The 228,100-nt window shown below is 73.9% G+C and carries 194 protein-coding genes, 3 rRNA genes and 26 pseudogenes (2 of these 223 running past the window's edge); 87 read left to right on the plus strand and 136 right to left on the minus strand.

Annotated elements, in window-relative coordinates; all coding sequences use genetic code 11:
* The 5 genes from LUW75_RS09255 to LUW75_RS09275 form a co-directional block, all read left to right on the plus strand.
* On the plus strand, positions 1-938 hold the 3' portion of the coding sequence (locus LUW75_RS09255) for a hypothetical protein (RefSeq protein WP_250335172.1). 730 nt of this gene lie to the left of the window's left edge; the window shows 938 of its 1,668 coding nt (coding positions 731-1,668); the start codon falls outside the window, past its left edge; the stop codon is at positions 936-938.
* 101 nt (positions 939-1,039) lie between these two features.
* Positions 1,040-1,555 (plus strand): WXG100-like domain-containing protein, encoded by a 516-nt coding sequence (locus LUW75_RS09260; protein WP_250335173.1) that lies wholly within the window; start codon positions 1,040-1,042, stop codon positions 1,553-1,555.
* A gap of 131 nt (positions 1,556-1,686) precedes the next feature.
* Entirely contained in the window at positions 1,687-2,496 is an 810-nt protein-coding gene (locus tag LUW75_RS09265; RefSeq protein ID WP_250333783.1) for a transposase family protein, read from the plus strand.
* Positions 2,497-2,608: 112 nt separating this feature from the next.
* Positions 2,609-3,565 carry a nucleic acid/nucleotide deaminase domain-containing protein gene (locus LUW75_RS09270; protein WP_250335174.1) on the plus strand — a complete coding sequence of 319 codons (957 nt, stop codon included), beginning with the start codon at positions 2,609-2,611 and terminating at the stop codon, positions 3,563-3,565.
* A 12-nt stretch (positions 3,566-3,577) separates the two neighbouring features.
* Entirely contained in the window at positions 3,578-4,153 is a 576-nt protein-coding gene (locus LUW75_RS09275) for an SUKH-4 family immunity protein (protein WP_250335175.1), read from the plus strand.
* A 39-nt stretch (positions 4,154-4,192) separates the two neighbouring features.
* Here the strand turns inward: LUW75_RS09275 and LUW75_RS09280 are convergent, their stop codons facing one another.
* Positions 4,193-4,432 (minus strand): hypothetical protein, encoded by a 240-nt coding sequence (locus tag LUW75_RS09280; protein WP_250335176.1) that lies wholly within the window; start codon positions 4,430-4,432, stop codon positions 4,193-4,195.
* A gap of 99 nt (positions 4,433-4,531) precedes the next feature.
* Between LUW75_RS09280 and LUW75_RS09285 the strand changes: the two genes are divergently transcribed.
* Entirely contained in the window at positions 4,532-5,545 is a 1,014-nt protein-coding gene (locus LUW75_RS09285; protein ID WP_250335177.1) for a hypothetical protein, read from the plus strand.
* 168 nt (positions 5,546-5,713) lie between these two features.
* On the opposite strand, the gene LUW75_RS09290 is transcribed toward LUW75_RS09285, so the two are convergent.
* From LUW75_RS09290 to LUW75_RS09325, 8 genes are all read right to left on the minus strand, one after another.
* A complete protein-coding gene (locus tag LUW75_RS09290) occupies positions 5,714-6,622 on the minus strand; it encodes an ATP-grasp domain-containing protein (protein ID WP_250335178.1) in 909 nt (302 codons plus the stop codon).
* Positions 6,619-6,867 carry a hypothetical protein gene (locus tag LUW75_RS09295; RefSeq protein WP_250335179.1) on the minus strand — a complete coding sequence of 83 codons (249 nt, stop codon included), beginning with the start codon at positions 6,865-6,867 and terminating at the stop codon, positions 6,619-6,621. Before LUW75_RS09295 ends, LUW75_RS09290 begins: the two co-directional genes overlap by 4 nt.
* Positions 6,861-7,607: an SDR family oxidoreductase gene (locus tag LUW75_RS09300; protein WP_250335180.1), complete on the minus strand. Its 747-nt coding sequence runs from the start codon at positions 7,605-7,607 to the stop codon at positions 6,861-6,863. The genes LUW75_RS09295 and LUW75_RS09300 overlap by 7 nt, the downstream gene beginning before the upstream one ends.
* Positions 7,608-7,655: 48 nt before the next feature.
* The gene (metX, locus tag LUW75_RS09305) at positions 7,656-8,771 is read right to left on the minus strand and encodes a homoserine O-acetyltransferase MetX (RefSeq protein WP_250335181.1); all 1,116 of its coding nucleotides are present in this window, start codon (positions 8,769-8,771) and stop codon (positions 7,656-7,658) included.
* Between the two features lie 55 nt (positions 8,772-8,826).
* Complete coding sequence (cysK, locus tag LUW75_RS09310; RefSeq protein WP_250335182.1) at positions 8,827-9,804, minus strand: cysteine synthase A; 978 nt, start codon at positions 9,802-9,804, stop codon at positions 8,827-8,829.
* Positions 9,805-10,012: 208 nt separating this feature from the next.
* Positions 10,013-10,831 (minus strand): arginase family protein, encoded by an 819-nt coding sequence (locus LUW75_RS09315; RefSeq protein ID WP_250335183.1) that lies wholly within the window; start codon positions 10,829-10,831, stop codon positions 10,013-10,015.
* 3 nt (positions 10,832-10,834) lie between these two features.
* Positions 10,835-11,605: a YqcI/YcgG family protein gene (locus LUW75_RS09320; RefSeq protein WP_250335184.1), complete on the minus strand. Its 771-nt coding sequence runs from the start codon at positions 11,603-11,605 to the stop codon at positions 10,835-10,837.
* Positions 11,606-12,809: 1,204 nt separating this feature from the next.
* On the minus strand, positions 12,810-14,246 hold the full coding sequence (locus LUW75_RS09325; protein ID WP_250335185.1) for an aminotransferase-like domain-containing protein: 1,437 nt from the start codon (positions 14,244-14,246) through the stop codon (positions 12,810-12,812).
* On the opposite strand from LUW75_RS09325, the gene LUW75_RS09330 reads away from it, so the two are divergent.
* Positions 14,245-15,147, plus strand: coding sequence for a DMT family transporter (locus LUW75_RS09330; RefSeq protein WP_250335186.1), 903 nt, complete (start codon positions 14,245-14,247; stop codon positions 15,145-15,147). The genes LUW75_RS09325 and LUW75_RS09330 overlap by 2 nt on opposite strands.
* A 478-nt stretch (positions 15,148-15,625) precedes the next feature.
* Here the strand turns inward: LUW75_RS09330 and LUW75_RS09340 are convergent.
* Positions 15,626-16,913: pseudogene (locus tag LUW75_RS09340) on the minus strand (geranylgeranyl reductase family protein).
* 154 nt (positions 16,914-17,067) lie between these two features.
* Here LUW75_RS09340 and LUW75_RS09345 point away from each other — a divergent pair.
* Entirely contained in the window at positions 17,068-17,544 is a 477-nt protein-coding gene (locus LUW75_RS09345) for a GNAT family N-acetyltransferase (protein ID WP_462933711.1), read from the plus strand.
* Between the two features lie 36 nt (positions 17,545-17,580).
* Here the strand turns inward: LUW75_RS09345 and LUW75_RS09350 are convergent, their stop codons facing one another.
* The 10 genes and pseudogenes from LUW75_RS09350 to LUW75_RS09395 all read right to left on the minus strand — a co-directional run bounded on the left by LUW75_RS09350 (position 17,581) and on the right by LUW75_RS09395 (position 26,819).
* Positions 17,581-18,222: a hypothetical protein gene (locus tag LUW75_RS09350; protein WP_250335187.1), complete on the minus strand. Its 642-nt coding sequence runs from the start codon at positions 18,220-18,222 to the stop codon at positions 17,581-17,583.
* Positions 18,219-18,524, minus strand: a complete 306-nt coding sequence (locus tag LUW75_RS09355) for a hypothetical protein (RefSeq protein ID WP_250335188.1) — start codon at positions 18,522-18,524, stop codon at positions 18,219-18,221. Before LUW75_RS09355 ends, LUW75_RS09350 begins: the two co-directional genes overlap by 4 nt.
* Positions 18,451-18,864 (minus strand): annotated as a pseudogene (locus tag LUW75_RS24615) (transposase domain-containing protein); the annotation flags it as partial. The pseudogene LUW75_RS24615 and the gene LUW75_RS09355, both read right to left, overlap by 74 nt.
* Positions 18,865-19,045: 181 nt before the next feature.
* Positions 19,046-21,223: a hypothetical protein gene (locus LUW75_RS09360; protein ID WP_250337793.1), complete on the minus strand. Its 2,178-nt coding sequence runs from the start codon at positions 21,221-21,223 to the stop codon at positions 19,046-19,048.
* A gap of 316 nt (positions 21,224-21,539) precedes the next feature.
* Positions 21,540-22,241, minus strand: coding sequence for a demethylmenaquinone methyltransferase (locus LUW75_RS09370; RefSeq protein WP_250335189.1), 702 nt, complete (start codon positions 22,239-22,241; stop codon positions 21,540-21,542).
* A gap of 41 nt (positions 22,242-22,282) precedes the next feature.
* Complete coding sequence (locus tag LUW75_RS09375) at positions 22,283-22,888, minus strand: amidohydrolase family protein (RefSeq protein ID WP_250335190.1); 606 nt, start codon at positions 22,886-22,888, stop codon at positions 22,283-22,285.
* 11 nt (positions 22,889-22,899) lie between these two features.
* Positions 22,900-24,099 (minus strand): cyclic dehypoxanthinyl futalosine synthase, encoded by a 1,200-nt coding sequence (mqnC, locus tag LUW75_RS09380; protein WP_250335191.1) that lies wholly within the window; start codon positions 24,097-24,099, stop codon positions 22,900-22,902.
* Positions 24,100-24,162: 63 nt separating this feature from the next.
* Complete coding sequence (locus LUW75_RS09385; RefSeq protein WP_250335192.1) at positions 24,163-24,345, minus strand: hypothetical protein; 183 nt, start codon at positions 24,343-24,345, stop codon at positions 24,163-24,165.
* A 318-nt stretch (positions 24,346-24,663) separates the two neighbouring features.
* Positions 24,664-24,864, minus strand: a pseudogene (locus LUW75_RS09390) (serine/threonine protein kinase); the annotation flags it as partial.
* A 1,094-nt stretch (positions 24,865-25,958) separates the two neighbouring features.
* On the minus strand, positions 25,959-26,819 hold the full coding sequence (locus LUW75_RS09395; RefSeq protein WP_250335193.1) for a menaquinone biosynthetic enzyme MqnA/MqnD family protein: 861 nt from the start codon (positions 26,817-26,819) through the stop codon (positions 25,959-25,961).
* A gap of 282 nt (positions 26,820-27,101) precedes the next feature.
* Here LUW75_RS09395 and LUW75_RS09400 point away from each other — a divergent pair, with 282 nt between their 5' ends.
* Together LUW75_RS09400 and LUW75_RS09405 are read left to right on the plus strand one after the other, a co-directional pair.
* The gene (locus LUW75_RS09400; protein WP_003967102.1) at positions 27,102-27,305 is read left to right on the plus strand and encodes a cold-shock protein; all 204 of its coding nucleotides are present in this window, start codon (positions 27,102-27,104) and stop codon (positions 27,303-27,305) included.
* Between the two features lie 423 nt (positions 27,306-27,728).
* Positions 27,729-28,637 (plus strand): aminoglycoside phosphotransferase family protein, encoded by a 909-nt coding sequence (locus LUW75_RS09405; protein WP_250335194.1) that lies wholly within the window; start codon positions 27,729-27,731, stop codon positions 28,635-28,637.
* A gap of 273 nt (positions 28,638-28,910) precedes the next feature.
* On the opposite strand, the gene LUW75_RS09410 is transcribed toward LUW75_RS09405, so the two are convergent.
* From LUW75_RS09410 to LUW75_RS09435, 6 genes are all read right to left on the minus strand, one after another.
* Positions 28,911-29,567: a TetR/AcrR family transcriptional regulator gene (locus LUW75_RS09410; protein WP_250335195.1), complete on the minus strand. Its 657-nt coding sequence runs from the start codon at positions 29,565-29,567 to the stop codon at positions 28,911-28,913.
* Positions 29,568-29,815: 248 nt separating this feature from the next.
* Complete coding sequence (locus tag LUW75_RS09415) at positions 29,816-31,132, minus strand: dicarboxylate/amino acid:cation symporter (protein ID WP_250335196.1); 1,317 nt, start codon at positions 31,130-31,132, stop codon at positions 29,816-29,818.
* A 397-nt stretch (positions 31,133-31,529) separates the two neighbouring features.
* Positions 31,530-31,823: a DUF4229 domain-containing protein gene (locus tag LUW75_RS09420; RefSeq protein WP_250335197.1), complete on the minus strand. Its 294-nt coding sequence runs from the start codon at positions 31,821-31,823 to the stop codon at positions 31,530-31,532.
* Positions 31,824-31,894: 71 nt separating this feature from the next.
* Positions 31,895-32,419, minus strand: coding sequence for a GNAT family N-acetyltransferase (locus LUW75_RS09425; protein WP_250335198.1), 525 nt, complete (start codon positions 32,417-32,419; stop codon positions 31,895-31,897).
* A 465-nt stretch (positions 32,420-32,884) separates the two neighbouring features.
* Complete coding sequence (gene mqnE / locus LUW75_RS09430; protein ID WP_250335199.1) at positions 32,885-34,048, minus strand: aminofutalosine synthase MqnE; 1,164 nt, start codon at positions 34,046-34,048, stop codon at positions 32,885-32,887.
* Positions 34,049-34,155: 107 nt separating this feature from the next.
* The gene (locus LUW75_RS09435; RefSeq protein WP_250335200.1) at positions 34,156-34,611 is read right to left on the minus strand and encodes an Lrp/AsnC family transcriptional regulator; all 456 of its coding nucleotides are present in this window, start codon (positions 34,609-34,611) and stop codon (positions 34,156-34,158) included.
* Positions 34,612-34,725: 114 nt separating this feature from the next.
* On the opposite strand from LUW75_RS09435, the gene LUW75_RS09440 reads away from it, so the two are divergent.
* Positions 34,726-34,884: a hypothetical protein gene (locus LUW75_RS09440; protein WP_250335201.1), complete on the plus strand. Its 159-nt coding sequence runs from the start codon at positions 34,726-34,728 to the stop codon at positions 34,882-34,884.
* Positions 34,885-34,903: 19 nt separating this feature from the next.
* On the opposite strand, the gene LUW75_RS09445 is transcribed toward LUW75_RS09440, so the two are convergent.
* The 4 genes from LUW75_RS09445 to LUW75_RS09460 all read right to left on the minus strand — a co-directional run bounded on the left by LUW75_RS09445 (position 34,904) and on the right by LUW75_RS09460 (position 38,548).
* Positions 34,904-35,581 (minus strand): UbiX family flavin prenyltransferase, encoded by a 678-nt coding sequence (locus LUW75_RS09445; protein ID WP_250335202.1) that lies wholly within the window; start codon positions 35,579-35,581, stop codon positions 34,904-34,906.
* 107 nt (positions 35,582-35,688) lie between these two features.
* Positions 35,689-36,609, minus strand: a complete 921-nt coding sequence (gene mqnP / locus LUW75_RS09450; protein ID WP_250335203.1) for a menaquinone biosynthesis prenyltransferase MqnP — start codon at positions 36,607-36,609, stop codon at positions 35,689-35,691.
* Positions 36,606-37,100 carry a hypothetical protein gene (locus LUW75_RS09455; RefSeq protein ID WP_250335204.1) on the minus strand — a complete coding sequence of 165 codons (495 nt, stop codon included), beginning with the start codon at positions 37,098-37,100 and terminating at the stop codon, positions 36,606-36,608. The genes mqnP and LUW75_RS09455 overlap by 4 nt, the downstream gene beginning before the upstream one ends.
* Positions 37,097-38,548 (minus strand): menaquinone biosynthesis decarboxylase, encoded by a 1,452-nt coding sequence (locus LUW75_RS09460; protein WP_250335205.1) that lies wholly within the window; start codon positions 38,546-38,548, stop codon positions 37,097-37,099. The genes LUW75_RS09455 and LUW75_RS09460 overlap by 4 nt, the downstream gene beginning before the upstream one ends.
* 203 nt (positions 38,549-38,751) lie before the next feature.
* Between LUW75_RS09460 and LUW75_RS09465 the strand changes: the two genes are divergently transcribed.
* The 3 genes from LUW75_RS09465 to LUW75_RS09475 all read left to right on the plus strand — a co-directional run bounded on the left by LUW75_RS09465 (position 38,752) and on the right by LUW75_RS09475 (position 42,978).
* Positions 38,752-39,162, plus strand: a complete 411-nt coding sequence (locus LUW75_RS09465) for a PLD nuclease N-terminal domain-containing protein (protein ID WP_250337609.1) — start codon at positions 38,752-38,754, stop codon at positions 39,160-39,162.
* A gap of 130 nt (positions 39,163-39,292) precedes the next feature.
* Positions 39,293-41,422 carry a hypothetical protein gene (locus tag LUW75_RS09470; RefSeq protein ID WP_250335206.1) on the plus strand — a complete coding sequence of 710 codons (2,130 nt, stop codon included), beginning with the start codon at positions 39,293-39,295 and terminating at the stop codon, positions 41,420-41,422.
* 5 nt (positions 41,423-41,427) lie between these two features.
* Positions 41,428-42,978, plus strand: a complete 1,551-nt coding sequence (locus tag LUW75_RS09475) for a type 1 periplasmic-binding domain-containing protein (RefSeq protein ID WP_250335207.1) — start codon at positions 41,428-41,430, stop codon at positions 42,976-42,978.
* A gap of 94 nt (positions 42,979-43,072) precedes the next feature.
* Here the strand turns inward: LUW75_RS09475 and ccsB are convergent.
* The 6 genes and pseudogenes from ccsB to hemL form a co-directional block, all read right to left on the minus strand.
* Positions 43,073-44,153, minus strand: a pseudogene (ccsB, locus tag LUW75_RS09480) (c-type cytochrome biogenesis protein CcsB).
* Positions 44,150-45,942, minus strand: a pseudogene (gene resB, locus LUW75_RS09485) (cytochrome c biogenesis protein ResB). Before resB ends, ccsB begins: the two co-directional pseudogenes overlap by 4 nt.
* A gap of 7 nt (positions 45,943-45,949) precedes the next feature.
* Positions 45,950-46,687, minus strand: coding sequence for a cytochrome c biogenesis CcdA family protein (locus LUW75_RS09490; RefSeq protein ID WP_250335208.1), 738 nt, complete (start codon positions 46,685-46,687; stop codon positions 45,950-45,952).
* A gap of 3 nt (positions 46,688-46,690) precedes the next feature.
* Positions 46,691-47,305, minus strand: coding sequence for a TlpA family protein disulfide reductase (locus LUW75_RS09495; protein ID WP_250335209.1), 615 nt, complete (start codon positions 47,303-47,305; stop codon positions 46,691-46,693).
* A 501-nt stretch (positions 47,306-47,806) separates the two neighbouring features.
* Positions 47,807-48,496 (minus strand): histidine phosphatase family protein, encoded by a 690-nt coding sequence (locus tag LUW75_RS09500; RefSeq protein ID WP_250335210.1) that lies wholly within the window; start codon positions 48,494-48,496, stop codon positions 47,807-47,809.
* A complete protein-coding gene (gene hemL / locus LUW75_RS09505; protein WP_250335211.1) occupies positions 48,493-49,809 on the minus strand; it encodes a glutamate-1-semialdehyde 2,1-aminomutase in 1,317 nt (438 codons plus the stop codon). The genes LUW75_RS09500 and hemL overlap by 4 nt, the downstream gene beginning before the upstream one ends.
* A gap of 433 nt (positions 49,810-50,242) precedes the next feature.
* On the opposite strand from hemL, the gene LUW75_RS09510 reads away from it, so the two are divergent.
* Positions 50,243-50,875, plus strand: a complete 633-nt coding sequence (locus LUW75_RS09510; RefSeq protein ID WP_250335212.1) for a hypothetical protein — start codon at positions 50,243-50,245, stop codon at positions 50,873-50,875.
* A 520-nt stretch (positions 50,876-51,395) separates the two neighbouring features.
* Positions 51,396-52,130, plus strand: coding sequence for a Mut7-C ubiquitin/RNAse domain-containing protein (locus LUW75_RS09515; protein ID WP_250335213.1), 735 nt, complete (start codon positions 51,396-51,398; stop codon positions 52,128-52,130).
* Between the two features lie 94 nt (positions 52,131-52,224).
* On the opposite strand, the gene LUW75_RS09520 is transcribed toward LUW75_RS09515, so the two are convergent.
* Positions 52,225-52,815, minus strand: coding sequence for a TetR/AcrR family transcriptional regulator (locus LUW75_RS09520; RefSeq protein WP_250335214.1), 591 nt, complete (start codon positions 52,813-52,815; stop codon positions 52,225-52,227).
* 129 nt (positions 52,816-52,944) lie between these two features.
* On the opposite strand from LUW75_RS09520, the gene LUW75_RS09525 reads away from it, so the two are divergent.
* On the plus strand, positions 52,945-54,435 hold the full coding sequence (locus LUW75_RS09525) for an FAD-dependent oxidoreductase (protein WP_250335215.1): 1,491 nt from the start codon (positions 52,945-52,947) through the stop codon (positions 54,433-54,435).
* A gap of 117 nt (positions 54,436-54,552) precedes the next feature.
* Entirely contained in the window at positions 54,553-55,317 is a 765-nt protein-coding gene (locus LUW75_RS09530; protein WP_250335216.1) for an SDR family NAD(P)-dependent oxidoreductase, read from the plus strand.
* 380 nt (positions 55,318-55,697) lie between these two features.
* Here the strand turns inward: LUW75_RS09530 and LUW75_RS09535 are convergent, their stop codons facing one another.
* Positions 55,698-56,891, minus strand: a complete 1,194-nt coding sequence (locus tag LUW75_RS09535) for an RtcB family protein (protein ID WP_250335217.1) — start codon at positions 56,889-56,891, stop codon at positions 55,698-55,700.
* A gap of 171 nt (positions 56,892-57,062) precedes the next feature.
* On the opposite strand from LUW75_RS09535, the gene LUW75_RS09540 reads away from it, so the two are divergent.
* The 4 genes from LUW75_RS09540 to LUW75_RS09555 all read left to right on the plus strand — a co-directional run bounded on the left by LUW75_RS09540 (position 57,063) and on the right by LUW75_RS09555 (position 60,749).
* The gene (locus LUW75_RS09540) at positions 57,063-57,767 is read left to right on the plus strand and encodes a DUF3558 domain-containing protein (RefSeq protein WP_250335218.1); all 705 of its coding nucleotides are present in this window, start codon (positions 57,063-57,065) and stop codon (positions 57,765-57,767) included.
* Between the two features lie 67 nt (positions 57,768-57,834).
* A complete protein-coding gene (locus LUW75_RS09545) occupies positions 57,835-57,975 on the plus strand; it encodes a hypothetical protein (protein WP_250335219.1) in 141 nt (46 codons plus the stop codon).
* 198 nt (positions 57,976-58,173) lie between these two features.
* Positions 58,174-59,040: a DUF3558 domain-containing protein gene (locus tag LUW75_RS09550; RefSeq protein WP_250335220.1), complete on the plus strand. Its 867-nt coding sequence runs from the start codon at positions 58,174-58,176 to the stop codon at positions 59,038-59,040.
* A complete protein-coding gene (locus tag LUW75_RS09555; protein ID WP_462933787.1) occupies positions 59,031-60,749 on the plus strand; it encodes a DUF2637 domain-containing protein in 1,719 nt (572 codons plus the stop codon). Before LUW75_RS09550 ends, LUW75_RS09555 begins: the two co-directional genes overlap by 10 nt.
* Before the next feature lie 158 nt (positions 60,750-60,907).
* Here LUW75_RS09555 and lysS read toward each other — a convergent pair whose 3' ends face one another.
* On the minus strand, positions 60,908-62,653 hold the full coding sequence (gene lysS, locus LUW75_RS09560) for a lysine--tRNA ligase (RefSeq protein ID WP_250335222.1): 1,746 nt from the start codon (positions 62,651-62,653) through the stop codon (positions 60,908-60,910).
* 253 nt (positions 62,654-62,906) lie between these two features.
* On the opposite strand from lysS, the gene argS reads away from it, so the two are divergent.
* The gene (gene argS / locus LUW75_RS09565) at positions 62,907-64,694 is read left to right on the plus strand and encodes an arginine--tRNA ligase (protein ID WP_250335223.1); all 1,788 of its coding nucleotides are present in this window, start codon (positions 62,907-62,909) and stop codon (positions 64,692-64,694) included.
* Positions 64,695-64,988: 294 nt separating this feature from the next.
* Here the strand turns inward: argS and LUW75_RS09570 are convergent, their stop codons facing one another.
* On the minus strand, positions 64,989-65,855 hold the full coding sequence (locus LUW75_RS09570; RefSeq protein WP_250335224.1) for a hypothetical protein: 867 nt from the start codon (positions 65,853-65,855) through the stop codon (positions 64,989-64,991).
* A gap of 853 nt (positions 65,856-66,708) precedes the next feature.
* A pseudogene (locus tag LUW75_RS09575) lies at positions 66,709-66,930 on the minus strand (helix-turn-helix domain-containing protein); the annotation flags it as partial.
* A gap of 278 nt (positions 66,931-67,208) precedes the next feature.
* Between LUW75_RS09575 and LUW75_RS09580 the strand changes: the two are divergent.
* A complete protein-coding gene (locus LUW75_RS09580; protein ID WP_250335225.1) occupies positions 67,209-67,952 on the plus strand; it encodes a DUF4232 domain-containing protein in 744 nt (247 codons plus the stop codon).
* Between the two features lie 168 nt (positions 67,953-68,120).
* Here LUW75_RS09580 and LUW75_RS09585 read toward each other — a convergent pair whose 3' ends face one another.
* Positions 68,121-68,390, minus strand: a complete 270-nt coding sequence (locus LUW75_RS09585; RefSeq protein WP_250335226.1) for a DUF1876 domain-containing protein — start codon at positions 68,388-68,390, stop codon at positions 68,121-68,123.
* A 550-nt stretch (positions 68,391-68,940) separates the two neighbouring features.
* Positions 68,941-69,936, minus strand: a complete 996-nt coding sequence (gene hemB, locus LUW75_RS09590; RefSeq protein WP_250335227.1) for a porphobilinogen synthase — start codon at positions 69,934-69,936, stop codon at positions 68,941-68,943.
* Positions 69,937-70,412: 476 nt separating this feature from the next.
* On the opposite strand from hemB, the gene LUW75_RS09595 reads away from it, so the two are divergent.
* Positions 70,413-70,721, plus strand: a complete 309-nt coding sequence (locus tag LUW75_RS09595) for a DUF1203 domain-containing protein (protein WP_250337610.1) — start codon at positions 70,413-70,415, stop codon at positions 70,719-70,721.
* Positions 70,722-70,907: 186 nt separating this feature from the next.
* A complete protein-coding gene (locus LUW75_RS09600) occupies positions 70,908-71,825 on the plus strand; it encodes a DUF6891 domain-containing protein (protein WP_250335228.1) in 918 nt (305 codons plus the stop codon).
* A gap of 419 nt (positions 71,826-72,244) precedes the next feature.
* Here LUW75_RS09600 and LUW75_RS09605 read toward each other — a convergent pair whose 3' ends face one another.
* Positions 72,245-73,147: a S1 family peptidase gene (locus LUW75_RS09605; RefSeq protein ID WP_250335229.1), complete on the minus strand. Its 903-nt coding sequence runs from the start codon at positions 73,145-73,147 to the stop codon at positions 72,245-72,247.
* A 225-nt stretch (positions 73,148-73,372) separates the two neighbouring features.
* Here LUW75_RS09605 and LUW75_RS09610 point away from each other — a divergent pair, with 225 nt between their 5' ends.
* On the plus strand, positions 73,373-74,740 hold the full coding sequence (locus LUW75_RS09610; protein ID WP_250335230.1) for an erythromycin esterase family protein: 1,368 nt from the start codon (positions 73,373-73,375) through the stop codon (positions 74,738-74,740).
* A gap of 88 nt (positions 74,741-74,828) precedes the next feature.
* Here the strand turns inward: LUW75_RS09610 and LUW75_RS09615 are convergent, their stop codons facing one another.
* Positions 74,829-75,446: a TetR/AcrR family transcriptional regulator C-terminal domain-containing protein gene (locus LUW75_RS09615; protein ID WP_250335231.1), complete on the minus strand. Its 618-nt coding sequence runs from the start codon at positions 75,444-75,446 to the stop codon at positions 74,829-74,831.
* A 67-nt stretch (positions 75,447-75,513) separates the two neighbouring features.
* Between LUW75_RS09615 and LUW75_RS09620 the strand changes: the two genes are divergently transcribed.
* The 4 genes from LUW75_RS09620 (at position 75,514) to LUW75_RS09635 (ending at position 79,791) form a co-directional block, all read left to right on the plus strand.
* Entirely contained in the window at positions 75,514-76,863 is a 1,350-nt protein-coding gene (locus LUW75_RS09620) for a beta-ketoacyl-[acyl-carrier-protein] synthase family protein (protein WP_250335232.1), read from the plus strand.
* 25 nt (positions 76,864-76,888) lie between these two features.
* Positions 76,889-77,380 carry a hypothetical protein gene (locus LUW75_RS09625; protein WP_250335233.1) on the plus strand — a complete coding sequence of 164 codons (492 nt, stop codon included), beginning with the start codon at positions 76,889-76,891 and terminating at the stop codon, positions 77,378-77,380.
* A 9-nt stretch (positions 77,381-77,389) separates the two neighbouring features.
* Positions 77,390-79,180 (plus strand): alpha/beta hydrolase, encoded by a 1,791-nt coding sequence (locus tag LUW75_RS09630; RefSeq protein ID WP_250335234.1) that lies wholly within the window; start codon positions 77,390-77,392, stop codon positions 79,178-79,180.
* Positions 79,181-79,263: 83 nt separating this feature from the next.
* Complete coding sequence (locus tag LUW75_RS09635; RefSeq protein ID WP_250335235.1) at positions 79,264-79,791, plus strand: hypothetical protein; 528 nt, start codon at positions 79,264-79,266, stop codon at positions 79,789-79,791.
* Positions 79,792-79,992: 201 nt separating this feature from the next.
* Here the strand turns inward: LUW75_RS09635 and LUW75_RS09640 are convergent, their stop codons facing one another.
* Together LUW75_RS09640 and LUW75_RS09645 are read right to left on the minus strand one after the other, a co-directional pair.
* Entirely contained in the window at positions 79,993-80,619 is a 627-nt protein-coding gene (locus LUW75_RS09640) for a tetratricopeptide repeat protein (RefSeq protein ID WP_250335236.1), read from the minus strand.
* Positions 80,546-80,926 (minus strand): annotated as a pseudogene (locus LUW75_RS09645) (tetratricopeptide repeat protein); the annotation flags it as partial. The pseudogene LUW75_RS09645 and the gene LUW75_RS09640, both read right to left, overlap by 74 nt.
* Here LUW75_RS09645 and LUW75_RS09650 point away from each other — a divergent pair.
* Positions 80,843-81,019 (plus strand): hypothetical protein, encoded by a 177-nt coding sequence (locus tag LUW75_RS09650; RefSeq protein ID WP_250335237.1) that lies wholly within the window; start codon positions 80,843-80,845, stop codon positions 81,017-81,019. The pseudogene LUW75_RS09645 and the gene LUW75_RS09650 sit on opposite strands and share 84 nt — an antisense overlap.
* Before the next feature lie 372 nt (positions 81,020-81,391).
* Here the strand turns inward: LUW75_RS09650 and LUW75_RS24620 are convergent.
* Together LUW75_RS24620 and LUW75_RS09660 are read right to left on the minus strand one after the other, a co-directional pair.
* Positions 81,392-82,015 (minus strand): annotated as a pseudogene (locus LUW75_RS24620) (NB-ARC domain-containing protein); the annotation flags it as partial.
* Complete coding sequence (locus tag LUW75_RS09660) at positions 82,012-82,410, minus strand: hypothetical protein (RefSeq protein ID WP_250335239.1); 399 nt, start codon at positions 82,408-82,410, stop codon at positions 82,012-82,014. The gene LUW75_RS09660 and the pseudogene LUW75_RS24620, both read right to left, overlap by 4 nt.
* A 128-nt stretch (positions 82,411-82,538) precedes the next feature.
* Here LUW75_RS09660 and LUW75_RS09665 point away from each other — a divergent pair, with 128 nt between their 5' ends.
* Positions 82,539-82,682 carry a hypothetical protein gene (locus tag LUW75_RS09665; RefSeq protein ID WP_250335240.1) on the plus strand — a complete coding sequence of 48 codons (144 nt, stop codon included), beginning with the start codon at positions 82,539-82,541 and terminating at the stop codon, positions 82,680-82,682.
* 142 nt (positions 82,683-82,824) lie between these two features.
* On the opposite strand, the gene LUW75_RS09670 is transcribed toward LUW75_RS09665, so the two are convergent.
* The 4 genes from LUW75_RS09670 to LUW75_RS09685 form a co-directional block, all read right to left on the minus strand.
* Positions 82,825-83,361: a hypothetical protein gene (locus LUW75_RS09670; protein WP_250335241.1), complete on the minus strand. Its 537-nt coding sequence runs from the start codon at positions 83,359-83,361 to the stop codon at positions 82,825-82,827.
* A 333-nt stretch (positions 83,362-83,694) separates the two neighbouring features.
* The gene (locus LUW75_RS09675; protein WP_250335242.1) at positions 83,695-84,405 is read right to left on the minus strand and encodes a hypothetical protein; all 711 of its coding nucleotides are present in this window, start codon (positions 84,403-84,405) and stop codon (positions 83,695-83,697) included.
* 720 nt (positions 84,406-85,125) lie between these two features.
* A complete protein-coding gene (locus LUW75_RS09680) occupies positions 85,126-85,830 on the minus strand; it encodes a class I SAM-dependent methyltransferase (protein ID WP_250335243.1) in 705 nt (234 codons plus the stop codon).
* A gap of 149 nt (positions 85,831-85,979) precedes the next feature.
* Positions 85,980-86,354, minus strand: coding sequence for a beta/gamma crystallin domain-containing protein (locus tag LUW75_RS09685; RefSeq protein ID WP_250335244.1), 375 nt, complete (start codon positions 86,352-86,354; stop codon positions 85,980-85,982).
* Positions 86,355-86,559: 205 nt separating this feature from the next.
* Here LUW75_RS09685 and LUW75_RS09690 point away from each other — a divergent pair, with 205 nt between their 5' ends.
* From LUW75_RS09690 to LUW75_RS09695, 3 genes are all read left to right on the plus strand, one after another.
* Positions 86,560-86,919: a transposase gene (locus tag LUW75_RS09690; RefSeq protein WP_250335245.1), complete on the plus strand. Its 360-nt coding sequence runs from the start codon at positions 86,560-86,562 to the stop codon at positions 86,917-86,919.
* Positions 86,920-87,055: 136 nt separating this feature from the next.
* Positions 87,056-87,181, plus strand: a complete 126-nt coding sequence (locus tag LUW75_RS24325; RefSeq protein ID WP_284453822.1) for a hypothetical protein — start codon at positions 87,056-87,058, stop codon at positions 87,179-87,181.
* A gap of 56 nt (positions 87,182-87,237) precedes the next feature.
* Positions 87,238-87,942, plus strand: a complete 705-nt coding sequence (locus LUW75_RS09695) for a hypothetical protein (protein WP_250335246.1) — start codon at positions 87,238-87,240, stop codon at positions 87,940-87,942.
* Positions 87,943-88,002: 60 nt separating this feature from the next.
* Here LUW75_RS09695 and LUW75_RS09700 read toward each other — a convergent pair whose 3' ends face one another.
* The 3 genes from LUW75_RS09700 to LUW75_RS09710 form a co-directional block, all read right to left on the minus strand.
* Positions 88,003-88,872 carry an ISAs1 family transposase gene (locus LUW75_RS09700; RefSeq protein ID WP_349816462.1) on the minus strand — a complete coding sequence of 290 codons (870 nt, stop codon included), beginning with the start codon at positions 88,870-88,872 and terminating at the stop codon, positions 88,003-88,005.
* Positions 88,873-89,152: 280 nt separating this feature from the next.
* Positions 89,153-89,485, minus strand: a complete 333-nt coding sequence (locus LUW75_RS09705; RefSeq protein WP_250335247.1) for a hypothetical protein — start codon at positions 89,483-89,485, stop codon at positions 89,153-89,155.
* A gap of 192 nt (positions 89,486-89,677) precedes the next feature.
* The gene (locus LUW75_RS09710; RefSeq protein WP_250335248.1) at positions 89,678-90,133 is read right to left on the minus strand and encodes an ATP-binding protein; all 456 of its coding nucleotides are present in this window, start codon (positions 90,131-90,133) and stop codon (positions 89,678-89,680) included.
* Between the two features lie 158 nt (positions 90,134-90,291).
* On the opposite strand from LUW75_RS09710, the gene LUW75_RS09715 reads away from it, so the two are divergent.
* Together LUW75_RS09715 and LUW75_RS09720 are read left to right on the plus strand one after the other, a co-directional pair.
* The gene (locus LUW75_RS09715; RefSeq protein ID WP_250335249.1) at positions 90,292-91,125 is read left to right on the plus strand and encodes a helix-turn-helix domain-containing protein; all 834 of its coding nucleotides are present in this window, start codon (positions 90,292-90,294) and stop codon (positions 91,123-91,125) included.
* The gene (locus LUW75_RS09720; protein WP_250335250.1) at positions 91,122-91,382 is read left to right on the plus strand and encodes a DUF397 domain-containing protein; all 261 of its coding nucleotides are present in this window, start codon (positions 91,122-91,124) and stop codon (positions 91,380-91,382) included. Before LUW75_RS09715 ends, LUW75_RS09720 begins: the two co-directional genes overlap by 4 nt.
* Before the next feature lie 56 nt (positions 91,383-91,438).
* Here the strand turns inward: LUW75_RS09720 and LUW75_RS09725 are convergent, their stop codons facing one another.
* The 3 genes from LUW75_RS09725 to LUW75_RS09735 are packed head-to-tail and all read right to left on the minus strand — an operon-like array spanning position 91,439 to position 98,093.
* A complete protein-coding gene (locus tag LUW75_RS09725; RefSeq protein ID WP_250335251.1) occupies positions 91,439-92,986 on the minus strand; it encodes an HsdM family class I SAM-dependent methyltransferase in 1,548 nt (515 codons plus the stop codon).
* Complete coding sequence (locus LUW75_RS09730) at positions 92,983-94,509, minus strand: restriction endonuclease subunit S (protein WP_284453823.1); 1,527 nt, start codon at positions 94,507-94,509, stop codon at positions 92,983-92,985. The genes LUW75_RS09725 and LUW75_RS09730 overlap by 4 nt, the downstream gene beginning before the upstream one ends.
* Positions 94,506-98,093, minus strand: coding sequence for a DEAD/DEAH box helicase family protein (locus LUW75_RS09735; RefSeq protein WP_250335253.1), 3,588 nt, complete (start codon positions 98,091-98,093; stop codon positions 94,506-94,508). Before LUW75_RS09735 ends, LUW75_RS09730 begins: the two co-directional genes overlap by 4 nt.
* 260 nt (positions 98,094-98,353) lie before the next feature.
* Between LUW75_RS09735 and LUW75_RS09740 the strand changes: the two genes are divergently transcribed.
* Positions 98,354-98,584, plus strand: coding sequence for a hypothetical protein (locus LUW75_RS09740; RefSeq protein ID WP_250335254.1), 231 nt, complete (start codon positions 98,354-98,356; stop codon positions 98,582-98,584).
* Positions 98,581-99,618: a serine hydrolase domain-containing protein gene (locus LUW75_RS09745; protein WP_250335255.1), complete on the plus strand. Its 1,038-nt coding sequence runs from the start codon at positions 98,581-98,583 to the stop codon at positions 99,616-99,618. The genes LUW75_RS09740 and LUW75_RS09745 overlap by 4 nt, the downstream gene beginning before the upstream one ends.
* A 149-nt stretch (positions 99,619-99,767) precedes the next feature.
* Here the strand turns inward: LUW75_RS09745 and LUW75_RS09750 are convergent, their stop codons facing one another.
* From LUW75_RS09750 to LUW75_RS09775, 6 genes are all read right to left on the minus strand, one after another.
* The gene (locus LUW75_RS09750) at positions 99,768-100,352 is read right to left on the minus strand and encodes a hypothetical protein (protein WP_250335256.1); all 585 of its coding nucleotides are present in this window, start codon (positions 100,350-100,352) and stop codon (positions 99,768-99,770) included.
* Between the two features lie 371 nt (positions 100,353-100,723).
* Complete coding sequence (locus LUW75_RS09755) at positions 100,724-102,394, minus strand: bifunctional uroporphyrinogen-III C-methyltransferase/uroporphyrinogen-III synthase (protein WP_250335257.1); 1,671 nt, start codon at positions 102,392-102,394, stop codon at positions 100,724-100,726.
* Positions 102,391-103,383, minus strand: a complete 993-nt coding sequence (gene hemC / locus LUW75_RS09760) for a hydroxymethylbilane synthase (RefSeq protein ID WP_250335258.1) — start codon at positions 103,381-103,383, stop codon at positions 102,391-102,393. The genes LUW75_RS09755 and hemC overlap by 4 nt, the downstream gene beginning before the upstream one ends.
* Complete coding sequence (locus tag LUW75_RS09765; protein WP_250335259.1) at positions 103,380-104,732, minus strand: glutamyl-tRNA reductase; 1,353 nt, start codon at positions 104,730-104,732, stop codon at positions 103,380-103,382. Before LUW75_RS09765 ends, hemC begins: the two co-directional genes overlap by 4 nt.
* Complete coding sequence (locus LUW75_RS09770) at positions 104,729-105,544, minus strand: redox-sensing transcriptional repressor Rex (protein ID WP_250335260.1); 816 nt, start codon at positions 105,542-105,544, stop codon at positions 104,729-104,731. The genes LUW75_RS09765 and LUW75_RS09770 overlap by 4 nt, the downstream gene beginning before the upstream one ends.
* Before the next feature lie 324 nt (positions 105,545-105,868).
* Positions 105,869-106,138, minus strand: coding sequence for a glutaredoxin family protein (locus LUW75_RS09775; protein WP_250335261.1), 270 nt, complete (start codon positions 106,136-106,138; stop codon positions 105,869-105,871).
* A 110-nt stretch (positions 106,139-106,248) separates the two neighbouring features.
* Between LUW75_RS09775 and LUW75_RS09780 the strand changes: the two are divergent.
* From LUW75_RS09780 to LUW75_RS09790, 3 genes and pseudogenes are all read left to right on the plus strand, one after another.
* Positions 106,249-107,180, plus strand: a pseudogene (locus tag LUW75_RS09780) (HAD family hydrolase).
* A 355-nt stretch (positions 107,181-107,535) separates the two neighbouring features.
* A complete protein-coding gene (locus LUW75_RS09785) occupies positions 107,536-108,318 on the plus strand; it encodes an ECF subfamily RNA polymerase sigma factor, BldN family (RefSeq protein ID WP_250335262.1) in 783 nt (260 codons plus the stop codon).
* A 252-nt stretch (positions 108,319-108,570) separates the two neighbouring features.
* Complete coding sequence (locus LUW75_RS09790; protein ID WP_250335263.1) at positions 108,571-109,785, plus strand: DUF5667 domain-containing protein; 1,215 nt, start codon at positions 108,571-108,573, stop codon at positions 109,783-109,785.
* 67 nt (positions 109,786-109,852) lie between these two features.
* Here LUW75_RS09790 and LUW75_RS09795 read toward each other — a convergent pair whose 3' ends face one another.
* The 11 genes and pseudogenes from LUW75_RS09795 to LUW75_RS09845 all read right to left on the minus strand — a co-directional run bounded on the left by LUW75_RS09795 (position 109,853) and on the right by LUW75_RS09845 (position 121,304).
* Positions 109,853-110,920, minus strand: coding sequence for a lysophospholipid acyltransferase family protein (locus LUW75_RS09795; RefSeq protein WP_250335264.1), 1,068 nt, complete (start codon positions 110,918-110,920; stop codon positions 109,853-109,855).
* A gap of 2 nt (positions 110,921-110,922) precedes the next feature.
* The gene (locus LUW75_RS09800; RefSeq protein WP_250335265.1) at positions 110,923-112,017 is read right to left on the minus strand and encodes an NAD-dependent epimerase/dehydratase family protein; all 1,095 of its coding nucleotides are present in this window, start codon (positions 112,015-112,017) and stop codon (positions 110,923-110,925) included.
* Positions 112,018-112,191: 174 nt separating this feature from the next.
* A complete protein-coding gene (locus LUW75_RS09805; protein ID WP_003948845.1) occupies positions 112,192-112,290 on the minus strand; it encodes a 30S ribosomal protein bS22 in 99 nt (32 codons plus the stop codon).
* Between the two features lie 144 nt (positions 112,291-112,434).
* Positions 112,435-112,647 carry a helix-turn-helix domain-containing protein gene (locus LUW75_RS09810; protein ID WP_250335266.1) on the minus strand — a complete coding sequence of 71 codons (213 nt, stop codon included), beginning with the start codon at positions 112,645-112,647 and terminating at the stop codon, positions 112,435-112,437.
* 126 nt (positions 112,648-112,773) lie between these two features.
* Entirely contained in the window at positions 112,774-113,589 is an 816-nt protein-coding gene (locus LUW75_RS09815; protein WP_250335267.1) for a phosphatase, read from the minus strand.
* Positions 113,590-113,673: 84 nt separating this feature from the next.
* Positions 113,674-114,858: an acetoin utilization protein AcuC gene (locus tag LUW75_RS09820; protein ID WP_250335268.1), complete on the minus strand. Its 1,185-nt coding sequence runs from the start codon at positions 114,856-114,858 to the stop codon at positions 113,674-113,676.
* A pseudogene (locus tag LUW75_RS09825) lies at positions 114,827-115,373 on the minus strand (hypothetical protein). Before LUW75_RS09825 ends, LUW75_RS09820 begins: the two are co-directional and overlap by 32 nt.
* 58 nt (positions 115,374-115,431) lie before the next feature.
* Positions 115,432-116,076 (minus strand): HAD family hydrolase, encoded by a 645-nt coding sequence (locus LUW75_RS09830; protein WP_250335269.1) that lies wholly within the window; start codon positions 116,074-116,076, stop codon positions 115,432-115,434.
* 72 nt (positions 116,077-116,148) lie between these two features.
* Positions 116,149-116,265: ribosomal RNA gene (gene rrf / locus LUW75_RS09835) — 5S ribosomal RNA — on the minus strand.
* Positions 116,266-116,343: 78 nt separating this feature from the next.
* A 23S ribosomal RNA gene (locus tag LUW75_RS09840) occupies positions 116,344-119,468 on the minus strand.
* A gap of 308 nt (positions 119,469-119,776) precedes the next feature.
* Positions 119,777-121,304: ribosomal RNA gene (locus LUW75_RS09845) — 16S ribosomal RNA — on the minus strand.
* The 16S, 23S and 5S rRNA genes sit together here, the layout of an rRNA operon.
* 673 nt (positions 121,305-121,977) lie before the next feature.
* On the opposite strand from LUW75_RS09845, the pseudogene LUW75_RS24940 reads away from it, so the two are divergent.
* Positions 121,978-122,196, plus strand: a pseudogene (locus LUW75_RS24940) (tryptophan--tRNA ligase); the annotation flags it as partial.
* 36 nt (positions 122,197-122,232) lie between these two features.
* On the opposite strand, the pseudogene LUW75_RS09855 reads toward LUW75_RS24940, so the two are convergent.
* A pseudogene (locus tag LUW75_RS09855) lies at positions 122,233-123,218 on the minus strand (GlxA family transcriptional regulator).
* Between the two features lie 93 nt (positions 123,219-123,311).
* Between LUW75_RS09855 and LUW75_RS09860 the strand changes: the two are divergent.
* Positions 123,312-123,938, plus strand: coding sequence for a cysteine hydrolase family protein (locus LUW75_RS09860; RefSeq protein WP_250335270.1), 627 nt, complete (start codon positions 123,312-123,314; stop codon positions 123,936-123,938).
* 121 nt (positions 123,939-124,059) lie between these two features.
* On the opposite strand, the gene proC is transcribed toward LUW75_RS09860, so the two are convergent.
* From proC to LUW75_RS09875, 3 genes are all read right to left on the minus strand, one after another.
* Positions 124,060-124,869, minus strand: a complete 810-nt coding sequence (gene proC, locus LUW75_RS09865; RefSeq protein ID WP_250335271.1) for a pyrroline-5-carboxylate reductase — start codon at positions 124,867-124,869, stop codon at positions 124,060-124,062.
* Between the two features lie 248 nt (positions 124,870-125,117).
* Positions 125,118-125,855 carry an ABC transporter permease gene (locus LUW75_RS09870; RefSeq protein ID WP_250335272.1) on the minus strand — a complete coding sequence of 246 codons (738 nt, stop codon included), beginning with the start codon at positions 125,853-125,855 and terminating at the stop codon, positions 125,118-125,120.
* Entirely contained in the window at positions 125,852-126,634 is a 783-nt protein-coding gene (locus LUW75_RS09875) for an ABC transporter ATP-binding protein (protein ID WP_250335273.1), read from the minus strand. The genes LUW75_RS09870 and LUW75_RS09875 overlap by 4 nt, the downstream gene beginning before the upstream one ends.
* Before the next feature lie 978 nt (positions 126,635-127,612).
* On the opposite strand from LUW75_RS09875, the gene LUW75_RS09880 reads away from it, so the two are divergent.
* From LUW75_RS09880 to LUW75_RS09895, 4 genes are all read left to right on the plus strand, one after another.
* The gene (locus tag LUW75_RS09880; RefSeq protein ID WP_250335274.1) at positions 127,613-128,125 is read left to right on the plus strand and encodes a toxin-antitoxin system HicB family antitoxin; all 513 of its coding nucleotides are present in this window, start codon (positions 127,613-127,615) and stop codon (positions 128,123-128,125) included.
* Positions 128,126-128,208: 83 nt separating this feature from the next.
* Entirely contained in the window at positions 128,209-129,054 is an 846-nt protein-coding gene (locus LUW75_RS09885; protein WP_250335275.1) for a DUF4097 family beta strand repeat-containing protein, read from the plus strand.
* A gap of 80 nt (positions 129,055-129,134) precedes the next feature.
* The gene (locus LUW75_RS09890; protein WP_250335276.1) at positions 129,135-130,151 is read left to right on the plus strand and encodes an ATP-binding cassette domain-containing protein; all 1,017 of its coding nucleotides are present in this window, start codon (positions 129,135-129,137) and stop codon (positions 130,149-130,151) included.
* Positions 130,148-130,933, plus strand: coding sequence for an ABC transporter permease (locus LUW75_RS09895; protein ID WP_250335277.1), 786 nt, complete (start codon positions 130,148-130,150; stop codon positions 130,931-130,933). Before LUW75_RS09890 ends, LUW75_RS09895 begins: the two co-directional genes overlap by 4 nt.
* Positions 130,934-131,040: 107 nt before the next feature.
* Here LUW75_RS09895 and LUW75_RS09900 read toward each other — a convergent pair whose 3' ends face one another.
* Both LUW75_RS09900 and LUW75_RS09905 read right to left on the minus strand, forming a co-directional pair.
* On the minus strand, positions 131,041-131,634 hold the full coding sequence (locus tag LUW75_RS09900) for a hypothetical protein (protein WP_250335278.1): 594 nt from the start codon (positions 131,632-131,634) through the stop codon (positions 131,041-131,043).
* A gap of 42 nt (positions 131,635-131,676) precedes the next feature.
* Positions 131,677-131,940 (minus strand): peptidase, encoded by a 264-nt coding sequence (locus LUW75_RS09905; protein ID WP_250335279.1) that lies wholly within the window; start codon positions 131,938-131,940, stop codon positions 131,677-131,679.
* Positions 131,941-132,076: 136 nt separating this feature from the next.
* Here LUW75_RS09905 and LUW75_RS24945 point away from each other — a divergent pair.
* A pseudogene (locus LUW75_RS24945) lies at positions 132,077-133,294 on the plus strand (serine/threonine-protein kinase); the annotation flags it as partial.
* A 56-nt stretch (positions 133,295-133,350) separates the two neighbouring features.
* Positions 133,351-134,352, plus strand: a complete 1,002-nt coding sequence (locus LUW75_RS24950) for an outer membrane protein assembly factor BamB family protein (RefSeq protein ID WP_462933712.1) — start codon at positions 133,351-133,353, stop codon at positions 134,350-134,352.
* 237 nt (positions 134,353-134,589) lie between these two features.
* On the opposite strand, the gene ilvD is transcribed toward LUW75_RS24950, so the two are convergent.
* The 4 genes and pseudogenes from ilvD to LUW75_RS09930 all read right to left on the minus strand — a co-directional run bounded on the left by ilvD (position 134,590) and on the right by LUW75_RS09930 (position 139,060).
* On the minus strand, positions 134,590-136,443 hold the full coding sequence (gene ilvD / locus LUW75_RS09915) for a dihydroxy-acid dehydratase (protein WP_250335280.1): 1,854 nt from the start codon (positions 136,441-136,443) through the stop codon (positions 134,590-134,592).
* 208 nt (positions 136,444-136,651) lie between these two features.
* Positions 136,652-137,269: a TetR/AcrR family transcriptional regulator gene (locus LUW75_RS09920; protein WP_250335281.1), complete on the minus strand. Its 618-nt coding sequence runs from the start codon at positions 137,267-137,269 to the stop codon at positions 136,652-136,654.
* Positions 137,266-138,096 carry a sugar phosphate isomerase/epimerase family protein gene (locus tag LUW75_RS09925; protein WP_250337612.1) on the minus strand — a complete coding sequence of 277 codons (831 nt, stop codon included), beginning with the start codon at positions 138,094-138,096 and terminating at the stop codon, positions 137,266-137,268. Before LUW75_RS09925 ends, LUW75_RS09920 begins: the two co-directional genes overlap by 4 nt.
* 35 nt (positions 138,097-138,131) lie before the next feature.
* Positions 138,132-139,060: pseudogene (locus LUW75_RS09930) on the minus strand (Ppx/GppA family phosphatase).
* A gap of 49 nt (positions 139,061-139,109) precedes the next feature.
* Between LUW75_RS09930 and LUW75_RS09935 the strand changes: the two are divergent.
* Entirely contained in the window at positions 139,110-139,958 is an 849-nt protein-coding gene (locus LUW75_RS09935) for a hypothetical protein (protein WP_462933713.1), read from the plus strand.
* 7 nt (positions 139,959-139,965) lie between these two features.
* Here LUW75_RS09935 and LUW75_RS09940 read toward each other — a convergent pair whose 3' ends face one another.
* Positions 139,966-141,648: a BACON domain-containing protein gene (locus tag LUW75_RS09940; RefSeq protein WP_250335282.1), complete on the minus strand. Its 1,683-nt coding sequence runs from the start codon at positions 141,646-141,648 to the stop codon at positions 139,966-139,968.
* A gap of 388 nt (positions 141,649-142,036) precedes the next feature.
* On the opposite strand from LUW75_RS09940, the gene radA reads away from it, so the two are divergent.
* Both radA and disA read left to right on the plus strand, forming a co-directional pair.
* On the plus strand, positions 142,037-143,437 hold the full coding sequence (gene radA, locus LUW75_RS09945; protein ID WP_250335283.1) for a DNA repair protein RadA: 1,401 nt from the start codon (positions 142,037-142,039) through the stop codon (positions 143,435-143,437).
* 140 nt (positions 143,438-143,577) lie between these two features.
* A complete protein-coding gene (disA, locus tag LUW75_RS09950) occupies positions 143,578-144,699 on the plus strand; it encodes a DNA integrity scanning diadenylate cyclase DisA (protein ID WP_168438873.1) in 1,122 nt (373 codons plus the stop codon).
* Between the two features lie 30 nt (positions 144,700-144,729).
* On the opposite strand, the pseudogene LUW75_RS09955 reads toward disA, so the two are convergent.
* A pseudogene (locus LUW75_RS09955) lies at positions 144,730-145,574 on the minus strand (hypothetical protein).
* 168 nt (positions 145,575-145,742) lie between these two features.
* Between LUW75_RS09955 and LUW75_RS09960 the strand changes: the two are divergent.
* The 6 genes and pseudogenes from LUW75_RS09960 to cseC all read left to right on the plus strand — a co-directional run bounded on the left by LUW75_RS09960 (position 145,743) and on the right by cseC (position 150,946).
* Positions 145,743-146,468 (plus strand): phosphatase PAP2 family protein, encoded by a 726-nt coding sequence (locus LUW75_RS09960; RefSeq protein ID WP_250335284.1) that lies wholly within the window; start codon positions 145,743-145,745, stop codon positions 146,466-146,468.
* A gap of 109 nt (positions 146,469-146,577) precedes the next feature.
* Positions 146,578-147,450 (plus strand): annotated as a pseudogene (locus LUW75_RS09965) (HhH-GPD family protein); the annotation flags it as partial.
* Positions 147,451-147,657: 207 nt separating this feature from the next.
* Complete coding sequence (locus tag LUW75_RS09970) at positions 147,658-148,200, plus strand: SigE family RNA polymerase sigma factor (protein WP_250335285.1); 543 nt, start codon at positions 147,658-147,660, stop codon at positions 148,198-148,200.
* Positions 148,201-148,231: 31 nt separating this feature from the next.
* Positions 148,232-148,900 carry a hypothetical protein gene (locus LUW75_RS09975; RefSeq protein WP_250335286.1) on the plus strand — a complete coding sequence of 223 codons (669 nt, stop codon included), beginning with the start codon at positions 148,232-148,234 and terminating at the stop codon, positions 148,898-148,900.
* Positions 148,901-148,919: 19 nt separating this feature from the next.
* Positions 148,920-149,612: a two-component system response regulator CseB gene (gene cseB, locus LUW75_RS09980; protein ID WP_250335287.1), complete on the plus strand. Its 693-nt coding sequence runs from the start codon at positions 148,920-148,922 to the stop codon at positions 149,610-149,612.
* A gap of 5 nt (positions 149,613-149,617) precedes the next feature.
* The gene (cseC, locus tag LUW75_RS09985) at positions 149,618-150,946 is read left to right on the plus strand and encodes a two-component system sensor histidine kinase CseC (protein WP_250335288.1); all 1,329 of its coding nucleotides are present in this window, start codon (positions 149,618-149,620) and stop codon (positions 150,944-150,946) included.
* A gap of 24 nt (positions 150,947-150,970) precedes the next feature.
* Here the strand turns inward: cseC and LUW75_RS09990 are convergent, their stop codons facing one another.
* A complete protein-coding gene (locus tag LUW75_RS09990; protein WP_250335289.1) occupies positions 150,971-151,657 on the minus strand; it encodes a M23 family metallopeptidase in 687 nt (228 codons plus the stop codon).
* Positions 151,658-152,098: 441 nt separating this feature from the next.
* On the opposite strand from LUW75_RS09990, the gene dacB (LUW75_RS09995) reads away from it, so the two are divergent.
* On the plus strand, positions 152,099-153,715 hold the full coding sequence (dacB, locus tag LUW75_RS09995; protein WP_250335290.1) for a D-alanyl-D-alanine carboxypeptidase/D-alanyl-D-alanine endopeptidase: 1,617 nt from the start codon (positions 152,099-152,101) through the stop codon (positions 153,713-153,715).
* Between the two features lie 88 nt (positions 153,716-153,803).
* On the opposite strand, the gene LUW75_RS10000 is transcribed toward dacB (LUW75_RS09995), so the two are convergent.
* Positions 153,804-156,326, minus strand: coding sequence for an ATP-dependent Clp protease ATP-binding subunit (locus tag LUW75_RS10000; protein WP_250335291.1), 2,523 nt, complete (start codon positions 156,324-156,326; stop codon positions 153,804-153,806).
* 427 nt (positions 156,327-156,753) lie between these two features.
* On the opposite strand from LUW75_RS10000, the gene LUW75_RS10005 reads away from it, so the two are divergent.
* Positions 156,754-157,353, plus strand: coding sequence for an SCO3374 family protein (locus LUW75_RS10005; protein WP_250335292.1), 600 nt, complete (start codon positions 156,754-156,756; stop codon positions 157,351-157,353).
* Between the two features lie 88 nt (positions 157,354-157,441).
* Here LUW75_RS10005 and LUW75_RS10010 read toward each other — a convergent pair whose 3' ends face one another.
* The 9 genes and pseudogenes from LUW75_RS10010 to LUW75_RS10050 all read right to left on the minus strand — a co-directional run bounded on the left by LUW75_RS10010 (position 157,442) and on the right by LUW75_RS10050 (position 165,930).
* Entirely contained in the window at positions 157,442-157,783 is a 342-nt protein-coding gene (locus tag LUW75_RS10010; RefSeq protein ID WP_250335293.1) for a histone-like nucleoid-structuring protein Lsr2, read from the minus strand.
* 146 nt (positions 157,784-157,929) lie between these two features.
* On the minus strand, positions 157,930-158,541 hold the full coding sequence (locus LUW75_RS10015) for an amino-acid N-acetyltransferase (protein ID WP_462933714.1): 612 nt from the start codon (positions 158,539-158,541) through the stop codon (positions 157,930-157,932).
* 543 nt (positions 158,542-159,084) lie between these two features.
* Positions 159,085-159,397 (minus strand): annotated as a pseudogene (locus LUW75_RS10020) (BlaI/MecI/CopY family transcriptional regulator); the annotation flags it as partial.
* 140 nt (positions 159,398-159,537) lie between these two features.
* A complete protein-coding gene (locus LUW75_RS10025; protein WP_250335294.1) occupies positions 159,538-159,726 on the minus strand; it encodes a hypothetical protein in 189 nt (62 codons plus the stop codon).
* A gap of 455 nt (positions 159,727-160,181) precedes the next feature.
* Complete coding sequence (locus LUW75_RS10030) at positions 160,182-160,988, minus strand: type III pantothenate kinase (protein ID WP_250335295.1); 807 nt, start codon at positions 160,986-160,988, stop codon at positions 160,182-160,184.
* A 3-nt stretch (positions 160,989-160,991) separates the two neighbouring features.
* Positions 160,992-162,017, minus strand: a complete 1,026-nt coding sequence (gene nadC / locus LUW75_RS10035) for a carboxylating nicotinate-nucleotide diphosphorylase (RefSeq protein WP_250335296.1) — start codon at positions 162,015-162,017, stop codon at positions 160,992-160,994.
* Positions 162,014-163,734 (minus strand): annotated as a pseudogene (locus LUW75_RS10040) (L-aspartate oxidase). The gene nadC and the pseudogene LUW75_RS10040 overlap by 4 nt, the downstream one beginning before the upstream one ends.
* Positions 163,731-164,675 carry a pantoate--beta-alanine ligase gene (panC, locus tag LUW75_RS10045; RefSeq protein ID WP_250337615.1) on the minus strand — a complete coding sequence of 315 codons (945 nt, stop codon included), beginning with the start codon at positions 164,673-164,675 and terminating at the stop codon, positions 163,731-163,733. The pseudogene LUW75_RS10040 and the gene panC overlap by 4 nt, the downstream one beginning before the upstream one ends.
* Positions 164,676-164,984: 309 nt before the next feature.
* Positions 164,985-165,930: pseudogene (locus LUW75_RS10050) on the minus strand (Rossmann-like and DUF2520 domain-containing protein).
* 158 nt (positions 165,931-166,088) lie between these two features.
* On the opposite strand from LUW75_RS10050, the gene LUW75_RS10055 reads away from it, so the two are divergent.
* Entirely contained in the window at positions 166,089-167,360 is a 1,272-nt protein-coding gene (locus tag LUW75_RS10055; protein ID WP_250335297.1) for a threonine aldolase family protein, read from the plus strand.
* 557 nt (positions 167,361-167,917) lie between these two features.
* Positions 167,918-169,019: pseudogene (locus LUW75_RS10060) on the plus strand (DUF5937 family protein).
* Here LUW75_RS10060 and LUW75_RS10065 read toward each other — a convergent pair.
* The 3 genes from LUW75_RS10065 to LUW75_RS10075 form a co-directional block, all read right to left on the minus strand.
* Complete coding sequence (locus tag LUW75_RS10065; protein WP_250335298.1) at positions 169,016-169,621, minus strand: AAA family ATPase; 606 nt, start codon at positions 169,619-169,621, stop codon at positions 169,016-169,018. The pseudogene LUW75_RS10060 and the gene LUW75_RS10065 overlap by 4 nt on opposite strands.
* Complete coding sequence (locus LUW75_RS10070; protein ID WP_250335299.1) at positions 169,621-170,301, minus strand: response regulator transcription factor; 681 nt, start codon at positions 170,299-170,301, stop codon at positions 169,621-169,623. Before LUW75_RS10070 ends, LUW75_RS10065 begins: the two co-directional genes overlap by 1 nt.
* Before the next feature lie 186 nt (positions 170,302-170,487).
* Positions 170,488-171,690, minus strand: a complete 1,203-nt coding sequence (locus LUW75_RS10075) for a sensor histidine kinase (protein WP_250335300.1) — start codon at positions 171,688-171,690, stop codon at positions 170,488-170,490.
* Positions 171,691-171,823: 133 nt separating this feature from the next.
* On the opposite strand from LUW75_RS10075, the gene LUW75_RS10080 reads away from it, so the two are divergent.
* Both LUW75_RS10080 and LUW75_RS10085 read left to right on the plus strand, forming a co-directional pair.
* The gene (locus LUW75_RS10080; RefSeq protein ID WP_250337616.1) at positions 171,824-172,822 is read left to right on the plus strand and encodes an SAM-dependent methyltransferase; all 999 of its coding nucleotides are present in this window, start codon (positions 171,824-171,826) and stop codon (positions 172,820-172,822) included.
* Positions 172,823-172,827: 5 nt separating this feature from the next.
* Complete coding sequence (locus LUW75_RS10085; RefSeq protein WP_250335301.1) at positions 172,828-174,006, plus strand: NADH-quinone oxidoreductase subunit D; 1,179 nt, start codon at positions 172,828-172,830, stop codon at positions 174,004-174,006.
* Between the two features lie 66 nt (positions 174,007-174,072).
* Here the strand turns inward: LUW75_RS10085 and LUW75_RS10090 are convergent, their stop codons facing one another.
* The 4 genes from LUW75_RS10090 to LUW75_RS10105 all read right to left on the minus strand — a co-directional run bounded on the left by LUW75_RS10090 (position 174,073) and on the right by LUW75_RS10105 (position 177,657).
* The gene (locus tag LUW75_RS10090; protein WP_250335302.1) at positions 174,073-175,047 is read right to left on the minus strand and encodes a hypothetical protein; all 975 of its coding nucleotides are present in this window, start codon (positions 175,045-175,047) and stop codon (positions 174,073-174,075) included.
* Positions 175,048-175,153: 106 nt separating this feature from the next.
* Positions 175,154-176,134: an ABC transporter substrate-binding protein gene (locus LUW75_RS10095; RefSeq protein ID WP_250335303.1), complete on the minus strand. Its 981-nt coding sequence runs from the start codon at positions 176,132-176,134 to the stop codon at positions 175,154-175,156.
* Complete coding sequence (locus tag LUW75_RS10100; RefSeq protein WP_250335304.1) at positions 176,131-176,814, minus strand: ABC transporter permease; 684 nt, start codon at positions 176,812-176,814, stop codon at positions 176,131-176,133. Before LUW75_RS10100 ends, LUW75_RS10095 begins: the two co-directional genes overlap by 4 nt.
* Before the next feature lie 3 nt (positions 176,815-176,817).
* The gene (locus LUW75_RS10105) at positions 176,818-177,657 is read right to left on the minus strand and encodes an ABC transporter permease (protein ID WP_250335305.1); all 840 of its coding nucleotides are present in this window, start codon (positions 177,655-177,657) and stop codon (positions 176,818-176,820) included.
* 188 nt (positions 177,658-177,845) lie between these two features.
* Here LUW75_RS10105 and LUW75_RS10110 point away from each other — a divergent pair, with 188 nt between their 5' ends.
* A complete protein-coding gene (locus LUW75_RS10110; protein ID WP_250335306.1) occupies positions 177,846-178,955 on the plus strand; it encodes an ABC transporter ATP-binding protein in 1,110 nt (369 codons plus the stop codon).
* On the opposite strand, the gene LUW75_RS10115 is transcribed toward LUW75_RS10110, so the two are convergent.
* The gene (locus LUW75_RS10115; RefSeq protein WP_250335307.1) at positions 178,942-180,051 is read right to left on the minus strand and encodes an alpha/beta hydrolase; all 1,110 of its coding nucleotides are present in this window, start codon (positions 180,049-180,051) and stop codon (positions 178,942-178,944) included. The genes LUW75_RS10110 and LUW75_RS10115 overlap by 14 nt on opposite strands.
* 161 nt (positions 180,052-180,212) lie before the next feature.
* Between LUW75_RS10115 and LUW75_RS10120 the strand changes: the two genes are divergently transcribed.
* From LUW75_RS10120 to LUW75_RS10145, 6 genes are all read left to right on the plus strand, one after another.
* Positions 180,213-182,054 (plus strand): phosphatidylglycerol lysyltransferase domain-containing protein, encoded by a 1,842-nt coding sequence (locus LUW75_RS10120; protein ID WP_250335308.1) that lies wholly within the window; start codon positions 180,213-180,215, stop codon positions 182,052-182,054.
* 95 nt (positions 182,055-182,149) lie between these two features.
* Positions 182,150-183,013 (plus strand): dihydropteroate synthase, encoded by an 864-nt coding sequence (gene folP, locus LUW75_RS10125; RefSeq protein WP_250335309.1) that lies wholly within the window; start codon positions 182,150-182,152, stop codon positions 183,011-183,013.
* A complete protein-coding gene (locus LUW75_RS10130) occupies positions 183,010-183,471 on the plus strand; it encodes a nuclear transport factor 2 family protein (RefSeq protein ID WP_250335310.1) in 462 nt (153 codons plus the stop codon). The genes folP and LUW75_RS10130 overlap by 4 nt, the downstream gene beginning before the upstream one ends.
* Before the next feature lie 152 nt (positions 183,472-183,623).
* Positions 183,624-183,983 (plus strand): dihydroneopterin aldolase, encoded by a 360-nt coding sequence (gene folB / locus LUW75_RS10135; RefSeq protein ID WP_250335311.1) that lies wholly within the window; start codon positions 183,624-183,626, stop codon positions 183,981-183,983.
* On the plus strand, positions 183,980-184,579 hold the full coding sequence (gene folK / locus LUW75_RS10140) for a 2-amino-4-hydroxy-6-hydroxymethyldihydropteridine diphosphokinase (RefSeq protein WP_250335312.1): 600 nt from the start codon (positions 183,980-183,982) through the stop codon (positions 184,577-184,579). The genes folB and folK overlap by 4 nt, the downstream gene beginning before the upstream one ends.
* Before the next feature lie 55 nt (positions 184,580-184,634).
* Positions 184,635-185,120 carry a DUF3180 domain-containing protein gene (locus tag LUW75_RS10145; RefSeq protein ID WP_250335313.1) on the plus strand — a complete coding sequence of 162 codons (486 nt, stop codon included), beginning with the start codon at positions 184,635-184,637 and terminating at the stop codon, positions 185,118-185,120.
* Positions 185,121-185,213: 93 nt separating this feature from the next.
* On the opposite strand, the gene folE is transcribed toward LUW75_RS10145, so the two are convergent.
* The 6 genes and pseudogenes from folE to dacB (LUW75_RS10175) all read right to left on the minus strand — a co-directional run bounded on the left by folE (position 185,214) and on the right by dacB (LUW75_RS10175) (position 192,668).
* Positions 185,214-185,819 (minus strand): GTP cyclohydrolase I FolE, encoded by a 606-nt coding sequence (gene folE / locus LUW75_RS10150; protein WP_250335314.1) that lies wholly within the window; start codon positions 185,817-185,819, stop codon positions 185,214-185,216.
* Positions 185,820-185,917: 98 nt separating this feature from the next.
* A complete protein-coding gene (gene ftsH / locus LUW75_RS10155) occupies positions 185,918-187,945 on the minus strand; it encodes an ATP-dependent zinc metalloprotease FtsH (RefSeq protein WP_250335315.1) in 2,028 nt (675 codons plus the stop codon).
* A gap of 209 nt (positions 187,946-188,154) precedes the next feature.
* On the minus strand, positions 188,155-188,694 hold the full coding sequence (gene hpt / locus LUW75_RS10160; RefSeq protein WP_250337617.1) for a hypoxanthine phosphoribosyltransferase: 540 nt from the start codon (positions 188,692-188,694) through the stop codon (positions 188,155-188,157).
* A 95-nt stretch (positions 188,695-188,789) separates the two neighbouring features.
* Complete coding sequence (gene tilS / locus LUW75_RS10165) at positions 188,790-189,857, minus strand: tRNA lysidine(34) synthetase TilS (protein WP_250335316.1); 1,068 nt, start codon at positions 189,855-189,857, stop codon at positions 188,790-188,792.
* Between the two features lie 208 nt (positions 189,858-190,065).
* Positions 190,066-191,193: pseudogene (locus LUW75_RS10170) on the minus strand (zinc-dependent metalloprotease).
* Between the two features lie 62 nt (positions 191,194-191,255).
* Positions 191,256-192,668, minus strand: a complete 1,413-nt coding sequence (gene dacB / locus LUW75_RS10175; RefSeq protein WP_250335317.1) for a D-alanyl-D-alanine carboxypeptidase/D-alanyl-D-alanine endopeptidase — start codon at positions 192,666-192,668, stop codon at positions 191,256-191,258.
* 136 nt (positions 192,669-192,804) lie between these two features.
* Between dacB (LUW75_RS10175) and LUW75_RS10180 the strand changes: the two genes are divergently transcribed.
* Positions 192,805-193,299 carry an inorganic diphosphatase gene (locus tag LUW75_RS10180; protein ID WP_250335318.1) on the plus strand — a complete coding sequence of 165 codons (495 nt, stop codon included), beginning with the start codon at positions 192,805-192,807 and terminating at the stop codon, positions 193,297-193,299.
* Positions 193,300-193,701: 402 nt separating this feature from the next.
* Positions 193,702-195,355, plus strand: a pseudogene (locus LUW75_RS10185) (threonine/serine exporter family protein).
* A gap of 73 nt (positions 195,356-195,428) precedes the next feature.
* Here the strand turns inward: LUW75_RS10185 and LUW75_RS10190 are convergent.
* The 5 genes from LUW75_RS10190 to LUW75_RS10210 form a co-directional block, all read right to left on the minus strand.
* Positions 195,429-196,121 carry a VTT domain-containing protein gene (locus LUW75_RS10190; RefSeq protein WP_250335319.1) on the minus strand — a complete coding sequence of 231 codons (693 nt, stop codon included), beginning with the start codon at positions 196,119-196,121 and terminating at the stop codon, positions 195,429-195,431.
* Between the two features lie 262 nt (positions 196,122-196,383).
* Positions 196,384-197,142, minus strand: a complete 759-nt coding sequence (locus LUW75_RS10195) for a MerR family transcriptional regulator (RefSeq protein WP_250335320.1) — start codon at positions 197,140-197,142, stop codon at positions 196,384-196,386.
* Between the two features lie 83 nt (positions 197,143-197,225).
* Positions 197,226-197,867: a PadR family transcriptional regulator gene (locus LUW75_RS10200; protein ID WP_250335321.1), complete on the minus strand. Its 642-nt coding sequence runs from the start codon at positions 197,865-197,867 to the stop codon at positions 197,226-197,228.
* Between the two features lie 188 nt (positions 197,868-198,055).
* Positions 198,056-199,513: an aldehyde dehydrogenase family protein gene (locus LUW75_RS10205; protein WP_250335322.1), complete on the minus strand. Its 1,458-nt coding sequence runs from the start codon at positions 199,511-199,513 to the stop codon at positions 198,056-198,058.
* Positions 199,514-199,590: 77 nt separating this feature from the next.
* Positions 199,591-200,457, minus strand: coding sequence for a helix-turn-helix domain-containing protein (locus tag LUW75_RS10210; RefSeq protein WP_462933715.1), 867 nt, complete (start codon positions 200,455-200,457; stop codon positions 199,591-199,593).
* Positions 200,458-200,761: 304 nt separating this feature from the next.
* Between LUW75_RS10210 and LUW75_RS10215 the strand changes: the two genes are divergently transcribed.
* Entirely contained in the window at positions 200,762-201,274 is a 513-nt protein-coding gene (locus LUW75_RS10215; RefSeq protein ID WP_250335324.1) for an ATP-binding protein, read from the plus strand.
* 124 nt (positions 201,275-201,398) lie between these two features.
* Here the strand turns inward: LUW75_RS10215 and LUW75_RS10220 are convergent, their stop codons facing one another.
* From LUW75_RS10220 to rpmG, 5 genes are all read right to left on the minus strand, one after another.
* Positions 201,399-201,617, minus strand: a complete 219-nt coding sequence (locus LUW75_RS10220) for a DUF397 domain-containing protein (protein ID WP_250337618.1) — start codon at positions 201,615-201,617, stop codon at positions 201,399-201,401.
* 302 nt (positions 201,618-201,919) lie between these two features.
* Positions 201,920-202,204: a 30S ribosomal protein S18 gene (gene rpsR / locus LUW75_RS10225; RefSeq protein ID WP_250335325.1), complete on the minus strand. Its 285-nt coding sequence runs from the start codon at positions 202,202-202,204 to the stop codon at positions 201,920-201,922.
* Positions 202,205-202,210: 6 nt separating this feature from the next.
* A complete protein-coding gene (locus tag LUW75_RS10230) occupies positions 202,211-203,350 on the minus strand; it encodes a CobW family GTP-binding protein (protein ID WP_250335326.1) in 1,140 nt (379 codons plus the stop codon).
* On the minus strand, positions 203,350-203,646 hold the full coding sequence (locus LUW75_RS10235; RefSeq protein ID WP_250335327.1) for a type B 50S ribosomal protein L31: 297 nt from the start codon (positions 203,644-203,646) through the stop codon (positions 203,350-203,352). The genes LUW75_RS10230 and LUW75_RS10235 overlap by 1 nt, the downstream gene beginning before the upstream one ends.
* Before the next feature lie 5 nt (positions 203,647-203,651).
* A complete protein-coding gene (rpmG, locus tag LUW75_RS10240) occupies positions 203,652-203,816 on the minus strand; it encodes a 50S ribosomal protein L33 (RefSeq protein ID WP_250335328.1) in 165 nt (54 codons plus the stop codon).
* A 62-nt stretch (positions 203,817-203,878) separates the two neighbouring features.
* On the opposite strand from rpmG, the gene rpmB reads away from it, so the two are divergent.
* The 3 genes from rpmB to LUW75_RS10255 all read left to right on the plus strand — a co-directional run bounded on the left by rpmB (position 203,879) and on the right by LUW75_RS10255 (position 204,973).
* Entirely contained in the window at positions 203,879-204,115 is a 237-nt protein-coding gene (gene rpmB, locus LUW75_RS10245; RefSeq protein ID WP_250335329.1) for a 50S ribosomal protein L28, read from the plus strand.
* A complete protein-coding gene (gene rpsN / locus LUW75_RS10250; protein WP_250335330.1) occupies positions 204,115-204,420 on the plus strand; it encodes a 30S ribosomal protein S14 in 306 nt (101 codons plus the stop codon). The genes rpmB and rpsN overlap by 1 nt, the downstream gene beginning before the upstream one ends.
* Positions 204,421-204,481: 61 nt before the next feature.
* On the plus strand, positions 204,482-204,973 hold the full coding sequence (locus LUW75_RS10255; protein ID WP_250335331.1) for a hypothetical protein: 492 nt from the start codon (positions 204,482-204,484) through the stop codon (positions 204,971-204,973).
* A 31-nt stretch (positions 204,974-205,004) separates the two neighbouring features.
* On the opposite strand, the pseudogene LUW75_RS10260 reads toward LUW75_RS10255, so the two are convergent.
* Positions 205,005-206,134 (minus strand): annotated as a pseudogene (locus LUW75_RS10260) (DUF2786 domain-containing protein).
* Between the two features lie 423 nt (positions 206,135-206,557).
* Between LUW75_RS10260 and LUW75_RS10265 the strand changes: the two are divergent.
* From LUW75_RS10265 to LUW75_RS10280, 4 genes are all read left to right on the plus strand, one after another.
* Positions 206,558-208,225, plus strand: a complete 1,668-nt coding sequence (locus LUW75_RS10265; RefSeq protein ID WP_250335332.1) for a bifunctional 3'-5' exonuclease/DNA polymerase — start codon at positions 206,558-206,560, stop codon at positions 208,223-208,225.
* A gap of 328 nt (positions 208,226-208,553) precedes the next feature.
* Complete coding sequence (locus LUW75_RS10270; protein ID WP_250335333.1) at positions 208,554-208,934, plus strand: DUF6479 family protein; 381 nt, start codon at positions 208,554-208,556, stop codon at positions 208,932-208,934.
* Positions 208,935-209,024: 90 nt separating this feature from the next.
* Complete coding sequence (locus LUW75_RS10275) at positions 209,025-210,365, plus strand: cytochrome P450 (protein WP_250335334.1); 1,341 nt, start codon at positions 209,025-209,027, stop codon at positions 210,363-210,365.
* 99 nt (positions 210,366-210,464) lie between these two features.
* Complete coding sequence (locus LUW75_RS10280) at positions 210,465-210,686, plus strand: hypothetical protein (protein WP_250335335.1); 222 nt, start codon at positions 210,465-210,467, stop codon at positions 210,684-210,686.
* 105 nt (positions 210,687-210,791) lie between these two features.
* Here the strand turns inward: LUW75_RS10280 and LUW75_RS10285 are convergent, their stop codons facing one another.
* Together LUW75_RS10285 and LUW75_RS10290 are read right to left on the minus strand one after the other, a co-directional pair.
* Positions 210,792-212,087, minus strand: a complete 1,296-nt coding sequence (locus LUW75_RS10285; protein WP_250335336.1) for an FAD-dependent oxidoreductase — start codon at positions 212,085-212,087, stop codon at positions 210,792-210,794.
* A gap of 17 nt (positions 212,088-212,104) precedes the next feature.
* On the minus strand, positions 212,105-213,412 hold the full coding sequence (locus LUW75_RS10290; protein ID WP_250335337.1) for a carboxylate--amine ligase: 1,308 nt from the start codon (positions 213,410-213,412) through the stop codon (positions 212,105-212,107).
* A gap of 170 nt (positions 213,413-213,582) precedes the next feature.
* On the opposite strand from LUW75_RS10290, the gene LUW75_RS10295 reads away from it, so the two are divergent.
* Entirely contained in the window at positions 213,583-214,770 is a 1,188-nt protein-coding gene (locus LUW75_RS10295; protein ID WP_250335338.1) for a glycoside hydrolase family 26 protein, read from the plus strand.
* Here the strand turns inward: LUW75_RS10295 and LUW75_RS10300 are convergent.
* From LUW75_RS10300 to LUW75_RS10340, 9 genes and pseudogenes are all read right to left on the minus strand, one after another.
* Positions 214,706-215,919, minus strand: a pseudogene (locus tag LUW75_RS10300) (GNAT family N-acetyltransferase). The gene LUW75_RS10295 and the pseudogene LUW75_RS10300 sit on opposite strands and share 65 nt — an antisense overlap.
* Positions 215,916-216,680 carry a YveK family protein gene (locus LUW75_RS10305; RefSeq protein ID WP_250335339.1) on the minus strand — a complete coding sequence of 255 codons (765 nt, stop codon included), beginning with the start codon at positions 216,678-216,680 and terminating at the stop codon, positions 215,916-215,918. Before LUW75_RS10305 ends, LUW75_RS10300 begins: the two are co-directional and overlap by 4 nt.
* Before the next feature lie 3 nt (positions 216,681-216,683).
* On the minus strand, positions 216,684-217,790 hold the full coding sequence (locus LUW75_RS10310; protein WP_250335340.1) for a glycosyltransferase: 1,107 nt from the start codon (positions 217,788-217,790) through the stop codon (positions 216,684-216,686).
* Positions 217,787-218,535: pseudogene (locus tag LUW75_RS10315) on the minus strand (polysaccharide deacetylase family protein). The gene LUW75_RS10310 and the pseudogene LUW75_RS10315 overlap by 4 nt, the downstream one beginning before the upstream one ends.
* Positions 218,468-220,182: pseudogene (locus LUW75_RS10320) on the minus strand (lipid II flippase MurJ). Before LUW75_RS10320 ends, LUW75_RS10315 begins: the two co-directional pseudogenes overlap by 68 nt.
* Positions 220,173-221,582 (minus strand): O-antigen ligase family protein, encoded by a 1,410-nt coding sequence (locus tag LUW75_RS10325; protein WP_250335341.1) that lies wholly within the window; start codon positions 221,580-221,582, stop codon positions 220,173-220,175. Before LUW75_RS10325 ends, LUW75_RS10320 begins: the two are co-directional and overlap by 10 nt.
* Positions 221,582-222,217 carry a sugar transferase gene (locus LUW75_RS10330; protein ID WP_250335342.1) on the minus strand — a complete coding sequence of 212 codons (636 nt, stop codon included), beginning with the start codon at positions 222,215-222,217 and terminating at the stop codon, positions 221,582-221,584. The genes LUW75_RS10325 and LUW75_RS10330 overlap by 1 nt, the downstream gene beginning before the upstream one ends.
* Positions 222,218-223,066: 849 nt before the next feature.
* Positions 223,067-224,227, minus strand: coding sequence for a glycosyltransferase (locus tag LUW75_RS10335; protein WP_250335343.1), 1,161 nt, complete (start codon positions 224,225-224,227; stop codon positions 223,067-223,069).
* Between the two features lie 37 nt (positions 224,228-224,264).
* Positions 224,265-225,371 (minus strand): DUF3344 domain-containing protein, encoded by a 1,107-nt coding sequence (locus LUW75_RS10340; RefSeq protein WP_250335344.1) that lies wholly within the window; start codon positions 225,369-225,371, stop codon positions 224,265-224,267.
* Positions 225,372-225,761: 390 nt separating this feature from the next.
* On the opposite strand from LUW75_RS10340, the gene LUW75_RS10345 reads away from it, so the two are divergent.
* From LUW75_RS10345 to LUW75_RS10355, 3 genes are all read left to right on the plus strand, one after another.
* Complete coding sequence (locus LUW75_RS10345) at positions 225,762-226,037, plus strand: hypothetical protein (RefSeq protein WP_250335345.1); 276 nt, start codon at positions 225,762-225,764, stop codon at positions 226,035-226,037.
* Positions 226,038-226,122: 85 nt separating this feature from the next.
* On the plus strand, positions 226,123-226,353 hold the full coding sequence (locus LUW75_RS10350; protein ID WP_250335346.1) for a chaplin family protein: 231 nt from the start codon (positions 226,123-226,125) through the stop codon (positions 226,351-226,353).
* Positions 226,354-226,513: 160 nt separating this feature from the next.
* Positions 226,514-227,167 (plus strand): vitamin K epoxide reductase family protein, encoded by a 654-nt coding sequence (locus LUW75_RS10355; protein WP_250335347.1) that lies wholly within the window; start codon positions 226,514-226,516, stop codon positions 227,165-227,167.
* A 767-nt stretch (positions 227,168-227,934) separates the two neighbouring features.
* Here LUW75_RS10355 and LUW75_RS10360 read toward each other — a convergent pair.
* A protein-coding gene (locus LUW75_RS10360; RefSeq protein WP_250335348.1) for a class I SAM-dependent methyltransferase crosses the window boundary here: on the minus strand, positions 227,935-228,100 show its 3' portion. Its footprint extends 626 nt past the window's final position; 166 of the gene's 792 nt are visible here — the last part of the coding sequence; its start codon lies off the right edge, out of view — the gene reads right to left on this strand; its stop codon occupies positions 227,935-227,937.

The following is a 228,100-nucleotide window of genomic DNA, read 5'->3' on the forward strand; positions in this document are numbered from 1 at the left end:
TGACCGCTCTGGGAGACAGCGCCGACCCCAGGCTCACTCCCGTTCTGGCGGAATTCGCCTCCGGATCATCGTGGTATCTGGAGTGGAGCCGTGTTCGTGGAGACGTGGCACCCCCCTGGCCAGGCCCGGTGGTGACGCTGGCCACAGGGGTGGGTCCGCTTGCTGGATGTCTTGTGGTCGCTGACCATCGGTACCTTCGGATTGTCCGCACCACTGATGGGACTCCCCAGGGGCGTAGCGTTCTCCGGGCTGGGCTTCCTCGATCAGTGGCGGTCCTCGACGACGGCACCCTATTGGTACTTGACGAAGCCGGACGGCTGTTTTTTGAGTCGAACTGGGCGACCCGGCCACCCAAAACAGGGCTTGAGAGCCTTATTTATGACGGGCCCTCCGAAATGGATCTTTTTCTCGCATCCTTGGAGAATCACAGCGGTACGGCTCTGTGCACGCTCGGTGGCCCCACCACCGGGTCTGTAATCATTGGCGACAGCACGGGCACGGTGCGGACTTTCGGTGACGTGGTCAGAGCTGAAGTGCTGCACGATGGAGCGGTGACCGCCGTGGCGGGGCTGCATCTGCCCCTTGACGATGAAGAAACGGTTCCCCTTATCTACAGCGGTGGCACCGACGGCATGGTGCGAGCCTGGGCCCTGGGCCACTCCCCTATGGCTGGTCCCCTTGTTCAGCGCCCCTGTCCCGTGGTCTCTCTCGATGTCGCCGTCACAGCGACCGGTCCGTCACTCGTCGTTGCATGGCGGGACGGCGTGGTGGAGTGGATCACCGGGGAGACAGGAGCACGGCAGACGCTCCGTCCCGGTCGTCCTGTCCGTGCGGTCGCGGTGACTGAGGACAGCCGGGTCTTCGTCGGCACGGACGAAGCGCTGACCTGCGTCATGTCACGACGTTCAGCGCCGCCGCATCAAGGACGCATGACGTAGGCCGGGTCTCGACTACTTTCGTTTCACGCACATGCAACGGAGTTGACGGGGTTTCGCTAGTAACCGGAGAGTGGGGCGGTTGGCCATCACGGGGGTGACGTATGGGTAAGCAGTTGCCGGATGACCTCGTCGAGGTCCTCGACCTGGTCGGCATCGACTGGCCACAGATCGATGAGGACGAGGTCAAGTCCTCCGCCAAGGACTACCGAAATCTGGCCGAGGGTATTCGCGAGGCAATCAAGGAAGGAGACAAGGCCGGCGCACACGTCATCAACGGCAAGAGCAGGGGCCACACCGTTCAGGCGATCGACCGCCGCTGGGGTGCGCTCACCACCAGGAACCTCAGCACCTTCGCCAATCGATGCGATGACTTGGGTGATGCCCTGGACACCTGCGCCGAACTCATTCTTACCTGCAAGATCGCAATCATTGCGAAGCTGACGGCCACCGCCGCCACAGCGACAGCGGGCGTCGTCGGCATGTTCCTCACCGGCGGTCTCAGTGGGCTGCTCTCCGCGGCCGCCGTTGGCGCGGCGCGGCTCGTCATCCAAGAGGCGATCGACTATGCCGTTGGCCAAATCACGACGGTGGTCACTGAGGTTTTCTCAGCGGAATGATCTCCGCGAAGCGGGCTGATCGATGCATGTCCGGGTGGATCGGGCCAGGCGGCCCCGGCTCTGGACAGACGTAAAGCCCCTGGTAGGAACAGGTCTGCCAAGATCATGTCCGCTGAACCAGAGGCTTTACGTTGGTCACCTATGTTGCCACGCTCGACGTCCCGCGCCCTGTCGTGGAGTATCTGTCCCGCTTGCTGGCCGCGCACCGGCGGCGCATCGGCACGCCGAAGGGCTCGCGGGCGCTGGGCCCGTTCCGCCAGGCCGTGCTGGTGCTGCGCTGGTTTCGCGAGCGGGGGTGTGTGCACTGTCTGGCCCGTGACGCCGCAATCTCCCAGGCCACCGGCTACCGCTACCTGCACGAAGGCATCGACGTCCTCGCCGAGAAGGCCCCGGACCTGCACGAGGTCCTCTCCCGCTGCCGACGCGCCGGCATGACACACGTGATCCTCGACGGGACGCTCATCCCCTGCGACCGCGTGGCCGGCGTCCGTGAGAACGGCAACGACCTGTGGTTCAGCCAGAAGCACAAGGCATTCGGTGGGAACGTCCAGTTCCTGTCCGCTCCGGACGGCACCCCGCTGTGGGTCTCCGACGTCGAACCCGGCTCGACCCCTGACATCACCGCCGCCCGCACCCACGCCCTGCCCGCCTTGTACAAAGCAGCGGCCAGCGGCCTGCCGACCCTGGCGGACAAGGGTTACACCGGCGCGGGTATCGGCATCCGCGTCCCCGTCCGTCGCCCGAAGGGCAAGTCGGAACAGGCACTCCACGCCGACACCCGCATGTTCAACGCCCTGGTACGGCACGTGAGGGCGCTGGGTGAGCGCACCGCCGCCGAACTCAAGCAGCGATGGCGCACCCTGCAGCACGTCACGCTCAGCCCCAACCGGATCGGCGACATCGCCCGAGCCGCCCTCGTCCTCAACGAAATCTGGAAGTGAACACCGCTGAGAAAACCTCACTGACAGGATCGAAGGCAAGGTCCTCGCCGAGATCGAAAAGCTGTTCACCGACGGAGCGACCTATGACGTCATGGCGTCCGGCGGTGCCGCCATGGCCCAGGATCTCGTCGTTGAGTTCGACGAGTTCGAGCGAGCAGCCGGCGACTACCAGAAGACCGCGACAAACTTCGACAAGAAGAAGGGCGAGTTCAAAGTCGGCGGGAACCAGCGCAAGGTCTCGGTAAAGAAGGACAGCCGGTTCCACAAGCTTGCCACCGCCATGGAAAAGACCGAAGAAGCGATTGAAAAAAAAGCCGACGAAATGGTCAAAATCCTCGAAGACCACGGCGGAAAGATCAACAAAGGCAAGAAAGACCAAAAGGAGGTGGATGAACAACAAAAAAAGGAGATGGAAAAGCCGAGGGTAAGGGGTGACGGCGATGACGACGACACCCCTATGTACCTTCTCAACGCCGACGGGTCTGTACAAGTTCTGAATTACGACGGCACTCGGGAGTCCGTATCCAGGACAGACAGGTCCGGAATTTGGAATGTTCTCGAGCATGACGGAACGGTCTGGCGGGCGCCTAAAAGAGGCAACCCCTACACGGTTCCCAGAGGGTATAAAGGCTCCGCCGTCAAATCTACGAAGATCGCACCAGGCTCCACAAGTTTGTCTCGTGCCACAGAGATCGCCCGGTTCGCAAAAGGGGACTATGGCGGCAGCAACTTTGCGGCCGCTCGTTACGTTCCTCCGGGGAAAAAAGACCCGATAATACTGATAGGCGACAGCGAAGGACCGCACTCCGAACGCCTCATCGGGTACCCGGTGTTGCGCCACGGCCAAGAGCAGCACATCACGAAGGTCTACACAGAAAGAGAACCTTGCCAGAAATCTCCACAATGCGACAAGTGGCTGGACCTGCACTTCCTCTCCAAAAATCCTAAGCTTGAGGTAGAGTATGCCAACGACTACAAACAGAGCATAACTGGAAGCAGTCGCGACAAAGAGCACAGAGATTACATGGCCGAGCTGGCGAAACGCCACAAGCGGCAAGGCCACCCATAGTCAGGAGGAAGCATGCTCGCCAGTATCCCTGCAGGCAAGGTCATCTCGACCTTTGGTCTTGAAAGGGTTACGTATTACCCGCGCACGCCCGGAGCCCACCTGCATGCGCCGACAGCCCATTTCCTCTCCAGTGTCGGACTACCCGAGAACCGATTCTTCTCCGCTCGCCCAGAGCTCGCAGACGAGACGCTCTCCCAGCCCTTTTACGGGCCAAGCGTCAAAGCTTCCTTCGAAAGGGATGGCGCTGAATGCCCTCCAGAAGCTGAAACATGGGAAGAACTGGGTGTGTTTCAGTACGCCATGGTCGCCCTGGATCCCACCAATGGTGCGGTCTACGCGTTTCCGGAGGGAGAAGTCGAGTATGCCCCCATGCACGCAGACGTCTCCTCGTTCGTGCACTCTCTTATCGTGCTTGAGCAGGCCGAGCTTGAGTACAAGGAGATCAAGGACGGCGACTATCAGGCGTACGACCGACTCGTGTCCCGCATGAAGCAACAGATCACAGCAGTGGACGAAACCCCTTTCGCGCACGAAGACGGCGAATGGACTGCATTGTTCGAGGAAATTCGTAACGGCATGTGGAAGTAGATCACGTCGGCCTGGAATTGGAGCGCTTCGAGTTGAAGGTCAGTGATGCGGCACGTCGACTGAGGGGAGCCCCACCGGACGGTCCGGTGCCGGGCAGCCGGTCAGGGTCACGGTGAGGGCCGCCGCAGCGCCCTCGTACGCGTCCTTCATGCTGCACAGCACGATCGACGCGTCCGGAATCCCCGACGAGGACACGCGGCGCCAGACGATCCTGGCCTGCGGAAACGGAATCACCGATCCGGGCTGCCGGATCACGTCCGACGGCGACGGCTCGTACACCGTCGAAGCCCTGGGAATCCCGCCCTCGGACCGTCCTTACCGCGTACTGTACGTGCAATGGGCACCGAGCAGTCCCGGTAGCAAGGAGACCTGGGCCTCATGGCAGCTTCCCACTGGTTAGGCGACCCGCCGGCGGACCGCGAACGCCTGGCCGCCTGGGCGCTCTCCCGGGTCGCGGCGACGGCCGCCGAGGACGTGCACGTGGACGCGGTGGTCGACATCGTGCACGCGGCACGCGACGCCCGGACGGATCTCGGCGGCCGTTTCGGCGGCTGTGAAGTGGGTGAACCGGATGCCGGGCAGGCCGAGGAACGTCGGCGGTTCCGGCTCGACGGAATCTCGCCCCGCCGTCTGCGGGAGGAGGACTGCGACGAGCCGTGGGCAGCGCTGTTCGATCCGGCGCGTCTGGTTCGGGGCATCGCGACGGTGAGAAACGTGCGCCGGGGCCGCGAGTGGGTCGAACTGGTCCTCACTCCGCATGCCGCGTTCGCCGCCCCCGCCGACGCCTGGTTGCCGCCGGGCGCCTGCGACCTGGTGGTCCGGGTGGACACCGCCACGGGCTTCCTCCTGTCCGCCACGGTCGTCGACGAACAGGGCCCTCTCGTGACCGGCAGGATCAGCGGACTGGCCATCCGCGACACGTCACCGTCCCCCGCCGACGCGGGCCGGGTCCTCGCCCGCATGGCCAGAACCCTGGTGGAACCGGCCCGCTTGACGGCCGATGTCCGCATCGAGACCGACACGCACACCGACCTCTCCACGACGCCCGTGCCCTCGGTCCGCTCCTGGACCGTCTCGTGCGGCACGGAAACCCTGACCGTGACAGGGGACTACGCACCGGACCGGACGAGCCCCGCCGCCGCCCGGTTGGCCGAACTGCTGGCACCGGCCCGGATCGTCTCCCACCTGGCACACGTCGAGGCCACGTCCCCGGCGTCCATCACGGCCACGGTCCGCCCCCTGCGGTCCTTCCCGCTCAGCGCCTGGGCCCCGGACGAGAGCCTGACCTGCCGCTTCACCGTGGACCGGACGACCGGTGTCCTCCTGTACGCGGAAGCGACCGAGGGCGACCACACGCTCTTCCGGCACGTCGTCACCTCGTTGGGGCCGTGACACCGCTCAACCGGCGGTGAGCGCTCTGGTCACGGCTCGCACACCCGTCGAGCGCGGGACCGCGCGACCGAAGCCCGGCGCGTCTTCCGCAGGTCGCGCGGCAACCCGAATCGAACGACGCCGACCGCCCGGGTCGTGCTCACTGCTGAACGGCGACGTTGGAAGGGCTCAGCGGCCGCGGGGGTTCAGCCGGGCGGCCAGGGCCCGGGCGAACCGCGTCGCGCCGCCCTCGGTGAAGGGGAGGTTCAGGGAGGGCTCGCACAGTTCCAGTTCCAGGACCATCGGCTTGCCGTCGTCGTCGCGCACCAGGTCGACGCGCGCGTAGAGCAGCGCCTGCTCCAGACCCAGGTGCGACGCCGCGGCGCCGAGCGCGGCCGAGGCGACGGCCCGCTCGTCCTCGTCGGCGTCCCGCGCCCTGCGGGATTCGAACGTCGGCGCGCCGGCCGTACCGTCCGACATGAGCAGCGCGTTCTTGCGGATGGCGTGGCTGTAGGAGCCGTCGAAGTAGATCAGGTCGCTCTCGCCGTCGCGGTCGATCGACGTCAGGTAGGGCTGCAATATGGCGTGGTGGCCCTTCCCCGTCAATTCCGTCATGTGCCGGACGGCCTCGGACTCGCAGGACCGGGGGAAACGCCGGACGTCCCTGGAGTAGGCGCCGACGGTCGGTTTCACCACGACCTCCTCGGTGCGGGGGTGCGCGGTGAGGAACTCCCGCAGGGCCGCCAGCGGGTCCGCACCGGGCGCGACGAAGCTGCTCGGGACGACCGGCACCCCGTATGCGGCGAGGTCGGCCAGGTAGTGCTTGTCCAGGCTCCACCGCACCACCGGCAGCGGGTTGAGGAGGCGCGTCGCGGCGCTCACGCGCTCGCACCACTCCAGGAAGTCGGGCAGCTTGTCCACGTAGCTCCAGGGGGAGCGCAACAGGACCGCGTCGAAGTCCGACCAGTCGACGGCGGGGTCCTCCCAGGAGCGCACCTCGGCCGCGAAGCCGACCGCTCGGCACGCGTCGAGCAGTAGCCGCATGTCGTAGTCGTCGGGGAGGCTGGCTTCGTCGGTGACCAGGGCGAGCGCGTTCATGAGGGCAGTCCAATGCTGGGAGCGGGGGCGGGGGCGGGGGCGGAGCGTCGTCGGTACGACGGCTCGGTGGCCGCGGCGGTCGCACCGGTCACGGCCGTCACGCCGGTCATGATGGTCGTGCCGGTCGCGCCGGTCACGGTGGTCGCACCAGTCACGGCCGTCATGGCCATCACGCCGGTCGCGGCCGTCACGGCCGTCACGGCGGTCGCACCGGTCGCACCGGTCGCGGCGGGGCCGGCTACCACGGCACGGTCTCCCCCCTGTGGACGTAGCCGCCGCTCGGGCCGTCGCCGTCCAGCAGGGCCATGGTGACGCTCGTCCTGGCGCCGTCCGCGACTTCGAGGTCGCCCGCGCCGTCGTTCATGTCGGTCCTGGTGTAGCCCGGGTGGACCGCGTTCACCTTGATCGGTGTGTCGCGCAGTTCGTAGGCCAGGTGCACGGTCCAGGAGTTCACCGCGCTCTTGGAGGCGCTGTAGGCGGGAAGCGACTTGAACATGGGGCTGTAGGCGTAGGAGCCGGGGTCGCTGTGCGTACTCAGCGAGCCGAGCAGGCTGGAGACGTTGACGATGCGGCCGGCGGCGGACCTGTGGAGCAGGGGGAGGAAGGCCGTGGTCACCTCGACGACGCCGAACAGGTTGGTGTCGAAGGTCTCGCGCCACTTCCGCAGCGGCTGTTCCGACGGCTTCCTCCCGTACTCCTCGATCCGGATGCCGGCGTTGTTGACCAGGATGTCGAGGCGGCCGTACTCCTCCTCGACCGCCGCGGCGGCGGCGTGGACGCCGTCCGGGTCCGTCACGTCCAGCACGAGGGGTTCGACGGCGAGACCGGTGTCCCGCAGCCTCTTCGCCGCTTCCCCGACCGCCTCGCGGTCGCGGCCGGAGAGGAGCACCCGGACGCCGTTCTCGGCGAGCTGACGCGTGATCTCGAACCCGATGCCCCGGTTGGCACCGGTGACGAGGGCCAGCTTGGATCGATTCCCGAACAACTCGACCTCCATGTCTCGGGGGGCGGAACGGCCCGCGGGGCCGTCCGGCTACAACGCCGCCAGGAACTTCGCGATCGGTGGTCCGAAGCGCTCGGTGTCGACGAGGAAGGCGTCATGTCCTTCCCGGGAGTCGAGGGGCAGGAACCAGACTCCGGAACCGTCGGCGCCGAGGCCCTCGGCGATCCGGCGCTGTTGCCGGAGCGGAAACAGGATGTCGGTCCGCACCCCTATCACCAGGGCTTTTTCGAGGCGGATCCGGGAGAGCGCCTCGTCGGCGTCGCCGGCACAGGTCTCGCCGAGGTCGAACTGGTCCATGCAGTGGCTCAGGTAGAGGTAGCTGTTGGGGTCGAAGCGCTGCGAGAAGCGCCGGGCGTGGCGCTCCAGGTAGCCCTCCACCTCGAACTCGGGGCCGAAGACGTCCTCGTCGGGGCCGCGATCCCGCCTGAAGCGCGCGCGGCCGAACCGGGTCTCCCACTCCCGGGGCGAGCGGTAGGTGATCATGCCCAGTTTGCGGGCCGTGAGCATGCCGCGCTGCGGGTAGTTCTCCGCGTCGTACCGCCCCCGGTTCCAGTTCGGGTCGAACCGGATCGCCTCGCGTTGCAGGGAGCGGACCGCTATCGAGAAGGGCAGCGAGTGGACCGCTCCGGAGATGTTGACGTGGCTGCGTGCCAGGCCGGGGTGGCGGGCCAGCAGCGACAGCGCGCTCATGCCGCCCATGGACGTGCCGATCACACAGGCCAGGCTCTCGAACCCCAGCGCCCGCACCGTGAAGGCCGCCGCGTCGGCGATGTCCTCCATCGAGAGCTCCGGGAAACCGAGCGCGTAGGGCTCGCCCGTGCTCGGGTCGATCGAGGGCGGGCCGGTCGACCCCCTGCAACTGCCGAGCGAGTTCACGCAGATGACGTGCCACAGGTCCGTGTCGATGGGCTTGCCCGGCCCCAGCATGACCTCCCACCAGCCGGGGGTGGGGTCATCGGGGTGGGAGGCCGCGTGCGCGTCGGCCGAGAGACCGGTGAGGACCAGGACGGCGTTGTCGCGTTCCGCGTTCGGCCGCCCGAAGGTCTCGTAGGCGATGCGCGCGCCGTACAGCACACCACCGCGTTTCATCCTGAAACCGTCGGGCAGGTCGACGAAGCGGGTTGCCGGGGGGATGAATTCCCTCATGCTTCCGTTCCCGTGGTGTGGGGTGGTTTCCGGGTGGAGGGGGATTTCCGGGGGTTCAGGGAGCGTCGCGGCCCGCGTCCAGCGAGGCCAGCCATTCGTCGTCCGATCCCTCGTTCACCCCTTCGAACAGGAAGGTGGACAGATAGCGCTCCCCGGTGTCGGGCAGCATGGCGAGCAGCACCGAACCGTCCGGTGCGTCCTCCGCGACGCGCAGCGCGGTCGCCAGGGTGGCGCCGGCGGAGATCCCGGCGAACATCCCCTCCTCGGCGGCGAGCCGGCGCGCGGTGTCGCGCCCCACCACCTCGTCGACGGTCAGCAGTTCGTCGATCACGCTCTCGTCGAGCACGCCGGGCACGAAGTTCGGGGCCCACCCCTGTATCCGGTGCACGTTCCACTCCCGGCCGGTCAGCACGGCGGCGTTGTCCGGTTCGACGGCGATGACGCGCACTTCGGGGCGAGCGAGTTTCAGCATCTGGCCGACGCCGGTGAGGGTGCCGGTGGTGCCGAAGCCGGTGACGAAGTAGTCCAGCCGCTTCCCGGCGAAATCGCCGAGGATCTCCCCCGCGGTGGTCTCGCGGTGGTACGCGGGATTGGCCGGGTTGTCGAATTGGTTGACCCGGAACCAGCCGTGCTTCTCCGCCAGTTCGTCGGCTATCCGGTTGCCGCCGCTGCTGCCCAGGGAACCGGGGAAGAGGATCACCTTCCCGCCGTAGGCGCGGATCAGCTTGCGGCGCTCCGGCGAGTAGGTGTCCCCCATCACCGCCACGAACCCGTAGCCGCGTGCCGCGGCCACCATCGCCAGCGCGATCCCGACGTTCCCCGAGGTGCATTCCGCGATCGTGTCACCGGGTTTCAGCAGCCCCTTCGCCTCGGCGTCGAGGATGACGGAGAGCGCGAGGCGGTCCTTGACCGAACCGCCGGGGTTGAACGACTCGACCTTCACGTAGACCGTGACATGGTCGGGCGCCATCCGGTTCAGCCTGACGATGGGCGTGCGGCCGATCGTGTCCAGAATGCTGTCGTAGAGAGGCATCCGGAAAACCCTCCTTGGTGAGCGAGTTCGGCGGGATCGGCCTCGGGGACTCCTCGGCGGGGTTTCCGCCGGACCGGGGCCGCGGCCGCGGCGCGGGTCTCGCCGCCGCGGACCGGGACCCCCGCCGGTGCCGTACTCGTGTAACGCGCGGGTGGACGAACTCGTGGGAAACCGCTTCCGCGGCGCCGGCGTCGGCCGGTGGAGCGGGTCAGCCGGCCCGTGCGGTCCTGAAGGCCGGGGCGACCATGTCGAGGATCGTCGAAACCGCCTGCTCGGCGACTTCGGGATCCACCGGGGCGTTGAACTCCGCCAGTTCGACCCCGCGGAGCCGGGTGGGGGGAACCGTTTCGAGCACCATCGCGATCTGCTCCGGCACCAGGCCGTCCGGAACCGTGTAGTCGGCCGGCACGTACCCGGGTTCGAGGACGTCCCAGTCGATGTGCACCCACACGGGCGATCCGCCGATGGCGCTCAGGATGTTCTCCGCGGTCGTCTCCTTCGGGGGGATGATCCGCACGCCGGCCTTCTCCAGGAGTTCGGCCTCGGTCTCGTCTATGTCGCGCGCCCCGACCAAGACCGTCTGATCGGGCCGGAGACCGGCCCCGTGGCCGCTGTCCCAGAGCCCGCACGCGGCGGAGAGCACCATGCCCCCGAGGTAGCCCGTGCCGGTCGTCTCGGGGGTGTTGAAGTCGCCGTGCGCGTCGACGTAGAGGACCACCGCGTCCGGGTGCTCCCGTGCCACGACCGGCAGGGTGGCGAGACTCGCCGAGCAGGTGTTCGAGACCATGACCGTCCGCCTGCCCGCCCCGATGCTCGCGGTGACGGCCTCCCCCAGTCCGAGCAGCGTCTCCCTGGCCTGGGGAAGGCTGACGCTCCAGTCGTCGTCGGCGGCCGGTGCGGGCTCGCCGACACGGCGGCCCCGGAGTCCGTAGCGGCGTTCCAGGGCCTGTGCGATACGGTCCGCTCCCTCGATCATCCGCGGTGCCCGGTCGGCCACCCGGCCTTGGGAAACGATGAGGTCGATCATCGATCAGGATTCCTTTCGGGTTTCAGCGGTCCCCCGGAACGTGAAAGGGCATTCGTCCGTCCGCCCGGTGTCCTCTTCGGCGAGCCCGTACTGGAACCATTCGAGCGCGCCGGTTCCGTAGGACCCCAGGTACGGGGAGTGCGGAACGCCGTCGTAGCGGTGGATCCGGCTGCGGATGTTCGAGCGGACCCTGCGACCGCTCGGCGTGTCCCCGGCGAACACGTCGAACCGTTCGCGCGGGTTGATGACGAGGGCGAAGTTCTCACCGAGGTTGCGGCTGCGGCGAACCCGGTGTGCCGGGCAGCTCATGTTGCAGAACAGCGGCATGCCGTCGAAGCACATGGACCAGGATTCGGATCCGGGGTCCCTGCCGACCTCCTCCGGCCAGGGCGCGGGATCGATCCTGTGCAGTTCCTGGAGGATCTCCCAGCCGAACGCGTGATACTCCTCGACGGTCCGCGCGTCCACGGTGTCCGGTGAGAACACCGCGATCAGCGGGTAGGCGGTGTCGAGCCTGCCGTCCCACTTCTTGGAGATCCCGACGTATTCCCTGAGGCCTTCCGCCAGGTGACGGATCCCGGCTTCCGTGCGGTCCTCCACGAAGATGAACTTCACGAGCTGCTTCCGGAAGGCGTTCCTTGAGAACACGCAGGGGAACCCGGGGTCGGCGAGTCGCTCCCCGATCTCCTCGAAAGCGGCTCGGTGCCACTTCTCGCCGTCTTCTCCGATGTGTTCCTGAGCGACCAGTTTCGTGTTCTGTCCCGACTCGTTCAACTGAGGTGTCCGTTCCTCGGTGAAAGGCCCGCCATCCCGTACGCCGCGACGCCTGCCGCGCTCTCGCGCGCAGGAGTCCGGCACCCCGGTGGGAACCGCGGACCGGCGGGGGCGCGGTCGCCTCGGGGCGGGACGGCGGTGGGCGGGTTCTTCGACCGGACCGGAGGCGGTCACACGCGTGCCGCACCCGGGCCGGCGCAGTTCCGTACCGCAGGGGCTGTGCTCAGTTGTTCCGCTGCTTCGTCGGCCGGCAGGCCGGGGTCATCGGACTTCGTCGGCCGGCAGGCCGGGGTCATCGGACTTCGTCGGCCGGCAGGCCGGGGTCATCGAGGATCGACGTTTCGCCGGGGAACGACGGCCGCCGGCCGCGCGCACGCTGCCGCCCGGAAGAGGCCGAAGAGCATGCCAGGTGATCCCCTGCCACCATTTTCCATCCTCGCTCGTCAGTGAGCTCGTTTCGACCACTGGGCGTTTCCGGGTGGTCACGCTGGCACGCCGCCCGGAGCCCGGTCAAGCCTCGCCCGGCCCTCCGGACGGGTTTCGCCACCACCGTTTCCTTCACAGAACCGGACAGAATGAACGACGGAGGGCGGCTTGAACCGGACCACGACCGGATGGGCCCCGGACGGTGGAATGCTCGTCTTGATTCCGTGATGTCCGGATCGGGAACCGCGGGGAATGGCCGTCGCCGTCGCCCGGTGGAGGCGGGCCCCTTCCGACCCTCCTGAGCTGGGAGGGCGAAGGCGGGGAAACTCCCGGACACGGCCGAGGGGGCGGGCGGCGGGCGGACGGGAGCGCGGAGGAGCCGCCGGCCTCCGAGGGCGGCGACGGCTCCCCGGCGGGGTGCGGATCCTCGCGCGGGGCCGGCCGACGCCCCGCCGACCTGGGAGGCGCGCCCGGCGGCCGCAGGCGCCCGCGCGGGGGTGCCGTCGGGCCGACGTTCCCAGCGGCCCGACGGCGCACGGGCGGCGCCGGGCCGGGAGCCGGCCCCGCCCGGTCCGCGGGTCGGCCGGACATCGCCCCCTGCGGCGGACGCGTCTCGGCCAGAATTACCCGAACATGACAAAAGACTCGTCCGCCCCCGTCTTCACCCGCCCCCGAGGGGCGGGTGCCCCGTCCGGGCGTGCTCCGGGCCCGCGCTCCGGCGGCGGTGGTCCCGGGGGCCGGCCGTCCGCGGCGCGCGGTCTCGCGGGCCGGGACGCGGTCACGCCCTCGCGAGGACCGGCGCCAGGCGGCGGACGGCGTCGCCGACGTCCGAGGCCGACGGCGCCGCCACGTAGCTGAGCCGGATGTGGGGAGCACCGCTGCCGGTGGGGTAGTAGTTGTCGCCCGGGGTGAGGGCGACCCCGTTCGCCAGCGCGGCGGCCGCGAACCGCCTGCTGTCCAGATGGACCGGCAGGGCCACCCAGAGGTGGTACCCGCCGCGCGGCCGGATGGCGAGGGACTGCGGCCCGAACGTCGCCGAGACCGCGTCGACCGCCACTTCCCGCCGGTGCGCCAGGGCCGAGCCGAGCGCGGCCAGGGAGCGCTTCCACGCCGACGCGGTCACCACCTCGAGCACCGTGTACTGCAGGGGCGCGGGCACGAACATCGTGTCGACGACCTGTGCGGAGCGCAGCCTCGCCATGACCGGTCCGTGGGCCGCCAGCGCGCCGACCCGGAGGTTCGGCGAGGTCGCCTTCGTCAGCGACCGTACGTGGACGACGGTGCCGTCCGGATCGTCGGCGATCATCGGGGGCGGCGTCGGCTCGGCGTCCGCGTGCGCCAGGTGACGGGCGAAGTCGTCCTCGACGACGAAGGCCTCGTGCCGGCGGGCGATGTCGCGGATGTCGCGCTGCCGGCCCGCCGTGAGGCTCGCTCCGGTGGGATTGTGGAACAGCGACTGGACTATGACGACGCGCGCCCTGGTGCGCGTGAGCGCCTCGTCGAGGTGGTCGGTGCGGAGCCCCTCGCCGTCGAGGGGGACCGGGACCGTCCGCAGTCCCGCGGCGCGGGCGGCCGCGATCGTCCCCGGATAGGTCGGCGACTCGACGACGACCGGATCACCCGGCCGGCCGAGCGCGCGCAGGGCGGTCGCCAGGGCGCTCTGCCCCGCACCGCAGACGAGGATGTCGTGCCGGCCGAGGCCGCCGCCGATGTCGGCCGCGAACCAGTCGCGCAGCTCGGGTACGCCGCCGACGGGCGGGCGGTCCCACGACTCCGGGCGCCGTGCGGCGCGGGACAGCGCGGTGCCGAGCACGCCGAGCGGCTGCAGCCCGGGGTGGAGGTAGCCGCCGTTGAGGTCGGCGACGTCCGGCTCCCAGGCCGAGAGCGTCTCCAGGAGCGCGGACGTCTCGAAGCCGCTCGGGGGGACGGCCGAGGAGTCGATCCGGTCCACCGGTTCGAGGGCCGCCTCCTGCCACGACGTGTCCCCGGCGGACGCCACGGGGCGCGCCCCGGTGCGGTAGGTGCCTGCGCCGGGGCGGATGGTGACGAGCCCCCGCTGGGCGAGGAGGGACAGGGCCTGCGAGACGGTGGTGGCGCTCACGCCGAAGCGGCGTACGAGTTCGCGGTGGGTCGCGATCCGGGCTCCGGCGGGCAGCTCCCCGATCTCACGTGCCAAGGTGCCGGCCAACTCCTGCGAACTGCTACCGTTGCTCATGGTGACCAATAGTAGCGATATCGAAACCGCCACAGTATCGCCACTGGCAAGCGGTACCGTCCTCGCCGCACTCGGCGTCCTGAGTTTCTCCTTCAGCTTCCCCGGCACGGTGTGGGCGCTCGACGGCTTCGGCCCCTGGAGCGCCACGGGGGTCCGCGGCGTCCTGGCCGCCGCCCTCGCGCTCGCGGCGCTCCTCGTGACGCGGGCGCCCCTCCCGGCACGCGCCGACTGGCCCGCGCTCGCCGTCGTCGCGGGCGGCTGCGCCATCGGGTTCCCCCTGCTCACGACGCTCGCCCTGCAGACGTCGTCCACGGCGCACTCGGCGGTCGTCATCGGGGCGCTGCCGATGGCCACGGCGGTCATCTCCGCACTCGTCACCCGGCGCAACCCCTCGAAGGTGTTCTGGGCCGCGTCCGGTACCGGTGCGCTCACCGTCATCGCCTTCGCCCTCTCCCAGAACCACGGGCGGCCGACCGTCGCCGACCTCTATCTCTTCGGCGCCCTGCTCGTCTGCGCCGCGGGCTACGCCTACGGCGGACGGCTCTCGGCGCGCATGCCGGGCTGGCGCGTCATCGCCTGGGGCGTCGTCCTCGCCGCGCCCGTCAACCTCGCCGTGTCCCTGTGGGCACTGCCGGACGAGCCCCTCCACCTCACCGCGAAGGCCGTCCTCGGCATGGCGTACATCGCCGGCATCTCGCAGTTCGGCGGCTTCGTCGTCTGGTACAAGGGCATGGGCCTCATCGGTGTGGCGAAGGCGAGCCAGCTCCAGCTCGCCCAACCCCTGCTGACGCTCGTGTGGGCGGTGATCCTGCTCGGCGAGCGCCTCAGCGCCGCCGTCCCGCTCACCGCCGTCGCCGTGCTCACCTGCATCGTCATCACGCAGCGAGCCAGGGCCTCCTGACCGGCGCGGCCCCGCGCGTCCGCCGCCGCGCCCGCGGGGCGGACGCGCACCGCGCCCGCGGACCTCGTGACCACCCGCCCCGGGGGAAGGCGGAGCACCACTCGTGCAGGACACCCGGGACACCGTCGAACGGCTCGGCGCACGGCTCGGCGCACGGCTCGACGGGAAGAGCGCCGCGCCCGCCGACACCGCCCCGCTCCTGCGCGTCCCGAAGATCGTCGAGGAGGCCGGCGAGGTCGCCGAAGCCGTCCACGGCGCATACGGGTCCGACCCCCGCAAGGGCAAGAGCCACACCTGGGACGACGTACGGGCCGAACCGTACGACGTGATCCTCACGGGCACGGTCGCCCCGAGGGCCGTCACCCCCCGCGCCGACGAGGCGTTCGGCGAGCACGTCGGCCGGCTCGCCGACCGCTCGCCCGGCACCCGCCCGCGGCGCGGACCCGCCCGCCGGCGGCCACGGACCCCGGCGGGGCGGTCACGAGCGCGGGACGACCTTCGACAGGCCGTTGATGATCCGGTCCATGGCGTCGCCGCCGGTCGGGTCCGTGAGGTTGGCGAGCATCTTCAGCGTGAAGCGCATCAGCACCGGGTGCGTCAGGCCGCGCTGCGTCGCGACCTTCATGACCCTCGGGTTGCCGATCAGCTTCACGAAGGCGCGGCCCAGCGTGTAGTAGCCGCCGTAGGCGTCCTTGAGGGCCCGCGGGTACGCGTGGAGCGCCCGCTCGCGCAGGGCGTCCGTGGAGCGGGCGTGCGCCTGGACGATCACGTCGGCGGCGAACTGCCCGGACTCCATGGCGTACGCGATGCCCTCGCCGTTGAACGGGTTGACCAGGCCGCCCGCGTCGCCGACGAGCAGCAGCCCGCGCGTGTAGTGCGGCTGCCGGTTGAACGCCATGGGCAGGGCGGCGCCCCGGATCGGTCCCGTCATGTTGTCCGGGGTGAAGCCCCAGTCCTCCGGCACCGACGCGCACCACGCCTTGAGGACCTCCCGCCAGTCCAGCTCGCGGAAGGCGGAGGAGGAGTTGAGGATGCCCAGGCCGACGTTGGACGTGCCGTCGCCCATGCCGAAGATCCAGCCGTAGCCGGGCAGCAGGCGGTCCGGGCCGGGGCCGCGCCGGTCCCACAGCTCCAGCCAGGACTCCAGGTAGTCGTCGTCGTGGCGGGGCGTCGTGAAGTACGTGCGGACGGCGACGCCCATCGGCCGGTCCTCGCGCCGGTGCAGCCCCATCGCGAGGGACAGGCGGCTGGAGTTGCCGTCGGCGGCGACGACGAGCGGGGCCCGGAAGGTGACCGGCGCCCTCTCCTCGCCCAGTCTGGCGTGGACGCCGGTGATCCGGCCGGTGCGGGGGTCGGTGACCGGTTCCCCCACGTTGCACCGCTCGTACAGCCGCGCGCCCGCCTTCTGCGCCTGCCGGGCGAGCAGCTCGTCGAAGTCGTCGCGCCTGCGGACCAGTCCGTAGTCCGGGTACGAGGCCAGCTCGGGCCAGTCCAGCTGGAGGCGGACGCCGCCGCCGATGATGCGCAGACCCCTGTTGCGCGACCAGCCGGCCTCCTCGGAGACGTCGATCCCCATCGCGACGAGCTGCTTGGTGGCCCGGGGGGTGAGCCCGTCGCCGCACACCTTCTCGCGCGGGGAAGGCGGTCTTCTCCAGCAGCAGGACGTCGAGGCCCGCCTTCGCCAGGTGGTACGCGGTGGTGGAGCCCGCCGGGCCCGCCCCGACGACGATCACGTCCGCGGTGTGTTCGGAGAGGGTCTCGGTCACGGCGAGTTCTCCCGGGCTGGAAACGGCGTGCCGGAGGCACTGGACGTGGGCAGTCTATGGGGGCCCGCCGTTCACCGACCCGAAGGGCGTCTTCGATGACCGAGTTGCTCCGTGCCGCCGTCCGGCCCCCGGTGGGCCGGACTTCCGCCTGCGGGTGCCCACGGAGGAGGACGCGTACGCCTGGCACCGCGCCTTCGACGACCCCGGGGTGAGGGAGCTCCACGGCGGCCGGTCCGCCGAACTCTCCCTCTACCACGAGCTCACCGCCCGGCAGCGGCGCCACGAGGCCGAACGCGGCTTCTGCCTGTGGACGCTGCTGGACGGGGCGGGCGAGGTCGTCGGCTTCACCGGCGCCCAGCCGTGGCCGCACCCGTGGGGTCCGGTCGGCGAGGTCGAGCTCGGCTGGCGCCTGGCCCGCCCCGCCTGGGGCCGGGGGTACGCGACGGCCGCCGCCCGCGAGACGCTGGAGCGGGTGCGGGCGGCCGGCGTGGGGCGCGTCGTCGCCGTGGTGAACGCGCGCGACGAGCGCTCCGTCGCGGTCGCCCGCCGCCTGGGCATGGTCCTCCGGGACACCGCGCCGATCCCCGGCCGGGAGGCCGAGCGGGGCCACCGCTTCGACCTGGAGCTCTAGTCCCGATGCCGTGTAGTTAGCGTCGGGTGTCCGGTGTCAAGTGGTGCGGCCGGTCGGGATGTCGATGCTGATGGTGGCCTTGTAGCTGGTCCTATCGACGAGGCCTTCGGCGTTGTATCTCGAGATGGCGGGTTTGACGACGCGTGGCCGGGTGCGGATCCGTCGAGTGGGCGTGAGGCGGGCCAGAACCCGGCGGCCGATGGTGTCGATGGGGTCGATCGTCGTGTCGATGATGCCGGCGGCTTGAACGAGCAGGTCGCGCGCTGCGTGCAGGGCGATGGTGAAGCCGGCTCGGTCGGGGTCGGCATGGGTGGCGGTGGCGTCCGCCCTCGCCAGTCGCAGGACCTGGTGGGTGACCAGCAGAGCGAAGGCTTCCCGGGCCATGCCGGCCGGAGTCCGGGCGCGCGGGATTCGGCCGCCGAGGATGGTGGACTCGATCTCGGGGTAGGAGGTCTCGGCCTCCCATCGCTCGTGACAGGGCTTGACCGGTTCGGTAGCGGGGTGGGGGTGGGCGTCGGTGGGTGTCGCGACGAGGCGGTAGGCGCCGGTGCGGCGCCCCCGGGCGGTGCTGACGGTGATCTCGCAGTCGATGACACGGGCCGTGAGCGGCCCCCTTGCGGACAGGTAAGAGCCGTCCGCGAAACGGTGAGGGACCGGCAGTCCGCGGTGCTCTTTCACCCGGACCAGGAGGTGAGCGCTCCTTTGCGTGATCGCCTCGACCAGGACTGGACAGCGAAATTCCGGTCCAGCAACACGATCGTGCCCTCGCGCGGGCTGCAAACCAGGCGTGGGGCATAGGAAGTCTCTTCGGTGGTGGTCGGCCCGAACACGGCGTCCAGGACGGTGCGGGTGCCGCACGGCACCAGGATCAGCAGACGCAGTGAGGGGCATCCCGCTCCACCGTTGTCACCGCGGTGCTTGGGGAACTCGGCACCGTTCGCCGGACTGTCGGCAACGGCCGTCAGCGTCCCGTCGATCACGCAGACGAGCAGGCCGCGCCACCGTGTTCCCAGTTCCCACGGTGCTGATCCCCGCGGCTGGCCCGCGCAGGAGGTCGAACAAGCGCCGCGACGGCACGGTCCCGATCCTTCTGCGGGCTTGAGCCATCGCGCCGGCCGTCGGAGCCGCCGACGTGATTCCTTCCAGTCCGGCCGTCATCCGCTGCCACACCCCCTGCCAACCGGGCCCGGGAAACAGGACCCCGGCCAGCAGCAGGTACACCACCACACGTGAGGGAAGGGCCCGTACCCGCCGCTGAGTCCTGCCGGTCCCGGCCAGCACCGCGTCGACCATCTCGAACGGGACGATCCTCGTCAACTCGCCGACACGGCCGGGCGCGAACGGGCTGCGGCAACCACTACCTCATGAGAAACGACAGACCTGGCGTCCAATGGAGCTCCTGCTGAACGCCGATCTCGGCCCACACGGTTCCAGCAGGGGCTCCCTCCCTACTTCAGGCGCTTGCCACATCACCCCGCACCCTAACTACACGGCATTGGCCCTAGTCCGCGCCGTCGAGGGTCCAGGTGGAGAGCGCGACGTCGAAGGTCCTGCGGGCCTCGGGCCAGTCGCGCTCCCGCGCGGTGAAGTAGACGGCGTACTCCGTGCCGTCCTCGGCGACGTACGCCTGGTCGGCGGCGTGGACCGTCTCGCCCGCCCCGTCCCTGTACGTGTACTCCCAGACCGCTCCGGGCCGCCCCCGGAAGGTGTTCGCCTCCAGCCGCACCCGGCGGTACTCGGCGTTCCGCTCGCGGGATCGCTTCTCCAGGGCGGTGAGGTTCTCCAGCGAGGTGTACGGGGCGTCGCGGACCACGCCGACGAGGAAGTGGCTCATGCCGGTCGGCCCGGCGTAGGTGATCTGCCCCCGTTCCTCGGACACCCGCTCCCACCCGGCGGGCACCGCGAAGGCGAACCCGGCGGTGTCGCTGACCAGTTCGTACCCGTCGGGCACGCCGGCCGGACCGGCGGAGACGGACTGGGAGGGGGACGGGGAGGGGGACGGGGAGGGAGGCGTGGACGCCGGCGCCGGGGCGCTCGCCGTGTCGGTGGGCGCGGTGGCGGTTCCCGGGGCCGGTGCCGTACGGGGGCCGGGGGCGCCGTCGGCGGCCGGCGCGGCGCCGGGGCGGGGAGGGGCGGACGCCCCGGGTCCCCCGTCCCGCAGCATCAGGATCCCGGTGGTGGCCCCGCCTCCCACGGCGAACGCGACCACCAGCGCCCCGGCCCAGAGCAGCGGCCGCCGTCGCGGGGAGGACCCGGTGGGCGCGGCGTACGCACCGGTCCCGCCCGCCGGTCCGGTGCCGGGGTCCGCGGGCGGACGCGGTGCCGGTGCGGCCGGAGGCCGGGGGCCGGAGCCGTCCGGTGCGGGTGCGGGGGCCGGCGGCCCGGCCGGATGGGAAGCGGGACGGCCCGCGGGTGCCGCGGGTGCCGCGGGATGGGCCGGCTGCGGCGGTACGGCCGGGTGCCCGCCGCCGGGACCGCCCGGCCCGCCGGAACCGCCCGCGATCCGCCGCAGGTACGGCGCGACGAGGACCGCGCCCCCCACCCACAGCAGCCCGAACAGCAGCGCGTCCGGGACGCTCGGGGCCACCTCGAAGGCCCCCTCGCCGCCGAGGTCGTCGAGCTCCCCGGCTCCCCGGGCGCCGATCCCGCTCACCCCGGCCACCAGCAGGTACAGCCCGAGGAAGACTCCGCCCGCCAGGGCCTGCCCGCCCCGTCCGGGTACGCGGCGCACCGCCCACAACCCGGCCAGGAGCGCGCAGACGGCCCCCAGGGCGAGCAGCCCGGTCACCGCCCAGCCGCCCCACTCGTCGCCGATCTCGGCCAGCCCGACGCCGCCGTGCTCCACCTCGGACCCGAAGGGCCCGAACCGCCCCCGCAGGTCGTACTCGACCGGCGCGCCCCAGGCGATGCCCAGGACGGCGGCGCCGAGGTTCGGCAGGACCGCCAGGGCGACCAGCAGCGCGGAGCCGTCCACCCCGTCGGTGCTCGCGAACGCCGCGAAGCCGACCAGCGAGCAGAGGGCCAGCGCGGCGGCGAGCGCCCGGACGGCCGCCCCCAGGGCGCGCACCGCCGTGAGGGCGCCGGGCCGGACGGACAGCCACCGGGCGAGGCCGTCGCGGTGGAGGACCCCGGCCGCGACCGCGAGGGCCGCTGCGAGCGCGACCAGCGCGGCCGTCACGGGCGAGACCGACACGGCGATCCCGGCGATCTCCGGCCGGGCGAACAGCCCGAGCAGCAGCACCGCCCCGGCGGCGGACAGGGCGACCCGTACCGACGCGTCGGCGCCGGCCCCCCGTGCGCGCAGTGCGCGGGCCGCCAGGTACAGGGCGCCGACCCACAGGAACGTCACCGTCAGGGGAACGACGGAGAGTTCGGCACCGCCCTGGGCGGGGGCGTCCCCGGATCCGAAGCCGGAGCCGTACCCGTACCCGTCCTCCTCCCCGTACGGGGATGCGGGTGCGTCCGCCCCGAGCCCGAAACCGCCGCCGAACGCCTGGAGGAGCACGGCGAGCGCGATCCGCAGCCGGTCGCTCCAGCCGACGACGACCCCGTCGTCGGGGTCCTGGCCGTACGAGGGGATCGCGAGCGCCACCGCGAGGGCGAGCAGCAGCCCGGTCGGCCAGGCGGCGGCCCGCAGGGCGGGCGCCCAGGGGCCCCGGAACGCCCGGCGCAGGAACACGGCGGCGGGCGAGGGCGCCGCAGGACCGGGCGCGTACCCGGGCGGCGCGAACCCCGGGCCGGGCGGGCGCACGGGCGGTGGCCCCGCGGGCGCGGCGGGCGCGACGGCGGGCGGCGCGGGCGGCCCCGCGGGCGCGGCGGGACCGGCGGGCGGCGCGGCGGCGGCCGGCCGTCCCCGACCGCAGTTCATGCAGAAGCGGGCCTCCTCGGGAGAAGGGGTCCCGCAGTGGGGACAGTGCGGCGCCATGGGCTGCTCCGGGTGCCGGGGGACGGGTCGGTCCCCTATCCTCCCGGCTGGAAACGCACCGTCAAGCGCGTTACTCCTCCAGCGCCTTGGCACCCCGGTGCAGCGCCACGATCCCGCCCGACAGGTTCCGCCAGGCCACCTTCGACCAGCCGGCCCCCTGGAGCACGCCCGCCAGCTCCCGCTGCCCGGGCCAGGCCCGGATGGACTCGGCGAGGTACGCGTACGCGTCCGGGTTGGACGACACGGCGCGGGCGACCGGCGGGAGGGCGCGCATCAGGTACTCCTCGTACACCTTCCGGAACGGCGCCCACGTGGCGTGCGAGAACTCGCAGATCACCACGCGCCCGCCCGGCCTGGTCACCCGGTGCAGCTCGCGTAGCGCCGTGTCCGTGCCGTGGACGTTGCGCAGGCCGAAGGAGACGGTCACCGCGTCGAAGGCGCCGTCGCGGAAGGGCAGCCGCGTCGCGTCGCCGGCGGTCAGCGGGAGCCACGGGTTGCGCCTCTTGCCCTCCCGCAGCATGCCGAGGGAGAAGTCGCACGGCACGACGTACGCGCCGTCCTCCACGAACGGCAGCGAGGACGTGCCGGTGCCCGCCGCGAGGTCGAGGACCCGCTCCCCGGGCCGGGCGCCGACGGCCCGCGCCACCTCCCGGCGCCAGCGCCGGTCCTGGAAGAGGGAGAGCACGTCGTTGGTGAGGTCGTAGTTCGCCGCGACGTGGTCGAACATCGCGGCGACTTCGTGCGGCTGCTTGTCCAGCGTTGCTCGGGTCACCGGCCCATTCAAGCAGGCGGCCCCGCCCCGTCCGCGCGCGGTCACACCGCGCGGTGGACGAGCCGCCCGTCGAGGACGGTGGCCACGCACGAGGACGCGCCGCGCCCGGGGAGTTCGGCGGCGTCCCGCACGTCGAAGACGGCGAACCGGGCCGGGCCGCCCGCCCTCGGCGCCCCGGCCCACACGACGGGCCCGCCCGACGCGAACGGGTCCGGGGAGGGTGTCCCGCCCGGCCGGGCGGCCCGCGCGACGACGCCGAGGCCGGCGCGCCGCACCGCGTCCCGTACGGCCGGGGTGCGCGGCTCCCCGGCGACGGCGACCGCGCCGTGGGCGAGCAGCCACCGCACGCCCCGCCGGGCGCTGCCGCCGCGGCGCGCGTCGGTCAGGCCGAGCGCGGCGAGCGCGGGACCGGTGATCGGCGCGGTGCCCAGCGCGCCGGCCTCGCGCGGGTCGGGGTGGTACGCCTCCTCCAGCAGCTCGGGTCCGTAGGCGTTGACCAGGCCGGGCGTGAGGACGCCGGGCCAGCGCCGCACGCGGGCGTCCGGGCGGGCGGCGGCCAGCTCCCCGTACGGTCCGAGGGCGGCGATCCGCGCTCCCTCGACCAGTACGGCGTCACCGGTGGCGGCGGCCACGTGGAGGGTCGGCACGACCGGCCCGCTCAGTCGGCGGCCAGCAGCTTCAGCCCGGGGTGCGCCGTGCCGCCCTCGATGGCCGTGGACGAGATGTGCGAGGCGACGCGGTCGTCGACCGGGTCGTCCGCCGGGTCGTCGTGGACGACGAGGTGCTCGTAGGTCGTGGTGCGCTGCGCCGGGACGCGGCCCGCCTTGCGGATGAGGTCGATGATCTCCAGCCGGTTGGAGCGGTGCCGGGCGCCGGCGGAGGAGACGACGTTCTCCTCCAGCATGATCGAGCCGAGGTCGTCGGCGCCGTAGTGCAGCGACAGCTGGCCGGCCTCCTTGCCGGTGGTGAGCCAGGAGCCCTGGATGTGGGCGACGTTGTCGAGGAAAAGCCGCGCGACGGCGATCATGCGCAGGTACTCGAGGAGCGTGGCCTGCGTCCGGCCCCTCAGGTGGTTGTTCTCCGGCTGGTAGGTGTACGGGATGAAGGCGCGGAAGCCGCCCGTCCGGTCCTGCACGTCGCGGATCATCCGCAGGTGCTCGATGCGCTCGGCGTTGGTCTCGCCGGTGCCCATCAGCATGGTGGAGGTCGACTCGACGCCCAGGCCGTGGGCGATCTCCATGATCTCCAGCCAGCGCTCGCCGGACTCCTTGAGCGGGGCGATCGCCCTGCGGGGCCGCTCCGGCAGCAGCTCGGCGCCCGCCCCGGCGAACGAGTCGAGCCCGGCGGCGTGGATGCGGCGGACGGCCTCCTCGGCGGTCACCCCGGAGATCCGCGCCATGTGCTCGACCTCGGAGGCGCCGAGGGAGTGGATGACGAGCTGCGGGAACGCCTCCTTGATGGCGGCGAAGTGCCTCTCGTAGTACTCCACGCCGAAGTCCGGGTGGTGGCCGCCCTGGAACATGATCTGCGTGCCGCCCAGCTCGACGGTCTCGGCGCAGCGGCGCAGGATGTCGTCGAGGTCGCGGGTCCAGCCCTTGGCGGTGTCCTTCGGCGCGGCGTAGAACGCGCAGAACCGGCAGGCCGTCACGCAGACGTTGGTGTAGTTGACGTTGCGTTCGATGATGTACGTCGCGATGTGCTCCGTACCGGCGTAGCGGCGGCGGCGGGCGGCGTCGGCGGCGGAGCCGAGGGCGTGCAGGGGCGCGGAGCGGTAGAGGTCGAGCGCCTCCTCCGGGGTGATCCGCCCACCGGCGGCGGCACGGTCGAGAACGGACTGGAGCTCGGCCTTCTCGGTCACCGGGTGCGTACCTTTCGCCAGCTTGCGGACGGACCGGACCAGCGTACGCCAGCGCCTCCGGGGCTATTCCGCGCGGTCCGGGGTGGCGTGCGGGCGTCCGGCGGCGGCGGCGTCGGAGGTGTAGTGGAGGCCGCCGCCCCCGAGGCGCGGGGTGACGGTGTGGGTCCCGCCGGTGCACACGCCGGTGGACGCGTCGCTCGCCGAGCCGTCGGCGACGAGGGTGTCGGCGGTGGCGGTGCGCAGCACGAGGGTGTCCTCGCAGATCCTGTCGCCGAGGATGTCGTGCTAGACGACCCGGCCCACCTCCCGCCCCACCGCGCCGCCGCGCGGGGTCACGGTGAAGGTGCCCGCCGGGATGTCCCCGATGGCACCGGCCCCGGCGGTCACCCGGCCCTTCCACGTCCCGAGGAACGCCCGGGGCACCGTGGCGCCGGCCGACGCGCTGGAGGCGCCGCCGCCGGGCCGCTGGGCGATCGGGGTGCGCCGCCGCCCGGCAGCAGGTCGAACAGGAGGGCCGCGCCCACGAGCACGGCGGCGAGGGCGCTCGCGACGGCGAGGGCGGAGGCGCGGCCGGGCCGCCTCCCGGCGGAACCGGGCGCGGAACTCCTCGTCCAGCGCGAGGTGCTCGTGCACCACCTTCACGGCCACGGTGCGGCCGCCCTCGCTGCGGGCCAGGTGGACGCGGCCCATGCCATCCGAGCCGAGCCCGCCCAGCAGCCGGTACGGGCCGATCGCCCTCGGTTCGTCCGCCTCCAGCGGTCGCATCCGTCCCGCTCCCCCCGCTCCGTGCCCGTGCGCGTACCGACGACACGTAGGGGCCCCGGCGGCCGGGACCACGGGGACCGCCCGCACCGCGGGACCGGCCGGTCCGCCCGCGCCTCCGCCCACCCGGCCGAAGGCCGCGGCCCGCCCCGCCCCCGCCGAAGGCCCGCGGGGGGCCGTCCCCTCCCGGACCGGAGTGCCCCGCCGTGAAACGCCCGCTCAGGTCCCTCGCGGCCGTCGCCGCCGTCGCCGTCCCCGGCCCGCGCGGGCGGACCGGCCTCGTTCGACACCCCGCCGGCACCGACCGGGGCGAGCGCCCCGCCCCGCCGGGGCCGGCCACCCGGCCTTCCGCGGGCGCGGGTGCGGGGGACGCTCGCGCCGACCGGGCCGGGGGCGGAGTTCACGGTCGGGAACACCGTCGGCGACGGGACGGGGATCGGCGTCACCACCCCGGCGGGCCGGAAGCCGGGCTTCACCGGCGGGGTGCGGGGCCGGGCGCCCCCGCGGTGTTTCGGGCCCCGGTACGCGGAAAACGGCTTCCCGGTGCCGATCGCCCCGCCGGGCGGAAACGGCTGTCCGGGGAATTACCGGACGGGCACCCGGATGACGGAAGACGTTCCCGATTTCGTCAGGGCGGATTTCCGTACGTTCACCTCGCGGGACGGCCGGGCCTTCACGGGATCGCCGTCGGGTGCGTTCGTCGGCCCGAAGTCGGTCCTGAAGCACCCCGACGCGTTCAAGGCCGTGATCGCCCCGGATCCGGGCACCGTGCCGGATTCGCCGCCGCGGGCGGGGCACCGGGCGGAAAAGGCCGCCGACGCCCCGGAGAAACCCGCCCGGTCCCCCTCCGCCCGGCCCTGCGCACCGGACGGGGACGCGCATCCGGCGTTCCGGATCGGCACGGAGGAGCCCGGCCCGGGCGAGCTCCGCTCCTGCGTCCGGGACCACGGCGGGGGGCGGGCGGGGGCCCGCCCGGAGGTCGTCCGGGGCGGCGGCCACGACGCGCGGACGTACATGCGGACGTACAGGGGGGCGCGGGCGACGGCTCGGTACGGTGGATCGGCGGGCACGTGCTCGCCCCGTCCCCTCCCGGTGACTCAGCCCTCCCCGCCGCCGAGCAGGTCGACCCGCACCTCGGCGGGGAACCCGCTCGTCGGACCGGTCCGGCGGGCGAACTCCCGGACGCCGGCGAGCTGCTCAGCGCCGAAGCGGAAGTCGAGCGTGGTGAAGTACCGCTCCAGCAGCTCCGCGTCGAACGCCTCCCAGCGCGCGGCCTGCTCGGCGACCTTGGCGACCTCCTCCAGCGAGAGGTCCCGCGACGCGAGGAACGCCTCGTGCACCCCCCGCACGACGGCGGGCTCCCGCTCCAGGTAGTCGCGCCGCACGGCCCACACCGCGAAGACGAACGGCAGCCCCGTCCACTCCTTCCACATCAGCCCCAGGTCGTGGACCTGGAGGCCGAGGCGCGGCGCGTCGTGCAGGGAGGCCCGCAGCGCGGCGTCGCCGATGAGGACGGCCGCCTCCGCCTCCTGCATCATCAGGCCCAGGTCAGGCGGGCAGGTGTAGTAGTCGGGGGCGACGCCGTACCGCTCGGCGAGCAGCAGCTGCGCGAGGCGCACCGAGGTGCGGGAGGTGGAGCCCAGCGCGACCCGGGCCCCGTCGAGCCGTTCCAGGGGCTGCTGGGAGACGATCACGCAGGACATGACGGGCCCGTCGCAGCCGACGGCCAGGTCGGGGAAGGCGACCAGCCGGTCGGTGTGGCGCAGGTACTCCACGAGGGTGATCGGCCCGATGTCGAGGGCGCCCTCGACGAGCCGCTCGCTGAGCCGCTCGGGGGTGTCTTTGGTCAGCTCCAGGTCGAGCAGCGCGCCGGTGCGGGCGAGCCCCCAGTAGAGGGGCAGGCAGTTCAGGAACTGGATGTGCCCGACGCGCGGCCGGGTTCGCCGAGATTTGTCCACATCGCGAGGCTAGACCCCGTCCCGTCTGCGGCTTCCCACCGGGTGGACCCGCCCGCCGACCCGATCCGGCACCCGCGCGCCCGAACGTCCGGACGGCCTTGCGCCGGGGTGATCTCCGCCTCTACCCATACGCGGAGACAGCGTGCTACGCTCGACGCAAGTTGCAGTTTGGTTTCCCTTGCAGTACAGAGCCTGCGGAGCATGTGACCCGCAGGCTTTTGTAGTTTTCAGACTTGTTTGCAGGTTCTGGAGCAGGGCAACCCTTTGGCCCAAGGAGGGCTTATGGCTACCGGAACCGTCAAGTGGTTCAACGCTGAAAAGGGCTTTGGCTTCATCGCCCAGGACGGCGGCGGCCCGGATGTCTTCGTCCACTACTCCGCGATCAACGCGTCTGGCTTCCGCTCCCTCGAGGAGAACCAGGTCGTGAACTTCGACGTCACGCAGGGCCCGAAGGGTCCGCAGGCGGAGAACGTCACCCCGGCCTGATTGGGCAGGGTCGGCGATCGCGCACGACTTAGCAGTACCCAAGGGGTCCGCCTCCCGCATTCCGGTGCGGGAGGCGGGCCCCTGCCTCTGTTCCCGGGAATGCGCCCCGGGTTCCCGCCCGCGAGCCGGACCCGGGCGCGCCGCCGCCCGAGGGGACGGCCGCGCGCCGCCCCGCGTCGCCGAGCCGGCCGCGGCCTCGCCCGCGCCGTGGGGTCCGCCGCCGGCTCGGGCCGACGGCCGGTCCGGGTCCGGATTCGCCCCGGACCCGGCCCCGGACGGCCCCGAGCGGTCCCGGGACGCGGCCCGGTCCTCCGGTGAGGTGCCCCGGCCCGGCGGCACCGGGAGGTGGCGGACCGGGCGGCCGGGGCCGGCCCGGTGGAAAGTCGCTGGCCCGCCGCTCCGTCCGGCGGCGAGACTCCCGGCATGGCACTTCACGAGGACGAGATCCCGGTCGACGAGGCGCTGGTCCGGTCGCTGCTGGAGGCGCAGTGCCCGGAGTGGGCCGGTCTGCCGCTGTCGCCCGCGGGCGCGGGCACCGACAACACCATGTACCGGCTGGGCGACGACCTGCTCGTACGCCTCCCCCGCACCCCCGGCAGCGGCCGGTCCCTGCTGAAGGAGCAGGAATGGCTCCCCCGCCTGGCGCCCCTCCTCTCGTTCCCGGTCCCCGAGCCCGTGCACGCCGGGACTCCCACCGGGGCCTTCCCCGCGGCCTGGTCGGTCCACCGCTGGATCGACGGCGACGAGGCCGGTCCGGACACCGTCCGGGACTGGGCCGCCTTCGGCTCCGACCTGGCGGCGGTCGTGGCGGAACTCCACGGCACCGACCTCATGGGGGCGACCCGGGCGGACGGCCTCAGCTGGTACCGCGGAGGCGGCCTGGAACCGTGCGACCGGTGGGTCGGCGGGTGCCTCGACGACTGCCGCGCCCTCGTGGGCTCCGAGATCGACGTCGACGCCCTGGAACGGTCGTGGCGGGCCGCGCTCGCCCTGCCCGGGCCCTCCGGCCCCCACGTGTGGCTCCACGGCGACCTCAGGCCGGCCAACCTCCTGGTCCGGGAGGGGCGGCTTCACGCGGTCATCGACTTCGGAGGGCTCTCGGTGGGTCTTCCCGACGCCGAGCACGCCGCCGTCTGGGACCTGCCGCCCCAGGCGCGGCGGGCCTACCGGGACGCCCTGGACCTCGACGAGGCGACCTGGACGCGCGCCCGCGCCTGGGCGATCGCGGTGGGCGTCGGCGGGATCTCCTACTACCGGCACACCTTCCCCGCCTTCGTCGCCGAGTGCAGGGCACGGCTCCGGTCGATCGTCGCCGACGACGCCGCACGCTGAGCGGCCCTCCGGCCCGGGAGGGAGTGCGCGGGGGCGGACGGGCGGAGGAGCGGTACGGCGCGGGGGCGCGGCGCCGGACCGGGCGAGCACCTCGCCGGGCAGCGGCGCACCGGGCGGCCGGGCAGTGCCGGGGCGGAGCGCCGGGCGCGGAGGCGAGGCCTCCCGGGGGCCGCGCGCCGTCCGGCCCGCCGCCACCCGAGCCGCACCCCCGCCGGCCCCGCACGACCCGTACCCCACCCCCGCCGGCCCGCGCCACCCGCGCGGGTCGCGGCCTCAGCGGCGGCTCGTCCCCGGCGGTGCGGACCCGTCGGGGTCCCCCGCCGCGCCGGCCGGTCCCGGCGCCTGCGGGCACCCACCGCGCACGAGGGCGTCCAGCCCCGTCCAGGCCAGGCGCATCAGCGTCTCCGTCGCCTCGCGGGCGGTCATGCCCGGCACGGTGTTCGCCCAGTCGGCGAGCGACTCCGCGGCGCCGACGAGGGCGCGGGCGAGGCCCGCCGCGTCGCGGTCCGTGAGCGCCGGGTCCCGGCATGTCTCGTGGACCGCGGCGGCGATCAGGGAGGCGACGAAGTCGGCGATCTCCTCCCGCAGCGCCACCGCCTCCGCCGCGAACGGCTCGCTGTGGGTACGGGTCTGGCGGCGCAGCACCGTCCAGCCGTCCGGATTGCCGACGGTGTGGGTGAAGAAGGCGGTGAGGCCCGACCGCAGCCTGCGGTCGGCGGGGGCGTCCGGCCCCGGCTCCTCCGCCCCCGCCCGGACGGCGGCCATCAGGGCGGCGGCCTCACGGCGGACGCAGGCGGTGAAGAGGTCCTTCTTGGAGTTCAGGTAGAGGTACACCAGCGGCTTGGACGCGCCCGCGAGTCCGGCGATCTCCTCCATGGACGCCTCCCGGTACCCCCGGCGTCCGAAGACCCGCACGGCGGCGTCGAGCATCTGCCGCTCCCGCGTCGCCCTCGGGAGCCGCCTCCCCCGCGCCGCGGGGGCCGTCGGCCGTGTCCGGGCCGCTCCCGGCGCCCCCGCGTGCCGCGTGCGCCTCCGTGCCGTCACCCGTGTCGTTCACGCGCGCCCCGCCCTCCTCGTACCCGGCAGCCCGTAAGACTACGGGCCGGCGCACCGCCCCCGAACGCCCCGGTCCCCCGCCGGAGTTCGGCGGGGGACCGGGGTGCGTGCGGGGAGGGGCGTCAGGCCGCGACCGGCGACGCCTCCCGCGTCCCGTACCCGTCGACCGGGGAGGCCGAGGCCGCGTTGTACGCGTCGAGGTCGAGGATCTTCTCGCGCGCGGCGACGACCACCGGGACGAGCGCCTGCCCGGCGACGTTCGTGGCGGTGCGCATCATGTCGAGGACCGGGTCGATCGCCATGAGCAGGCCGACGCCCTCCAGGGGCAGGCCCAGCGTGGACAGGGTCAGCGTCAGCATGACCGTGGCACCGGTCAGGCCGGCCGTGGCGGCCGAACCGATCACCGAGACGAGCGCGATGAGCAGGTACTCCTTGACGCCCAGCTGCACGTCGAAGATCTGCGCGATGAAGATCGCGGCGAGGGCCGGGTAGATGGCGGCGCAGCCGTCCATCTTCGTGGTGGCGCCGAACGGGACGGCGAAGGAGGTGTACTCCTTGGGCACGCCGAGGCGCTCGGTGACCTTGACCGTGACGGGCATGGTGCCGACGGAGGAGCGGGAGACGAAGGCCAGCTGGATCGCGGGCCAGGCGCCCTTGAAGAACTGCAGCGGGCTGACCTTGGCGACCGTCGCCAGCAGCAGCGGGTACACGCCGAACATCACGAGCGCGCAGCCGATGTAGACGTCGGCGGTGAAGGTGGCGTACTTGCCGATCAGGTGCCAGCCGTACTCGGCGATGGCGTAGCCGATGAGGCCGACGGTGCCGATCGGGGCGAGGCGGATGACCCACCACAGGGCCTTCTGGAGCAGCTCCAGGACCGACTCGGCGAACGTGAGGATCGGCTGGGCCCGCTCGCCGAGCTTGAGGGCGGCGACGCCGGCGACGGCGGCCATGAAGACGATCTGCAGGACGTTCAGCTCGGTGAAGGGCGTGATCACGTCGGTCGGGACGATGCCGGTGAGGAAGTCCAGCCAGGACCCGGAGTTCTCCGGCTTCTGGCCGTCCTTCGGGGTCAGGCCGGTACCCGCGCCGGGGTCGGTGAGCAGGCCGAGGACGAGGCCGATGACGACCGCGATCAGCGACGTGATCATGAACCAGAGGAGGGTGCGGGAGGCCAGCCGGGCGGCGTTGTTGACCTTCCGCAGGTTGGTGACGGACACCAGGATCGCGAAGAAGACCAGGGGGGCGACGGCCAGCTTCAGCAGCTGGACGAAGATGTGGCCCACCTTGTCGAGGGTGGTGTAGAGCCACTGGACGTCGTGGCTGCGGGCGATCCAGCCGAGGACCACGCCGAGGACGAGGCCGGCGACGATCTGGGCCCAGAAGGGCACCTTGGGCAGGCGGCGCGAGGGCGCGGGCGCGGTTGAGGGCGCGGACACGGACACACTCCGGGAGGGCGTGAGGAGGTACGGCGGGTTCGGTGGTGCGGCGGGCGCGGTGGCCGCGCACGGGCGGCGCGGCCGCGGGGCCGGCGGGTGGAGCGGCCGCGGGGCCGGCGGGTGGAGCGGGCGGGGCTCAGACCCCGCCGCGACAGGCCGCGGACGCGCAGAGGCACAGGTCGACGTGGAGGGCGCGCCACGAGCGGGACGCTCGCGGTCGTGTGGCGGGGGCGCACTGCGGTCTCCATACGAAGACGTTAACACCTGAACTTTGAGGACCCCAAAGCCATTCTTTTACAGGGAGGCCAAGGTCACAACCTGGGAATGACGACACCCCGGACGGAAGAGGTCGTTCCGGTCCGGGGTGGTGGCGGGAGGCCGCTCCGTGTGACGGACGTTATGCGCCGTCCTCCCGCGTGCGGTTGGCCTCCAGCCGCGCCTTGGCGCTGCCGACCTTCTCCGCGATCTGCGCGGACATCGCCTCGCGCTGCCTGCGCAGCAGGACGAAGCTGAGCGGCGCCGACACGACGACGGAGAGCAGCAGCACCCACGGCACGTTGGCCCTCCCGAGTCCGCGCGGGAGGAGCCCGAAGTGGACCAGCGCGTAGAGGACGACGAAGCAGGCGGCGAAGACGCCGAGGCGCATGAGCGTGTACTTCAGGGCGGCGCTCGACCTGGTGGTGGCGGTCACGTGGGGCCTTCTTCCTTCTCCGTGCTCCGTACCGAGGTTCTCTCCGACCAGTGAAACACGGGCGGAACGGATCATTTCAGGGGGAGCAGCATGATGATGTCGTCCCGGTACTCGCCCTCGCCGACCCGGATGGCGTCCGGGACGCGGCCGACCTCCTTGTAGCCGCACGACGCGTAGAACCGCTCCAGGCCCAGGCCGCCGCGGCAGGTGAGCCGCACCGCCTCGACGCCGTCCATGCCGCGCGCGGCGTCCTCGCAGGCGGCGAGGAGGGCGCGGCCGTACCCCCTGCCCTGGTGGCGGGGGTGCACCATGACGGTGTACAGCCACACCCAGTGGGACATGAGGGAGTGGTCGTTGAGGGCGATGAACGCGGTGGCGGCGACGGAGCCGTCCCCGTCGTACCCGGTGAGCAGCCGCATGCGGCCCGCGCCCATCGCGGTCAGGTGCTGGAGCCACTGCGGACGGATGTCCTCGGGCGTCACCGGCGGGACGAAGCCGACGGCACCGCCGGCGTTGGTGACGTCCGCCCACAGGGCGAGGACGCCGTCGCCGAGGTTCCGGTCGACGGGCGGGTCCAGTACGAAGTCGATCGCCATGCCCCGACGATAGGCGGCCCGGCCGCGGGCGCGGACGGCGCCCCGGGGGCGGCCGGTCCGGCACGCGCCCGCCGCGCGCGGCACCGCCGAGGGGCGGACCGGCGCGGCGGGGCGTGCGACGCGGCCCCGGGCGGCGGGAGGGCGGCGCGGCGCTCCGTCACCCGAAGGCGTGAGCCGGGCGGCGCCCCGCCGGCGTCCGCTCCGGGCGCGGCGAGGGCGAGGGGCGCCCGGGGCGGCGGGGTACGGCGCCCCGTCCGCGCCGGCCGCGCGGGTGCCCGGACGCCGGCCGGGCGCCTCCGGGCGGCGGGAGGACGCGCCGACCGGCCGGGCGCCCCGGGCGGAGGGGAGCGCCGGCGGGTCACGGGCAGGACGGGCACGCGGCCGGGGCCGTGCCACCGGGTGCCCCGGGTGCCGGGAGCGGCGGCCGGGCGCCGGGGCGCCTCCCCGCGGACCGCCGCCGGGAGGTCACAGGCGCATGGGCTGGGGCGACTCGCGGCGGGAGGCGTCCGGACCCGGGTACTCGCGGATGACCTCGTAGCGCGTGTTGCGCTCCACCGGGCGGAAGCCGGCGTCGCGGATCAGCTCCAGCAGGTCGTCCCGCGTGAGCTTGTTCGGCGTGCCGTAGTTGTCCGCGTCGTGGGTGATCTTGTACTCGACGACCGAGCCGTCCATGTCGTCCGCGCCGTGCTGGAGGGCGAGCTGGGCGGTCTGGAGGCCGTGCATGACCCAGAAGACCTTCACGTGCGGCACGTTGTCGAACAGCAGCCGCGAGACCGCGAAGGTCTTCAGCGCCTCCGCCCCGGTGGCCATCGTCGTGCGGGCCTGGAGGCGGTTGCGGATCTTGCCGTCCTTCATGTCCACGAAGTCGTGCTGGTACCGCAGCGGGATGAAGACCTGGAAGCCGCCGGTCTCGTCCTGCAGCTCGCGCAGGCGCAGCACGTGGTCGACGCGGTGGCGGGGTTCCTCGACGTGCCCGTACAGCATGGTGCAGGGGGTCTTCAGGCCCTTGGAGTGCGCGAGGCGGTGGATGCGCGACCAGTCCTCCCAGTGGGTGTCGTGGTCGACGATGTGCTGCCGGACCTCCCAGTCGAAGATCTCCGCGCCGCCGCCGGTCAGCGACTCCAGCCCGGCGTCGATCAGCTCGTCGAGGATCTCCGAGGCGGACAGGCCGGAGATCTTCTCGAAGTGGTGGATCTCGGTCGCGGTGAACGCCTTGAGGGAGACGTTCGGCAGGGCCTTCTTCAGCTCGCTCAGCGACCGGGGGTAGTAGCGCCACGGCAGGTTGGGGTGGAGCCCGTTGACGATGTGGAGTTCGGTGAGGTTCTCCGACTCCATCGTCCTGGCGAGGCGGACGGCCTCCTCGATGCGCATGGTGTACGCGTCCTTCTCGCCGGGCTTGCGCTGGAACGAGCAGTACGCGCACGACGCCGTGCACACGTTGGTCATGTTGAGGTGCCGGTTGACGTTGAAGTGGACCACGTCGCCGTTCTTGCGGGTGCGCACCTCGTGGGCCAGGCCGCCGAGCCAGGCGAGGTCGTCCGACTCGTACAGGGCGATGCCGTCCTCGCGGGTCAGCCGTTCCCCGGACCGGACCTTCCCCTCCAGTTCGCGCTTGAGCCCCGCGTCCATAACGCTCCGCCTCCCACTACGTCGACCCGATGTCACCTGCGCCCGACGGGCCCACCCACCGTACTCCCCCGCCCCGGAGGCGGGGCCACCCGCCGCCACCCCGGGGCTCACACCTCCCCGGGGAGGTCCCCGACGCGGTTCTCCCACTTGGTGGAGAGCACGATCGTGGTGCGGGTGCGGGACACCCCCTTGGTGCCGGACAGCCGGCGGATGATCTTCTCCAGGCCGTCCACGTCGCCGGCGCGGATCTTGAGCATGTACGAGTCGTCGCCGGCGATGAACCAGCAGTCCTCGATCTCCGGCAGGTCCCTCAGCCGGCGCGCCACGTCCTCGTGGTCGGCGGCGTCGGAGAGGGAGATGCCGATCAGCGCCGTCACCCCGAGGCCCAGGGAGGCGGAGTCGACGGTCGCGCGGTAGCCGGTGATGACCCCGGCCGCCTCCAGGCGGTTGATGCGGTCGGTGACGGAGGGCCCGGAGAGCCCCACGAGGCGGCCCAGCTCGGCGTACGAGGCCCTGCCGTTCTCCCGCAGAGCCTGGATGAGCTGCCTATCCACGGCGTCCATATACCTGAAGCCTTCCATTAATCAGCAATACAGCAAGTACGGGTGTAGAATCTAAGGCATGCAGGGGAGGTTCCCTGCGATTGAGTCAATCGATCAACGACGATCCCTCAGGAGATGACACTCACCGTGTACACGATCGAGATGGCCTACGCCCAGATGCGCTACCTGCGGGAGCAGGCCCATGGCTCGCGTGTCCCCACGGCCGTCGTCGCCGCCCGCCGCGAGGCTGCGAGCGAGCGGCGCGTCGCCGCGTTCCGTACGAAGAAGCGCTGACCCCGGCGGCACCGGGCCGTCAGTCCCTCCGGGAGCCACCGAGCTCTCCCTTCCAGCGGCGGTACAGCCGGTGCGGCACCCCTGCCGCGTCCAGCACCCGCCCGGCGACGAAGTCCACCAGGTCCTGGATGTGCGTCGCCCCCGCGTAGAACGCCGGAGAGGCGGGCAGCACCACGGCTCCCGCCTCGTCCAGCGCCACCAGCTGCTTGAGCGTCTGCCCGTTCAGCGGGGTCTCCCGCACGGCCACCACCAGCGGGCGGCGCTCCTTCAGCACCACGCTCGCCGACCTCTGCAGCAGGTCCTTCGACAGCCCCAGCGCCACCCCGGCCACACAGGCCGTGGACGCGGGCACGATCAGCATCCCCCTGGCCGGGTACGACCCCGACGAGGGCCCCGCGGCGAGGTCGCCCGCCGCCCAGTGGCGCACGTCCGCCCCGGCCACGTCCACGTCGAACGCCCGCGGCCCGCCGTCCGCGCCGCGCGACAGCCACTCCCCCAGGTCCTCGCGCCAGTGCGCGTCCCGGAAGGGGATCCCGGTCTCGTCCAGCAGCGTCAGCCGCGACGCGCGGGACACCACCAGGTCGACGGCCTCCCCCGCCGCGAGCAGGCCGCGCAGCACGGCCGCCGCGTAGGGCGTCCCCGACGCCCCGGACACCCCGACGATCCACGGACGACGCTGCTCCTCTGCCTGATCCACGCCGACGAGCCTATCCGTCCGCCCCCGCGGGCCGCCGCGCGCGGGCCCGCCCGGCCCGGGGAGCGTCCACCGGCGGGCGCCGGGGCGCCCGGCGGCCCGGACGCCCCTCAGACGGTCAGGCCGCGCACCACGAGGTCGACGAGGGCGCAGCCGAACAGGGCGATGCCGATGAAGCCGTTGACCGTGAAGAACGCCCTGTTCAGGCGGGACAGGTCGCCGGGCCGCACGATCGAGTGCTCGTAGAGGAACGCGCCGCCGACGATCGCCAGCCCGGCCCAGAACCACGCCCCCGCGCCGGTCAGCAGCGCGTACCAGGCCAGGAGCGCCATCGTCACCGCGTGGCAGCCCCGCGCCCCGTACAGCGCGGCCGGGACGCCGAAGCGGGCCGGTACCGACAGCACGCCGTGCGCCCGGTCGGCGCTCACGTCCTGGCACGCGAAGATCAGGTCGAAGCCGCCGATCCACACCCCGACGGCGAGGCCCAGCACCACGGCGTCCCACGACCACGCCCCGGTGACCGCGAGCCAGGCGCCGACCGGGCCGATGGCCTGCGCCAGGCCGAGGATCGCGTGCGGGAAGTTCGTGAACCGCTTGCCGTAGGGGTAGACGACCATCGGGACGACCGCGGCGGGGGCGAGCGCCAGGCACAGCGGGTTCAGCAGCGCCGCGGCGCCCAGGAAGACGGCGAGGGCGACGAGCGCCCCGGTCCACGCGGACCGCACGGACATCGCGCCGGTGACCAGCTCCCGGCCGGCCGTGCGCGGGTTCCGGGCGTCGATCCCCCGGTCGATGATCCGGTTGCACGCCATGGCGAAGGTGCGGAGCCCGACCATGGCGGCGGTGACCAGGAGCAGCGTCCCCCACGCGACCCTCCCGCCGTGCAGGGACATCGCCGTCAGGGAGGCGATGTAGGCGAAGGGCAGCGCGAAGACCGAGTGCTCGATCATCACCAGGCGCAGGAAGGCCTTCACCCCGCCGAGCGGCCCCCGGGCGGGGACCGGGCCCGCGACGCCGTCGGTGGTCGTCATGAGGCGAGGCTCCCGAGGAACGCGTCGAGGTCGGCCAGCAGTTCGGCGGTGGGCACCGGCCCCGTCTCCACGGTGCGCGGGAGCGAGACGCCGTCGTCGGGCGGGGTTACCCGGGCGGTGAAGGCGTACGCGGCGCCACCGGCCGGGCGGGCGTCCAGCCGCAGCACGGCCCCGCCGTCGACCGTGAACGGCCCGGGCGTGCCGCCGGGCGCCGACGCGGCGGCGAGTTCGGCGCGCAACCGCTCGGCGAAGCCGGCCGGTTCGGCGTCCCGCACGCCGGGCAGCTCGAACCCGTCGCCCTCGCCGCCGTCCTCGACCATGACCGCCCAGACGTCGCCGGGGCCCGCGAACTCCCCGGGGTCCACGCCCGCCCGCTCGGCGGCCAGCCGGACGCCCGGGTCGGCCGGGTCGAGCTCCGGGCGCACCAGCGCCACGTAGGAGGTGCCCGTCCCGATGAAGAGGGCCGGGCCGCCCACGGGTACGGGGCTCACAGGCCGTACTCCTTCCAGCGCCGCGTCACCTTCGCGGCGACCGCCGGGTCGGACCGGATCATCTCGGGCCAGCCGCCGTCCCGCACGTAGCCCTCCTCGGGCCACTTGCGGGTGGCGTCGACGCCTGCCTTGCCGCCCCAGAACTTCTGGTACGAGGAGTGGTCGAGGTGGTCCACGGGGCCCTCGACGACGGTGAGGTCGCGGGAGTAGTCGACGTTCCCCAGCGCGCGCCAGGAGACCTCGTGCAGGTCGTGCACGTCGCAGTCGGAGTCGACGACCACGATGAGCTTGGTCAGCGACATCATGTGCGCGCCCCACACGGCGTGCATGACCTTCTGGGCGTGCTTCGGGTACTTCTTGTCGATCGAGACGATCGCGCAGTTGTGGAAGCCGCCCGACTCCGGCAGGTGGTAGTCGACGATGTCCGGGACGATGATCTTGAGGAGGGGCAGGAAGAAGCGCTCCGTCGCCCGGCCCAGCGGCCCGTCCTCGGTCGGCGGGCGGCCGACGACGATCGACTGGAGCAGGGGGCGGCGGCGCATCGTGACGCAGTCGACGGTGAGCGCCGGGAACTCCTCCTGCGGCGTGTAGAAGCCCGTGTGGTCGCCGAACGGGCCCTCCGGCAGCGTCCTGCCCGGCTCCAGCCAGCCCTCCAGGACCACCTCGGCGTTGGCCGGGACCTGGAGCGGGACGGTCCTGCAGTCGACCATCTCCACGCGCTTGCCCTGGAGGAAGCCGGCGAACAGGTACTCGTCGATGTCCTCGGGCAGCGGCGCGGTCGACGCGTACGTCACGGCGGGCGAGGTGCCGAAGGCGATGGCGACGGGCAGGCGCTCGCCGCGGCGGGCGGCGACCTGGTAGTGGTTGCGGCTGTCCTTGTGGATCTGCCAGTGCATGCCGATGGTGCGGCGGTCGTGGCGCTGGAGGCGGTAGAGGCCGAGGTTGCGGACGCCGGTCTCGGGGTGCTTGGTGTGGGTCAGGCCCAGGTTGAAGAACGAGCCGCCGTCCTTCGGCCAGGTGAACAGCGCGGGCAGCGCGTCGAGGTCCACGTCGTCGCCGCGCAGGACGACCTCCTGCACCGGGGCGTCCTTGACCTTGCGCGGCGGCACGTGGGCCATGGCGCCGAGCTTCCCGAACGCCTCCCGCACGCCGACGAACCCGCTCGGCACCTCGGGCCTGAGCAGACCGCCGATCCGGTCGCCGATCTCCCCGTACGAGGAGAGGCCGAGGGCCTTGAGGAGGCGGCGGTCGGTGCCGTAGACGTTCATCGCCAGGGGCATCGAGGAGCCCTTGACGTTCTCGAACAGCAGCGCCGGCCCGCCGGCCTTTTGGACCCGGTCGACGATCTCCCCGACCTCCAGGTGCGGGTCCACTTCGGCCCTGATGCGCTTGAGGTCGCCTTCTCGCTCCAGTGCCCGGAGCAGCGAGCGCAGATCGTCGTAAGCCATGGTGTCCAGTATCCCGGAGCCCTCCTCCGCCCCGCGCCCGGCCCCGGCCCGGCGTCCCCGGGCCGGGGCCGGTGGCCGGGGAGGCCGGGGAAGCGGAGGCCGGGGGCGCGTACGGCAGGGGGTCCGGGGCGACCCGATACCCTGGAGGCGTCACCGGGATCCGCCGCGTGCGGCCCGCCAGCGGAATCAGGGGGCTGTCCCACATGCTCAGGGCGCTGATGTACATCCTGCCGATCGCGCTGACGATCTACGCGTTCATCGACTGCCTGAACACCCCCGAGGACGAGGTCGAGCACCTGCCGAAGGTGGCGTGGGTCTTCATCATCCTGCTGTTCTGGGTCGTCGGCCCCGTCGTCTGGATCGCCGCGGGCAGGACGCGCCGCGCCCCGGCCGGCGACCGCGCGCCCGGCGAGCGGCAGCGCGGCCGCCGCGGGTGGGTGGCCCCCGACGACAATCCCGAGTTCCTGAAGTCCCTCCGCGAGGGGAACGCCGAGGACCAGTCCCTCCTCGAGGGCTGGGAGGCCGACCTCCGCCGCCGCGAGGAGGAGTTGAGGCGCCGCGAGCAGGGCGACGGCGGCAAGGGCAGGGGCGACGAGGACCCCGGGCGGCACTGACGTCACGGGGGCGAACCGGTGGGGCACCGGTTCGGAAACTCCCGGCGACATCCCGAACACCCGTGGCTATCCTGCACGTGAAGCCGCGGTGGGACGCTTTCCGCCGCGCTGACGCTGCGGGGGGTGGCGGATGGACAGGGAGCTGTACGGCCGTGAGGCGGTCCTGGCCCCGTCCGGCCTCGTCGCGCGCCTGACCGGCCTCACCCCGTACGACTTCGCGGGCGTCCGCCCCGAGCACGGCGACGACCCGCCCGTCACCGTCTTCACCGGCGGCCGCGGCATGGGCAAGACCGCGCTGCTCAAGCAGATCCGCAACGCCTATCGCCGCGGCACCCCGCTCGCCCTCCTCGACTGCGCGCGCGTGGAGGAGCCCGCCGAGCACGGCCCCGGCTGGACGCCGGTCACCGGCGCCCTCGCCGAGCTGGCCGTGCAGCTGTCGCCGCGCGTGCTGTCGGCGAGACCCGTGCGGTTCCCGCGCCTCGCGCTGGGCCTCGCCGCCGCCGCCAGCATCGGCTGGTCGCAGGAGGACGACGAGCGCGCCCGCCGCGACCTCCAGCGCCTCGGCCCGGTCTTGTCGACCGTCGACGAGTCGCGCGGCACGGCCGCCGCCTGGGTCGGCAAGGTCCTCGCCAAGCTCGCCGCCACGGTCGCGGACGGCGCCGCGCCGTTGGCCGGGATCCTCGCGGAGGCGACGGTGGAGAGCCTCCTGGAGGAGGTGTTCGGCCGCTACCAGCGCCGCTCGGAGAGCTGGTACGGCGCCTACCGCGGCGCCGGCGGGAACGGCAGGCTGGGCCTGCGCCGGCTCGCCGCGGACTTCTCGCAGGGTGGCGCCCGCCGCGCCGACGCCGAGGGCTTCCTCGTCGGCACCCTCGTCGAGGACCTGTGCCGGGCGTACGTCGGCCCGACCCGGCGCGGCACGCGGCGCGGCCGCCCGGTGGTGCTGCTGGACAACGCCCACCTGCCGCTCGGCCGCCGCCTCCTCGAACCGGTCCTCCGGGACCGCGCCGACGGCCGCCGCGACCGGGTCGTCCTCGTCGCGGCCTCCCGCGACCGGGACCACGAGGGGCTGCGCCGCGCGACCCGGCTGCGGCTGCCGGAGGTCGCGCACCGGGCGCCCTGCCCGCGCGGCGCGGACATCACGTCGGGTGTCCTCGCCGTGGAGCTGACGCCGCTGAGCACCGCGCAGACGCGGAGCCTGTTCGACCGGTACGACCCGGACGGCCGCACTCCCCCCGAACTGCCCGGCGGGGTGCACCGGCTGACCGGCGGGCGGCCGGCGGGCGTGGCGCTGCTGGGGCGGGCCGCGGGCCAGGTGCCCGCGGAGGCGCGGGGCGCCCTCACGCCGGGCGCCCTGCTGGACCTGGCGATCGAGGTGCGGGAGGACTCCCCGGCCGTGCCGGTCGCCGCGACGCTGCTGGACGAGCTGCTGCCGGGGCTGCGCCCCGAGGAGACGGCCGCGCTGACCGTGCTGGCGGCGGCGCACGACGAGGACTCGGCGCGGGCGCTGGCCCGCACCCGGCTGCGGGCCGCCTCCGTCGACGGCGACGTGGTGCTGCGGCTGCGGGACGCGCTGCGGGCGGACGGCTGGCCGGCCGGGACGGCGGGGCCCGGCGGGGCGGAGGCGGGCGGGGCCGGGGGGACGGGCGCCGCGCCCTCCCACTTCGTCGCCGATCCGCTGCTGCGCGCCCTCCTCCTGCACCGGCTCCGCTTCCACGACGGCGACGCCCCCGCGCACGCGGCGTGGCGGGCCGTCCACGAGACGCTGCTCGCCCACCACGGCCCGCGCCCCACCCCGTACCGGCTGCGCCAGGAGCTGGCGCTGGGACGCGCGGACGGCGCGGTGACCGCGCTGCGGGAGTGGTTCGGGGACCCGGACGCGGGCGGCTGGCTGGACCGGCTGCTGTTCGTCGCGTCCGCGCCGTACCCGCGCGTCCCGCACCGCACCGGCCCCGACCCGCGCCGCGCGGTGGCGCTCGGGCGGGATCCGGGTGCGGTCGGGGAGCTGGCCGGGCTCGACGAGGCCACGACGGCCCTGCACCAGTCGGTGCGGCGGCTGCTGCACGCGGTGTGGCTGCTCACCGACCCGCTGGCGCTGCCCGACGAGGACGTGGTCGAGCGGATGGCGCACGAGCTGCGCCAGCTGTCCGGCCGCCACCTGACCGGCAGCCTTCCGCTCTGGGACGCGGCCACCCACTGGCCGAGGGACATCCGCGCCCGGCGCACGCCGACGTCGCCGCCGGGCAACGAGGACGGAGCCTGACGAGCATGGAGAACCCCTTCCGGTACCGCGTCTTCTACACCGTCCGCCAGAAACTGGTCACCGGCGCGGTGGTCCTCGCCCTGCTCGTCTGGGGCACCGTCGCCGTGGTGCAGCGCCTCGCCGTGCCCGAGGACCGGTCGTGCGCACCGGGCGTGGCCCGGCCGGCGGGCAGCGACGAGTGCGTCGGTGTCGCCGTCGCCGGGGACGGCTACGACTTCGGCCAGTCGCAGCTCACGCAGGTCGCGGCCGCCATCGGCCGGGAGAACGCCACGCTGGGGGAGGGCCGGTACGCCACGGTCGCCCTGCTGCTGCCCCTGACGTCGACGAGCCCGGGGCTCCGCGAGAAGGTGCTCAACGAACTGCAGGGCGCGTTCGCGCAGCAGTACCGGGCCAACCGGCAGAACAACGAGACCCCGAAGGTACGGCTCGTCCTCGCCAACACCGGCAAGGACAACGTCCACTGGAGGGCCGCCGTCGACCGGCTGAAGGCCATGACGGGCGCCCCGCACCGGCTGCGGGCCGTCTCCGGCATCGCGACCAGCAGCAGCGCCGTGCAGGACGCGGTGGCGGAGCTGACCCGCGCGGGCGTCGCCGTCGTGGGCACTACGATCACCGCGGACGACATCGCCAACGGGCCCGGCGGCCACCGCTTCCCCGGCCTCGCCCGGGTCTCCCCCACCAACGGCGACGAGGCGCGCGCCCTCGCCCACTTCGGCCGGGTGGACGCGGAGAAGGCGCTGATCGTCCACGACACGCGGACCGGCGACCACTACACGGAGACCCTGAGGAGCGCGTTCTCCGACCTGCTGGCCCGCTCCCCGTACGAGCCGCAGCTGTTCACTTCCCCCGAGGACCCGAACGACGAGGGGACGACCGCCAACACGTTCCGGCAGATCACGCACCTGGTGTGCCACGCACGCGCGGAGACGGTGTTCTTCGCCGGACGGCACGTACAACTGCGGCAGTTCATCAACGCGCTGGGGGCGCGCGGCTGCAGGGAGCGCCGGCTCACGGTGCTGACCGGCGACGAGGGCTCGTACCTGGGCGCGGACCCCCAGCTGAACCGGGCGGCGCTGGACACGGGGCTGACGGTCCGCTACGCGGCACTGGCCCACCCGGACGCCTGGCGGGCGCGGCCCGGCTACCGGCCGCCGCGGACGGGCGGATCGGCGGCGGCGTATGGGGAGTTCGTCCGGACGCTCGGCGAGGTGGCGAAGGCGCCGGTGGGGCCGATCGGGCGGACCACGCTCGTGGACGGGCAGACGATCATCGCGTACGACGCGATGGCGACGGCCGTGCGGGCCGTCCGGGAGGCGACGCCCGCGGGCGCCGACGTCCCGCCGGTCGAGGACGTGGGGCGGCAGTGGCCGCAGGTGAAGGGTTCGCTGAAGGTGGAGGGCGCGAGCGGCTGGATCTGCCTGGACAACCACGGAAACCCGTACGACAAGGCGGTCCCGGTGGTGGAGCTGACGCGGGAGGCGCCGCGGTTCGTGGCCATGGCGTGGCCGGAGGGCGAGCCGCCGGCCGCGGACTGCCTCCCGCCGCGGCGCCGGTGACCTCGGGTCCCGGCCGCGGCGGTGGCGCCGGCCGGGACCCGCGGACCGACCCGTTCGGCCCCGGCGGGCCGGCCGCGCTACCGCCGCGGAGGGGTCACTCGACGCCCGCGTAGGAGTGCAGGCTGTTCACGAAGAGGTTCACGCCGTAGTAGTTGAACAGCCAGCAGGCGAAGGCGGCCAGCGCGATGTACGACGCCTTGCGGCCCTTCCAGCCGGCCGTCGCGCGGGCGTGCAGGTACGCGGCGTAGGCGACCCAGGTGATGAAGGACCAGACCTCCTTGGCGTCCCAGCCCCAGTAGCGGCCCCACGCGTCGCCGGCCCAGATGGCGCCCGCGATGATCGTGAACGTCCACAACGGGAAGACGGCGGCGTTGACGCGGTACGCGAGCTTGTCGAACGTCGCGGCGGCGGGCAGCCGCTCCATGACCGACCGGGTGAACGCGCCCGGCTTGCCGCCGCGCGCCACCTTGGCCTCGTACCCGTCGCGCAGCAGGTACAGCAGCGTGGTCACGGCGCCGATGTAGAAGACCGCGCCGCAGAAGATCGCGGTGGAGACGTGGATCCACAACCAGTACGAGTCGAGGGCGGGGACGAGCTGGTCGCTCTCGGTGTAGAGCCAGGTGGTGGCGAGGCCCAGGTCGAGCAGGACGGTGGTGACCAGGGGCAGGCCGAGCCAGCGGACGTTCCTCCCGGCGAGGAGGAGGGCGAGGTAGGTGCCGGTCGCGACGGTGGAGAACGTCAGCGAGAACTCGTACATGTTGCCCCACGGCGCCCGCCCCACGGACATGGCGCGGGAGACGACGCCCCCGGCCTCCAGCAGGAACGCCAGCGTGGTGAGCGACACGGCGATGCGCCCGTACAGGTCGCCCTTCTCGTCCCCGGCGGCCGCGCCGGGGCCGTCCGGGACCTCTCCGCGCCCCGGCGGCGCCGCGCGTGACGACCGCGGGCCTGTCCAGCACGGCGGTGGCGCCGGCCTGCTCGCCGCGCACCCGGACGGCGGGCGCGGCGACGGCGGGGGCGGTGAGGGCGGCGGCCGTGCGGCCGACCTTGCTGCGGCTGCCGAGCACCCACTCGGCGATGTGCGCGAGGAACGCCAGGGTGTACACGGCCATGGCCGAGTAGACGAGGACGTTGCTGATGTGCGCCAGGTTCTCGTTGGCGGCGGCGATGGTCACTGCGATGCCCCTTCGGCGGGAACAGCCTCTTCGGCGGGTTCGGCGCCGTCGTCCACGGGGGCGTGGCCGACGGCGTCACGGTTCTCGGCGCCGTCCGCCGCCGCGGCGGGCGCGGTCGGCGCGACGGAGTGGAGCGCGGCCGCCAGCTCGGCCAGCTCCTCGGGGAGCTTCGCGGACTCGCTCCGCCCCAGCGCCGCCATCTCGACGACGGTCACGCCGTCCGGCCCTTCGACGGCCCGGACCCAGACGCGGCGCCGCTGGACGAAGAGCGAGCCGGTGAGCCCCAGGATCGCGGCGACGGCGCCGGCCAGCGCCCAGCCGTCGCCGGGCTGCTGGCTGATCTGGAAGCTGGCCCACTCGCTGATCTCCCGCTCGAAGGTGATCGAGCCGGCCCCGTCGGGCAGCGTGAAGGTCTCCCCGGGCTTGAGCTGCTTCTTCAGGATCTCGCCGTTCGCGTCCTTGAACGGGGTCATCTTGCTGGTGTCCAGCTGGTACACGTTCTGCGGCACGCCCGAGTCGGCGCGCAGGTCCCCGTGGTACGCGGAGACGCTCAGCCGCGGGTCCACCAGGGCGGGGAACACGGAGAACATCTCCCCCGGCCCTCGCCGGCGAAGGTCGGCACGAAGAACATCGGGATGCCCAGCTGGTCCCGCCTGCCGTTCCCGTCCCGGTAGCCGTCCATCACCTTGGCGACGCCCTGGGAGGTGACGTTGGCGTCGAGCGGCAGCAGCGGCACGGCCTCCCGGCTGACGATCTCGCCCCTGCCGTCCCGGACGGTGACGACGGGTGCGTACCCGTGCTCGATCAGGTAGACCTTGGCGCCGTCGACCTCCAGCGGCTCGTTGACCCGGATCACGGCCTCCCTGTCGGGGCCGCCGTCCTCGGAGTAGGTGACCTCGGCCTCGAAGGTGCGGGGCGTGCCGCGCTGCGGGCCGGTCGCCTCGTACGTCCCGGTGAACCGCTTCAGCTCGAAGCTGAAGTGGCTCAGGTCGTCCAGGGAGAACAGCGAGCCCGACCGGAAGTCGTCGTACTGGCTGAGGGTGTTGGCGAAGCCGTCGCCCTCGACGATCAGCTTGCCGCCCTCGGAGCGGAACAGCTGCCCGGCGGCGAAGGCCAGGAGCATCACGATCAGCGCGACGTGGAAGACGAGGTTGCCGGCCTCGCGGAGGTACCCCTTCTCCGCGGCGACCGCGTCGCCCTCCGCATGGGAGCGGAAGCGGTTCTTCCGCAGCAGCCCCAGCGCCGCCCCGCGGACCTGCTCGGGGGTGGCCTCCGTGCGCCAGGTCGTGTACGCGGGGAGGCGGGTGAGCCGCTTGGGCGCACCCGGCGGGCGGCTGCGCAGCTGGTCGGCGAACTGCCGGCTGCGCGGGACGATGCAGCCGATGAGGGAGACGAACAGCAGGATGTAGATCGCGGAGAACCACACCGAGCTGTAGACGTCGAACAGCTGGAGCTTCTCGTAGATCGGCGCGAGCGTCTCGTGGGACTTCTTGAAGGCGTCGACCTTGGTCTCGTCCACGCCGTTCTGCGGGATGAGGGAGCCGGGGATCGCGCCGAGGGAGAGCAGGAACAGCAGGATCAGCGCGACCCGCATGGAGGTGAGCTGCCGCCAGAACCAGCGGATCCAGCCGACGGGGCCGAGGGCGGGGAGGTGCGCGGGGTCGGGGTCCTGGGCGGGGGCGGTGGACAGGTGCTCGCCGGCGGCGCCCAGGGACTGCTCGCCGACCGCCTCCCGCCCGGTCCGCCCGTCCTGCCCGGTCCGCCCGGCGGTCTGCTCGGTGTTGCTCATGGTGACCTCAGATCCCCACCTGGAAACTTCCGGACCAGCTCTGCGTCTCCTGCACCAGCGCTTCCCAGGCGCCGGTCAGCAGGAGCAGACCGGTCAGGATCATCATGCCGCCGCCGATCCGCATCACCCATGCATAGTGCCGCTTGACCCAGCCGAACGCGCCGAGCGCCCTGCGGAAGGCGACGGCGGCGACGACGAACGGCACGCCGAGGCCGAGGCAGTACGCGAGGGTGAGCAGCGCGCCGCGCCCGGCGCTCGCCTCGCTGAGCGCGAGCGCGTTGACGGCGGTGAGGGTCGGGCCGACGCACGGCGTCCAGCCGATCCCGAAGAGCACGCCGATGACCGGGGCGCCGACGAGGCCGGCGGCGGGCCGCCGGTGGAACCGGAACTCGCGCCGGGTGAGCCACGGCATGAACCCCATGAAGAACGCGCCCATGAGGATCATGACCACGCCGAGGACCCTGTTCAGGGCCTCGCGGTGCTCCAGGAGCGTCTGCCCCGAGTAGCCGAACAGGGCGCCGCCGGAGACGAAGACGGCGGAGAAGCCGAGGACGAACAGGCCCGCGCCGAGCGCCATCCGGCCGCGCCGCGCCTCGGCCAGGTCGGTGCCGGTGACCCCGGTCACGTACGAGAGGTAGCCGGGGACGAGCGGCAGCACGCAGGGCGAGAAGAAGGACACCAGGCCGCCGAGGACGGCGACGGGCAGGGCCAGGAGGAGGGCCCCGCTGAAGACCGTCTCGTTCATGGACTACTGCCCGCCGGCCTTCTCGGCGAGCACCGGGGCGATCATCGAGCGCAGCTCCTTCTCGGAGACCGCCTTGAGGGCCCTCGCGGCGATCTTCCCGTCGCGGTCGAGCACGAGGGTCGAGGGAATGGACTGCGGTTGGACGGTGCCCTTGGGGAAGCCGTTGAGGACGAGCTTGCCGTACCGGTCGTAGATGCTCGGGTACGGGACCCCGAAGTCGTTCTCGAACTTGATCGACTTGCCCTTGTTGCTGCGGGTGTTGATGCCGACGAACTCGACGCCCTCGGGCTTCAGCTCGTTGGCGACCTTCACGAAGTGCGGGGCCTCGGCGCGGCACGGGGTGCACCACTCGCCCCACAGGTTGAGGACGACGACCTTGCCCTTGAGGTCGGCGACGTCGATCCGGCCGCCGTCCAGGGTCTCGCCCGCGAGCTCGTTGGGTGCCGGCCGCTTCCCCTCGGGGAGGGTGGCGATGCCGTCGACGTCGGTGACGAAGTTGGTGTTGCCGCCACCGCCGGACGTGCCCTTGGGGCTGCCGCTGCACGCGGTCAGCGCGAGCGCGGCCGCCAGGGCGCCGGCGGTGAGCAGGATGCCTCGGTGGGCACGGCTGTGGCTCATGTGAAAAGTTTCGCATGGCCGTTTCGCGGATCTTGCCCGCCCCCCTGGGTGCCCGTAAAGCCCCTTGTGAAGTCCGGCTAAGTCCGGCCGGCCGGAGGAGGGGCCGTTCCCTCCGCACCGGGATTTCCCGGTCGGGGGAACGGGATTCCCCGGGAATGACGAATCCCCGGCGGGACCGGCCGCCCTCCCTCCCGGGAGCGCCCGCCGCCTTCCCGCCCTGCCCGGGCCCGCGGCCGCCGCCGGGGAGCCGGGGCCGCCCGCCCCGAGGGCGGCGGGGCGCCAACTTCCTTTTCCGATAAAGCCTTTCGACCGGGCCGGCGCACGGCGTCCCCTTTCCGCCCTCCCGCACACGGGACGGTGTTCCGGCCCGGTGTGCGGGAGAGCGGGGAATGCGGGAGAGCGGGAAAGGAGAAAAGGAGGAAGAAGGGGTTTCGCCGTCGATCACGCGGCCCCGGCACGGTGAAACGGCCGCTCCGCCGCCGGGAGCACCGCCCGGGACCGTCAGGCGCCGAACGCCTTCGGTTTTCCCTTCACCGGCTTGGCGCCCGCGAGCAGGTGCGGCGGAACGAGATCGCGGGCCGGTTCGCTGTAGCCGACCGAGACGATGCGGTCCCCGTGGTACGTGAACGTCGTCAGCGACGCCAGCGTGCACTGCCGGCGCCGCGGGTCGTGCCACAGCCGGCGCCGCTCGACGAAGCTCCGCACGATCCAGATGGGCAGCTGGTGGCTGACGCACACCGCCTCGTGCCCGCGGGCCGCGTCGCGCGCCGCGCCGAGCGCGCCCATCATCCGCACCACCTGGTCGACGTAGGGCTCGCCCCACGACGGCCGGAACGGGTTGGTCAGGTGCCGCCAGTTGCCCGGCCTGCGCAGCGCCCCGTCGCCGACGCCGAAGGTCTTGCCCTCGAAGACGTTGCCCGCCTCGATCAGCCGCTCGTCCGTGGCCAGGCCCAGGCCGTGCGCCTCGGCGATCGGCTCCGCGGTCTCCTGGGCCCGTTCCAGCGGGGACGCCACGACGTACGCGACGTCCCGGCCGGCCAGGTGCTCGGCGACCCGGTCGGCCATCCGGCGGCCCAGCTCCGAGAGGTGGTACCCGGCGCGGCGGCCGTACAGGACGCCGTCCGGGTTGTGCACCTCGCCGTGGCGCATCAGGTGGACGACGGTCACCTCCTCCGGCTGCGCGCCCGTCATGCCGTGCCCTCCGTGGCCGCCGCCGCGGCGCGGGCGGCGGCGGGCAGCGCGGCGGCGATCCGCTCGACGGCGCGCTCGTCGTGGGCCGTGGACACGAACCACGACTCGAAGGCGGACGGCGGCAGGTAGACGCCCTGCGCCAGCATCGAGTGGAAGAACGCGGTGAAGCGGAAGGACTCCTGCCGCCTGGCGTCCTCGTAGTCGCGGACCTCGCGGTCGGTGAAGAAGACCGAGAACATGTTGGACGCGCTCTGCAGCCGGTGCGCCACGCCCTCCGCGGCCAGCGCGTCCACCACCAGGGCCTGGATCTCCCGCGAGACGGCGTCGACCTTCTCGTACGCGGCGTCGTCGAGCAGCCGCAGCTGGGCGAGGCCCGCGGCGGTGGCGACCGGGTTCCCGGAGAGCGTGCCCGCCTGGTAGACCGGGCCGGCCGGCGCGAGGTGCGCCATGACGTCGGCCCGGCCGCCGAACGCCGCGGCCGGGAAGCCGCCGCCCATGACCTTGCCGAAGGTCATCAGGTCGGGGACGACGCCGTCCACGCCGAACCAGCCCGCCCGGGACGTGCGGAAACCGGTCATGACCTCGTCGGAGATGTACAGAGCGCCGTTCTTCGCGCAGGCGTCCTTCAGGCCCTGGTTGAAGCCGGGGCGGGGCGGGACGACGCCCATGTTGCCGGGGGACGCCTCGGTGATCACGCAGGCGATCTCGCCCGGGTGGCGGTGGAACGCCTCCTGGACGGCCTCCAGGTCGTTGTAGGGCAGCACGATCGTGTCGCCGGCCTGCGCGCCCGTGACGCCGGGCGTGTCGGGCAGCCCGAAGGTGGCCACACCGGAGCCGGCGGCGGCCAGCAGCGCGTCCACGTGCCCGTGGTAGCAGCCGGCGAACTTGACCACCTTGCTGCGGCCGGTGAAACCGCGGGCCAGGCGGATCGCGGACATGGTCGCCTCGGTGCCGCTGGACACCAGCCGCACCTGCTCGACCGGGGCGACCCGCTCCACGATCTCCTCCGCGAGGGCGACCTCGCCCTCGCCCGGGGTGCCGAAGGAGGTGCCGCGCGCGACGGCCTGCCGCACGGCGGCGACCACCTCGGGGTGCGCGTGGCCGAGGATCATCGGCCCCCAGGAGCAGACGAGGTCGACGTACTCGCGCCCGTCCGCGTCGGTGAGGTACGGCCCCGTACCGGAGACCATGAAGCGGGGCGTTCCGCCCACGGCGCGGAAGGCCCGGACGGGGGAGTTCACGCCGCCGGGCGTCACCTGGGAGGCGCGGTCGAAGAGCGACTGTGAGACGGGGGCTTCATATGAGTACGGCACTTGGGTCCTGACCTGCGGTAACGAGTGGGCTGGCGGCTGGCGTGGGTGCTGCCGCCGGGGCGGCGGCGGGGCGGCCCGGGCACGAGGGACGGGCCGTGTTCCCTTTCACGGCGTCCGGTTTCACGGCGATCGGCCGGGCGGCCTTGCCTCGGCGCGACCTCTTCCTTCACGATCTTGTTTCACGAGGATGTCGCCCCGCTCGGGCGAAGGCCGGGGACCGCGGGGTTTCCCGGCCTCGTTCTCGGCAAGGCGCCGGCCCTCCGCGTCTGCGAAACTGGGGCGTCATAGGGAGAGCTCACGGAAACCATGGTGTCAGAGGCCGGCACGTTCTTGCGGACAGGTGTTTCACCACCCGTTCGCGGGGGAGGTCACTGACACGATGATCGGGTTGCGCGGCGGGGCCGTGTCACCCTGCAAGCAGTCGGGTGGAGATATGCATCGCGGTGGCGGACTGGGCGAGGGGACCGGCGATCTGGGCCCCGAGCGTGCCCGGCGGGGGAGGCACCGGCGACAGCGGGACGATCCCGCCCCGCGGGAACCCGCACGACGGGACGACGGCCTCCAGCGGGAGGCTCCCGCGGGAAGCGAGTCCCTGGGGACGGACTCCCTGGGGGGCAGGGGTGGCCGCATGGGGGTGACCTACAAGTACTTCGGCGCGCCCAACGGCGCGACGGCCGCGCGTGTGCCGATCTCGATGCGGCCCGAGGAGCTCGGCGGCGACGAGCTCGGCATGGGCGGGATGTTCACCAAGATCAAGCCGGAGACCATAGCCGCCATGGTGCTGACCGGCATCCAGGGCATGCCCCTGCACAAGGTGCCGCCGCTGGAGCTGGTGGTGCTGCACCCCGACTACGCGGTGGTGAAGCTGCCGACGACCACCGTCGACCCGCTGCGCGGCGTCGGCGAGGAGTCCGTGGGCGCCGCCGCCTTCATCTGGTCGACGGTCCCGGACCGGGGCGGTCCGCGCGACGCGTTCGACGTGTACCGGCTGCTGCACGAGTGGCAGGACTTCTCGGTACGCCTCCACGAGGCGGGCCACCAGCCGTACTGCCTCGTCTGGCCCTGACGGGCGGCGCTCCGCCCGCGCCCGTCCGGCCCCCGGCCGGGCCCGTGCCGCGCTCCGGGAGCTGACGGGAGCTGAAACGTCCCGGCGGCGGACGCGGGCGCACCCCGAGCACACACTTCGGGGGCGCGCCGGGCACGCACGCCCCGGAAGCGCCCGCGTCCGCGTCCGTCCGCCGCCCGTAGTCCTCGACGGCGGCCGCCGGCAGCCCTCGACAGGGGTTCTCGCCGCCGGGCCGGTGGCGCGGACGGGGACGCCCGGCGTCCCACCCGGCGGCCGGGGCGGCCGGGGCGGCGGACGGCGACGCGGACGGGGCGGACCGGCGGACGGCGACGCGGACGGCGCGGACGGCGCGGGCGGGCCGGACGGCGGCGCGGGCGGGCCGGACGGCGGCGCGGGCGCGGCGGGAACCCGACCGGCCGGACGGCGGCGCGTCCGCGGCGGGACGCGGAGCGCCTCGGGGCCGGGCGGGGCCGGGAAACGGCCTGGCCGGGCCGGGGCGCCCGGTGGCATCCTGACCCGCGTGAACGGACCGGAGATCCACATCAGTTTCGCCCCCGAACTCGGCCTGTTCGTAGCGGCGCCCCGCCGTGCGGGACGTACGGCCCTGGTGACGGACGGGGTGTCGACGCTCGGGCACGTCGTCGAGTCGCTCGGCGTGCCGCTCACCGAGGTGGGCGCTCTGCTGGTGTCCGGTGAACCGGTCCCGGCCGCGCACGTGCCGACCGCCGGCGAGGAGGTCGAGGTGCGGGGCGTGCGGCGCCCGCAGGAGGTGCCGGGGGCGCCGCTGCGGTTCCTCCTCGACGTCCACCTGGGCACGCTCGCGCGGCGGCTGCGGCTGCTGGGCGTCGACGCGGCGTATGAGAGCGAGGACATCGGCGACGCCGCGCTGGCCGCGCGGTCGGCCCGGGAGCGGCGCGTGATGCTCTCGCGCGACCGGGGGCTGCTGCGCCGACGGGAGCTGTGGGCCGGCGCGTACGTCTACAGCCACCGGCCCGAGGAGCAGTTGCGCGACGTGCTGGGGCGCTTCGCCCCGCGCCTCGTCCCGTGGTCCCGCTGCACGGCCTGCAACGGGGTGCTGGCCGAGGCGGACAAGGACGAGGTGCGCGAACGCCTGGAGCACGGCACGCGGCGCACGTACGACGTGTTCGCCCGCTGTACGGCCTGCGACCGCGTGTACTGGCGCGGCGCCCACCACGCCCGGCTGGACGACATCGTCCGCACCGCCCTGCGCGAGTTCGGGGGCGCGGCGGCCTGACGGCGGGGCGGTACGGCTCCGCGGCCCGGCACCCCGACGGCGGCTCCCGGCCCGGCGCCTCCGTGACGGGCCGGGCGCCGGGCGGCCGGGTCGGCTACGGCCGCTCCGCCGTCAGGTAGCGCTGGATCGTGGGGGCCAGCCAGGCGATCACCTCGTCGCGCTCCATCGCGACCGCGGGCGGGAACCGCAGCACGTACCGGGCGAGGGCCATGCCGAGTATCTGCGAGGCGAGGAGCGCGGCCCGGCGCGGTGCGTCCTCCGGATCGGGGCAGAGGCCCGCCACCACCGGGCCGAGGCTGGCCTTGAAGATCTCCCGCATGCGCTCGGCGCCCGCCTCGTTGGTGACGCCGACGCGGAGCATGCCCGTCAGCACCTCGTCCGCGTCCCAGCGGTCGAGGAAGTGGGCGACGAGGACGGCGCCGACGTGCCGGGCAGGCAGGGCGCCCAGCGGCGGTATCCGCAGGTCGATCTCGGAGGCGGCCGCGAACAGGCCCTGCTTGTTGCCGTAGTAGCGCATCACCATCGACGGGTCGATGCCCGCGTCGCGGGCGATGGCCCGGATGGTGGCGCGCTCGTAGCCGTCCGCGGCGAACCGCTCGCGGGCCGCTTCGAGGATCGCGGCGCGGGTCGCGTCCGAGCGGCGCGGCGCACGGGGGCTCGGCGGGGCGGGGGCTTCCTTCTCCATGCCAACGAGTGTAGGCCAACAAGTGTTGACCCGCCAGGCGCGACGGGTCTACAGTTGCCAACAAGCGTTGTCCAACAGGTGTTGGCCAACGGTCGTTGACCCGTTGTGGGTCGGCTTGAGGAGGCAGCTATGACCAGCACCGCCGCAATCGACGGGTCGAGCACCGGTACCGGGACGCACGCCGACGCGGACGTCGTGGTCGTGGGCGCGGGCCCGACCGGGCTGCTCCTCGCGGGCGACCTCGCCGGGGCCGGGCTCCGCGTCACCCTCGTGGAGCGCCGCCCCCGCACGACCGGGAACCTGACGCGCGCCTTCGCCGTCCACGCCCGGACGCTGGAGCTCCTGGACGCCCGGGGCCTGGCGGACGAACTGCTCGGGACGGGCCCGACCCTGACCCGGCTGCGCCTGTTCGGCAACGCGTCGCTGGACCTCTCGGGGCTGCGCTCCCGCTTCCCGTTCCTGCTCGTCACCCCGCAGTACGAGGTGGAGCGGCTGCTGGAGCGCCGCGCCGTCGCCGCCGGGGTGGAGTTCCGCCACGAGACGGCGCTGCGCGCACTGCGCCGGGACGTCGACGGCGTCACGGCCGAGCTGGTCCCCGCCGGCCACGGCGGCGCCCGGGGCGACGGCTCCGGGACGGGCGGCGCGGCCGTACGGCTCCGCGCCCGTTACCTGGTCGGCGCGGACGGTGTCCGCAGCACGGTCCGGGAGCAGTTGGGCCTGCCGTTCCCCGGCCGCTCCGTGATCCGCTCCGTCGTCCTCGCGGACGTCCGCCTCGCCGAACCGCCCCGGGACGTGCCGATCGTGAACGGCACGGGCGACGCGTTCGCCTTCATCGCCCCGTTCGGCGACGGCTGGTACCGGGTGATGGGCTGGGACCGGCACCGCCAGGCCCCGGACGGCGCCCCCGTCGACCCGGACGAGGTCCGCGGCATCGTCCGCCGGGCCCTCGGCTCGGACTTCGGGATGGGCGAAGCCCGCTGGACCTCCCGGTTCCACAGCGACGAACGACAGGTGCCCGCCTACCGCGTGGGCCGCGTGCTGCTCGCCGGGGACGCCGCGCACGTCCATTCCCCCGCCGGGGGCCAGGGCATGAACACCGGCCTCCAGGACGCCGCCAACCTCTCCTGGAAGCTCGCCGCCGTCCTGCGCGGCGACGCGGGCGACCCGGAGGCGCTGCTCGACAGTTACCACGCCGAGCGTCATCCGGTCGGCGCGGCCGTCCTGCGCAGTAGCGGGGCGATCATCCGCCTCTCCACGGCGCGCACACCGCTCCGGCGCGCCGCCCGTGCCGCCGTCTTCCGCCTGGTCGGCACGGCCGGCCCGCTCTCCGCCCGGGTGACGGGCATGATCAGCGGGATCGGCGTCTCCTACGCCGCCGCGTGCGGCGCCCACCACCTGACCGGGCGGCGGGCGCCGGACCTCTCGCTCGCCGAGGGCCGCCTGTACGAGCTGCTGCGCGAAAGCGCCTTCGTCCTGGTCGCCTCGCGGGGCACCGAGCCGTCCGCCCCGGAGATCGCCACGGCACCCGGCGAGGTCATACGGGCCACGTGGGCGAACGCCGACCGCCACGGCGCCCTGCTGGTCCGCCCGGACGGCTACATAGCCTGGGCGCGGGACTGAGGTGCGGAGCCGCACGCATGGCACCTGAGTCATGGTCATGTACACCCCACACGGTGGAGCGGGCGCGCCTATGCTGACGGCGTACCGCTCGCCGCCGCACCGAGGAGCACGCAGACCATGACCGCCGCCGCACCGCCCGTCGCCGTCGTCACCGGAGCCAGCAGCGGCATCGGGGCCGCGACCGCCCGCCACCTGGCCGCGACCGGCCATCACGTCGTGCTCACCGCGCGGCGCGAGGACCGCATCACCGCCCTCGCCGCGGAGCTGACCGAGGCCGGCCACCGGGCGACCGCGTACGCCCTCGACGTCACCGACCGGTCCGCCGTCGACGCCTTCGCCGCCTCTCTGGACCGCTGCGACGTGCTGGTCAACAACGCCGGCGGCGCGCTCGGCGCCGACCCGGTGGCGACCGGCGACCCGGAGGACTGGCGCCGCATGTACGAGGTGAACGTCATCGGCACGCTCCACATGACGCAGGCGCTGCTGCCCGCGCTCACCGCGAGCGGCGCCGGCACGGTCGTCGTGGTCTCCTCCACGGCCGGCCACGCCGCGTACGAGGGCGGCGCGGGGTACGTCGCCGCCAAGCACGGCGCCCGGGTCCTCGCCGAGACGCTGCGCCTGGAGATCGTCGGCACGCCGGTCCGGGTCATCGAGGTGGCGCCCGGCATGGTGAAGACGGAAGGCTTCGCCATGACCCGGTTCCGCGGCGACACGGAACGGGCGGCGAAGGTCTACGAGGGCGTCCCCGACCCGCTGACGGCCGACGACGTCGCCGACACGATCACCTGGGCCGTGACCCGCCCACCGCACGTCAACGTCGACCTGCTGGTGGTGCGCCCCCGCGCCCAGGCGTCCAACCACAAGGTGCACCGGGAGCTCTGACAACGCCCGGCCCGGGGCGAAGCCGCCGGAGGGCCCCGCCGGAGGGAAGCCGACCGGACGGGGCCGCCCGAAGGCCGGAGACCCGAAAGCCGGAGACCGGAGACCGAACCCGGAGGAGGCCCGGCCGGAGGCCAGGAACCCCCGGAGCGCCCGGCCGGGACCCGAGTACCCGGGCACCCCCCGGAGGCCGGAGGCCCGGAAAGGGCGACCGCCCGCGGCCCGGGCGCCCGAGGAGGCCCGGCCGGAGGCCGAAAGGACGGAGGCCGAAAGGACGGAGGCTGGAAAGACGGAAGTCGGAGAGACGGACACGCCCGGAAGGGGCGGCCGGACGGGCGGTCACCCGCAGGGGGAGCCGCCGGAACCGGGCGGGACCGGCCGGCTCAGCCCTTCACGCAGACGACCTGCTTCAGCTTCGCCACGACCTCCACCAGGTCGCGCTGCTGGTCGATGACCTTCTCGATCGGCTTGTACGCGCCGGGGATCTCGTCGACGACGCCGGAGTCCTTGCGGCACTCCACGCCCCGCGTCTGCTCCTCCAGGTCCTGCGTGGAGAACCGGCGCTTGGCGGCGTTCCGGCTCATCCGCCGGCCGGCACCGTGCGAGGCGGAGTTGAAGGACTTCTCGTTCCCGAGGCCCTTCACGATGTACGAGCCGGTGCCCATGGAACCGGGGATGATCCCGTACTCGCCGCTCCCGGCGCGGATCGCGCCCTTGCGGGTGACGAGCAGGTCCACACCGTCGTACCGCTCCTCCGCCACGTAGTTGTGGTGGCAGGAGATCTCCCGCTCGAAGGTCACCCCGGTCTTCTCGAACTCGCCGCGAACGACGTCCTGCAGGAGCGCCATCATGACCGAGCGGTTGTACTTCGCGTACTCCTGCGCCCAGAACAGGTCGTTGCGGTACGCGGCCATCTGCGGCGTGTCGGCGACGAACACCGCGAGATCCCGGTCGACCAGGTCCTGGTTGTGGGGCAGCCCCCGCGCGACGCCGATGTGGTGCTCGGCGAGCTCCTTGCCGATGTTCCGCGACCCGGAGTGGAGCATCAGCCACACCGATCCGGTCGAGTCGAGGCAGACCTCGACGAAGTGGTTGCCGCTTCCGAGCGTCCCCATCTGCTTGGCGGCCCGCTCCTGGCGGAACCTCACCGCCTCCGCGATGCCTCCGAACCGCGTCCACAGGTCGTCCCACCCGGGCGCCGCGAGGCCCGGGAGCCGCCCGGGGTCGACCGCCTCCTCGTGCATCCCCCGGCCCACCGGGATGGCCCGCTCGATCCGCGACCGCAGCCCGGACAGGTCGTCCGGCAGGTCGTCCGCGGTGAGCGACGTCCTGACGGCCGACATGCCGCATCCGATGTCCACCCCGACCGCCGCCGGGCAGACCGCGCCGCGCATGGCGATGACGGATCCGACCGTGGCGCCCTTGCCGAAGTGGACGTCCGGCATGACGGCGAGCCCCTCGATCCACGGCAGGGTCGCGGTGTTCCGCAGCTGCCGGAGGGCGACGTCCTCCACCGTGGCGGGGTCCGCCCACATCCGGATGGGTACCTTCGCCCCCGGGATCTCGACGTACGACATGCCTCCCCATTCCCCCAGAAAAGTCAGAAAACGCAAAAACCGGTTTCAGGACCGACATAAACGACGGTAGACCGGCAGCGACGGCGCGCGTGCGATACACATTGTGTTCACCGGCCGCCGATCACCGGCAAGCTGTTTTCACCGTGACCCCAGGGAAGGGAGCCCGGCACCGTGCAGCGAAGGGCGTACGCATCCGGTCTGGCCGCGCTCCTCGCGGCACTCAGCGCGACCGCCCTCGCCGGATGCAGCTCCGGTTCCGGGACGGACGGTTCCGGCATCGACGCCAAGACCGGCACCGCCGCAGGCCCCATCGCCCAGCCCGGCCGCTACCGCACCCTCTTCGAACCGTGCGGCTCCGTCCCCCGCTCCACCCTCCGGGACCTGCTCCCCGCCGTCACCGCCCTGCCGGCCGAACAGCGCGACCGCGTCCTGCGCGGCACCGCCGCCGTCACGTACGACACGGACCGCCGCGTCGGCTGCGCGTGGAAGGCGGACGGCCCGGACGCCATCCACCACCTCACCCTCGACTTCGAGCGCGTGGTCTCCTACGACCCGGCCGTCAGCGACGAGGCGCGGGCGCAGGAGGTGTACGCCACCAAGGAGTCCGCCGCCGGGCTGGCCCCCGCCTCACCCCCCGCCACGGACCAGGGCACCGCCTCGCCCCCCGGCCCCGCGGCCGGCACCGCCGGACCCGCGGCCCCCGCCAAGCCCGCCGGAGCCGGTACGCCGGCCAAACACGCCGGAGCCGGCGCCGCCCTCCCCCGCCGCCGGGCGGCAGGCGCAGACCGTCTCCCCCGCCACCTCCGGCACGCCCTCTCCCGCCGCCTCCGCCCCGGCCGGGGACCTGGGGTCCCGGGCACTGACCGACCTGGGTGACGCGGCGTTCCTCGACGACGTCCTCGCCCCGGCCGGCCCGGCCGCCCAGCAGCGCACCGTCAGCGTGGTGTTCCGCACATCGAACGTGCTCGTGACCGTGCGGTACGCGGCCCAGCCACTTCGTGACGGCGAGGTTCCGGACAGTGAGGAGATGCAGGAAAAGGCGCGCAGGCTGGCGCACCGGCTGGCCGAGCGGTTCGACGAGTAGCGGTGTCCCGGGCCCCGGAGCACCGGACGGCTGGACGTACCGGCGGCCCCGGCCGGGCTTCCGGACGGGCTACCGTGGCCGGGCCGGACCGCCCGGACCGGGACCGTCCGGACCGTATGTCCGGGCCGAAGGACCGGGCCGTACGACGGGCCGGCACGAGCGACTCGTACGACAAGCGACAGAGCGACTGAAGGAACCATGCACCGATCAGCCCCGCGTCTCACCCGCATACTCGCCTGCGCCGCCGTCCCGGTGATGATCGCCGCCGCCGGCTGCTCGTCGGACGGCTCCGGCTCCGACGCGTCCGCGTCGCCCTCCGCGCCGGCGACGGGCGCCCCGGCCGCGCCCGCCACGTCGGCGGCGCCCGTGCCGAGCATCGCTCCGGCGAAGTTCGCCAAGCTGCCGGACGCCTGCAAGGCGATCACCGCGAAGACGGTCGAGGACCTCGTGCCGGGCGTGAAGACGAAGTCCGGCACGCCCGGCAGGTCCTCCGACATGAACAGCCGCGGCAACTGCTCGTGGAACGGCCTGGAGGACAAGGGCGTCAAGGGCTCCGACTACCGCTGGCTGGACGTCTCCCTGCTGCGCTTCGACTCGGACCCGACGCTCGGCGGCGGCGAGAAGCGCGCGCAGGACGAGTACGCGGACAAGGTCGCCGAGGTGAAGGCGACGGAGGGCGCCATCGACGTGCGGACCTCGTCCGCGCCGGGCGTCGGCAACGAGGCCCGCGCCGTCAGCTACTCCCTGAAGAAGACCGGCGAGACCTTCCGCTACGGCGTGATCGTGGCCCGCACGGAGAACGTGGTGGTCACCGTCTCCTACAACGGCACCGGTTACGCGGGCGCCGAGGCCCCGGCCGCGGGCGAGCCTCATGGAGGGCACCGTGAAGGCCGTCAAGGACGCCGTAGCCGCCGTGGCCGCCGCCGGCAGGTAACCCCGCGGCGACGACCGGGTGACGGGATCCGGCCTCCCCGGGGGGCCGGGTCCCGTACACGTGTGCCAGGCTGTGCCCGCGAAGCGCAGGTGAACCAGGGAGGGGACCGCGAGTGGCCGCGATGCAACTGACGCGGATGCACCGCGTTCTGATCGGTGTCGTCGTCGCCGGCGCCCTGGTCATCGCCGGGATCGGCTTCGCGGGCTCGTACGCGGCGGTGCGGGAACTCGCGGAGAAGAAAGGCTTCGGCGACTTCTCCCTGGTCTTCCCCATCGGCATCGACGCCGGCATCTGCGTGCTGCTCGCCCTCGACCTGCTGCTGACCTGGCTCCGGATCCCCTTCCCCCTGCTGCGGCAGACGGCGTGGCTGCTGACCGCCGCGACGATCGCCTTCAACGGCGCCGCGGCATGGCCGGATCCGCTCGGTGTGGGGATGCACGCCGTCATCCCGATGCTGTTCGTCGTGGCCGTCGAGGCGGCCCGGCACGCGGTGGGCCGGATCGCGGACATCACGGCCGACAAGCACATGGAGGGTGTGCGGCTCACCCGGTGGCTGCTGTCGCCCGTGCCCACGTTCCGGCTGTGGCGGCGGATGAAGCTGTGGGAGCTGCGCTCGTACGAGCAGGTGATCAAGCTGGAGCAGGACCGGCTGGTCTACCAGGCGCGTCTGCAGGCCCGGTTCGGCCGCGGATGGCGGCGCAAGGCGCCGGTGGAGGCGCTGATGCCGTTGCGCCTCGCGAAGTACGGCGTACCGCTCGCGGAAACCGCCCCGGCGGGCCTGGCGGCGGCGGGAATCGAGCCGGTGCTGCTGCCCCCGAACCCGGCGGCCCGGGAGGCCACCGCGGAGGCCACCACCCTGCCGGTGACCTCCGCGGCGACCGCTCCGGTGGCGGAACTCCCCGGGGCGACGCCCACCGGCCCCCGCCCCGCGGTGCCCGTCCCGACGGCGCCGCAGCCCGCGGACCACGCGCCGCGGCAGGCCCCGGCGGTGCGCCCCGCGTCCGCACCGGCCCGGCCCCCCGCCCCGGTCGGGGACCGGTCCCCGGAGCCGGAGCCGGACCAGCACCAGCACCAGCAGGCTCATCCGCAGCCGCAGTCGGCCCGAACCCCCCACTCCCGGCCCGGACCGGACCCGCAGCCCGGACCCGAGGTACGGACGGGACCCGAGACGCCGAAGGGACCTGACGTACGGACGGGACCCGAGGTACGGACAGGGCCCGAGGTACGGACAGGACCCGGAGTGGGGACGGGACCCGCAGTCGACGCACAGCCCGGACCGCGGCCCGCACCCGAACCGCAGCCCGCACCCGACGCCCAGCCCGGACCGCGGCCCGCACCCGACGCCCAGCCCGGACCGCGGCCCGCACCCGAACCGCAGCCCGGACCCGACGCACAGCCCGGACCGCGGCCCGCACCCGAAGTGCGGACGGGACCCGCGGCCGGCGCACAGGACGGGCCCGAACCGCAGGATGTCGCCGGACCGCACCCCCGGCCCGAACCGCAGGACGCCCCGGTCAGTCACGTCAGCCCCTGGTTCTCCGCGCCCAAACTCCCCCAGGACACCGTCTACGCGGGCTCGTACGACCCTGCCGCGTACGCCGGTCACGCCGACCGCCTGCCGGAGGCGGAGGAAGAGGAGGAGTACGTCCGCGCGGCGTACCGGGCGTTCCAGGCGTACGCCGAGGAGTACGGCAACCCGCCCGCCGCAGACGCCCTGGCCCGCCGCCTGGCGGAGGCGGAAGGCCTTCGGCACCCCCGCGCCGTACCGCTGCTGCGCAGGGTCCTCCCGGACTTCATCACCCGCTACCAGGCCGAGTTGGAAGCCGACCACATCGCCTGACCCGGCGCCGGGCCCGGCCGGACGGCCGACGGCCCGCCGCCGCTCCTCCCACCCGCCTCGTCGCGCGCCGGGCGGCCCGGACCGGGGCGGCGACGGCGGAAGGGCCCCACCCGGGGTGGGGCCCTCCACGCGTCACTCGGGGCGGACCGCCCCCCGCGTCACGCGCCCAGCAGCTTGCGGACCCGCTCCGCGCCGACCGCCAGGAGCAGCGTCGGGAGGCGCGGGCCCGTGTCCCGGCCGACGAGCAGGCGGTACAGCAGGACGAAGAAGTCCCGCTGGGCGGTCTTCAGCTCCGGTGTCGGCTTCGCCTCCGGTTCCAGCCCGGCCATGATCTTCGGCACGCCGTAGACGAGCGTCGTCAGGCCGTCCAGTGACCAGTGGTCGTCCAGGCGCTCCAGCAGGAGCCGCAGCGACTCGCGGCCCTCGTCGCCGAGGGAGCCCAGCAGCTCCGTGTCCGGCTCGTCACGCACGACGGTGCGGGCCTCGGCCGGGACGTGGGTGGTGATCCAGTTCTCCGCGCGGTCCAGTCGCGGCCGCACCTCGTCGAGCGACGAGAGCGGGTTCGCCGGATCCAGTTCGCCGAGGATGCGCAGGGTCTGCTCGTCGTGTCCGGCCGTGATGTCCACGACCGAGGCGAGCGTCCGGTACGGCAGCGGGCGCGGCGTGCGCGGCAGCTCGCCGGCGGCCGTGCGCACGGCTCGCGAATGCGCGGCGGCGTCGGCCGGCAGCGCCGTGCCGTCCGCGACCTTGGCCTCCAGCTTGTCCCATTCGTCGTAGAGCCGCTGGATCTCCTGGTCGAACGCGATCTTGAAGGCCTGGTTCGGCTTGCGGCGCGCGTACAGCCAGCGCAGCAGCGGCGCCTCCATGATCTTCAGCGCGTCCGCCGGCGTGGGGACCCCGCCCTTGGAGGAGGACATCTTCGCCATGCCGGAGATGCCGACGAAGGCGTACATCGGGCCGATCGGCTGGACGCCGTCGAAGACCTCGCGGACGATCTGGCCGCCGACCACGAAGGAGGAGCCGGGCGACGAGTGGTCGACGCCGCTGGGCTCGAAGACCACGCCCTCGTACGCCCAGCGCATCGGCCAGTCGACCTTCCACACCAGCTTGCCGCGGTCGAACCCGCTCAGCAGGACGGTCTCGGAGAAGCCGCAGGCGCAGCCGTACGCCAGCTCCGTCGTGTCGTCGTCGTACGACGTGACGGTCGTGAGGTCGCGCCCGCAGCGGCCGCAGTACGGCTTGTACGGGTAGTACCCGCCGGCGCCGCCCGAGCCGTCGTCCTCGCCGGCCGCGCCGGAGCCCTCGGCGGCCGCCAGCTCGGCCTCGTCGGCCGGCTTCTGCTGCGCCTTGCCCTTGGGCCGGCCGGCGGCCTTGTCCTTCGTCCGGTACCGGTCGAGGATCTCGTCGATCTTCGCGCGGTGCCTCATGGCGTGCAGGATCTGCGCGCGGTAGGCACCGGAGGTGTACTGCTCCGTCTGGCTGATGCCGTCGAACTCCACGCCCAGCTCGGCGAGCGACTCGACCATGGCGGCCTTGAAGTGCTCCGCCCAGTTCGCGTGCGGGGAGCCGGCCGGGGCCGGGACGGACGTCAGCGGCCTGCCGATGTGTTCGGCCCAGGAGGCGTCGACCCCGGGGACGCCGGCCGGGACCTTGCGGTAGCGGTCGTAGTCGTCCCAGGAGATCAGGTGCCGGACCGCGTGCCCGCGGCGGCGGATCTCGTCGGCCACCAGGTGCGGGGTCATGACCTCGCGGAGGTTGCCGAGGTGGATGGGGCCGGACGGGGAGAGGCCGGAGGCGACGACGACCGGTTTGCCAGGCGCACGTCGCTCCGACTCGGCGATGACCTCGTCCGCGAAACGGGAGACCCAGTCGGTCTCGGTGCTGCTCTGAGCCACGATCGGCACGTCCTTGTGTGTTCTGTGCGGGTTTCGAAGGGCTGGTCCGGGGACGGCTGCGTCCCCGGGCCATTCTCCCAGACGGGACGGCCGGGCCGGAGGTCGTCCACAGGCCGGCCGCCCGTCGGCCGGAGGTCGTCCACGGACCGGGGAAGTCGTGGGAAGGAGCCTGCTCGGTCGTGGGACACTTGACAACCGGAAAAGCACCACACGGACACCCCACAAGACCCCGAACACGACCCCGACACAGGAACGGAAGCTCATGGCCTCGGTCCCTTCCCTCGCTTCGACCGTGCAGCAGCGCCTCGCGGACGCCCTCTCGGCAGCCCTGCCGGAGGCCGGCTCCGCCGACCCGCTGCTGCGACGAAGCGACCGGGCCGACTTCCAGGCCAACGGCATCCTGGCGCTCGCGAAGAAGCTCAAGGGCAACCCGCGCGAACTGGCGGCGAAGGTCGTCGACGCGCTCCCGTCGGACGAGGTGCTGAGGGACGTCGAGGTCTCCGGCCCCGGCTTCCTCAACATCACGCTCGGCGACCGGGCGATCGTGGAGACGCTGGCGGCCCGCGCCGCCGACGACCGCCTCGGCGTGCCGCGCGCGGAGAACCCGGGCACCACCGTCATCGACTACGCCCAGCCCAACGTGGCGAAGGAGATGCACGTCGGCCACCTGCGGTCCGCCGTCATCGGCGACGCGGTGGTGCGGATCCTGGAGTTCACCGGCGAGAAGGTGATCCGGCGCCACCACATCGGCGACTGGGGCACCCAGTTCGGCATGCTCGTCCAGTACCTGATCGAGCACCCGCACGAGCTGGACCACAAGGCGGACACGGGCGACGCGCGGGCCTCCGGCGAGGAGGCCATGTCGAACCTGAACCGGCTCTACAAGGCGTCGCGCACGCTGTTCGACTCGGACGAGGAGTTCAAGGCGCGCTCCCGGGACCGGGTCGTCCTGCTCCAGTCCGGCGACCCGGAGACGCTGCGGCTGTGGCAGCGTTTCGTCGACGAGTCGAAGATCTACTTCCACTCGGTCTTCGACAAGCTGGACATGGAGATCCGCGACCCGGACGTGGTCGGCGAGTCGGGTTACAACGACATGCTGGACGAGACCTGCCGGCTCCTGGAGGAGTCGGGGGTCGCGGTCCGCTCGGAGGGCGCGCTGTGCGTGTTCTTCGACGACGTCAAGGGGCCGGACGGCCAGCCGGTCCCGCTGATCGTCCGGAAGTCCAACGGCGGCTACGGCTACGCGGCGACGGACCTGTCCGCCATCCGCGACCGGGTGGGCAAGCTCGGCGCGGACACCCTGCTGTACGTGGTGGACGCCCGGCAGTCGCTGCACTTCAGGATGGTCTTCGAGACGGCGCGCCGCGCGGGCTGGCTCGGCGACCGCGTGAAGGCCGTCCAGCTGGCGTTCGGCACGGTCCTCGGCAAGGACGGCAAGCCGTTCAAGACCCGTGAGGGCGAGACGGTCCGGCTCGTGGACCTGCTGGACGAGGCGGTCGAGCGCGCCTCGGCGGTCGTCCGGGAGAAGTCCGAGGGCCTCCCCGAGGGCGAGCGGCTCACCGAGGAGGAGATCGCCGAGCGCGGCGCCCAGGTCGGCATCGGCGCGATCAAGTACGCGGACCTGTCGACGTCCGCGTCCCGCGACTACAAGTTCGACCTGGACCAGATGGTCTCGCTCAACGGCGACACCTCGGTGTACCTCCAGTACGCGTACGCGCGCATCCGGTCGATCGTCCGCAAGTCCGGCGACGCGCGGCCGGCCGCGCACCCGGAGCTGGGGCTCGCCCCGGTGGAGCGGGCGCTCGGCCTGCACCTGGACCAGTTCGGCGAGGTGCTCGCCGAGGTGGCCGCGGGGTACGAGCCGCACAAGCTCGCCGCGTACCTGTACCAGCTGGCGTCGCTGTACACGACGTTCTACGCGGAGTGCCCGGTCCTGAAGGCACCGACACCGGAGCAGGTCGAGAACCGCCTGTTCCTGTGCGACCTGACGGCGCGCACGCTCCACCAGGGCATGGCGCTGCTGGGCATCCGGACGCCCGAGCGCCTCTGACCCCGGTGCGGCCGGCCCCACGGAGCCGGCCGCACCACGCCCGCCCACTCGGGGCGGGGCCGCTCACGTCCGAGCGGCCCGCCCCGGGCGGGCCGCCGCCGTCGGGCCCGGCCCGACGGCCGGCTCGCCGGTCCGGTGCGGGCGGGCCCGCTCGCGTCGGGTGCGGTACCCCGGCCCCTCACGAGGGCTGCGGGCGGCAGGAACCCGTCGTCTCCCGGGCCACCGGCCCCGGCTGCCCCCGGACCGGCGGCCCGCACTCCTCCCGGGCCACCGGCTCCCGCCGCTCCCGGGCCGTCACTCGTACTCGACGGGAAGCCATCCGCTGCCGCCCAGCGGGTACGCGTAGTGGGGCCGCCCCGCGGCCGCGCTCGTGGCGAAGGGACGGCCGCGGTCGTTGATCAGCAGGGTGCCCCGCCGGTCACCGCTGCTCCACTCCAGTTCGGCGTACCAGCGCACGGAGTGCCCCGCCGTGTGCGCCGTGACCCGCAGCATCTGCGGGTCGGTCGCGGACACCTTGTACGGGAAGTCGGTCGCCGGGATCTCCTTGTCACCCTGCTGCCCGGCGACGGGCACGACACGCGGTCGCGCCGCGTCCAGGTTGACGTCGAGGCTCATGGGCGTCATCTGACCGCCGCAGCCGTCGCCCATCAGGTACGTGGTCCACGGCAGCGGCGCGCCCTTCTCGACGATGCGCACGTGCAGCGCGTGGAGCACCACGACCTCTTCGCTCGTGCCCTGCACGGCCAGTTCCATCATCATCCTGTCGGCCGGCGTCCCGCCCAGAGCGGTGACCCAGCCGCGCGCGTCCTGCGGCGACGGCGGCGGCGGAACCTCGGCGGGCGGCCGGTCCACCATGTACGACTGGTCGCACGGGTGTGGCCAGACGTACGGGCGCACGTCCACGGTCAGCGGTACGCCGCTCTTCTTCCGCTTCGCCGTTTCCCCGCCCGGGTGCGCTGCCCGCGAGGGCGCGGTGGAGGTGCGGGACGCGGTGGCGGAGGGGCTGGAGGCGCCGGTGGAGGGCGAGGACGAAGGGGAGGCGGAGGAGGCCGTTCCGGTGGGGTGGGCGGGGACCGAGGGCCGGGCGGGTGCGGCGCGGTGCCCGCTGTCGACGGCGAGGTTGCCCTTGGCCGTACTGGAGTCCAGGGTTCCGGCGAGCACGGCGGATGCGGCCAACGCGACGGCGGCTGCAGCGGCGGCGGCGAGCACGACCCGCCGCCGCGATCGGTCGCCCGCGGGCCGTCGTGGGGGCGGCGTGATGAGGGTGACGGGACCGGCGTCCGCGTCGGAGTCGCCGCCGGTGCCGGCCCCGGGGGCCCTCGGCGGCGCGGGGTCGGCGAACGGGCCGGGACCGGCGGAGGCCGGGGCCCTTCCCCAGGCGGGGGGCGGGAGGCGGGTCGGCGGGAGACGAGGCCGGCTCGGGGTTCGGCTCGGGGCCCCGCCCGGCGGCCGGTCCCGCCGCGGCGGTCCGGTCGGCGCGAGGCCCGGCGGAACCGACGCCCGGGTCGGCCGGTGCCGCCGAGATCTCCGGTGCCTTCGGTACATCCGGCACGGCAGGTACATCCGGTACGGCAGGTACATCCGGTACGGCAGGTGCGTCCGATACGGCAGGTGCGTCCGATACGGCAGGTGCGTCCGATACGGCCGGGCCGTCCCGGTCCGCCGGAGCGGCCGACGCCCTCGGGGCCGCCGGGCCGGCCGACGCGCCCGCCCCGCCCGGCACCGGCGACCCACCCGAAGCGTCCGACGGTCCCGGCACCGCCGATCCGCCCGACACCGCCGCCCCACCCGACGGGTCCGAGCCGCCCGGTGCGCCCGACCCATCCGGGGAGGCTCCAGACGGGTCCGAGCCGCCCGACGTGGCCGGGCCCGGGGCTCCGGCCGGGGCCGCCTCGCCGTCGCGCTCCCCCTCCGCGCCGGGTCCGTCGCCCGCCGAAGGCGACCGTTCCGGGGCGGTCCGGCTCCGGCGGCGGCCCTCGTCGGCGACGATCCAGCTGCGGTGCAGAGCCACCATCTCGTTCCGCGAGGCACCGCACAGCCGCGCGAGGCGCTCCACGGGGGCGAACTCCGTCGGCACGGCATCGCCGTTGCAGTAGCGATGCAGCGTCGACGTACTCATGTGCGCCCGTTTGGCCAGAGCCCCGTAACTGAGCCCGGATCGTTCCTTGAGCCCCCGCAACGACTCCGCGAAGTCTTCCATCCCGCTCGCCACCGCAGCCTTCCCTCCCACACACATTCCAGGAACGCATTCCAGGCACCTTGCGACCCTGCAGGTCAGGGGGGTTCCGGCGTTCCAGCGTCCCCCATTGTCCCGTGGACGTTGCCCGTGGGACACGGAGCCCGGCACGGTGTGTCCAGCGACACCGGAGACGGGAGCACCGATGCGGTCAGAACACCGCTTCGCACTCGAACTCGTCGACGCCTGCGCCGTCGGCGTACTGATCGCCTGCATCGCGATCGTCATCGCACTGATCAACCACTACTGAACACCGCACAACGGGGAGTACGAACACCATGCGAACCTTCCGCACCCGCACCACCGCCGCCGCCGCGACCGCCCTCCTGGCCGCGCTCTCGCTCACCGCCTGCCAGAGCGGCGGCTCCGACAACGCCGGCGCCGCGTCCGACACCCCGGCCGTCGCGGCCCCCGCCCCCGCGCAGGACGCCGCCCCGGCCCGTCAGACGGACACGGCCGAGGTCGTCCGGGCCGGCCAGACGAACGCGCCCAAGGCCGACAAGGGCAGCCTGCTCACGACGGACAAGAGCAGCACCCCCAAGGCCGGCAAGAGCGCGTACCCCTCCACCGGGAACAAGTCCAACAACCCCTCCGCCTTCGTCACCTGCACCGGTGACAACATGCGGATCAGCGTCACCAAGCCGACCCGCCCGATCAACCACCTGCTGATCACCGCCACCAACACCGGTTCCCGCACCTGCCTCGCCTACGGAGCCCCGATCCTCCGCTTCGACGACGAGCAGGCGACGCCCGACCTCCTCGAGGACAGCCACCCCCAGGCGGTGGTCACCGTCGCGCCCGGCCAGTCCGCCTACGCAGCGGTCATCCTGAGCGGCGAGCGCGCCCCGGAGGAGGCGAACGGCCGGGTCACGGAGCGGCTGCAGGTCCTGTTCTCCCCCCGCAACGGAACCGGTTCGATCGGCTCGCCGGTCCGGGTGAAGCTCCCGGCGGACACGTACAAGACCGACGACGCGGCCACCACGTACTGGCAGCAGACCCTGGACGACGCCCTCGGCTTCTGAGTCGCCGAACGGTCCGGGAGAGGACCGGGGCCGGAGGCCGGAGGCGGAAGGCCGAAGGCCGAAGGCCGGTGGGACGAAGAAGCGGAGCGACACGGGGACAGGCGGGCGATGGGGTCCCAGGGGGCGGCGCTGCATGGCGCCGCCCCCTCCCGCGCGCGGGAACCGGCTTCAGATCAGCGGGTGCGAGGGCTTCCCCTTCACCTCGTCGATCTCCACATGGGCCTTCCGGAGCAGCTGCGTGGCGATGTCCATCAGTGCGCGTGCGCCCGCGATCTCCTCGCCGACCTTCAGCTGACCCGGGTCGGACGGGTGGCGCTGGGCCTGTCCGTGCCCCCTCACCTCGGTCCCGTCCCCGAGCCGTACGAGCGCGGCGGCCCTGGTCCGGTCGCCGTCCTCCCGGAACTCCATGTCGACGTGCCATCCGACCAGCGTGTGCATGAGGAACACCTCCCGTGCCTTTCCTTCCAGGGTGCTCCGCCCGGCTCCGTTCCGCCCCCTCGGACACCAGCCCCACCCCCGCCCGCGAGGGGGCCGTCGCGGGCGGCCCGTCCGGAGAAACCCCTCGCGAGCACGGCCACCACGCCCCCCGGACCCCGGACCCCGACATCGGACCCCCGGCATCGGACCCCGGACCCCGGCCTCGGGTCCCGGACCCCGGCATCGAGCCCACGCCCCCGGACCCCAGGCCTCGAATCCCCGGCGTCGGGTTCCCGGCGGAGCGGCCCCGACCACGGGGTTCCCGGCGGATCGGCCCCGGCCGTCGTCCGAGGGCCCCGCTGCGGCTTCCTCCGGACGTCCCGCTCGGACGCCCCCCTCGGCGGCCATGAGGGACCGCTCCAACGCGACGGCCGTCGCGGGACGACTCAGGACTCCGCGCGATCCCGGCCGCCGCGCGTCCGCGGCGGGGCGGCTCGGAACGCCGTACCGCCCCGGCCGTCGCGGGATGCGCACCGGACCCCGCCCGCGCCGCCCCGCCCGCGGTGCTCCGTCAGCGCCCGAGCCGCCGCGCGACCTCGGTCGCCCAGTACGTGAGGACGATCTGCGCGCCCGCCCGCCTGATGCCGGTCAGGGACTCCAGGATCGCCTGGTCCCGATCGATCCAGCCCTTCCCGGCGGCGGCCTCGACCATCGCGTACTCGCCGCTGATCTGGTACGCCGCGACCGGCACGTCCACCGCGTCCGCGACCTTCGCCAGGACGTCCAGGTACGGGCCGGCGGGCTTCACCATCACCATGTCGGCGCCCTCGTCCAGATCGAGCGCCAGCTCGCGCATCGACTCGCGGACGTTCGCCGCGTCCTGCTGGTACGTCCTGCGGTCGCCGCGCAGGGAAGAGCCGACCGCCTCGCGGAACGGGCCGTAGAAGGCGGAGGCGTACTTGACGGCGTACGCCAGGATCGACACGTCCTCCCTGCCGATCGTGTCCAGCGCCTCCCGGACCACGCCGACCTGGCCGTCCATCATGCCGCTGGGACCCACCACGTGAACGCCCGCGTCGGCCTGGACCTGCGCCATCTCGGCGTACCGCTCCAGTGTGGCGTCGTTGTCGACGCGCCCCTCGGCGTCGAGGACGCCGCAGTGGCCGTGGTCGGTGTACTCGTCGAGGCACAGGTCCGACATGATCACCAGGTCGTCCCCGACCTCGGCGCGCACGTCCCGGACGGCGAGTTGGAGGATGCCGTCCGGGTCGGTCCCGGCCGTGCCGGTGGCGTCCTTCTTCGACTCCTCCGGCACGCCGAACAGCATGATCCCCGACAGGCCCGCCTCGGCCGCCTCCACCGCGGCCTTCCGCAACGTGTCCCGCGTGTGCTGCACCACCCCCGGCATGGCCCGGATCGGCACCGGCTCGGTGACGCCCTCACGGACGAAGGCGGGCAGGACCAGGTCGGCGGGGTGCAGGCGGGTCTCCGCGACCATCCGCCGCATGGTGGGGGTGGTGCGCAGCCGACGCGGCCGCGCCCCGGGGAAGGATCCGTACGCAGTCATACCTTCACGCTACGCCCGCCCCACCGGTGCCTTTGCCGACGCCCGGTCGGCGCCCCGCCACACCCCCCGACCGGCGGCCTCGGGCACCGCACCCGCGCACCGCGCACACCCCCGACGGCCGGGGGCCGCTCCCTCCTGGTCGACCTGCTCGGCCACGGCGGCCGCCCCGCCTCCGTCCGTCCGTGCGACCACCGTCCCCGCGCCGCTCGGCACGCCCCGCCGTCAGCACGCCGGCCGTCCGCCGGTGAACCTCACGTCGGATACCCGCCAGCGCGAAACGCACGGACCCGGGAGCCTGGACGCATGACCGCGACACCGCCCGCGACCTTCCGCGTCCACGCGATTCCCGCCGGGGAACTGGACGCCGTGCGCACCGGTGGGACCGACGCGTCGGGCAACCGCGTCGAGCGCCTCACCGCCGAGGGGGAGAGCCCGTCCGGTGCTGCCTGCGCGACGCCGCGCCCGGCGACGAACTGCTGCTCTTCGCCCACCGGCCGCCGCTTCCCGACGGCCCCTACCGCGAGACCGGGCCCGTGTTCGCCCACGCCGAGCCCTGCGCGGGCCCGGCCGACACCACCCGTTACCCGCCGGACTGGCGCGGACGGCCGCAGGTGCTGCGGGCGTACGACGAGCGCGGCCGGATCCACGACGCGACCACGACGCACGACGGCCGGGACCCGGAGAAGGCGATCACCGAGCTGCTCGCGGAGCCCGGCGTCGTGCGCGTCCACAGTCGCAACATCGCCTGGGGCTGCTACATGTTCGCCGTCACCCGCCCCGAATGAGGCCGGGGCGGTCGTCCGGCGGCGCCTGCCGTACCGCCGTGAAGCCCCGGTCCCACCACGGCCGGGGGGACGGGTCCCACCACGGCCGGGGGCCGGTCCCCGCCGGTGTCGCGCGGGAGGTTCCCGCCCCGGCCGTCCGCGTGGTCCGGCGGGTCCGTCGTCGGAGGGGTGTGCGAGAGTCCGTCCATGCTCGGGATCGCGGTGGAGACGGAGAACGGCGAGCGGCACGTCCGCGTGTCCACCGGGGAACTGGCCCGGCTGGTCCGGCGCGCCGGCGGTGACGGCGACCGCTTCCTGCTGGTCCGGCGGATACCCGACCCGCCCGAGGTCTTCGCCAGGGTCTCGCGCCGGGCCGGCGGCCCCTACGCGGTGGAGCACCACGACGGCGCCTCCGACCGGCACTCCCGGGCGGTGACCGACAGCCCCTGGGCCGTCGTCCTGGCGATCACCGGCTGGGCGCGCCGGAGGGCCGGCTGGGAGGACGGTCTGGCCTGGTCGCCGCTGGAGACCGGCGCCGTACGGGAGGGGGCGCCGCCCGGCCTCGACGAGGGCGAGCGCGAGCGGCTGGAGGAGTACGTCCGCGAGGTGCTGGTCGGCGGCTACGTCTCCCGCGCCGAACTGGCCGAGTTCGCCGGGGAGTGTCTGGCCACCGGGAAGCGCCGGCCGGTCTCGCCCGAGCAGGCGCGGGCGCTGGCCGACCGGTTGTGGCTGGAGCGCGTCGCGGAGCAGGCCGAGTGGCGGGGCGAGACCGACCCCGAACGGCTCACCCGCGCCTTCACGGCCCTGCGGGAGTCCGGCATCACCGCCTGCGAGGACTTCACCTGCTGCGTCACCTGCGGCCAGGCCGAGATCGGTGACGCCGGCGAGCCCGACGCCCGCGGTTACGTCTACTTCCACTCCCAGTGCACGGACTCCGCCGCGGCCGGCCACGGACTGGTGCTCTTCTACGGCGGTTTCGACGACTGCCCCGGGACCGCCGCGGCCGTCGGCCACGAGGTGGTGTCCGCCCTCGAAGCGGTCGGCCTCCGCACCGAGTGGGACGGCGACCCCGACCGGGCCGTCGTCGTCACCCCACTGGGCTGGCGCCGCCGCCTGGTCGACTAGGTCCCGTCCGTCCGATCCCGGAACCCCGGAACGTGGACGCCGGCCCCGTCGTCGCAGCTGCCCGGCACCACTCGTCCACCGGCGAGCGAACACGCGGTCAGGGCGGTCGCCCGCCTGCATGGTCCGGCGCCCCAGGGGCGAGGCCGACGGCGACGGACGGGCAGACGGGCCGACGGGCGGCCGGGCAGGCGGACGGGGCGGACGGCCGGACGGCCGGACGGGCGGGCAGGCGGGCAGGCGGACGGCCGGACGGGCGGGCAGGCGGGCAGGCGGACGGCCGGACGGGCGGACGGCCGGACGGGCGGGCAGGCGGGCAGGCGGACGGCCGGACGGGCGGGCAGGCGGGCAGGCGGACGGCCGGACGGGCGGACGGCCGGACGGGCGGGCAGGCGGGCAGGCGGACGGGTGACTTCACCCCGTCAGGCACCCGACCGGGCTCCGCGGCCGCCGACGGCCGCCGACGGCCGCCGCACGGGTTGCGACGCGACGTCCGGCGACCGCCGGGACCAGGAGTTGTGCCCGATGGTCCGCCGGATCCAGCCCGCGTACGCGGGTGCGCTGGTGTAGAGGCCCGGCCCGGCCGAACACGGGACACCGGGGGCGCCCGGACCCGAGGCCACTCCGATGAGCTCCCACCGCCCGTGTCGGCCCTTCTGGAGCTGCGGTCCGCCGGAGTCCCCGAAGCACGCCATGGCCGCGGGCACGCGGCTGATCGTGCACAGCCGGGTCCGGTCGGCGTATCCGGGGGCGCATTCGATCTCGGCGCCCCGGCGCGTCCGGAGTTCCCGCAGCCGCTCCGGGAAGTTCAGTTCGGTGTCGGAGGTGGTGCCGAATCCCAGGATCCGGGTGGGGGTGCCGGGCCGTCCGGCCCGTTCCGCGATCCGGACGGGCTTCTCGGGGACGGGGCGGTCCAGGCGGACCAGGGCGATGTCGTCCCTGTTGGCGGCCTTCCCGTCACCGTTCAGATAGCCGGGGTGGAGGAAGGTCCGCTCGATGGCCCGGACGGTCCCCCCGGACTTCCGGTCCGTGCTGCCGATCCGGACGACGCCCTCCAACCGAAGCCCGTCGCCCCGCAGGCAGTGGGCCGCCGTCAGCACCCACTGCGGATCGATCAGCGAGGCTCCGCAGTTGCCGTCGTACAGCCCCTGCTCGGGCGCCGACTCCGGGATCACCGCCATGAACGCGTAATGCTCCGTCGGCTCGGTCCCGTTGACGACGGCTCCGGCGCTGCCGGCCATCAGCGTGGCGCACGCTGCCACCGCGAGTGTGCCGACCGCCGCCGTGCGGGCCGCCCGGCGGCGGACCGGCTCCATGCCGAACATCCGGGGTTCCCTTCCTTCGTTCCTCTTGGCGGTTCCACCCTGTTCGTTCCGACGTCGGCCGGACCATCCGGCCGGCACCCGGGGGCGGTGGGGACGTTCCCCCGCCGGCTGCGGGGGAGGAACCCCCGGACCGAGACGGTGGGAGGCCTCAGCGCGGTCCGCGCCGCGGCGCACGAGGATCACTGCATCGGCTCGGGGAGCCGCCGCGTACGAGGAGTGATCGCCATGCACGGGTACGGGAAGCCGATCGGCCGGCGAGGACTGCTCGCGTTCACGGCGGCGCTCGCCGCCACGGCTGCGGCCGCCCCGGTGGCTTCCGCGGCCCCGCCCCCGTCCTCCGCACCCGGCGCACCTCCGGCCTCCCCCGCGGGCGTCGTACGCTCCCTGGAGCGGGCCGCGCACCCGCTGCGCTCCACGGATCCCGGCGGTCCGACGGCGGACCTGCGGGCGCTGGGCGCCATGGTCGGAGACGCGAAGGTGGTGGGCCTCGGCGAGGCCACGCACGGTTCGCACGAGTTCTTCGCCATGAAGCACCGCGTCTTCCAGTACCTCGTCGAGGAACGCGGCTTCACCGCCTTCGCCCTGGAGATGAGCTGGTCGGCCGGGCTCCGGATCGACGAGTACCTCCAGGGCGGCCCCGGCGATGCGCGGCGGATCGCACGGGAGACGCTGGCCGGATCCCCCTGGGAACGCGAGGAGTTCGTCCGTCTGATCGGCTGGATGCGCGACCACAACAGCCGCCACCCCGACCGCCGGGTCCACTTCACGGGCGACGACCTCGGGGCACCGAAACTCGGCGACCACATCTTCGAACGGGTCCTGTCGTCCGTCGGTACGGTCGGGCCGGAGGCGCTGCCCCGGCTCGAGGAGTTGTACGCGGGGCTGCGCCCCTTCGACGACGTCTTCGCCCACCTGCGCAAGCCGCTCCCGGAACGCGAGGAGAACGCCGCGCGGGCCCGGGAGGCCCTCGACCTGGTCGCCGGGTACCGGGACACCGGTGGGGAGGACTACGCGTGGACCGTGCAGCACGCCCGGAACATCGCGCAGACCTTCGCCTTCGCCACCGTCGACCTCGCCGACCCGGCCTCGGTCACGGCCGCGGAGCGCCTGCGCGACCGGGCCATGGCCGACAACGTGCTGTGGTGGCGGCGCCGGACCGGCCACCGGATGCTGCTGTCCGCCCACAACGGCCACGTCGGCTACCTCTCCACCCGTCCCGACCTGTACCCGCGCACCCAGGGTGCCGTGCTGCGCGACTGCCTGGGCCGCGACTACGCGGCGATCGGCTTCACCTTCGCCGGCGGCTCCTTCCTCACCAAGGACGCCCCCCTCGAGGGCGACTGGAAGCCGACCGCCGTTCCGGCGGCGCGCCCCGGCATGCACGAGCACACCCTGGACCGGGTCGGGTACCGGGACTTCTACCTGGACCTGCGGACGGCACCCGCCGGGGCCCGGACCTGGCTCGACCGCCCCCGGCCGGTCTACGACGCCGGTTCGACCTTCACCCCCGACCCCCTGCCCGCCCTCGCGATCGGCCGGGCCTACGACGTCCTCGTCCACCTCCACCGGGTCCGGGCGGCCGACAGGTTCTGAACCCCGTCCGGCGGCGGACGCGCCGACCGTGACGAGCCCCCGCCGCGTGGGGACCGCGCACGTCACCGCCCCGGTCCGTCCGGCCGGGTCAGCCGGGAGCGGGGTCGTCGTGGACGGTCAGCGCTCCGGCGAGGTCGAGGTCGGTGACGGTGCCGCGCGCTCCGGCGCGGACGAGCAGCACGGCGCCGAGCGCGGTGCTCCAGAACGTCCTGGCCTCCACGTCGAGCGGTCGGCGGGCCCGCCAGCCGCGGTCCTCGACGAGTCGGCTCACGAAGCGCTCGGACTGCCGGAACAGCAGCTGGAGGTGCCGGTCGACCACGGGGGCGAGTTCGGGCCGGGAGACCCCGGCGGCGAGTGCTCGCGCGACCGACGGGAGCGAGGGCATGGCCAGTACGGCGCGGGCGATGTTGCGCCGGAACGTCGCCGCGTCGGGGGCCTGGCGGCCGATGCGCTCGATCCGCCGGGCGTCGTGCAGCAGGCCGAGGAAGGCCGCGTGCACGAGCAGCGAGTCCTTGGAGCCGAAGTAGTAGGTGACCTGGTTGGGGAAGGCGCCTGCCGCGTTCGCGATCTCCGCGACGCTCACCTCGGCGCCGGGCCGCTCCCCGCAGAGCCGTGCGGCCGCCTCGATCAGCCGGAGCCTCGTCGCGCGACCGCGGTCACGCGACCGGGCCGGTGCCGACCGGGCTTCGGTCCTCTTCTCCTCCACCCCGGAATTGTATGTGATACAACAAGACCCCGTCAGCTTGTATCGCATACAAGAAAGGCCGAAGGGCATGCACCGGACCGAAGTCGTCGTGACCGGACTCGGCGCGATCACCCCGCTCGGGGCGGACGCGGCGTCCACCTGGGACGCCCTGCTCGCCGGCGAGTCCGGCATCCGCGGCGGCGCCCTGCGCGGCCACGAGGACACCGGTCTCCCCGACGCCGTCGCGGGGACGATGGCGGCCGACCCCGCCGGATCGCTGCCACCGGTACGGGCCCGGCGGCTCGACCGCTCGCAGCAGGCGGCCCTCGTCGCGGCGGCCGAAGCCTGGGCCGACGCCGGCGCCCCGGCGGTGGACCCGGACCGGCTCGCGTCGGCGATCGGCACGGGCATCGGCGGCGTACGGACGCTGTTGAAGGAGGACGACGCACTGGAGGCGGCCGGGACCCGGCGCGTCTCACCCCGCACGGTCCCCATGCTCATGCCCAATGCGGCGGCGGCGCTGATCAGCATCGAGTACGGCGCACGGGCCGGGGCGTACACGCCCGTCTCGGCGTGCTCCTCCGGTGCCGAGGCGATCGCCCTGGGGGCCGCGCTCATCCGCGCCGGTGAGGCGGACGCGGTCATCGCGGGCGGGACCGAGGCCGCGATCACCCCGATCACCGTCGCAGGCTTCGCCCAGGCACAGGCGCTGTCGCGGTACGGCGCCGAACCCGCTTCGGCGTCCCGGCCGTTCGCCGCGGACCGCAGCGGATTCGTCCTCAGCGAGGGCGCCGCCGTCCTGGTGCTCGAAAGCGCCGAGCACGCCGCCGCCCGGGGCGCGCGCGTCCACGCCGTACTCGCGGGCGCCGGGATCGCCGCCGACGCCCACCACATCACGGCGCCCGCCGCCGACGGATCCGGCCAGATCTCCGCCATGCGGAAGGCCCTCGTACAAGCCGGCCTGGCTCCCGGGCGGATCAGCCACGTCAACGCCCACGCCACCGGAACCCCGCTCGGCGACATCGCCGAGGCGCACGCGATCAGGGAGGTCTTCGGCCACGCCACCGTGACGGCCCCCAAGGCGTCGCTCGGCCACCTCTTCGGCGCCGCCGGCGCGATCGAGGCGCTCATCGCCGTCCTCAGCGTGGAGCACGGCGTCATCCCGCCGACCCGCAACCTCACCGCGACCGGCGTCGACCCCGACATCGACCTCGACGTCGTCACGGAGCGACGGGACACCCCCCAGGAGGCCGTACTCAGCAACTCCTTCGGCTTCGGCGGGCAGAACGTCTCGCTCATCGTCACCGGCGCACGGCGCCACGCGCCCGCACCGGACCACCCGCACACCGCCGACGGCCCATCACCGGCGGCCCACGGGCCGAACCGCTCCGGATCAATAGGTACGGGTACTCGGGGTCGCTCCCCGATGAGTCGTTAGTGTGACGCAGGAGTACTGCTGGGGCGTGGGAAAGACCCGTTGGGGAGGGGCGCCGATGTCGTGGGACGAGTGGGAGCGGCTCAAGACCGAAGCCGCCGAGCGCCGGGCGACTGGGATGCAGCTCAACCAGTTGCCGGCTCCGGACCCGTCCGGTGGCGGGGGCGGCAGTTCCTCCGGAGCGCTGAGGACCCGGAGGAAGGCCTGGAGCCAGGCGGGTGAGGGCGTCAACGGCCTGAAGTCCGACATCGGCGAGGGCCTGAAGAAGTTGGAGGCCGGGCAGTCGGGCGTGGGGGACACGTCCGGGTGCCAGTCGGCGGCGGCGCAGAAGGAGTTGTACGACTCCTGGAAGGCGTACGTCGGCAAGCTGAGCGGCCGCTGCGGCACGGTGGGCGGACTGCTGGAACGGGCCGGGCGCGATCTGGCGATGACCGACAAGGCGATCGAGGAGGAGTTCGCGAAGGTCAAGGCGCGGTACCAGGACACCGGGGCCGTCGGCGGCCGGGCGAAGGGCCGGTGACCGACGGCCGTGGACCTGACGGCGCTGAAGAAGTTCAAGCCCACCGCGTACGAGGATGCCGCCGACGGCTACCGCGCCACCGGTGAGACGGCCGGCAAGGCCAAGGACGCGGTCGACGTCCGGATCTCCTCCGGAATGCGTGCGCAGCTCGAAGGCGAGGCGGCGACCGCGGCCCTGAACGAGCTGAAGGAGCTGTCGGAGAACTTCCACTACGTGCAGACCGAGTGCGGGCTGGTGAGCACCGCGCTCAACGGCTTAGCGCACGACATGGCCGCGGCCAAGCGGAAGCTGGAGGCGGCCCTGGCGGACGCGCGGGCCGCCGGCTGCACGGTGCACCCCGACGGCTCGGTCGGCTTCCCGGCCGGCGGCCGGGCGGTCGACGGCAAGGTCCCGGAGGGCGGCACCGTCAAGGGCACGGGCGGCCCGGCCTCCCCGACGGCCGACGCGCTCTACCGCCAGGCGGCCGACGCGCACCCGAACCCGAACTACGGCAAGGCACTGGAGTTCGCGAACCGGATCGCCGACGCGGTGAAGGAGGCCGCGGACGCGGACGCGAAATGGGCCCCGAAGCTCCGCGCGCTCAAGGCCGACGACGACCTGACCGTCTCCGACCGCGACTGGACGGACACGCAGTCCGACGCGGACGGCGTCCGCGACGCGGGCAAGGGCTACCTCGACTCCCTCCCGCACCCCCCGAAGGACGGCAGCCCCAAGGACAACGCGGCCTGGTGGAGGGGACTGACGCCCGAGGAGCAGTCCGCGTACCTGTCGCTGAACGCGGCGCAGGTCGGCGCGCTGGACGGGCTGCCCTCCGCCGTCCGCGACGAGGCCAACCGCGTCGTCTTCGACCAGAAGTACGCGCAGTACCGGCTGGAGCTGGCCTCGATCCCGAAACCGCCCGCCAACGAGTGGACCTGGATCACCGCGGGCAGGTTCCCGGTCAAGGTGCACACCGACGAGTGGATGGACTGGCAGAGGCAGTACGGCGAGCGCTACGAGCACCTCACCAAGTCCCTCAAGGGCATGGACAGCATCCAGAAGCGCTTCGACCGGACGGAGACGGGCCCCGGGGGTCTGCCCGAGGCGTACCTCCTGGGGTTCAGCGCGGAGGGCAACGGCCGGGCAATCATCGCCAACGGGAACCCGGACACAGCCGACCACCAGGCGGTCTACGTGCCGGGAACGACGTCGAACCTGAGCAACATAGAGGGCAACGTCGACCGGATGATCAGCACGTGGCGCGTGGCCGACAGCGAGGCCGACGGCAGGAGCGTGTCCACGATCACCTGGCTCGGATACGACGCCCCGCAGGACATCTACAAGGACGCGCCGTTCAGGCACTACGCGGATGACGGCGCACCCGCCTTCAACCGGTTCCTCGACGGCCTGGAGGAGTCGCACACCGGAGGCTCGGGGACCCACCGGACCGTGATCGGCCACTCCTACGGCACGACCCTCGTGGGTTCCGCCGCCGATCACGGCACGCTCAACGCGGACGACGTGATCACCGCGGGCAGCCCCGGGGTGACGGTGGCCAGGGCCGAGGACCTGGACGTGCCCCGGGGGCACGTCTGGAACCAGGAGGCGGATGGGGACATCGTCCCCGACATCGGCCGCTGGGGACACGGCGGTCATGAACGGGGAAGCTACTGGGTGATCCCCAGCGACGAGTGGTTCGGCGCCCATCAGATGGCCACGGACACCGAAGGCCACAGCGGGTACTGGGACGAAGGCTCCCAGAGCCTGCGGAACCAGGGCCTGGTGGTGGCGGGGAAGTACGACGACGTGAAGCTCAAGTAGCACCACCCCCGGGGTGTGGTCCCGGCGGTCCCGGCGGCCCGACCACCCCGTGCTCCGAACCGACCGAAGCGAGGCATCTCGGATTGAAGGCCAAACTGGGCGCGTCGGCGCTCCTCATCTCCATCGCCCTGACACCCCTCACCGGATGCGGCATGAACGAAGACAAGAGCACCGTCCCCTCCGCGGGCACCAGCACGTCCCGGGCCGCGGCCGACGAGATCAAGAAGCTGTCCAGCGAGATCTACGATCTCGTCGGCGTCAAGGGGAAGGCGTCCGACGCGAACCCCGGGGTCATGGACTGCGCGGGAAGGGATCGGGAGAAGTACTTCCGGGTGTTCCACTCGTGGAGCTTCTATCCCGCCTCACCCGGCCAGCTGGACGAGGCGATGGAGCGGCTCAGGGCGGAGTTGCCGAAGAACGGCTGGAAGATCTCCGAGTACGGCCCGGACACCAGCAAGAACGGGAACCTGTCGCTGACGGCCGACAACGACGCGAAGAAGACGAGCGTCAACGTGTCCCAGCGCGCCAAGAACGACCCTCCCAAGCTCAGTCTGATGCTCGTGTCCGGCTGCTACGAGATCCCGGCCGGCCAGGAGATCGAACGCTTCTGAGCCCGGGGAAGCCGGTCCGCCGGGACCGGTCCGTGCCCCGGTGAAGAACCGGTACGGCGCGTACGGGCCCGGCGGCGGGCCGTGGACGCGGTCTTCTCCGTGGTGCGGACCGACTCCCCCAGTCGACGACACCCCCGCTCCTGGCGTTGAAGGACGTTCCCACGTCGCGGTTGCTCGTGATCGCGGGCCGTGCGGGTGCGTTCAAGGAGCCGGCGGGCGGGTTCGGTCGAGGAGTTGGCGGGCGAGTTCGGTGAGGGGGTGGTCGGGGCCGTAGAGGCGCTCGCGGTCGGCCAGCACCCTCTCGAAGAGGGCGGTGGCCGCGTCGATGTCGCCGGCGAGCTGGTGGGCGTAGCCGAGGTTGCTGCGGACGGTGATCGTCTCGGAGTGGTCCGGCCCGTAGACCCGTTCGTAATCGACGAGGGCCTGGTGGTAGAGGCCGATGGCTGTTTCCAGGTCGCCCGTGTCCCGGTGGCAGCCGGCCAGGTTGGCACGGGCGTTGATGGTGTGCGGGTGGTCGGGGCCGTGGAGGCGCTGCATGTCCGTCAGGTTCTGCCGGTGCAGGTCCCGCGCCCGTGCCGGCTCGCCCCGCAGGGCGTGGAGGTAGGCGAGGTTGGCGCGGGCGACGAGGGTGTCGGGGTGGTCGGGGCCGTGGACGCGCTCGTGGTCGGCCAGGTTCCGCTGGTGCAGGGGGGGTGGCGGTCTCCAGGTCGCCGGCGGCCCGGTGGGCGCTGGCGAGGAAGCTGCGGGCCGCGAGCGTGTCCGGGTGGTCGGGCCCTTGGAGCCGGGTGCGGATGTCCACCGCGTGCCGGGCGCACTCCACGGCCTCACCGGTGTGGCCGTCGCCCTGCAGGAATGCCGAGGCGGCCACGAGCAGGCCGGCGGTGTGCGGATCCTCCTCCTCCGGGGTCCGGTCGGTCAGGGCCAGCAGGTGCGGCAGGAGCTCGCGCCACCGGGGCCACCCGGCGACGTCGAACAGCGGGTTCTCCGGTAGCGCCCGCTCCAGCAGCCGGGTGGCGCGTTCGCGGGCGGTGGCGATGGCCCGGACGGTGCGGTGCGGGTCGGCGGGATCGGGCAGGCGTGCCACGGCCTGGACCAGGCGGTGCACGGTCACGGTCTGCCGGGTCAGGGTGATCATGCTGTAGCTGTGGAGGAGGGCCAGGGCTTCGTCGACGGCCCACGGGTCCTCCCCCAGGTGCGTGGGGAGGTCTTCGAGGACGTCGCGCGGTAGCGGGACGGGAGCGAGCCAGGCGAACAGCCGCAACAGGTCTCCGGCCAGGGGCTGCTGGTCCGTTATCGCTTGGAGCGACAGCTGCCAGACCCGGGCGACGGTCCGCTGGTCGTCCGCTTCCTGGCCGCCCGTCGAGGCGGCGGCGAACATGCGGCCCGGGTAACGGCGGAGGCGGTCGAGGTAGGCGGCCGGGCTGATGGCGGTGGACTCGATGTAGGCGGCGGCCTGCTCCAGGGCCAGGGGCAGGTGCCCCAGTTCGTCGGCGAGGTCGGTGAGGATTCGCTCGTCGCCGGGTCCGTCGGGTCCGTCGGGTTCGATGATGCGCGTGAGCAACTCCATCGCGGCGTCGGAGGGCAGCGTGTCCAGCGGGAGGGGCTGGGCCAGTCGGCGCCAGCCGGTGGGCCGCCGGCTGGTGATGACGTACCGCCCTGTGGCCATGCCCAGCACCGGGGCCAGGTCACGTGGGGAGGCGGCGTCGTCGAGTACGAGGAGCCAGTCCTGGTGGGCCTGTAGCCAGCTCAGGGCCCACTCGGCACGCTCGGTGCTGGTCGCGGCGGCCAGCTGGTGATGGGGGTCGAGCCGGGCGGCGAGGTCGGCGAGCCCGTGGGTGAGGTTGGAGGCGGAGTCCGCGCTGATCCACCACACCGGGTTGAACCGGTGCCGGTGCCGGTGGGCGAACTGCAGGGCCAGGGCGCTCTTGCCCGTCCCGCCCAGGCCGTGCACGACCGGGGGCACCGTCGGACCGGCCTCGTCCAGGGCGGCTTCCAGAAGGGCCAGGGGCTCGGTCCGGTCGACGAAGTTCGGGTTCGCCGGTAGTGGCAGGTTGGTGGTTCCCCGCGGCGCCGGAACGTCGGCGGGCCGCCGGACGGCGTCAGCCGGCAGGTGGACGGTGCGGGCGTCGATCGTGACGTGGTCGCCGGTGGACACGATGCCGCTGTTGGTGCCGACGGCCACCGACTGTCGGCCGGAGGCCTCGACGTGGGGCCCCTCGTTCACCGCTGGATGGTGGCGCCGTCACCGGTGCTGATGACGCCGTTGTTCGTCTCCACCGCGACGGAGCCGTCCCCGGAGGCGGTGAAGGACCGGGCCGGGAGCAGTCGGGCCAGTTCCGCGGCCAGCTCGGAGTCCTGCCGCAGGATGCGACGCACCTGGACGCGCAGGGCGGCTTGGGCGTCCTCGTCCTGCGGGTCCTCGGCGACCTCGTCGATGGCCTGTTCCAGCCCTTCCCGGTTCTCCTCCCGACTCCACAGTCGCTGCACGATGCGCTGGCCCAGGGACACCGTCGCGTCGGCGGCCGTGTCGGTGGTCCGGACGAGCACGGCGCTCCCGTAGGCGGTGACGGCGGCGGTGACGTACGGCACCAGTTCGTTGGCGACGGTCAAGGCGTCCACGGCATTCCCCCTCTGTCGGTTCCCCAGCATGCTAAGGCCACCTGCGGCCCGGTGGCCTGACGGGCCGCCACCTGACGGCCCGACGGCCGGGAGCGTCGGAAATCGGTGCGGGGCGGGGCGACGGTGGCGTGGGACAGATGCGCGGTTACACGCCGAAGGTCGGCGAGACCAGCGTGCGCGCCCGGTCCCTGCAGGACGCGCAGACGGTCGTGACGGAGCACGTCACCGACCTGCCGGCCCGCGGCCGGAAGCGGCCTCGCAGGGCGCCCTGACAGCCGACAAGGCGTTCTCCGCCGGCACCGTCGCTCACGCCCTCGGCACCCGGGGTAGCCGGCAGACGGCCGTCACCGTCCAGGGCGGACGGGTCGAGGTCTCGATCACCAGGCGCCGCTGGTGGCGATGGCGAAACGTCTCCTACTGAGCCGACCGGACGTAGATCCGGGTGGTTCCGGGCTCGAACTCGTGGGTGAAGAGGTCGATGCAGCGTTGAAGGTACTTGCCTTCCGGTGTCTTGAGGCCATCGGGGCACAAGCTGATCCTCCGCAGCCCTTTCACAAGGGTCTCCGGTTCGGGCAGCCCGAGGTGACGGAAGGCAGCCGCAGGGCGGTAGTCCTTCCCCTTGGGATGGAAGTTCTCGATCATCCTGGTGTCATCGCGGATGAGCCCGCCGGTGTACGCCTCCGCTTCGGCGGTCTCGAGGACGAAGGACAACAGGCCGGTGTCGTAACGCTGCCCGACCTTGTAGCCGGCCCGGCGGTCCGACGCTGTTTCCGGAATACGAATGCCGATCTGATCACTCATCCACGCGGGAGTCACTCCTTCCTCCCAGCAACAGGTCGTCTCCTGTTCCGACAGGTCCGACGAGATGTCCTCGGCGACCCAGGAGACCACACCGAGCGTGGTGGCGGCACAGGCGAGAAGTGCCAGGAAAACGACGAACGTGGTCGGCACGCGCCGCCGACGCATGGGCTGCCTCCCTACAGCGGCCTGGCTGAAGTTACCCCCGGACTGGTGGACACCGGCCCGGCATCGAATGTTGGCAGGTCCTGGCCGGGTGCGTGGGCGGGGGTGACGTGCCGGTTCCGGGACCGCTCCCCGGGGCCCTCCGTCCGTGCCGGGATCCCGCCGAAGGCTCCGGGTCACACCAGATCAGTACGCGGTCAGGTAGGCCCGGGTACGACCGCCCGCCATGTCGTCGACATGGGCTTCGATGCCCTGGACGTGCCTTCACCGAGGGGATCACGTGGCCACGGTCCCTGAGGGGACGCCGGCCGTCGGCGTCGGTCAGTTCCGCAGCCAGACCCGCAGCGGGCCGATCGTCTCGAACCCGTGGCGGATGGCGGCGTCCAGGTCCTCGCCGTGCTCGTAGCCGACCACGGGCAGGCCGGGGAACAGCCCGTGCACCGCGTTCAGCACCGCCGGCCAGACCGCGTCACCGCCGCCCTCCCGCGCGAAGACGTTGGAGATCCCGACCACCTGCTCGCTGCGGGTCGCCACCGCCCCGGCGACCACGTGGCCGTCGGCGGAGCGACCGGCGAGCACGAAGGTGGACGGATCGTCGAGCAACTCGGGCCGGAACAGGTCCTCGTCGCCCGCCCCGCCGTCCCAGGCGAGCGCCCAGGCCCGCAGCGCCTCGGGGCTGCGAACCACGTCCCAGGCGGGGTCCGGAGCGGCGGCCGGAGCGCCCGCCGGGCGGTGGATCCACTGCGCGTCGAACAGCACCCGGAAGCCCGCCCGCGCCAGGTCGAGGTCGGCGAAGCTGTCCTTGACGCAGGCGCCGGGCGCCCCGGTGTCGATCCGGACCAGCAGCGCGGCCCCATCGGCACCCGGCACCAGCGTCACCGCGTCGGGGTAGTACGGCGGCGTCCGGACCGGAGCGGACCACGCCTGCCGGCCGAACTCGCCGTCCACACCGTGCGATCGGCTCATCACCGCGCACCACTCCGCGTTGTTGCGGGCAGCCGCCTCGACCAGGAACCGCTTCGTCTCCGTCACGGGTGTGGATCCTGGCCCGTCCGGGCCCGTGCCGTCGAACGGTTTTGGCGCGGCCGCGAGACGAACGCTCCGTGCTCTCCCACCGGCTCCCGGGGAACCACATGGCCGCGGCTCCCGGGAATCGTGTGACCGCGGCTCCTGGCGAACCACGTGACCGCAGCCCCGGAGGCCCACGTGACCGCGGCTCCCGGGAATCGCGTGACCGCCGGCGGCCGTTGCCGTTTCCGGGGTGTCGTGTCGGTACCGGTCACCCGGCCCGCTTCACCGCGAGTGCCCTCCTCCTTCCACGAACCCCCGGCTCAGGGGTTCGGTTCCTTCGGAAACGGCGGTTCCCGCGAGGACGCGGAAGCCGCCGACAAGGCGCGCCCCAAGCCCTGCTCACGGCGCCCGGTGCAACCGGTCGGGTTTTCCGGCGCCCGGACGTGCCGGATCCGGACGGACACCGAGGGCCGGCGGCCTTGTGCACGTCGCTCACCCCGCCGCCGTCGTAGGTGTACGGGTAGTGGCCGGGTATCCGTCGACGGGCGCCCGAAAGCGGTCAGCCGGCTCCTCCACCGGCGGCGTCCCGCACCTCCCGCCCGCACCCCCTGGTTCCGGCGCGCAGCCCCCGGCACCGGCCCGACCGCTCAAACACCCATGGCTCCTCGCCCCCGCCCCCGAGCCCTCGACCGCCCCTGCTCCCCCACCCCCGAGCCCTCGACCGCTCCTGCTCCCACGCCTTCAGGAACCCGCGGCGGTCGGCAGGCGGTACGCGGCCACCAGCAGTGCGTCGGCGGCGCGCGGCCCCCTCCCCCCGGGCAGTACGTCGACGGTGACCCGCGTGAACCCCGCCCGGTCGAGCAAGTCGCTCCACACCCGCCCCCGGAGCACCCAGCGCCGCATCGTGGCCGCCCCACCGCCCGGCGTCCGCGCCGGAACGTCGACGGACCGCACGTCGGGCCGCGCGGGCGTGCCGCCGAGGTGGTGGCCGAGGGTGGAGAACACCAGCCGCCCGCCGGGCCGCAGCGCGGCGGCCGCCGCCGGCAGCAGCTCGCGCGGTTCGGTGAAGTCCACCGCGCCGAAGACGCTGTACAGCACGTCGTACGCCCCCGGCCGTGCGCGCAGGTGGCCCACCGCGTCGGACCGCACGATGCGCAACCGGGGAGCGAGGTGCCCGTACAGGTCGACGGCCATGGCGTACTGGGCGGGTGACGCGTCGACCGCGTCGACCCGGGCGGGCCGGTGGCGGTCCGCCAGGTGGGCGGCGTGCCGGGCGGCCCCGGCTCCGAGGTCGCCGACACACGCCCCGGTAAGGTCACCGAGGACTTCGGGGCCCGGCCCGCCGTCCTGGGCCCAGTTCCAGCGGAAGTCGTCGGGCACGGCCCGATCGGCGGCGTGGCGAACGCGGCCGTAGTGGTGCCAGAGGTCTGCGGTACGGGTGGTCATCCCCGTGATCCTCGCGGGCGCGGCCGTCGCCCCGGTACGCCGCCCGGGGGCCGCCCGTGCGAGTGGTGCCGGGAAGGCCCCGGGCGAGCCGCGGAACACGAACTCGAAAAGGAGACGGACGCCCCGGAGGGCGCCCGTCCTGCGGGATGTCAGAAGATCTCGATCCGGCTCACCTTGTGGACGTGGCCGGGGTTCCACGAGTTCCACTTCTCTATGGTGACGCTTTCGATCGCCGGATTGTTCAGGCTGCGCTGGAACTGGATCTCCGCCTTGTTGTTTCCCGATTCTATCCAGTTGACACCGTAGATGGCGACGGCCACGGCTCCGCGGTCGGCGAAGCAGAGAACGGACATGCCGCTGTTGTTGTGGATTTCGAGGTAATCGGTCCGGTCACAGTTCACGCGGTGGATGGGCATGGCGTAACCGTCGACCGGAGCACTGGCGAAGGCCGGTACGGTCGTGCTGGCCAGGGCGGCCAGCACGGTGGCCGCAACTCCGAGGGACCGATGCAAGGGCAGCTTCACACTTCCTCCTCTACTGCGGGCAGACCCCCCGACCGTAACGCACACGGCCCGTGCCCGAGATACTCTTATCAGCCGTTCTCCCGTGCGGTGCTCTTGGCAAAAACACGTACAGGTAAATGCCGGTGGGGTGAAAACCGGCCGCCGCCCGACGGGGCCCGGAACTCGTCTCATGTGGCATGGGGTGGGTGCGGCATGATGCCGTGCCATGGGTGTTGGTTTGTCGAAGCGGTTGGTTTCCGACGAACTCTGGTCGCTCGCCGCGCCGTTGCTGCCTTCCTTCGCCTCCCGTCCGCAAGGCGGAGGCACGGCCCCGGTGGATGAGCGAGCGGTCTTCACGGCCGTCGTGTACGTGCTGGCCAGCGGCTGCGCCTGGCGGCACCTGCCGGAGACGTTCGGCGTCTCGCCGGCGACCGCGCACCGCCGGTTCTCCGCATGGACCAGGGACGGGTTGTGGCGGCGGCTGCATCGGGTCGTCTCGGACGACCCCGGGGTCCGCGGCGAGGTGGACTGGACGGCGGTGATCGTGGACGCGGCCTCCGTCCGGGTGGAGAAGGGGAGGCACTGACCGGGCGCGACGCGGTCGACCGGGGCGAGAGGCAGCAGGCTCCCCGTCCCGCCCGGCGCCCGGGGCCCGCCTCCCGCTCCCGGTTCCCGGTGTCCCGGGCGTGGACGTCCACGGCGGCCGGACGCCCATCCCGTCGGTGCCGGCAGGCCCGCTGCCCGCAGGGAGGTCGGTCGGCCGCGAAGAGGCGCTGCGGCTGCTCACCGATGTGGGCGTGGAGTCGTGCGGCATGCGCGATCCGGATCGCGAGCTCGGCCTGCCGTGACCCGTACGGCACGTGCCTCAGATGCGCTCGGGTCGGTCGCGGGGCAAGGTGGTTATGTGTCCATGCCGCGTGTGGTCGCGAACGACCTGGCGCCGGATTGGGGCGGCGCGAGCGGGCCGGGGGGCCGCGTTCGCACGGAAGCCGCGGAGGCGGTTATGAATGACGCTTCGCCAGAACCAGAACCTGCTGAGCCTTCACCGGAGTCTCGTGAGCCTTCAAGAGATTCGCTCGGAAGTAAGCTGCGCTCCCATATCGGCTGGTGGGTGGGGGTCGCGTCGGCCCTCATTGGCATTTTCGCATTCTTTCTAAACCAATTCGAGAGTGACGCGCCCGCATTTAGCGAGTGGCAAGATCAAGTAAATGCAATTTGCCAGCAGGAAATCCCCTCCATCGGCCCCGAGATGGAAGAGGCAACCGAATCCTTCGTGAAAATGGATGAAAAGCCGAATCCAGCGCAATCTGAACGCGACGCGGTTTCTGACAAGCTTGAGGCGACCGGAAGCTCCTTCCTGCACCTTGCAGGAAGCTGGCGGGCACTTGAACGACCCGATGATCACCAGGAGGGGATCAACGATCTGATCCGGGCTGTCTCTGACTTGGGTTACTCCTACGGTGCCGTTGCATACGCCGTTAGCCGTAATGAGGATACAGAGCAGCTTATTACGGAACAGCTCGGCCATCACAGACTGGTCGCGCTTGAAGTTCAAGCCCTCAAGTTGGAGCAGTGTCAGGAGCTGGTGGGTAAACCCGAGGATTGGTAGAAGGGTTGCCCTCAATCCTTGAGTCGCGTCCAGAGGCGTCGTACCAGTCGCCGCATACGTTCAGTGATCCGGTCGCGGGCAGGTAGGCACGGCGGTGTTCGGGTGTCGGGCCCAGGGCTTCGGCGTAGTCACTTGACGTCCGTTTCGTGGCCGTGTGAGTCCGAGCAGGGCGAGTGGTCGGCGGGTGTCGCGGGCGTCGTGCCGCAGCGCGGAGGCGAGGTTCGTCTTGTCGGCCAGGCGGAGGGCGCCGATGGCGAGGTTGCGCCAGGTGGCCGTGGCGCGAGGTGCGGTGCCGGTCCGCAGTTGGGAAGCGTCCTCGGCGAACGTCACGTCCCTGACATGGTGCAGGGCCTCGATCTTCCAGGGGCCGCGGATCAGCCGGGCGAGTTCGGTGGGTGTGGCTTGCTCGGCGGGGAGGCTGGTGACCGCGTCAATGATCTTGATGCTGATCTTGCCGGTCTTGCGGTCCACTCGGCGACGCTTGAGCTGGACGGCTTGGCGGGCCCCGGGGAAGAGCAGGTTGTTCACCGTGTACACCTTGATCCGGCGGATCTCGCCCCGGCCGTGTCCGGCGTCGCGGGTGCGTGACTGCAACGGAATCTGCCTCCACGGAAGAGACATCAACTGTTTGCGAAGCTCCTTCTGGTTTCCCTCCGCGATCACGATGTGGTGCGCGTGACGGCCGAGCAGGTACTGAGCATGCTCGCGCTGGGTGTGCATCGCATCGCTGGCCACGACCACGCCCGCCAAGTCGGCGATGGTCTCCAGCAGAGGCAGGAAGCAGGTGATCTCGTTGGTCTTCTCCCCCACGTCGAGCTGAGCCAGGTCCAGGCCGCGCACATGATCGCAGGCGGCGAGCAGGTGGATCTTCCGGCCCTCGGCCCTTACCGCTCCGCGCAGGCTCTTGCCGTCGACCGCCAGACCGCGCAGTCGGCCGTCGGTGCCGGCGCGCCGGTCGGCCGTCGGTGCCGGCGCGCCGGTCGGCCAGCCAGCGGCCCACCGCCTGGTCTAACGCGTCGCCGTCGATGCGGCCCAGCAGCCGCCGCACTGTCGTTTCCGCAAGCAGGCTCCGCCTCGGGCACAGCAGGTCGGGCCGTACGCCGAGGCGTTCCAGGACGGATCACGGGGCGTCGAGAACCCCATGATCTTGGAAACCGTGCCTGTCGTGCTCTGAGGACGTCGATAAGAGCAGATCGCCACGAACCCGGCATCACGCGACTACGCCGAAGCCCTGCCCTCGGGAAAGGATGATCAACCGGACAGATCGACTACATGCAATGACCTTGCCTCCGTCCCTGGCACCGAATTCTTTGATCGCCGTGTTCGTGCTTTCGACCGCGTACTTGCCGTCTCGCGCCGCGCCCGGCATCAGGACTTCTTGAATTTCCTTCGCCGCCGCCTTCTTCACTCGCGGACTGGAAGTCAGATCCGGCCCGCTGCAGTCGCCGCCCCCTCCTCCCGAGGCGGCCTGGTTCAGCTGTATCCGAGTGGCCTTACGAGTAGCCGCCTCGGCTTTCAAACGCTTCCACTCCTCCCAGGCCATGAATCGTCTCCGGGTTGTCTCCGTGGACGGCATACGGGGCGGACTGTGCGAGTAGAAGCCGATGACCGGCCCCCGGCCCCCGGCCGGCGACCGGGATCGGGCTTCTGGAGGACCACCGGCTCACACCGACGCCGTGGGCCGCGTCGGGAAGCACTTCCCAAGGCGCGTGCGGCCGAAGGACGCCTGCCGTCGTCACGGGGCGGCCGGGTCCAGTTCGGCCCAGACGGTCTTGCACGGGGCCGGGCCGTGGCGGACGCCCCACCGGTCCGCCAGCTCCTCGACCAGCAGCAGCCCGTACCCGGACTCGCCCAGGACCTCCGCCGCCAACCGCCCTCGAACGGGCGTCAGTTCGCCCCGCGTGTCGGTGACCTCCACGCACAGCGTCCCCGAGGCGGCGGCGGAGAGGGTCAGGCGGAAGTCCCGGCCCGGTACGCGGCCGTGCAGCACGGCGTTCGCCGCCAGCTCGGCCACGACCAGCCGGGCCGGGTCCGGCGGAAGTCCCCAGTCCTGCAACTGCTGGGCCGCGAGCAGCCGGGCGAGGCGCGCGCCGCGGCGGGTGGCGGAGAACCGCATGGAGAACCGGCGCGGCGCGTCGGGAGCCGCCGGCTCGGCGGGGGCTCCGCTGGTGGAGGTGATTCGGTGATTCACGTCACCCAGCGTGTCCGCGTCTGCATAGCCTGTGAAGCAGGACCGGCCGGGCGAAGGTCGGCTGTCCGCACGGCACCCGTTTCCGTCCGGGCGGTACGGGGTGTCCGGGCGGGGGCGTACGGAGTTGAACCGGGAAGGGCTCGACGGGAGGGCGGGACATGGGCGACTGGGACGCGGGACCGGAGGACGAGGAGGCCGGGGCGGTCGTCAAGGCCGTGGCCCGCCAACTCAAGCTATGGCGCGAGGCGGCCGGGCTGACGCAGGCGGAGTTCGGCGCGGCCATCGGGTACGGGGAGGAGCTGGTCTCCTCGGTGGAACGCGGGCGGCGCATCCCTCGACCGGAGTACCTGGACGCGGCGGACCGGGTACTTGAGGCGGGCGGCCGGGTCGTGGCGATGGGGCGGGACCTGGCGGAGACCCGGTACCCGAAGAAGGTACGGGACCTGAAGAGGTTGGAGGCGGACGCGGTAGAGCTGTGTGCCTACAACAACTCGGTCATCCATGGGTTGTTGCAGACGGAGGAGTACGCACGAGCGGTGTACGCCGGAAGCCGACCGCCTTTCATGGAGGGCGAGTTGGAGCAGCGCATCACCGCCCGGATGTCACGACAGGAGATCGTGCGCGAGTCCGCAGGCAGTCCTCTTTTCAGCTTCGTCCAGTGTGAGTCAACGCTGCGTCGCCCCGTGGGAGGCACAATGGTCATGCGCGCACAGCTCGAACGGCTGTTGGAGGTCGGCCGCTTGCGTAACGTAGATCTACAGGTTCTTCCACTGGCCCGTGAGGAGAACTCCGGCCTCGGCGGTTCGTTTAGGTTGCTCAGGCTGAGGGGCGGCAGCACGGTCGGACATGCCGAAGTGCAGGAGATCAGTCGTGTGATCACTGATCCGAAGCACGTGCAGGTCTTGGACATGCGCTACGGGACCATCCGTGCACAGGCTCTCACCCCGCGTGAGTCACTGGCCTTCATCGAGAAAATGCTGGGAGAGTCATGACCTTCAAGCCGCCTGGTAGAGCCCGGACCAAGCTGGAGTGGATAAAGAGCAGTTACAGCACCGCTGACGGCCCTGACTGCGTCGAGGTCGCCTGGATCAAGAGCAGCTACAGCACCGCTGAAGGCCCCGACTGCGTCGAGGTGGCGACCGTTCCCGACCGGATCCTCGTACGGGACTCCAAGAACCCCGCCGGTCCCCGCCTCGCCCTCACCCCCGCCACCTGGGCGGCCTTCCTGCCGTACGCCTCCGGGCACTGACACGGCAAACGGGCGTGGCCCGCACCCGAGTTCACGGGTGCGGGCCACGTCCGCGATCAGTCAGCGGCCGGGGCCGCCTCCTCCGCCGGGTCGCCGCCCCGCGCCTGCTGCAAGGTCTCCGCGATCGCGGCGAACTCGGCCAACGCGGCCTGGAGGTCCTCCACTATCTCGGCGGCCAGCACCTCGGGGGCGGGCAGGTTGTCCGCGTCGTCCAGGCTGGGGTCGCGCAGCCAGGTGATGTCGAGGTTGGCCTTGTCGCGGGCGGTCAGTTCCTCGTACGTGTACGCCTTGAAGCGCTCGGTCTCGACGCGCTTGGAGCGGTCCTCGCCGGGGCGGTAGCACTGCACGAAGTCGTCGAGGTGGGCCCGGGTGAGCGGGTTCTGCTTGAGGGTGAAGTGCTGAGCCGTACGGAAGTCGTAGACCCACAGCTTCTCGGTCCACGGCTGGTTGGGGCGGGCCGGCCTGCGCTCGAAGAAGAGGACGTTGGCCTTGACGCCGCCCGCGTAGAAGATGCCGGTGGGCAGGCGCAGCAGCGTGTGGACGTCGTACTCCTTCAGCAGGCGGCGGCGGATGGTCTCGCCCGCGCCGCCCTCGAAGAGGACGTTGTCGGGGACGACGACCGCCGCCCGGCCGTGGATCTCCAGCAGCGAGGCGATGTGCTGCATGAAGTTGAGCTGCTTGTTGGTGGTGGTGACCCAGAAGTCGCGGCGTTCGTACGCGATGGCCTCGCGGGCGGCGGAACCGTCGTCGCCGTAGACGGTGATGGACGACTTCTTGCCGAAGGGCGGGTTGGCCAGGACCAGGCTCGCGCGCTTGTCGGGCGGGGCGGCGAGGGCGTCCCGGGTGCGGACGAGGGCCTTGCCGGTGGGCTGGCCGATGCCGTGGAGGAAGAGGTTCATCGCGGCGAGACGGGCGGTGTTCCTGACCAGTTCGGTGCCCCAGATGCCGCCGCTGCTGAGGTGCTCGCGCTGCTCGGGGGTGAGGCGGTTGCCGTACTCCTGGAGGATGTACTCGGCGGCGGACAGCAGGAAGCCGCCGGTGCCGCAGGCGGGGTCGGTGATCGTGTCGTCCGGGGTGGGTCGGACGCAGTCGACGATGGCCTGGATCAGCGGGCGGGGCGTGAAGTACTGGCCCGCGCCGGACTTGATGTCCTCCGCGCCCCGGGAGAGCAGTTCCTCGTAGGCGTCGCCCTTGATGTCGGTCTTCTGGCCCGACCAGCTCTCCTTGTCGATCAGGTCCTTGACCAGCCGCTTGAGCTTCGCGGGGTCGTGGATGCGGTTCCTCGCCCCGTTGAAGATCAGGTGGAAGGTGGTGCCGGGTATCTGGGCGCCGAGGTCTTCGAGGAGCTGGGTGTAGGCGGCTTCGAGCTTGGCGCCGTCGTTGTTCAGCAGCTCGGGCCAGCCACGGCCCTCCCAGACCGTGCCCTCGGGCATGATCTGCTCGCGGAACATCGGGGGGCGGGACTGCGCCTCGTGCGCCATCTTGAGGAAGACGAGGAGCGTCAACTGCTCCACGTAGTCGATGGTGGAGACGCCGTCGTCACGCAGGACGTGGCAGTAGCTCCAGAGCTTGTCGACGAGCCGACGGGCCTCGGTCGTGGTCACGAGGGCATCTCCAGGTCAAGGGTGGGCTGGGTGGCGGTGGTGAGGGCCGGGCCGTCGGCCCGGGGCGGCGGGGGCGCGTCCGCTGCGGGTGCGTTCTCTCGCTGGGTGGGGGCCCGGCGGGGGCTGCGGCGCTTGGACTTGGCGGCCCCGGTCGCTTCCCGCTCCGTACGGATGCGGTCGAGCAGGGCGGTAGCGGGCTCGTCGGCGGGGTCCTGGGGGACGAGACGCCCCGCGAAGGCTTCGGCGAGGAGGGAACGGCGGAGGCTCGTGGCTCGGCCTAGGGCTGCACGTACGATTTTTTCCGCACTCTCAATGACCGATAGCTGGCGCTCCACCTCCTGCACTATCCGCTCTTGATGGGCCTGCGGAGGGATCGGCACCGGGAATTGCTTGATCTTCCGAAGACTGATCGAGGCCAGATTCACGCTCTGCTTGCCGTTCACTTCAAACCAGTGACGCCCAAAGCTGTTGGCGTGCCACGCCAAAATTTTAGAGCTGAGGACACCGCCACGAATCCTTGCCCGGAAGACGTGGTTCTGGTGAATGCAGCCTTCGATCTGCCCCTCCCAGATCCACCCTCGTCCGAGCTTATCGCGATCCCCTCCCTCATTCAGCAGCACGTCGCCCGACTGAAGAGTCAGTGCGGATACTTTACTAGGCGTAGCACGAATGGTAGCGATATTCGACAAGTCCAAACGGCCACGCTGCACATTGGCCACACGGAGATACGGGACCTCCGGAAGCTCAGGGTCAGACTGCTTTTTAGCGTCTTTCGTGATTCCGCCGACGACTTCAGCGAACTCACCCAGGCGGCTCCACGTCCAGCCTTCCGGCAAGGCCGAAAGTTCCCCGTCAATGCAATCGGCAGTTGAGGGAGTGGATTGCTCCGCCGCCGGAAGCAGCCCGAGCAACTTCCCATTGCAAGCTTCGAGAAGCAGGCGCTCGCCGTACACGGAGAGTTTGCGCAAGCTCGCTTGCAACAGTTCCACGCCTCGCGCCAACTGGGCAAGGTGATCTTCGAGCACGGCGACGATACGCCGCTGCTCCTCCAGCGGAGGCAAGGGAAGGGGCCATGCCTTAATGATCTGTTGACTAATATTCTTTTGCGTGGCCCCTTTCCCTTTCGCTGCCAAGTCGTCACGCTGACCAAGAAGGTAATAAAAAAGATAGGAGGTGTCAACGGCATCTGAGCGAGGGACCGCGAAAGCGATCGCTTGATTGGTCGCCATATCGATGCCAGCGACGCCCATCTTTCCAATCGAACCATACATGGCCAGCAAGAGCGAACCCGCCGGAACGATTTTCGCCGCACTGTTTTCGAGGCCAGATTGCGTGATGCGTCGAGCAGTTACGTTAACGACACCGTCGTTGAGATCCCCGATCACCGCCCAGGGAATTTCTCCGTCATAGAAGGCAGAAACTCCAGCCTTGGGTGTGCCGCCACTTCCCCATACGGCCACTTCGTCGAGCGTCGCCCAAGCCCACCCCTCCGGCAGTTCCGTGGAAACACCGCACCCACTCACGCGCCCAACTCCCGTCCCAGTTCATCCAGAATCTCAGCCGCGCGATCCGGCCCGAACTCCCTCAGGAATCCGTCCACGCCCCCGCGCTCGTTGAAGGGCAAACCCTTCAAATGCGCGGGTTCGATCGCGGCGTCGGTGGCGATCACGTCGACCATGCGGTCCAGCCACCACGTCTGCTCCTCGGTGAAAACGGCTCCCGCCTGCTCCTGGCGGGCCCGCCAAGCGGCGTACCGCTCCTCCACCAGCGCCCGGTAGGGCCGTACCTCCTCGTCCAGGCCCAGCTCGAACCGCAGCAGCCCGATCAGGTCGACCACGCCCGCCGATCCGCCCGGGTGCCGGGCGGCCTTGCCGAGCTGCACGTACGCGTCGTACAGCCGCGCCGGGGTCCACTGGAACGGGGGGCGCTCGATCTTCCGGGCCAGGTCCTTCAGCCGCCGGTAGACCTCCTTGGGGTCCCTGCGGTCGCGGAAGGCGATCTCGAACGCGGTGGTCTCGTCCCGGTGTTCGTCCAGGTACTGCTTCCAGGAGGTGACGCGCCGCATGGCCAGTTCGTCCGGCGTGATGCCGCGCACCTCCCGCACCTCGTCCACGCTCACCTCGTCTATGACGATGTCGTGGGCCCGGCGCATGGACATCAGCCGGTCGCGCAGCTCGCGGTTGGCGGCGATCGGCTTCAGCGCGTCCAGCATGTCCCGGCGTACCTGCTCCTCGCCGCCGATCCGCCGGGCCCGTTCCTGCTGGTCGGGGTCGACGGACCGGACCAGGCCGCCGACGATCTCCGTCAGCGGCCGGCCCGCGAGTTCCGCGACCTCCTCGCGCTCCTCGGCGGTGAGCTGCTGGTCGAGCCGGGCCAGTCGGCCCGCCAGGGTGGCGATCTCGTCCTCGGTCATGGCCAGGCCGGCCGTCTTGGCCATCAGCCGCTCCAGCGGGATCTTCCGCTCGGAGATCCGGTTGAGGGGGCGGGCGTCCACGCGGGGCGAGTCCGTCACCCCGACCGCGTCGACGATCACGAACCGTTCCTTGACCTCCGCGTCCGGGGTGACGGCCTGGAACTCCGCCGGGTCGACCGTCCGCGAACCGCGCCCCTTCATCTGCTCGAAGTACGCCCAGCTCTTCACGTCCCGCAGGAAGAAGACGCACTCCAGCGGCGGGATGTCGGTCCCGGTGGCGATCATGTCGACGGTGACCGCGATGCGCAGCTCGGGGCTGTTGCGGAACGCCTTGATCAGCTCCGCGGGCCGCTTCGCCGCGTGGGTGATCTTCTGGCAGAAGTCGTCGCTCTCGCCGAAGACCTGACGGACCATCCCCACGATCTCGTCGGCGTGGTTGTCGTCCACGGCGAAGACCAGCGTCTTGGGCACGTGGGTGCGGGCCCGCCGGGCCTCCCCCTCCCCCACCGGGGGGAAGATGTCGGTGAACAGGTGCTCGCGGAACGTCTCCAGCACCAGCTTCAGCTGTCCCTTGCTGATGACCTGCCGGCCGAGCTGGGACGCCTTCCACTCCAGGTCCTCCTCCAGCTCCTGGTACCGCTCGCGGCGCGTCCTGCGCTCCCGCATCGGGACGACCGTCTCCGCCGGGATGGTCCCGCCGTTCTCGCCCAGTTCGGTGCGGATGCGGAAGACGTCGAAGTCGACGTTGACGCGGTCGGCGACGGCCTGCTCGTACGGGTACTCGCTGACCAGGTTCTGGAAGAAGAAGCCGAAGGTCTGCTTGACGGGGGTGGCGGTCAGGCCGACCAGGTGGGCGTCGAAGTACTCCAGGACCGCGCGCCACTTGCCGTAGATGGAGCGGTGGCACTCGTCGACGACGACGAGGTCGAAGGCCTCCGGCGGCAGGTCCGGGTTGTAGCCGACCTGGACGGGCTCCTTCACCAGGTCGTACCGGTCGAGGGCCGCGTCCTCCTTGTCGGCGCTCGGCACGTCGCGGCCGGTCAGCGCCATCCACAGGCGCTGCACGGTGGAGACCACCACGTGCGCGGAGCCCAGCACGGTGTCCCCGGCGAGGCGCTGCACCACGTACAGCTCGGTGAACTTGCGGCCGTCGTCGGGGGTGTCGAAGTTCTCGAACTCGGTGGCGGCCTGGCCGCCGAGGTTGTTGCGGTCGACCAGGAACAGGACGCGCCGGGCGCCGGCGTGCCTCAGGAGCCGGTAGGTCTCGCTGACCACCGTGTACGTCTTGCCGGCGCCGGTCGCCATCTGGATCAGGGCGCGCGGGTCGTCCTTGGCGAGGGAGCGCTCCAGGCCGGTGATGGCCGTGAGCTGCGCGGGGCGCAGGGGCGCGGGGTCGAGGAAGGTCCCCGGCAGGCGGCGCAGCCGGGCGCGCAGCGTGGGCGCGGCCGGGTCGGCCTCGGCCTCCTCGATCCAGCGGGCGACGGTCTCCGGCCGGTGCACGGCGAAGACCTCGCGGGTGCGCGGGGACGGGTCGAGCGCGTTGTGGAAGCGGACGGTGTTGCCGTCGGCGACGTACCGGAAGGGCAGGCTGGCACGCCAGGCGCTGAGCTGCTGGCTGCGGGTGAGGCCGGTGGCGTAGCGGGCGGCCTGCCGCATGGCGGCCTCCAGGTCGGCACCCTCCCGCTTGGCCTCCACGACGCCGACCAGGCGCTGGTCGACGTAGAGGAGGTAGTCGGCGCGGCCGACGGCGGTGGAGACCTCCCGGACGGCGACGCCCCGCCCCGCGAAGAGGTTCTTGGCGGCGTCGTCCTGGACCGTCCAGCCCGCCTTCTCCAGCATCCGGTCCAGCTCGGCCCTCACCTGCGCCTCGCTCATCGGCGGGCGGGCGGCCTTCTGCGCGTACGCGATGAACTCGTCGCGCCGCGAGGCCCCGTCCAGCGGACGGGCGGCCGAGCGGGACTCCACGTCGGGGGCCGCCAGCTCGGTGATCCTCTCGCTCAGCTCGGCGATCAGGTCGTGCAGCGCGGCCCGTTCGGCCTCGGCGCGGGCCAGTTCCGCCTCGGCCTGCTCGCGGGCGGCCCGTTCGCGCTCCAGGCGGCTCTGCCTTCCGTCGTAGCGGAGGCGGGCCTCCTCCAGCCTGCGGCGGTAGGCGTCGAGTTCGGTGCGCAGTTGCTCCAGCTCGCGCAGGTCGGCGGCGGTCGTCGGGGCGGGCGCGGCGGAGGGCGGCGCGGGCGCCAGGAACACCCGGTGCGCGGTGTCGGACGGGTCCGAGGCGCGGTGGAGCCAGTCGCCGAGGCGGAAGCACGTCTCCACGCAGCGCAGCGCCTCGCGGACGTTGGCGTAGTACTCGTGGACCGCCCGGTTCCCCGTCTCGCGGATCGCCTCGAACCAGGCGCGCACCTGCGGGACCAGGACCTCGGCCCGGACGAGGGCGTTGATCCGGTCGACCTGCCGGTTGCCCGGGACGGTGACGCCGAGGAGGGTGACCAGGTGCCGGGCCATGACCTCGCCGAAGAGGCGGGCCTTCACCATGGCCGCGTGCGGGTCGGTGTGGACGTACGACTCGGCGGAGCAGCCGAGCGTCACCAGTAAGGGCTCGTGGCGCAGCAGGTGGCCGAAGTTGGACGAGCCCGCCGCCAGGCGCGCGACCTGCTCGTCGTACTCCCCCGGACGGTTCCCCGTCGTACCGTTCACCGTGTTCTCCCCCCACCGGATACAGCGTCCACGTCCCGAGCAAAGCCTTGCAGCGTACATGAACTGGCGTGTGGGGGTGGGGGATTGGGGGAGATCGGCCGCCCCCGGGGTCCCGATCCGGGGCGGGCGGGGGTTCCGCGGCCCGGACGGGCCGGACGGCTTGGACCGTCTGCCGTACGCCGCCTGCCGCGCCACCGCCTGCACCCCGCCACGGTCAACTCAGGTTGACGATCGGGAGAGAAGTCAACTAAAGTTGACGCATGACCGGAGTGGACATCTCATCGATCACCGACAACGCCGATCCGATCGAAGCGCTGCGCGAGGCGGCCGCGCTGCGCCGCCGCCTGGAGGGTCAGGAGGAGGTCCTGGTGTACCGGGCGCGGGTGGCGGGGGTGACGTGGGCGCAGATCGCGGAGGCGCTGGGGGTCTCGAAGCAGGCCGTGCATAAGAAGTACGGCGGACGGCGCCTGTTCGGCCGGACGGAGGCGTGACGACCGTGGCCCCGTCCCTCGACGACCTGGTACGGCGGACGGCGGAGCGGCTCGGCGCCCGGCGGCGCGGCGCCGTCGTGGTGGGTGCCGTGCGGGGCGGGCGGTCCGCGCTGCACGGCGCGGACCCCGGCACGCTGTTCGAGATCGGTTCCGTCACCAAGACGTTCACCGCCCTGACCCTGGCCCGGCTCGCCGTGCGCGGCACCGTGGGGCTGGACCAGCCGCTCCGCGACCTGCTGCCCCGCGACATCACGCTCCCCGAACGCGGCGGCGAGGCCGTCAGGCTGGTCCACCTGGCCTGCCACACCTCCGGCCTGCCCCGGCTGCCCAGGGGCCTCCTGCCGCGCGGCCTGTTCCGGACCGACCCCTACGCCGGCTGCACGGGCGAGTTCCTGCTGGACGGACTGCGGCGCACCCGCCTGCGGTCGGTGCCCGGCACCCGCTTCCACTACTCCAACCTCGGCGCCGGCCTGCTCGGGCTCGCCCTGGCACGCCGTACCGGCACCGACTACGACGCGCTCGTCCGGGCCGAGGTCTGCCGGCCCCTCGGCATGACCGACACCCGCGTGGTCCTCGACCCCGGACGCGCCGCGCGGCTGGCCGGCGGCCACTCCCGCACCGGCCGCCCCCGCCCGCCCTGGCACCTGGCCGCCCTCGCCGGCGCCGGCGGCCTGCACTCCACCGTGCCCGACCTGCTCGCACTGGCCCGGGCCCACATCGACCCCGCACCAGGGGAACTCGCCGAAGCCGTCGCCCTCACCCGCGCCACCGCCCACCGCGTCAACGCCAGGGCCGCCGTCCACCCCGGCTGGATCTCGGCCGACCTGCCCCGCGGCCGGCACCGGACCCTGTTCCACAGCGGCGGCACCGGCGGCTACCGCAGCCTGCTGGCCGTGGCCCCCGGACACCGGGCCGCGGTCGTCGTCCTCAGCGCCGACGCCCGTTCCGTGGACCGTCCGGGCCTCGACCTGCTCGCGCGGATCGTCGACGCCGGGCCCGACCCGGACCCCGTCCCGGCCGCCACCGGCGCCTGACCGGCGGGGCGCCCGGACCGCGTACGGGCGCCGCCGCACGACGCGTACGGGCCGCCGTGCGACGCGTACGGGCCGCCGGTGCGGGCGGCGCCCGCCGCCGGTGCTCCGGGGCCCCGCCCCGCCGGGCGCGCCGCGTGCCGCGGCGCCGTTCAGCCCTCGGGAGCCGCCCGGCGGCGCTTGGCGTAGGCGACGGTCAGCACGCCCAGCAGCGGCCCCCAGAGGACCAGCGGCGCGTAGCAGAGGTAGAACCACGCGGCCTCCCAGCCCCCGGCCCTGCCCGGGTAGTCGGACGGCACCTCGCCGCCCCGGATCGTCACGTCCATGACCTCGGTGACCGGGACCGCCACGGTCCACAGGAGGGTGAGGACCATGGCCTCGGCGGCGGCGGGTACGACGGCCGCCCCCACCGGGACCCGGCGGCCGCGCAGGAAGGGGACCCAGCGCGGGAACACCTCGCCCCAGCGGGCGACCAGCCCGACCGCGGTGAACGCGAGGACCTCGGACACGACCGACAGCAGGACGACGTACGCACACTCGCCGGGCGAGACCCCGTAGGAGAACGCGGCGGGGAGCCGCCAGACGCTGGACGGCAGGACCGTGAACGGCACGGCGTACGCGATGAGCCGCGTCCGCCGGGACACCCCGTCGACGGGCCGGTGGGCCGCCCGCCACGCGGCGCGGAACCGCCCCGGGCGGGCGGAGGCGGGTTCCTCCGCGCGAAAGGTCGTCCGCATACGTGCTCCTCGGCTCCGGCGGGCCGCCGGCCGGCCCCCTCGACACGAAGGTCGCAGGTGGAGGGGCGGCCGGGCATCGGCCCGCGGGCCACCCGGCTCCGCCGCGCGGCCGACCCGGCGGTGCTACCGCAGGCGGACCCCGGCCCGGAGCGGTGCGCGCGGCTCCTCGACCGGCAGCAGCCCGTACGGGGCCGCGCCTCCGGGCGCCGGCCCTCCTCGGGGCCCCGCGGGGCCGGTCCGCGCCGGCCCTCCCGGGACGACGGCTCCCGCCCGTGGCCCCCGGCCGCACGCCGACGGGGCGGAGGCGCACCCACCGGGTGCCCCTCCGCCCCGCCACCGGTCGGGAACCGGCCCCGTCGGGCCGGGAGCGGTCAGGTCGTCGTCGTCCGTCTGCGCCGCGCCCCCGGGCGCCGCTCGGAGGGCCGGGTGACCGGGCCTCCCGCCTCCAGCGCCGCCGCGCGGCGCTTCGCGCCGAACTCCGCCAGGGCCTCCGCCAGCTTCGTCACCGACGGCTCCGGCGACAGCACGTCCACCCGCAGGCCGTGCTCCTCCGCCGTCTTCGCGGTCGCCGGGCCGATGCAGGCGATCACGGTCACGTTGTGCGGCTTGCCCGCGATGCCGACGAGGTTCCGCACCGTCGACGACGACGTGAACATCACCGCGTCGAAACCGCCGCCCTTGATCGCCTCGCGGGTCTCCGCCGGCGGCGGCGACGCGCGCACGGTCCGGTACGCCGTGACGTCGTCGACCTCCCAGCCCAGCTCGATCAGCCCGGCCACCAACGTCTCCGTCGCGATGTCGGCGCGCGGCAGGAACACCCGGTCGATCGGGTCGAAGACCGGGTCGTACGGCGGCCAGTCCTCCAGCAGCCCCGCCGCGGACTGCTCCCCGCTGGGCACCAGGTCCGGCTTGACGCCGAAGTCGACCAGGGCCTTCGCGGTCTGCTCGCCCACCGCCGCGACCTTGATCCCGGCGAAGGCGCGGGCGTCGAGCCCGTACTCCTCGAACTTCTCGCGGACGGCCTTCACGGCGTTCACCGAGGTGAAGGCGATCCACTCGTAGCGGCCCGTGACCAGGCCCTTGACCGCGCGCTCCATCTGCTGCGGGGTGCGCGGCGGCTCGACGGCGATGGTCGGGACCTCGCTGGGCACGGCACCGTACGACCTGAGCTGGTCGGAGAGCGAGGCCGCCTGCTCCTTGGTGCGCGGGACGAGGACCTTCCAGCCGAACAGCGGCTTGGACTCGAACCACGCGAGCTGGTCGCGCTGGGCGGCGGCGCTGTGCTCACCGACCACGGCTATGACCGGCTGGTGGCCCTGCGGGGAGGGCAGCACCTTCGCCTGCTTCAGCGTCTGCGCGATCGAGCCGAGCGTCGCCGTCCACGTCCGCTGCCGGGTGGTCGTGCCGGCGACGGTGACCGTCAGCGGCGTGTCCGGCTTGCGGCCCGCCGTGACCAGCTCGCCGGCGGCGGAGGCGACGGAGTCCAGCGTCGTGGAGACCACCACCGTGCCGTCGGACGCGCCGACCTCGGCCCAGCAGCGGGCGCTCGCGGTGCGGGCGTCCACGAACCGGACGTCCGCGCCCCGGGAGTCGCGCAGCGGGACGCCGGCGTACGCGGGCACGCCGACCGCGGTGGCGATGCCGGGCACCACCTCGAAGGGGATGCCGGCGGCGGCGCAGGCGAGCATCTCGGCGCCCGCGTCGCCGTCGAGGCCCGGGTCGCCGCTCAGCGCACGCACCACCCGCTTGCCGCCCCGCGCCGCCTCCATGACAAGATTGGCGGCGTCCCTCAACACCGGGACTCCGGCGGTCATTGACGCCTCGTCGACAACCGTCAGCTCGGGCGTGCTCACACCCGCCCGCGCGTGGCCGCGTACGACGTCGAGCACATCGGGTTCGGCGATCAGTACGTCCGCGCCCGCCAGCGCCTCGACGGCGCGCAGAGTCAGCAGCCCCGGATCCCCGGGTCCGGCGCCGAGGAAGGTGACGTGCCCGCACGCGGAGAACGCCGAGGAGGCCTTGGATGCAGTGATGGGGCTCAAAGTGCTCGCTCCCCCATAAGACCGGCCGCGCCCTTGGCGAGCATCTCGTCCGCGAGTTCGCGGCCGAGGGCCACCGCGTCGTGGTGCGACGTGGGTACGGGACCGGTGGTGGACAACTGCACCAGCGTGGAGCCGTCGGTGGTGCCGACGACGCCGCGCAGGCGCATCTCATGAACATCCTGGTCGCCGGCCGGCAGGTCGGCGAGCGCGCCCACGGGGGCGGAGCAGCCGGCCTCCAGGGCGGCGAGCAGGGACCGCTCGGCGGTCACGGCCGCGCGGGTGCGCGCGTCGTCGAGCAGGGCGAGCGCGGCGACGAGGTCGTCGTCGCCGGCCGGGCACTCGACCGCCAGGGCGCCCTGGCCCGGGGCGGGCAGGACGGTGTCGACCGGCAGGAACTCGGTGACCTCGTCGATCCGGCCGAGACGGCTGAGGCCCGCCGCGGCCAGGACGACCGCGTCGAGCTCGCCGCCGTGGACGTAGCCGACGCGGGTGTCGACGTTCCCCCGGATCGGGACGGTCTCGATGCGCAGGCCGTGGTCGCGGGCGTACGCGTTGAGCTGCGCCATGCGCCGCGGCGAGCCGGTGCCGACGCGGGCCGTGCCGCCGCGGGCGGACGCGGCCAGCTCGGCCAGCGGGAGCCCGTCGCGGGCGACGAGCACGTCGCGCGGGTCCTCGCGGACCGGGACCGCGGCGAGCACGAGGCCCTCGTGCCGCGCGGTCGGCAGGTCCTTGAGGGAGTGGACGGCGAAGTCCACCTCGCCGGCGAGCAACGCGTCGCGCAGCGCGGCGACGAAGACGCCCGTGCCGCCGATCTGCGCGAGGTGCTCGCGGGAGGTGTCCCCGTACGTGGTGATCTCGACGAGCTCCACGGAGCGGCCGGTCAGCCGGCGGACGGCGTCCGCGACGTGCCCGGACTGGGCCATGGCGAGCTTGCTGCGCCTGGTTCCCAGCCTCAGTGCCCTCTGGGTGCTCTGGGCCCTCTCGGTCATACTCGCCCTCGGTTCACGTCGGCGTCGGTCAGGTCGGCCCGCGAGACGGCGGCGACCGTCTCCGGGTCGAGGTCGAAGAGCGTGCGCAGCGCGTCGGCGTACCCGGCGCCGCCGGGCTCGCTGGCGAGCTGCTTCACGCGCACGGTCGGCGCGTGCAGCAGCTTGTCGACGACGCGGCGCACCGTCTGGGTGATCTCGGCGCGCTGCTTGCCGTCGAGGCCGGGCAGGCGCCCCTCCAGGCGGGCCACCTCGGTCGCCACCACGTCGGCGGCCATCGCGCGCAGGGCGACGACGGTCGGGGTGATGTGCGCGGCGCGCTGGGCGGCGCCGAAGGCGGCGACCTCGTCGGAGACGATGCCGCGGACCCGGCCGACGTCGGCGGCCATGGGCGCGTCGGCGGACGCCTCGGCGAGGGTCTCGATGTCGACGAGGCGGACGTTGTCCATGCGGTGCACCGCGGCGTCGACGTCGCGGGGCATGGCCAGGTCGAGCAGGGCCAGCGGGGCCGTGCGGCCCGCCGCGGCGGTCTCGACGGCCGCGGCGGTGAGGACGAGGCCGGTCGCCCCCGTGCAGGAGACGGCCAGGTCGGCGCGGGCCAGCTCGCGGCCGACGTCGGCCATGCGGACGGCGCGGGCGGCGACGCCCGTGCCGCCGGGTTCGGCGAGCGCCCGGGCGAGGCGCTCGGCGCGCTCGACGGTGCGGTTGGCGACGACGACCTCGCCGGCGCCGACCCGGGCGAGGGTCGCCGCGGCCAGCGACGACATGGAGCCGGCGCCGATGACGAGGGCGCGCTTGCCCCCCGCCCAGGCCGGCACGGGCTCCCCGGCGGCGAGCTGCTCCAGGCCGAAGGTCACCAGGGACTGCCCGGCCCGGTCGATGCCGGTCTCGCTGTGGGCGCGCTTGCCGACCCGCAGGGCCTGCTGGAACAGGTCGTTCAGCAGCCGGCCCGCGGTGTGCAGCTCCTGGGCGCGCGCGAGGGCGTCCTTGATCTGGCCGAGGATCTGGCCCTCGCCGACGACCATTGAGTCCAGGCCGCAGGCGACGGAGAACAGGTGGTGGACGGCCCGGTCCTCGTAGTGGACGTACAGGAAGGGCGTGAGCTCCTCCAGGCCGAGGCCGCTGTGCTCGGCGAGCAGCGTGGACAGCTCGGCGACGCCGGCGTGGAACTTGTCCACGTCGGCGTAGAGCTCGATGCGGTTGCAGGTGGCCAGGACGGCGGCCTCGGCGGCCGGCTCGGCGGCGAGGGCCTCCTGGAGCAGCTTGTTCTGCGTGCCGGAGTCCAGGGAGGCCCGCTCCAGCACGCTGACGGGGGCGCTGCGGTGGCTGAGGCCGACGACGAGGAGGCTCATGCCGGCATCACGGCGGGGACGTCCCCGTCCGTTCCCTCGTGGCCCGCGGCCGCGGGGGCGGCCTGCGGGGCGGCGGACGCGACGGAGGGGGCGGCGCCCACGGCGGCGGACGGCAGGCCGGCCTCGCCGACGCCGACGACGGCGCCGTCCTCACCGGCCTTGCGCTGCTCGTGGAAGGCGAGGATCTGGAGTTCGATCGACAGGTCGACCTTGCGCACGTCGACGCCGTCCGGGACGGACAGGACGGTCGGCGCGAAGTTCAGGATGGACGTCACCCCGGCGGCGACGAGCCGGTCGCAGACCTGCTGGGCGGCGCCGGCGGGCGTGGCGATGACGCCGATCGAGACGCCGTTCTCCTCGACGATCCGCTCGAGGTCGTCGATGTGCTGGACGGGGATGCCGGCGACGGGCCTGCCGACCATCGACGGGTCGGCGTCGATCAGCGCGGCCACCCGGAAGCCGCGGGAGGCGAAGCCGCCGTAGTTGGCGAGGGCCGCGCCGAGGTTGCCGATGCCGACCATGACGATCGGCCAGTCCTGGGTCAGGCCCAGTTCGCGGGAGATCTGGTACACGAGGTACTCGACGTCGTAGCCCACGCCGCGCGTGCCGTAGGAGCCGAGGTAGCTGAAGTCCTTGCGCAGCTTGGCGGAGTTGACCCCGGCCGCCGCGGCGAGCTCCTCGGACGAGACCGTGGGCACGGAGCGCTCCGACAGCGTGGTGAGCGCCCGCAGGTACAGCGGGAGGCGGGCGACGGTGGCCTCGGGGATGCCTCGGCTGCGGGTCGCCGGTCGGTGGGTTCGGCCAGTTGCCACGGTGCTCCTGCGGGATGAGCGGGGCTGCGGGCGGCCCCTCCCGAGACCGCCCCGTCGAAAGCAGGCTATGTCTTTGTGAACGCGTGCACAAAGATGATGTCCGCTTTGTCCATGCAAAGTGATCGGGGTCACGCGTCCTCTTCGCGCCACCGTGGAACCAAGGGGAAGCTCGACGCGTTCGATCTTCGAATAGGGCAAAGCCGTGCACACTCCCTGCGGTGACGCCCCCGAAACCGAACAAAAAACACCCGATGGTAACCGTCTTCGGCCACCGCCGCCGCCGGGCGCCGACGGCCCCCGCTCCCGGCCCCGGCCGGCCCGCGCTCAGCCCAGCAGCGCCGCCCGCAGCCGCCCCGGGTCCACCCGCCAGAAGGTGTGCTGCTCCCCGTCGACCAGCACGACGGGGATCTGCTCCCAGTAGGCCCGGTGCAGCTCCTCGTCCCGGGTGACGTCCCTCTCCTCCCACGCGGCGCCCGTCTCCGCGCAGACGCGCTCGACCACCTCGCGCGCGTCGTCGCACAGGTGGCACCCGGGCTTCCCGATGAGCGTCACGGTCCGCGGACCGGCCGCCCCCTTCCTCGCACGTCCGAACATGCACCCATTGTCCGCCCCGGGCGCACCGCTTCACACCTTCGCCGCCGGGGGTTCACACGACGGCATCCCACGAGTCGGGCGATGGCGAACACTCTGGCTATGCTCACGCCATGGCCGCACTCGCATGGCTCTCCCCCGCAGGCGCCCCGCCACCGCGCGCAGCGTGCTGGCCGGCGAGGCCGCCGCGGAGGCGGCGCGCAAGACCTCCCGGCAGCTGGAGCTCCTGGACCGGGCGCTGGCGGAGCCGGCGGCCGAGTTCCCGGTGCGCGGCGACGTCCGCGCGGCCGCCTTCTTCGACCTGGACAACACCGTCATGCAGGGCGCCGCCCTCTTCCACTTCGGCCGCGGCCTCTACAAGCGGAAGTTCTTCCAGCGCCGCGAGCTGGCCCGGTTCGCCTGGCAGCAGGCGTGGTTCCGGCTGGCCGGCGTCGAGGACCCGGAGCACATGCAGGACGCCCGCGAGAGCGCCCTGTCGATCGTGAAGGGCCACCGCGTCTCCGAGCTGGCGGCCATCGGCGAGGAGATCTACGACGAGTACATGGCCGGCCGGATCTGGCCCGGCACCCGCGCCCTCGCCCAGGCCCACCTGGACGCCGGGCAGAAGGTGTGGCTCGTCACGGCGGCGCCCGTGGAGACGGCGACGATCATCGCCCGGCGGCTCGGGCTGACCGGCGCGCTGGGCACGGTCGCCGAGTCGATCGACGGCGTGTACACGGGCCGCCTGGTCGGCGAGCCGCTGCACGGCCCGGCCAAGGCGGAGGCCGTACGGGCCCTGGCCGCCGCCGAGGGGCTGGACCTGGACCGCTGCGCGGCGTACAGCGACTCGCACAACGACATCCCGATGCTGTCGCTGGTCGGCCACCCGTACGCGATCAACCCGGACGCGAAGCTGCGCCGGTACGCCAAGGACCGCGAGTGGCGGCTGCGCGACTACCGGACGGGCCGCAAGGCCGCGAAGGTCGGCCTCCCCGCCGCGGCGGGCGTGGGCGCGCTGGCCGGCGGCACCGCCGCCGCCGTGGCCCTGCACCGCCGCCGCCGCTGACCGCGGGGCCGGCCCGCCCGCGCCGGGCCGGGGCGCGCCGGAGCGCGGAGGGCGCCATTCCACGGGTCATACCCCCCGCACGCGCCCACCAGTCGCACCTACCGCGCTCGACCACAACAGAGCATCGGGTAAACAAAAACCGAACTAAATAAACAAGAAAACGGTCACCAGGTGTGACCTATTGCATCTCTCGGCTGTAACAAAAGCGACTGAATCGACGATTTGAGCAACTCGGTGTAGCGCTCCCTGCACGAAGCGTTATTCTCCTGAGACGCACTCGGAACCCCCACACGTCGTCACGACGGGTGAAAGGTCCCGCACTGCACGTGATGGAAGCTCTGCCTCTGGGAGTCCCGTGTACCCATACGTCGGGGTTGACGCCTCGGGCCTGGCTGCGCTGCGCACGATGGTCCTCGGCCACCTGCGCGGCTTCGTCCCCACCGCGTACGCCGTCCCCGCCCTCTCCGCACCGGCCCCCGCCGGCTCCTGCTACGCCCTGGCCGACGGCGGCGCCGCGGTCGTCGCCAGAAGGGGCGGGCGCAGCGGCGCCGGCGCCTCGACCACCGCGCGCCGGCCCACCGCCGACAGCGACGGCGGACGCATGATGGAGCTGGTCGAGCGCGCCCAGGCCGGCGAGGCCGAGGCCTTCGGCCGCCTCTACGACCAGTACAGCGACACCGTCTACCGCTACATCTACTACCGCGTCGGCGGCAAGGCGACCGCCGAGGACCTGACCAGCGAGACCTTCCTGCGCGCCCTGCGCCGCATCTCCACGTTCACCTGGCAGGGCCGCGACTTCGGCGCCTGGCTGGTCACGATCGCGCGCAACCTGGTCGCCGACCACTTCAAGTCGAGCAGGTTCAGGCTGGAGGTGACCACGGGCGAAATGCTCGACGCCAACGAGGTCGAGCGCAGCCCCGAGGACTCCGTCCTGGAGTCCCTCTCCAACGCCACCCTCCTCGAAGCCGTCCGCAAGCTCAACCCCCAGCAGCAGGAGTGCGTCACGCTCCGCTTCCTGCACGGCCTGTCCGTCGCCGAGACCGCGCGCGTGATGGGCAAGAACGAAGGGGCCATCAAGACCCTCCAGTACCGCGCCGTGCGCACGCTCGCCCGGCTGCTCCCCGAAGACGCCCGCTGACCCCCCGGGCCCCGTCCCGGGCCCGGCCCTCCCCTCCCTCCGAACCCGCCCCGGTGGCCACCTCATGACGCGCTGGTCCGATCATCTTCCGTCCGTAACCCATGTGCCGCGACGCTCGTTGTGCGGGCTGCAGGCTCCCTCTGGTCGCGCCCCGTCCACAGCCACCCACCCCTTCGTGTGGATGTGTCCGGCGTGTGCAACCTTCCGGATCCCCTGGGGAGTCGACCGTCATGACGAGAGGAGGTGCCGCCAGTGATCGCGAACGTATCGGCGCACCGGCGGGCGAACGCCTTCGCCCAGGCCCTGGAAGATCAGGCGGCCCAGCAGCCCGAGGCGTCGGCCGAACCCAGCGAGCTCGGCCGGCTCCTGACCCTGGCGAACGGCCTCGGCGAGCTGCCCAAGCCCACCATGGACCCCGAAGTGAAGGCGGTGCAGCGAGCCCGGCTCGTCGCCGCCATGGAGGCGACGTCCCAGGAGGGCGCGGCCACCGGCGGTGCGTCCGCGGACCCTACGGTTCCGGAGCAGCGGACACCGAACGGCCGCGGCGCGCACCGCACCGCCGCCCTCCGGAGACTGCGGCCCCGCACCCGCTGGACGAAGGGCCTGGCCGCCGGCGGCCTCACCGTGGGCGTGGCGGCGGGCGCCCTCGGCGGGGTCGCCGCCGCCAGCTCCGACGCCCTCCCCGGTGACTCCCTGTACGGGCTGAAGCGGGGCATGGAGGACCTGAAGCTCGGCCTCGCCGACGACGACGCCGACCGCGGCGAGATCCACCTCGCCCACGCCTCCACCCGGCTCAGCGAGGCCCGCCGCCTGCTGGAGCGCGGCCGGTCCGGCGAGCTGGACCCCGAGTCCCTCGGCGAGATCCGCCGCACGCTCGACGGCATGCAGCGCGACGTCTCCGAGGGCCACCGCCTGCTCCGCCTCGCCTACGAGCGGGACGGCCGCATCGGCCCCATCGCCACGCTCGACTCGTTCGCCCGCAACCACCGCGGCACCTGGGACGGCCTGCGCTCCAAGCTCCCGCCCCAGCTCACCGACACCAGCGACCAGGTGACCTCCGCCTTCGACGCCATAGACCAGCAGGTCGCCCCGCTCAAGTCGCGACTGCCCGGCACCCCGGAGAAGAACGGCCGCAGCCCCGGCGGACCCGGCACCACCACCGGCCCGACCGGCCCCGGCCCCTCCCGCCAGGCCCCGCCCGCCCCCCACGCCCAGCCCACGGGCGGCACGGAGAGCAGCCCCGGCCCGTCCGGCGGCTCCGGCCCGGACATCGAGGAGGGCCTCATCGGCGGCGGCACGGGCGGCCTCCTCGACCCCGGCCCGCCCACCAACCCGGCCCCGCCCTCCCAGGACCAGCCCCAGAAGCCCCCCGCACCCGCACCCGAACCCGCACCCGACGTGACCCTCCCCCCGCTGCTCCCCGGCATCCTCCCGGGCCTCGGCATCGACGGCGAGGACACCCGCTGACGACCCGCACCCCACGGCGCCGGGCGCCGCTCCCCGCGGAGCGGCGCCCGGCGCCGCACCCGTACGGTCAGAAGAACACCGACCTCCGGCGCACCAGCAGCTTGTACAGCGTGTGCTGGATCTGCTCCCGCACCCGGTCCGTCAGGTTGAACATCAGCATCGGGTCCTCCGCCGCCTCCGGCGCGTACCCGTCCGTCGGAATCGGCTCACCGAACTGGATCGTCCACTTCGTCGGCAGCGGCAGCACGCCCAGCGGCCCCAGCCACGGGAACGTCGGCGTGATCGGGAAGTACGGCAGGCCTAGCAGCCGCGCCAGCGTCCTGGCGTTTCCGACCATGGGGTAGATCTCCTCCGCGCCGACGATCGAGCAGGGCACGATCGGCACACCGGCCCGCAACGCCGTCGACACGAAACCGCCCCGCCCGAACCGCTGCAGCCTGTACCGCTCGCCGAACGGCTTCCCGATGCCCTTGAAGCCCTCCGGCATCACCCCGACGACCTCACCGCGCCGCAACAACCGCTCCGCGTCCTCCGCACACGCCAGCGTGTGCCCGGCCTTCCGGGCCAGCTCACCGACGACCGGCAGCGTGAACACCAGGTCCGCGGCGAGCAGCCGGAGGTGACGGCCCGCCGGATGGTGGTCGTGGACGGCCACCTGCATCATCAGCGCGTCCAGCGGCAGCGTGCCCGAGTGGTTCGCCACGACCAGCGCCCCGCCCTCCGCCGGGATGTTCCCGACCCCCCGCACCTCCACCCGGAAGTACCTCTCGAACAGGGGCCGCAGCAGCGACATCAGAACCTGGTCGGTGAGCTCCTCGTCGAAACCGAACTCGTCGACCTCGTACTCGCCCGTGAGGCGGCGCCGCAGGAACGCCAGCCCGCCCGCGATCCTCCGCTCCCAACCGTTCCCGCCCGCCGCGCCCGAGGCACCCCCGCCGCCCCCGGCCTCCGACGGGCGCGGACCGCACGCGCCGTCCCGCGGCCCGGACGGCACCGCGGCCACCGGCCCGCCCTGTTCCGGCAGCGGGGTGACCCGGCGGGCCGAAGCGCCCCGGGAGGCCCTGCCCCGGCCCGTCCGGGGCGCACCACCGCGCGACCGGTCCTCGTCGAAGGGGATGACCTCGGCGTCCGCCATCGCTAACCCGTGCTCCTCGTCCCGGCGGCTCCGCGCCGCTCCACCGTCCGCGCCGTCCGCGCGGCCACACCGTCACCGAGCCGGGCCGCCGCCCCGTCGACGGCCGCCGCCAGCACGGCCGGCGGCAGCGGACCGGGCCCCCGGTGCCGCACGAAGTCCGCGAGGGCCTCCGCCGCCGTGCGGGCGGGCCGGAACCCGAGGGTCTCGCGCATCTGGACCGTACTGACGACCCGGCCGTGCGTGAGGAGGCGGATCTGCTCGGTGGGGAAGTCGCTCACACCGAGCGTCCGCAGCACCGTACCGGCCCAGGCGAGGGCCGGCGGCAGCAGCGGGAGCGTCGGCCGGCCCAGGCGGCGGGCGCACTGCGACAGGGTCAGCACCCCGTCCGCCGCGACGTTGAACGTGCCGCTGTTGAGCGTGCCCCGGCGCGGCTCCGACGCGGCGACGCCCAGCACCTCCAGCACGTCGTCCTCGTGGACGAGTTGGAGCCGCGGATCGTACCCGAACGCCGTGGGCAGCACCGGCAGCGAGAAGTACCGGGCCAGCGAGGAGCCGGCACCGGGACCGAGGACGTTCGCGAAGCGCAGTACGCACACGGCGACGTCGGGACGCCGCCGGGCGAAACCCCGCACGTACCCCTCGACCTCGGCGAGGTCCTTCGCGAAACCGCCGCTCGGCAGCGACTTCGGCGGGGCCGTCTCGACGAGGACCGCCGGGTCGCGCGGAGCCGCGCCGTACACGACGGTGCTGGAGCGGACGACGACACGGCTGACGGTGGGACACTTCTGGCAGGCGCCGAGCAGCTGCATCGTGCCGATGACGTTGGTCTCCTTCGCCGCGGCACGGCCGCCGCCCGCCGCCGGGCTCGCGGCGAGGTCCAGGTGGACCACGGTGTCCACGCCGTACTCGGCCAGGACCCGGCCGATGGCGGGCTGCCGGATGTCGGCGCGCACGAACACGGCGCCCCCCAGCGGATGCTCCGGAGCCACGGCGTCCACCCCGACGACCCGGTCCACACCGGGATCGCGTACGACACGCCGCACGAAACGGCCGGCGAGCTGCCTGGCCACCCCGGTGACGAGCACGACCCTGCCCACGTTCGGCGCCCTCCGTTCGGTCCTCAGACGCGTCCGGCTGCCACCGTAACGGGTCGGCGCCGCGCCACGGCGACCACGGGCCGCGGCACGTCGGAACCCGGACCGGCCGGAGCACGACCGCGGCCCTCCCACCGAACCGGTGGAAGGGCCGCGAGGCGCACGTACAGCCGCCGCCTACTTCTTGTTACGGCGCTGAACACGGGTGCGCTTCAGAAGCTTGCGGTGCTTCTTCTTCGCCATCCGCTTGCGCCGCTTCTTGATAACAGAGCCCACGACTACCCTCGCTCACTTCTCGGAACACCCCCGCATGGGCGGGGATCTCGGTGCGGGGCGTCTGGGCCCACACGACCTACGTCGGCCTAGCCTACCCGCCTGAACGCCGAGCTCGTAATCCGAGGGGGAGGAGAGAACTCCGGGCTACGCGGTCTCCGCCCCCACGAAGGAGTCGCGGAGATACGCGTGGACCGCCTGCTCCGGCACCCGGAACGACCTCCCCACCCGGATCGCCGGCAGATGCCCGCTGTGCACCAGCCGGTACACCGTCATCTTCGACACGCGCATCACCGAGGCGACTTCCGCCACGGTCAGGAACTTGACCTCGTTGAGAGGAGTCTCGCCAGCAGAAACCATGACCCACCTGCACCTTCCGCACTGACGCCACCGGCTTCCCCTCCGGTGACTCTTCGTCGCCGTGCGCTCACGCCCCAGACTAGGGGCGGTTGATACGGGTGGGGAAGAGGAGCAGCCGCACGCCGCCTACCCCGACGGACACGCCCGGTCGAGGACGTAACGGGCGAGCGGGCCGTACCCCCCGGACCGCACGGCGTCGTCGAGCGGCACGGCCACCGCCACCAGCCCCTCGGCCTCCCCGACGAACGGTGCGGGATCGTCCGCGTCGGCCAGCCCGATGGCCTCGAAACCCAGCTGACCTGCCCCGCAGACCCATCCGTGGTCCCCCACCACCAACTCCGGGAGAGGGCCGCCCGCCTCGGCCGCGGCCCCCAGCACCACCCTGACCGGCAGGGGCGAGTGGGTGTGCGCGCCGGGTCCGCGACCGCCGCCCTCCCCGCCCGCCTCCCGCACCAGCGCGACCCCCCGCGCGTAGTCGAGGAGACGGGGGCGTACGCCGAATCGGGTCGCCATGTCGACACGTCTCCCCTGCGCCGGGGTGAGGACGGGACAGCCCGCCGACGACACCGCGTCCGCCAACGCGGCGTAGAACCCCAGCAGCCGATGGGGGTGCCCGGTCCCGAACAGCACCGGCGCGCGGCGCCGGACCGCGCCCGCGAGCCGCCCGGCGAACGCGTCCAGCGCGCCGAGGGTCCGCTCCGGGTCGATGACGTCCCGCCCCGTGCGGAACCCCGGGTCCCCGGACACCCCGCACCTGTCGGCCATGAGGCGCAGCAGGTCCCGCTCGCTCCACCGCCCCTCGGGGTCGAGCCCGAGCGTGACCCGCGGGTCGCGGGCGGCGAACAGCCGGTAGTTGCGCAGGCTCCTCTCACGCGCGGTGGCCACGGTCCCGGCCAGTCCGGCCGCCAGCAGATGCGCGCGCAGCGCCCCGGTAGTCAGCACCCCGCCGATGGTGCCGCACGGACCCGGGAACCGCTCCCGGAACCACCGGGTGCCGCACGGCCGGCGTAACGGCGCCCGGCCCGCCTACGGCTGGGCGAGGAGCCCGCGCAGCGGGAACACCGCCCTGCGGGTGGCCAGCACCGCCTGGTCCAGCCGGTCCCCGGGATCGTAACCGTCCTCCCAGGGCCGCCAGCCGACGGGCCACCGCCCGTCGGTCATGCGCCGCGGACCGGGCAGCCGGGTCCGCGCGTACACGAAGTCCCGCCAGGACTGCGGGATGACCGTCTCAGGCGGTACGTCCGCTCCGGCGACGATGCCCACCAGGTGCGCCCACGACCGCGGCACCACGTCCACGACCGCGTACCCGCCGCCGCCGAGCGCCACCCACCGGCCGCCCTCCACGTACTCCTCGGCGAGGTCCCGGCAGGCCGACTGGACGGCCCGCTGGGCGTCGAGGGAGACCGCCAGGTGGGCGAGCGGGTCCTCGAAATGGGTGTCGGCCCCGTGCTGGGTGACGAGGACCTGCGGCCGGAAGTCCGCGAGCAGCTCGGGGACGACCGCGTGGAACGCCCGCAACCAGCCGGCGTCACCGGTGCCCGCGGGCAGGGCGAGATTGACGGCACTGCCCGCGCCGGGCCCCGGCCCGCCGGTCTCCTCGGGCCGGCCGGTACCGGGGAAGAGGGTGCGGGGATCCTCGTGGAGGGAGACGGTCAGCACCCGCGGATCGTCCCGGAAGACGGCCTGCACACCGTCGCCGTGGTGGACGTCCACGTCGAGGTAGGCGACGCGCTCGGCGCCCAGTTCGAGGAGCCGGGCGATGGCCAGGGCCGCGTCGTTGTAGACGCAGAAGCCGGCGGCGGAGCCGGGCATGGCGTGGTGGAGGCCGCCGGTGAAGTTGACCGCGCGGTCCGCCTCGCCCCGCCACACGGCCTCGGCCGCGCCGACCGAGAGCCCGGCGATGCGGGCGGACACCTCGTGCATCCCGAGGAACGCCGGGTCGTCGACGGTGCCCAGCCCGTACGCCGGGTCGGCGCGGCGGGGATCGGCGGACGCGGCGCGCACCGCGGCGACGTAGTCCTCCCGGTGGACGAGCCCCAGCGTGGAGTCCCCGGCCGGTCCGGCCGACCCGACCTCGACGGCCCGGTCGACGCCGAGGGCCCGTACCAACTCCATGGTCAGCGCGAGCCGCACGGGGTCCATCGGGTGGCCGGGGCCGAAGTCGTACCCGGTCACCGCCTCATCCCACATCAACCGTGCGCGGACGCTCATGACCGCCACCGTATCGGTCGCCGTGCCCCGCGAAGGACCCGGCGTACGGGAGCGCCGCGAGCAGGAGCACCAGCGGCAACCACGGCCCCGCGCGGACTCCACACCTCCCCGAGGGCGCCGACGAGCGGGGACCCGACGAGGGTGCCCCCGTACGTGAAGACGTCGAGCCGCGCGACGGCCGCGCCGGCGGCGAGCCCGGACGGGCCCGGCGCTCCGGCCGTCTGCCACGTCCGCTCCCCGGCGCCGACCGCGGCGAGGGCGAGGAGCACCAGGGGCTGCGCCCACCGCAGGACGGCATGGGCGGGGACGCGCCGGACGAGCGCGCCGGTGACGGCGCTGCCCGGTCCGGCGAGCACGGGCACACCCGCCAGGTGGGCGGGCAGGAGCGGGTCGGGAACACCGTACTGCTGCTGGACCGCGGGGACGCGGGTGGCGAGCAGCGCGAGGGCGGTGCCCTGCACGAGGAACGAGGGGGCCAGCGCACACCGTCCGCGCCGCAGCCGCGCATCGGTCACGGCGGGAGAGGGTGCGGCGGGAAAGGGCGCGGCGGTGCTCTGCCGCCGGACAGCGTCGTCACAGGATGAGCGCGGGCAACCGGGCCATGTCGTCGAAGTACCCGTCGGCGCCGGGCAGTTCACCGGGATCGCTCATGGCGGTGAAGGCGTAGACGGCCATGCCCGCGGCGCGGGCGGCCCGGACGCCGAGGGGGCTGTCCTCGACGACGGCGCACCGTTCGGGGGCGACGCCCATGCGCTCGGCGGCGTGGAGGAACAGGTCGGGGGCCGGCTTGCCGCGACCGACGTCCTCGGCGCTGAACACGGTGCCGGGCGCGAACCACGGGTCGAGCCCGGTTCTGCGGTGCCCCGTGCGGATGCGTTCGTGACCGCTGGAGGAGGCGACGCAGTACGGCACCCCCGCGGCGACGAGCCCGCCGAGGACGTCGGCCACCCCGGGCACGGCGGTGAGGTCGCGTTCGAAGGCGGCGAAGACACGGGCGTGGAAGGTGGCGTCGAAGTCCTCGGGCAGCCGCCGTCCGGTCCGTTCGAGGATGGTGTCGTGAACGCGGTGCAGTGCGCCCCCCATGTAGTCGCGGAGGGAGTCCTCGTAGGTGGTGGGGTACCCGAGTTCGGTCAGGTACCCGGCCAGGATGGCGTTGGAGAGGGGCTCGCTGTCCACCAGGACGCCGTCGTTGTCGAATATGATCAGGTCGTGGCGCATGAACCCACCCTCAACGCGGAAATGCCCCGGTCCGGGAAAGCCAGAGGCTTCCCGGACCGGGGCTCAAGAATTGTTCGGCGGTGTCCTACTCTCCCACAGGATCCCCCCTGCAGTACCATCGGCGCTGAAAGGCTTAGCTTCCGGGTTCGGAATGTAACCGGGCGTTTCCCTAACGCTATGACCACCGAAACACTATGAAGATACCGACACTCCACCGGCACACCGGGAGGTCGTTCCTTCAGAACAACACAGTGGACGCGAGCAACTGAGGACAAGCCCTCGGCCTATTAGTACCGGTCAACTCCACCCATCACTGGGCTTCCATATCCGGCCTATCAACCCAGTCGTCTACTGGGAGCCTTACCCTCTCAAGGAGGCGGGAACACTCATCTCGAAGCAGGCTTCCCGCTTAGATGCTTTCAGCGGTTATCCCTCCCGAACGTAGCCAACCAGCCATGCCCTTGGCAGAACAACTGGCACACCAGAGGTTCGTCCGTCCCGGTCCTCTCGTACTAGGGACAGCCCTTCTCAATATTCCTACGCGCACAGCGGATAGGGACCGAACTGTCTCACGACGTTCTAAACCCAGCTCGCGTACCGCTTTAATGGGCGAACAGCCCAACCCTTGGGACCGACTCCAGCCCCAGGATGCGACGAGCCGACATCGAGGTGCCAAACCATCCCGTCGATATGGACTCTTGGGGAAGATCAGCCTGTTATCCCCGGGGTACCTTTTATCCGTTGAGCGACGGCGCTTCCACAAGCCACCGCCGGATCACTAGTCCCGACTTTCGTCCCTGCTCGACCCGTCGGTCTCACAGTCAAGCTCCCTTGTGCACTTACACTCAACACCTGATTACCAACCAGGCTGAGGGAACCTTTGGGCGCCTCCGTTACCCTTTAGGAGGCAACCGCCCCAGTTAAACTACCCATCAGACACTGTCCCTGATCCGGATCACGGACCCAGGTTAGACATCCAGCACGACCAGAGTGGTATTTCAACGACGACTCCACCCCAACTGGCGTTGAAGCTTCACAGTCTCCCACCTATCCTACACAAGCCGAACCGAACACCAATATCAAACTGTAGTAAAGGTCCCGGGGTCTTTCCGTCCTGCTGCGCGAAACGAGCATCTTTACTCGTAGTGCAATTTCACCGGGCCTATGGTTGAGACAGTCGAGAAGTCGTTACGCCATTCGTGCAGGTCGGAACTTACCCGACAAGGAATTTCGCTACCTTAGGATGGTTATAGTTACCACCGCCGTTTACTGGCGCTTAAGTTCTCAGCTTCGCCCCACCGAAATGGAGCTAACCGGTCCCCTTAACGTTCCAGCACCGGGCAGGCGTCAGTCCGTATACATCGCCTTACGGCTTCGCACGGACCTGTGTTTTTAGTAAACAGTCGCTTCTCGCTGGTCTCTGCGGCCACACCCAGCTCCGAGTGCAAGACTCATCACCAGACATGGCCCCCCTTCTCCCGAAGTTACGGGGGCATTTTGCCGAGTTCCTTAACCATAGTTCACCCGAACGCCTCGGTATTCTCTACCTGACCACCTGAGTCGGTTTAGGGTACGGGCCGCCATGAAACTCGCTAGAGGCTTTTCTCGACAGCATAGGATCATCCACTTCGCCACAATCGGCTCGGCATCAGGTCTCAGCCTTCACGTGCGACGGATTTACCTACCACACGGCCTACACCCTTACCCCGGGACAACCACCGCCCGGGCTGGACTACCTTCCTGCGTCACCCCATCACTCACCTACTACCAGTCTGGGCCACCGGCTCCACCACTCCGCACTTGTCCGAAGACGCACACGGCGGTTTCACGGGCTTAGCATCGCTGGGTTCAGCGCTGACGCTTCAAAGCGGGTACCGGAATATCAACCGGTTGTCCATCGACTACGCCTGTCGGCCTCGCCTTAGGTCCCGACTTACCCTGGGCAGATCAGCTTGACCCAGGAACCCTTAGTCAATCGGCGCACACGTTTCCCACGTGTGTATCGCTACTCATGCCTGCATTCTCACTCGTGAACCGTCCACAACTCGCTTCCACGGCTGCTTCACCCGGCACACGACGCTCCCCTACCCATCACAGTCCCCGTTAGGAGTATGTACTGCAATGACACGACTTCGGCGGTACGCTTGAGCCCCGCTACATTGTCGGCGCGGAATCACTTGACCAGTGAGCTATTACGCACTCTTTCAAGGATGGCTGCTTCTAAGCCAACCTCCTGGTTGTCTCTGCGACTCCACATCCTTTCCCACTTAGCGTACGCTTAGGGGCCTTAGTCGATGCTCTGGGCTGTTTCCCTCTCGACCATGGAGCTTATCCCCCACAGTCTCACTGCCGCGCTCTCACTTACCGGCATTCGGAGTTTGGCTAAGGTCAGTAACCCGGTAGGGCCCATCGCCTATCCAGTGCTCTACCTCCGGCAAGAAACACACGACGCTGCACCTAAATGCATTTCGGGGAGAACCAGCTATCACGGAGTTTGATTGGCCTTTCACCCCTAACCACAGGTCATCCCCCAGGTTTTCAACCCTGGTGGGTTCGGTCCTCCACGAAGTCTTACCTCCGCTTCAACCTGCCCATGGCTAGATCACTCCGCTTCGGGTCTTGAGCGCGCTACTACACCGCCCTATTCGGACTCGCTTTCGCTACGGCTTCCCCACACGGGTTAACCTCGCAACACACCGCAAACTCGCAGGCTCATTCTTCAAAAGGCACGCAGTCACGACGCAAGAACCGAAGTCCTTGCGCGACGCTCCCACGGCTTGTAGGCACACGGTTTCAGGTACTATTTCACTCCGCTCCCGCGGTACTTTTCACCATTCCCTCACGGTACTATCCGCTATCGGTCACCAGGGAATATTTAGGCTTAGCGGGTGGTCCCGCCAGATTCACACGGGATTTCTCGGGCCCCGTGCTACTTGGGTGTCTCTCCAACGAGCCGCATGAATTTCAGCTACGGGGGTCTTACCCTCTACGCCGGACCTTTCGCATGTCCTTCGCCTACCCATACGGTTTCTCACTCGTCTCACAGCCGGCAGACCATGAAAAAGAGATCCCACAACCCCGCACACGCAACCCCTGCCGGGTCTCACACGTATACGGTTTAGCCTCATCCGGTTTCGCTCGCCACTACTCCCGGAATCACGGTTGTTTTCTCTTCCTGAGGGTACTGAGATGTTTCACTTCCCCTCGTTCCCTCCACACTGCCTATGTGTTCAGCAGCGGGTGACAGCCCATGACGACTGCCGGGTTTCCCCATTCGGACACCCCCGGATCACAGCTCGGTTGACAGCTCCCCGGGGCCTATCGCGGCCTCCCACGTCCTTCATCGGTTCCTGGTGCCAAGGCATCCACCGTGCGCCCTTAAAAACTTGGCCACAGATGCTCGCGTCCACTGTGCAGTTCTCAAGCAACGACCAGCCACCCACCACCCCCAAGCCACACCTGGAGTTCACTGGGACCGGCATCGCAGAAGGGCAAGCAAACACTCGCACCCTCAGACACCCAACAGCGCGCCCAACACCCCCGGCCCCTCCCCGTGTTCCACGCCGAAGCAGTACTAACAAAGGAAGATCCCGAGTGTGCCGAATAGTCAACGTTCCACCCATGAGCCACCAGCACCGGACGTTCGCCGATGTACTGGCCTCTGACCAGACCAGACGGCCTGGTAAGAAGTGCTCCTTAGAAAGGAGGTGATCCAGCCGCACCTTCCGGTACGGCTACCTTGTTACGACTTCGTCCCAATCGCCAGTCCCACCTTCGACAGCTCCCTCCCACAAGGGGTTGGGCCACCGGCTTCGGGTGTTACCGACTTTCGTGACGTGACGGGCGGTGTGTACAAGGCCCGGGAACGTATTCACCGCAGCAATGCTGATCTGCGATTACTAGCGACTCCGACTTCATGGGGTCGAGTTGCAGACCCCAATCCGAACTGAGACCGGCTTTTTGAGATTCGCTCCACCTCACGGTATCGCAGCTCTTTGTACCGGCCATTGTAGCACGTGTGCAGCCCAAGACATAAGGGGCATGATGACTTGACGTCGTCCCCACCTTCCTCCGAGTTGACCCCGGCGGTCTCCCGTGAGTCCCCAGCACCACAAGGGCCTGCTGGCAACACGGGACAAGGGTTGCGCTCGTTGCGGGACTTAACCCAACATCTCACGACACGAGCTGACGACAGCCATGCACCACCTGTACACCGACCACAAGGGGGCACCCATCTCTGGATGTTTCCGATGTATGTCAAGCCTTGGTAAGGTTCTTCGCGTTGCGTCGAATTAAGCCACATGCTCCGCCGCTTGTGCGGGCCCCCGTCAATTCCTTTGAGTTTTAGCCTTGCGGCCGTACTCCCCAGGCGGGGAACTTAATGCGTTAGCTGCGGCACGGACGACGTGGAATGTCGCCCACACCTAGTTCCCAACGTTTACGGCGTGGACTACCAGGGTATCTAATCCTGTTCGCTCCCCACGCTTTCGCTCCTCAGCGTCAGTATCGGCCCAGAGATCCGCCTTCGCCACCGGTGTTCCTCCTGATATCTGCGCATTTCACCGCTACACCAGGAATTCCGATCTCCCCTACCGAACTCTAGCCTGCCCGTATCGAATGCAGACCCGGAGTTAAGCCCCGGGCTTTCACATCCGACGCGACAAGCCGCCTACGAGCTCTTTACGCCCAATAATTCCGGACAACGCTTGCGCCCTACGTATTACCGCGGCTGCTGGCACGTAGTTAGCCGGCGCTTCTTCTGCAGGTACCGTCACTTGCGCTTCTTCCCTGCTGAAAGAGGTTTACAACCCGAAGGCCGTCATCCCTCACGCGGCGTCGCTGCATCAGGCTTGCGCCCATTGTGCAATATTCCCCACTGCTGCCTCCCGTAGGAGTCTGGGCCGTGTCTCAGTCCCAGTGTGGCCGGTCGCCCTCTCAGGCCGGCTACCCGTCGTCGCCTTGGTGAGCCGTTACCTCACCAACAAGCTGATAGGCCGCGGGCTCATCCTGCACCGCCGGAGCTTTCCACCACCATCGGATGCCCGAAGCGGTCGTATCCGGTATTAGACCCCGTTTCCAGGGCTTGTCCCAGAGTGCAGGGCAGATTGCCCACGTGTTACTCACCCGTTCGCCACTAATCCCCCACCGAAGCGGGTTCATCGTTCGACTTGCATGTGTTAAGCACGCCGCCAGCGTTCGTCCTGAGCCAGGATCAAACTCTCCGTGAATGCTTCCCGGTCATCCGGGCAAACACCCGCGTTGAGCGGGACCGGAAGAAGGAATGATCCTCCCGATCCACAGCATCCTCGCTGTGTTCTTCAAAGGAACCACGTCTCACAGAGACGGGGTTATCAACATATCTGGCGTTGACTTTTGGCACGCTGTTGAGTTCTCAAGGAACGAACGCTTCCCTCGTACTCACCCTCTCGGGCTTTCCTCCGGGCGCTTCCCTTCGGTTTCTCCAGCCTAGCAGATCCGTTTACCGTCTCCGCCACCCGCTGGAGCGGGCCACCGGACCGTTCCCCGCTTTCGCGTTTCCCTTTCCGGCGATTCCGACTCTATCAGATCCTTTCGGCCCTGATTCCCCGTCAGAAGGGGTTGTCCTCACAGCCTTCCGGCCGCTCCGACGACGTGAACCTTAGCGAATCCACAGGCCCGACGCTAATCGGGCTTCCACTCTCTCGAGCGGGGATTCTTCATTCCACAAAAGCACGTGCAAAGCGTCGCGACGGAGAGTCGCTCGCCGGGGGTGTTTTTGCGGGATGGCTGTCCGGGGACCGACCGGGGTCGGCGCTCACGTCGGACAACTCGGAGAACAGTACGTATCGGCCGCACCGCTGTCAACCCGTCCCCCTACCCCGGCAGGGTGAGGGTCATGACGGCGCATGCGCACAGCCTCCTGTGGTGGACCGCCGCTCCGGCGGCCGTCCGCGTTTCCCCCTCCGGGCGGGACGGCCGCGGGAAGCGGCGGTCCCGAACGGAAGCGAGAGGGACATGACGCGGATCTTCAGCGGGATCAAGCCGACCGGGCACCTGACCCCGGGCAACCCCATCGGCACCGTCCGCCGGTGGGCCGAGGAGGACCAGTGCCGGGCGGAGGCGCTGTTCGGCGACGTCGACCCGGCGGGCCGTGGCGCGGCCGGTGGTGGACCGCGCCTACCGGGCGGTGGGGCCGGTGCCCGCCGTCTGACGGAACGCGGCCCGGTAGTCGCGCGGGCTGGTGGCGAGGTGCGCCGCGAAGTGCTGCCGCATGGTGACCTCGCTGCCGAAGCCCGCGAGGCGGGCCACCTCGGGCAGGGGGTGGTCGGTGCGTTCGAGGAGCTTCTGGGCGGCGGCGACGCGCTGGGCGACGAGCCAGCGGAGGGGGTTGTGCCGGTGGTGGCCCGGAAGTGGCGGGCGAAGGTGCGCGGGGACATGCCGGCGCGGGCGGCGAGGGAGGCGACGGTGTGCGGTCGGTCGAGGTGGGCGAGGGCGTGGGCGCGTACGGCGGCGAGGGCGTCGGCGTCGCGGTCGGCGCGCGGAGTGGGGTGCTCGATGAACTGGGCCTGGGTGCCGGTGCGGAACGGGGCGGTGACCATGGAGCGGGCGATGGCCGCGGCGGTCTCGGCCCCGTGGACGGTGCGGACGAGGTGGAGGCAGAGGTCGACGCCGGCGGCGGTGCCGGCCGAGGTCCACAGGCCGCCGTCCTCGACGAACAGGGCGTTCGGTTCGACGGTGACGGCGGGGTGGCGGCGGCGGAGGCGGTCGGCCAGGTACCAGTGGGTGACGGCGCGGCGGCCGTCGAGGAGGCCGGCGCGCGCGAGGGCGAACGCGCCGGCGCACAGCGCGGCGACCGGGGTGCCCGCCCGGTGGGCGCGGCGCAGGGCGTCGAGGACGGGGGCGGCGATGGAGCCGTCGGGGTCGACGAGTCCGGGGACGACGACGAGGTCGGCCTCGTCGAGCCAGGTCAGGGGGCGGTCCGGGGTGAGGGCCATGTCACCGTCGAGGGGGACCGGCACGCCGGGCTCGACGGCGGTGCGGCGCAGCTCGAACGGGGGGACGCCGCGGTCGGCGCGGTCGACGCCCCAGACCTCGGTGATGACGGAGACGTCGAAGGCGCGTACGCCCGGGAAGGCGAGCATCGCCACGCGGTACACGGACATGGGACCAGGATCGCATCGGGGTGTCGGTATCCCATCGACGGGTGTCGTCACCGCCACTGGTGACGGTCCGGGCGGAGGTCGGAGGATTCCGGCATGGAACTGAACGGAAGTGTCGAGGTCGAGATCGCGGCTGACGCCGCGCTGGTCGTGGTGGACGTGCAGAAGGGGTTCGCGGACCCGTACTGGGGGCGGCGGAACAATCCGGCGGCGGAGGGGAACATCGCCGCGCTGATCGACGTGTGGCAGGGGTCGGGGCGGCCGGTCGTGTTCGTGCGGCACGACTCGGTGAACCCGCGGTCGCCGCTGCGGCCGGGGCAGCCGGGGAACGACTTCCAGGACGTGGTGGAGGAGCGGCGGGGGAAGGGTGCGGGGCCCGAGCTGCTGGTGGCGAAGTCGGTGAACTCGGCGTTCTACGGCGAGCCGGACCTGGACGCGTGGCTGCGGGAGGCGGGGGTGCGGCAGATCGTGATCGCGGGCGTCCAGACGAACATGTGCAACGAGACGACGGCCCGGATGGGCGGGAACCTCGGGTACGACGTGCTCTTCCCGCTGGACGCGATGCACACGTTCGACGCGACCGGACCGTTCGGGTGGTCGCTGACCGCCGACGAGCTGTCGCGGGCGACGGCGGTGTCGCTGCACTCGGAGAAGTTCGCGAGGGTCGTGACGACGGCGGCCGTGTTGCGGGGCGCCGGGGTGGAGGTGGCCGGGACGGTGTGACCGCCGGGCGCGCCGCCCCTCCTGGCCGGGACAGACGGGACGCCGGGGCGGTACGGCCCCGGCAGCCGGGGGCCACGCCCCTCCGGCCGGGGACGGCGGGGGGCCGGGGGGCGGGGCAGGGTCAGCCGTTGCCGGAGCCCAGTTCGCGGCTGCGGTCGCGGGCGGCCTCCAGGGCGGCGATGAGGGCCGCCCGTACACCGTGGTTCTCCAGCTCGCGGATGGCGCTGATGGTCGTGCCGGCGGGGGAGGTGACGGCCTCGCGGAGCTTGACCGGGTGCTCGCCGCTGTCGCGGAGCATCACGGCGGCGCCGATGGCGGCCTGGACGATGAGGTCATGGGCCTGGGCACGGGGCAGACCGAGGAGGATGCCCGCGTCGGTCATGGCCTCGACGAGGAAGTAGAAGTAGGCCGGCCCGGAGCCGGACAGGGCCGTCGCGGCGTCCTGCTGGGACTCGGGGACGCGGAGGGTCTTGCCGACGCCGCCGAAGATCTCCTCGGTGTGGGCGAGGTGCGCGCCGGTGGCGTGGGTGCCCGCGGAGATGACGGACATCCCCTCGTCGACGAGGACGGGGGTGTTCGGCATGACGCGGACGACCGGGGTCCCGAGGGCGAGGCGCTCCTCGATGAACGCGGTGGTGATGCCCGCCGCCGCGCTGACGACCAGGTGGTCGCGGGTGACGTGGTGGGCGAGTTCGTCGAGGAGCCGGCCCATGTCCTGGGGCTTCACGGCGAGGATGAGGGTGTCGGCGCGCCGGGCGGCCTCGGAGTTGGGGACGGCCTCGACGCCGTAACGGGTGCGGAGCTCCCCGGCGCGTTCGGGGCGGCGGGCGGTGACGAGGAGGTGGGCGGTGGGCCAGCCGGCCCGGATCATGCCGCTGAGGAGGGCCTCTCCGATCTTTCCGGTGCCGAGGACCGCGACTGTCTGGGTCATTGCTCCGCTCGCCTTGCCGTGGGGTGACTGCCGGCGCCATCCTCCCACCCGGCCGGTCGGTGGTCGCGGTGGTCGGCGGCGGTGCCGGCTCCGGGCCGTGGTACGGGGCCGGGGCCGCGGGGCTCCGGGGGGCGGTACGGGGGCGGGGCGGAGGTGAGGCTGCACGGCCTCCGGGCGGGGCCGGGGCCGCGGTACGGGGCCGGGGCCGCGGTACGGGGCCGGGGCCGCGGTACGGGGCCGGGGCCGCTTCAGGGGGTGCGGCGGCGGAGGGTGGCGGCGCCGAGGGCGAGGACGAGGAGGGCGCAGCCGGTGACGACCAGGACGTCGCGGAGGAAGTCGCCGGTGACGTCCGGGTGGCGGAGGACCTGGTTCATGCCGTCGACGGCGTAGGACATGGGCAGCGCGTTCGAGACGGCCTCCAGGACGGGCTGCATCCTGTCGCGCGGTGTGAACAGGCCGCAGAGGAGCAACTGCGGGAAGATCACGGCCGGCATGAACTGGACGGCCTGGAACTCGGACGCGGCGAAGGCGGAGACGAACAGGCCGAGCGCGGTGCCGAGGAGCGCGTCGAGCAGGGCGACGAGGAGCAGCAGCCAGGGTGAGCCCGCCACGTCGAGGCCGAGGACCCACACGGCGACGGCGGTGGTGAGGGCCGACTGGACGGCGGCGAGCAGGCCGAAGGCGAGGGCGTAGCCGGCGACGAGGTCGGCTTTGCCGAGCGGCATGGCGAGGAGCCGTTCGAGGGTGCCGGAGGTGCGTTCGCGTAGGGTGGCGATGGACGTCACCAGGAACATCGTGATCAGCGGGAAGATCCCGAGCAGGGACGCGCCGATCGTGTCGAACACGCGCGGGCTGCCGTCGAAGACGTACCGGAGCAGCGTGGTCATCAGCACCGGGACGAAGAGCATCAGGGCGACGGTCCGCGGGTCGTGCCTGAGCTGGCGCAGGACTCGGGCGGCGGTGGCCAGGGTGCGGAAGCCGTTCACGGCTGCTCCTCGAGGGGGGTGCGGGCGGTGGCCGCGGCGGCGGTGTCGACCATGTGGAGGAAGGCGTCCTCGACGGTGCCGGTGCCGCTGCGGCGGCGGAGGGCCTCGGGGGTGTCGTCGGCGAGGAGCTCGCCCTCCCGCAGGAGGAGGAGGCGGTGGCAGCGCTCGGCCTCGTCCATGACGTGGGAGGAGACGAGGAGGGCGGCGCCCCGGTCGGCGGCGATGCGGTGGAAGAGGTCCCACAGGTCGCGGCGGAGGACGGGGTCGAGGCCGACCGTCGGCTCGTCGAGGACCAGGAGGTCGGGAGTGCCGAGGAGGGCCACGGCGAGGGAGACGCGGCTGCGCTGTCCGCCGGAGAGCCGGCCGGCGAGGGCGTCGGCGTGACCGGTGAGGTCCACGTCGGCGAGGGCACGGGTGACGGCTTCGGCGCGCCGGTCGCGGTGGCGGCGCCCGGGGTGGAGGACCTGGGCGAAGTAGGCGAGGTTCTGCCGGACCGACAGGTCGGCGTAGACCGACGGGGACTGGGTGACGTAGCCGATGCGGGAGCGGAGCGCCGGGTCGCCGGCGGGTCGGCCGAGGACGTTCAGGGTGCCGGTGACCTCGGCCTGGGCGCCGATGACGGCGCGCATGAGGGTGGTCTTCCCGCAGCCGGAGGGGCCGAGGAGGCCGGTGATCCGGCCCGGGGGTACGGAGAAGTCGAGGCCGCGCAGAACGGTGCGGCTCCCCCGGACGACCGTCAGGTCCCGGGCCTCGACGGCCGCGCCAGAATAATTCACCATGTGATGAATAATGATGCTAGGGACGGGGAGTGTCAAGGCACACCCGGCCCCGACACCGAGGCGGCGGGGCCGCCCGGGTACGGCGCCCGGGGCGGCTCCCCGCCATCCCGGTACGAGGGCGGGGCGGCTCCGGCGGGACCGGGCGACCGGCGCGGGCGGGCCGGTGCGGGCAGGTGGATGCGGGCAGGTCGGCGTGAGTCGCCCGGTACGGGTCGATCGGCACAGCTGGACGGGCGCGGGCGGGTCAACGCGACCCGGCCGGCACGAACCGGTCCGCACGAACCGCCCGGAGGCGCGGCGACGCCGGCCGGCACGGGGCGCGGCCGGGGCGAGTGGGGCCGGGGCGAGGGGGCCGACGCGAAGGGGCCGACGCGAAGGGGCCGACGCGAAGGGGCCGACGCGAAGGGGCCGACGCGAAGGGGCCGACGCGAAGGGGCCGACGTGGGCGCCGTGCGCCGGGCGCCGTGCGCCGGGCGCCACCGCCGGCGCGTGCCGGGTGGGAGTGGGGGCGGGCCGCGCGGGCCACCCGGACGACGCGGCACTCTCCGCCTGCATCTCCCCTCCCCCTCCCCCTGCTCCTCCACCTCCGCCTCCGCCTCCCCCTCCGCCTGCCCTTCCGTCTCCGAGGACCCGACACCACGACACCCCGCGAACACGCCGTCGGGTACGTCCCGGAGCTCGGATCGGCGGCGGATCGCTCGGAGGGAGCGAGCCCCCTCCCGCGACGCCGAACGGCACCGCGCGGCACCGACTGGCGCCATCCGGCACCACTTGACGCCACTTGGCGCCACTTGGCAGCACCCAGTGCCATGCGGCGTCACTTCAGCTTCCGAGGGACCCCCGCAAGCGCATGACGCCACAGCGGCCTGGGGCACCCCGCACCCACCTCCGCAGCTCAGGCGCCCTCATTTCGGCCCGCGCCCGTCAATGCGCCACCCGGGCTTGCACATGGCACCACAATGGCGCCATAATGGCGCCATGGACCTCACGCCGTATATCGACACCCTCCACCGCGAGCTCGCGGTGGCCGCCGAGGCCGGCGGGGAAGACGCCCGCGAGCTGGCCGAGCGGCTCACCGCTCCCCTGGAGTCGGCGACCCGCCTGGCGATGCTCAACGTGCTCTCCGCCGCGATGGACGAGATCACCCGCGAACTCGCTCCCGGATCGGTCGACGTACGGCTGCGCGGATTGGACCCGGACTTCGTGGTGACGCCGCCGCCCACCGGCGACGGCGCCCCCGCGGAACCGACCGCGCCCGCCGAACCGCCCAGGACCCCGGCCGACGGCGACGACGGCGGCACCGCCCGCGTCAACCTGCGTCTGCCGGCACACCTCAAGGCCCGTGTCGAGGAGGCCGCGAGCCACGAGGGCCTGTCGGTCAACGCCTGGCTGGTGCGCGCCGTGTCGGTCGCGGTCGACGGCGGCACCCGGCCGCGTACGACGGGGAGGATCCAGACCATCGGACAGAGCGTCACGGGCTGGGTCCGCTAGCCGCCCCCACGCCCGACCCACTCCACCCCTCACCACGTCCCACCAGCGGGAACGTGGCCACGACCCAAGAGAACGGGACAGCCATGCCTTCTTTCGACACTCCCGAACCGATCTCGGCCACGGCGCACGTGGAGGCCGGTTCCATCCGCTTCGCCGCGGGCGACCGCCCCCACACCGTCGTCGAGGTGCGGCCCCGCGACGCCGGGCGGGACCAGGACGTCCGCGCGGCCGAACAGACCGAGGTCGCCTGCGCGGACGGCGCGCTGACCGTCAGGACGCCCAAAGGGCGCCACCTGTTCGGCCGTACCGGCGTCGTCGACGTGACGGTCGAACTGCCCGCGGGCTCGCACGTCGACACGACCGGCGCCTGGACCCAGGTGCTCGGCGAGGGCCGGCTCGGCGAGGTCCGGGTGAAGACCTCGTCCGGCGACGTCCGTCTCGACACCACCGGCCCGCTGCACCTGACCGCCACCCACGGCTCGATCGCCGTGGACCGGGTCGAGGGCGCGGCCGAGATCACCACCAGCTCCGGCAGCCTGCGCGTCGGCACCGTCGACGGCCCCGCCGTCCTGAAGAACTCGCACGGCACCACGACCGTCGGCGCCGTCACCGGCGACCTGCGGGTGAGCAACGCCCACGGCGGCATCGACATCGGGCGCGCCGGGGCCTCCGTCACCGCCACCACCGCCACCGGCACCCTGCGCGTCGCCGAGGTCGTGCGCGGCACCGTCCGGTTGGAGACCTCCCACGGCGCCATCGAGGTCGGAGTCCGGGAGGGCACCGCCGCCTGGCTCGACGCCGGCTCGAACGCCGGCCAGGTGCGCAACGCGCTCACCGCGTCCGAGGCCCCGGAGGGCACCGAGGAGACCGTCGAGATCCACGCGCGCACCCGGTACGGCAACATCGACGTCCTCCGCGCCGGAGCCTGAACGCCGCGTACCCGGCCGTTCCCGCCTCCCACCCGCACCGTCCCCGCCCTCGAACGGAGGACTCCATGTCTTCTTTTGTCATGCCCACATCCAAAGTGCCCGGCAGCCGCACGGCTCCGGCCGCCGTGTCCGCCGTCGGCCTGCGCAAGTCGTACGGCGGCGGGGCCGTCCTCGACGGCATCGACCTGCACATCCCGGCCGGCTCGGTCTTCGCGCTGCTCGGGCCCAACGGCGCCGGCAAGACCACCACGGTGCGCATCCTCTCCACGCTCGTCGCCGCCGACGGCGGCCGGGCGCAGGTGGCGGGCCACGACGTCGCCGCGTCACCGGACGGGGTACGCGCCGCGATCGGCGTGACCGGGCAGTTCTCCGCCGTGGACGGACTGATCACCGGTGAGGAGAACATGCTCCTCATGGCGGACCTGCACCACCTCCCCCGCGAGGAGGGCCGCCGCACCGCCACCGAACTGCTGGGGCGTTTCGGCCTGGTGGACGCGGCGAAGAAGCCCGCCGCCACCTACTCCGGCGGCATGAGGCGCCGCCTCGACATCGCCATGACGCTGGTCGGCGGCCCGCGGATCATCTTCCTCGACGAACCGACCACCGGTCTCGACCCGCGCAGCCGCCGCGACATGTGGCGGATCATCCGCGAACTGGTCGCCGACGGCGTCACCGTCCTCCTCACCACGCAGTACCTGGAGGAGGCCGACCAACTCGCCGACCGCATCGCCGTGCTCGACGGCGGCAGGATCGCGGCGGAGGGCACCGCCGGGGAACTGAAGCGGCTGGTGCCCGGCGGGCACGTGCGTCTGCGCTTCTCCGACCCGGCCTCCCTCCGGAGCGCCGCCCTCGCGCTGCGCGGGACCGCCCTCCCCCGGCCCCCCGCCCCCACCCGGGCGGGGCACACTCCCGCCGACGAGGCGCTGACGCTGCGGATCCCCGGCGACGGCAGCCCGCGCGAACTGCGCTCCATCCTCGACCGGCTGGACTCGGCCGGTGTCGAGGCGGACGGGCTGACCGTGCACACCCCCGACCTCGACGACGTGTTCTTCGCCCTGACCGGCGGCACCGACCAGCCCCAGGAGGCCGACCGATGAGCTCCCTGCCCCTCGCCGTGCGCGACTCGTCCACGATGCTGCGCCGCAACCTCCTGCACGCGCGGCGCTATCCGTCCCTCACCCTGAACCTGCTGCTCACCCCGATCGTCCTGCTGCTGCTCTTCGTCTACGTCTTCGGCGACGTGATGGGCTCGGGCATGGGCGGCGGGGACCGCTCCGACTACGTCGCCTACGTCGTGCCGGGCATCCTGATGATGACCGTCGGAGGCACCGTGGTGGGGACCGCGGTGTCGGTGTCCAACGACATGACCGAGGGCATCATCGCCCGCTTCCGCACGATGGCGATCCACCGCGGGTCCGTGCTCGTCGGGCACGTCCTCGGCAGCGTGCTGCAGTCGGTCGCCAGCGTGGTCCTCGTGGGCGCCGTCGCCGTGGCCGTCGGCTTCCGGTCGGTGGACGCCACGGTCCTGGAGTGGCTGGCCGCGCTCGGGCTCACGGCGCTGGTCGCCCTGGCCCTCGCCTGGATCGCGGCCGGGATGGGCATGGTCAGCCCGAACGCCGAGGCCGCCAGCAACAACGCCATGCCGCTGATCGTCCTGCCACTCGTCTCGAGCGCCTTCGTCCCGGTCGACGCGATGCCGGGCTGGTTCCAGCCGATCGCCGAGTACCAGCCGTTCACCCCGGTCATCGAGACACTGCGCGGGCTGCTGCTCGGCAGCGGGATCGGGCACGACGGGTGGCTCGCGGTCGCCTGGTGCCTGGCCCTCTCCGCGCTCGGCTGCCTCTGGTCGAGGGCGGCCTTCGACCGCGACCCGAAGTAGCCCGGACGACCGCGGACCGGCGCCCCGCCCTCGCGGTCCCGGGTCCGCGGGCCGGCGCCCCGCCCCCACGGCCCCGGGTCCGCGGGGCGGGGCGCCGGCCGCACCGGCTAGCGGCGGGGGCGCTTCCCGCGGGCCGCCGGGTTGCCGGTGCGGGTGGTGCGACGCTTCTCGTACCGGGCGCGGGCCGCCTCGTACTCGGCGCGTACGAGCTTCTCGCCGGGGGCCTCGAAGAGGGAGCGGACGAAGTAGGCGAGGAGCGAGCCGAGGAAGCCGATCGCCTTCAGGCCGCGCAGGGCGTCCTCCCGGGCCGGGTCGGCGGGGCGGCGGTCGAAGCCCGCCCACGTCCGCTGGAAGGCGACGGCCGTGCAGACCGCGAACATCACGACGACCAGGCCGTCGGCGAAGCCCCCGAGTCTGGCGAGGGCCAGGCCCTCGTACGCGAGGCGCAGGACGAACGCGCCCGCGGCGGCCGCGGCCAGGGAGCCCGCGGCGACACCGGCGCGCCGCAGCGCGTACCCGCCGTCGTGGCCGACCCAGGTCGTGCCGAAGAAGCGGAGGGGTTCGGGCCGGGGACCGCCGGACGCCTCCGCCGCGCGGGCCGCGCCGGCGGTACCGCCGGGACCGGTGGTGCCGGTGGGGTCCGCGGGGGCGGTGGTGCCGGTGGGGTCCGCGGGGGCGGTCGGGTCCGTGGGGTCGCTCACGGAGCGATTATCCCCCGTCGGCCGGTGCCGCCGCGGTACGCGTCAGGCGCAGCGCACCGTCACGTACCCGTCGACCCCGGTCCGGACGTACGCGTCCGACACGTACTGGCCGTTGGCGATGTTGTTCCAGATGTTCGACGTGCCGTACGGACCCGAGACCCAGGTGCCCGGCGTCTGGCAGTTGATCGGCACGTTCACGCCTTCCGGCAGGAGCTTCACGATGCCGTAGTGGGTGCCGGGGCCGCTGCGGACGTTGAGCCGGACCCCCGGCGCGACCGGGTAGCGCTTGACCGAGTTCGTGTCCATGTGTACCTCCCCCGGGCGCCCGCTCCGTGCGGGCACCCCTGTGGTGGGGAGGCTAACAAGCCGGACCGACATCGCACGCATCATCGACTAGGCTCCGTGCGTCGCGCGTCCGAGCGAGCACACACGGGGGTGGACGATGCCGCCGCTGCACAGCCCCGGGGCGGTACCGGAAGCGGAACATCCGGAGTACGCCGGGAGGTACCGGCTGGAGGACTGGCTGGGTTCGGGCGGCATGGGGGTCGTCCGGCTGGCCACGTCCGACTCGGGCCTGCGCCTCGCCGTAAAGGTCATCCACGCCGAGCACGCGGCGGACCCGGAGTTCAGGGCGCGTTTCCGGCAGGAGGTCGACGCCGCGCGGCGGGTCAGCGGGGCGTTCACCGCGCCGGTCGTCGACGCCGACCCGGAGGCCGCGAGGCCGTGGATGGCGACCCTGTTCATCGACGGGCCGACCCTGTCGGAACGCGTCAAGCGGAACGGGCCGATGGACACGGCGGAGCTGCGCCGGCTCGGCGCCGGACTCGCCGAGGCGCTGCGCGACATCCACCGGGCGGGGGTCGTCCACCGGGACCTGAAACCCAGCAACGTCCTGCTCGCGGCGGACGGGCCGAAGGTCATCGACTTCGGCATCTCCCGGCCGAGCGACAGTGCCATGCGCACCGAGACCGGGAAGCTCATCGGCACGCCGCCGTTCATGGCGCCCGAGCAGTTCCAGCGGCCCCGGGACGTGGGGCCGGCGGCGGACGTGTTCGCGATGGGCGCGGTACTGGTGCACGCGGCGACGGGACGGGGGCCGTTCGACTCGCACAGCCCCTACGTGGTGGCGTACCAGGTGGTGCACAACGAGCCGGACCTGACCGGTGTGCCGGACGAGGTCACGCCGTTGCTGCGGCGGTGCCTCGCGAAGGACCCGGCCGAGCGGCCCGCGCCGGAGCAGGTGATGGTCGCCCTGCGGGTGCCCGACGGCGGCATCGGCGAGGGAGGCCGGCACGGGGCCGGCGGCCCCGAGGAGAACCGCCGCGGGGCGGGCCGGGCCGCGGGACCGCCCGGGCGGAACAAGGCAGGGAGCCCTCCCGACGGCGGACCGGCGGACGACGGGCCGACTGGGGGCGAGCCCGTGGAGGACGGGCCGGCGAGTGGCGAGCCCGCGGGCGGCGGGTCGGCGGACGGCGGGGACGCCGGTGGGGCCCCGGCGTTCGGGCGGCGCCGGCACGGGCCCGGGACGCGACGGCTGGTGTGGATCGCCGCGGCGGTCGCGGCGGCCGGGGCCCTGGTCGGGGGCTGGTCGCCGTACGGGGCGCGGACGCCGTGCGCGGCGCCGGACCCGCCGTCGTGGTGCGGGACTTCCGGGCCTGGGCGGTGCCCCTCGGTACGGGTGGCACGGGACGTACGGGTACCGAGGCGGCGCCGCCGGTGTGCGCCGCGGCGGACGGCGCGCTGTACTGCGCCGCTCCCGGGGTGAAGGCCGCGCGGCTGGACGCGGTGGACGGGACGGTGGCCTGGTCGGTGCCGGCCGGGGCGCCGGCCGGGGCGGAGGAGGGCGCCTCCGTGGTGGTGGCCGGGGGGCTGGTCCGTGTGGTCAGCCCCCGTACGGCGGCCGGCGGCGAGGCCCGGCTGGAGGCGCTCGACCCGGCGACGGGCGCGGTCCGCTGGGGCGTCGGCCTCGGCTCGTACGCCCAGGTCGTGCACGGCGCCGACATGGTGCTCGTCGTCCACGGGGACGGGCGGGTGCGGGCGCTCGACGCCGCGACGGGTGCCGGGCGGTGGGTGGGCCGGCCCGCGGCGCGCGGCGCGCAGTGGGTGGCCGGAGCGGCGGGCGGACCGGTGTTCGCCGCGGCGGTCGCGGAGAACGGGGCGTCGACGCTGGTCAGCGCCGTGGACCCGGCGGACGGCAGGGTGCTGTGGCTCGAACGGGTGCCCGGTTCACTGACCCCCGTGCAGGCGACGGAGGAGGCGCTGGTGCTGCTCTCCGCCGACAGGGACCTGTACACCGACGCCGTGGTGCGGCTGGACCGGGACGACCGGGGGGTGCGGCGGGTCGCGCTGACGGCGGCGGCCGACCAGGCGCAGGCCGTGGTGGACGGGGACACCGCGTACGTGGTCGGGTCGGGCGGGTCGCTGGCCGCGGTCGACCTGGGCACCGGACCCGGACGGGGGCGGGAACTGTGGCGGCTGGAGACCGGTGCGGCGCGGGTGTCGCCGCCGGTGGTCGCGGCCGGCCGGGTCCTCCTGATGGCCGGCGACGGCCGGGTGCTCGGGGTCGACGCCGCACGCGGGGTACCGGTCGGGCAGAGCGGGCCGCGGATGGCGGCCGGGATCGTGCCGTCGCTGGCCCCTCCGGTGGTGTCCGGGGGCAGGGTGTACGGCGGGGCGCCGGACGGGGCGGTCTTCGCCGTGGACCCGGCCGGGTGGTGACCCGCCGCGGGGCGGCCCGGCACGGGCGGTGCCCCGGCACCCCGCCCGGCCCCCGCCCGGCAAGGCAGCCCGGTACGGTCGACGGCCCGTGCGGCTGACGGCCCGGTGCGGACAGCGTCCCGACGCCGGGTCCGACACGGATGACGCCCGGCGGGCGACCGCCCGGTGCGGCCGACGGTCCGGCACCGGCGACCGCCGGTGCCCCGGCGCGGGGCCGGCCGGGCCGCCGCCGCCCCGTCAGGGGAGCTTCGTGACGTCGCGGACGGCGCCCTTGTCGGCGCTGGTGGCCATGGCCGCGTAGGCGCGGAGCGCCGCCGAGACCTTGCGGGTGCGGTTCCGCGGGGCGTACACACCGGCCAGGGCGGTGCGGCGGGCGGCGAGGGTCGCGTCGTCGACCAGCAGCTCGATCGTCCGGTTCGGGATGTCGATGCGGATCCGGTCGCCGTCCTCGACCAGTGCGATCGTGCCGCCGGACGCCGCCTCCGGCGAGGCGTGGCCGATGGACAGGCCGGACGTGCCGCCCGAGAAGCGGCCGTCGGTGATCAGCGCGCAGGTCTTGCCGAGGCCGCGGCCCTTCAGGAACGACGTCGGGTAGAGCATCTCCTGCATGCCGGGGCCGCCCCTGGGGCCCTCGTAGCGGATGACGACGACGTCGCCGTCCCTCACCCGCTTGTTCAGGATCTTCTCGACGGCCTCCTCCTGCGACTCGCAGACGACCGCCGGTCCCTCGAACGTCCAGATCGACTCGTCGACGCCGGCCGTCTTCACGACGCACCCGTCGACCGCCAGGTTGCCCTTCAGGACCGCGAGGCCGCCGTCCTGGGAGTAGGCGTGCCCGGCGGAGCGGATGCAGCCGCCCTCGGCGTCGATGTCCAGCGCCTCCCAGCGCTCCGACTGGGAGAACGCCTCCGCGGAGCGCACGCAGCCGGGCGCCGCGTGCCACATCTCGACGGCCTCGGCGGACGGGGAGCCGCCGCGCACGTCCCAGGTCTTCAGCCAGTCCGCGAGGGAGGGGCTGTGGACGGCGTGCACGTCCTCGTCGAGCAGGCCCGCGCGGTGCAGCTCGCCCAGGAGGGCCGGGATGCCGCCGGCGCGGTGCACGTCCTCCATGTAGTACGTGCGGTCCTTCGCGGCGTTCGGCGCGACCTTCGCCAGGCAGGGCACGCGGCGCGAGACGGCGTCGATCTCCTCCAGCCCGAAGGGGACGCCGGCCTCCTGCGCGGCGGCCAGCAGGTGCAGGATCGTGTTGGTGGAGCCGCCCATGGCGATGTCCAGGGCCATCGCGTTCTCGAAGGCGGCGAACGTGGCGACGTTGCGGGGCAGGACCGACGCGTCGTCCTGCTCGTAGTACCGCCGGGTGATCTCGACGACGGTGCGCGCCGCGTCCTCGTACAGAGCGCGGCGGGCCGTGTGGGTGGCGAGGACGGAACCGTTGCCGGGGAGGGACAGGCCGATGGCCTCCGTCAGACAGTTCATCGAGTTGGCGGTGAACATGCCGGAGCAGGAGCCGCAGGTCGGGCAGGCGTTCTCCTCGATGCGGAGGATGTCCTCGTCGGAGACCGCGTCGTTGACCGCGTCGGAGATCGCGTCGACCAGGTCGAGGGTGCGGACCGTGCCGTCGACGAGGGTGGCGCGGCCGGACTCCATGGGGCCGCCGGAGACGAAGACCGCCGGGATGTTCAGGCGCAGCGCCGCCATCAGCATGCCGGGGGTGATCTTGTCGCAGTTGGAGATGCAGATCAGCGCGTCCGCGCAGTGCGCCTCGACCATGTACTCGACGGAGTCGGCGATCAGGTCGCGGGAGGGCAGCGAGTAGAGCATGCCGCCGTGGCCCATGGCGATGCCGTCGTCGACGGCGATCGTGTTGAACTCGCGCGGGATCGCCCCGGCGGCGCGGATCGCGTCGGCGACGATCCGGCCGACGGGCTGGAGGTGCGTGTGGCCGGGGACGAACTCGGTGAAGGAGTTGGCGACGGCGATGACCGGCTTGCGGCCGATGTCCTCGCCCGGTACCCCGGAGGCGCGCATGAGGGCGCGGGCGCCCGCCATGTTGCGGCCGTGGGTGACTGTGCGGGACCTCAGCTCGGGCATCCTCGCTCGCTCCTCGTCAGAGAGACTGGCTCCTCCGAGCGTACGCCGCCGCTCCAGGTGGTGGACGCCGTGTCCGCATGTCGGGACGGGCAGCTCGCCCACCGGGCACACCGCCCGCACCCGCTTCCCCGCCGGGCAGACGGTCCACCCCGTTTCCCGCCGCGCCCGCCGCCTCCGGACCGCGCCGGCGTCCCGGCCCCGCCCTCCGTCAGGCCTCCGCGAGGTACCGCTGCAGGGTCGGCGCGACCATCGCCACGATCGCCTCCGGCTCCGCCGACGCCAGCGGCTCGACCCGGACCACGTACCGCAGGATCGCGATGCCGATCATGTGGGCCGCCGCCAGTTCCGCCCGGAACCGCGGGTCCGGTACGTCGAGGTCCTTCGCGACCCGCTCCAGCAGGCGCCGCAGCACGTAGCCGCGCAGCACCCCCGCCGCCGCCTCGTGGGTGAGCGCCGAGCGGACGACCGCCAGGAGCGGTGCGCGCGTGGCCGGGTCCTCCCACACTCCGAGGAAGTACCGGGCCAGCCGCTCCCCCACGCCGTCGGGACCGGCGCCGACCACGGCGGGGACGAGCAGCGCGGGTTCGAAGGAGACCTCGACGGCCGCCGCGAAGACCTCCTCCTTGGTGCCGAAGTAGTGGTGGACCAGGGCCGCGTCGACACCGGCGGCCCTGGCGACGCCGCGCACCGACGTCCTGTCGTAGCCCCGCTCGGCGAACTCGGCGCGGGCCGCCTCCAGGATGCGCTCCCGGGTGCCGGGCCCGTCCGCGCGCCCGGCGGCGGGCGGCCTGCCCCGGCCCCTGCGCGGCGCCGTGCCGCCGGTCACGGCAGGCGGGCCGACGGCGCCAGGTGCCGACGGGTGAAGGCCAGCGCCTCGGCGAGGTCGGCTTCCCGTTCGGCGGCGGACATGGCACGCCGCGTGTTGACCTCGATGACGACGTGCCCGTCGAAACCGGTGCGGACGAGGTGCTCCAGCAACTCGGCGCAGGGCTGCGTGCCGCGGCCCGGCACGAGGTGCTCGTCCTTCGCGGAGCCGCGCCCGTCCGCGAGGTGGACGTGGCCCAGCCGGTCGCCCATCCGGGAGACCATCGCCATCGCGTCCGCGCGGGCGGTCGCCGTGTGGGAGAGGTCGACCGTGTAGTGGCGGTAGTCGTCCTTGGTGACGTCCCACTCGGGGGCGTACGCGAGCATCTCGCGGTCGCGGTACCGCCAGGGGTACATGTTCTCGACGGCGAACCGCACGTCCGTCTCGCCCGCCATCCGCCAGATCCCGGTGACGAAGTCGCGGGCGTACTGCCGCTGCCAGCGGAACGGCGGGTGGACGACGACCGTCGACGCGCCGAGCCCCTCCGCCGCCGCCCGGGCCCGCTGGAGCTTGGTCCACGGGTCGGTCGACCAGACGCGCTGGGTGATCAGCAGGCAGGGCGCGTGCACGGCGAGCACGGGCACCCCGTGGTAGTCGGAGAGCCGGCGCAGGGCCTCCACGTCCTGGCTGACCGGGTCCGTCCACACCATGACCTCGACGCCGTCGTAGCCCAGGCGCGCGGCCACCTCGAAGGCCGTCGCCGTCGACTCGGGGTAGACCGAGGCCGTCGAGAGGGCGACCTTCGCACGGGGTGCGCGCCCCGACGGGCGCTCCGCTTGCTCTGCCACGTCTGCCACGAGGGAAAGGGTACGGGTCCGGTCCGTCACTCGGGGAGGTGGTCGAGGCGGCGCAGGATGACGCCCTCGCGCAGCGCCCAGGGGCAGATCTCCAGCACCTCGACGCCCAGCAGGTCCATCGCGGCCTCCGCGACCAGCGCCCCGGCCGGCAGCTGCCCGGCCCGGCCCTCCGACACGCCGGGCAGGGCGCACCGCTGCTCGACGGTCATGCCCGCCAGCTTCGGCACCCACTCCTCCAGCGACGCACGGCTCAGCACGCGCTGCCCGTACAGGCCGTCGGCGGAACCCGGCGCCCCGGCGATCCGGGCGAGCTGCTTGAACGTCTTGGACGTGGCGACCACGCGGTCGGGTCCGCCGAAGCGGGCGAACTCGCCGACCGTACGGGCTATCTCCGCGCGCACGTGGCGGCGCAGCGCCTTCACGTCGGCCGTGCTCGGGGGTCGCCGGGCAGCCAGCCGGCGGTGAGCCGCCCGGCGCCGAGCGGGAGGGAGACGGCCGCGTCGGGCTCCTCGTCGACGCCGTACGCGATCTCCAGGGAGCCGCCGCCGATGTCGAGGAGCAGCAGTTTCCCGGCCGACCAGCCGAACCAGCGGCGGGCGGCGAGGAAGGTGAGCCGGGCCTCCTCCGGCCCGGTGAGGACCCGCAGGCCGACGCCCGTCTCCGCCTTCACGCGCGCGAGGACGGCCTCGGCGTTGGCGGCGTCGCGGACGGCGGAGGTCGCGAAGGGGAGGACCGCCTCGCAGCCCTTCTCCTCGGCGGTGCGCAGCGCCGCCCCGACGATCGCGACGAGCCGGTCGACGCCGGAGGTGCCGATGGCGCCGTCCGCGTCGAGCAGCTCGGCCAGGCGCAGCTCCGCCTTGTGCGAGTGAGCGGGTCGCGGCCGGGCGCCCGGGTGGGCGTCCATGACGAGCAGGTGCACCGTGTTCGAACCGACGTCGAGGACTGCGAGTCTCATGCCTGCACGCTACTGCGCCCGTGTGACGGGCTGCGCCTACTCTGGACGGGTGCCAGAGACCAAGAAGGCCAAGCCGGGCGAAACGGGCCCCGGCGAGAAGTACGAGCTCCCGGAGGCCGGGGGCGGCGCCCCGCAGGAGGACGACGAGAAGGGTCTGGACTTCCCGCGCGCGTGGGTGGAGTTCCCCGACCCGGCCGACGAGGACCAGGTCTTCCGCTGCGACCTGACGTGGCTGACGTCCCGCTGGACGTGCGTCTTCGGCAGCGGCTGCCGGGGCATCCGGGCGGGCCGCGCCGACGACGGGTGCTGCACGCTGGGCGCGCACTTCTCCGACGAGGAGGACGAGGAGCGGGTCGCCGGGCACGTGGAGCGGCTCACGCCGGAGCTGTGGCAGTTCCACGGGGTGGGGACGGAGTCGGGCTGGGTGCAGCTCGACGAGGACGGCGAGCGGCAGACGCGCCGCTGGAACGGCTCGTGCGTCTTCCAGAACCGCCCCGGCTTCGCGGGCGGCGCGGGGTGCGCGCTGCACATCCTGGCGCTGCGGGAGGGGCGCGAGCCGCTGGAGACCAAACCGGACGTGTGCTGGCAGCTCCCGGTCAGGCGGACGTACGACTGGATCGAGCGGCCGGACGACACGAAGGTGCTCCAGGTGTCGATCGGCGAGTACGACCGCCGGGGCTGGGGCCCCGGCGGCCACGACCTGCACTGGTGGTGCACCTCCGCCGCCTCGGCGCACGGCGCGGGCGAACCGGTGTACGCGACCTACCGGCCGGAGCTGACGGAGCTGATGGGCAAGGCGGCGTACGACGTGCTGGCGGGGTTGTGCGAGGCGCGGCTGGCGTCCTCGCTGCCGCTGGTGGCCCCGCACCCGGCGGACCCGGCCGGCCCCGTGCCGTAGCCGCCGGTCACCGCGACCGCGCGGCGGGCTCCGGCGGCGGGGACGCGGGCGGCGTCGTGGCCGGAGGCGGGGCGTCCGTCGCGGGCGGCGGGTCGGAGGACGGCGGGGGCTCCGCCGCCGGGGGCGGCTCGCTCGCCGCGGGCGGGGCGGGCGGCGGACCGGGCGGGTCGGACGGCGACGGGGCGGACGGCGCCGTGGGGCGGCCCGCGGACCCCGGGCGGACCGGAGGACGGTCGGCGCCGTGCCCCGTGAGGGCGACGACCACGCCGGACGGGGCGACGTGGATGCGGGCGCTCCACGGTCCGCGCGGTTCGCGGGCGCGGTCGAGGGAGACGTACACCGTGGCCGACCGGCCGGGCCCCAGCGTGCCGGACGTACGGCTGACGCGGAGCCACGGGGCGTCCGTCCGCAGGGACCAGTCGACGGGGCCGTCCGCCGACGCGGTGAGCGTCAGCACCGTGGCGTCGCCGCGTGCCCGGGCCGCGACCGCGACGCGGCCGGTGCCGAGCCGGCCGGAGAGCACCGGCGTGGGGGCCGGGCCGCCGACCACCTCGACCGAGACGTCCGCTCCCGGGCGGGCCGCGCGGGCGCCGGCACGGGTGCTGCCGGCGTTCGCGTAGAGGCTGTCGTCGCCCCGCGCACCGGCCCCGGCGGAGACGCTGAGGGCCTGGCCGCCGCGGTCCTCGCCGGTCCCCGCGTCGCCCCGGTACGCGGCCCAGAGCGCGAGGACCGGCGCCGCGACGACGGTGGCGATGACGGTGGTGGTCACGGCGCGGGCGCGCATCCGGTCGCGGCGCGCGGAGTGGTCCTTGGGGTCGAGGGGGAAGCCGTCCCGCCCGAAGCGCGGCCCGGCGGAGCGCGCGCGGGGGGCGTGCCGCGTCGCGGCGCGGACCGCCGGGCGGGGGGCCGGTACGAGCGGGAGCGTGGCGGGGGTGACCGTGGAGCCGGGCCAGGCTCCGGCGGCCTCGGCGCGTTCGGCGGCACGGCGGCACACCGGGCAGTCGTCGACGTGCCGGACGAGCTCCCCGCGCAGCGCCGCGGACAGCGGCGCGGGGTGGCCCCCGGCGAGCCGGACGACGGCGGGGCAGGCGCCGGTCCCGACGACGGCGAGGGCCGCGCGGGTGCGCTCCACCTCGCACGCGGCGGCGGACAGCAGCTCGCGGGCGGCCTGCGGGGTCGTGCCGAGGACGGCGGCCACCTCGGGGGCGTCCAGTTGGTGCCGTACCGCGAGCTCCAGGGCCTCGCGCTGCTCCGGCGTGGTGCCGGCCGCCTCGGGCCAGGCGAGGAGGGCGAGCTCGCCGCGGCGCTGCCCGGCGGTCTCCTCACCGGCGCCGGGGGGCTCGGGGGCGGTCCGCCGCGGGGGCGTGCCGTACCGGGCGCGCCGCCGACGGGCCAGCTCGCGCAGGCAGGACCAGCGGGCGAGCGCGTAGAGCCACGCCCTGCGCAGTGACGGGTCCTCGGGGCGGCGTCCGTGCCGGCGCTCCGCGACGGCCAGGACCTCGCCGAGGACGGCGGTGGCCGCGTCGTGGTCGCACAGCACGGAGAGGCAGTAGGTGAAGAGGCCGTCGAGGTGCGCCTCGTGGGGGGCGGGCGGGCGCCGCGAGGCCGCCCGCCCGTCCCGGGGCGCACGGCGCCGTGCCCGGTGCGCCCCGGGGGTGTCCGTAGGGTTCTCCAGCCTGCTGCTCGTCACCCGGCGACCGTAGGCGCCCCGAGGCACACTCTTCGCACCCCTTCGGCACTTTTAAGCCTTACGGGTGAACGTATCCCTCGAAAGGGGACAGAGCGATTTGCCAACGTCCCCCGGCGGTTCTAAGGAGCGCCCGCTCCGGCGGAGGGTGGCCGCGGTACCGCCCGGGACCCGTGCGCCGGGAGGGGCGCGGGGGCCGGGGGAGGCGCGGGGCCGGAGGAGGCGCACGCGCCGAAGGGGACGCACGGGTCCGCTCCGGCCGGCGGCGGGGAGGGCGCCGCGGCCCGCCGGCGCCCGGGCGTCGGACGGGGCCGCGGGGGTGCGCGCCCTCCGGCCGCGCGGCGACGGGCGGCGGCCCGCCTTGTCGGTGGCGGCGGCTACGGTGTGTCGCATGGCTGCCCGTACGAGACCCGCCAAGGACCGTCCGTCCTACCGCTGCACCGAATGCGGCTGGACGACCGCCAAATGGCTCGGTCGCTGCCCCGAGTGCCAGGCGTGGGGGACGGTGGAGGAGTACGGCGGCGCACCCGCCGTCCGGACGACGGCGGCCGGCCGGGTGTCGACGGCGGCGGTGCCGATCGGCCAGGTCGACGGGCGGCAGGCCACCGCCCGCTCGACGGGCGTGGACGAGTTGGACCGGGTGCTGGGCGGGGGGCTCGTGCCCGGCGCGGTCGTCCTGCTCGCGGGCGAGCCCGGCGTCGGCAAGTCGACGCTGCTGCTGGACGTGGCGGCGAAGGCGGCGAGCGCGGATCACCCGACGCTGTACGTGACGGGCGAGGAGTCGGCGAGCCAGGTGCGGTTGCGGGCCGACCGGATCGGCGCGCTCCACGACCACCTGTACCTGGCGGCGGAGACGGACCTGTCGGCGGTGCTGGGCCACCTGGACGCGGTGAAGCCGTCGCTGCTGGTCCTCGACTCCGTCCAGACGGTGGCCTCGCCGGAGATCGACGGGGCGCCCGGCGGCATGGCGCAGGTGCGGGAGGTGGCCGGGGCGCTGATCCGGGCGTCCAAGGAACGGGGCATGGCCACCCTCCTGGTCGGCCACGTCACCAAGGACGGCGCCATCGCGGGGCCGCGGCTGCTGGAGCACCTGGTGGACGTGGTGCTGCACTTCGAGGGCGACCGGCACGCCCGGCTGCGGCTCGTGCGGGGCGTGAAGAACCGGTACGGCGCGACCGACGAGGTGGGCTGCTTCGAGCTGCACGACGAGGGCATCACGGGCCTGGCCGATCCGAGCGGGCTGTTCCTGACGCGGCGTGCCGAGCCCGTGCCGGGCACCTGTCTGACGGTCACGCTGGAGGGGCGGCGGCCGCTGGTGGCGGAGGTGCAGGCGCTGACGGTGGACTCCCAGATCCCGTCGCCGCGGCGCACGACGTCGGGCCTGGAGACGTCCCGCGTGTCGATGATGCTGGCGGTGCTGGAGCAGCGGGGGCGGATCAGCGCGCTCGGCAAGCGCGACATCTACAGCGCGACGGTGGGCGGCGTGCGGCTGTCCGAGCCCGCGGCGGACCTGGCGATCGCGCTGGCTCTGGCGTCGGCGGCGTCCGACACGCCGCTGCCGAAGAACCTGGTGGCGATCGGGGAGGTGGGCCTCGCCGGGGAGGTGCGGCGGGTGACGGGCGTGCAGCGGCGGCTCTCCGAGGCGCACCGGCTGGGCTTCACGCACGCGCTGGTGCCGGGGGATCCGGGGAAGGTCCCCGCGGGGATGCGGGTGCTGGAGGTCGCGGACATGGGCGAAGCCCTCCGGGTCCTCCCCCGTACCCGCCGGCCGTCCGCCCCGGCCGCGGAGTAGGCCGCCGGCCGCCCGGCCCGGACCACGGGCGGGCGGGGGGCGGGCGACGGGCGGGGGATTTGTCGGCGGAGCCCCTGGTGCGGTGGGGGTCGCTAGACTTTGGGCTGGTCTCGCCCACCCGTACGAGCCGGAGGAGTGCAGTGGCAGCCAACGACCGGGCAACACCCGGAAAGTCGGGCGGAGGCTCCGGCAACGAAGCGCTGATGCGCGCGTCCCTCAGCGCGGTCGCCCCCGGCACGGCGCTGAGGGACGGACTGGAGCGCATCCTCCGCGGCAACACGGGCGGTCTGATCGTCCTCGGCATGGACAGGACCGTCGAGTCGATGTGCACCGGCGGTTTCGTACTGGACGTGGAGTTCACCGCGACCCGCCTGCGCGAGCTGTGCAAGCTCGACGGCGCGCTCATCCTCGACAAGGACATCACCAAGATCCTCCGCGCCGGCGTCCAGCTGGTCCCCGACGCGTCGATCCCGACCGAGGAGACCGGCACGCGGCACCGCACGGCGGACCGGGTGTCCAGGCAGTGCGGCTTCCCGGTGATCTCCGTGTCGCAGTCGATGCGTCTGATCGCCCTGTACGTGGACGGCGAGCGCCGCGTCCTGGAGGAGTCCGCCGCGATCCTCTCCCGCGCCAACCAGGCCCTCGCCACGCTGGAGCGGTACAAGCTGCGCCTCGACGAGGTGGCCGGGACGCTCTCCGCGCTGGAGATCGAGGACCTGGTGACGGTCCGGGACGTGACGGCCGTGGCACAGCGCCTGGAGATGGTCCGCCGGATCGCCACGGAGATCGCGGAGTACGTCGTCGAGCTGGGTACGGACGGCCGCCTCCTCGCCCTCCAGCTGGACGAGCTGATCGCGGGCGTCGAGCCGGAGCGGGAGCTGGTGGTGCGGGACTACGTGCCCGAGCCGACCGCGAAGCGGTCCCGTACGGTCGCGGAGGCGCTGACGGAGCTGGACGCGCTGTCCCACGCCGAGCTGCTGGAGCTGCCGACGGTGGCCCGGGCGCTCGGCTACAGCGGTTCGCCGGAGACGCTGGACTCGGCGGTCTCGCCGCGCGGCTACCGGCTGCTGGCGAAGGTGCCGCGGCTGCCGGGCGCCATCATCGAGCGGCTGGTGGAGCACTTCGGCGGGCTGCAGAAGCTGCTCGCGGCGAGCGTCGACGACCTGCAGGCCGTCGACGGCGTCGGCGAGGCGCGCGCCCGCAGCGTCCGGGAGGGCCTGTCTCGGCTCGCCGAGTCGTCGATCCTGGAGCGGTACGTCTGACGGCGGGGCGGGGGCGCCGGCCCCCGCCGCTCAGTCCTTCGCCAGTGTGATCGCCGACCGCAGCACGCCCTTCACGCCCGGCACGGTCGCCTCCGCCAGGTAGGTGCCCGGCCCCGCCGTCCGCGCGGGCGGCGTGGCGCAGCGGGGCGCGCTGTGGCGGCGGTCCCACTCGACCGTGTAGGTGGCGGTGCCTCCGGCCGGGACGGCGACGTACACGCTGCCCGGCCCCGCGGGGCAGTCGTCGGACGACCAGATCTCGTCGCCGCCCTCGTCGCTGATCGTCAGGACCGCGGTGGCCGGGCCGAGGTCGGTCTTGCACGCGGTCGACGAGGTGTTCCGCGCGGTCAGCCGGAACCGCGGCTTCTCGCCGGGGGCGTACGAAACCTCCGTGCTGCGGAGCGCCAGCCGCAGCGCGCCCGAGGGGCAGTTCGGCAGCGGTGAACCGGCCGGGACCTGCTGGGCGGAGCCGGATCCGCGGCCGCCGCCCGCGCCCGCGTCCGCGCCGGAGCCCGCGCCGGTGCTCCCGCCCGTACCGGAACCGCTTCCGCCGGAACCGCTCCCGCCGGTGCCGGTGCCGCCGCCGTTCCCGGGGCCGCCCGTGCCGGACGAGCCGCCGGAACCCGTGGAGGTGCCGGATTCGTCACGGCCGCCGGGCTGCGTGCTGATGGCGGGACCCGAGGGGACGGGCCCGGCGTGATGGAGGGGGCGGGCGAGCCGGCGTTGGCGTCGTCGCCCGGCCGGGACCCGCCGCCACCGGGGCCGAGGAACCACACGGCCAGCGCGACGAGCAGCGCGATCACGGCCGCGACGACCGCCCTCCGCCGCCAGTAGATGGAGGAGGGAAGCGGCCCGACCGGATTGCGCAGAGATCCCACGGCGGAAACTGTACGAGAGATCGCGGCCGGCTCCCGCGCCACCCGCCGCTCCCGCGTCAAGTTTTACCGATGATCACACCTGCGTGGCCGGTTTACGAGGACGCGCGGGCGTGTCCCCGGCGGATGGCGCTGAACGAGTGATTCCGGTAGCCGGGTACCGTCCGGTGTATGAGTGAGGACCTCTATCGCGCCGTCACCGACTTCGCCCGGGACACCCCCGCCTGGGTGCACGCCTTCACCGGGACGGGCACCGACGCCGGGCTGCTGGTCTTCGGCGTGCTGTTCGTCGCCGCCTGGTGGCGGGTGCGGCCCGCCGACGGGCGGGCGGTGGCGCTCGCCCTGCTCGCGCCGGTCGCCACCGTCTTCGGCTACGCCGTGAGCGAGACGCTGAAGTCGCTGGTGGACGAGGAGAGGCCGTGCCGCGCCGTGGTGGGCGCCGCCGCGTCGATCGCGCCGTGCCCCCCGTACGGGGACTGGTCGTTCCCGAGCAACCACTCGGCCATCGCGGGCGCGTCGGCGATGGCGCTCGCGCTGGCGTGGCGGCGGATCGCGTGGCTGACGGCGCCGCTGGCGGTCGTGATGGCCTCCTCCCGGGTCTTCGTGGGCGTGCACTACCCGCACGACGTGGCGGCGGGCCTCGTGGTGGGCGCACTGGCGGTGGCCGTGTTCGTACGCCTGCTGACGGGCCCGGCGGAGCGCCTGGTGGAGGCGGCGCGCACGGGCCGTCCGGGCGCCCTGCGGCGGCTGGTCGGCCCCGGCCCCCGCCCCGCCCCGGCGGTGGCGGTCCCCCGGCAGCGCGACCGCCGCACGGCCGAGCTCCTGGAGGGGGCCGCCGGCCCGGCCCCCGTCCCGCGGAGGACCGCCCCGAAGCGGGGCCGGCACCGGATCCCCTGAGGCGCGCGGCGGCCGGGTCGGGGCGGAAGCGCGGAAAACCCGCCCGCCCGTGTCAGGATCGGGGGGTCATGACTCTTACCGAGACTCCTGAAGCAGCCCCCTCCCCCCGGCCGGGCGGCTCCACGCGCCCGTCCTCGCCTGGTTCGAGCAGCACGCCCGCGACCTGCCCTGGCGGCGTCCCGAGGCGGGCGCCTGGGGGGTGATGGTGAGCGAGTTCATGCTCCAGCAGACCCCCGTCAGCCGGGTCCTGCCGGTGTACGAGCAGTGGATGGCGCGCTGGCCGCGCCCCGCCGCGCTGGCGGCCGAGGCACCCGGCGAGGCGGTCCGCGCCTGGGGACGGCTGGGGTACCCGCGCCGCGCCCTGCGGCTCCACGGCGCGGCCGTCGCCATAACGGAACGGCACGGCGGCGACGTGCCGAGCGACCACGCCCAGCTGCTGGCGCTGCCGGGCATCGGCGAGTACACGGCGGCGGCGGTGGCGTCCTTCGCGTACGGCAGGCGCCACCCCGTCCTGGACACCAACGTCCGCCGCGTCCTCGCGCGCGCGGTGACCGGCGTCCAGTACCCGCCGAACGCCACGACCGCCGCCGAGCGCCGCCTCGCGCGCGCCCTGCTGCCGGACGACGAGGCGACGGCGGCCCGCTGGGCGGCGGCCTCGATGGAGCTGGGCGCGCTGGTGTGCACGGCCCGCAACGAGGACTGCGCGCGCTGTCCGATCGCGGACGCCTGCGCCTGGCGGCTCGCCGGGAAGCCCGCCCACGACGGCCCGCCGCGGCGCGGCCAGACGTACGCGGGCACGGACCGGCAGGTGCGCGGCAGGCTGCTCGCCGTCCTGCGGGAGGCGACCGCCCCGGTGCCGCGGGCCGCGCTGGACGCGGTGTGGCACGACGCGGTGCAGCGCGCCCGCGCCCTGGACGGCCTGGTCGCGGACGGCCTCGTGGAACCCCTGGACGGCGGCCGGTACCGCCTCCCCTCCGCCTGACCGGCGCCCCTCCCCTCCCCCTCGCGCACCGCCGCGGGGAGCGCTGTTACACAACCGATGGACAGCCGTGCGTCCGCCGAGGGGCTCCCCGCACACTGCCGTGACAAGCGCTCCGTAGCTTCTCGGGGTGTCAGCGCGGGGACCGGCCGAAGGGGCCGGAGGCGCTGCCGGACCACGGTTTGCCACGGGGAGACGGAGGCGGTTGGGATGTCGCACGGCGAGGTGCTCGGGTTCGAGGAGTACGTGCGCGTACGGCAGGACGCCCTCCTGCGCAGCGCCCGGCGGCTGGTGCCGGACCCGATCGACGCGCAGGACCTGTTGCAGACCGCCCTCGCCCGCACGTACGGCCGCTGGGACGGCATAGTCGACAAGACGCTCGCCGACGCCTACCTGCGCCGCGTCATGATCAACACCCGGACCGAGTGGTGGCGCGCCCGCAGGCTGGAGGAGGTGCCCACCGAGCAGCTGCCCGACGCGTCCGTCGACGACGTCACCGAGCAGCACGCCGACCGGGCGCTGCTGATGGACGTGCTGAAGGTGCTGGCGCCCAAGCAGCGCAGCGTCGTCGTGCTGCGCCACTGGGAGCAGATGAGCACCGAGGAGACCGCCGCGGCGCTCGGCATGTCGGCCGGTACGGTGAAGAGCACGCTGCACCGCGCACTCGCCCGCCTCCGCCAGGAACTGGAGAGCCGGGACGCCCGCGCCCCGCACGGGGCCGGGCCCGCGCGGGGCGCGGTGTGCGGGCGGTGAACGGGCGTCGTCACGGACGGGGGCAGGAGCGGTGCGCGGTCTGAGGAGCGGACGCGGGGGCGGCGGGGGGCCGCGGAGGAGGGCGGCCGGGCTCGCCGCCGTCGGCCTGTCCGGGCTGCTGGCGGCCGGCTGCTCCACCGGTGGCACCGGTGTGCGCGACGAGGGCGCCGCCCCCGCCGGGCGGGGCGCCCGGTCCGTGCAGCCCCCGCCGACCGCCCCGGCGTCGGCGCCGTTCCGGCGGGTCGACGCGATCGCGCTGCTGAGGACCGACCCGAAGGTCGGGGACCGGGTGAAGCGGGACCTCAAGCCGTGCGCCTCGACCGCCTACCCCGTCGACACCGTGTACGGGAACCTCACCGGGACCGGTGTGGCGGACGTGGTCGTCAACGTGCTGACCTGCGGCGACGCGGTGGGCGTCGGCACGTACGTGTACCGGGTGCGGGGGCAGCGGTACGAGAACGTCTTCTCGCTGGAGGAGCCCGCCGTCTACGCGGAGATCGACCGCGGCGACCTGGTCGTCACCAAGCAGGTGTACGCGAAGGACGACCCGATCGCCTACCCGTCCGGCGAGGACGTGATCACCTACCGGTGGTCGGCGGACCGGTTCACCGAGCACTACGCGGTGCACCACGAGTACAGCAGGGCGGCCGAGGGCGGGGGCGTCGAAGATCCCGCGCCGACCGCGCCGAGCGGGAACTGAAGGCGCGGGAGGGCGCGGTATGGCGCAGACGCACGTGCTGTTCGTCGAGGACGACGACGTCATCCGGGAGGCCACGCAGCTGGCCCTGGAGCGGGACGGCTTCTCGGTCACGGCGATGCCGGACGGGCTGTCCGGACTGGAGGCGTTCCGGGCGCGGCGGCCGGACATCGCGCTGCTGGACGTGATGCTGCCCGGCATGGACGGGGTCAGCCTGTGCCGCCGCATCCGGGACGAGTCGACCGCTCCGGTGATCATGCTCTCGGCGCGCGCGGACTCGATCGACGTGGTGCTGGGCCTGGAGGCGGGTGCGGACGACTACGTCACCAAGCCGTTCGACGGGGCCGTGCTGATGGCGCGCATCCGCGCCGTGCTGCGCCGCTTCGAGAACGCGGGAGGGGCGGCGGGCGCCGGGGACCGGGGCGGATGCGGGCCGCTGGCCTTCGGGGACCTGGAGGTCGACACCGAGGGCATGGAGGTCCGCCGGGGCGGGGCGCCGGTCGCGCTGACGCCGACGGAGATGCGGCTGCTGCTGGAGTTCTCGTCCGCGCCGGGCACCGTCCTGTCGCGGGACAGGCTGCTGGAACGCGTCTGGGACTACGGCTGGGGCGGTGACACGCGCGTGGTCGACGTCCACGTGCAGCGGCTGCGCGCCAAGGTCGGCCAGGACCGGATCGAGACGGTCCGCGGCTTCGGCTACAAGCTCAGGGCCTGACGCCGATGAGGCAGCCCGCACTGCGGACCGGCGTGCGGTGGAAGATCTCCGTCGCGATCGCCGCCGTCGGCGCCCTGGTCGCGCTCGCGCTCAGCCTCGTCGTCCACAACGCCGCCCGGGTGTCGATGCTCGACAACGCGCGCGAGGTGCAGATGGAGCGGCTGCTGTTCGCGCAGCGCGTGTACGAGGCGTCCAAGCCCAGGAAGCCGCGGTTCGGCACCGAGCTGAACGATCCCCGCCTCCCCCGGGAGCTGGGCCGGCTGACGGCGCGCAGGCACCGCGGTACGTACGTGGAGGAGCACGGGGACGGCACGCCGGACGTCTGGGCGGCGGTGCCGCTGGACAACGGCGATGTGCTGTCGCTGCGCACGCCGTTCGCGGGCCGCAGCGCGACGGTGATGCGGCGGTTGGACGAGGCGCTGGTCGTCGGCTCGGTGTCGGTCGTGCTCGCCGGCTCGGCGCTGGGCGTGCTGATCGGCGGCCAGCTGTCGCGGCGGCTGCGCAAGGCGGCCGCCGCCGCGGGGAGGGTGGCGCAGGGCAACACGGACGTGCGGGTGCGGGAGGCCGTCGGCGGGGTCGTGCGCGACGAGACGGACGAGCTGGCGCGGGCGGTGGACGCCCTGACGGACGCCCTGCACGAGCGGATCGAGGCGGAGCGGCGGGTCACCGCGGACATCGCGCACGAGCTGCGCACCCCGGTCACGGGCCTGCTGACGGCCGCCGAGCTGCTGCCGCCCGGCCGGCCGAGCGAGCTGGTGCGGGACCGGGCGCGGGCGATGCGCACCCTGGTCGAGGAGGTGCTGGAGGTGGCCCGGCTGGACAGCGCGTCGGAGCGGGCCGAGCTCCAGGAGATCGCGCTCGGCGAGTTCGTCGGCCGCCGGGTGGCGCTGCTGAACCCGGACGCGGTGGTGCGGGTGGTGCACGAGTCGCGGGTGAGCACCGACCCGCGCAGGCTGGAGCGCATCCTCGGCAACCTGCTGTCCAACGCCGTCAAGTACGGCGGGCCGCCGGTGGAGGTGACGGTCGAGGGCCGGGTGGTGCGGGTGCGGGACCACGGTCCCGGTTTCCCGGAGGCACTGCTGCGGGAGGGGCCGAGCCGGTTCCGCACGGGCGCGAGCGACCGGGGCCGCGCGGGCGCCGGCCACGGACTGGGGCTGACGATCGCGGCCGGCCAGGCGCGGGTGCTGGGCGCCCGGCTGACCTTCCGCAACGCCGCCGCGCCGGACGGCACCGCCCCGGGGGTGGGCGGTGCCGTCGCGGTGCTGTGGCTGCCGGACCACGCTCCGACGGACACGGGGAGCTTCCCGGTGATCCGGTTCCCGGCGGAGGACTGAACCGCGGGGGAGCGCCCGGACGGATCAGAAGGAGACGCCCTCGGTGCGCAGGAACTTCGCCGGGTTGACGGCGGAGCCGTAGTTCGGCGTCGTGCGGATCTCGAAGTGCAGGTGGGGGCCGGAGGAGTTGCCGGTGTTGCCGGACCGGGCGATGGACTGGCCGGTCCTCACCTTCGAGCCGATCGACACGTTGATCTTCGAGAGGTGGGCGTACTGCGAGTAGGTGCCGTTGGCGTGCCTGATCACGATGGCGTTGCCGTACGCCGGGCCGTCGCCGCCGCCGTTGGGGCCGGCCTTGACGACGGTGCCGCCGTGGACGGCCTTCACCGGGGTGCCGACCGGGACGGCGAAGTCCTGGCCGGAGTGCTTGTGCGACCACATGGCGCCGCCCTGGTTGTAGCTGGCGGTCAGGGTGTAGCGGGTGACCGGCTTGACCCAGCCGACGGCCTTGACGGCCTTCCCGGCGGCGGCCGCCTTCTTCGCGGCGGCCTTGACGGCCTTCGCCTTGGCGGCCTGGGCGGTCTTGGCGGCGGCCTGGGCCTGGGCCTCGGCCTGGGCGGCGACGGCGGCGGCGGTGTCCATGGCGAGCGGAGCCTCGGCCCCGGCCGCGACGGCCGACGCACCTGCTCCGAACACCGTGGCGACTCCCATGCCGGCGGCGGCGAGGGCGACGGCGGCGTTGCGGGTGGAGTGCTTGGCGCGCTGCGACATACGAGGTGAACCTCCGAGCTAGGGGCGGGAACCGGCCCGAGGCGAGCGACGCGCCGGGCTTCGGTCATCCTTGGTACCGGCTTCTCCCGACATGTCTCAAACGCCGGTTCTACGACGCGGAGTCGTAGTGTTCGACGTGTGACGCGGACACTTGACGTCTCGGTCGATTCCGTCACCACCCCTGGGATATACACCCGAAAAGGGCATCCATCCCGTATCCCCAAGGCAGGTGGGCGCCGTCGCCCCCGCACCGGCGCACATTCGACCCCCGCGCGCCGGTCTTTCGCACCACCCGCCCCCCTCATGCCCACCCGGACGGGAGATCGACATGCGGAGAAACTCACTATTCCTCGTAGTACATCCGAATTGACCTGTGCGCATCGTCACGGAGGGCGGGTCCGCCTTCTTCCGGAACGCCCCCTGCTTCGGGATCCTCCGGCCATGGGACCCGTGACGCGCACCACGCAGACGCGCAAGACCCCCGCCACCCGAGCCACCGCGCTCGGCCTCGCCGCGCTCCTCCTCTGGGCCGCCCAGGGCCTGGCCGGCGCACCCGCCGGCGCCGGGCCGTCCGACACCGGCCTCAAGGGCGCCGTGGACGCGATCCTCGCCGACCCACGCCTCGACGGGGGCGCCGCCGGGGTCGTCGTCGCCGACGCCTCCACCGGCGCCGCGCTGTACCGGCGCGACGGCGACGACCGCCTCGTACCCGCCTCCAACACCAAGATCCCCACGTCCGCGGCGGCCATGGCGCTCCTCGGCCCGGACCACCGGTTCCGCACCGAGGTGCTGGCCACCGGCCGCCTGGACTCCGGCGTCCTCCACGGCGACCTCCACCTGCGCGGCACCGGCGACCCCACCACCCTCGCCGCCGACTACGACCGGCTCGCCGCGCGCGTGGCCGCCGCCGGTATCCGCCGGGTCACCGGCCGCCTCGTCGCCGACGACACCCGCTTCGACGCGAACCGGCTGGGCCGTTCCTGGGCCGCGGACGACGAGTCCTCGTACTACTCGGCGCAGATCTCCGCCCTCACCCTCGCCCCGGACACGGACTACGACTCCGGCACCGTCATCGTCGAGGCCTCCCCCGCCGGCGCCCCGGGACGGCGCCCCGCCGTCACGCTCACCCCGCGCAACGACCACGTCCGCGTCGACAACCGCGCCACCACCGTCGGCGCCGGCCGCCCGGACACGCTCACCGTCGAGCGCGCCCACGGCACCAACACCCTCGTGGTCCGTGGCGGGATCCCGGTCGGGGCCTCCCCCGTCCGGGAGTGGGTCGCCGTCGACGACCCGACCGGGTACGCGACCGCCGTCTTCGCGGACGCGCTGGCCGCCCGCGGCATACGGGTCGAGGGCCCCACCCGGCTCGGGGTGAGGACCCCGGCGTCGGCCAGGCCGGTGGCGGTGCACGAGTCCATGCCGCTGAAGCGGCTGCTGCACCCGCTCATGAAGCTCTCCAACAACATGCACGCCGAAGCCCTCGCCAAGGCGGTCGGGTACGAGGTCTCGGGCAGCGGGAGCTGGGAGGCCGGCCTCGCCGCCGTCGGCGCGTACCTGCGGGAGGAGGGCGTCGACACGGCCGGGCTGCGCCAGGCCGACGGCTCGGGCCTGTCCCGGATGAACCTCTTCCCGGCCGCTCGCCTCGCCGAGCTGCTCCTCGCCGTCCAGGACGCCCCCTGGTACGCCGACTGGTACGCCTCCCTGCCGGTGGCCTGCGACCCGGACCGCATGGTCGGCGGCACGCTGCGGAAGCGGATGTGCGGCACCCCCGCGGCCCTGAACGCCCGCGGCAAGACGGGCACCCTGACCGGCGCCTCGGCCCTCTCCGGGTACGTCACGGACGCGGCCGGCCGCCGACTCGTCTACAGCGTGGTCCTCAACAACCACCTGGCGGCGTCGGTCAAGGACGTCGAGGACGCCGTCGTGGTGACCCTCGCCTCCTCCGACACGGCGCGGGGCCGGATCACCGGGCCGGCCCCCTCCCCCGAACGGCGCGCGGCCCCGCCGGGAGCCGCGCTCGAGTGCAGTTGGCGGAAGCCCGGGGCGTCCTGCTGAGGGACGGCGCACGAAGGGCCCGCCCCGGACCGTGGGTGTCACGGTCCGGGGCGGGCCCCGGCTCACCGCCGCGCGGCGGCGTCGCGCGTCAGGCGTCCTTGGAGAGGTTCGGCCCGCCGCCGGCCGCCTCGATCGGCGGAGCGTCCGGCAGGGCCGTCTTCTCCTCGCCGCGGAAGGTGAACTTCTTCTCCTCGCCCTCGCCCTCGGTGTCCACGACCACGATGTGACCGGGGCGCAGCTCGCCGAAGAGGATCTTCTCCGACAGCACGTCCTCGATCTCGCGCTGGATCGTCCGGCGGAGCGGACGGGCGCCCAGCACCGGGTCGTAGCCCTTCTTCGCCAGGAGGATCTTCGCGTCGCCGCTGAGCTCCAGGCCCATGTCGCGGTCCTTCAGGCGCTCGTCCACCTTGGCGACCATCAGGTCGACGATCTGGATGATGTCTTCCTGGCTGAGCTGGTGGAAGACGACGGTGTCGTCGACGCGGTTCAGGAACTCGGGGCGGAAGTGCTGCTTCAGCTCCTCGTTGACCTTCGCCTTCATCCGGTCGTAACCGGTCTTGACGTCGCCCTGGGCGGCGAAGCCCAGGTTGAAGCCCTTCGAGATGTCCCGGGTCCCGAGGTTGGTCGTCATGATGATGACCGTGTTCTTGAAGTCCACGACCCGGCCCTGGGAGTCGGTCAGGCGGCCGTCCTCCAGGATCTGCAGCAGGGAGTTGAAGATGTCGGGGTGGGCCTTCTCGACCTCGTCGAAGAGGACGACGGAGAACGGCTTGCGGCGCACCTTCTCGGTGAGCTGGCCGCCCTCCTCGTAGCCCACGTACCCGGGCGGGGAGCCGAAGAGGCGGGACACGGTGTGCTTCTCGCTGAACTCCGACATGTCGAGCGAGATCATCGCGTCCTCGTCGCCGAAGAGGAACTCGGCGAGCGTCTTGGACAGCTCGGTCTTACCGACGCCGGACGGGCCGGCGAAGATGAACGAGCCGCCGGGGCGCTTCGGGTCCTTCAGGCCGGCCCGCGTACGGCGGATGGCCTGCGACAGGGCCTTGATGGCGTCCTTCTGGCCGATGACGCGCTTGTGGAGCTCGTCCTCCATGCGGAGCAGGCGGGAGGACTCCTCCTCCGTCAGCTTGAAGACCGGGATGCCGGTGGCGGTGGCGAGGACCTCGGCGATCAGCTCGCCGTCGACCTCGGCGACGACGTCCATGTCGCCGGCCTTCCACTCCTTCTCCCGCTTGGCCTTGGCGGCCAGGAGCTGCTTCTCCTTGTCTCGGAGCGACGCGGCCTTCTCGAAGTCCTGCGCGTCGATCGCGGACTCCTTGTCCCGGCGGACGGAGGCGATCTTCTCGTCGAACTCGCGGAGGTCCGGCGGCGCGGTCATCCGGCGGATGCGCATCCGGGAACCGGCCTCGTCGATCAGGTCGATCGCCTTGTCCGGCAGGAAGCGGTCGGAGATGTACCGGTCGGCCAGCGTGGCCGCCTGGACCAGCGCCTCGTCCGTGATGGACACCCGGTGGTGCGCCTCGTACCGGTCGCGCAGGCCCTTGAGGATCTCGATCGTGTGCGGCAGCGACGGCTCGGCGACCTGGATCGGCTGGAAGCGGCGCTCCAGCGCGGCGTCCTTCTCCAGGTACTTGCGGTACTCGTCGAGCGTGGTGGCGCCGATGGTCTGGAGCTCGCCGCGGGCGAGCATCGGCTTCAGGATCGACGCGGCGTCGATGGCGCCCTCGGCGGCGCCCGCACCCACCAGGGTGTGGAGCTCGTCGATGAACAGGATGATGTCGCCGCGCGTGCGGATCTCCTTGAGGACCTTCTTCAGGCGCTCCTCGAAGTCACCGCGGTACCGGGAGCCGGCGACCAGCGCGCCGAGGTCCAGGGTGTAGAGGTGCTTGTCCTTGAGGGTCTCGGGCACCTCGCCCTTGACGATGGCCTGCGCCAGGCCCTCGACGACCGCCGTCTTGCCGACGCCGGGCTCGCCGATGAGGACCGGGTTGTTCTTCGTGCGGCGGGACAGCACCTGCATGACCCGCTCGATCTCCTTCTCGCGCCCGATGACCGGGTCGAGCTTGGACTCGCGGGCCGCCTGGGTGAGGTTCCGGCCGAACTGGTCGAGGACCAGGGACGTCGAGGGCGTGCCCTCGGCGGGACCGCCGGCGGTGGCCGCCTCCTTGCCCCCGGAGTAACCGGAGAGCAGCTGGATGACCTGCTGGCGCACCCGGTTGAGGTCGGCGCCGAGCTTCACGAGGACCTGGGCGGCGACGCCCTCGCCCTCGCGGATCAGGCCGAGCAGGATGTGCTCGGTGCCGATGTAGTTGTGGCCGAGCTGAAGGGCCTCGCGGAGCGACAGCTCCAGCACCTTCTTGGCACGGGGCGTGAAGGGGATGTGACCGGACGGGGCCTGCTGGCCCTGGCCGATGATCTCCTCCACCTGCTGGCGGACCGCCTCGAGCGAAATCCCGAGGCTCTCCAGGGCCTTAGCGGCGACACCCTCACCCTCGTGGATCAGGCCCAGGAGGATGTGCTCGGTGCCGATGTAGTTGTGGTTGAGCATCCGGGCTTCTTCCTGAGCCAGGACGACAACCCGCCGCGCGCGGTCGGTGAACCTCTCGAACATCGTTAATCGCTCCTCAGAGCGGTCAGGCAGTAAGGGGTCGGTCCCCTCCCTGTCCTTCCGCAGCTTAGTCCCGCAAGCGGGGACCGCTCATTCCAACTGCCGACACCCGTCGATGGCCTCCTGACCCGAACGCCGACAACTGCTCCAACCCGATGGTGCGAGACGATGTTCCCGCAGGCCAGGCAGATACCCGTACCGGCAGTACGCCGATGGCGAACGTGAAACGTCCGCGCCCGCGTGTCGTCCCTCCCACTAGGCATGTCTTACCCGCGGACGGCGGCGGTCCATGCGGCGGACCCCCACCGCCTCAGCTACGGGCGAACACCCTTGCGCCGCGGCCCGCCACCGTAGGCTCCGGGAGCCTCGCACCGGGTGACGCTTCCCCCACCCCACGTGACTTCGGGCGGCCTCCGGGAGTTCCCCCGGCATGGCCGCGACCGTTCCCGCTTCCCGCGCGCCCCTGGCCGGACACCGGCCGGGCGGGTCGCCCGTGGCGCGGTGGTACGAGGAGGAGCTGGGCTGGACCACGACCGGCGGATCGCCGGTACGGCTGCCGACCGGGCTCCGCTTCGACGTCCTCGACCTCCCCGCCCCCGCCGGGCTCGCCGTGGTGCGACGGGTGCGCGGCGACTGGCCCGTCGCGGTCGCCGGGCGGCGGGCGCGCATCCTCGTGGCCGCGGGGAGCGCCGGGGAGCTCCCCGGCCTCCTCGACTGGCTCGAGTGGGGCGGGGTCGGCCTGGACCTGGCCGCCCGGGGAGCGGGCGGCCGGATGACCGCCCCCGTCCCTCCGGGGTGGGACGCGTCCGGCGCGCCCGGTGGCGCGGTGTGGCTGCGGCCGCCCGACCCGGGCCGCGAGGTGGAGGCCACGCTCGTGGGACTCCCGGGTGCCGCGGGGCGCGCGGGGGTCCCGGACGGCTCCGGACTCGTACGGCTCGTCGCCGCGGCGGCGGTCGAGTGCCACCGGGCCGGACTGCTCGCCGCCGGAGCCCGCGACCGCACCCGGAGCCGGGGCGCCGCCCGGGGGTGAGGGCGCCCGGGGCCGGGTCACCGGCGCGGGCGGTGGGGTCGCCCGCGCGGGCGGGGCGGGCGGCGGCCGGGGATCAGGAGGCCGCCGTTCAGCGGTTGGCGTCCTCGTACGCCTGCTTGATCTCGGCCGGCACGCGACCGCGGTCGTTCACGTTGTAGCCGTTCTCCTTGGCCCACGCGCGGATCTTCGCGGTGTCCGGGCTGCCGCCGGCGGCAGCGGCGGCACGACCCTTGCCGCGGCCGCCCGCGGTGCGGCCACCGGTGCGCCGCCCGCTCTTGGTGTACGGCTCGAGCAGGGAACGCAACTTGTCCGCGTTGGCGGCGGTGAGGTCGATCTCGTAGGTCTTGCCGTCCAGAGCGAACGTCACCGTCTCGTCCGCCTCGCCGCCGTCGAGGTCGTCGACAAGAAGGACCTGAACCTTCTGTGCCACCGGATTTCCTTTCATCGAAAATAGCAGTACGCGGAAAGGAAACCGCCTTTCTCCGGAAAACACAAACCCTCGGGGCGAGGTTCCCGACCACGAGGGCACGGGAAACATGTGCGATTCGGACATAGGGATCGGATCCAGCGGGGCGGTCACAGGTGCAGAAGCATCCGACTGTTACCCAAGGTGTTCGGCTTCACCCGTTCGAGACCGAGGAACTCGGCGACGCCCTCGTCATAGGAACGCAGTAGCTCGCTGTAGACGTCTCCGTCGACGGGCGTCTCGCCGATCTCGACGAAGCCGTGCTTGGCGAAGAAGTCCACTTCGAAGGTGAGGCAGAATACCCGGCGCACTCCGAGCCAGCGGGCGGTCTGCAGCAACTTGCCCAGCACCTGGTGGCCGACACCGGCGCCCTTGAAGTCGGGGTCGACGGCGAGCGTGCGGACTTCGGCGAGGTCTTCCCACATCACGTGGAGCGCGCCGCACCCCACGACGGTCGCGTCCTCGTCCCGTTCGGCCACCCAGAACTCCTGGACGTCCTCGTAAAGCGTCACGGTCGCTTTGTCGAGAAGGATGCCCCGGGCGACGTACGGATCGACGAGGCGGCGCACGGACGGGACGTCGGCGGTCCGCGCGCGGCGGACGGTGACGGCTCTCCCCGGGCGTTCCCCGGCTGCTGCGGGGAGGGCGGGGGCGGCGCGGCGGGGTCGGGCGTGGAGGGCATGGCTGCGAACGCTACCGCCGCGTACCGCCCGGCCCGCCACCGCCCTCGCCCGCGGCGCCTCCGGCCCCTCCTCCCGCGGGGCGCGGGGCGCCGGCCCGCGGGCCGCCCGGGGCGGGGGTGCCGGGGCCTCCGGCCTCCGGCGCTCCGCTGGCGGGCCCCCCGGGGCGGCGGGCCGGCCGGGGCCGTCGCCGGCGGACGGCACGGGGCCGGGCGGCACCGGTCCGGGGGCGGGAGGGGAGGTCCCGGGGGTGGCCCGCGGGTCCTCCCCGGGGGGGCCGGGCGGTGTCCCCGGGGGCGCTTTGCGGAGTCGTACCGCCGAATCCGTCCGCCGGGCTTTCCACGGGGCGTTCGGCGTCGCTTTGCGGGCCGGTGGACGCAGTGGCGCTTCCGGAGTGCCCTTGGCCCGTTCCCCGGCCGGCGCTTTCGTCCGCACGGGGGGCGCCGACGTCCGAAGCGGCGCCCCGCGCCGGTGCATTCGGGGGTTCTCCCGGTGCGGAGGGGGAGGTTTTTCCGGCGGTTTCGCGTTCCGGCGGCGCGGTGCCTTCCGGCACTCCGGCTGTTCCTTCCGGAGTGCCGCGCCGGGCGATGCGGATCGCGTCGTTGAGCGCTTCCCGCTGCTCGGGTGACATCATGCCGAAGAAGGCGACGAGTGCGGCGGCCGGGTTGTCGCTCCGCGACCATGCTTCGTTCATCAGTGCGGCCGAGTACGCCGCCCGCGTGGACACCGCCGTATATCGATAGGCCCGCCCGACGACTTCTCTCCGCACCCAGCCCTTCTGGTGGAGATTGTCCAGCACGGTCATGACCGTGGTGTAGGCGATGGACCGCTCCCTCTGGAGATCCTCCAGGACTTCCCGGACGGTGACCGGGCGGTTCCATTGCCAGACGCGCGTCATGACGGCGTCCTCCAGCTCTCCCAATTGACGGGGCACACCGCCACCATAGTGGGAGTTATCCGACTGAACGGCTATTGACATAGCAAAGAGGACGTACGGCGCGCTCCGCGCCGTACGTCCTCCGAGCGGCCCTCAGGGGGTCACGCCCTGGCCGGCCCCGAGGGACCCTCGGGGAGACCCTCGGCCTCGGCGCGCGCGAACGCCGCGTCGACGGCCGCGTCCTCCTTGGACTTGTTCGGGCCGCCCTGGCTCTTGACGATCGTCACCACGATCGCGGCGAAGAAGGCGGCCATCACCACGGGCGGAAGGAGCGCGGATACGTAGTCCATGGCACCCAGCCTAGCCAGCCCGCGCCCGGTACCCCGACGGGGGCGGGGCCGGGGGGCGCCGGGGTGGGAAGACCTCGGACGGCTTGGGCACCGGACGCCCCGCGGGGGCGGGGGCGGGCGGTTTGGGCGGCCGCGGCCTCCCCGGCTCCTCCGGCGCCCCTCCGCCGGCCGGGCCGCACGGAGCGGGGACGGCCGGGGGGCGCGGGGCGGAGCGGGCCGGGCGGCGCGGGGCGGGGCCGCCGCGGGGCGCCTCACCGCCGGGCGGGGCCGGGCGCGGAGTACGCCCCGGGGCTCGCGGCCCACCGGGGCCGGACGCCGGGCCGCCTCGTGGCCCGTGGGGCGTGAGCACGGTGACGACCGTACGCGCGAACAGGACGAATCGGATGGACGGGCGGTGCCGGGCGCGTTCGGCCCCCGCGCCGCTCCGGAACCGCGCCCGGTCCCCGCCCGAACGCTCACATGCGGAAGGCGTTCCGCTCGTACACCAGGCGGAGCCCGATCAGCGTCAGCCACGGCTCGTGCTCGTCGATCGCCCTCGCCTCGCTCAGCACCATCGGGGCCAGCCCGCCCGTCGCGATGACCGTCACGTCGGCGGGGTCGCCGTCCGGGCCGACCAGTTCCCTCCGCATGCGCTCGACCACCCCGTCGGCCTGGCCGGCGAAGCCGTACAGGATGCCCGACTGCATCGCCTCGACCGTGTTCTTGCCGATCACCCCGCGCGGCCGCGTCACCTCGATCTTGCGGAGCTGGGCGCCCCGCACGCCGAGCGCCTCGACGGAGATCTCGATACCGGGGGCGATCACCCCGCCGAGGTACTCGCCGCGCGCGCTGACCGCGTCGAACGTCGTCGCCGTACCGAAGTCGACGACGATCGCCGGGCCGCCGTACAGCTCGACCGCCGCCAGCGAGTTGACGATCCGGTCGGCGCCGACCTCCTTGGGGTGGTCGGTCAGGATCGGCACCCCCGTCTTGATGCCGGGCTCCACGAGCACCGCGGGCACGTCCCCGTAGTAGCGCCGGGTCACCTCGCGCAGCTCGTGCAGCACGGACGGGACCGTGGAGCAGATCGCGATGCCCTCGATGCCGTCGCCCAGCTCCACGCCGAGCAGCGGGTGCATGCCCATCAGGCCCTGGAGGACCACCGCCAGTTCGTCGGCGGTGCGGCGGGCATCGGTGGAGATCCGCCAGTGCTCGACGATCTCCTCGCCGTCGAAGAGGCCGAGGACGGTGTGGGTGTTGCCGACATCGATGGTGAGGAGCATCCGTCAGCCCCGGGCCTCTCGCAGGTCGAGGCCGATGTCGAGGATCGGCGAGGAGTGGGTCAGGGCGCCCACCGCGAGGTAGTCCACACCGGTCGCGGCGTACGCGGCGGCGTTCTCCAGGGTGAGCCGGCCCGACGACTCCAGGACGGCGCGGCCCGCGACGAGCGCGACGGCCTCCTCGGTCTGGGCGGGCGTGAAGTTGTCCAGGAGGATCAGGTCGGCGCCCGCCTCGAGGACCTCGCGGACCTGGTGGAGGGTGTCCACCTCGACCTCGATCGGCACGTCGGGGAACCGCTCCCGCACGGCCTTGAACGCCTGGGCCACGCCGCCCGCCGCGACCACGTGGTTGTCCTTGACCAGCGCGGCGTCGGAGAGCGACATGCGGTGGTTGGCGCCGCCGCCGCAGCGCACGGCGTACTTCTCCAGGGCGCGCAGGCCGGGAGTGGTCTTGCGGGTGTCGCGGACCTTCGCCCGGTGGCCCTCCAGGGCGTCCGCCCACGCACGCGTGGCGGTGGCGATGCCGGAGAGGCGGCACATGACGTTGAGGGCGCTGCGCTCGCCGGTCAGCAGGTCCCGGGTGCGGGTGGTGACGGAGAGGAGCTTCTGGCCCGCCTCGACGCGGTCGCCGTCCAGGACGTGCCGCTCGACCTCGAACTCGTCGGTGCAGACGATCGACAGCACCGCCTCGGCGACGTGGACGCCGGCGACCGTGCCCGCCTGGCGCGCGGTGAAGTCCGCCGTGGCGACCGCGGACTCGGGGACCGTCGCCACCGTGGTGACGTCCACGCCGCCGTCCAGGTCCTCCTCGATCGCACGGTACGCGAGGTCCTCGACGAGGACCGGGTCGAGCCCCGAAGCGGCGAGGAGCTCGGCGAGCGCCGGGTCGAGCCCGCACTCGTACGCCTCGTCGTCCCCCGGGCCGGCCGCGCAGCCGCAGCCGTCGCCGCAGCCGCCGCCCGCCCGGGCGGGCGCCCCGGCGCCGGGCGGGAGGACGTCCACGGGCTGCGGGTGTTCTTCGGGCGTGGTCATGCGTGCTGCTCCCTGCGGACGGCTGCCTGTTCGGCGGGCTGGATGGTCGGGGGGAAGTCTTGGGCACCGGTCGTGCGGACGTCCAGGCTGCGGTCCGGGCGGAGGCGTACGACGAGGTGGCGGCGCCAGGCGGCGTCGTCCCGGTCGGGGTGGTCCTCGCGCCAGTGGCAGCCGCGGGTCTCCTCGCGGCGGCGGGCCGCGGCGACCAGGACGCGGGCGACGCACAGGAGGTTGGTGGTCTCCCAGGACTCGACGCCGGGTTCGGCCGTCTTGTGGCCGCCCCCTCGCCGCCGAGGGCCTCGCGGTGGATGGCGTCCAGCCGCCCGGCCGCCTCCGCGAGGCTGTCGGCGGAACGCAGGACGCCGGCGCCGAGCGTCATCACGTGCTGCACGCGCGCGCGGACGGCCGGGTCGAGCAGCGGCAGGACGCGCGGCGCGGGGTGCGCGGCGGGATCGGCCGCCCGCGCCCCCCGGGCGGCGGCCGCGATGTCGTCGGCGATGCGCTCCGCGAAGACCAGGCCCTCCAGGAGGGAGTTCGAGGCGAGCCGGTTCGCGCCGTGGACGCCGGTGCAGGCCACCTCCCCGCACGCGTACAGGCCCGGCACGGTCGTGCGGCCGCTGAGGTCGGTGCGGACGCCGCCGGAGGCGTAGTGGGCGGCGGGGGCGACCGGGATGGGCTCCGTCACCGGGTCGAAGCCGTGCCTGCGGCACGCGGCGAGGATGGTGGGGAAGCGGGACGCCCACATCTCGGCGCCGAAGTGGCGGGCGTCGAGGTACATGTGGGCGGCGCCCTGCTCGCGCATCCGCCGGATGATGCCCTTGGCGACGACGTCGCGCGGGGCCAGCTCGGCGAGTTCGTGCCGCCCGACCATGAACCGGACGCCGTCCGCGTCGACCAGGTGGGCGCCCTCGCCGCGTACCGCCTCGGAGACCAGCGGCTGCTGGCCCTCCGCCCCCGGGCCGAGGAAGAGGACGGTGGGGTGGAACTGGACGAACTCCAGGTCGCTGACCTCGGCGCCGGCGCGCAGGGCGAGCGCGACGCCGTCACCGGTGGAGACCGCCGGATTGGTGGTGGCGGAGAAGACCTGGCCCATGCCGCCGGTGGCGAGGACGACCGCCGGGGCGTGGACGGCGCCCACGCCGTCGTGCCGGCCCTCGCCCATGACGTGCAGGGTCACGCCCGCCGCACGGCCGTCGACATCGGTGAGGAGGTCGAGGACGAGCGCGTTCTCGACGGTGCGGACGGCTCGCTCGCGGACCGCGTCGACGAGGGCCCGGGAGATCTCGGCACCCGTCGCGTCCCCGCCCGCGTGCGCGATGCGGCGGCGGTGGTGGCCGCCCTCCCGGGTCAGCTCGATGGTGCCGGAGGCGTCCGTGTCGAACCGGGCGCCGGTCGCGATGAGGCGGCGCACCGCGTCGGGGCCCTCGGTGACCAGCGCGCGGACCGCCTCCTCGTCGCACAGGCCGGCGCCCGCGACGAGGGTGTCCCCCATGTGCTGCTCCGGGGTGTCGCCGTCGCCGATGGCGGCGGCGATGCCGCCCTGCGCCCAGCGGGTGGACCCGTCGTCGAGGCGGGCCTTGGTCACGACGACCGTACGGAGTCCGGCCGCCGTGCAGCGCAGGGCCGCGGTCAGCCCGGCGACGCCGGAGCCCACGACGACCACGTCGGCGTCGATGGCCCAGCCGGGCGCCGGGGCCTGCAGTCGTATGCCGGTCATGAGGGGGCTCCGAAGGTCAGGGGCAGGTTGTCGATCAGCCGGGTGGTGCCGACCCGGGCGGCGACGAGGAGGACCGCGTCCCCGGTGTGGTCGTCGGGGACCTCGGTGAAGTCGGCCGGGTCCACGAGGGCGAGGTAGTCGAGGCGGAGCGGCGGCTTCTCCTCCGCGGCCTCGTCCAGGACGGCCCGGGCGGCGGCGCGGACCGCGTCGGCGCCGCCGCCCGGGCCGTGCTGGGCCGCCTGGGCGACGGCGTGGGCGTCGGCCGCCGCGCGGGACTCGCCGATCCGGGACAGGGCCTCGGCGCGGCTGGGCGGTGCGGGCAGGGTCGCGGCACGCGCGCGCAGCGCCTGCTGGGCGGCGAGCCGGTCCCGGGCGGCGAACAGCGCGGCGGACAGGGCGAGCGCGGTGCGGCGCTCCCGGGCCGACAGGTAGCGGTTGCGGCTGGACAGGGCCAGGCCGTCGGGCTCCCGGACGGTGGGCACGCCGACGATCTCCACGCGGAACGCCAGGTCGTGCACCATGCGCCGGATCAGGGCCAGCTGCTGGGCGTCCTTCTGACCGAAGAACGCCACGTCGGGGCGGGTGAGGTGGAGCAGCTTGGCGACGACCGTCAGCATGCCGTCGAAGTGGCCGGGCCGGGAGGCGCCCTCCAGCCGCCGTCCCATGGGACCGGCGGAGACGCGCACCTGCGGCTCGCCCCCGGGGTACACCTCCTCCACGGAGGGCGCGAACACGACGTCGGCACCGGCCGCCCCGGCGACCCGCACGTCGGCGTCGAGGGTGCGGGGATAGCGGTCGAGGTCCTCCCCCGCCCCGAACTGCAGCGGGTTGACGAAGACGGTGACGACGACGAGCCCGTCCCGGCCGACCCGCTCCCGCGCGGTCCGCACCAGCGTGGCGTGGCCGTCGTGGAGCGCGCCCATGGTCATGACGACGGCGATCCGGGGGCGGGGGCCGGCCGGGGCCGCCTGGGCGGGGGCCGGGGCCGGCCGGGGGCCGGGCGGACGTGGTCGGCGGGTTCGACGCGGTCGGCGGGGCCGAGGGAGCCGGCGAAGCCGACGGGGTCGGAGGGGCGGACGGGCCCGGCGGGGTCGCAGAGGCCGGGGCGGCGGGCGGGGCCGGCGAGGCCGAAGGGGCGGACGGGGTCCGGTCCAGGAGCCGGTCCAGTGCCTCGCGGGTGTGGACGAGCGCGACACCGGGGCGGCCGCCCGGAGCCCCGCCGGACGCCCTGGCAGCGTGTGACGACGGACTCATCGGCCGGTGTCTCCTTCCGGGCCTTCGGTGCCGGGGCGTCCTCCGCCGGCGGGTCCCGCGGCGAGGACCCCGAGCAGGGCCTCCGCGAGCTCGGGCTTGAGCAGACCGTGCGCGAGGGCCCGGTCGGCGGTCGAGCGGGCCATCGCCAGGTACCCGGCGACCGTGGCCGGGGCGTGCTTGCGCAACTCCGCGACGTGCGCGGCGACCGTACCGGCGTCACCGCGGGCGACGGGCCCGGTCAGGGCGGCGTCGCCGGACCGCAGCGCGTTGTCGAGGGCGGCGCCGAGGAGTGGGCCGAGCATCCGGTCGGGTGCGCCCACCCCGGCCCGGCGGAGCAGCTCCATCGACTGGGCCACCAGGGTGACGAGGTGGTTGGCGCCCAGGGCGAGGGCCGTGTGGTAGAGGGGGGCGGGCCTCCTCGGCGATCCACTCGGGCTCGCCGCCCATCTCGATGACGAGCGCCTCGGCGGCCAGGCGCAGCTCGTCGGGGGCGGTCACCCCGAAGGAGCACCCGGCGAGCCGCTGGACGTCGACGCCGGTACCGGTGAACGTCATGGCGGGGTGCAGGGCGAGCGGCAGGGCGCCGACCCGGCGGGCGGGATCGAGTACGCCGACGCCGTACCGGCCGGAGGTGTGGACGAGGAGCTGCCCGGGCCGTACGGCACCGGTCCCGGCGAGGCCCTCGACCAGACCGGGCAGGACGTCGTCGGGGACGGTCAGCAGAACCAGCTCGGCCCGCTCCAGCACCTGGGCGGGCGGGACGACGGGCACCCCGGGCAGCAGCTCGGCGGCGCGCCGCCGGGACGCGTCGGACACACCGGAGACGGCGACCGGGCGGTGTCCGGCGAGCCGCAGGGAGGCGGCCAGGGCGGGCCCGACCCGGCCGGCGCCCACGACGCCTACGGCGAGCCTGGCGGGGCGGGGTTCTGCTGGTGGGTTCACGGGGCGACGGCCTTCCGTTCCAGTCCTCGGCGGGTACCGGACGATTTTTCGTCATGCTACGCCAGCGTTTGCCGCCGCTTCCGCACCGTCCACAGGCCGCCCCCGCCCGGTCCGATGATCCCACGTGGCTGTGGACGACGCGTGGGCATGATCGGAGCATGAACGATGCGATGGGTGATGACGGCGGCCTCCTCGGACGAGAGGACGGGACGGCGGCGGAGCGACGGGGAGCGCCGGAGGACGCGGCGCGCGGGAAGGAGGCGGAGGCCCGGGACGGGGAGGCCGCGCAGCGGCGGCGCCGGGTCGCGGCGTGGCGGGCGGCCGGCCGGCTGCTGCACCGGTCGTCGACGGAGGCGACACCGGGCGAGTGGCTCGCGGTGCTGGCCGCCGAGGGGCCGTCGGTGTACGACCTGGACGCGAACGTCGACGTGTACGGGGACGGGATCGTCGGGCACCTGGAGCGGCGGGTGGCGGAGCTGCTCGGGTTCCCGGCGGGGGTGTTCTTCCCCACCGGGACGATGGCGCAGCAGGTGGCGCTGCGGTGCTGGGCGGGGCGCACCGGCAACCGGGTCGTGGCGCTCCACCCGCTGGCCCACCCCGAGGTGCACGAGCGGGGCGCGCTCGGGGCGTTGAGCGGGCTGCGGACGGTCCATCCGACGCGTGCCGGCCGGCCGCCGACCGCGGACGAGGTGCGGGCGGTGGAGGAGCCGTTCGGGACGCTGATGCTGGAACTGCCGCTACGGGACGCGGGGTTCGTGCTGCCCGCGTGGGAGGAACTGGAGGGGGTGGTGGAGGCCGCCCGGGAGCGGGACGCGGTGGTGCACTTCGACGGCGCGCGGATGTGGGAGACGACGGCGCACTTCGGACGGGACCTGCCGGAGATCGCGGGCCTGGCGGACAGCGTGTACGTGTCCTTCTACAAGTCTCTGGGCGGGCTGTCCGGAGCGGCGCTGGTGGGGCCCGAGTCGTTCGCGGAGGAGGCGCGGGCGTGGCGCCACCGGTACGGGGGCAACGTGTTCCAGCAGCACCCGGTGGCGCTGGCGGCCCTGCTGGGCCTGGAGCGGGAGCTGCCGAGACTGCCGTCGTACGTGGCGGGAGCGCGGAGGGTGGCGGCCGCGGTGCGGGAGGGGTTCGAGGCGGCGGGGCTGCCGTGGTTCCGGGTGCACCCGGAGGTGCCGCACACGCACGAGTTCCAGGTGTGGCTCCCGTACCCGCCGGAGGTCCTGTCGGAGGCGGCCGTCCGCCAGGCCGAGGAGACGGGGACGGCCCTCTTCCGGCGCTGGTCCGAGGGGAGGCCGGGTGGTGTGCCCGGCGTCGCGATGACCGAGGTGACGGTCACGGCACCGGGGCTGGAGTGGACGGCGGACGACGTGAGGGAGGCCGTGCTGGAGTTCATGGGGTCGGTGCACCGGGTGATACGGGAGGGGTGAGCGGCGGACGCTCGGGGCGCGGGGCTGCTCCGCGGTGCCGGCCCGGGAGGAGCCGGACGCCCGGAGCGGGCCGGTCCACGGAGCGGTGGGCCGCGTCGGGCGGCGGGGCCGAGGCGGTCCCCGCCGCCCGACGGGCTCGTCGGACGGGTCGGGCGGCGGGCGGCGGGCGGCGGTGGTGAGGCGAGCCGCGTGGGACGACGGACGCCTGACACGCCGTACTGATCGGCGCAGGGGGCGGGCGGCGGACGCCTGGGGCGGGCCGCCCGGATGCCGGGACGGACCGCCCGGCGCAGCGCGCCGCCCGGCGGGGGGTGCCGCCCGGCAGGGGGTGCCGCCGGGGCGCGTACGCGGAACCGCGCCGCGACCGGGGAGGCGCCGGGAGCGCGGCCGCGATCGCGGTCACCACCGGAAGCGCGGTCGCGGCTGGGGATGTGGCCGCGGTCGCGGTCGCGGCCGGGATGCGTCCGAGGGGGCCGTGGCCGCGGGCGCGCCGATCGACGAGGGCCGTCAAGCGACCGTCCCCTCCCTCCGGCGCACCGCACCATGGGGGCGTGAGTGTGACGATAGACATCACGGGCCTGCCGCCCGAGCGGCTCGACTTCGCGATCTCGCCCCTCGCCGAGCTGGGAGTGGCTCTGCACGCCCTGGCCGAGCCGGCGCACCACCCGGGGCTGCACGGGTGGGCGACGGCCACGACGGCGGGCCTCAAGCCCGACCTGGCCGATCGGCTCCACGAGGCGAACTTCCTGTGGACGGTGACGCTCTCCGACGTGTTCCAGCCGTACGCCGGGCTGCGGGGCCGGGACGGGCGGCCGGGCGCGACGCTCGCGGAGGAGCTGGACCTGCTGGACCGGTTGGACGAGGAGCGGTTCGTCACGGCGGCGCTGGAGTTCAGCTGTTCCGCGTCGTACCCGGCCGGTGAGCCGGTGCGCCCCGCCCGCGTACTGGAGCTGGCCGCCAACCGGGGGGCCCCGGCAGCTGGACTTCACCCGCCGGCTGCTCGACGACCCGAGCGGGGTCCGGGCGTGGCTGCGGCGCCTGTTCGAGGACTGCGACCAGGCGTTCTTCGCGGACACCTGGCGACGGGTCGGACCGGGGCTGGCGGCCGACGCGCGGGAGAAGGGCGAACTGCTGCGCCGCAGGGGCCTGGCCGAGACGGTCCGCGCGGTCTCCCCGGCGGTCGCGGTCGAGGAGGAAGGGGGGCGGCGGCGCATCCGGGTGGACAAGATGGCGCACGGCCGGACGACGGCGGTGGACCCGGCGGTCGGGGTCGGGGTGACGTTCGTGCCGACCAGCTTCGGCTGGCCGCACCTGCTGGTGCTGCACGCGCCGGGCTGGCGGCCGGTCGTGCAGTACCCGGTCGGCGCGCCGTCCGTACCGGGGCCGGCGCCGGTGGAGCTGCTGCAGCGGCGCATGAGGGCGCTGGCCCACCCCCTGCGGATGCGGCTGTGCCGGCGGCTGGCCCGCGGTTCGTGCACGACCAGCGAACTGGCCGACACGCACGGGATCACCCTGCCGGAGGTCTCCCGGCACCTGTCGGTGCTGAGGAAGGCCGAACTGGTGACGGTCCGCCGCCGGGGCCGCTACGTGCTGCACCAGCTGGACGTGGCGGCGGTGGCGCGGATCGGCGGCGACTTCCTGGAGACGGTGCTGCGCTAGCCCAGCCTGATGTGGCGCAGCCCGACCGCGGCGCGGCGCAGCCGGTGCCGGAGCGGCCCGTGGGTGTCGGGCAGCGGGCGCAGTCCGGCCCGGGCGGCCACGGCGTCGGCGACCTGCGGGACGGTCAGCCGGTCGGTGTGGACGTGGTGGGCGAACTCGGGACGGGAGAGCCGCTCCAGGCAGTGGTCGAGGCGGGCGACGGCGAAGCTCTCCCGTTTCAGCCCGCGCCCCAGCCCGCGCTCGGTCAGCCGCCGCAGGACGGTCTCGCGCCGCGCGAGCAGCGCGAAGTGGTGCACCTCGTGGCCGTCGTCGCGCAGCCTGCCGACGATCTCGTCGAAGTGGCCCGGCTCGACGAGGGTCATCGGCGCGATGACCGGCCCGGCGCCGTGGCGGCGCAGGACCAGGTCGAGCACCTCGTGGACGCCCTGCCGCCAGGCCCGCAGGTCCTGGAAGTCGCCGCGCAGCGGGCGCGGGGTCATGCGGTGCAGGCCGAAGCCGACTTCCTCCGGGTCGCACACGACGCTTCCGGGCAGGCGGCGGTGGAGTTCGTGGGCGGTCTGGGTCTTGCCGCCGCCGAAGGGGCCGTTGAGCCACAGCAGCATCAGGACGGCCTCCCGCCGCCGGCGCGGACCAGGCCGGTCTCGTAGGCGAGGACGACGACCTGGACGCGGTCGCGGAGCTCCAGTTTGGTGAGGATGCGGCCGACGTGGGTCTTGACGGTCGCCTCGGAGAGGACGAGGCGGGCGGCGATCTCGCCGTTCGACAGTCCCTGGGCGACGAGGAGGGTGACCTCGCGCTCGCGGTCGGTGAGCCGGGACAGCGCCTTGTGCTCCGACCCCGGGCCGGTGGTGCTGGGCAGCATCGGGGAGAACCGGTCCAGGAGCCGGCGGGTCGTGGAGGGCGCGACCACCGCGTCACCGCTGTGGACGGCGCGGATCGCGGCGAGGAGCTCGCCGGGCGGCACGTCCTTGAGCATGAACCCGCTGGCCCCCGCCTTCAGCCCGGAGAAGGCGTACTCGTCCAGGTCGAAGGTGGTCAGGATGAGGACGCGGGGCGCGCCGGGCCCGGCGCAGATGCGGCGGGTGGCCTCCACCCCGTCGAGCTTCGGCATGCGGACGTCCATGAGCACCACGTCGACCGGTGTCGACTTCAGCACCTGCAGGGCCTCCACCCCGTCGCCGGCCTCCGCCACCACCTCCATGTCCGGCTGGGCGGCCAGCACCATGCGGAAGCCGGTGCGCAGCAGCACCTGGTCGTCGACGAGCATCAGACGGATCGTCATGTCTGGGTCCTGTTCCTGACGGGAGGGGTCGGGGTCGTGTCGGGGACTTGCCGGGGCCTGGGCCGGGACCTGGGCCGGGGCCGGGGCCGGGACCGCGGTCTCGCGGGGCCGGGGGCCGGGGTCCCACGGGCAGGCGGCCGGAGGCGCGCGCGACGCGGTGGAGCGCGGCCGGACGGGGCGGGGCCCTCACCGGTGGGCGGGTTTCAGGGGGAGCAGCGCGCTGATCCGGAAGCCCCCGCCCGGGCGCGGGCCGGCGTCCAGGGTGCCGCCGACCATGCCGACCCGCTCGCGCATGCCGATCAGGCCGTGCCCCCTGCCGTCGGCGCCGCCGTCCACGCACGTCTCGTGCGCCGCGCCCCGGCCGTCGTCCTCGACGAGCAGCCCGAGGCCGTCGTCGAAGTACGTCAGCCGCACGCGCGCGCCGGCGTCCGGACCGCCGTGCTTGCGGGTGTTGGTGAGGGCCTCCTGGACGATGCGGTACGCCGTGAGCTCCACCCCGGTGGGCAGCCGCCGCGGGGTGCCCTCGACCCTGAAGTCGACGGGAAGGCCGGCGGTGCGGACCTGCTCGACGAGGTCCCCGATCTGCTGCACGTCCGGCTGCGGGACGTACTGCCCCGCCTCCTCCGGCTCGCCGGTCCGCAGGATGCCGAGCAGCCGACGCATCTCCGCGAGGGCCTGGCGGCCGGTGGAGGAGATGGTCTCCAGCGCCTGCCGCGCCTGGTCCGGCGCGGCGTCGAGGACGTAGGCGGCGCCGTCCGCCTGGACGACCATGACGGAGACGTTGTGGGCGACCACGTCGTGGAGTTCCCGCGCGATGCGGGCCCGCTCTGCGGCGACCGCCACCTTGGCCCGCGCCTCCCGCTCCCGCTCCAGCCGGTCCGCGCGCTCCTCCAGCTGGGCCAGGTAGGCGCGGCGGGTGCGCATCGAGTCGCCGAGCACCCAGGCGAGCACGAACGGCACCGACATCACGACGGTGAAGAACGCCTGCCCGGCGGCGGAGACGTTCTGCATCGGCCACCGCAGCTGCGAGAGGGTCGCCGCGCACGCCCCGCCGACCAGGGCGAGCCGCGACGCCCAGCGCGGCCCGTCGTGGGCGGCGACGCTGTAGACGGCGACGAGCATCGCGAAGTCGGCCGGGTTGGGCGGGAGGTCCACCAGGAGCTGTACGCCCCCGAGGGCCACGGCCAGCAGCAGCATCGCCTCCGGTGCGCGGCGGCGCAGCGCCACGACCGGACCGAACGCCAGGACGACCGCGGCGGCCACCGGCCCGTCCGGCCCGGCCTCCGGGACCGACCACACCCACAGGACGGAGAAGCCGGACAGCATCACCGCCCAGGAGCTGTCGACGCCCGTGGGGTGCCTGCGGAGGAAGTCGTAGAGGCGCTGCACGTAGCAAGGGTAGGGAGACCGGGCAGCCGCGCGGGTCAGCCGGGAGTGCGATCCGGTTCACCGGCCCCTACTCCCCAGGGTGGACACTGTGCCCGTGGCGGACGGGACGGCGAGGACGGGCGGAGGGAACGACGTGACCTGGGACGACCGGTCGTGGCGGGGCTGGCGGGCGGCGACGGAGGACGCGCTGTACGGACCCGGCGGGTTCTACCTGCGCCCCGAGGGGCCCGCCGGCCACTTCCGCACCTCCGTGCACGCCTCCCCCCTGTACGCCGCCGCCGTCGCCCGGCTGCTGGAGCGGGTCGCCGCGGAGACCGGACCGGGGGCGGGCGCGGGCGGTGCGGACGAGGTCGCGTTCGTCGACGTGGGCGCGGGCCGCGGCGAGCTGGTGACGGGGGTGCTGGAGGCGTTGCCGCCGGACCTGCGCGTACGGGCGTACGCCGTGGAGCGCGCGCCCCGGCCCCCGGGCCTGGACCCGCGCGTCGAGTGGGTCGCCCGGCCGCCCGCCGGGGTGCGCGGGCTGCTGTTCGCGAACGAGTGGCTGGACAACGTGCCGGTCGACGTCGCCCAGGCCGACGACGACGGCACCCCCCGGTACGTGGAGGTGCGGCGGGACGGCTCCGAGCGGCTCGGCGCCCCGGTGACCGGGGCGGACGCGGAGTGGCTCGACCGCTGGTGGCCGCTGCGGGAACCGGGCGGGCGCGCCGAGATCGGCCGGCCCCGCGACGAGGCGTGGGCGGCCGCGGCGGGCGGGCTGTCGGCGGGGCTGGCGGTCGCGGTGGACTACGCGCACACGGCGGACGCCAGGCCCCCCTTCGGCACGCTGACCGGCTTCCGCGCCGGCCGCGAGGTCCCGCCCGTCCCGGACGGCACCTGCGACCTCACGTCCCACGTGGCCCTCGACGCGTGCGGGGCGGCGGCGGCCGGGCCGGCGGAGCTGCTGCCCCAGCGGGAGGCCCTGCGGCGGCTCGGGGTGTCCGGGGAGCGGCCGCCGCTCGCGCTCGCCTCGTCCGACCCGGCGGCCTACGTCCGGGCCCTCGCCGCCGCCGGCCAGGCCGCCGAGCTGACCGCGCGCGGCGGTCTGGGCGGTTTCACCTGGCTGCTCCAGCGGCGGCCCGGCGGGGGATACTGAGCGGCATGACGGAGACCACCCCGCCCAGGGGGACCACCCCGCCCAGGGAGACGACGGTCGGCATCGGCGGCGCCGCGGAGAGCACCGACATGGTGCTGAACATCGGCCCCCAGCACCCCTCGACGCACGGTGTGCTCCGCCTCCGCCTGGTCCTCGACGGCGAGGTGATCCGACACGCGGAGCCGGTGATCGGGTACATGCACCGCGGCGCCGAGAAGCTGTTCGAGGCGCGCGACTACCGGCAGATCATCATGCTGGCCAACCGCCACGACTGGCTGTCGGCGTTCTCCAACGAGCTGGGCGTCGTCCTCGCCGTCGAGCGGATGCTCGGCATGGAGGTCCCGGAGCGGGCCGTGTGGACGCGGACCCTGCTCGCCGAGCTGAACCGGGTCCTGAACCACCTGATGTTCCTCGGCTCGTACCCGCTGGAGCTGGGCGGCATCACCCCGATCTTCCACGCGTTCCGGGAGCGGGAGGACCTCCAGCGCATCATGGAGGAGGTCTCCGGCGGCCGGATCCACTACATGTTCAACCGGGTCGGCGGGCTGAAGGAGGAGCTGCCCGCGGGCTGGCCGGGCCGCACCCGCGAGACCGTGGCTGCCGTCCGCTCCCGCATGGACGTGTACGACCGGCTGGTCCTCGGCAACGAGATCTTCCGCGGCCGCACCCGCGGGGTCGGCGTGCTCTCCCCGGAGGCGGCGCACGCGTACGGGGTGAGCGGCCCGATCGCCCGCGCCTCCGGCGTCGACTTCGACCTGCGCCGCGACGAGCCGTACCTCGCGTACGGGGAGCTGCGGGACACCCTGAAGGTCGTCACCCGGCAGGAGGGCGACTGCCTCGCCCGGTTCGAGTGCCTGCTGGAGCAGACCCACAACGCGCTGGACCTGGCCGACGCCTGCCTGGACCGGCTCGCCCAGCTGCCGCCCGGCCCGGTCAACCAGCGGCTGCCGAAGGTCCTCAAGGCCCCGGAGGGCCACACGTACGCCTGGACGGAGAACCCGCTCGGCGTCAACGGCTACTACCTGGTCTCCAAGGGCGACAAGACCCCCTACCGGCTGAAGCTGCGCTCCGCCTCGTACAACAACATCCAGGTGCTGTCGGAGCTGTTGCCGGGGACGCTGGTCGCGGACATGGTGGCGATCCTCGGGTCGTTCTTCTTCGTCGTCGGCGACATCGACAAGTAGGCGCCGCGCGGGGACGGCGGCGGAGGACCCGGGTCCTCCGCCGCCGTCCCCGCGCGCGAGGGCGTCCTACGAGCTGACCGCGTTCCGCAGCCCGGCCACGTCGAGCTGCTCGGTCTCGTCGTGCGCGGTGAGGTCGATGACCTCGCCGACGGCCTGCTCCCCGTCCCGCCGCGCGGCCGGCCGCGCGGCGGCGAGCGCCTCCTCGCCCACGACGTCCGCCAGGTCCTCGTCCTGGACGGCGGCCTCGACGGCGGCGGCGGGCTTGCCGGCGCCGTGCCCTTCGGTCCCCTTCCGGGTGCCGAAGAAGTCGAAGCCGCCCACGGGGCGCGGGGCGGGGCGGCGCTGGGCGGTGTGCGGGACGACGGCGGCCGCCGCGGGGACCGGGCGCATCGCGAGGGCGGACGTCCCGGTCGTGCCGGTGGTCGCCCCCGAGGGACCGGGCACGGCCCCGGCGGCCCTGCGGGCCTCCTGGACGGCGGCGTTGTGCGTGAGGCGGCCCAGGGCCTGCGCGGCGCGGAGGTAGTCCTCCCGGGTCGGCGCGGAGGGCGCGGACGCCGGGCCCCCGCCGGCCGCCGGGGCGCCGGAGGCGGAGCCCAGGGCGAGCCGGCGGCGGCCCTCCAGGGCGCTGGCGCGCTTGGTCTCGGCGGTGGCGTACCGGCGCAGCAGTTCCGCGTGCTCGTTGCGGAGGGCGGCGAGTTCGACCCTCTTGGCGCGCAGCTTCGCGTCGAGCCTGGCGCGCAGCTCGCGGGCCTCCTCGAGGTCGGCCTCCAGGTCGGCTATGCGCTCCTCGGCCCTCCACTGGTCGCCGGCCCGGGCGCGGGTCAGTTCGGCGACGCGCCGACCGGCCGCGCGGTCCCAGGTGCGCATGAGGGCCGCACCCGTCACGGCGGCGGCCGCCGTGACGGCGACGAGCAGGCGCAGTCCGAGCGGATCGGCCAGGAGCCAGGCACCCCCGGCGCAGAGGACGGACGCGCCGGCCACAGCGGAAGGCGGCAGCAGCCGGTGCAGGGGTGGGGAATGGCGGTGGCGTCCACGTGGCATGGCCTGAAATTTACCGCGCGTACGAGCCTTTTGGGGTGTCGGCCCGGCATTGTTTCGCCTATGTGATCGTCCGGGCCGCTCCTTCCGCTTCCCGTGCCGGCGGCCGTCACCCATCGGTCAGCCCCTTCTCCTCCAGGTAGGCCTCCGCGACGTCGGCGGGCTTCGCACGTTCGGCGTCGACCTTCCGGTTCAGCTCGACCAGGTCGGCGGTCGACAGCACTTCGGTGATCCTGCCGAGGGCGGCGGCGATCCCGGGTGACCCGGCCTCCCGCGCGTTGACGACGGGCAGCACGTTGTCGGCGTTCTGGAGCCCGCGGTCGTCCTCCAGGAGCACCAGTCCGAAGGCGTCGAGCGTGGCGTCCGTCGTCGTGGTGAGCACGAGCTGGTCGACGCCGTCCTTCACGGCCTGCTTGGCCTGCGGGGTTCCCACGCCCTTGGGGTCGACGCCCGCCACGTCGATTCCGTACACGGACTTCAGGCCGGGCGCGCAGAACGGCCGCACGGTGCACTCGTCCCCCGCCGCGATCCTCACCCTCAGCTTCGAACGGCCCAGATCGGAGAGCGACTCCAGCCCGTGCCGGGCCGCGAACTCCCGGGTCACCGCGAACGCGTTCCGGTCGACCGCCCCACCCGCCGGGAGGACCTTCAGCCCGCGCGGCGCCGCGAGCCTCTCCAGGGCCGCCACGGTGGCCGTCACGTCACCGGAGGCGACGGGCTTCTCCCGGGGCGCGTCCGGGCCGTTCGCCTTCGCGTTCAGGAACTCCGCGAACGTGGCCGCGTATTCCGGCACGACGTCGATCTCGCCCTTCTCCAGGGCCGGTTCGTACAGCTCGCGGTTCTCGACCGTCCTGACGGACGTGCGGTACCCGGCGTCGGCGAGGACGCCCGCGTACAGCTCCGCCAGTACCTGCGACTCGGTGAAGCCGGCCGAGCCGACGACCACCGTGCCCCCGGCCGCCGGGCCGGACGGCGCTCCGGGGGCCGCGCCGCGCTCCTCCAGGCTGCTTCCGCCGCATGCGGCGAGGCCACCGGTCAGCGCGAGCGCGCCCAGGGCCGCACCGGCCACGCGGGGGTTCGTGCTCCTCACGATCCAGCTCTCCGTCCGTTCGGTCCACGGCCGGCGAGCACCCTGCCCGCCGCCACCAGCACGCCCTCGACGAGCAGGGCGAGAGCGCCGACGAGCAGCGCCCCGGAGAACACCTGCGCGGTGTCGTAGGTGTGGAAACCGGCGGTGATGATCCGCCCCAGGCCGCCTTCGCCGGCCATCGCGGCGAGCGTGGCCGTGGCGATCACCTGCACGGCGGCCAGCCGGACGCCCGTCATCACCAGGGGGAGGGCCAGCGGCAGCTCCACCGTGCGGAACAGCCGGCCGCCCGACATCCCCATGCCGCGCGCCGCCTCGACGACCGACCGGTCCACCTCCCGCACGCCCAGGTAGGCGTTGGTCAGCAGCGGCGGTACGGCGAAGAGCACCAGTGCGAGGACCGTCGGCACACCGCCGTACCGGCCCAGCGGGGTGAGCGTCAGCAGCACCAGCACCGCCAGCGTGGGCACCGCCCGCCCGGTGTTCGACACGTTCACCGCCAGGGCGCCGCCCCGGCCGACGTGCCCGAGCCAGAACGCCAGGGGCAGCGCGACCAGGCAGGAGACCAGCAGGGACACGCCGCTGAACCACAGGTGCTCCCCCAACCGGTGCCACACCCCGTCCGCGCCCCGCCAGTTGGATCCGGTCGTCAGCCACGTCCAGGCCCCGCCCACCACGCCCATCGTTCAGACCGCCTTCCCCGCTCCGCTCGCCCCACTCGCGCCGTCCGGCACCCGCGTGCCGCCCGCGCCGTCCGGCGTCTCCGCACCACGCGCCTCACCCGCACCGCTCGGCGTCCGCGCACCACCCGCCTCGCCCGCCGCGCCGCCCGGCACCGGCCGCCCCGCCGCCGGTGCCCGCCCGCGCGGTGCGCGCGTCCACGGCGTCAGCAGTCGCTGGAGGCCCAGCAGCAGTACGTCGGCGGCCACGGCCAGCAGCACGCACAGCACCGACGCGGTCAGCACCTGGGCCTTGAAGAAGCTCCTGAGGCCCCCGGTGATCAGCGTGCCCAGCCCGCCGTAGTCCACCAGTGCGCCCACGGTGGTCAGCGCGACCGTCGACACCGTCGCCGTCCTCACCCCGGCCAGCAGCGCGGGGAGGGCCAGCGGCACTTCGACCTCCCACAGCATCCGCCCCGGGCCGTACCCCATCCCCCGGGCGGCCTCCCGCACCTCGGCGGGCACGGCGGCGAGGCCGGCGAGGGTGTTCCGGACGAGGATCGTGAGCGAGTACAGCACCAGGCCCGTCACCACCAGCGCCGCCGACAGTCCGAACAGCGGGAGCAGCAGCGAGAACATCGCCAGCGACGGGATCGCGTACAGCAGGGTCGTCAGTCCCAGCACGGGCCCCGACAGCGCCGGTCTGGCCCGGACGAGCAGCGCCAGCGGGACGGCGACGGCGACCCCGACGAGGACGGACACACCGGTGATCCACACGTGCTGCACGGTCGCGTCGACGAGCTCCTGGGCGCGGGAGCGCACGTACTGGGGGCAGATCCAGTCGTTGGACGCCAGACAGCCGCTCACCGCTCCCCCTCCCCGCTCTCCGGACGGGGCGCCGCCTCCCCGCCGTCGATGTGGTGTTCGATGGCACCGACCCTAACGCCCGGCACCGACACCCGTCCGGAAGGACGCCCCGGACCGGCACCACGGGTCCGGCACCGCGACACGGCACACGGCCACGCGGCACACCGCCGCACCGACAAGGGGGAGCAGTGATCCGCTTCGAACACGTCACCAAGCGGTACGCGGACGGCACGGCGGCCGTGGACGACCTGTCGTTCGAGGTGGCCCGGGGCGAGCTGGTCGCCCTCGTCGGACCGTCCGGCTGCGGCAAGACCACCACCGTGAAGATGGTCAACCGGCTCGTCGAGCCGACCTCCGGCCGGATCCTCCTCGACGGCCGGGACGTCGCCGACGCCGACCCCGTCGAGCTGCGGCGCGGCATCGGGTACGTCATCCAGCAGGTCGGCCTCTTCCCCCACCGCACGGTCCTGGAGAACACCGCGACCGTGCCGCGCCTCCTGGGGGTCGGCCGCGCCAGGGCGCACGCGCGCGCGGCGGAGCTCCTCGACCTGGTGGGCCTCGACCCGCGCACCTTCGGCGACCGCTACCCCGACCAGCTCTCCGGCGGCCAGCGCCAGCGCGTCGGCGTCGCCCGCGCCCTCGCGGCCGATCCGCCGGTCCTGCTGATGGACGAGCCGTTCGGGGCGGTGGACCCGGTCGTGCGGGAGCACCTGCAGAGCGAGTTCCTCAGGCTCCAGGCCCAGGTACGCAAGACGGTCCTGCTCGTCACGCACGACCTGGAGGAGGCGGTCCGGCTCGGCGACCGCATGGCCGTGTACGGACACGGCACGATCGAGCAGCTGGACGCGCCCGCCACCGTCCTGGGCGCCCCGGCCGGCCCGTACGTCGCGCGGTTCGTGGGCGCCGACCGGGCCCTGCGGCGCCTGTCGGTCACCCCGGTCGAGGAGGCCCACCTGGACCGGCCGCCCGTCGTCCGCCTCGACGACCCCCTCCCGCGGGATCCGGACGGCGCGCGGGCCGTGGTCCTCGACGCCGACGGCCGCCCGTACGGCTGGCTGCCGGCCGCCGCGGGGACGACCGGCCGGTCGGGTTCCGTGCGGGAGCACGCCCGGCCCATGGAGGCGCGGGTACCGCTGGGCGGGTCCCTGCGGGAGGCGCTCTCCGCGATGCTCCGGTACGACGCGGGCTGGGTCGCCGTCGTGGACCCCGCCGACGGCGGCCGCTACCTGGGCGTCCTCACCCCGGAGCGGCTGCACGGGGCGCTGCGCCGGTCGGTGGGCGGCCTCACGCCGCGCTGAGTCGGCCGCTCAGCCAGACCAGGGCGGGCGGTATCTCGCGGTTCCAGGTGCCGAAGTTGTGGCCGCCGCTGTCCAGTGTGATCGACGAGACGCGCGCGGGGGCCCTCACCTTGGCGATGAAGTCCCGGGTCCCCTTCAGGTTCCCCTCCCCCCGCCGGGAGGTGGTCACCAGGAACGACGACCTGCCCTGCGGCAGGTGGTCGAGGCTCCACAGCAGGTCGGCCCGGTTCCGCAGCCCCGCGTCGCCGCGGAACAGGTCACCGGTCGTGACGTCCTCGGCGGCCCTGTAGTACGCCGAGAGGCCCGCGCCCGCCGCGAACCGGTCCGGGTGGTGCAGCGCGATCTTCAGCGCGCAGTACCCGCCGGTCGAGTTGCCGATCACCCCCCAGTTCCGCGCGGCCCGGCCCACCCGGTACGCCTCCGAGACCGCCCTCGGCAGGTCCCGGGCGAAGTACGTCTCCGTCCGCGGCCCGCCCGGCACGTCCACGCACTCGGTGTCCCGCGGCGGCGCGACCGTCGGGCGGAGCATCACCAGGACCATCGGCTGCATCCTCCCGGCCTCGGCCTGCTCGTACGCGGTGCGCGGGTAGCGCAGCCCCTTGAGGAGGTTCTCCGCGGTGCCCGGGTAGCCGGTGAGGACCACGGCGGCGGGGAAGGTCCGCCGGGCGTGGGCGGGCTGGAAGTACTCCGGCGGCAGGTAGACGTAGGCGGGGCTCTCGATGCCGGACGTCCCGCCGGAGATCACGACCTTCTGTATCTGGCCGCCGACCTGCGGTCGGTGGCCGCCCGGCACGTCCATCGGGCGCTTCTCGACGACCCTGACGCGGCCGCCGGACGGGTGGTCGACCACCACCCCCGGCTCCCGCTCCCGGCCCAGGAGGTCCGCCCAGGAGCCGTAGAAGAGGAAGTGGTTGTTGGCGGCCAGGCCCACGGCGGCGAACAGCGACAGCTGGGCCGCCAGGAGCAGGCCGACCCTGCCGAGCACGGCGTGCCGGGACCGCCGGGCGAGCCGCGGCCACAGCCACACCGTGGCCGTGAACAGCGAGACGGCCGCGAGGACGGCCAGTACCAGGAGCTTGTTGCCGGTGAGACCCATGCGTCGTCCAAGTCTTCTTCGTTCGCCGAGATTTTCCGCGGCGCGAGTGAACCGCCCGCGCGGACGCGCCGTCCTAGAGAACGCACATCGTCCGGCTGTCCGGCCCCGGCGCCGCTCGGGGCGAAGGGACGCGTCAATCTCTCGCAGAGCCACAGGAAGCCATGTCTGTCACGGTAGATGGGGACAAGTCGGAACCGGTTCCGACTCGGATGCGCCGGTTCCTGCGCGGGCCGCGGGCCGGGAGGGTGCCCTCGCTGGTCGGCACGGCGTGCACGTTCGTCGGCCTGGTCGACATCACCGCCGGGGTCTTCCCCCGCTTCCGGACAAGCCGGTTCCACGACCTGGTGGAGGTCCTGCCGGGCACCCTCGGACCGCTGTCCGCCGCGCTCTCCCTCAGCGCCGGCGTCCTGCTGCTCCTGCTCGCGCACGGCCTGAAGCGCAACAAGCGCCGCGCCTGGCGGGCCGCGGTGGTCCTGCTCCCGGCCGGCGCGGTGGCGCAGTTCCTGTACCGCCACTCGGTCGTCGGCGTGCTGCTGTCGCTGGCCCTGCTGGCGCTGCTGCTGCGCCACCGCGGGGAGTTCGCCGCGCTGCCGGACCCGCGCAGCCGCTGGCGGGCACTGGCCAACTTCGTCCTCATGGGCGCCGGTTCGCTCGGCCTCGGCCTGGTCGTCGTGAGCGTCCACCCCGGCAAGGTCGTCGGCGACCCGAGCCTCAGCGACCGCCTGGAGCACGTGCTGCTCGGCCTGGTCGGCGTCGAGGGGCCCGTCGCGTACGGCGGCAGCGTGTCGTGGACGGTCGGCTACTCGCTCGGCGCACTCGGCCTGCTCACCGCCGTCACCACCGTCTACCTGGCCTTCCGCCCCGAGCACCCGGTCGCCCGGCTCACCGCGGAGGACGAGGCCCGGCTGCGGGCGCTGCTCGCCGGGCACGGCGGCCGCGACTCGCTCGGCCACTTCGCGCTCCGCCGCGACAAGGCGGTCGTCTTCTCCCCGAGCGGCAAGGCCGCCGTCACGTACCGCGTCGTCTCCGGCGTGATGCTGGCCAGCGGCGACCCGATCGGCGACGTGGAGGCCTGGCCCGGCGCCATCGAACGGTTCATGGACGAGGCCAGGGCGCACTCCTGGACCCCCGCCGTCATGGGCTGCTCCGAGACCGGCGGCCAGGTGTGGACCCGCGAGACCGGCCTGGACGCGCTGGAGCTGGGCGACGAGGCGGTGGTGGAGGTCGCGGATTTCTCGCTCGCCGGGCGCGCCATGCGCAACGTGCGCCAGATGGTCAAGCGCATCGAGCGCAACGGCTACGAGACCCGGGTACGACGCGCCCGTGACCTCTCCGAGGGCGAGCTGGAGCGCGTACGGCGCGCCGCGGCCGACTGGCGGGGCACCGACACCGAGCGCGGCTTCTCCATGGCCCTGGGCCGCATCGGGGACCCGGCGGACGGCGACGCGGTGATCGCGACCGCCCACAAGGCGGACGGGACGGCGGACGCCTCCCCGTACGGAGACCTGAAGGCGATCATCCACTTCGTGCCGTGGGGGCCGGACGGCATGTCCCTGGAACTGATGCGCCGCGACCGGTCCGCCGACCCCGGCATGAACGAGCTGCTGATCGTCGCCGCCCTCCAGGCGTCCCCGGGGCTGGGCGTGACGCGGGTGTCGCTGAACTTCGCGATGTTCCGCTCGGCGCTGGCCCGCGGCGAGCGGCTGGGCGCCGGCCCGGTCCTGCGGGTCTGGCGCGGACTGCTGGTCTTCCTGTCCCGCTGGTTCCAGATCGAGTCGCTGTACAAGTTCAACGCGAAGTTCCAGCCGCGCTGGGAGCCCCGCTTCGTCGTGTACCGCGCCGCGCGCGACCTGCCGCGCATCGGTTTCGCCGCGATGCAGGCCGAGGGCTTCGTGAACGTGGCCCCGCCCCGCCCCTTCCGCCGCCTCCGCGCCGGCCGCCCGGCCCGCCCGGGCGCGTCCCTCGCCCCCGCCGCGCCCGAGCAGGGCGTGCGCGCGGCCTGACGCCCCGTCCGCCGCCCGCGGCGGGGTCCCGGGCCGGGGCCCCGGGACCCGGCCCGGTCACCGCCCCGCCGCCCGTCCGGGCCTAGGCTGGGGGCATGAGTACGCTGAGCGGACGGGGCACGGTGCAGGGGCTGCCGGAGTGGGACCGCTGCGCGGTCATGGGCGTCGTCAACGTGACGCCCGACTCCTTCTCCGACGGCGGGCGCTGGTTCGACACCGCCGCCGCCGTCGAGCACGGCCTGGAGCTGGCCGCCCGGGGCGCGGACCTGGTGGACGTGGGCGGCGAGTCGACGCGGCCGGGCGCCACCCGGGTGGACGAGGACGAGGAGCTGCGGCGGGTCGTACCGGTCGTGCGCGGCCTGGCCTCGCAGGGGGTCGTCGTCTCCGTCGACACGATGCGCGCGTCGGTCGCCCGCCGGGCCGTGGAGGCGGGCGCCGTGCTCGTCAACGACGTCAGCGGCGGCCTGGCCGACCCGGACATGGTCCCGTCCGTCGCCGCCGCGGAGGTCCCGTTCGTCGTGATGCACTGGCGCGGCTTCAGCGAGGACATGAACGGCCTCGCCGTCTACGACGACGTGGTCGCCGAGGTCGTCGCGGAGGTCCGGGCGCGCGTGGAGGCGGTCGTCGAGGGCGGCGTCGCCCCCGAACGGCTCATCGTCGACCCCGGCCTGGGCTTCGCCAAGCGGGCCGAGCACGACCTGGCCCTCGTGGCCCATCTGGCGGAGCTGCGGGCCCTGGGCCGCCCCCTGCTGGTCGCCGCCTCCCGGAAGCGGTTCCTGGGCCGCGTGCTGGCCCGGAAGGGGCACGCCCCGCCGCCGGCGCGGGAGCGGGACGCCGCGACGGCCGCGGTCTCCGCGATCGCCGCCCGCGAGGGCGCCTGGGCCGTGCGCGTCCACGAGGTGCGGGCGACGGCGGACGCCGTCCGGGTGGCCCGCGCCGTCGAGGGCGCCGCCTCGTGAGCGGCGCCCGCACCGACGTCAGGGCGGTCGAGCTGGCCAACACCGCCTTCTACGAGGCGGTGGAGCAGGGTGACTTCGAGGCGGTCGCCGACCTGTGGCTGGACGAGCAGTACGGCGAGGTCTCCTGCGTCCACCCCGGCTGGCCGGTGCTCTCGGGCCGGGGCGAGGTGCTCCGCTCGTACGCGCTGATCATGGCGAACACCGAGTACATCCAGTTCTTCCTGACCGACGTGAAGGTGTCGCTCGCGGCGGACACGGCGGTGGTGACCTGCACGGAGAACATCCTCAGCGGCGGCCCGGCCGAGGACGGAGCCGAACTGGGGCCGCTGGTGGGGCAGCTGGTCGTCGCGACGAACCTGTTCCGCCGCACCCCGGAGGGCTGGAAGGTCTGGTCCCACCACGGCTCGCCCGTCCTGGCGGAGTCCGGGGACGACGAGGACGACGGCGACGCGGTGTGAGCGCCGCGAGCGGGTAGACGGGGCACCGGGGAACCGCCGACGGAGCCTGCGCGGGCGCTGTCAGTGGACGCGGGTAGATTCGAGGGGTTGCGACCGGGCCGACCGCACCGGACCGGCAGCATTCCGGACCTACGACAGCAGGAGTGATTCGCGTGGATCGTGTCGCGCTGCGCGGCCTCAGGGCCCGCGGGCACCACGGCGTCTTCCCCAAGGAGCGGGAGGAGGGCCAGACGTTCATCGTGGACGTGGTGCTGGGCCTCGACACCCGGCCCGCCGCCGCGGAGGACGATCTGGAGAAGACCGTCCACTACGGCATCGTGGCGGAGGAGGTCGTCGGCGTGGTGCGGGGCGAGCCGGTCGACCTGATCGAGACACTGGCCGAGCGCATCGCCCGGCAGTGCCTCGCGCACGAGGGCGTCCAGGAGGTCGAGGTGTGCGTGCACAAGCCGGACGCCCCGATCACCGTCCCGTTCGACGATGTGACCATCACGATCACCCGGAGCCGCGTATGAACCGCACCCCCAGCGACCCGACGGTACAGCCGGTGCCCGCCTCCGTGACGGAGCAGGTCGACGCCGCCGACACGACACTGTCCAATCCGAAGCCGGCCGTCCTCTCCGTCGGCGGCAACCTCGGCAACCGCCTGGAGAACCTCCAGGGCGCCGTCGACGCCCTGGAGGACACGCCCGGCGTACGGGTCAAGGCCGTGTCGCCGGTCTACGAGACGGAGCCCTGGGGCGTCGACCCGGACACCCAGCCCCCCTACCTGAACGCCGTGGTGGTGGTGAAGACCACGCTGCCCCCCTCGTCGCTGCTGGAGCGGGCGCAGGCGGTGGAGGAGGCCTTCCACCGGGTGCGCGGGGAGCGGTGGGGCGCCCGCACGGTCGACGTGGACATCGTCACGTACGCGGACGAGGTCTCCGACGACCCCGCCCTCACCCTGCCCCACCCGCGCGCCCACCAGCGGGCCTTCGTGCTGCGCCCGTGGCTGGACGTGGAGCCGGAGGCCAGGCTCCCCGGGGCGGGGCGGGTGGCGGACCTGCTGGCCGGGATCGCCCAGGAGGGCGTAGCCGTCCGCAGCGACCTGGAACTCCGCCTACCCGACTGACCGTTGCCCCTGTCGGAGGGGCAGGCGGAGGAACCGACGGACGCGAAGGACACCGGTGAAGCAACTGAGGGTCAAGGTACTGGCCGGACTCTTCCTGGCGGCCGGGGTCCTCGCCTGGGGCGGCGCACGGCTGTGGGACTCGTTCGGCACGCTGCCGAGCGTCCCGCTGGCCGCCCCGATCGTGCTGGCCGTCATCGCGGCGGTCCTCACGGCGACGGCGCTGTCCCTGCGCTCCCGGCTGAGGGCGCAGCGGGAGCGCCGTCCCGGCGCGAAGGGCGTGGAGCCCCTGATGGCGGCCCGTGCGGTGGTCTTCGGCCAGGCCAGCGCGCTGGTCACGGCCGCGGTGAGCGGCATGTACGCGGGGGTCGGGGTCTTCCTGCTGGGGTTCCTGGACGTCCCGGCCCGCCGCGACCAGGTCTTCCACGCGGGCTTCGCCGTGCTGGCCGGGATCGCGGTGATCGCTGCGGCCCTGTTCCTGGAGCGGGTGTGCCGACTCCCCGGGGACGACGAGCCTCCGGGCGCCTCTCCCTCCACGGCGTAGCGGCGGCCGTGGGGACCCCCGCCGGGCCTCCCCGCGGGGCCGCGAGCGCGCGGCCGCGGCGCCCCTCGGCGGGCGCGGCCCGCGGGGGCGCCCTCAGCGCGCCATGATGAGGCTCATCGCCTCGGTGCGGGTCGCCAGGTCCCGCAGCTGGCCCCGTACGGCCGAGGTGAGGGTCTTGGCTCCCGGCTTGCGGATGCCGCGCATGGACATGCACATGTGCTCGCACTCGACGACCACGATCACGCCGCGGGGGTCGAGGATCTCCATCAGCGAGTCGGCGATCTGCGTGGTCAGCCGTTCCTGCACCTGCGGGCGGCGGGCGTACACGTCCACCAGCCGGGCCAGTTTCGACAGGCCGGTGATCTTCCCGGAGGACGAGGGGATGTAGCCGACGTGGGCCACGCCCCGGAACGGCACCAGGTGGTGCTCGCAGGTCGAGAAGACCTCGATGTCCTTGACCAGCACCATCTCGTCGTGGCCGAGGTCGAAGGTCGTGGTCAGCACGTCCTCCGGCTCCTGCCACAGTCCCGCGAACACCTCCTTGTACGCCCGGGCCACCCGGGCCGGCGTCTCCCGCAGACCCTCCCGGTCGGGGTTCTCGCCGATCGCGATGAGGAGTTCGCGCACGGCGTTCTCGGCGCGCTTCTCGTCGAACTCGCCGATCGTGCCCTCGCCGTCCAGCGTCACCGCGTCGGTCATGTGCTCCTCGTTCCGTCGTGCCCTGGAATGCGCGAACGCCGCGCCCCTCCAGGCTAGAACCTGCGGGGACGCGGCATCCATTCCGGGTGGGGCCGGGGTCAGGACTCCGGACGGTCCTCCGGGGCCGCCTCGGTGGTCTTCGCCGTCTCCACCGGCGCGGCCGCGGTCGCCGTCGCGGAGGTGGCGCCGTTGGTGAGCGCCAGCTCCTTCGGCGAGAGCACCGGCGGGCGCGTCGACGGCGTGCGCCGCGAGGAGCCGGTCCACGCCGGGCGCGGCGGGCGCTTCACGATCGGGGCGAAGACCTCGGCGATCTCCTCCTTGCCGAGCGTCTCCTTCTCCAGGAGCTGGAGGACCATGTTGTCGAGGACGTCGCGGTTCTCGACGAGGATCTCCCACGCCTCGTTGTGCGCCGTCTCGATGAGCTTCTTGACCTCCTCGTCGACCAGCGCGGCGACCTCTTCGGAGTAGTCGCGCTGGTGCGCCATCTCGCGGCCGAGGAAGGGCTCGGTGTTGTCGCCGCCGAACTTGATCGCGCCGAGCCGCTCGGTCATGCCGTACTGGGTGACCATCGCGCGGGCCGTGGCCGTGGCCTTCTCGATGTCGTTGGCCGCGCCCGTGGTCGGGTCGTGGAAGACCAGTTCCTCGGCGGCGCGCCCGCCCAGCATGTACGCGAGCTGGTCGAGCATCTCGTTGCGCGTGGTCGAGTACTTGTCCTCGTCCGGAAGGACCATCGTGTAGCCCAGGGCGCGGCCGCGGGACAGGATGGTGATCTTGTGGACGGGGTCGGAGTTCGGGGACGCCGCGGCGACGAGGGCGTGGCCGGCCTCGTGGTACGCGGTGATCTTCTTCTCCTTGTCCGACATGATCCGGGTCCGCCTCTGCGGTCCCGCGACCACGCGGTCGATCGCCTCGTCCAGCATCTCGTTGTCGATGAGCTTCTTGTCGCTGCGCGCCGTGAGGAGCGCCGCCTCGTTCAGCACGTTCGACAGGTCGGCGCCGGTGAAGCCGGGCGTGCGGCGGGCGACGGCGGCCAGGTCGACGTCGGGCGCGACCGGCTTGCCCTTCTGGTGGACCTTGAGGATCTCCAGACGGCCCTGCATGTCCGGGCGGTCGACCGCGATCTGGCGGTCGAAGCGGCCGGGTCGCAGGAGGGCCGGGTCGAGGATGTCCGGGCGGTTGGTGGCGGCGATCAGGATGACGCCGCCCTTGACGTCGAAGCCGTCCATCTCGACGAGCAGCTGGTTCAGCGTCTGCTCGCGCTCGTCGTGGCCGCCGCCGAGGCCCGCGCCGCGGTGCCGGCCGACGGCGTCGATCTCGTCGACGAAGACGATCGCCGGGGCGTTCGCCTTGGCCTGCTCGAAGAGGTCGCGGACGCGGGAGGCGCCGACGCCCACGAACATCTCGACGAAGTCGGAGCCGGAGATCGAGTAGAACGGGACGCCCGCCTCGCCGGCGACGGCCCGCGCGAGGAGCGTCTTGCCCGTTCCGGGCGGGCCGTAGAGCAGCACGCCCTTGGGGATCTTGGCGCCGACGGCCTGGAACTTGGCGGGCTCCTGGAGGAACTCCTTGATCTCGTGGAGCTCCTCGACGGCCTCGTCCGAACCGGCGACGTCGGCGAACGTCGTCTTGGGGGTGTCCTTGGTGATCAGCTTGGCCTTGGACTTCCCGAAGTTCATGACGCGGGAGCCGCCGCCCTGCATCTGGTTCATCAGGAACAGGAAGACCAGGACGATCAGGACGAAGGGCAGCAGCGACAGCAGCACCGAGACGAAGGCGCTCTGCTTCGTCGGCGAGACCGTGTAGCCCTTGTCGATCTGACCGGCCTCGTACTTCTTCTGCAGCGTCACGGCGAGGTCGGAACCCTGGGTCCCGATGTAGCTCGCCTGCACCTTGTCGCTGCCGTCGATCTTCTGGCCGTCCTTGAGGTCGACCTTGATCATCTGCTCGTCGCCGGTGGTCAGCTTGGCCTGATCAACCTGGTTGGTGGCGATCGCCTTGATGACCTTGGCGGTGTCCACCGTCTTGTAGCCGCCCGACGAGCCGACGACCTGCATCAACACGACCACGGCGAGGACGGCCAGCACGATCCACATGACCGGCCCACGGAAGTATCGCTTCACGTCCATCCATACGGAGCGATGCCGCCCCGTCCCTCCTGCCCGTAGGTAAATGCCGCTGTGAGAGTGTGAGACTACGTGCTGGCGTCTGGATCAGCACGAGTGTGGAAAAAAGCTGTTCTTCGGACGGTACCCCAGCTTTGTCGCCCGTGGCCGCCTTCCCCACGTCCAACGCGGAGAAGACGGCCGTGGTTCCCGGACCGCCGCGGCCCCGGTCGTCAGCCGCCGTAGACGTGCGGCGCGAGCGTCCCGACGAACGGGAGGTTGCGGTACTTCTCGCCGTAGTCCAGTCCGTACCCCACGACGAACTCGTTGGGGATGTCGAAGCCGATCCACTTCACGTCGATCGCCACCTTGGCCGCCTCGGGCTTGCGCAGCAGCGTGCAGACCTCCAGGGAGGCGGGCTCGCGCGAGCCGAGGTTGGACAGCAGCCAGGACAGGGTCAGTCCGGAGTCGATGATGTCCTCGACGATCAGGACGTGCTTGCCCTTGATGTCGGTGTCCAGGTCCTTGAGGATCCGGACGACGCCCGAGGACTGGGTGCCCGCCCCGTACGAGGAGACGGCCATCCAGTCCATGGTGACGGGGGTGGACAGGGCGCGCGCCAGGTCCGCCATCACCATCACGGCGCCCTTGAGGACGCCGATGATGAGCAGGTCCTTGCCCGCGTACTCCGCGTCGATCCTCGACGCCAGCTCGGCCAGCTTGGCGTCGATCTCTTCCTTGGTGATGAGCACCGACTTGAGGTCGGCGCCCATGTCGTTCTGGTTCACCCGGGTCACTTTCGTTGCAGCCTGCGTCAGCCTGGACCGGCCTGGACGGCCTCCCGGCCGACGCCTCGGCCGGTTCTCGGTCAGCCTTGCCGGATGACCAGTCTGCCACCCTGGCGTCGGGCGACGACGCGGCCGGGCAGATTGATCGCGCCCTGACCCCGCCATCCGGTGATCAGCCGGTCCAGTTCCTCGACGTGCCGGGCGAACAGCGAGCCGGCCGGGGCGCCCTCGGCGATGGCCGCGCGGCGCAGGACGCGGCGGCGCACGGCGGGCGGCAGCGCGTACAGCTTGGCGCACTCCAGCAGCCCGGCCTCGTCGCGGACGGAGGCGTCGGCCTCGGCGGCCCAGTGGTCCAGGGCGTCGGCGTCGTCGCGGCAGAGCTGCGCGGTACGGGCGAGGGCCTCCACCACGCCCTTGCCGAGCGACTTCTCCAGGGCGGGCAGTCCCTCGTGGCGCAGCCGGGACCGCGTGTACGCCGGGTCGGTGTTCATCGGGTCGTCCCAGACGGGCAGGGACTGGGCCAGGCACGCCTTGCGGGCGGTCTGGCGGTCGAGGTGCAGGAAGGGGCGGCGGTAGCGGCCGGCGCCGGAGACGGCGGCCATGCCGGACAGGGAGCGGATGCCGGAGCCGCGGGCGAGGCCGAGGAGCACCGTCTCCGCCTGGTCGTCGCGGGTGTGGCCGAGCAGGACCGCGGCGGCGCCCAGGCGTTCGGCGGCCTCGTCCAGGGCCGCGTACCGGGCGTCGCGGGCGGCCGCCTCGGGCCCGCCCTCGCGGCCGACGGTCACCGCGACGGCCTCGACCGGGTCGAGCCGCAGGGCGCTGAGCCGGGAGACGACCTCGGCGGCCCGCAGGTCGGAGCCGGGCTGGAGGCCGTGGTCGACGGTGACGGCGCCGGCGCGGACGGTCAGCTTCCGCGCCTCGAAGGCCAGGGCGGAGGCCAGTGCCATGGAGTCGGCGCCGCCGGAGCAGGCGACCAGCACCAGCGGCGGCCCGCCGGCGCCGGTCGCGGCCCGTCCGGGGGCGTCCGGGTGCGCGGGGGCGGCCGCCGCGGGGCAGGCGGCGGTGTTCCGGGAGACCTCGTTGAGTACGTCGTGGAGTACGCGGCGAACCGCCAGGCGTATCGCCGCGACCGCGGGATGGGGACCCATGTCCGGTGCCCTTCGTGGAGTTGGGGTGCCTCGGTGTGGAGTCTTGCCGGTCGGAACGGGTGGTTCGACCGATCGGATCGTCACTCAGCGTGTGTCGATCGTGACAGAACACGGCCGTTACCCGAGCATCGCACGCCCACCACCCGTCCACGGTCCCTCGGACGGGTGATTGGGACGGCGCCGTTCCGGGGACCCCGGGCCCGGCCCCTCACTCCGCCCGGCCGTGCACCCTCGCCACCCACTCCGCCGGCCTGGCGATCTCCGCCTTGGTCGGAAGGGTGTTCGGGGAGGTCCACACCCGGTTGAAACCGGCCATGCCGACCTCGTCGACGACGGCCCGGACGAACCGCTCGCCGTCGCGGTACTGGCGCAGCTTGGCGTCCAGGCCGAGCAGCCTGCGCAGCGCCGCGTCGAGGCGGGACGCCCCCGTGCGCGGCGCTGCTGGAACTTCTCGCGGATCTCCGCGACGGACGGCACGACCTGCGGGCCGACGCCGTCCATCACGTAGTCGGCGTGGCCTTCCAGAAGCGACATGACGGCCGTGAGGCGGCCGAGGATCTCGCGCTGCTCCGGGGTCTGGACCAGCTCGACGAGGGAGCGGCCGCCGTCGTCCTCCTCGGCCTCCGGGCGGGCGCCCGTGAAGGCCTGGACGGCGTCGCGGAGACGTTCCAGCACGGCCGCGGGGTCCATCTCGGTCGCTCCGAGGAACGCCTGGATCTCGCCGCGCAGGTGGTCGCGCAGCCACGGGACGCCGGTGAACTGCGTGCGGTGCGTCTCCTCGTGGAGGCTCACCCACAGGCGGAAGTCGTGCGGGTCGACGGCGAGCTCGCGCTCGACGTGGACGATGTTCGGCGCGACGAGCAGGAGCCGCCCGCCGCCGTTCTCCCCCCGCGGGCAGCTCGCGGGTGGCGGGGGCGAAGGTCTCGTACTGGCCGAGGACCCGGGAGGCGAGGAAGGACAGCAGCACGCCCAGCTCCACGCCGGTCATCTTGCCGCCGACCGCGCCGAGGACGGCGCCGCCCGGACCGGCGGAGCGGCGCTTCGCCATCTTGTCCAGCAGCGGGGCGAGGAGCTCGCGGAAACCCGCCACGTTCGCCCGGATCCACCCGGCCCGGTCGACGACGAGGACGGGGGTGTCCTCGGGTTCGTGCCCCTCCGGGACCATGCGGGTGAACCCGCGGACGTGCTCCTCCGAGGCCTTGGCGTGCCGCCGCAGCTCCGCGACGACCTCCCGCGCCTCGTCGCGGCTCACCTCCGGTCCCGGCCGCACCAATCGGGTCGCGGTCGCCACCGCGAGATTCCAGTCGACCATCCCGGCACCACCGATGCTCGTCATGCGTCAACCGTACGTGCTCCGCGCCGCGGGGGAGACCCAGCGGACGCCCCGGCCGCCCCGGATCAGGCGGCGGTCAGCGCGGTGGCGAGGGCGTCCAGGGCGGGCCGGGCCTCGTACGGGGACCGGGTGTTCGACGCGAGGAAGGCGAACGCCAGGAGGCGGCCGTCGCGGGTCACCGCCGTGCCCGCCAGCGCGTCCACGCCCGCCAGGGTGCCCGTCTTCGCGCGGACGAGGCCCGCGGCCGGGGAGCCGCCGGTGTAGCGGTCCTCCAGGGTGCCGCTGAAGCCGCCCACGGGGAGACCCGTCAGGACGGGGCGCAGCTCGGGGTGGGCGGGGTCGGCGGCCCGGGCCAGGAGGGCGGTGAGGAGGCGCGCGGAGACGCGGTCGCGGCGGTCGAGGCCGCTGCCGTCGGCGAGGACGGCGCCGTCCAGCGGCACGCCGAGCCGCCGCAGCCGCTCCCGCACCGCCCGCCCGGCGCCGTCGAAGCCGGCGGGGTGGCGGGTCGCCCGGGCCGTCGCCCGGGCCAGCGCCTCCGCCAAGTCGTTGTCGCTGTGCGTCAGCGTGCGCTCCACCAGGGCGGACAGGGGGGCCGAGTGCGTCGCGGCGAGCCGCACCGCCCCGTGCGGGGCGCGGCCGGGCGCGGGGGCCGCCGGCACCCTCACCCCCCGGGCCGCGAGCAGCTCCGCGAAGGCGCGCGCCGTCTCCCGCGCCGGGTCCGCCGCGCGCGGGGCGGGGCCGGACGTGGAGCCGTCGAGGCGCCCCGCGCGGGTCATGAGCGCCGTGACGGGGGCGATGTTGTCGTCGGCCCCGATCCGGTGCCGCACCGGCCCCTCGTACAGGGAGGTGTCGTACGTCAGGGCCGCGGGCGCGGCGCCGCGGGCGCGCAGCGCCTTCGCGGTGGCCGCCGCCAGGGCCTCCAGGCGGCTCCCGTCGAGCGTCGGGTCGCCGCCGCCGACGAGGGTGACCGTGCGGGCGTCCCGCGTCGCGACGACGGCGGTGGTGAGGCGGTGGCCGGGCCCCAGGGCGGAGAGGGCCGCCGCCGCGGTGGCGATCTTGACGGTGGAGGCCGGGACCACGGGCGTCGCCGCCCCGTACCCGTACAGCGGGCGGCCGGTCGCCGCGTCCACCACGGACGCCGTGCGCGTGGCGCCGAGACCGGGGGCGCGCAGCAGCGGGTCGAGCACCCCGGCGAGGGCGGTCGCGGAGGCGCCCCGGACTCGGGCGGGCGCCGCCAGCGGCGCGAGGACCGCGGGGGCGCTCGGCGCGGGCGCGGGCGCGCGGCCGGCGGAGGGGCCCGGCGCGGCGGCCCGGCCGTGATGTGCGCCACCTGTGGCGACCCGGGCGGCCGCGCGGTCCCGTTCGGCCGTACGCTGACCCCCGTCCCAGGGACCGGCGAGACCCGCCGCCGTGGCGGCCAGGGCGACACCGGCGACGGCGGAGCCCGCGGCCAGCCGCAGCACGTTCCGCTCCAGCACGGCTGACCAGCCCCTTTCGCGAGCACTCGACTGCGTGAGGGACACTTAACCACTGAGCTGGGCCACGAGCACGGCACCCCGGTGATCACGGCGGTCCAGTGACCCGACATTGTGATTGATCTTGGAGGAGCCACCCGTGGAGTTCGACGTCTGCATCGAGATCCCCAAGGGTTCGCGGAACAAGTACGAGGTGGACCACGAGACCGGTCGCATCCGTCTCGACCGCCACCTGTTCACCTCGACCGTGTACCCGGCGGACTACGGCTTCGTCGAGGGCACCCTGGGTGAGGACGGCGACCCGCTGGACGCGCTGGTCATCCTGGACGAGCCGACCTTCCCCGGTGTCCTGGTCAAGTGCCGCGCGGTCGGCATGTTCCGCATGACCGACGAGGCCGGCGGCGACGACAAGCTGCTGTGCGTCCCGGCGTCGGACCCGCGCATGGAGCACCTGCAGGACATCCAGCACGTGCCGGAGTTCGACCGCCTGGAGATCCAGCACTTCTTCGAGGTCTACAAGGACCTGGAGCCCGGCAAGTCCGTCGAGGGCGCCGACTGGGTCGGCCGCGCCGAGGCGGAGGCCGAGATCGAGGCGTCCGTCAAGCGCCTGAAGGAGCAGGGCGGCGCCCACTGAGACGGCTCCCCCTTCCCGCACCGCTCCCCCGGTCCCGGCCCCGCCGGACCGGGGGAGCGGTGCTGTGCGGACCGGGAGGCGGACGCGCTCGGTGCTCCGCCCCCGGTCCGGCCACCCGGCCCCCTTCCGCACCGCGCGGCACCCCGCCCCGCGCGCCCCGGGCCCCGCATCCCTCCCGCCCCGCGCGCGCCGGGCGCCCCGGGTGCCCGCCCCCGGGCGGACCGGGGGTACGCCCTTCCGACACCCGCGCGCCCCTTGGGCTCCACGAGGCCGAGAGGTGCCCGTACATACTTGGACGGTGCGGGCGCCGCGCGGGTACGAGCGGTGCCGGGAGTAGGGCGCGGCGTCCCGGGCATGCGGAGACGAGCGGTCGGAACGATCAGGCGGGAGTGGGCGGGCACAGTGGTGGCGGAGCCGCACGGTTCGGAGGAGGACCGCAGACCGCAGCCGGACGAGGCGCACAGCGCCTTCACTCCGCCTGCCGGCGTGGAGCCGCCGGGCCCGCCCGAGGACGACCACCCCAGCTCGGAGTTCGCCGTCCCGGAGGGGTTCGCGGCGGAGCCGTCCGAGGAACCGGGGAGGTCCGCCTTCGCTCCGCCGTCGGCCTTCGACGCCCGGCTGGCCCACCCGGCGTACACCCCCGCGCAGGCGCTGCCGAAGGTCCGGCTGTCGAAGGACGCCCCGTGGCAGGACCGGATGCGGACCATGCTGCGGATGCCGGTGGGCGAGCGGCCGCTGGCCGAGCCGGCGCAGCGGCACGAGGAGGGCGCCGCCCCGGCCGCGCCCCGCGTGCTGGACCTGACGCTGCGCATCGGCGAGCTGCTGCTGGCGGGCGGCGAGGGCGCCGAGGACGTCGAGGCGGCCATGTTCGCGATCTGCCGCTCGTACGGGATGGACCGCTGCGAGCCGACGGTCACCTTCACCCTGCTGTCGGTCACGTACCAGCGGTCGCTGGTGGACGATCCCGTGACGGCGAGCCGGATCGTGCGCCGCCGCGGCACGGACTACACGCGGCTGGTCGCCGTGCACCAGCTGGTCACGGACATCAGCACCGAGGGCGTCGACGTCACCCTGGAGGACGCCTACCGGCGGCTGGCGCTGATCCGCCGCAACCGGCACCCGTACCCCGGCTGGGTGCTGACCCTGGCGGCGGGCGGGCTGGCCGGTGCGGCGTCGGTGCTGCTCGGCGGCGGCGTGACGGTGTTCCTGATCGCCGCCGCCGGGGCGATGCTCGGCGACCGCCTGGCGTGGCTGGCGGCGGGCCGGGGGCTGCCGGAGTTCTACCAGTTCGCGGTGGCGGCGGTGCCGCCCGCGGCGCTGGGCGTGGCGGTGAGCCTGCTGCACGCGGGGCTGCGGCCGTCGGCGGTGATCACGGGCGGGCTGTTCGCGCTGATCCCGGGGCGGGTGCTGGTCGCGGCCGTGCAGGACGGCCTGACGGGCTTCTACATGACCGCCTCGGCGCGTCTGCTGGAGGTCGTGTACTTCTTCGTCGCGATCGTGGTGGGCGTGCTGACGACGCTGTACGTGGGCGTCCAGCTGGGCGCCCAGCTCAGCCCGGAGGGGGACCGTCGCCCCGGTGGAGCGGCCGGGGGTGTCGATCCTCGCGGCGACGGCGCTGTCGCTGACCTTCGCGGTCCTGCTCCAGCAGGACCGTTTCACCGTGGTGTTCGTGATGCTGAACGGCGCGGTGGCGTGGTCGGTGTTCGGGGCGGTCGCGGTGACGGCCGGGGGGTCGGCGGTGCTGGCCACGGCGCTGGCGGCCGGGCTGGTGGGCCTCTTCGGGCAGCTGATGGCGCGGTACGAGCGGTCGACGTCGCTGCCGTACGTCACGGCGGCGATCGGGCCGCTGCTGCCGGGCTCCGCGATGTACTACGGCGTCCTCAACATCGCGCAGAACAACATGGACGCCGGCTTCGCGTCGCTGGCGCGCGCGGCGGCGCTGGCGCTGGCCATCGCGATCGGCGTGAACCTGGGCGGCGAGCTGGCCCGGATGTTCCTGCGGGCGCCGGCGGCGGCGGCGACCCGCCGCGCGGCGAAGCGCACGAGGGGCTTCTGACGGCGGCGGCCGGCCGGGCGACCGGCCGGCCGCGCGTGCCGGTGCGGCGCCCGCTCCCGGGGCGCCGGCGGGTTCAGCGCCTGGCGTGGCGGCCGCGCTGCGCGGGCGCTCCGGGGTCGCCCGGGGCCGCCGCGGACAGTTCGGCGGCCTTCTTCGCGTGGGAGCGGCCGCGGACGAACTCGACGACGATCGGGACCACCGAGAGCAGGACGATCAGGATGAGGATCGCCTCGATGTTCTCCTTGATGAAGCCGATCTGGCCGAGGAAGTACCCGGCGACCGTGATGCCGGCGCCCCACAGCACGCCGCCGATGATGTTGTACGCGAAGAACGTCCGGTACTTCATCCGGCCGGCGCCCGCGACGATCGGCGCGAACGTCCGCACGATCGGCACGAAACGGGCCAGGACGATCGCCTTCGGCCCGTACTTCTCGACGAACTCGTGGGCCTTGTCGAGGTTCTCCTGCTTGAAGACCTTGGAGTTCGGGCGGTTGAACAGCTTCGGGCCGAAGAACCGGCCTATCGCGTAGCCGACCTGGTCGCCGGTGATCGCGGCGATCACGATCAGCGTGCAGACCAGCCACAGCGGCTGCTGGATGTAGTTGCCCTCGGCGACCAGCAGGCCCGCCGTGAACAGCAGCGAGTCGCCCGGCAGGAAGGCGAAGAAACCCGACTCGGCGAAGACGATGAGCAGAATGCCGGGCAGGCCGTATTCGGAGATCAGGTAGTCCGGGCTGAGCCACTCCGGGCCAAGCGCAAGGGTCATCACGGGTTCCGGGCTCCTGGGTCGATGGGCGGGGACGGCTGCCCAAACGTATCAACGCTCCCGGCTCGCCCCCGGTTCCACCGGCCCCACGGACGCGCGGCCGGGCGGTGCGCGCGAACCGGACGACCGGATCCCGCCCCCGCCGGTCACCCCGCGTCACCGGTGGGAGGGCGCCGCCGGAGGCCCGTGGAACCTCCGGCGGCGCCCCGCGCCCGCTCCCGCCCCGGGCGCCCCCGTGCGCGGGCGGAAGCGGGCCGCGCCCCTACGCGCGGCGGTCGGCGTTCGCGTGGATGGCGTCCCGCAGGTGCTCCGCGAGGCCGGGGCGCATGGCGTCGTAGAACGACTTGAAGCGCTCGTCGGCGACGTACATGTCGCCCAGGCAGCGGTGTATCTCCTGGGGGCACTCGTAGAACCAGCGGCAGATGTGCTGCCGGTGCTCCTCGGCCATGGCCACGGCCCGCTCGCCGGAGGGCTCCTCGCCCTCGTCCATCAGCGCCCCGTAGCGGTCGCCCCAGTCCTTCGCCTCGTCCTGGAGGCGCTGCCAGTCCTCCTTGGTGTAGCGGGCGGTGCGCCGCTGGGACTCGCGGTAGGCCTCGGTGTCGCCCCACCGCTGCTCGACCTCCTCGGCGTACTGCTCGGGGTCGTGCTCCCCGAACACCTCGAACTTCTCCTCCGGGGTGAGGTTGATGCCCATCTTCTTCGCCTCCATGGCGTGTTCGACGGCCTCGGCCATCCTCTGCAGTTCGGCGATCCGGGCGGTCAGCAGACCGTGCTGGCGCCGCAGGTGCTCCTGCGGGTCCGTGTCCGGGTCGTCGAGTAAGGCCGCGACCTGGTCGAGCGGGAAGCCGAGCTCCCGGTAGAACAGGACCTGCTGCAGCCGGTCGAGGTCGTCGTCCTCGTAGCGCCGGTGCCCGGCGCGGCTGCGGCCGCTCGGGGAGAGCAGCCCTATCTCGTCGTAGTGGTGCAGGGTGCGCACCGTGATCCCGGCGAAACGGGCGACCTGTCCGACGGAGTAGCTCATCGCTCACCGCTCCTTCCTCGGTACGCCCCTCAGCCTGGTTCCTCACGCCGCGTGAGGTGCAAGCGGCTTTTCCGGGGAGGGCGTCAGTCCCGGTCCCCGGGGTGCGGGGAGCCCGTCGCGTACGGGTTCTCCCGGCCGTCCGCGAGGACGCCGACGAACGGGGCGCCCTCGCCGGCGAAGGCGTACGCCCCGCTCTCGACGCGCTCGATCAGGCCGCGGGTCCAGGCGGCGCCCGCGTCGGCCTGGTGGAGCCAGAGGTTCATGATCTCCCCGATGTGCCCCAGCTGCTCGGCGCCCTCCCCGGGCAGGTACTCCCCGGTGACGGTGGCCCGCCAGCGCTCCAGGTTCGCGACCCGCTGCCGGAGCAGGGCGACCGCCTCCTCGCGGGGCAGGTCGACGATGAAGCCGAGGGCGGCGGTGAGGCCGTCGGGCTTCTGGTCGTGCGCCGTGAGGGCCCGGCGGAGCAGGGCGAAGTACTCCTCGGTGCCCCGGTCGGTGATCTCGTACTCGGTGCGGGGCGGGCCGCCGGCGGTGCTGGGCGCGGTCTCGTGGGCGCGCAGCAGGCCCTGCTTCGCCATCTGCTTCAGGGCGTGGTAGATCGAGCCCGGTTTGGCGTTGGACCACTCGTGGGCGCCCCAGTACTCCAGGTCGTTGCGCACCTGGTAGCCGTGTGCCCGCCCGTGCTGGCGGACGGCGCCGAGCACCAGCAGCCGGATCGCCGACATCCGCTTCCCCGTCCTCCGTAGCGTGTGGAACCGATGCCGACCAGGGTACGGGCAGGGCGGGGCCGCCCCGGGGGAGAGCGCGCCGCCCCTCGGCGGGCGCGGCGGCCCGTCCTTCCGGTGGGGCGCGGCGGCCCGGGGCGGGGACCGCCGCGGCCGGGTCCGGTCCGCGGGGAGGCCTGCGGGCCGGATCAGATCGGGAAGGTGCTGCGCGCGTGCTGGACGGAGATCCACTTCTGCGTGGTGAACGCCTCGACGGTCGCGTCGCCGTTGAGCCGCCCGACGCCGGAGTGCTTCTCGCCGCCGAAGGGCACGATCGGCTCGTCGTGGACGATGCCGTCGTTGACGTGGATCATGCCCGTGTGGATGCGCCGGGCGAACCGGACCCCGCGCTCGACGTCGCGGGTGTGGACGCCGCCGCTCAGGCCGTACGGGGTGTCGTTGGCGATGCGGACGGCCTCCTCCTCCCCGTCGAACGGGATGAGGAGGGCGACCGGGCCGAAGATCTCCTGGGTGAGGACGGGGGCGTCGGCCGGGATGTCGGCCAGCACGGTCGGCGCGACGACGTTGCCCTCGCAGGTGCCGCCCGCCAGCACCGTGGCGCCGGCCGCGACGGTCTGCTGGACGGCGGCCATGACCGACTCGACCTGGGAGGAGTTGATCAGCGGGCCGACGTGCGTCTCGGGCTCGGACGGGTCGCCCGTCCGCAGGGCCCGGACCCGTGCGACGAACTTCTCGGTGAACTCGTCGAGGAGGGACCGGTCGACCAGGACGCGGTTGGCGGCCATGCACGCCTGGCCCTGGTGGACGAAGCGGCTGAACACGGCCGCGTCGACGGCGTAGTCGACGTCCGCGTCGTCGAGGACGACGAGCGCGCTGTTGCCGCCGCACTCCAGGACGGCCCGCTTGAAGTGGGCGGCGCACACCGTGGCGACGTGCCGGCCGACGCGGTCGGAGCCGGTGAAGGAGATGACGCTGGGGACCGGGTGCTCCAGCAGCGCGTCGCCGATCTCCGCGATGTCGGTGACGACGACGTTGAGGACGCCGGGCGGCAGCCCCGCCTCCTCGAAGACCTTGGCCAGCATGGTGCCGCCGAGGACCGGGGTGTTCTGGTGCGGCTTGAGCACCACCGCGTTGCCCAGCGCCAGCGCCGGGGCGACGACCTTCAGCGAGAGCAGGAAGGGGAAGTTGAAGGGGCTGATCACGCCGACGACGCCGACCGGCAGCCGGTAGACCCGGTTCTCCTTGCCGTCGATGGGCGACGGGAGGATCCGGCCCTCGGGCCGCAGCGACAGGTGGATCGCCTCGCGCATGAACTCCCGGGCGAGGTGGAGTTCGAAGGCCGCCTTGCCGCGCGTGCCGCCGAGTTCCGCGACGATCGCCTCGGCCAGCTCGTCCTCGCGGTCTTCGATGATCCGCAGGGCCCGCTCGAGAACGCCGCGCCGCGCGTACGGGTTGGTCGCGGCCCACCCGGTCTGCGCCCTCTCGGCGGCGCGGTAGGCCTGGTCCACCTCGTCGACGGTGGCGACGGTTATGGAGGCGAGCTTCTCCTCGTTGTACGGGTTGAAGTCGATGATGTCCCACGAGCCGCCACCGGCCCGCCATTCACCGTCGATGTACTGCAGGGCCAGATCTCTGAAGCAGGACATGGCATCCCTTCCGAAGGCCGTGTGGCCCGCAGGGCCGCTTCCGGGCACTTGTGACGGGACGTCATATTACTTATCCGTCAGATGAGTTGAAGAAGGCCTCGGAGGAGATCTCGACTCTCCTCCGGACCGGGGCTGTCCGCGTGGAGCTGCTCCACCGCGCGCTCGTACTGGGCGACCTCGTCGCGCTTGTCGATGTACAGGGCGCCCGTCAGCTGTTCCAGGTAGACGATGTCCGAGAGGTCGGACTCGGGAAACCGCAGCATGGTGAAGGCACCGCTCTCCCCGGAGTGCCCGCCAAAGCTGAACGGCATGACCTGGAGCGTGACGTTGGGCCGCTCCGACATCTCGATCAGGTGCTTCAGCTGGTCGCGCATGACGGACCGGTCGCCGTAGGGGCGGCGCAGCGCGGCCTCGTCGAGAACGGCGTGAAATCGCGGGGCGCGCTCGGCTACGAGGACCTTCTGCCGCTCCAGGCGCAGCGCGACGCGGCGGTCGACCTCGGCCGCCGAGCCGGTGGGGCACATCCCGCGGGCGACGACCGCGTGCGCGTACGCCTCGGTCTGCAACAGGCCGTGGACGAACTGGACCTCGTAGACGCGGATGAGGGAGGCGGCGCCCTCGAGGCCGACGTACGTCTGGAACCACCCGGGCAGGACGTCGCCGTAACGGTGCCACCAGCCCGCGACGTTGGCTTCCCGGACGAGGGCCAGCAGCGCCTCGCGCTCCTTCTCGTCGGTCACCCCGTAGAGCGTGAGCAGGTCCTCCACGTCCCTCGCCTTGAAACTCACCCTTCCCAACTCCAGCCGGCTGATCTTGGATTCGGATGCGCGGATCGAGTAGCCGGCGGCCTCCCGGGTGATGCCGCGCGATTCGCGCAGCCTCCTCAACTGCGAGCCCAGCAGGATGCGCCGCACCACGGAACCGCCGGATTCGGTCGCGGTCACGTTTCCAACCCTCCCCATCGCCGATTTGTACGACGGAGCACCCCCGAGCTCCGAGCAAGCGGATTCTGCCACCAAAACACTTCACCCCGTACGCGCGCGATTACGGAACAGCGAGGACTTCGGCCACGGACGCCGGACGGGCCGGAGAAGATATGGCAAGAAACACCACGGGGCGGACAGCTCGGGCACGTGCACGTGCATCTGCCCTTGCATCTGCCTCCGGCTTTCGGAACGATGGACACCGCGCATCCGCGTAGTCGTTCGTGTTGTCGCACCAGAGCCGCGAATCCGGGGAGTGCCTCGCATGGGGACCAAGGGATCGACCATGCTCAAGCCGTTACGGCAGGGGCCTCCACCGGTCGGCGCCGCGTCCGCGTCCAGTTGGGCGTCGTGCGCGCTGGCCGCCCGGTACGAGGCGGTGCGCGGGGCGCGCCAGTTCACCCGCACGGTCCTCGGGCAGTGGAAGCTCGACGACCGGCTCGACGACCGGCTCGACGACGTCTCGGTCGTCGTCTCCGAACTCGTCACCAACGCGCTGCGGCACGCGCTGCCCGGCGGCGCCCCGCACGAGCACCCGCTCGACCCGCCCGTGCGGCTCCACCTGATGCGCTGGGCGGGCCGCCTCGTCTGCGCGGTGCGCGACCCCAGCCCGGACACGCCCGCGGCGCGCGCGTCCGGCGAGGACCTCTCGGCGGAGTCGGGGCGCGGGCTGTTCCTGGTCGAGTCGTTCAGCGACGGCTGGGGGTGGCACCCGCTGGCGGGAGCGCTGCGCGGCAAGGTCGTCTGGGCGCTGTTCCGGCTGGCGGACCACCCGTAGCCGGACGCCGGTGCGCCGCCGCACCGCAGGAGACGTCGGCCCGAGGCCACGGGGGACTCGTCGCCGATGAGAAGGGGCTCCGTCCGCGGAGCCCCTTTCCGCGCGCCCGGGTGGGGCGGGAGGGTCATCCGCCGACGAGGTGGTCGAACTCGCCGTCCTTGACGCCCAGCAGCAGCGCCTCGATCTCCGCGGGGGTGTAGACCAGGGCGGGCCCCTCGGGGAACCGCGAGTTGCGCACCGCCACGTCCCCGCCGGGCAGCTTGGCGAATTCGACGCAGGAGCCCTGCGAATTGCTGTGCCGGCTCTTCTGCCAGACGACCCCGTGAAGCTCCGCGGCCGCCATGCCGTTGTACACGTTCAACACGTGGTGCACAGGACGCTCCCCGAGTCGCAGAGGTATATGAGTGAGTGATGTTGCTGGGGTCAACTATCTGGATCATAGCTGCGTTCACCTGCGACTGCGTGAGCAGATGCACGTGCACAGGCGGTGTTCCCCCGATTACTGAGACGTGCGCCGGGGCCTCCCGGCTGCGCCTTTTCCGGACGCACGGGAAAGGGGCTCCCCCGCGCGTGGAGCGCGGGGAGCCCCCGGGCCGAAAAGACGCTGCTCCGCCGGAACCCGGCCGGGTTCCGCTCCGCCCGCTTTCAGCGGGCCGCCGACGGGTACGGGAGCAGCGCCATCTCACGGGCGTTCTTCACGGCCCCGGCCAGCTGCCGCTGCTGCCGGACCGTGACACGGGTCACCCTGCGGCTGCGGATCTTGCCCCGGTCGGAGACGAACCTCCGCAGCAGCTCGGTGTCCTTGTAGTCGACGTACGCGATCCCGGCCCGGTCCAGGGGGTTCCCCCTGTTCGAGCGGGGCCGGGCACCCGGGGACGAACCGGGGCGGGCCCCGGCCGGCCCGCGGTCGGCGGAACGGTGCTGGGGCATGGGGGGTCAGACCTCCAGGAGGGTGTCGAAGGCGGACGGGAGCCGCTTCCAGGCCGTGCGGCCGGCGGCGTACTCCGCGTCGGTGAGCAGGCAGGAGCCGAGCAGCTCGGCGAGGTCCTCGCGGTCCAGGCCGGGCGAGGTGAAGACGAGGTGCTGGCAGCGGTCCCCGAACTCCGGGTCCCAGTCCAGCGCGGCGGCGGCCCGCCGCACCGGCGGTACCGCCTCCCAGGCGGCGTCCGGCAGGGCGGCCAGCCACTGGCCGGTGCCCTCCACGCACAGGGCGCCGCCCGCCGCGTCCCAGGCGAGCAGCGCGTCGGGCCGGTCCGCGAGCCAGAAGCGGCCGCGGCTGCGCACGGCGGCGCAGGTCAGGTCCTCCAGCGCCGCGTACAGCCGCCCGGGGTGGAAGGGCCGGCGGGCGCGCCACACGAACGTGCCCACGCCCGCCGCGTCCGCCTCCTGCGGCAGGAGCGCGCAGGCCGGGTGCTGGGCGGCGGCCGCGGCCTCCACGTCGAACCCGGCGAGGACGGCGGCGGCCAGGTCCCCGCCCGGTACGGCCACGTGGCGGGCGGTCGGGTGGAGCTGGGCGAGCAGCGCGCGGTCCTCGTCGTCGGCGTCCGGGCTGTCCAGGACGGCGAGCACCGGCGCGTACTCCAGCTGGCGGGCCCAGGTGTCGGCGACCGTCCGCCGGTCCGAGGCGGCGGCCGCGAGCCCGGCGTCCGCCAGGTCGTCGCCGTCGCCCAGGTACGGCAGGACCAGCGCGGGGTCCACGGCGGTGACGACCCCGGTCAGGTCGAGCCCGGAGGCGGCCACGACCTCGGCCGTCCCCTTGGGCTCGACCGAGTCCCACAGCTCCACGACGGCGAGCCGGGTCAGGCCGGCTCCGGCGAGCCGTTCCAGCTCGGGCACCAGGTCCTCGCGGAGCGCGCAGCAGGCGCAGTCGTCGACCAGCGGCGCCTCGCCGGTGGAGAGCACGCCGGTCGCGTCGCGGACCGTCCGGACGACCGTGCCGCGCTCCGCGGCGGTGGACAGGTCGTGGTGGAGCGCGACGCTGCCCGGTACGGAGGCGAGCAACCGGTCGACGGCGGCGCGCCGGGCGTCGGCGTGGAGTCCGCCGACGAGGGCGACGGAAAGCGGGACGGACGGCATCAGCGGACCTCGCGCCGCCCGGCGCTCCCGGCGGGACCGGAGGCGCCGGCGCCCGCCGCGCCGTAGCGGCGCTCGAAGCGCTCCACGCGCCCGGCCGTGTCGAGGACGCGCGCCTGGCCGGTGTAGAAGGGGTGGCTCGCCGAGGAGATCTCGACGTCGACGACCGGGTAGGTGCGGCCGTCCTCCCACTCCACGGTCTTGTCGCCGGTCATGGTGGACCGGGTGAGGAAGGCGAAGCCGCCCGCCCGGTCGCGGAAGACGACGGGGCCGTACGGGGGGTGGATTCCGGGCTTCACGGGGGTCAGCGCTCCTCTCGGAAGTTGACGTGCCGGCCGGCGACCGGGTCGTACTTGCGCAGGGTCAGGCGGTCGGGGTCGTTCCGGCGGTTCTTGCGGGTCACGTAGGTGTAACCGGTTCCGGCGGTGGACCGGAGCCTGATGATCGGGCGTAGTTCGTCGCGGGCCATGGGGGTACAGTAAATGGAAACGGTTTCCATTTCCAAGAAAGTGTTCCGAGAGGTAGGTCACCTTGTCCGCCCACTGCCAGCTGACCGGCGCCCGTCCGGGCTTCGGCAACGACGTCTCCCACTCCCACCGGCGCACCCCCCGCCGCTTCGACCCCAACATCCAGCGCAAGCGCTACTGGCTGCCCGGCGAGGGCCGCCACGTCCGGCTCACCCTCAGCGCCCGCGCCGTCAAGACCGTCGACGTGATCGGCGTCGAGGCCGCCGTCGCCCGCATCCGCGCCCGGGGGGTGAAGGTCTGATGGCGAAGAAGAGCAAGGTCGCGCGCAACGAGCGGCGCAAGGCCGTCGTCGAGCGGTACGCCGCCCGCCGCGCCGAACTCAAGGAGCTCATCCGCCGTCCGGGCACCCCGGAGGCGCAGCGCCTCGCCGCGCAGGCCGAGTTGCGCCGCCAGCCGCGCGACGCCAGCCCCACGCGGATCCGCAACCGGGACGCCGTCGACGGCCGGCCCCGGGGCCACCTGCGGAAGTTCGGCGTCTCACGGGTCCGCCTGCGCGAACAGGCGCACGCCGGTTTCCTCCCCGGCGTGCGCAAGTCCTCCTGGTAGTACCGCGGATCCCTCCTGGTAGCTTGGCGCGGTCCGATCAACCGACAAGGGGGACTCGATCGTGCGGAAGCCGGTACGGAAGGGTGCGGCCGCCGCCGCGGCGCTGGTCTCGGCCGTCGCGCTGAGCGCCTGCGGCTCGGACGGCGGGGACGCGGCGCCCGGCGGCAAGGGCGCCTCGGCCCCGCCGTCCGCCGGAGCCTCGAAGACCGCCCGCGGCGTGACCCTCGCCGACGCCGAGGGCGTCTGGACGGGGACGACGGACGGCAAGCCGGTCACGCTGACGGTCGGCGGGGGCGGTCAGGCCGTGGCCGTCAGCGAAGCCCACGTCTGCCAGGGCACCGCGAAGGAGGGCGAGACCCTGACGCTCGACCTCACCTGCAAGGACGGCGGCACCGACCGCACGTCGGGCACGATCCGATCCGCCGACGGCAAGCGGCTGGTCGTCGCCTGGGACTCCGGGAAGACGGACACGCTCTCCAAGCCGGTCCCCGGCGGCCTGCCCACGAGGATGCCGTCCCTCCCGCCGCTGTCCTCCCTGCCCCCGCGGTCGTAGGGCCGCCCCCGCGCCCCGCCCCGCGCACGGATCAGGGTGCCGCGCGCCCCGTGTCGGCGCGGTCGGCCGCGGCCCTGCCGTGGTCCCAGCCGGCCGGGTCCACGGCGCCCCGGACCCGGGTCGTCGTCGTGCCCGGGAACATCCGGTCCGCGCGGGCCGCCACCGCCACCTCCCGCGCCGCCAGGACCGGCAGCAGCGTCGGCTCCCCGGCGGTGATCCGGCGGGAGGCGGCCGACAGGCGGTCGCCGAGCCGCTGCGCGTACGCCAGCAGGAACGACTGCCGGAACGTCTTCGTGCGCCTGCGGCCCCCGCCCGCTGCGCCGCCTCCGCCTTCGCCATCGCGGCCTGCCCCTGCACCAGCAGCGAGGTGTACAGCAACTCCACCGCCTCCAGGTCCGCCTCGTAGCCGACCACCGCCGAGAAGGCGAACTCCTCGTGCCACACGGCGCGGCAGCGGTTCGCACCGGCGACCGCGTCCAGCAGGATCGCCTTCGCCGTCTCGTACGGGGGCTCCACACCGATCCGCACGGCCGCCGGGCCGTCCGGGGCCGGGCCGCCGCGCGCGGCGAGCGCGGCCTCGTCCAGGCTGTGGCGGGCCATCAGCTCCTGTGCCTTCGCCGTGAGCGCCTCCGCCTCCTCCGGGTAGTCCGTCGCCTCCGCCTTGGCCAGCAGGGCCCGGATCCGGGCCAGCGTGCGCGGCTCGCCCTCGACCGGCGCCGTCGGCGGGGCGGCGCCCGGCGGCGGGGCGACCGGTTCCAGGGCGGGCAGCCGGGCCAGCAGGCGGTACAGCTCCAGGACGGCCGTCGCGTGCGAGAACCGGTCGGCCCGCCACGGCTCCGCCTCCAGCGCGGCGAGCTGCTCCCGCCAGCGCGGCGGCAGGTGCGCGTACCCGGTGGACTCGCCGACGATCAGCGCGGACGCCAGGCGCACGTGGTGGCCCTCCAGGTCCCGGCGGACGAGCCGCACCACGTCGGCGGGCTGCCAGCCGCGCGTCCAGGCCCGGCGCAGCAGCTCCTCGCCGCGCCGCGCCAGCTCGGCGTCGGCGGCCGGATCGGCGGCGAGCAGCGAGGCGGCCGTGTCGAGGGCGGCGGTGCCGTCCGCGTACAGGGCGGTGCCGAGGGCCCGCCCGACGGTCGTCCCGCCCCCCGTCCCGGCGCTCACGGCCGCCGCCCGCCGCGGGCGCGGCGGGCCTCCGCGCGGCCCGGCCCGGCGGGCGCGGCCCCGCCGGCCGCTTCCGTGTGCCCCGCGAACATCAGAACGCCTCCCCGTGCGTACGCCGTCTCCACCACGGCCACCATGGTCGCAGCGCGCGCGTCCGCGGGACGAGGGACCCCGTCCCGCCGGTGGCCGCCGGCGCCCCTCCGGCCGCGGGGACCGGCTCGCCCCGGGCACCCGGGACGGGGCGGGCGGGGCCGGCGGGACGGGCAGGACGGAAGGGACGGGCGGGGCGGGAGCGTGCGGACGGGCGGGGCGGGCGGGGGGAGGGGCGCCGTCCAGCGCGAACGGTGCGTCGTGCCCCCGGTGGGGGCGGTGCGCCGGCGCGGTCGCGGGGGATTGTCAGTGCCGGGTGCCAGACTCGCACTCGTGAGCGAGCGGTGGGCGCTGGAGGGTGTCGAGGGCGGCGGGGCGAGGCTCGCCCCCCTCGGCCCGGACGGCCTGCCCGCCGGGCCCGTCGTCACCGAGCCCGATCCGGTGGCGGCGGTGCGGTCGCGGCCGGAGGTCGGCCGGTGGGTGTGGCGGTCCACGGCCGGCCTCTATCCGCGACTCCTCGCAGCGGGCGTGCGCGTCGGGCGCTGCCACGACGTCGAGGCCGTCGAGCACCTGCTCCTCGGCCACGAGGGGCGGCTGGGCGAGCCCCGGTCGGCGGCGGCCGCCTGGGCGCGGCTGCACCACCGTCCGGTGCCGCCCGACCGGCCCCCGCAGGCGGCCGGGCCCGGCGCGCAGTCCCCCCTGTTCGAGGCGGCCCCCGGCGGTCCGGAGGTGCCGTTCGAGGGCCTGCTGGAGGTGTACGCGGAGCAGCAGCGGAGGCTCGGCGCCGCCGAGCACCCGAACCGGATGCGGCTGCTGGCGGCGGCCGAGTCGGCGGGGACGCTGGTGGCCGCCGAGATGCACCGGGCGGGCCTGCCGTGGCGGGCGGACGTGCACCGGGCGGTGCTGCACGAGCTGCTGGGCGAGCGGTACGCGGGCGGGGGCGAACCGCGGCGCCTGGCGGAGCTGGCGGCCGAGGTGTCGGCGGCGTTCGGCCGGCCGGTGCGCCCGGACCTGCCCGCGGACGTGGTCAGGGCGTTCGCGGAGGCCGGGATCCGGGTCCGGTCGACGCGCCGCTGGGAGCTGGCGAAGGTGGACCACCCGGCGGTGGAACCGCTCCTCGCGTACAAGACGCTGTACCGGATCTGGACGGCGCACGGCTGGGGCTGGCTGCAGGACTGGGTGCACGACGGCCGGTTCCGGCCCGAGTACGTGCCGGGCGGCGCGGCCAGCGGGCGGTGGACGACGAACGGCGGCGGCGCCCTGCAGATCCCGAAGGTGATCCGGCGGGCGGTCGTCGCCGACGAGGGGTGGCGGCTCGTCGTCGCCGACGCCGACCAGCTGGAGCCGCGCGTGCTGGCGGCGATCTCCCGCGACCCGGGGCTGATGGAGGCGGCGGGGCACGACGGCGACCTCTACACGCGGTTGTCGGACCGCGCCTTCCCGGGCGGCCGCGACCACGCCAAGCTGGCGCTGCTCGGCGCGATCTACGGCCAGACCAGCGGGGACGGCCTGAGGAACCTGGCGGCGCTGCGCCGGCGGTTCCCCCGCGCGGTGGCGTACGTCGACGACGCGGCCCGCGCGGGCGAGGAGGGCCGGGCGGTCCGCACCTGGCTGGGCCGGACGAGCCCGCGGGCCGCGGACCACGAGGAGGACGGGGAGGCGGGCGTCCCGCAGGACGGCGACCGGCCCCCGGCGGGCCCGGGCGCGGACGCCCGCGCCCGCGGCCGGTTCACGCGGAACTTCGTGGTGCAGGGCAGCGCCGCAGACTGGGCGCTGCTGATGCTGGCCGCGCTGCGGCGGGCGACCGCCGGTATGCGGGCCGAACTGGTGTTCTTCCAGCACGACGAGGTGATCGTGCACTGCCCGGCGCAGGAGGCGGAGGCGGTCACCGCGGCGGTCCGCGCCTCCGGCGACCTGGCCGGGCGGATCGCCTTCGGCGAGACCCCGGTGCGGTTCCCGTTCACGACGGCGGTGGTGGAGCGGTACTCCGACGCGAAGTGACCGCGCGGGCGCCCCGGCGGTCTCCCGCCCGACCCCGCCGCTCGGGGCCCCGCCGCCCCGGGGCGCGGCTTCCCGGGGCGGCCCGGATGCCCCGCACGCAGCGTCCGGCCGTCCGGGCGCGCCCGGATGCCCGGGTGCACCCCGCCGTCCGGGTACGCCCCGCCGTCCCGGTACGTCCGGCCGCCCGGGTGCCCGGGCGCGCCCGGCCCGCCGGGCGTCCCGTACGCGGGTATCCCGTACGCGGGTATCCCGGCACGGCCGGCCCCGGACGCCCCGGAATCCGGACGCCCGGGTGCCTGATCCGCCCCCGGCGGGGTACGCGAGCCCCATGGAGCCTCTCATCACGTACAGCGTGGAATTCGCCGCGAAGGACCACATCGTCGGGATCGGCCCGCTGGTGGCGGGCATCCTCCTCGTCGGCTTCCTCATCGGCGGCTTCTGGCTGGGCCGGCGGATCTGGAGCAGGGAGCCCGCGCCCCCGACCCCGGAGGAGCAGCCGCACCGGCCGCCGGACGCCGGGCTGCCCGGTGAGGTGGAGGGTCACCGGCGGCCCGCCGAGGTGCCGCAGGGCGAGCGGCGGATGATGCCGTACGAGCTGAAGCACGAGAACACCGAGCCGGACATGTCCCCCCTGACCGACGACGACCGCAAGTGGCGCGGGGCGCCCAGCGGCGGCTTCGGCAGCGGCGGCCCCACCACGGGCGGCTGACCCCGCTCCGGCCGGGCGCCCGGCGCCGTCCACAGCGCCCCGCCCGCGCCCGGGACGCATGCCGGCACCGGTCCGGGGCACCCGGGCGCCATGGCGACGACGGGAACGGGGACCGTGCGGCTCTCGGCGCGCGACGCGGCGCGGACGGCCGCCGTGGTGGTGGCGCCGACGCTGGCGGCCGGGGTGATCGTGCGCCGGCGCGGCGGCATGGCGCTGGCGGAGCGGTACGCGGCGGACCGCCGGGCGATCGGGCTGCTCACCGAGTTGCGGCGGCGGTACGGGGCCGGCCCGCTGCGCGCGGACGTGGCCGGCCGGCACTTCGCGCTGGTCCTGCGCGCCGCCGACGCCGTACGCGTCCTGGAGGGCACCCCGGATCCGTACTCGCCGGCCACGCGCGAAAAGCGCGCCGCCCTCGAGCAGTTCCAGCCGCACGGGGTGCTGATCTCGCGGGGCGCGGAGCGGACCGAGCGGCGGGCCCTCAACGAGTCCGTCCTGGAGACCGGAAACCAGTTGCACAGCCTCGCGCCCCGGCTGGTGCGCGCCGTGCGCGAGGAGGCCGGGCTGCTGCTCCGGTCGGTCGCCTCCGACTCGGGCGAGCTGGCCTGGGACGACTTCGCGGCGGCGTGGGACCGCACCGTGCGGCGGGTCGTCCTCGGCGACGGAGCGCGGGACGACACCGCGCTCACCGCCGTGCTGGGCCGCCTCCGCGCGGCCGCCAACTGGTCGGTGGCCGCCCCGCGCCGCACCGGTCTGCGGGAGCACTTCGAGGAGCGGCTGCGCGCCCACGTGGAGCGCGCCGAGGCGGGCAGCCTCGCGGAGGCGCTCGCCGCCGCCCCCGCCGGGCCCGGCCTCGACCCGGCCGGGCAGGTGCCGCACTGGCTGTTCGCGTTCGACGCGGCGGGCATCGCCGCCTTCCGGACCCTCGCCCTGCTGTCCACCCACTCCGCGCAGGAGGCCCGGGTGCGCGGCGAGGCGACCGCCGCCGACCCGACCGAGCCGCACCTGATGCCGTACACCCGCGCCTGCGTCCTGGAGTCGGTGCGGCTGTGGCCGACGACGCCCTTCCTGCTGCGCGAGGCGGTGCGGGAGACCGACTGGGGCGGCGGCAGGCTTCCGGCCGGGACCGAGTTCCTGATCTACGCGCCGCTCTTCCACCGGGACGCCGCCCTGCCGTACGCGGACCGGTTCGCCCCCGGGCCCTGGCTCGACGGGACCGCGCGGGAGACCGCCGGGCTGTTCCCCTTCAGCGCGGGGCCCGGCGCCTGCCCGGGCGAGGACCTGGTGCTGTTCCTGACGTCGACGCTGCTCGCCGCGCTCGTGGAGCGGCACGCCTACCTGCCGGACCGGCCCGGGCGGCTGCGCCCCGACCGGCCGCTGCCGCGCACCCTGGACCACTTCGGGCTGCGTTTCGCGGTGCTCCCGCGCCCTTGACCGGGCGGCTCCGGCCGGTTCCCGGGAATTCCGGTGCGGACCGGACCGCTGTGACATGATGCGGCGAAGTGGCCACGAAGAGTGATCGGAAGGGTTGTCATGGCCTCAGGTACCGGAAAGTGGGAGCGCGTCGCCTTCGCTCCGCACCCCGGCCGCGGGCGTGCCGGGGCGGACCCCGCCGCACGTTCCCGGGCCGCCGACGCGGTCCCGGTCTTCGCGGCGCTCGCCCGGCAGTGGCGGTCGGAGGGCCGCGTGGTCCCGGGGGCGCGGGACCACGAGTGGGAGGTCCTCGTGGGCCGCCCGGCGTGGCCCGGGCACTGAACCCCCGCCGCGGTGCCCGGCCGGGAGCCGCGGCGGGGCCGCGGCGACGGCCCCGAGGGGGTCCCGGCGGCGGCCCTCCGGCGCGCCTCCGCACGCCCGCGCCGGTCAGCCCCGCGCGGGTGCGCCGGCGCCCGACGGCCGGGTCCCGGACCGGGTCCCCGGCACCGCCGCGGACCGCCGCACCGCCCCCAGCCGCCGCTCGACGCCCCGCACGAGCCGCTCGGCGGTGTAGGCCGCGCCGTACACGAAGCGCATGGCCGGGCCGTACGCCGGGGCGGTCAGGAGCCCCGCCAGGAACAACCCGGGGCAGGACGACTCGAAGTGGCCGCTCACCTCCGGGGCGCCGCCCGTGCCGACGGTGCGCAGCGCGCCGCGCACGTCCTCCGGCAGCACCTCCACCCGGTCCAGGCGGGGGGCGAACCCGGTCGCGGCGATGACGTGGTCGGTCTCCACCTCCGTCACCGGCGCGCCGGACCCGGAGCCGTCGGCGAGGACGAGCCGGACGCGGTCGCCGCGCGGCCCGGCCGGCGCGGCGGCCACGAGGGTCCTCCCCAGCCGCACGTCGGACACCGCCTCGAAGCGGCGCCGCAGCCACCAGGCGCCGGCCGGGCCCAGGGCGGTGCCGAAGACGCGCTCGCGGGTCGGGCCGGGCAGGTGCCGGAAGACGCCGGGCGCGCGCGCGTACAGCAGGTTCCGCCACCCGCGGCCCAGGCCGGTGTGCGGGGCGAGGACGGCCTCCCGGACGCCCCGGCGCAGGGGCGGCGGGACGGTGTTCCACACGAGGCGGCGGGAGCGGGCCACCACGCGCGCGCGGGCGCCCAGCTCGGCGAGGAGCACCGCGGTCTCCAGGGCGGCCTGCCCGGCCCCGAGGACGGTCACGTCCCGGTCCGCGAAGGCGGCCAGGTCGGCGTGGTCGCCGCTGTGGGAGGCCCGGTGCGGCATCAGCGGGCGCAGCGCGGCCGGTACGTCGGCGAACGGCGCGGCGCCCAGCGCCAGCGCCACCGTGCGGGCGCCCGCCTCCTGCCCGTCCTCGGTCGTCACGGTGAACCCGCCGTCCGGGCGGGGGCGCACGGCGACGACGGCGCGCGGATCGACGGCGGGGACGGCCCGCCGGGCGAACCACTCGCCGTACGCGGCGAAGAAGCCGGCCGGCAGCGGCACGCCGTGCTCGGCCGGCACCCCGCGGGCCGCGGCGTACGAGGCGAGGCGGTACACGCCGGCCGGGTCCGACAGGTCCGACGCCCAGGGCTCCGACTTCAGGAGCATCCCGGGCGGCATGTCGCGCCAGGAGCGCATCACCCGGCCGTGGACGCGCACGCCGAGGCCGCGCGCGGCCGCGTGGGCGGCCACCGACAGTCCGTACGGGCCGGCGCCCACGATCACCAGGTCGTCGTCGTGCATCGGTCGCACCGCTTTCGTCATCGTCGGGTGGAGGGGGCGGGGTCCGTGCGGGCCTCCGGGGCGGGGGCCGGCGGCCGGGGCGGCACCGGGGCGCGGGAGGCCGCCGCGCCGCGCCGGGACCGGGGCACCGCCCAGGCCCGGCTGACCAGGTGGGCGGCCCACGCGCGGGCCATGGCGCGCGCGGGCGCCGGGTCGTCCGCCGCGTACCAGGCCGTCTCCAGGCCGCCGGGCGGCCCGTACGCGCGCGAGCGGCGCCGGGGCGAGGCGAGCACCGACAGGGCGGCGTAGTTCTCGACGGCGAACCGGCGCCCGTACGAGCGGGCCAGGTCCGGCACCGGGCGCCCCGTCAGGTCCAGGTGGAGGGCGCGGACCACGTCCAGGCCCCGGGCGTCGGAGAACAGCCGGAACTGGGCTCCGGGCCGGGGGTTGAAGTCCAGCAGGTGGTACGCGCCGGTGCCGGGGTCCCGGCGGAAGTCGAGGTCGGCGACGCCCCGGTAGCCGAGCGCGGCCACCAGGCCGCGGGCCAGGCGCTCCACCGCCGGGTTCGGCGCCCACACCCCGACGGCGGTCAGTCCGGCCCCGTCCGGCCAGGAGCGGACCTTCCGGCCGGTCGCGGCGACGCCGCACGCCCCGGCGCCGTCGCAGTACGCGTGGAAGAACCAGTCGCCGTCCCGGCTGGCGGGCAGGTACCGCTGCAGCAGGAGGGGGCTGCCCGCCTCCGCCGCGCGCGCGTGGAGGTCCCGCACCTGGCGGACGGAGCGGGCGAGGACGGTGCTGCGCAGCCCGGAGCCCGGGGGCAGCAGCCAGGGGCGGCTCCACTTGGCCACGACGGGCAGCCCGAGGAGGGCGGCCATGGCGCCCGCCTCGCGGGCGTCGGCGGGGGCGAGGGTGCGCGGGTGCGGGACGCCGAGGCGGCGGCAGGTCGCGGCGAGCGCCGCCTTGTCGGCGACGAGCGCGGTGAGCCCCCGCGGCTGCTCGGGCAGCAGGAACCGGCGGGCCGGGCCGTCCGCCTCGCGGCGCAGCTCGTCCAGGGCGACGGCGGTCGCGTCGTCCAGGGGCAGCAGGACGGCGGGGGCGCCGGCGAGCGCGTCGGCGACCCGGGCGAGGGCGCGGCGGACGCCCGCGGTCCCGCCGCCGGCGGGGTGGGGGTGGCACCGGCGCACGTACCGGGAGTGCGCCACGGGTCCCGCCGGGGAGCCGGTCACCACGTGGACGGGGACGCCGGCGCGGCCCAGGGAGCGGACGGCGCCGAGCGTGCCGTGGTGGAACGGGTTCCGGTCGAGCCGCACCAGCACGGCGGCGACCCGGGTGTCACAGAGCGGCACGGAAGAATCCTCGTCTCGCTGCCCCGACCGGGCGATGGAATCCACTGATGGGCTAGGGAAACGCCGGACCGGATTCCCGGCCGGTCCCCGGGGAATAGGTTCGGCCCGGACGGACGGGTGACGGAATGGCGGACGGCGTGGCGTGACGCGGCGCCCGGCGGAGGAGTGCGATGACCATCCGGAACGGAAAGACGAAAAACTGGCTGGGGGCGTGCGCGGCCGGCCTGCTGCTCTCGGGTTCCGTGCTGACGGCGCAGGCCGCGCGGGCGGCCGGGCCCCCCGGGGAGCCCGGCCCGGCGGCCGCGGGCGGGACGGCGTTCGGCGCCTACCTGCACTACGGCCCCGCCGGGATCCGGCGCATGGAGGAGCTGCGGGAGTGGCTGGGCGGCACCGAGCTGCGGGTCGGCCACACCTACCTGCCGGGCGACCGCTGGTCCAACATCTCCGGGCAGGTGGGTTTCCTGGAGGAGTGGGCGCGGTGGCGGCGGGCCCGCGCGGACCGGATGTTCGTCCTCAACGTGCCGATGCTGGAGCTCAACGAGACCCGGCTGCCCGACCCGGTGGTCCGGCGGATGCTGCGGGCGGGCGCCGAGGGCCGGTACGACCGGCACTTCCGGGCGCTCGCGGAGCGGCTGGTGGGGCTGGGCGTGCCGGACACGGTCCTCGTCCTCGGCTGGGAGATGAACGGGTCGACGTACGGCCACCGGTGCGGGCCGGACCCGGAGGCGTGGAAGGAGTACTGGAAGCGCATCGTCACCGCCATGCGTGAGGTGCCCGGCCAGGATTTCCGGTTCGACTTCGCGCCCAACCGGGGCCGGGACGCCATTCCGTGGACCGAGTGCTATCCGGGCGACGACGTCGTGGACATCGTGGGAATGGATTCCTACGACCAGCCGCCGGCCCGGACCTTCGACGAACAGGTGGAGGAACCGTACGGGCTGCGCGACCACGTGGAATTCGCCGCCGCCCACGGAAAGCCTATCTCCTATCCCGAGTGGGGCCTGTTCCGAAACGGCGACAATCCCGAATACATGCGGCGGATGCTCGAATGGATGAGGGAGCACAGACCGCTGTACCACTCGATCAGTGACTACTGCCCGCACGGCGTGTGGCAGTGCCAGAGCAACCCGAGGTCGTCGGAGGTGTTCCGGTCGGAGCTGTCGGCGCCCGCGCCCGCGCCGGAGCCGACGCGGCCCGCGCCCCCGGAGCCGCCCCGGCCCACCGAGCCGGCGCCCCCGCCCGGCGGACCGGACGGGTCCGGGTGCGCCGCGCCCGCCGACCCGCCCGCCTGGGTCAGGAAGCTGCTCGATGCCGGCCTGTGTGCCCGGTGGGAGCGGCGGGCCCCCTCCCGGACCTGAGCGCCCGCCTCAGCCGGAGCGCCCAGGGCCGGTCGCGGAGCCGGTCCGCCGCCCAGCTCCGGCCGCCGGCGTACGCCGCCCGCAGCCACAGCACGGGCGCCGCGCGGCGGCGCGCCAGCAGCAGCCGCCGGTTGCGGACGGCGGACGGGCGCCAGTGGTGCTTGTACGGCTCGTCGCCGCGCAGCAGGCTCAGCGCGCCGCAGCCCGCCTCCCCGGCGAGCCGGAGGCCGTTGCGCAGCAGCAGCGCCCCCGCGTCCACCTTGAGGGAGCGCAGCACCGGGTCGGCGCCGTACAGGTAGCCGCCGGACAGCCGGGGCGAGAGCAGCGTCAGGTCGACCGCGACCACCTCGCCGTCCACGAGGAACTCCGTCACGCGCGCGTGGCCGCCCTCCGCCATCGCCCGCACCGCGCGGCCGAGGTGCTCGGCGAACCGCCCGGTGAGGTGCTCCGCCGTCACGCCCCGACCGGCCCACTGGCGCCGGTGGAGGTCGAGCAGGCGGCGCAGCGCGCGGGGCACCTCCTCGGCGGGCACGGCCCGCACCCCGACGCCCTGCCGGTCGATCCTGCGGAGCTTCGCCCTGGCCCGCTGGCCCCCCGCGGACGGCAGCCGGGCGACGAGCTCGTCGACGGGCACCGGCGGCAGCTCCAGGCACACGGAGTCCGGCAGCCGGGCGCGCGGGCCCGGCCAGCAGGCGAGGAGCCGCTCGGCGACGGCGCCGGGGCGGACCTCCCGCAGGTCGACCACCGCGCCCGCGGCGAGGTCCGCGAGCGCGGTCGCCAGCGAGGGGACGGCCTCGGGGCAGCCCTCGTCGGCGAGCACGTCGCCGTAGTCGGTGAGGGCGCCGCCCAGGAACGCCAGGGTGGGCACGCGCGCCCGGGTGAGCCACAGGGGGCGGCGGCGACGAGCCGGCCGTCACCGGGGCGGCGCACCAGGACCAGGCGCAGCCGGCCGGGGGCGCCGTACGAGAGCCACCAGGAGTGCAGCCAGGCGTGCGTCTGGAACGGGGTGGCGGCGGGGCACCGCCCGTACAGGTCCGCCCACTCGGCGGCGAGGCCGGCGAACCGCCGGTCGTCCCGGCAGACGGTGACGGTGAGGTCCCCGGCCCACCGCGCGCCGGCCGCCGGGGAGCGGGTGTCGGCCGCGCTCATGCGGTGCCCGCCTGCGACGCGTCCCCGACGGCGGGCCCCGGCACGGCGGTCCCCCGCCCCGCGGCGCCGGCGGCGGGACCGGCCGCGGGCGCCCGCCCCGCGCTCCCGCCCGTCCCGGTCCCGCCCGCCGCGCTCCCGCCCGTCCCGATGCCGCCCGGCGCGGTGTCCCGCTCGGGGCGGACCAGCAGGAACAGGCCCCCCAGGAGGCCGCCCCCGCAGGCGCCCACCAGGGCCGCCAGCGGGGCGGACGGCGAGACGGGGCCCGCCGGGGCCGTCGCGCGCGAGAACGGGACGACCTTCACATGGGTGCTGGCCTCCGTGTGGGTGCCCTTCTGCACCAGCGCCCGCGCCACCCCGTCCGCCATGGCGACGGCCGTCGCGGGGCGGTCGGAGCGGGCCGTGATGGAGATCATCGGCGCGTCGGGCGAGGTCGCCGCCGCCACGCTCGCCCGGAGCGTCGCGGGCGACACCCGTGCCCACACGGCGGCGTCCTGGGCGAGGGCGACGTCCGTGGCGACCCGCCCGTACGCCTGCGCCAGGCCCATCGCCCCGGCCGGGTCGGACCGCTCCTCGGGGACGACCACGACGTAACTGGTGGCCGCGTACTCGGGCGTGCTCAGCAGTCCGTACGCGCCGCCGGCGACGGCACCGGCCAGCACCGCGGCCGGCAGGGTCCAGGCGCGGCCCGGGCGCCCGGCCCGGGCGGCCCGGCGGGCGAGCCCGGCGAGCGGGCGCCGTACGGGGAGGGTTCGCGGGATCATCGGTCACTCGCCTTCTCGGTGGAGGGTCCGGTACAGGGTCGTCAGCTGCCGCGCGGTGTGCGCGATGTCGTAGCGGCGCACCGCCGGGGGCACCGGGCCGCGCCCGGGCCGCGCCGCGTGGGCGGCCCGGGCCTCGCGCACCGCCGCGGCCACGTCGGCGGCGGTGCCGCCGATCCGCCGGGCGGAGGGCGCCTCCCCCGGCGGGAGGTCGTCGAGGGCGGGGCAGGCCGCGTACCGGACGGGCAGCCCGGCGGCCAGCGCCTCGACCACGGCGAGCCCGAACGCCTCGTCGGCGGACGGGGACACGAACAGGTCCATCGCGGACAGCAGCGCCGGCAGGTCGCGGGTGACGGCCCCCGCCCACACGACCCGGCCGGCCGCGCCGTTCGCGGCCGCCAGCCGCTCCAGCCGCCCCCGCTCGGGCCCCTCGCCGACGAGGAGGAGCCGTACGTCCGGCGGCAGTTCCGCGACGGCGCCGACCAGGACGTCGAACCGCTTGCCCGGCACCAGCCGGCCGACGCCGCCCACCACGTACGCGCCGTCGGGGACGCCGAGCCGGCGGCGGGCGGCGCGGCGGGCCGCCTCGTCGTGGGCGAGGCCCGCCGCGTCGACGCCGTTGGGGACGACGCGGACGCGGTGCGGCGGCACGCCCCAGTCGGCCAGCCGGCGGGCGACGGTGTCGGAGACGGCGACCGTGGCGCTGCCCAGGCGCTCCGTCGCCAGGTACAGGGCCCGCGCCCCGGCGCCCAGGGGGCGGCCCTCGATCTGCGTGGCGCCCAGGGAGTGCTCGGTGGCGACGACGTGCCGCACGCCGGCGAGGCGGGCGGCGATCCTGCCGTACACGCAGGCCCGGTACAGGTGGGTGTGGACGATGTCGTAGCGGCCGCGCCGGACGAGCCGGACCAGGCGGGGCAGGGCGGTCAGGTCGCGGTTGCCGCGCATGCCGAGGTGGGCGACGGGGACGCCGTCCGCGCACAGCGCGTCGGCGACGGGGCCGGGGTCGGTGAGGGTGACGACGTCGCCGCGGACCGGCAGGTGGCGCAGCAGGAGCCTCAGTTGCTGTTCGGCGCCGCCGATGCCGAGGCCGGTGATGACGTGCAGGACCCTCATGACGCGCGGGCCCCGGCGGCGGGCGGTGCGGCGGGGACGCTCCGACGCGGCACCCGCAGGTGCCGCTTGGCGTGCAGCCGCAGGGCCGTGTCGCGCTGTCCGACGTGGACGCGGGGCAGGGCGTGGTCGCCGCTCAGCGCGCCCGGGTCGATGGCGCAGGCGTACGCGTAGCCGGCCTCCCGCGCGGCGGCCGCCGTCCGGGCGTCGACGTGCCCGTACGGGTAGCAGAACCCGGCGGGCGCCTCGCCGGTCAGGTCCCGCAGCAGGTCGCGGCTGCCGCACAGCTCCTCGCGGAGCGCCGCGTCGTCGGCGGGCGGCAGGGAGACGTGCCGCAGGCCGTGCGAGGCGACCTCCATGCCGGCGTCGGCGCAGCGGCGGAGCCCCTCGGCGGTGAGGAGGGGCTTGCGGGGGCCGAGCGGGTCCCAGGCGTTGTCGCCGCCGAGCAGGCCGGGCAGGGCGAAGACGGTGGCGGTGCAGCCGTGGCGGCGCAGCAGCGGGACGGCGTGGCGGAGGAAGTCGGCGTACCCGTCGTCGAAGGTCAGCCCGACCAGTCCGGCGGCGTCCCCCGCGCGCGGGCGCCGAGGAGGTCGCGCACGGCGACGCCGCGCAGCCCCCGCGCGCGCAGCCAGCGCAGCTGGGCGTCGAGCCGCCGGGGGGTGACGGTGATGCGGTACGGGTCATCCCCGCCGGTGTCCACGGAGTGGTACATCGCGATCCAGGGGGGCGGCGGGGTGCGTCGGAGCATGGCGGTGCCTTCGCGGGAGGGGGCGGCCGCGCGGGAGGGCGCCGCGCGGCGCCACGCGCGTGGGGTGGGGTGCGAGGGGCGCGCGCAGCACGTGCGCGGCGAGGACGAAGACGACGAGGACGGCGACGGCCGTGAGGACCGCGCCGGGCAGCGGGCGGGTGCTCCACGAGGCGCACAGCCGGCCCGCGGCGGCCGCGGCCGCGGCCGCCGCGGCGAGCCGGGCGAGACCGGCGGCGACGGCGCGGGCGGAGACCGGCACCCCCGGCGGCGGGCGCCGGCGAGGAGGAGCGCCGCCGTGAGGGTGATGCCGGCGGCGTTGGCGAGGGCGATCCCGGGGGCGCCCCAGCGGCCCGCCCACACGGCGCCCAGGGCGGCGTTCGCGGCGACGCCGAGGCCCATCGCGGCGGCCGGGAACCACAGCGGGCGGGACGCGCAGAAGTAGCACCGGCCGAGCGCGCCGACCAGGGTGTGGCCGAGCAGGCCCAGGGCGTACACCCGCATGACGGAGGCCGTCGCGGCGGTGTCGGCGGCGTCGAACGCCCCGTGCTGGAAGAGGAGGGCGACGATCTGCGGGGCGGCGGCGACGACGGCCGCCGCGCCGGCGAGGACGACGGCCCCGGCGAGCAGCAGGTCCCGCTCGGCGCGGCGCCGCGCCGCCGCCCGGTCGCCCGCGGCGGCGGCCCGGGCGACGACGGGGAAGCTGACGGTGCACAGCATCAGCGACAGCACCATCGGCAACTGGGCGACCTTCTGCGCGTAGTTGAGGTGCGAGATCGCCCCGGGGGGCAGCGGCGCGGCGAGGAACCGCTCCACGAGCACCTGGGACTGGCGCCCCACGGCGAAGACGGCGACCGGCACGACGAGCGCGAGGGCCACCCCCGAGGCCGCCGCGGCGGCGCCCCGCTCCCGGCCGGGCGCACCGGCGGCGCGCTCCCTCAGCCGCCGCACCAGCGAGGGCGCCTGGACCAGCGCCATCAGCGCGCCGCCCGCCGCGACCCCGGCGGCCGCGGCCCGGACGCCCCGGGCGGGGCCGAAGAGGACGACCGCCGTGACGATGCCGGTGTTGTACGCGACGTAGATCGCGGCCGGGGCGAGGTACTGCCCGTGCGCGCGCAGCGCGGCGCTGAAGTACCCGGCGAGCGCGAACGACAGGACGCAGGTGGCGGTGAGCCGGGTGCAGTCCACCGCGAGCCGCCGCTCCGGCAGCCCCGGCGCGAGCAGCGGTACGAGGAGGGGCGCGGCGGCGGCGACCAGCGCGGCCACCGCGGCGGCGCCCGCCGCGGTGGCGGGCAGCGTGGTCCGCACGAGGGCCGGCACCGGGTCCGGCCCCCGCGCCCCGGCCCCGGCGCGCAGGGCGAGGGCGCGGCTGAACGCGGGGACCAGGACGAGCGCCATGGCGTCCTCGATGAGCAGCGTCGACGCGAACTCGGGCACCGTCCAGGCCACCAGGAACGCGTCGGTCTCCGGCCCCGCGCCGAAGGTGCGGGCGAGGAGCCGGTCGCGGAGGAGGCCCAGGAGGGCGCCCGCGGCGGTGAGCGCCGCCGTGAGCAGCGCCGCGCGGGCGAGGAACCGGTTGGACGGCGCCCAGGCGGGGCCGCCGGGCCGTGCCTCCTCCGCCGGTGCGGCGGCGTCCGCCGTCACGCGCACCCTCCCGGGGCCGGACCGGCCGGCGGGCGGGTGTCCGGACCGGCCGGCGGACCGGCGTCCGGGCCTGCGGCCAGGCCCCACCAGGCCGCCGCGCCCAGCACCACGGCGGTCAGGACCGTGGACGGGCCGCCGATGTCGGCGTACAGGAAGTCGACCAGCTGCCACCCCAGCAGGCCCGTGGCGACCAGGGCGCAGTCCAGGCGGCGGCCCGTGCGACGGGCGGCCGGGAGGCGGCGCAGGCCGTACACCAGCAGCGCCAGCCAGCCGCCCGCGATCGTCAGCAGCCCCAGCAGCCCCTGCTCACCGAGGACCAGCAGGTACATGTTGTGCGGCGACAGCAGCGGCTGCCGCCGGAAGGCGACGCCCGCGCCGGCCGTGTCGCCGCCCGACGACAGGGCGAGCGGCGCGTGGCCGTCGCGGTGGGCGGGGAAGCCCTTCAGACCGACCCCGGTGAGCGGCCGGTCGCGCCACATCCCGGCCGCGGCGGCCCACAGCGCGTACCGGTCGGTGACGGACCGGTCGGGCGCGGCGGCGACCCGCGCGATGCTGGCGGCCCGCTCCTGGACCATCGCGGAGCCGACGCCGAGGCCGCCGACGAGGACCACGGCGAGCGCCCCGGCCGCCAGGGACGCCCCGAGGACGCGGCGCGGCCCGGTCGCCGCGAGCTGGGCCGCGCAGACGAGGGCGGTGGCGATCCAGGCGCCCCGGCTGAACGACAGGGCGAGCGGGACGGTCAGGAGCGCCGCGCAGACGAGGGCGACGGCCCGGACGCGGCCGCGGGCCGGTGCGCCGAGGGCGAGGCCGACGGCGGCGACGACGCCGTACGCGACGACGGTCGCCATGCCCATCACGTCGGTCGGGCCGAACGTGCCGACCGCCCGGACGTTCTCGCCCCGGTACGAGGCGCCCGTCCCGGTGGCGTACTGGACGACGCCGAGGCCGCCCTGGACGAGGGCGAGGCCGACCAGCGCCCAGGCGAGGGCGGTGAGGTCGCGCCGGTCGCGCAGGGTCAGGACGACCGCGGCCGGGACCAGCACGAACACCTGGAGGTGGCGGACGAGGCCGGGCAGGGCGGCGGCCGGGTCGTGGGCGGTGGCGGCGGCGGCGCAGATCCCCACGACGGGCAGGCCCAGGACGACCGCCGCCGCGCGCGTGAGGGGCCGCACGCGCGCGCGGGCGGCGCGGACGAGGCACCACAGCACGAGGACGCCGGACGCCGCGTCCGCGACGGTGCCGCCGCCCTGCCCGGGGGGCCCGCCGGGCGGCACGGCGAGGAGCGCCACGACGGCGAGGAGCGGCACCAGGTGCGCCCGGCGGGCCGGGGCGGCCGCCCGCACCCGCGCGGACACGGGGAACCGGAGCCCGTACGGGGCGGGGGCGGGGGCGGCGGGCGCGGCCATCAGCCGCCCGCCGGACGGATCAGCGTGGCGGCGGTGCGCAGGAGGATCCGCACGTCCTGCCAGAGGGACCAGTGGTCGATGTAGTGGTTGTCGAAGCGGCAGCGGTCCTCGATGGAGGTGTCCCCACGCAGCCCGTGCACCTGTGCGAAGCCGGTCAGCCCCACCGGCACGCGGTGGCGGTCGGCGTACCCGGGGTGGAGCCGGCTGAACCGCTCGACGAAGTAGGGGCGTTCGGGACGGGGTCCGACGAGGCTCATGTCGCCGCGCAGGACGTTCCACAGCTGGGGAAGCTCGTCGAGCGAGGAGCGGCGCAGGAAGGAGCCGACGGCGCCGAGCCGTTCGTCGCGGGCGACGCTCCAGCGGGTCGCGGCCTCGTGCTCGCTCTCGGGGCGCAGCGTGCGGAACTTCAGGAGGGTGAAGGTCCGTCCGCCCTGCCCGACGCGCTCCTGGCGGAACAGGACGCCCGGCCCGTCCGCGAGGCGTACGGCGGCGGCGCACAGCAGCAGGACGGGCGCGGCGGCCAGCAGCAGCAGCCCGGCGCCGACGACGTCCAGGGCCCGCTTCGCCGTCCGCCCGGCGCGGGTCCCGCCGGGTTCCAGGGGCCGGATCCCGTATCCCCACAGGTGCCGTCCCATGGGCCCGGGGGCGGGCCCCGCGCGGGCGGGGGGCGCCGACGAGCCAGGTGGCGCAGCCGCTCCGGTGGAACAGGGCGGCGAGGTCGGGGTGGGGGGCGCCGCCCCCGTCCGCGGCGAGCAGGACGTCGCGGACGCCGTTCTGGACGACGGCCCGCCGGACCTCCTCCGGGGAGGTGAGCACGGGCGGCACCGGCCCGGGCGGCACGGCGCCGGCGGGTTGCGGGACGTCCCGCCCGGCCTGCGCGACGAGCCCGACGGCGCGCAGGCCGTACTCGGGGTGCCGGTGCAGCAGCGCGGCGAGGCGGTGCGCGGCGGGCGCGTCCCCGGCGACGAGGACGGCGCGCGGCCGGTCCCGGGCGACGCGGCGGTCCCGGCGGTGGACGGCGCCCCGGAAGGCCGCGGTGGCCGCGAGGTGCAGGGCGTACGCGGTGGCGAGCGCGCCCGGGCCGAGGGCCAGCCCGGGCGACCGGGCGGCGAGCAGCGCGGCGGCCGCGCACCACAGGAACGCGAGCCGCGCGGCGACGGCGGGGAGCTCGTCGAGGAGGGCGGGGTACGCCCCGGCGCGCACGGAGCCGAGCGCGGCGGGCCGGTACAGCCCCGCGCCCGCGTGGAGGGCGGTGGCGGCGGCGGTGAGCTGGAGGAGCAGGGCCGCGGACCGCTGCCCGGGGGTGAGGGCGGCCGCGGCGGGCAGTACGGCGAGGCAGTCCGCGGCGACCAGGGCGGCGGCGAACGGGGCCCGCGGGAGGGGGCGGGGGCGGGTCGCGGCGGTCCGCGCCCGGCCGCCGCGCTGCGGGGCGAGGGCGGCCGGCCGGGCGGCACGGGGGCCGGGCGCGCTGGTGCTCTCCGTGGTCACTGGACGGTCGGCCTTCCGGGTTCGCGGTGGCGCGCTCCGGCGGCCACCTCGCGGTACACGTCGGCGATGGCGGCGCCCGCGCGGCGTACGTCGAACCGGTCGAGGACGTGCCGGTGCGCCTGGCGGCCCAGGTCCCGGCGGAGGCCGGGCCGCCGCAGGAGCCGGACGAGCGCCGCGGCCAGCGCGCCGGCGTCGCCGGGCGGTACGAGGCAGTGGGCGGCGTGGCCGGGGGCCAGGCTCTCGCGGGCGCCGTCCACGTCGGTGAGGAGGACCGGGAGGCCGGACGCCATGGCCTCCAGCGGGGCGAGGGCCATGCCCTCCCAGCGGGACGGCAGGACGGCGAGGTCGGCGGCCCGGTACCAGGGCAGCGGGTCGGCGACGGCCCCGGCGAGGACGACGGACGGGTCAGCGGCGGCGCGCAGTCCGCCGGCGGCGGGGCCGTCGCCGACGAGGACCAGCCGGGCCCCCGGCACGCGCGCGCGGACGGTCCCCCAGGCCCGCAGGAGGACGTCCTGCCCCTTCTGGCGGCACAGCCGGCCCACGCACACCACGACGGGCGCGTCGGCGGGCACCCCGGCGAGGACCGCGGCGCGGGCGGCGGCCCGTTCGGCGCCGGACGGGTACGGGCCGAACCGGCCGGTGTCGACGCCGTTGTGGACGACCGTCCAGGAGGCGCGCACGCCGGCCCGCTCACCGCGGCGGCGCTCGGCCTCGCTGACGCAGACGACCCGGTCGGTCCACCGGGCGGCCCACCGCTCCCAGCGGCGGGCCAGGACGGCGACGGCCCCCTCGACCGCCTCGAACGACCAGGCGTGCGGCTGGTACACGGTGGGGACGCGGCCGCGCAGGGCGAGGCGGGCGGCGAGCCCGGCCTTGGCGCTGTGCGCGTGGACCAGGTCGGGGCGCACGAGCGCGACGAGTCCGGCGACGGCACGGCTCTCCGCGACGACGTCCCGGCCCGGTTCGCGGCGGGCCCGCCAGGGGTGCACCTCGGCGCCCCCGGCCCGGGCGGCGGCGGCGAGCGGGGTGCCGGGCGGGCAGGCCACGGCGACGCGCATGCCCTGGGCCACGTGGGCGCCGACCACGTCGGCGACCACCCTGGCGACCCCGCCGTCCCCGGGCTGGACGACGTGCAGTGCGGTGAGGGGAGGGCGCACGTGTGTCCCTTCGACGAAGTGGGCGGGCGGGGGGCCGTCAGACGCGGGCGTCGGCTTCCAGGAACAGCGCGCCGAGCCACAGGTAGTCGCGTGCGGCGCCGAGGCGCACGGCGGTGTCGCTCGCGCCGCGGCGGAGCGCCGGGGAGAGGTCGATCACGTCGGAGTCGTATCCGAGGGTGTTGCGGTGGGCGGGCCGGCGGCGGATCTGCGTCCCGCCGGAGTCGGTGACGGTCGAGTCGAAGGCGTCGCCCGGGGCGTTCGCGGAGCCGGTGAGCGGCACCGTCCGGCCCGGGTGCGGTTCGAAGGCGACGTGGTCCCCGGCGAGGCCGCGGTCGCCGTCGTACACGACCGTCCCCAGGCGGCCGGAGCCGCCCATCGGGACCCGCATCGGGCCGGTGTCCAGGCGGAACGAGCGGCGCCCCTCGGCGAGGGTCTCGAACCCGTCCCAGAGCGAGAGGTGGCGCAGCGGCGCGTCCTCCTGCGCGTACGCCACGACGAGCGTCCAGCCGCCCCAGGCGCCGACGGCGGTCCGACCCATGGCGACGTTGATCTGGGCGACGGTGTACATCCCGGGGCCGGAGTCCCTGACGAGCCGCGTGACGTCGGCGGTGGCGTGGAAGGCGTCGGCGCCGTTGGCGGTGCGGTGGCCGACCAGGGAGTCGGCGAGGACCTCCTTGTAGGCGCCGCCCGGTTCGGCGACCAGGACCCGCCCGCTGTCCTTCGGCGGCTTCTGCTCGCCGACCCGGAGGTTGCCGCCCCAGTACAGCCGGGCGTACGTGACCCGGGCCTCCTCGGGCAGGACGAGTTCGGCGCGGGTGGAGTTGAACGTGTTCGGGTCGTCGTCCACGTCCGCGTAGAACATGTCGTACTGGTGGTTGGCGGCGGCGCCCTCCCCGAGCCGCGCGGCGACGCAGGGGTCCTCCGCCGCACCGCCGCCCGCGGCCGAGTGCCGGCAGGTGACCGCCGAGTTGGCGGCACGGGCCAGGCCCCCGTGCTGGACGGCGTGGTACCGCTGGGCGAACGGGATGCGCGGCCGCTCCCCGGCCCGGGGCGCCGCGGCGGCGGGCAGCGCGGTCGACAGCGCGGCGCAGGAGAGGAGGCAGACCAGCACACGCCGTACGGCTGGGGCCACTGGGATCCGCATGGGGTTCTCCGCGTTGAGGGGTCGAGGAAACGAGGGGGAGGAGTTGAGGGGTGGAAAAACGGGTGATAACGGAACGTACTGACGCGATGTCAGGCACGTTATAGCCAGATCGGTGAAACGCGAAGCATTGGTGACATTCGTGGCGTAGCGCGCGTTTCCCCCGGCGTGTTCGCCGCGCCCGGGGCGCGGCACGGTCGTCTTTCCGTACCGGTCGGAGAATCGGACCGCCCGCGTCATTCGGGTGCAGTACCGGGAATTCCCGCGGTACGGGGTTTCCGGGGCGCCGGGGGCTCGTTGGAGGGGACGGGCGCGCGCCACCGCGACCGGCCGGGTGCCCTCCCGGCGGCGCGGGCCCTCCCGCACCGCGCCCCCTCCAGGAAGGACCCCCGAATGAAGCCCGTGAAGGTGGCCGCGATCCTCGCCGGCTCCGTGATGGCGATGGGCGTGGCGGCACCGGCCCTCGCCGCCGACGCCCCCTCCGGCCCCGGTCCGGGCGGAACGGCCGGCACCCCGGGCGAGCGGGGGCCGGCCGAGACGGTCCCCTCCGACGACGTCGGCGAGGTCGCCGACCAGAAGCTGGTCGGCAAGGTCGCGGACGCCGTCGGCGGGATCGGGGCCCCGCAGAAGGCCGCGCCGCTGCTCGGCGGACTGCCGCTCGGCGGCTGACCCGCGCGGGCGGCCCACGGCCCGCCCGCCCCGGCCGCGGAAGGACCCGCCGCGCGGCCCCTCCCCGCACGAACGGAGAACCCCCATGCCCCGCATCGCCGAAACCGCCGCGGTCCTCGTCTGCGCGGCCGCCGCCGCCCTGGCCGCAACCGGCGCGGCCACCGCCCACACGGAGGCCGGGGCCCCCGCCGCACGCTCCGCCGGTGCCGCCGCCCGGAGCCCCCTCGAGATCCCGGTCGACCGGTGCGGCGACGCCCCCGGCCCGGCCGGCCTCCTGAACCCGGCGGTCGGCGAGACCCGCGCCCACGGCGGCTGACCCCCGCCCCCTCCCCCGCCGCCCGACCGACCGCGGACGCGGGTCGGGCCCGGCCGGGGCCGCCCGCCTCCGCTCCCGGCGGAGGCTCCCGAACGGCAACCCGCACCGCCAGCCCCTTCCCGCGCGCACGCACCCGACCCCGAGAGGACCGGTGGGAACCATGACGATGACCCGCGACTCGCAGACGCGGCCCGCGCCCGCCCACGCCCGCCCCGCCGCCCCGCAGGCGGGGGGCGGCGGGACGGCGGCGGGCCACGGCCTCGCCTGGCTGCTGGTGGTGACCGGCGCGGCGGGCGTACTCGCCTCGTGGGTCATCACGCTCGACAAGTTCAGGCTGCTGGAGGACCCCCACTTCACACCCGGCTGCAGCCTCAACCCCGTCGTGTCGTGCGGCAGTGTCATGGAGAGCGATCAGGCGGTGGTCTTCGGGTTCCCCAACCCGATGCTCGGCCTCGTCGCGTACGGCATGGTCGTCGCGATCGGCGCCGGGCTGCTGGCCGGCGCCCGCCCCCGGGACTGGTTCTGGCTCGGCCTCAACGCGGGGACGCTGTTCGGGGTCGGCTTCTGCACCTGGCTGATGTGGCAGTCCCTGTACGAAATCAACGCCCTGTGCCTGTGGTGCTGCCTCGCCTGGGCCGCGACGATCGTGATGTTCTGGCACGTCACCGCGGAGAACGCGCGGCACGGCCGACTGCCCGCCCCGCGCGGGGTCCGGCGCTTCCTCGACGACCTCCCCTGGGTCCCTTCCGTCCTGCACCTCGGGAGCGTCGGCATGCTCGTGCTGACCCGCTGGTGGGACTTCTGGACCGCCTGACGCCCACGACCCGCCGTCCGCACGGGACACCGTCCGCACGGGACGGCCGGTCCGGGCAGTCGCCCGTACGCGGACCCCGCCCCGCCGACGGCGACCGTGGGCGGGCCGCACGCCCCCCGGTGCCGCCCGTACGCCTCCGATGGCCGCCGTACGCAGGCCGTACGCCTCCGGTGACGGCCGTACGCCCCTGCCGATGGCCGCCGTACACGCAGGCCGTACGCCTCCGGTGACGGCCGCACCCAAGCCGCACGCCCCTGCCGATGGCCGCCGCACCCAAGCCGCACGCCTCCGGTGACGGCCGTACGCAGGCCGTACGCCCCTGCCGGTGGTCGCCCACAGACCCCGCTCCCCGGCTCCGCCGCCGGAAGCCCGCGCCGAGTCCACTGCAACGCGGCCCCGCGGCCCCGCGGCCGTGGGGTCCTACTCCCCCGCGATCCCACGGCCCTCGGACCGAGCCCGCTTCAACGCGGCCCCGCGGGCCTCGCGGCCGTGCGGCCGTGGGGCCGTGCGCCCCGCAGTCGCGCGCCCCGCGACCCCGCGGCCCCGCGGGCCCGTCGAGGCCCGTCCGGTGTGAGCCGCGCCCACGCCCTGCGGGGCACATTCATGCCCTGCGGGGTGACGCGCTCACGGCCTGCGGGGTGACGCGCTCACGGCCCGTGGGTCAGCACGCTCACGGCCCGTGGAACGGCGCGCTCACGGCGTGCGAGCAGCGCTCACGGCGTGCGAGCAGCGCTCGCAGCGTACCGGGAAGGGGGCCGCCGTTCGCCTCACCCCCCGTCCGGGGTATCGGCCCCCGGAACGCGCGCCGTGAAGAGTTCGCTGCGGTAGGGGACGGCGAGTTCGCCATCCTCCTCGTGGGCGGCGACGAGTGCGGCGAGCCGGTCGAGCAGGACCTCGCCGTGGGCGACGAGGCCGCGCTGGACCTGCGTCGAC

Origin of the sequence: Streptomyces sp. MRC013 (assembly GCF_023614235.1) — a bacterium.
Lineage (GTDB): Bacteria > Actinomycetota > Actinomycetes > Streptomycetales > Streptomycetaceae > Streptomyces.

Bases quoted from the DNA above. Each gene is read 5' to 3' on its own strand.
- LUW75_RS09705 (WP_250335247.1), bottom strand. From the start codon at position 89,485: ATGGCCTGGGAGGAGTGGAAGCGTTTGAAAGCCGAGGCGGCTACTCGT.
- LUW75_RS10205 (WP_250335322.1), bottom strand. From the start codon at position 199,513: ATGTCCTGCTTCAGAGATCTGGCCCTGCAGTACATCGACGGTGAATGG.
- LUW75_RS10190 (WP_250335319.1), bottom strand. From the start codon at position 196,121: ATGACCCTTGCGCTTGGCCCGGAGTGGCTCAGCCCGGACTACCTGATC.
- LUW75_RS09585 (WP_250335226.1), bottom strand. From the start codon at position 68,390: ATGCACACGCTGGTCGGATGGCACGTCGACATGGAGTTCCGGGAGGAC.
- LUW75_RS09270 (WP_250335174.1), top strand. From the start codon at position 2,609: ATGGCCCAGGATCTCGTCGTTGAGTTCGACGAGTTCGAGCGAGCAGCC.
- LUW75_RS09960 (WP_250335284.1), top strand. From the start codon at position 145,743: ATGAGTGAGGACCTCTATCGCGCCGTCACCGACTTCGCCCGGGACACC.
- LUW75_RS09465 (WP_250337609.1), top strand. From the start codon at position 38,752: ATGCTCAGGGCGCTGATGTACATCCTGCCGATCGCGCTGACGATCTAC.
- LUW75_RS10345 (WP_250335345.1), top strand. From the start codon at position 225,762: ATGAAGCCCGTGAAGGTGGCCGCGATCCTCGCCGGCTCCGTGATGGCG.
- folP (WP_250335309.1), top strand. From the start codon at position 182,150: ATGAGTACGCTGAGCGGACGGGGCACGGTGCAGGGGCTGCCGGAGTGG.
- hpt (WP_250337617.1), bottom strand. From the start codon at position 188,694: ATGGGCGCCGACCTCAAGTCGGTGCTCATCACCAAGGAAGAGATCGAC.
- LUW75_RS09775 (WP_250335261.1), bottom strand. From the start codon at position 106,138: ATGTTCGGACGTGCGAGGAAGGGGGCGGCCGGTCCGCGGACCGTGACG.
- LUW75_RS09530 (WP_250335216.1), top strand. From the start codon at position 54,553: ATGACCGCCGCCGCACCGCCCGTCGCCGTCGTCACCGGAGCCAGCAGC.
- LUW75_RS09795 (WP_250335264.1), bottom strand. From the start codon at position 110,920: ATGGCGGACGCCGAGGTCATCCCCTTCGACGAGGACCGGTCGCGCGGT.
- LUW75_RS09690 (WP_250335245.1), top strand. From the start codon at position 86,560: ATGGGTGTTGGTTTGTCGAAGCGGTTGGTTTCCGACGAACTCTGGTCG.
- LUW75_RS09460 (WP_250335205.1), bottom strand. From the start codon at position 38,548: ATGGCTTACGACGATCTGCGCTCGCTGCTCCGGGCACTGGAGCGAGAA.
- LUW75_RS09325 (WP_250335185.1), bottom strand. From the start codon at position 14,246: ATGAGCAACGGTAGCAGTTCGCAGGAGTTGGCCGGCACCTTGGCACGT.
- LUW75_RS09600 (WP_250335228.1), top strand. From the start codon at position 70,908: ATGCTCGGGATCGCGGTGGAGACGGAGAACGGCGAGCGGCACGTCCGC.
- LUW75_RS09605 (WP_250335229.1), bottom strand. From the start codon at position 73,147: ATGTTCGGCATGGAGCCGGTCCGCCGCCGGGCGGCCCGCACGGCGGCG.
- LUW75_RS10340 (WP_250335344.1), bottom strand. From the start codon at position 225,371: ATGCGGATCCCAGTGGCCCCAGCCGTACGGCGTGTGCTGGTCTGCCTC.
- LUW75_RS10005 (WP_250335292.1), top strand. From the start codon at position 156,754: ATGGCCGCGACCGTTCCCGCTTCCCGCGCGCCCCTGGCCGGACACCGG.
- LUW75_RS09905 (WP_250335279.1), bottom strand. From the start codon at position 131,940: ATGGACACGAACTCGGTCAAGCGCTACCCGGTCGCGCCGGGGGTCCGG.
- LUW75_RS10070 (WP_250335299.1), bottom strand. From the start codon at position 170,301: ATGACGATCCGTCTGATGCTCGTCGACGACCAGGTGCTGCTGCGCACC.
- LUW75_RS09405 (WP_250335194.1), top strand. From the start codon at position 27,729: ATGGCACTTCACGAGGACGAGATCCCGGTCGACGAGGCGCTGGTCCGG.
- mqnE (WP_250335199.1), bottom strand. From the start codon at position 34,048: ATGGACGCGGGGCTCAAGCGCGAACTGGAGGGGAAGGTCCGGTCCGGG.
- rpsN (WP_250335330.1), top strand. From the start codon at position 204,115: ATGGCGAAGAAGAGCAAGGTCGCGCGCAACGAGCGGCGCAAGGCCGTC.
- argS (WP_250335223.1), top strand. From the start codon at position 62,907: ATGGCCTCGGTCCCTTCCCTCGCTTCGACCGTGCAGCAGCGCCTCGCG.
- LUW75_RS10230 (WP_250335326.1), bottom strand. From the start codon at position 203,350: ATGCCGTCCGTCCCGCTTTCCGTCGCCCTCGTCGGCGGACTCCACGCC.
- LUW75_RS09610 (WP_250335230.1), top strand. From the start codon at position 73,373: ATGCACGGGTACGGGAAGCCGATCGGCCGGCGAGGACTGCTCGCGTTC.
- LUW75_RS10310 (WP_250335340.1), bottom strand. From the start codon at position 217,790: ATGAGGGTCCTGCACGTCATCACCGGCCTCGGCATCGGCGGCGCCGAA.
- LUW75_RS10025 (WP_250335294.1), bottom strand. From the start codon at position 159,726: ATGGACTACGTATCCGCGCTCCTTCCGCCCGTGGTGATGGCCGCCTTC.
- LUW75_RS09535 (WP_250335217.1), bottom strand. From the start codon at position 56,891: ATGTCGTACGTCGAGATCCCGGGGGCGAAGGTACCCATCCGGATGTGG.
- LUW75_RS09500 (WP_250335210.1), bottom strand. From the start codon at position 48,496: ATGACGGGCGCGCAGCCGGAGGAGGTGACCGTCGTCCACCTGATGCGC.
- LUW75_RS09475 (WP_250335207.1), top strand. From the start codon at position 41,428: ATGGAGAACCCCTTCCGGTACCGCGTCTTCTACACCGTCCGCCAGAAA.
- LUW75_RS10285 (WP_250335336.1), bottom strand. From the start codon at position 212,087: ATGCACGACGACGACCTGGTGATCGTGGGCGCCGGCCCGTACGGACTG.
- nadC (WP_250335296.1), bottom strand. From the start codon at position 162,017: ATGACCACGCCCGAAGAACACCCGCAGCCCGTGGACGTCCTCCCGCCC.
- LUW75_RS09990 (WP_250335289.1), bottom strand. From the start codon at position 151,657: ATGTCGCAGCGCGCCAAGCACTCCACCCGCAACGCCGCCGTCGCCCTC.
- hemC (WP_250335258.1), bottom strand. From the start codon at position 103,383: ATGACCGAGAGGGCCCAGAGCACCCAGAGGGCACTGAGGCTGGGAACC.
- LUW75_RS09490 (WP_250335208.1), bottom strand. From the start codon at position 46,687: ATGAACGAGACGGTCTTCAGCGGGGCCCTCCTCCTGGCCCTGCCCGTC.
- rpsR (WP_250335325.1), bottom strand. From the start codon at position 202,204: ATGCCCCAGCACCGTTCCGCCGACCGCGGGCCGGCCGGGGCCCGCCCC.
- LUW75_RS09810 (WP_250335266.1), bottom strand. From the start codon at position 112,647: ATGGTTTCTGCTGGCGAGACTCCTCTCAACGAGGTCAAGTTCCTGACC.
- LUW75_RS09740 (WP_250335254.1), top strand. From the start codon at position 98,354: ATGACCGGAGTGGACATCTCATCGATCACCGACAACGCCGATCCGATC.
- LUW75_RS09885 (WP_250335275.1), top strand. From the start codon at position 128,209: ATGCCTTCTTTCGACACTCCCGAACCGATCTCGGCCACGGCGCACGTG.
- mqnP (WP_250335203.1), bottom strand. From the start codon at position 36,609: ATGACGACCACCGACGGCGTCGCGGGCCCGGTCCCCGCCCGGGGGCCG.
- rpmG (WP_250335328.1), bottom strand. From the start codon at position 203,816: ATGGCCCGCGACGAACTACGCCCGATCATCAGGCTCCGGTCCACCGCC.
- LUW75_RS10055 (WP_250335297.1), top strand. From the start codon at position 166,089: ATGAACGATGCGATGGGTGATGACGGCGGCCTCCTCGGACGAGAGGAC.
- proC (WP_250335271.1), bottom strand. From the start codon at position 124,869: ATGACCCAGACAGTCGCGGTCCTCGGCACCGGAAAGATCGGAGAGGCC.
- LUW75_RS09275 (WP_250335175.1), top strand. From the start codon at position 3,578: ATGCTCGCCAGTATCCCTGCAGGCAAGGTCATCTCGACCTTTGGTCTT.
- LUW75_RS09820 (WP_250335268.1), bottom strand. From the start codon at position 114,858: ATGAGCGTCCGCGCACGGTTGATGTGGGATGAGGCGGTGACCGGGTAC.
- LUW75_RS09410 (WP_250335195.1), bottom strand. From the start codon at position 29,567: ATGCTCGACGCCGCCGTGCGGGTCTTCGGACGCCGGGGGTACCGGGAG.
- LUW75_RS09470 (WP_250335206.1), top strand. From the start codon at position 39,293: ATGGACAGGGAGCTGTACGGCCGTGAGGCGGTCCTGGCCCCGTCCGGC.
- LUW75_RS09880 (WP_250335274.1), top strand. From the start codon at position 127,613: ATGGACCTCACGCCGTATATCGACACCCTCCACCGCGAGCTCGCGGTG.
- LUW75_RS09860 (WP_250335270.1), top strand. From the start codon at position 123,312: ATGGAACTGAACGGAAGTGTCGAGGTCGAGATCGCGGCTGACGCCGCG.
- LUW75_RS09260 (WP_250335173.1), top strand. From the start codon at position 1,040: ATGGGTAAGCAGTTGCCGGATGACCTCGTCGAGGTCCTCGACCTGGTC.
- LUW75_RS10200 (WP_250335321.1), bottom strand. From the start codon at position 197,867: ATGTCGGCGATCCGGCTGCTGGTGCTCGGCGCCGTCCGCCAGCACGGG.
- LUW75_RS09720 (WP_250335250.1), top strand. From the start codon at position 91,122: ATGACCTTCAAGCCGCCTGGTAGAGCCCGGACCAAGCTGGAGTGGATA.
- hemB (WP_250335227.1), bottom strand. From the start codon at position 69,936: ATGACTGCGTACGGATCCTTCCCCGGGGCGCGGCCGCGTCGGCTGCGC.
- LUW75_RS10220 (WP_250337618.1), bottom strand. From the start codon at position 201,617: ATGGCGGCCGCGGAGCTTCACGGGGTCGTCTGGCAGAAGAGCCGGCAC.
- cseC (WP_250335288.1), top strand. From the start codon at position 149,618: ATGAGGCAGCCCGCACTGCGGACCGGCGTGCGGTGGAAGATCTCCGTC.
- LUW75_RS10115 (WP_250335307.1), bottom strand. From the start codon at position 180,051: ATGGGTCTCACCGGCAACAAGCTCCTGGTACTGGCCGTCCTCGCGGCC.
- LUW75_RS09425 (WP_250335198.1), bottom strand. From the start codon at position 32,419: ATGGCGATCGACTTCGTACTGGACCCGCCCGTCGACCGGAACCTCGGC.
- cseB (WP_250335287.1), top strand. From the start codon at position 148,920: ATGGCGCAGACGCACGTGCTGTTCGTCGAGGACGACGACGTCATCCGG.
- LUW75_RS09400 (WP_003967102.1), top strand. From the start codon at position 27,102: ATGGCTACCGGAACCGTCAAGTGGTTCAACGCTGAAAAGGGCTTTGGC.
- LUW75_RS10090 (WP_250335302.1), bottom strand. From the start codon at position 175,047: ATGCCACGTGGACGCCACCGCCATTCCCCACCCCTGCACCGGCTGCTG.
- radA (WP_250335283.1), top strand. From the start codon at position 142,037: ATGGCTGCCCGTACGAGACCCGCCAAGGACCGTCCGTCCTACCGCTGC.
- LUW75_RS09620 (WP_250335232.1), top strand. From the start codon at position 75,514: ATGCACCGGACCGAAGTCGTCGTGACCGGACTCGGCGCGATCACCCCG.
- LUW75_RS10195 (WP_250335320.1), bottom strand. From the start codon at position 197,142: ATGAGCTACTCCGTCGGACAGGTCGCCCGTTTCGCCGGGATCACGGTG.
- LUW75_RS09830 (WP_250335269.1), bottom strand. From the start codon at position 116,076: ATGCGCCACGACCTGATCATATTCGACAACGACGGCGTCCTGGTGGAC.
- LUW75_RS09550 (WP_250335220.1), top strand. From the start codon at position 58,174: ATGCACCGATCAGCCCCGCGTCTCACCCGCATACTCGCCTGCGCCGCC.
- LUW75_RS09520 (WP_250335214.1), bottom strand. From the start codon at position 52,815: ATGGAGAAGGAAGCCCCCGCCCCGCCGAGCCCCCGTGCGCCGCGCCGC.
- LUW75_RS10305 (WP_250335339.1), bottom strand. From the start codon at position 216,680: ATGATCCCGCGAACCCTCCCCGTACGGCGCCCGCTCGCCGGGCTCGCC.
- ilvD (WP_250335280.1), bottom strand. From the start codon at position 136,443: ATGCCCGAGCTGAGGTCCCGCACAGTCACCCACGGCCGCAACATGGCG.
- LUW75_RS09890 (WP_250335276.1), top strand. From the start codon at position 129,135: ATGCCCACATCCAAAGTGCCCGGCAGCCGCACGGCTCCGGCCGCCGTG.
- LUW75_RS09750 (WP_250335256.1), bottom strand. From the start codon at position 100,352: ATGCGGACGACCTTTCGCGCGGAGGAACCCGCCTCCGCCCGCCCGGGG.
- tilS (WP_250335316.1), bottom strand. From the start codon at position 189,857: ATGGGTCCCCATCCCGCGGTCGCGGCGATACGCCTGGCGGTTCGCCGC.
- LUW75_RS09970 (WP_250335285.1), top strand. From the start codon at position 147,658: ATGTCGCACGGCGAGGTGCTCGGGTTCGAGGAGTACGTGCGCGTACGG.
- LUW75_RS10065 (WP_250335298.1), bottom strand. From the start codon at position 169,621: ATGCTGCTGTGGCTCAACGGCCCCTTCGGCGGCGGCAAGACCCAGACC.
- LUW75_RS10030 (WP_250335295.1), bottom strand. From the start codon at position 160,988: ATGCTCCTCACCATCGATGTCGGCAACACCCACACCGTCCTCGGCCTC.
- LUW75_RS09875 (WP_250335273.1), bottom strand. From the start codon at position 126,634: ATGGTGAATTATTCTGGCGCGGCCGTCGAGGCCCGGGACCTGACGGTC.
- LUW75_RS09510 (WP_250335212.1), top strand. From the start codon at position 50,243: ATGCATCGCGGTGGCGGACTGGGCGAGGGGACCGGCGATCTGGGCCCC.
- LUW75_RS10120 (WP_250335308.1), top strand. From the start codon at position 180,213: ATGTCTGTCACGGTAGATGGGGACAAGTCGGAACCGGTTCCGACTCGG.
- LUW75_RS09495 (WP_250335209.1), bottom strand. From the start codon at position 47,305: ATGAGCCACAGCCGTGCCCACCGAGGCATCCTGCTCACCGCCGGCGCC.
- ftsH (WP_250335315.1), bottom strand. From the start codon at position 187,945: ATGGACGTGAAGCGATACTTCCGTGGGCCGGTCATGTGGATCGTGCTG.
- LUW75_RS09525 (WP_250335215.1), top strand. From the start codon at position 52,945: ATGACCAGCACCGCCGCAATCGACGGGTCGAGCACCGGTACCGGGACG.
- LUW75_RS09580 (WP_250335225.1), top strand. From the start codon at position 67,209: ATGCGAACCTTCCGCACCCGCACCACCGCCGCCGCCGCGACCGCCCTC.
- LUW75_RS10270 (WP_250335333.1), top strand. From the start codon at position 208,554: ATGGAGCCTCTCATCACGTACAGCGTGGAATTCGCCGCGAAGGACCAC.
- dacB (WP_250335290.1), top strand. From the start codon at position 152,099: ATGGGACCCGTGACGCGCACCACGCAGACGCGCAAGACCCCCGCCACC.
- LUW75_RS10280 (WP_250335335.1), top strand. From the start codon at position 210,465: ATGGCCTCAGGTACCGGAAAGTGGGAGCGCGTCGCCTTCGCTCCGCAC.
- LUW75_RS10100 (WP_250335304.1), bottom strand. From the start codon at position 176,814: ATGGGCGTGGTGGGCGGGGCCTGGACGTGGCTGACGACCGGATCCAAC.
- LUW75_RS09440 (WP_250335201.1), top strand. From the start codon at position 34,726: ATGACACTCACCGTGTACACGATCGAGATGGCCTACGCCCAGATGCGC.
- LUW75_RS09555 (WP_462933787.1), top strand. From the start codon at position 59,031: ATGCAACTGACGCGGATGCACCGCGTTCTGATCGGTGTCGTCGTCGCC.
- LUW75_RS09330 (WP_250335186.1), top strand. From the start codon at position 14,245: ATGGTGACCAATAGTAGCGATATCGAAACCGCCACAGTATCGCCACTG.
- metX (WP_250335181.1), bottom strand. From the start codon at position 8,771: ATGAGGGAATTCATCCCCCCGGCAACCCGCTTCGTCGACCTGCCCGAC.
- LUW75_RS09680 (WP_250335243.1), bottom strand. From the start codon at position 85,830: ATGACCACCCGTACCGCAGACCTCTGGCACCACTACGGCCGCGTTCGC.
- LUW75_RS10325 (WP_250335341.1), bottom strand. From the start codon at position 221,582: ATGGCCGCGCCCGCCGCCCCCGCCCCCGCCCCGTACGGGCTCCGGTTC.
- LUW75_RS10215 (WP_250335324.1), top strand. From the start codon at position 200,762: ATGGGGACCAAGGGATCGACCATGCTCAAGCCGTTACGGCAGGGGCCT.
- LUW75_RS09895 (WP_250335277.1), top strand. From the start codon at position 130,148: ATGAGCTCCCTGCCCCTCGCCGTGCGCGACTCGTCCACGATGCTGCGC.
- LUW75_RS09435 (WP_250335200.1), bottom strand. From the start codon at position 34,611: ATGGACGCCGTGGATAGGCAGCTCATCCAGGCTCTGCGGGAGAACGGC.
- LUW75_RS10085 (WP_250335301.1), top strand. From the start codon at position 172,828: ATGACGGAGACCACCCCGCCCAGGGGGACCACCCCGCCCAGGGAGACG.
- LUW75_RS10275 (WP_250335334.1), top strand. From the start codon at position 209,025: ATGGCGACGACGGGAACGGGGACCGTGCGGCTCTCGGCGCGCGACGCG.
- LUW75_RS09765 (WP_250335259.1), bottom strand. From the start codon at position 104,732: ATGAGCCTCCTCGTCGTCGGCCTCAGCCACCGCAGCGCCCCCGTCAGC.
- LUW75_RS10000 (WP_250335291.1), bottom strand. From the start codon at position 156,326: ATGTTCGAGAGGTTCACCGACCGCGCGCGGCGGGTTGTCGTCCTGGCT.
- LUW75_RS09315 (WP_250335183.1), bottom strand. From the start codon at position 10,831: ATGATCGACCTCATCGTTTCCCAAGGCCGGGTGGCCGACCGGGCACCG.
- LUW75_RS10350 (WP_250335346.1), top strand. From the start codon at position 226,123: ATGCCCCGCATCGCCGAAACCGCCGCGGTCCTCGTCTGCGCGGCCGCC.
- folE (WP_250335314.1), bottom strand. From the start codon at position 185,819: ATGACCGACGCGGTGACGCTGGACGGCGAGGGCACGATCGGCGAGTTC.
- LUW75_RS09285 (WP_250335177.1), top strand. From the start codon at position 4,532: ATGGCAGCTTCCCACTGGTTAGGCGACCCGCCGGCGGACCGCGAACGC.
- LUW75_RS10355 (WP_250335347.1), top strand. From the start codon at position 226,514: ATGACGATGACCCGCGACTCGCAGACGCGGCCCGCGCCCGCCCACGCC.
- LUW75_RS09290 (WP_250335178.1), bottom strand. From the start codon at position 6,622: ATGAACGCGCTCGCCCTGGTCACCGACGAAGCCAGCCTCCCCGACGAC.
- LUW75_RS10330 (WP_250335342.1), bottom strand. From the start codon at position 222,217: ATGGGACGGCACCTGTGGGGATACGGGATCCGGCCCCTGGAACCCGGC.
- folK (WP_250335312.1), top strand. From the start codon at position 183,980: ATGAACCGCACCCCCAGCGACCCGACGGTACAGCCGGTGCCCGCCTCC.
- cysK (WP_250335182.1), bottom strand. From the start codon at position 9,804: ATGCCTCTCTACGACAGCATTCTGGACACGATCGGCCGCACGCCCATC.
- LUW75_RS09715 (WP_250335249.1), top strand. From the start codon at position 90,292: ATGGGCGACTGGGACGCGGGACCGGAGGACGAGGAGGCCGGGGCGGTC.
- LUW75_RS10295 (WP_250335338.1), top strand. From the start codon at position 213,583: ATGACCATCCGGAACGGAAAGACGAAAAACTGGCTGGGGGCGTGCGCG.